At 48.7% G+C, this 187527-nt stretch carries 160 protein-coding genes, 5 tRNA genes, 2 pseudogenes and 1 CRISPR repeat array (1 of these 168 running past the window's edge); of the genes and pseudogenes, 144 read left to right on the top strand and 23 right to left on the bottom strand.

Features of this window, described 5'->3' with window-relative positions:
- Nucleotides 1-142 precede the first annotated feature (142 nt).
- The 19 genes and pseudogenes from EV209_RS06300 to EV209_RS06210 all read left to right on the top strand — a co-directional run bounded on the left by EV209_RS06300 (nt 143) and on the right by EV209_RS06210 (nt 18128).
- Nucleotides 143-216, top strand: a tRNA-Asp gene (locus EV209_RS06300).
- A 33-nt stretch (nt 217-249) separates the two neighbouring features.
- Nucleotides 250-322, top strand: a tRNA-Val gene (locus EV209_RS06295).
- Nucleotides 323-347: 25 nt separating this feature from the next.
- Nucleotides 348-429, top strand: a tRNA-Tyr gene (locus EV209_RS06290).
- Nucleotides 430-448: 19 nt separating this feature from the next.
- Nucleotides 449-522: transfer RNA gene (locus tag EV209_RS06285), tRNA-Met, on the top strand.
- A gap of 27 nt (nt 523-549) precedes the next feature.
- Nucleotides 550-622: transfer RNA gene (locus EV209_RS06280), tRNA-Phe, on the top strand.
- Nucleotides 623-907: 285 nt separating this feature from the next.
- Nucleotides 908-1786: a DegV family protein gene (locus EV209_RS06275; RefSeq protein WP_130434076.1), complete on the top strand. Its 879-nt coding sequence runs from the start codon at nt 908-910 to the stop codon at nt 1784-1786.
- Nucleotides 1787-1842: 56 nt separating this feature from the next.
- On the top strand, nt 1843-3252 hold the full coding sequence (locus tag EV209_RS06270; protein WP_165388831.1) for an aminotransferase class I/II-fold pyridoxal phosphate-dependent enzyme: 1410 nt from the start codon (nt 1843-1845) through the stop codon (nt 3250-3252).
- A gap of 9 nt (nt 3253-3261) precedes the next feature.
- A complete protein-coding gene (locus tag EV209_RS06265; protein WP_130434072.1) occupies nt 3262-3855 on the top strand; it encodes a nucleoside/nucleotide kinase family protein in 594 nt (197 codons plus the stop codon).
- Between the two features lie 200 nt (nt 3856-4055).
- Nucleotides 4056-7553, top strand: coding sequence for a LamG-like jellyroll fold domain-containing protein (locus EV209_RS06260; RefSeq protein WP_165388830.1), 3498 nt, complete (start codon nt 4056-4058; stop codon nt 7551-7553).
- A gap of 192 nt (nt 7554-7745) precedes the next feature.
- The gene (locus tag EV209_RS06255) at nt 7746-8726 is read left to right on the top strand and encodes a DNA polymerase III subunit (RefSeq protein ID WP_130434068.1); all 981 of its coding nucleotides are present in this window, start codon (nt 7746-7748) and stop codon (nt 8724-8726) included.
- Between the two features lie 16 nt (nt 8727-8742).
- Nucleotides 8743-9636, top strand: a pseudogene (locus EV209_RS06250) (PSP1 domain-containing protein); the annotation flags it as partial.
- A gap of 205 nt (nt 9637-9841) precedes the next feature.
- Entirely contained in the window at nt 9842-10576 is a 735-nt protein-coding gene (locus tag EV209_RS06245; RefSeq protein WP_130434064.1) for a tRNA1(Val) (adenine(37)-N6)-methyltransferase, read from the top strand.
- Between the two features lie 9 nt (nt 10577-10585).
- A complete protein-coding gene (gene rsmI, locus EV209_RS06240) occupies nt 10586-11434 on the top strand; it encodes a 16S rRNA (cytidine(1402)-2'-O)-methyltransferase (RefSeq protein WP_130434062.1) in 849 nt (282 codons plus the stop codon).
- Nucleotides 11435-11487: 53 nt separating this feature from the next.
- Nucleotides 11488-12099, top strand: a complete 612-nt coding sequence (locus EV209_RS06235; protein WP_130434060.1) for a nucleoside recognition protein — start codon at nt 11488-11490, stop codon at nt 12097-12099.
- A 31-nt stretch (nt 12100-12130) separates the two neighbouring features.
- Nucleotides 12131-12802, top strand: a complete 672-nt coding sequence (locus EV209_RS06230; RefSeq protein ID WP_130434058.1) for a response regulator transcription factor — start codon at nt 12131-12133, stop codon at nt 12800-12802.
- Complete coding sequence (locus EV209_RS06225) at nt 12799-13803, top strand: sensor histidine kinase (RefSeq protein ID WP_243647510.1); 1005 nt, start codon at nt 12799-12801, stop codon at nt 13801-13803. Before EV209_RS06230 ends, EV209_RS06225 begins: the two co-directional genes overlap by 4 nt.
- A gap of 110 nt (nt 13804-13913) precedes the next feature.
- Nucleotides 13914-14681, top strand: coding sequence for an ABC transporter ATP-binding protein (locus tag EV209_RS06220; protein WP_130434056.1), 768 nt, complete (start codon nt 13914-13916; stop codon nt 14679-14681).
- Entirely contained in the window at nt 14674-16665 is a 1992-nt protein-coding gene (locus tag EV209_RS06215) for an FtsX-like permease family protein (RefSeq protein ID WP_130434054.1), read from the top strand. Before EV209_RS06220 ends, EV209_RS06215 begins: the two co-directional genes overlap by 8 nt.
- A gap of 77 nt (nt 16666-16742) precedes the next feature.
- On the top strand, nt 16743-18128 hold the full coding sequence (locus EV209_RS06210) for a glutamate synthase-related protein (protein WP_130434052.1): 1386 nt from the start codon (nt 16743-16745) through the stop codon (nt 18126-18128).
- Between the two features lie 136 nt (nt 18129-18264).
- Here the strand turns inward: EV209_RS06210 and EV209_RS06205 are convergent, their stop codons facing one another.
- Nucleotides 18265-19131 carry an AraC family transcriptional regulator gene (locus EV209_RS06205; RefSeq protein ID WP_130434050.1) on the bottom strand — a complete coding sequence of 289 codons (867 nt, stop codon included), beginning with the start codon at nt 19129-19131 and terminating at the stop codon, nt 18265-18267.
- 313 nt (nt 19132-19444) lie between these two features.
- Between EV209_RS06205 and rpsL the strand changes: the two genes are divergently transcribed.
- The 13 genes from rpsL to EV209_RS06140 all read left to right on the top strand — a co-directional run bounded on the left by rpsL (nt 19445) and on the right by EV209_RS06140 (nt 33686).
- Nucleotides 19445-19864: a 30S ribosomal protein S12 gene (gene rpsL, locus EV209_RS06200; protein WP_130434048.1), complete on the top strand. Its 420-nt coding sequence runs from the start codon at nt 19445-19447 to the stop codon at nt 19862-19864.
- 171 nt (nt 19865-20035) lie between these two features.
- Nucleotides 20036-20506, top strand: a complete 471-nt coding sequence (gene rpsG / locus EV209_RS06195; protein WP_130434046.1) for a 30S ribosomal protein S7 — start codon at nt 20036-20038, stop codon at nt 20504-20506.
- A gap of 42 nt (nt 20507-20548) precedes the next feature.
- Nucleotides 20549-22669 (top strand): elongation factor G, encoded by a 2121-nt coding sequence (gene fusA, locus EV209_RS06190; protein WP_130434044.1) that lies wholly within the window; start codon nt 20549-20551, stop codon nt 22667-22669.
- 118 nt (nt 22670-22787) lie between these two features.
- Entirely contained in the window at nt 22788-23981 is a 1194-nt protein-coding gene (gene tuf / locus EV209_RS06185) for an elongation factor Tu (RefSeq protein WP_130434042.1), read from the top strand.
- A 108-nt stretch (nt 23982-24089) separates the two neighbouring features.
- On the top strand, nt 24090-25277 hold the full coding sequence (locus tag EV209_RS06180) for an oligogalacturonate lyase family protein (RefSeq protein ID WP_130434040.1): 1188 nt from the start codon (nt 24090-24092) through the stop codon (nt 25275-25277).
- Between the two features lie 103 nt (nt 25278-25380).
- Nucleotides 25381-25923, top strand: coding sequence for a YcxB family protein (locus tag EV209_RS06175; protein WP_130434038.1), 543 nt, complete (start codon nt 25381-25383; stop codon nt 25921-25923).
- Nucleotides 25920-27671: a B12-binding domain-containing radical SAM protein gene (locus EV209_RS06170; RefSeq protein ID WP_130434036.1), complete on the top strand. Its 1752-nt coding sequence runs from the start codon at nt 25920-25922 to the stop codon at nt 27669-27671. The genes EV209_RS06175 and EV209_RS06170 overlap by 4 nt, the downstream gene beginning before the upstream one ends.
- Before the next feature lie 11 nt (nt 27672-27682).
- A complete protein-coding gene (nth, locus tag EV209_RS06165; RefSeq protein ID WP_130434034.1) occupies nt 27683-28348 on the top strand; it encodes an endonuclease III in 666 nt (221 codons plus the stop codon).
- Nucleotides 28345-29058 (top strand): 3'-5' exonuclease, encoded by a 714-nt coding sequence (locus tag EV209_RS06160; protein WP_243647509.1) that lies wholly within the window; start codon nt 28345-28347, stop codon nt 29056-29058. The genes nth and EV209_RS06160 overlap by 4 nt, the downstream gene beginning before the upstream one ends.
- 13 nt (nt 29059-29071) lie before the next feature.
- Complete coding sequence (locus EV209_RS06155) at nt 29072-30571, top strand: VanW family protein (protein ID WP_165388829.1); 1500 nt, start codon at nt 29072-29074, stop codon at nt 30569-30571.
- Nucleotides 30572-30784: 213 nt separating this feature from the next.
- Nucleotides 30785-32242, top strand: coding sequence for a VanW family protein (locus tag EV209_RS06150; protein ID WP_130434030.1), 1458 nt, complete (start codon nt 30785-30787; stop codon nt 32240-32242).
- Nucleotides 32242-33195, top strand: a complete 954-nt coding sequence (locus EV209_RS06145) for an AIR synthase family protein (protein WP_165388828.1) — start codon at nt 32242-32244, stop codon at nt 33193-33195. The genes EV209_RS06150 and EV209_RS06145 overlap by 1 nt, the downstream gene beginning before the upstream one ends.
- Complete coding sequence (locus EV209_RS06140) at nt 33192-33686, top strand: tRNA (cytidine(34)-2'-O)-methyltransferase (RefSeq protein ID WP_130434026.1); 495 nt, start codon at nt 33192-33194, stop codon at nt 33684-33686. The genes EV209_RS06145 and EV209_RS06140 overlap by 4 nt, the downstream gene beginning before the upstream one ends.
- Before the next feature lie 12 nt (nt 33687-33698).
- Here EV209_RS06140 and EV209_RS06135 read toward each other — a convergent pair whose 3' ends face one another.
- A complete protein-coding gene (locus EV209_RS06135) occupies nt 33699-34091 on the bottom strand; it encodes a PaaI family thioesterase (protein ID WP_243647508.1) in 393 nt (130 codons plus the stop codon).
- 189 nt (nt 34092-34280) lie between these two features.
- On the opposite strand from EV209_RS06135, the gene EV209_RS06130 reads away from it, so the two are divergent.
- The 13 genes from EV209_RS06130 to EV209_RS06070 all read left to right on the top strand — a co-directional run bounded on the left by EV209_RS06130 (nt 34281) and on the right by EV209_RS06070 (nt 49395).
- A complete protein-coding gene (locus EV209_RS06130) occupies nt 34281-35591 on the top strand; it encodes a phenylacetate--CoA ligase family protein (protein ID WP_243647507.1) in 1311 nt (436 codons plus the stop codon).
- A gap of 54 nt (nt 35592-35645) precedes the next feature.
- The gene (gene iorA, locus EV209_RS06125) at nt 35646-37382 is read left to right on the top strand and encodes an indolepyruvate ferredoxin oxidoreductase subunit alpha (protein ID WP_130434222.1); all 1737 of its coding nucleotides are present in this window, start codon (nt 35646-35648) and stop codon (nt 37380-37382) included.
- Nucleotides 37379-37951, top strand: coding sequence for an indolepyruvate oxidoreductase subunit beta (locus EV209_RS06120; RefSeq protein WP_130434022.1), 573 nt, complete (start codon nt 37379-37381; stop codon nt 37949-37951). Before iorA ends, EV209_RS06120 begins: the two co-directional genes overlap by 4 nt.
- Nucleotides 37952-37976: 25 nt before the next feature.
- Entirely contained in the window at nt 37977-39281 is a 1305-nt protein-coding gene (locus EV209_RS06115) for a phenylacetate--CoA ligase family protein (RefSeq protein WP_130434020.1), read from the top strand.
- A gap of 14 nt (nt 39282-39295) precedes the next feature.
- Nucleotides 39296-39727 (top strand): ACT domain-containing protein, encoded by a 432-nt coding sequence (locus EV209_RS06110; RefSeq protein ID WP_130434018.1) that lies wholly within the window; start codon nt 39296-39298, stop codon nt 39725-39727.
- 174 nt (nt 39728-39901) lie between these two features.
- On the top strand, nt 39902-40729 hold the full coding sequence (locus EV209_RS06105; protein WP_130434016.1) for an RNA polymerase sigma factor: 828 nt from the start codon (nt 39902-39904) through the stop codon (nt 40727-40729).
- 13 nt (nt 40730-40742) lie between these two features.
- Entirely contained in the window at nt 40743-41426 is a 684-nt protein-coding gene (locus EV209_RS06100) for a DUF2461 domain-containing protein (protein WP_130434014.1), read from the top strand.
- 212 nt (nt 41427-41638) lie between these two features.
- Entirely contained in the window at nt 41639-43897 is a 2259-nt protein-coding gene (locus tag EV209_RS06095) for a sensor domain-containing diguanylate cyclase (protein WP_130434012.1), read from the top strand.
- Nucleotides 43898-44116: 219 nt separating this feature from the next.
- Nucleotides 44117-45175, top strand: a complete 1059-nt coding sequence (ulaG, locus tag EV209_RS06090) for an L-ascorbate 6-phosphate lactonase (RefSeq protein ID WP_130434010.1) — start codon at nt 44117-44119, stop codon at nt 45173-45175.
- A 19-nt stretch (nt 45176-45194) separates the two neighbouring features.
- Nucleotides 45195-45962, top strand: coding sequence for a DeoR/GlpR family DNA-binding transcription regulator (locus tag EV209_RS06085; RefSeq protein WP_130434008.1), 768 nt, complete (start codon nt 45195-45197; stop codon nt 45960-45962).
- A gap of 10 nt (nt 45963-45972) precedes the next feature.
- Nucleotides 45973-46824 carry an L-ribulose-5-phosphate 3-epimerase gene (locus EV209_RS06080; protein ID WP_130434006.1) on the top strand — a complete coding sequence of 284 codons (852 nt, stop codon included), beginning with the start codon at nt 45973-45975 and terminating at the stop codon, nt 46822-46824.
- 13 nt (nt 46825-46837) lie between these two features.
- Nucleotides 46838-47884: a hypothetical protein gene (locus tag EV209_RS06075; RefSeq protein ID WP_130434004.1), complete on the top strand. Its 1047-nt coding sequence runs from the start codon at nt 46838-46840 to the stop codon at nt 47882-47884.
- A gap of 14 nt (nt 47885-47898) precedes the next feature.
- Nucleotides 47899-49395, top strand: a complete 1497-nt coding sequence (locus EV209_RS06070) for an FGGY-family carbohydrate kinase (RefSeq protein WP_130434002.1) — start codon at nt 47899-47901, stop codon at nt 49393-49395.
- Nucleotides 49396-49592: 197 nt separating this feature from the next.
- Here EV209_RS06070 and EV209_RS06065 read toward each other — a convergent pair whose 3' ends face one another.
- Nucleotides 49593-50276: an adaptor protein MecA gene (locus tag EV209_RS06065; RefSeq protein ID WP_130434000.1), complete on the bottom strand. Its 684-nt coding sequence runs from the start codon at nt 50274-50276 to the stop codon at nt 49593-49595.
- Nucleotides 50277-50517: 241 nt separating this feature from the next.
- On the opposite strand from EV209_RS06065, the gene trkA reads away from it, so the two are divergent.
- The 3 genes and pseudogenes from trkA to EV209_RS16950 all read left to right on the top strand — a co-directional run.
- The gene (gene trkA, locus EV209_RS06060) at nt 50518-51876 is read left to right on the top strand and encodes a Trk system potassium transporter TrkA (protein ID WP_130433998.1); all 1359 of its coding nucleotides are present in this window, start codon (nt 50518-50520) and stop codon (nt 51874-51876) included.
- Nucleotides 51877-51887: 11 nt separating this feature from the next.
- Nucleotides 51888-53324, top strand: a complete 1437-nt coding sequence (locus EV209_RS06055; protein WP_130433996.1) for a TrkH family potassium uptake protein — start codon at nt 51888-51890, stop codon at nt 53322-53324.
- Nucleotides 53325-53492: 168 nt separating this feature from the next.
- A pseudogene (locus EV209_RS16950) lies at nt 53493-53732 on the top strand (GIY-YIG nuclease family protein); the annotation flags it as partial.
- 18 nt (nt 53733-53750) lie between these two features.
- Here the strand turns inward: EV209_RS16950 and trhA are convergent.
- Nucleotides 53751-54422: a PAQR family membrane homeostasis protein TrhA gene (gene trhA, locus EV209_RS06045; protein WP_130433994.1), complete on the bottom strand. Its 672-nt coding sequence runs from the start codon at nt 54420-54422 to the stop codon at nt 53751-53753.
- Nucleotides 54423-54502: 80 nt separating this feature from the next.
- Here trhA and EV209_RS16260 point away from each other — a divergent pair, with 80 nt between their 5' ends.
- Nucleotides 54503-54694, top strand: coding sequence for a hypothetical protein (locus EV209_RS16260; protein WP_165388827.1), 192 nt, complete (start codon nt 54503-54505; stop codon nt 54692-54694).
- A gap of 37 nt (nt 54695-54731) precedes the next feature.
- A complete protein-coding gene (locus tag EV209_RS06040; protein ID WP_130433992.1) occupies nt 54732-56120 on the top strand; it encodes an ATP-binding protein in 1389 nt (462 codons plus the stop codon).
- 157 nt (nt 56121-56277) lie between these two features.
- Here the strand turns inward: EV209_RS06040 and EV209_RS06035 are convergent, their stop codons facing one another.
- Nucleotides 56278-57873: a DEAD/DEAH box helicase gene (locus EV209_RS06035; protein WP_130433990.1), complete on the bottom strand. Its 1596-nt coding sequence runs from the start codon at nt 57871-57873 to the stop codon at nt 56278-56280.
- A 227-nt stretch (nt 57874-58100) separates the two neighbouring features.
- Here EV209_RS06035 and pepF point away from each other — a divergent pair, with 227 nt between their 5' ends.
- The 3 genes from pepF (at nt 58101) to EV209_RS06020 (ending at nt 61113) form a co-directional block, all read left to right on the top strand.
- Nucleotides 58101-59882, top strand: coding sequence for an oligoendopeptidase F (gene pepF / locus EV209_RS06030; RefSeq protein ID WP_408609007.1), 1782 nt, complete (start codon nt 58101-58103; stop codon nt 59880-59882).
- 28 nt (nt 59883-59910) lie between these two features.
- Nucleotides 59911-60684 (top strand): nitroreductase family protein, encoded by a 774-nt coding sequence (locus EV209_RS06025; RefSeq protein WP_130433988.1) that lies wholly within the window; start codon nt 59911-59913, stop codon nt 60682-60684.
- Between the two features lie 102 nt (nt 60685-60786).
- Nucleotides 60787-61113: a cyclic-di-AMP receptor gene (locus EV209_RS06020; RefSeq protein WP_130433986.1), complete on the top strand. Its 327-nt coding sequence runs from the start codon at nt 60787-60789 to the stop codon at nt 61111-61113.
- Between the two features lie 249 nt (nt 61114-61362).
- Here the strand turns inward: EV209_RS06020 and EV209_RS06015 are convergent, their stop codons facing one another.
- Nucleotides 61363-62775 carry a helix-turn-helix domain-containing protein gene (locus EV209_RS06015; RefSeq protein ID WP_130433983.1) on the bottom strand — a complete coding sequence of 471 codons (1413 nt, stop codon included), beginning with the start codon at nt 62773-62775 and terminating at the stop codon, nt 61363-61365.
- Between the two features lie 180 nt (nt 62776-62955).
- Nucleotides 62956-64371 carry an MATE family efflux transporter gene (locus EV209_RS06010; RefSeq protein WP_130433981.1) on the bottom strand — a complete coding sequence of 472 codons (1416 nt, stop codon included), beginning with the start codon at nt 64369-64371 and terminating at the stop codon, nt 62956-62958.
- 237 nt (nt 64372-64608) lie between these two features.
- On the opposite strand from EV209_RS06010, the gene EV209_RS06005 reads away from it, so the two are divergent.
- Together EV209_RS06005 and EV209_RS06000 are read left to right on the top strand one after the other, a co-directional pair.
- Entirely contained in the window at nt 64609-66351 is a 1743-nt protein-coding gene (locus tag EV209_RS06005) for a phospho-sugar mutase (RefSeq protein WP_130433979.1), read from the top strand.
- A gap of 19 nt (nt 66352-66370) precedes the next feature.
- Nucleotides 66371-67315 carry an alpha/beta hydrolase gene (locus EV209_RS06000; protein WP_130433977.1) on the top strand — a complete coding sequence of 315 codons (945 nt, stop codon included), beginning with the start codon at nt 66371-66373 and terminating at the stop codon, nt 67313-67315.
- A gap of 101 nt (nt 67316-67416) precedes the next feature.
- Here the strand turns inward: EV209_RS06000 and EV209_RS05995 are convergent, their stop codons facing one another.
- Nucleotides 67417-67953, bottom strand: coding sequence for a flavin reductase family protein (locus EV209_RS05995; RefSeq protein WP_130433975.1), 537 nt, complete (start codon nt 67951-67953; stop codon nt 67417-67419).
- Nucleotides 67943-69043, bottom strand: a complete 1101-nt coding sequence (locus tag EV209_RS05990) for an NAD/NADP octopine/nopaline dehydrogenase family protein (RefSeq protein ID WP_130433973.1) — start codon at nt 69041-69043, stop codon at nt 67943-67945. Before EV209_RS05990 ends, EV209_RS05995 begins: the two co-directional genes overlap by 11 nt.
- A gap of 131 nt (nt 69044-69174) precedes the next feature.
- Between EV209_RS05990 and EV209_RS05985 the strand changes: the two genes are divergently transcribed.
- The 4 genes from EV209_RS05985 (at nt 69175) to EV209_RS05970 (ending at nt 73254) form a co-directional block, all read left to right on the top strand.
- Complete coding sequence (locus tag EV209_RS05985; RefSeq protein ID WP_130433971.1) at nt 69175-70173, top strand: LysR family transcriptional regulator; 999 nt, start codon at nt 69175-69177, stop codon at nt 70171-70173.
- A 27-nt stretch (nt 70174-70200) separates the two neighbouring features.
- The gene (locus tag EV209_RS05980; protein ID WP_130433969.1) at nt 70201-70623 is read left to right on the top strand and encodes a protease complex subunit PrcB family protein; all 423 of its coding nucleotides are present in this window, start codon (nt 70201-70203) and stop codon (nt 70621-70623) included.
- A gap of 443 nt (nt 70624-71066) precedes the next feature.
- Entirely contained in the window at nt 71067-71306 is a 240-nt protein-coding gene (locus tag EV209_RS05975; protein ID WP_130433967.1) for a hypothetical protein, read from the top strand.
- Nucleotides 71307-71529: 223 nt separating this feature from the next.
- Entirely contained in the window at nt 71530-73254 is a 1725-nt protein-coding gene (locus tag EV209_RS05970; RefSeq protein WP_130433965.1) for a glycosyl hydrolase family 18 protein, read from the top strand.
- On the opposite strand, the gene EV209_RS05965 is transcribed toward EV209_RS05970, so the two are convergent.
- Entirely contained in the window at nt 73241-74191 is a 951-nt protein-coding gene (locus EV209_RS05965) for a calcium/sodium antiporter (protein WP_130433963.1), read from the bottom strand. The genes EV209_RS05970 and EV209_RS05965 overlap by 14 nt on opposite strands.
- 477 nt (nt 74192-74668) lie before the next feature.
- Between EV209_RS05965 and EV209_RS05960 the strand changes: the two genes are divergently transcribed.
- Both EV209_RS05960 and EV209_RS05955 read left to right on the top strand, forming a co-directional pair.
- The gene (locus tag EV209_RS05960; protein ID WP_130433961.1) at nt 74669-75193 is read left to right on the top strand and encodes a peptidylprolyl isomerase; all 525 of its coding nucleotides are present in this window, start codon (nt 74669-74671) and stop codon (nt 75191-75193) included.
- Complete coding sequence (locus EV209_RS05955) at nt 75187-75891, top strand: GNAT family N-acetyltransferase (RefSeq protein WP_130433959.1); 705 nt, start codon at nt 75187-75189, stop codon at nt 75889-75891. The genes EV209_RS05960 and EV209_RS05955 overlap by 7 nt, the downstream gene beginning before the upstream one ends.
- Here the strand turns inward: EV209_RS05955 and EV209_RS05950 are convergent.
- On the bottom strand, nt 75831-76595 hold the full coding sequence (locus EV209_RS05950; protein WP_130433957.1) for a hypothetical protein: 765 nt from the start codon (nt 76593-76595) through the stop codon (nt 75831-75833). The genes EV209_RS05955 and EV209_RS05950 overlap by 61 nt on opposite strands.
- A 201-nt stretch (nt 76596-76796) precedes the next feature.
- On the opposite strand from EV209_RS05950, the gene EV209_RS05945 reads away from it, so the two are divergent.
- A complete protein-coding gene (locus EV209_RS05945; RefSeq protein ID WP_165388826.1) occupies nt 76797-77627 on the top strand; it encodes a YesL family protein in 831 nt (276 codons plus the stop codon).
- Nucleotides 77628-77677: 50 nt separating this feature from the next.
- Here EV209_RS05945 and EV209_RS05940 read toward each other — a convergent pair whose 3' ends face one another.
- Nucleotides 77678-79498 carry a cache domain-containing sensor histidine kinase gene (locus EV209_RS05940; protein WP_130433954.1) on the bottom strand — a complete coding sequence of 607 codons (1821 nt, stop codon included), beginning with the start codon at nt 79496-79498 and terminating at the stop codon, nt 77678-77680.
- Nucleotides 79485-80255 carry a response regulator transcription factor gene (locus EV209_RS05935; protein ID WP_243647505.1) on the bottom strand — a complete coding sequence of 257 codons (771 nt, stop codon included), beginning with the start codon at nt 80253-80255 and terminating at the stop codon, nt 79485-79487. Before EV209_RS05935 ends, EV209_RS05940 begins: the two co-directional genes overlap by 14 nt.
- Before the next feature lie 258 nt (nt 80256-80513).
- Between EV209_RS05935 and EV209_RS05930 the strand changes: the two genes are divergently transcribed.
- From EV209_RS05930 to EV209_RS05900, 7 genes are all read left to right on the top strand, one after another.
- A complete protein-coding gene (locus EV209_RS05930) occupies nt 80514-81905 on the top strand; it encodes an ABC transporter substrate-binding protein (protein WP_130433952.1) in 1392 nt (463 codons plus the stop codon).
- Nucleotides 81906-81987: 82 nt separating this feature from the next.
- On the top strand, nt 81988-82920 hold the full coding sequence (locus tag EV209_RS05925) for a carbohydrate ABC transporter permease (RefSeq protein ID WP_130433950.1): 933 nt from the start codon (nt 81988-81990) through the stop codon (nt 82918-82920).
- The gene (locus tag EV209_RS05920; RefSeq protein ID WP_130433948.1) at nt 82920-83798 is read left to right on the top strand and encodes a carbohydrate ABC transporter permease; all 879 of its coding nucleotides are present in this window, start codon (nt 82920-82922) and stop codon (nt 83796-83798) included. The genes EV209_RS05925 and EV209_RS05920 overlap by 1 nt, the downstream gene beginning before the upstream one ends.
- 203 nt (nt 83799-84001) lie before the next feature.
- Nucleotides 84002-85798: a hypothetical protein gene (locus tag EV209_RS05915; protein ID WP_130433946.1), complete on the top strand. Its 1797-nt coding sequence runs from the start codon at nt 84002-84004 to the stop codon at nt 85796-85798.
- A 92-nt stretch (nt 85799-85890) separates the two neighbouring features.
- Complete coding sequence (locus tag EV209_RS05910) at nt 85891-86409, top strand: methylated-DNA--[protein]-cysteine S-methyltransferase (RefSeq protein WP_130433944.1); 519 nt, start codon at nt 85891-85893, stop codon at nt 86407-86409.
- Entirely contained in the window at nt 86406-87785 is a 1380-nt protein-coding gene (locus tag EV209_RS05905; RefSeq protein ID WP_130433942.1) for a glycoside hydrolase family 28 protein, read from the top strand. Before EV209_RS05910 ends, EV209_RS05905 begins: the two co-directional genes overlap by 4 nt.
- A gap of 70 nt (nt 87786-87855) precedes the next feature.
- Nucleotides 87856-88686: an endonuclease VIII gene (locus tag EV209_RS05900; RefSeq protein ID WP_130433940.1), complete on the top strand. Its 831-nt coding sequence runs from the start codon at nt 87856-87858 to the stop codon at nt 88684-88686.
- 6 nt (nt 88687-88692) lie between these two features.
- On the opposite strand, the gene EV209_RS05895 is transcribed toward EV209_RS05900, so the two are convergent.
- Nucleotides 88693-89505, bottom strand: a complete 813-nt coding sequence (locus tag EV209_RS05895; RefSeq protein ID WP_130433938.1) for a sugar phosphate isomerase/epimerase family protein — start codon at nt 89503-89505, stop codon at nt 88693-88695.
- Nucleotides 89506-89670: 165 nt separating this feature from the next.
- On the opposite strand from EV209_RS05895, the gene EV209_RS05890 reads away from it, so the two are divergent.
- The 4 genes from EV209_RS05890 to EV209_RS05875 all read left to right on the top strand — a co-directional run bounded on the left by EV209_RS05890 (nt 89671) and on the right by EV209_RS05875 (nt 94984).
- Complete coding sequence (locus EV209_RS05890) at nt 89671-90738, top strand: NAD(P)H-dependent flavin oxidoreductase (RefSeq protein WP_130433936.1); 1068 nt, start codon at nt 89671-89673, stop codon at nt 90736-90738.
- Nucleotides 90739-90835: 97 nt separating this feature from the next.
- Nucleotides 90836-91525, top strand: coding sequence for a hypothetical protein (locus EV209_RS05885; RefSeq protein WP_130433934.1), 690 nt, complete (start codon nt 90836-90838; stop codon nt 91523-91525).
- Nucleotides 91526-91529: 4 nt separating this feature from the next.
- Entirely contained in the window at nt 91530-92999 is a 1470-nt protein-coding gene (gene xylB, locus EV209_RS05880; RefSeq protein ID WP_130433932.1) for a xylulokinase, read from the top strand.
- A gap of 74 nt (nt 93000-93073) precedes the next feature.
- Nucleotides 93074-94984 carry a sensor domain-containing diguanylate cyclase gene (locus tag EV209_RS05875; protein WP_130433931.1) on the top strand — a complete coding sequence of 637 codons (1911 nt, stop codon included), beginning with the start codon at nt 93074-93076 and terminating at the stop codon, nt 94982-94984.
- On the opposite strand, the gene EV209_RS05870 is transcribed toward EV209_RS05875, so the two are convergent.
- Entirely contained in the window at nt 94981-95901 is a 921-nt protein-coding gene (locus EV209_RS05870) for an EamA family transporter (RefSeq protein WP_207220573.1), read from the bottom strand. The genes EV209_RS05875 and EV209_RS05870 overlap by 4 nt on opposite strands.
- Before the next feature lie 142 nt (nt 95902-96043).
- On the opposite strand from EV209_RS05870, the gene EV209_RS05865 reads away from it, so the two are divergent.
- Genes EV209_RS05865 through EV209_RS05855 form a run of 3 tightly spaced genes read left to right on the top strand, consistent with a single transcriptional unit; the run spans nt 96044 to nt 99181 of the window.
- Nucleotides 96044-96664: a DUF4867 family protein gene (locus tag EV209_RS05865; RefSeq protein WP_130433927.1), complete on the top strand. Its 621-nt coding sequence runs from the start codon at nt 96044-96046 to the stop codon at nt 96662-96664.
- 28 nt (nt 96665-96692) lie between these two features.
- Complete coding sequence (locus EV209_RS05860) at nt 96693-98162, top strand: L-fucose/L-arabinose isomerase family protein (RefSeq protein ID WP_130433926.1); 1470 nt, start codon at nt 96693-96695, stop codon at nt 98160-98162.
- Entirely contained in the window at nt 98162-99181 is a 1020-nt protein-coding gene (locus EV209_RS05855; RefSeq protein ID WP_130433924.1) for a LacI family DNA-binding transcriptional regulator, read from the top strand. The genes EV209_RS05860 and EV209_RS05855 overlap by 1 nt, the downstream gene beginning before the upstream one ends.
- 59 nt (nt 99182-99240) lie before the next feature.
- Here EV209_RS05855 and EV209_RS05850 read toward each other — a convergent pair whose 3' ends face one another.
- The 4 genes from EV209_RS05850 to EV209_RS05835 form a co-directional block, all read right to left on the bottom strand.
- A complete protein-coding gene (locus EV209_RS05850; RefSeq protein ID WP_130433922.1) occupies nt 99241-100134 on the bottom strand; it encodes a sensor histidine kinase in 894 nt (297 codons plus the stop codon).
- Nucleotides 100135-100144: 10 nt separating this feature from the next.
- Nucleotides 100145-100975, bottom strand: a complete 831-nt coding sequence (locus EV209_RS05845; protein WP_130433921.1) for an ABC transporter permease — start codon at nt 100973-100975, stop codon at nt 100145-100147.
- Nucleotides 100968-101879 (bottom strand): ABC transporter ATP-binding protein, encoded by a 912-nt coding sequence (locus EV209_RS05840; protein WP_130433920.1) that lies wholly within the window; start codon nt 101877-101879, stop codon nt 100968-100970. The genes EV209_RS05845 and EV209_RS05840 overlap by 8 nt, the downstream gene beginning before the upstream one ends.
- Nucleotides 101880-101968: 89 nt before the next feature.
- Entirely contained in the window at nt 101969-102634 is a 666-nt protein-coding gene (locus tag EV209_RS05835) for a response regulator transcription factor (RefSeq protein WP_130433919.1), read from the bottom strand.
- A gap of 206 nt (nt 102635-102840) precedes the next feature.
- On the opposite strand from EV209_RS05835, the gene EV209_RS05830 reads away from it, so the two are divergent.
- The 29 genes from EV209_RS05830 (at nt 102841) to EV209_RS05700 (ending at nt 138204) form a co-directional block, all read left to right on the top strand.
- Nucleotides 102841-103035, top strand: a complete 195-nt coding sequence (locus EV209_RS05830) for a hypothetical protein (protein ID WP_130433918.1) — start codon at nt 102841-102843, stop codon at nt 103033-103035.
- A 9-nt stretch (nt 103036-103044) separates the two neighbouring features.
- Nucleotides 103045-104160 (top strand): DUF4846 domain-containing protein, encoded by a 1116-nt coding sequence (locus EV209_RS05825; RefSeq protein WP_130433917.1) that lies wholly within the window; start codon nt 103045-103047, stop codon nt 104158-104160.
- Between the two features lie 8 nt (nt 104161-104168).
- Entirely contained in the window at nt 104169-105818 is a 1650-nt protein-coding gene (gene rlmD, locus EV209_RS05820; RefSeq protein WP_243647504.1) for a 23S rRNA (uracil(1939)-C(5))-methyltransferase RlmD, read from the top strand.
- A gap of 151 nt (nt 105819-105969) precedes the next feature.
- Nucleotides 105970-106272, top strand: a complete 303-nt coding sequence (locus EV209_RS16865) for a virulence RhuM family protein (protein ID WP_330520828.1) — start codon at nt 105970-105972, stop codon at nt 106270-106272.
- A 34-nt stretch (nt 106273-106306) separates the two neighbouring features.
- Nucleotides 106307-106396, top strand: a complete 90-nt coding sequence (locus tag EV209_RS16945) for a hypothetical protein (RefSeq protein ID WP_334295311.1) — start codon at nt 106307-106309, stop codon at nt 106394-106396.
- 312 nt (nt 106397-106708) lie between these two features.
- Nucleotides 106709-107683, top strand: a complete 975-nt coding sequence (locus EV209_RS05810) for a virulence RhuM family protein (RefSeq protein ID WP_130434214.1) — start codon at nt 106709-106711, stop codon at nt 107681-107683.
- 431 nt (nt 107684-108114) lie between these two features.
- The gene (locus EV209_RS05805; protein WP_130433916.1) at nt 108115-108996 is read left to right on the top strand and encodes a hypothetical protein; all 882 of its coding nucleotides are present in this window, start codon (nt 108115-108117) and stop codon (nt 108994-108996) included.
- Nucleotides 108993-109538 carry a hypothetical protein gene (locus EV209_RS05800; protein WP_130433915.1) on the top strand — a complete coding sequence of 182 codons (546 nt, stop codon included), beginning with the start codon at nt 108993-108995 and terminating at the stop codon, nt 109536-109538. Before EV209_RS05805 ends, EV209_RS05800 begins: the two co-directional genes overlap by 4 nt.
- Nucleotide 109539: 1 nt before the next feature.
- A complete protein-coding gene (locus EV209_RS05795) occupies nt 109540-113010 on the top strand; it encodes an HD domain-containing protein (RefSeq protein ID WP_130433914.1) in 3471 nt (1156 codons plus the stop codon).
- 273 nt (nt 113011-113283) lie between these two features.
- Nucleotides 113284-113604 (top strand): hypothetical protein, encoded by a 321-nt coding sequence (locus tag EV209_RS05790; protein WP_130433913.1) that lies wholly within the window; start codon nt 113284-113286, stop codon nt 113602-113604.
- Nucleotides 113605-114209: 605 nt separating this feature from the next.
- Nucleotides 114210-114881: a CRISPR-associated protein Cas5 gene (cas5, locus tag EV209_RS05785; RefSeq protein ID WP_130433912.1), complete on the top strand. Its 672-nt coding sequence runs from the start codon at nt 114210-114212 to the stop codon at nt 114879-114881.
- On the top strand, nt 114878-116944 hold the full coding sequence (locus EV209_RS05780) for a hypothetical protein (RefSeq protein WP_130433911.1): 2067 nt from the start codon (nt 114878-114880) through the stop codon (nt 116942-116944). Before cas5 ends, EV209_RS05780 begins: the two co-directional genes overlap by 4 nt.
- A gap of 31 nt (nt 116945-116975) precedes the next feature.
- Nucleotides 116976-117869 carry a type I CRISPR-associated protein Cas7 gene (locus tag EV209_RS05775; RefSeq protein WP_130433910.1) on the top strand — a complete coding sequence of 298 codons (894 nt, stop codon included), beginning with the start codon at nt 116976-116978 and terminating at the stop codon, nt 117867-117869.
- Between the two features lie 128 nt (nt 117870-117997).
- Nucleotides 117998-120076 (top strand): CRISPR-associated helicase/endonuclease Cas3, encoded by a 2079-nt coding sequence (locus tag EV209_RS05770; protein ID WP_243647503.1) that lies wholly within the window; start codon nt 117998-118000, stop codon nt 120074-120076.
- Between the two features lie 101 nt (nt 120077-120177).
- Nucleotides 120178-120966: an SRA domain-containing endonuclease gene (locus EV209_RS05765; RefSeq protein ID WP_130433908.1), complete on the top strand. Its 789-nt coding sequence runs from the start codon at nt 120178-120180 to the stop codon at nt 120964-120966.
- Between the two features lie 4 nt (nt 120967-120970).
- Complete coding sequence (locus tag EV209_RS05760; RefSeq protein WP_130433906.1) at nt 120971-121387, top strand: (deoxy)nucleoside triphosphate pyrophosphohydrolase; 417 nt, start codon at nt 120971-120973, stop codon at nt 121385-121387.
- A gap of 376 nt (nt 121388-121763) precedes the next feature.
- A complete protein-coding gene (locus tag EV209_RS05755; RefSeq protein ID WP_130433904.1) occupies nt 121764-123071 on the top strand; it encodes an RNA-binding domain-containing protein in 1308 nt (435 codons plus the stop codon).
- A 509-nt stretch (nt 123072-123580) separates the two neighbouring features.
- Nucleotides 123581-124930 (top strand): AAA family ATPase, encoded by a 1350-nt coding sequence (locus EV209_RS05750; RefSeq protein WP_165388825.1) that lies wholly within the window; start codon nt 123581-123583, stop codon nt 124928-124930.
- 13 nt (nt 124931-124943) lie between these two features.
- On the top strand, nt 124944-126827 hold the full coding sequence (locus EV209_RS05745) for a vWA domain-containing protein (protein ID WP_130433900.1): 1884 nt from the start codon (nt 124944-124946) through the stop codon (nt 126825-126827).
- A 492-nt stretch (nt 126828-127319) separates the two neighbouring features.
- Nucleotides 127320-129746: a CRISPR-associated helicase Cas3' gene (gene cas3 / locus EV209_RS05740; protein ID WP_130433898.1), complete on the top strand. Its 2427-nt coding sequence runs from the start codon at nt 127320-127322 to the stop codon at nt 129744-129746.
- 21 nt (nt 129747-129767) lie between these two features.
- Nucleotides 129768-130499 carry a type I-C CRISPR-associated protein Cas5c gene (gene cas5c / locus EV209_RS05735; protein ID WP_130433896.1) on the top strand — a complete coding sequence of 244 codons (732 nt, stop codon included), beginning with the start codon at nt 129768-129770 and terminating at the stop codon, nt 130497-130499.
- On the top strand, nt 130496-132445 hold the full coding sequence (gene cas8c, locus EV209_RS05730; RefSeq protein WP_130433894.1) for a type I-C CRISPR-associated protein Cas8c/Csd1: 1950 nt from the start codon (nt 130496-130498) through the stop codon (nt 132443-132445). Before cas5c ends, cas8c begins: the two co-directional genes overlap by 4 nt.
- Nucleotides 132438-133286: a type I-C CRISPR-associated protein Cas7/Csd2 gene (gene cas7c, locus EV209_RS05725; protein WP_130433892.1), complete on the top strand. Its 849-nt coding sequence runs from the start codon at nt 132438-132440 to the stop codon at nt 133284-133286. Before cas8c ends, cas7c begins: the two co-directional genes overlap by 8 nt.
- Nucleotides 133286-133945 (top strand): CRISPR-associated protein Cas4, encoded by a 660-nt coding sequence (cas4, locus tag EV209_RS05720; RefSeq protein WP_130434209.1) that lies wholly within the window; start codon nt 133286-133288, stop codon nt 133943-133945. The genes cas7c and cas4 overlap by 1 nt, the downstream gene beginning before the upstream one ends.
- 18 nt (nt 133946-133963) lie before the next feature.
- Complete coding sequence (cas1c, locus tag EV209_RS05715; protein ID WP_130433890.1) at nt 133964-134995, top strand: type I-C CRISPR-associated endonuclease Cas1c; 1032 nt, start codon at nt 133964-133966, stop codon at nt 134993-134995.
- A 12-nt stretch (nt 134996-135007) separates the two neighbouring features.
- The gene (gene cas2 / locus EV209_RS05710) at nt 135008-135298 is read left to right on the top strand and encodes a CRISPR-associated endonuclease Cas2 (RefSeq protein WP_130433888.1); all 291 of its coding nucleotides are present in this window, start codon (nt 135008-135010) and stop codon (nt 135296-135298) included.
- Nucleotides 135299-135467: 169 nt separating this feature from the next.
- Nucleotides 135468-135968: direct repeats of the CRISPR family, unit length 33 nt; unit sequence GTCAAGGCTCGGGTGAGCCTTGAGGATTGAAGG.
- Nucleotides 135969-136031: 63 nt separating this feature from the next.
- The gene (locus tag EV209_RS17075) at nt 136032-136175 is read left to right on the top strand and encodes a DUF6930 domain-containing protein (protein ID WP_408609000.1); all 144 of its coding nucleotides are present in this window, start codon (nt 136032-136034) and stop codon (nt 136173-136175) included.
- On the top strand, nt 136148-137062 hold the full coding sequence (locus EV209_RS05705; RefSeq protein WP_243647502.1) for an NERD domain-containing protein: 915 nt from the start codon (nt 136148-136150) through the stop codon (nt 137060-137062). Before EV209_RS17075 ends, EV209_RS05705 begins: the two co-directional genes overlap by 28 nt.
- Before the next feature lie 35 nt (nt 137063-137097).
- The gene (locus EV209_RS05700; RefSeq protein ID WP_243647501.1) at nt 137098-138204 is read left to right on the top strand and encodes an ADP-ribosylglycohydrolase family protein; all 1107 of its coding nucleotides are present in this window, start codon (nt 137098-137100) and stop codon (nt 138202-138204) included.
- A 613-nt stretch (nt 138205-138817) separates the two neighbouring features.
- Here EV209_RS05700 and EV209_RS17070 read toward each other — a convergent pair.
- Nucleotides 138818-139030 (bottom strand): hypothetical protein, encoded by a 213-nt coding sequence (locus EV209_RS17070; RefSeq protein ID WP_408608999.1) that lies wholly within the window; start codon nt 139028-139030, stop codon nt 138818-138820.
- Nucleotides 139031-139828: 798 nt separating this feature from the next.
- Nucleotides 139829-140707 (bottom strand): helix-turn-helix domain-containing protein, encoded by an 879-nt coding sequence (locus tag EV209_RS05695; protein WP_130433884.1) that lies wholly within the window; start codon nt 140705-140707, stop codon nt 139829-139831.
- A 150-nt stretch (nt 140708-140857) separates the two neighbouring features.
- On the opposite strand from EV209_RS05695, the gene EV209_RS05690 reads away from it, so the two are divergent.
- Complete coding sequence (locus EV209_RS05690; RefSeq protein WP_130433882.1) at nt 140858-141856, top strand: alpha/beta hydrolase; 999 nt, start codon at nt 140858-140860, stop codon at nt 141854-141856.
- On the opposite strand, the gene EV209_RS05685 is transcribed toward EV209_RS05690, so the two are convergent.
- On the bottom strand, nt 141851-142990 hold the full coding sequence (locus tag EV209_RS05685; RefSeq protein WP_130433880.1) for a patatin-like phospholipase family protein: 1140 nt from the start codon (nt 142988-142990) through the stop codon (nt 141851-141853). The two genes, EV209_RS05690 and EV209_RS05685, sit on opposite strands and share 6 nt — an antisense overlap.
- Before the next feature lie 204 nt (nt 142991-143194).
- On the opposite strand from EV209_RS05685, the gene EV209_RS05680 reads away from it, so the two are divergent.
- From EV209_RS05680 to EV209_RS05605, 16 genes are all read left to right on the top strand, one after another.
- Entirely contained in the window at nt 143195-144571 is a 1377-nt protein-coding gene (locus EV209_RS05680) for a D-alanyl-D-alanine carboxypeptidase family protein (protein WP_165388824.1), read from the top strand.
- 201 nt (nt 144572-144772) lie between these two features.
- On the top strand, nt 144773-145450 hold the full coding sequence (gene deoC, locus EV209_RS05675) for a deoxyribose-phosphate aldolase (RefSeq protein WP_130433876.1): 678 nt from the start codon (nt 144773-144775) through the stop codon (nt 145448-145450).
- Nucleotides 145450-145893 carry a cytidine deaminase gene (locus tag EV209_RS05670; RefSeq protein ID WP_130433874.1) on the top strand — a complete coding sequence of 148 codons (444 nt, stop codon included), beginning with the start codon at nt 145450-145452 and terminating at the stop codon, nt 145891-145893. Before deoC ends, EV209_RS05670 begins: the two co-directional genes overlap by 1 nt.
- The gene (locus tag EV209_RS05665; protein WP_130433872.1) at nt 145890-147191 is read left to right on the top strand and encodes a pyrimidine-nucleoside phosphorylase; all 1302 of its coding nucleotides are present in this window, start codon (nt 145890-145892) and stop codon (nt 147189-147191) included. The genes EV209_RS05670 and EV209_RS05665 overlap by 4 nt, the downstream gene beginning before the upstream one ends.
- Before the next feature lie 52 nt (nt 147192-147243).
- The gene (locus EV209_RS05660; RefSeq protein WP_130433870.1) at nt 147244-147753 is read left to right on the top strand and encodes a GNAT family N-acetyltransferase; all 510 of its coding nucleotides are present in this window, start codon (nt 147244-147246) and stop codon (nt 147751-147753) included.
- Between the two features lie 246 nt (nt 147754-147999).
- A complete protein-coding gene (locus EV209_RS05655; protein ID WP_130433868.1) occupies nt 148000-148248 on the top strand; it encodes a TM1266 family iron-only hydrogenase system putative regulator in 249 nt (82 codons plus the stop codon).
- Nucleotides 148249-148263: 15 nt separating this feature from the next.
- Entirely contained in the window at nt 148264-149325 is a 1062-nt protein-coding gene (locus EV209_RS05650; RefSeq protein WP_130433866.1) for an ABC transporter substrate-binding protein, read from the top strand.
- Nucleotides 149326-149382: 57 nt separating this feature from the next.
- Nucleotides 149383-150150, top strand: a complete 768-nt coding sequence (locus EV209_RS05645; RefSeq protein WP_130433864.1) for an ABC transporter permease — start codon at nt 149383-149385, stop codon at nt 150148-150150.
- A complete protein-coding gene (locus tag EV209_RS05640) occupies nt 150143-150721 on the top strand; it encodes an ATP-binding cassette domain-containing protein (protein ID WP_130433862.1) in 579 nt (192 codons plus the stop codon). The genes EV209_RS05645 and EV209_RS05640 overlap by 8 nt, the downstream gene beginning before the upstream one ends.
- Before the next feature lie 21 nt (nt 150722-150742).
- Nucleotides 150743-151498, top strand: coding sequence for an SGNH/GDSL hydrolase family protein (locus EV209_RS05635; RefSeq protein WP_130433860.1), 756 nt, complete (start codon nt 150743-150745; stop codon nt 151496-151498).
- 87 nt (nt 151499-151585) lie between these two features.
- Nucleotides 151586-152989 (top strand): MATE family efflux transporter, encoded by a 1404-nt coding sequence (locus tag EV209_RS05630; protein WP_130433859.1) that lies wholly within the window; start codon nt 151586-151588, stop codon nt 152987-152989.
- Nucleotides 152986-153399, top strand: coding sequence for a DUF3842 family protein (locus EV209_RS05625; protein ID WP_130433857.1), 414 nt, complete (start codon nt 152986-152988; stop codon nt 153397-153399). The genes EV209_RS05630 and EV209_RS05625 overlap by 4 nt, the downstream gene beginning before the upstream one ends.
- A 230-nt stretch (nt 153400-153629) precedes the next feature.
- Nucleotides 153630-154472, top strand: coding sequence for an energy-coupling factor transporter ATPase (locus EV209_RS05620; RefSeq protein WP_165388823.1), 843 nt, complete (start codon nt 153630-153632; stop codon nt 154470-154472).
- Complete coding sequence (locus EV209_RS05615; protein WP_130433853.1) at nt 154457-155308, top strand: ATP-binding cassette domain-containing protein; 852 nt, start codon at nt 154457-154459, stop codon at nt 155306-155308. The genes EV209_RS05620 and EV209_RS05615 overlap by 16 nt, the downstream gene beginning before the upstream one ends.
- Before the next feature lie 25 nt (nt 155309-155333).
- Nucleotides 155334-156131: an energy-coupling factor transporter transmembrane component T family protein gene (locus EV209_RS05610; protein ID WP_130433851.1), complete on the top strand. Its 798-nt coding sequence runs from the start codon at nt 155334-155336 to the stop codon at nt 156129-156131.
- Between the two features lie 17 nt (nt 156132-156148).
- Nucleotides 156149-156691 carry an ECF transporter S component gene (locus EV209_RS05605; protein WP_130433849.1) on the top strand — a complete coding sequence of 181 codons (543 nt, stop codon included), beginning with the start codon at nt 156149-156151 and terminating at the stop codon, nt 156689-156691.
- Between the two features lie 138 nt (nt 156692-156829).
- Here EV209_RS05605 and EV209_RS05600 read toward each other — a convergent pair whose 3' ends face one another.
- Complete coding sequence (locus EV209_RS05600) at nt 156830-158239, bottom strand: ABC transporter substrate-binding protein (protein WP_130433847.1); 1410 nt, start codon at nt 158237-158239, stop codon at nt 156830-156832.
- A gap of 221 nt (nt 158240-158460) precedes the next feature.
- Between EV209_RS05600 and EV209_RS05595 the strand changes: the two genes are divergently transcribed.
- From EV209_RS05595 to EV209_RS05490, 22 genes are all read left to right on the top strand, one after another.
- Nucleotides 158461-160053: a response regulator transcription factor gene (locus tag EV209_RS05595; RefSeq protein ID WP_130433845.1), complete on the top strand. Its 1593-nt coding sequence runs from the start codon at nt 158461-158463 to the stop codon at nt 160051-160053.
- Nucleotides 160043-161794 (top strand): sensor histidine kinase, encoded by a 1752-nt coding sequence (locus EV209_RS05590; RefSeq protein WP_130433843.1) that lies wholly within the window; start codon nt 160043-160045, stop codon nt 161792-161794. The genes EV209_RS05595 and EV209_RS05590 overlap by 11 nt, the downstream gene beginning before the upstream one ends.
- A 171-nt stretch (nt 161795-161965) precedes the next feature.
- The gene (locus tag EV209_RS05585; RefSeq protein ID WP_130433841.1) at nt 161966-163417 is read left to right on the top strand and encodes a DUF3502 domain-containing protein; all 1452 of its coding nucleotides are present in this window, start codon (nt 161966-161968) and stop codon (nt 163415-163417) included.
- 119 nt (nt 163418-163536) lie between these two features.
- The gene (locus tag EV209_RS05580) at nt 163537-168375 is read left to right on the top strand and encodes a right-handed parallel beta-helix repeat-containing protein (RefSeq protein WP_165388822.1); all 4839 of its coding nucleotides are present in this window, start codon (nt 163537-163539) and stop codon (nt 168373-168375) included.
- 181 nt (nt 168376-168556) lie between these two features.
- On the top strand, nt 168557-169669 hold the full coding sequence (locus EV209_RS05575) for a metallophosphoesterase (protein ID WP_165388821.1): 1113 nt from the start codon (nt 168557-168559) through the stop codon (nt 169667-169669).
- A gap of 97 nt (nt 169670-169766) precedes the next feature.
- Nucleotides 169767-170309, top strand: coding sequence for a stage V sporulation T C-terminal domain-containing protein (locus EV209_RS05570; protein ID WP_130433836.1), 543 nt, complete (start codon nt 169767-169769; stop codon nt 170307-170309).
- A 165-nt stretch (nt 170310-170474) separates the two neighbouring features.
- Complete coding sequence (locus tag EV209_RS05565) at nt 170475-170750, top strand: HU family DNA-binding protein (RefSeq protein WP_130433834.1); 276 nt, start codon at nt 170475-170477, stop codon at nt 170748-170750.
- Nucleotides 170750-170989 carry an RNA-binding S4 domain-containing protein gene (locus EV209_RS05560; RefSeq protein WP_130433832.1) on the top strand — a complete coding sequence of 80 codons (240 nt, stop codon included), beginning with the start codon at nt 170750-170752 and terminating at the stop codon, nt 170987-170989. The genes EV209_RS05565 and EV209_RS05560 overlap by 1 nt, the downstream gene beginning before the upstream one ends.
- An 89-nt stretch (nt 170990-171078) precedes the next feature.
- Nucleotides 171079-171369: a sporulation protein YabP gene (yabP, locus tag EV209_RS05555; protein WP_130433830.1), complete on the top strand. Its 291-nt coding sequence runs from the start codon at nt 171079-171081 to the stop codon at nt 171367-171369.
- Nucleotides 171369-171845, top strand: a complete 477-nt coding sequence (yabQ, locus tag EV209_RS05550; RefSeq protein ID WP_130433828.1) for a spore cortex biosynthesis protein YabQ — start codon at nt 171369-171371, stop codon at nt 171843-171845. Before yabP ends, yabQ begins: the two co-directional genes overlap by 1 nt.
- Before the next feature lie 17 nt (nt 171846-171862).
- A complete protein-coding gene (locus EV209_RS05545) occupies nt 171863-172150 on the top strand; it encodes an FtsB family cell division protein (protein ID WP_130433826.1) in 288 nt (95 codons plus the stop codon).
- A 38-nt stretch (nt 172151-172188) separates the two neighbouring features.
- Complete coding sequence (locus EV209_RS05540) at nt 172189-173118, top strand: tetratricopeptide repeat protein (protein WP_130433824.1); 930 nt, start codon at nt 172189-172191, stop codon at nt 173116-173118.
- Nucleotides 173119-173266: 148 nt separating this feature from the next.
- On the top strand, nt 173267-174880 hold the full coding sequence (locus EV209_RS05535) for a SpoIIE family protein phosphatase (protein ID WP_165388820.1): 1614 nt from the start codon (nt 173267-173269) through the stop codon (nt 174878-174880).
- A 54-nt stretch (nt 174881-174934) separates the two neighbouring features.
- Nucleotides 174935-176281, top strand: a complete 1347-nt coding sequence (tilS, locus tag EV209_RS05530) for a tRNA lysidine(34) synthetase TilS (RefSeq protein WP_130433820.1) — start codon at nt 174935-174937, stop codon at nt 176279-176281.
- Nucleotides 176271-176795: a hypoxanthine phosphoribosyltransferase gene (hpt, locus tag EV209_RS05525; protein ID WP_130433818.1), complete on the top strand. Its 525-nt coding sequence runs from the start codon at nt 176271-176273 to the stop codon at nt 176793-176795. Before tilS ends, hpt begins: the two co-directional genes overlap by 11 nt.
- Before the next feature lie 19 nt (nt 176796-176814).
- Nucleotides 176815-178686, top strand: coding sequence for an ATP-dependent zinc metalloprotease FtsH (ftsH, locus tag EV209_RS05520; RefSeq protein ID WP_130433816.1), 1872 nt, complete (start codon nt 176815-176817; stop codon nt 178684-178686).
- A 327-nt stretch (nt 178687-179013) separates the two neighbouring features.
- A complete protein-coding gene (locus EV209_RS05515) occupies nt 179014-181077 on the top strand; it encodes a glycoside hydrolase family 13 protein (protein ID WP_130433814.1) in 2064 nt (687 codons plus the stop codon).
- A gap of 27 nt (nt 181078-181104) precedes the next feature.
- A complete protein-coding gene (locus EV209_RS05510) occupies nt 181105-182259 on the top strand; it encodes a GGDEF domain-containing protein (protein ID WP_130433812.1) in 1155 nt (384 codons plus the stop codon).
- A 296-nt stretch (nt 182260-182555) separates the two neighbouring features.
- Nucleotides 182556-183752, top strand: coding sequence for an ABC transporter substrate-binding protein (locus EV209_RS05505; RefSeq protein WP_165388819.1), 1197 nt, complete (start codon nt 182556-182558; stop codon nt 183750-183752).
- A gap of 95 nt (nt 183753-183847) precedes the next feature.
- Complete coding sequence (locus EV209_RS05500) at nt 183848-184567, top strand: cupin domain-containing protein (RefSeq protein WP_130433808.1); 720 nt, start codon at nt 183848-183850, stop codon at nt 184565-184567.
- 138 nt (nt 184568-184705) lie between these two features.
- Nucleotides 184706-186490 carry a cache domain-containing sensor histidine kinase gene (locus tag EV209_RS05495; protein WP_130433806.1) on the top strand — a complete coding sequence of 595 codons (1785 nt, stop codon included), beginning with the start codon at nt 184706-184708 and terminating at the stop codon, nt 186488-186490.
- Nucleotides 186459-187527: the 5' portion of a response regulator gene (locus EV209_RS05490; RefSeq protein WP_130433804.1), read on the top strand. It continues 479 nt past the right edge of the window; the window shows 1069 of its 1548 coding nt (coding positions 1-1069); the start codon lies at nt 186459-186461; its stop codon lies beyond the right edge, outside the window. Before EV209_RS05495 ends, EV209_RS05490 begins: the two co-directional genes overlap by 32 nt.

Below are 187527 nucleotides of genomic sequence, written 5' to 3'. Positions count from 1 at the left end.
ACGACGAGGTAGATAGGGCAGAGGTGGAAGTGCCGTAAGGTATGTAGCTGACTGTTACTAATCGGTCGAGGGCTTGACCTGAAGAGGTTCAGGAGGGCCTGGATGGTTTCTGTGTGTGGTTTTGAAGGTACAAATTAATTATGGCCCAGTGGCTCAGTTGGTTAGAGCGCCGCCCTGTCACGGCGGAGGTCGAGAGTTCGAGTCTCTTCTGGGTCGTTTGTCCGTTTTACGGATAATAATTAAATATATGGGGTCTTAGCTCAGCTGGGAGAGCATCTGCCTTACAAGCAGAGGGTCATAGGTTCGAGCCCTATAGGCCCCATTGATTTCATGGAAACATGAAATATGGATGGATTCCCGAGTGGCCAAAGGGGGCAGACTGTAAATCTGTTGTCGACGACTTCGAAGGTTCGAATCCTTCTCCATCCATTGCACGAAAGTGCCCTGTCGCGGGGTGGAGCAGTCTGGAAGCTCGTCGGGCTCATAACCCGAAGGTCGCAGGTTCAAATCCTGCCCCCGCAATTTTGAAAAATATTATATTTTTATTATGCCCAGATAGCTCAGTTGGTAGAGCAGAGGACTGAAAATCCTCGTGTCACTGGTTCGATTCCGGTTCTGGGCATCTTTTTTTGTATATTAATATTTTTTACTTTTATATTGATTTTTGTTAATATATCAGTATGCTTTACTTTTGCAGATAAAAGTATTCAGCAGCTATCGTAATAATGTTAACCGGATTTGGTAAGAATAATAGTCCGGCAGAACAAGCAATAAAAGTACTTTTGGAAGATTATAGTAAAGTGGCGAAATGGAAGAAAGTGAAACAGAATTTGCGGGGTGAAAATCGGCTGTCGGAGCAGCTGCGCCGCCGCGATCACTATATTGGCAAAAGATGAAAGGAGCTTATATGGCTGGTTATGTGCTTGTAACAGATGCGACAGTTGATCTTCCGCAGTCTGTCATAGAGCAGTATGGGATTCATGTGATCCCAATGGCATTTGATCTGGATGGAAAGGATTATTTTCATTATGCGGATTGCCGTGAAATGCCGCTCTCTGTTTTTTATGATAAGCTGAAACAGGGATCGGTATCCCATTCTTCACAGATAACACCGCAGATGTTTAAGGATAATTTCAAACCTATTCTGGAAAGCGGAAAGGATATTATATATATTGGTTTTTCTTCAGGGCTCAGTAATACCTGGCAGAATGCTTTTCTGACTATTCAGGATTTACAGGAAAAGTATCCGGATCGTAAGATCATTGGAATTGATTCTCTCAGCGCTTCGGTAGGAGAGGCTGTTCTGGTGCTTAATGCAGCGCAGCGCATGGCTGGCGGCATGGAACTGGAAGAGCTGGCAGCATGGGTGAAATGCCACCGTCATGCAGCCAGGCATTGGTTTACTGTTCAGGATTTGTTCTATCTGAAGCGCGGCGGGAGGCTCTCCACTGCGGAAGCGCTGGTGGGAACCGCTCTGAAAATCAGGCCGGTGCTCAGTGTGGACCGGGAAGGAAAGCTGATTGTCTGTGCAAAGGTCAGAGGAGAAAAGAAAGCCATGGATTTTCTCATGGGCAAACTGCGGGAAGAGGGAGTTTCCTTATCGGAACAGACAGCGGTGATCGGACACAGTGCAAATCCCGGGCAGGCAGAAGCCCTGCAGAAAATGCTGGAAGCAGAGGGATTGGTGAAGGACAGCATTATTTCGGAAATCGGACCGATTATCGGTACCCATGTGGGGCCCGGATTTCTGGCGCTGACATTTATTGGGGAAGAGGATAGAGATTGATGAAAAAGGCTGTCGCTGGTGCGGCAGTCTTTTCTTATATAGGAGGGAACAAACAGTTGGAAAGTCTATATGATAAGCTGCTGCAGTACAGGGAAAAGGGGATCTATCCGTTTCATATGCCGGGACACAAGCGGCAGGAATGGACTATGTGCAATCCTTATGAAATTGATATTACAGAAATAGAGGGCTTTGATGACCTGCATCATCCTGAAGGTATATTGCGGCAAGCCCAGGAAGAAGCCGCTGAAATTTATGGATCGTCCCGCACCTGGTTTTTGGTCAATGGTTCCACTTCGGGGATACTCAGCGCTGTGGGCGGGTGTGTTCCGCTGAAGGGGACAATTTTGATGGCGCGGAACTGCCATAAATCGGTCCTGAACGCAGTTTTCCACAGGGGGCTGCGGCCCGTCTGTGTTTATCCACAGATCAGCGGGCAAATGGGGATTGCGGGCAGCATATTGCCGGGGGATGTGGAAAAAGCTTTGGATTGCGAACCTCATGCAAGCGCAGTGATTCTGGTATCGCCTACTTATGAAGGCGTGGTATCCGATATTCGCAGCATTGCAGAAATAACCAGAAAGAAAGGAATTCCCCTGATTGTAGATGAAGCCCATGGCGCGCATTTCTCTTTTGGGGGTGGCTTTCCGTCTTCTGCGTTGAAAGAAGGCGCTGATTTTGTGATACAGAGTCTTCATAAGACGCTTCCTTCTATGACGCAGACTGCGGTGCTCCACGCTTCTGTAAATGCGCGCCGGGACTGGATGGAGCGCGTTGACCGTTGTGTTTATTTGTATCAGAGCTCCAGCCCTTCCTATATTTTGCTGTGTGCGATTCAACGATGTATTCAGTACATGGCAGCCGATGGGAGCGAGCGTATGAAAAAATATGCCGGGAACCTGGAAAGACTTAGAAAATATCTGAAGGATTTGCCTGGAATAAGGCTGGCGGAGCGGGATGAAACCATGTGGAGGCTGGATCCTTCCAAACTGCTGATCTCTGCAGAGGGTGTGACCGGGACCAAGTTGGGAGGTCTTTTGCTGCAGAACTATGGGCTGCAGATGGAAATGTGCACGGAGTCTTTTGTGATTGCTATGACAAGCCTGATGGATACGGACCAGGGCTTCAAACGGCTCTGCAGAGCGCTGAAAGAGATCGGGTGTGAAAGCTCCGGTTTGGGAGAAAGGCGGGTGCGGGATGCCTGTCTGGAAGAGTCTCATCGGCCAAAATATCGCATGACTCCATATAAGGCAGAGAGCTCACCTTCAGAGTGGCTCCCTTTGGAACAGGCTGCAGGCCGGGTTTCCGCGGAGACTGGTTATTTATATCCTCCGGGCGTGGCTTTTATTGTGGCCGGAGAAGAAATCGATGATATGGTGATCAACAGGCTGTCCCGCTACAGACAGAAGTGCATTGAAGTACAGGGCTGCAGCAGAATCGGAGAAGGACTGCTGCGGGTAGTAAAGTGAGGTAAAGGCATGGGAAAAATATTTTATATCATGGGTAAAAGTGCATCGGGAAAGGATACGGTCTATCATCGGCTGTGTGACGATAAGTCCCTGGGGCTGCATACGGTGACGCTCTATACTACCCGCCCCAGGAGGGAAGGAGAAACAGATGGAGTGGAGTACCATTTTATCAATGACGGGGAAGCAGAGAAGCTGGAACAGCAGGGGCTTATTATAGAACTTCGGGCGTATCATACAGTTCATGGTATATGGAAATATCTTACGGCGGATGACGGGCAGATATGTCCGGGCGAACAGGATTATCTGATGATCGGAACACTGGAATCCTACAAAAAAATGAGAGAATATTTTGGAAAAGAGATATTGGTTCCGATTTATATAGAGATTGAGGATGGGGAGCGCCTGATCCGGGCGGTGAAGAGGGAACAGAAGGAGCCCCAGCCCAGATATGCAGAGCTGTGCAGGCGTTTTCTTGCGGATTCTGAGGACTTCAGTGAGGAGAAACTGGCAGAGTGCGGAATAAACGAAAAATTTGAAAACAGAGAGCTGGAGGCCTGTATCCAGAAGGTGAAATTATTTATCTCCAATAGAATAAACACCTGATTTGCGGGCGGAGAGGATTAAATTGGGCGCTTTTTGGATGGAGGAGGGGAATAAAAGATTCTACTTATCAAAACCGAAGCATTTGGTATAATATGGAATGATGCAATTTGTGAAAATTTAAAGAATTAAAAGGGGGATGTGTCATGCACATAAAACGTTTAACTGCTTGTGCCCTTGCAGCTCTGCTAGCTATTTCTCCATTGAATCTGCCTTCAGTCAGTGCAGATCCGGTACAGGACTCTAATCTGGTGCTCTATTCATCTTTTGATGATGAAACAGCCAACGATGCTTCCGGAGCCGGCAATAATGGAACCATTACAAAGGACAGCCAGTATGGCACAGTGGAATTTGTGGAAGGGGTGAATGGTGGGAAGGCAATCCGCATTGTAAATGATTCCAACCACCGTAAAAAGAACCTTGCCGCTAATTTTGTAGATTACGGCAGTAATCTGAAGTTCGGTACCAGTGATTTTTCAGTTTCTCTTTGGTACAAGACGGACGCCGAAGGCGTTTCGCCGGGAGATACAGCCAATGATGACCACGGCGGCAACGATGTTTCTATATTTGGCAATAAAGATTATGATTCCGGAACAAACCGCGGTCTGACACTGGGAAACTTTTCTGCCAATACACCGGCTGACGTCCGTGTAAATTTTGTTGCAAAACAGGGAACACGCGTAGAGATCAATAAAGTCTATGTTTGCGATGACACATGGCACCATCTTGCGGCAACCTTTGACAGGGACGGCAGCATGAGCGTTTATGTGGACGGGGCGCTTTACGGAAGTAAAGATATCAGTACTTACAAAGATTTAAGCATTGATGTGGACGGACAGAATTTTGTACTTGGCGCCGACGGCGTTCATACATATGGCACACCTGGAGCTACTGTGGACGAGCTGCGTATGTACCGGAGCGCTCTGACCCCGGATCAGGTGACTGAATTATATGACCTGGACAAACCCAGTGTTTCAAAAGATTTGACGACTTTGCATGTCACCTTTGACAATGGGACTGCGGAAGACAGCTCATCCCACCAGACCAACGGAACGATTGTAGGCGCAGTAGAGTTTGTGGATGGCGTGAAAGGAAAGGCAGTTAAGATTTCCAACGATGCAAGCCATCGGAAAGGAAATACTGCGGAGCAGTACATCACCTTTGGAAAACAGCCGGGCGTGACGTTCGGCAGTTCAGATTTCACTCTTGCATTCTGGCATAAAAGCATAGGCCATGGAGCCAGTGACTCTGCGATTTTGGGAAATAAGGATTATGCCTCCGGTTCTAACGTCGGTTTGGCGGTAGGGAATTACCACGCGCCTAATGTGAACAGCATCGACGACCTTCGCATGAATATATCCGGCAAAAAGGGGAGCCGTATCGAGCTCAAGAATATATCAGGGAATAATGATAACTGGCATTATATTGTTACCTCATTCGATCGGGACGGCTATATGACAGTCTATATGGACGGCCGTAAAATCGGGGCCGTTGATATGTCCGGCCAGGCAGGGACGAGCGTTGACGACGGAGAGTTTGTGCTTGGCGCGGACGGCCACTTCACTTACGGGGCCGATGGATGCCTGCTGGATGAAGTGAGGATTATTAAAAAAGCGCTGACAGAGTCCGAATGCAGTAATCTGTACCGCTCCGAGGCCCTTTCTCTTAAGCTGAATGAGATGGAGCAGATGATCAGCATTGCCGGAACTGAGGAATACAGCCAGGAAAATATCAATGCATTCAAAGCATCCCTTGAGAGAATTAAGGGACAGGCGGCAAATGCAGATGAAGATACTGCAGCAGCTCTGTGCGCTGAACTGGAAAATGCTTATGCGCTGCTTCAGGACAGCGCGAAGAAGCCGCTCCTGACATTTGACGTGCTGGCAGATGTGCATTTACGGGACAGTGATTCTTCCCGCGCGGCCAAATTTACAGCAGGGCTCAAGGATATCGCAGCCAACCATGCTGACAGCGACGCATTGGTAACCCTGGGAGACAACATTTCCTTTGGTTCTGATAATAATTCCCGCACGCAGTATTTTGACCTTATCGAGCAATACGCAGGACAGATCCCCAATAAACTGATCGCGTTGGGAAACCATGATGTGCGCAAAAATGACAGTTCCTCCTCCACTGGTTTTTCAAGCAACTATGCTGTGGCATATGAAGCCTATATGAGGGATAACAAGAAGTACAGGGACGATCCGGACAGCGATAAGGTTTATTTTGATAAATGGATCAACGGATACCACTTTATTGTGCTCAATACAGAAGACGGGCTCAAGGACTGCATTGACATGTCAGAAGAACAGCTGGTATGGTTTGAGCAGAAGCTTGGAGAAGGGGAGAATGGCGCTGCCGGCGCCGCCGACCCGGAAAAGCCGGTAATTGTTGCTGTGCATCAGGCTCTGAATGATACGCATCCCCGGGCAAATGCCTATGGCGGGTTTACGAAGGAAGAAGAACTGATGAACCGGGTAAGAGAAATTCTTTCCGGGTATCCGCAGGCTGTAGTGATGAGCGGACATATTCATAATGGTTTTGGCATTGCCACTACAATGGATAAGACATATGGAACTATGATTGACTGCCCGTCCTTTAATGAATCAGAAAATGGTATTACAGAATCAGGAACAGGTTATCAGGTAAATGTCTATGCGGACCGGATCCATTTCCGGGCCAGGAATTATGTCACTGCAACATGGATGCCGGAATTTGATTTAATTCTTTCTGTGCCTTCCCTGCCTTCCGTAACAGCAGAAGCTGGGGATAAAGTGGAAACAGATTATACCGCGGAGAGCTGGGGCACATTTTCCGGGTTCCTCACGAATGCAAAGGCGCTCCTGAACAGCGCCAATGAAAGCGCACGTCTGGAGGTATTTGCGGCGGCTCAGAAACTGAAGACAGCTATGGCCGGGCTGAAAGTAGATATGAGTGAACTTCAGACGGTGTATGACAAATACGCGGGAGAATTAAAAGAGGATTACACACCGGAGAGCTGGATTGAGTTTGAAGCAGCTAAGGAAGCGGCGGAAACGGTGCTGAAAAATGAGGGCGGCACTGTGACTCCAAAGGATGTGGCTGATGCGGCTGCAGCCCTTGAGGAGGCGGCGAAAAAACTTATAAAGGCTGAGCAGCCGACGGAGCCGGAGAGCAGTACAGAGGCGACAGAGCCCAGCGAACCGGAAAGCAGCACAGAGGCGACAGAGCCCAGCGAACCGGAAAGCAGCACAGAGGCGACAGAGCCCAGCGAACCGGAAAGCAGTACAGAGGCGACGGAGCCCAGTGAAACAGAAACCAGCCCGGACGTGACCAAACCCACTGAACCGGAGACCAGCCCGGATGTGACCACGCCCACTGAAACAGAAATCAGCACAGATGCAACCACGCCCGCTGAAATAGAGAGCAGCTCGGATGCGGAAGAACCTGGCGAAACAGAGAGCAGCTCGGATGCGGAAGAACCCGGTGAAACAGAGAGCAGTTCGGATGCGGAAGAACCCGGTGAAACAGAGAGCAGTACAGAAGAAACAGAGCCCGGCGAGATCCCGAGCAGCACAGTGGAAAGCACTCCCGGTACAGGGGATTCCACCAATATGAGCTGGCTGATTCTTGTGACAGTGATTGCTCTGGCCACTGTAGCAGGCTCCGCAACAGCAATGGAGATTGCCGGACGGAAAAGAAAACAGAACAGGAACCAGTAAAGCTTTAGAATAATGATCAGACCGGCGGGGTAAAGTATAATTAAAAGATCAGCCGGAGAATTAAGAAAAAATAACCTCCCATGTGGTATCATGAATATATCAGCCATGGGAGGTGTTTTTTTTCACAAAATGCTTTAGAATTTAAAAAAAATATGGTATGATAAAAGCCGGAGGCGGAAGGAGGAGACTGTTTTGTTTGAGCAGATTATAGGAAATGAACATATTAAGGAATTTTTCGTGCATGCGCTGGAACAGCAGAAGGTCCCCCATGCCTGCATTCTCAGCGGAGAGGACGGATTGGGGAAGCGCCTGTTTGCTGAGGAATTTTCAAAAGCGCTGCAGTGTGAAGGCAGCGGGGCCAAGCCCTGCGGGAAATGCCGTTCCTGCCTGCAGATGGCGGGCCATAACCATCCTGATGTGATTTATGTAGGCCATGAAAAGCCGGCCAGTATCGGGGTGGACGATATCCGTAGGGGGCTGAATCAGGATATTTTGATCCGGCCGTATCAGAGCGCCCACAAGGTTTACATTGTGGACGAAGCGGAAAAAATGACAATACAGGCTCAGAACGCTTTGCTGAAGACTCTGGAAGAACCGCCGGGATATGGGGTGATTCTGCTGCTCAGCGAGAACGCGGAGAGCTTTCTGCCTACAATTTTGTCCAGAGCGGTGGTGCTGAACCTGAAGCCGGTGCTGGACAGCCAGCTGCGCGGAGCGCTGGCAGGCCTGGGGCTGCAGGAGGACAAGCTTGAAACGATCGTCCGCTTTGCGGGAGGAAATATAGGGAAAGCCAGAAAAATGGCAGAGTCAGAGTCATTTTCTGTTATGATGAGCAGAATACTTCAGCTGCTCAGAAATGTGCGCAAAATGGATCTGGAACAGCTGCTGGAAACGATACGCAGTCTGGAGGAATATAAGCTGCAGGTAAAAGACTGCATTGATTTTATGGAGCGGTGGTACAGGGATGTGCTGCTGTTTAAGGCAACGAACGACATGAACCTGCTGGTGTTTAAGGATGAATTCCGTTATATCAGGCAGGAAGCGCAGATTTGTTCTTTTCCGGGCATTGAAACGATTCTGGAAGGAATGGAAACAGCGAAACGGAGGCTGGATGCAAACGTCAATTATGAGCTGACAATGGAGCTGATGCTTTTGACGATCCAGGAAAATTAGCAGAAAGGAATAATTTATGATACAGGTAATTGGAGTCAGGTTCCGAAGAGCCGGAAAAGTATACTATTTTTCTCCGGGGGATCTGGAAATTGAAGCGGGACAGAATGTGATTGTGGAAACTGCCAGGGGCGTGGAGTTCGGCAATGTTGTGCTGGGCAACAAGACTGTGGAAGAGGAGAAGGTTGTGCAGCCGCTGAAACCTGTGATCCGCATTGCCACAGACGCGGATGAGGAACAGGAACAAAAAAACAGGGAGAAAGAAAAAGAAGCCTTTAAGATCTGTCAGGAAAAAATAGCAAAACATCAGTTGGAAATGAAGCTGATCGATGCGGAGTATACGTTTGATAACAATAAAGTGTTGTTTTATTTCACTGCGGACGGCCGCATTGATTTCCGGGAACTGGTTAAGGATCTGGCATCCGTTTTCCGCACCAGAATTGAACTTCGCCAGATCGGGGTCCGGGATGAGACGAAGATTCTGGGAGGCATTGGAATTTGCGGAAGAGTGTTGTGCTGCAACAGTTATTTGTCTGATTTTGCGCCGGTATCTATCAGAATGGCGAAAGAGCAGAATTTGTCCCTGAATCCGTCAAAGATTTCCGGCGCCTGCGGAAGGCTGATGTGTTGTCTGAAAAATGAGCAGGAGACATATGAATATCTGAACAGCCGGCTGCCCGCTGTGGGCGACGGCGTGATCACCTCAGACGGCCTGCGGGGAGAGGTCCACAGTGTCAGCGTTCTGCGCCAGATGGTGAAAGTAGTCGTCAATGTAGAGAAGGATGATAAAGAAATCCGGGAGTATAAAGTAGATGAGCTGAAGTTCCGTCCCCGCAGGAGAAAAGACAAGCTGCAGGTAGAGGACGCGGAACTGGAACAGCTGGAGGAACTGGAGCAGTTGGAGGCGGAATCCTCCGCGCCGGCGCCCCGCAGAGAGGATACGAAAAAGGAGTATTCCCGAAAGGAAGCCCCCAGACGGGAAAACGGGAAGCGGGAAAATGGACGGAGAGAAAATTTCAGGAAAGAAAATAACCGGAAAGAGCATCCCAAAAAGGACTTTCCAAGAAAAGGAGACCGGGAGCCCCGGCGTGAGGACCGCCAGAAGGAGCAGGGAAACGATGCCCGTACTGAAAGAACACGAAAGGATTGATGATCTGCAGCGAAACGGCTATCAGATCATTCAGAATACAAAAAAATTCTGTTTCGGCATGGATGCGGTGCTTCTGTCCGGGTTTGCGGCAGCCCGGGCCGGAGAAAGAGTGCTGGATCTGGGGACGGGAACAGGGATTATACCGATCCTGATGGAAGCGAAAACAGAGGGAGAGGCGTTTGTTGGTTTGGAAATCCAGGAAGAGGTGGCCGATATGGCGGCCAGGAGCGTGGCGCTCAATCATCTGGAAGCAAAAATCAGTATCCGGACCGGAGATATTAAGGAGGCCTCTGCCATATTTGGCGGGGCTTCCTTTGATGTTGTGACCAGCAATCCTCCCTATATGAAAGATTCCCACGGGCTGAAGAATCCTGATCCGGCAAAGGCAATCGCCCGTCATGAGGTTCTGTGCAGCCTGGAGGACGTGGTCCGGGAGGCGGCCAGGATTTTGAAACCAGGCGGCAGATTTTATATGGTCCACAGGCCCTATAGGCTGCCGGAGATATTTATGGCGCTGCAGAAGCACAGGATAGAGCCCAAGCGGATGAAGCTGGTCCATCCCGAGGCTGATAAAGAAGCGAATATGGTGCTGATAGAGGCGGTCCGGGGAGGCAGAAGCCAATTGACGGTGGAACCGCCGGTGATTATTTTTGAAGCCCCCGGCCAATACAGCAGGGAGATCCGGGAAACCTACGGATACTGAGGAGGAGTCATGGAAGGAAAATTATATCTCTGCGCTACGCCCATCGGGAATCTGGAGGACATGACTTTCCGGGCGGTTCGGATTTTGGGAGAGGTAGACCTGATCGCAGCGGAGGATACGAGAAACAGCATAAAGCTTCTGAATCACTTTAATATACAGAAACCTATGACCAGCTATCATGAGTTTAACAAATATGATAAGGCCAGAATCCTGGTGGAAAAGATGAAAGAAGGAAGGCAGATCGCTCTGATTACAGACGCGGGAATGCCCGGCATCAGCGATCCCGGGGAAGAGCTGGTGCGCCAGTGCCATGAAGCGGGAATCCCAGTCACAGCCCTTCCGGGAGCCTGCGCCTGCGTCACTGCACTTGCTCTGTCAGGACTGCCTGCCAGAAGGTTTTGTTTTGAAGCATTTCTTCCTGCGGATAAAAAGCAGCGGCAGGCTGTTCTGAAGGAACTGAAAACAGAGACCAGAACAATTCTGCTCTATGAAGCGCCCCATCGTCTTGTGCGGACGCTGGAAATCCTTTTGGGGGAATTGGGAAACAGAAGAGCCACTGTTTGCAGGGAATTGACGAAGAAGCACGAGACGGTCTTTGTGACCACATTAGAAGAGGCGCTGCGCCAATATCAGGCTTCTGACCCCCGGGGAGAATGCGTGATTGTTGTGGAAGGCCGGAGCCAGCAGGAAATGGAAGCCGAAAAACAGGCTGAGTGGCAGGAAATGGAGCTGGAAGAGCATATGAAGCTGTACCTGGATTCCGGGCATGATAGAAAAGAGGCCATGCGACTGGTGGCAAAAGACCGGGGGATCAGTAAACGCGAGGTTTATCAGCAGCTGCTTACCGGAGAGGGATAATGGCCCTGTATCCCGCATAAACTGGATTAACAGAATCTGTGGGAGCGGATGCCATGCTGAATATGCTTTGGGCTGCAATGATTGCGCTGGCGGTGATTTGGGGGGCCTTTACCGGAAACATGGAGGCGGTGACCAATGGGGCCATAGAGGCGGCGGAGGATGCCGTAACGCTGTGCGTTACCATGCTGGGAGTGATGTCCCTGTGGACCGGAATGATGGAAGTGGCCTCAGAAGCCGGGCTGATTGCCAGGCTGACAAAATTGATCAGGCCTTTTCTGCACTGGATGTTTCCCAGAATACCAAAAGGGCATAAAGCAGAGGAATATATTTCTACAAACATTATAGCCAATGTGCTGGGGCTTGGCTGGGCAGCCACCCCTGCCGGACTGAAGGCCATGGATGAGCTGGCAAAGCTGGAAGAAGAACGCAGGTCGGGGAAACTCCCGGGCAAGGCCAAACCGAAGGGGATCGCCAGCAATGAGATGTGTACTTTTTTGATTATTAACATATCTTCGCTGCAGCTGATTCCTGTGAATATGATTACATACAGGAGCCAGTACGGGAGCGTGAATCCTGCGGCTATCGTGGGTCCGGCCATTCTGGCCACCCTGGTGAGCACAATAGCAGGGATTTTGTTTATCAAGCTGGCGGGCCGGGAACGGTGAACTGCTGAGCAAAGAGAGATGGTGAATACAGATGTACAGGATATTTATTGTGGAGGATGATGATCTGATCGCCTCCCAGGTGGCCAAGCACCTGGAAGGCTGGGGGTATGAGGTGAAGTGCGCGGAGGATTTCGGCAATGTACTTGCGGAATTTGCAGCTTTTGATCCGCAGCTTGTTCTCATGGATATTTCCCTTCCCTTTTACAATGGCTACCATTGGTGCGGGCAGATTCGGCAGATATCAAAAGTTCCGGTGATTTTCCTTTCTTCCGCCTCTGAAAACATGAATATTGTGATGGCGGTGAATATGGGGGGAGACGACTTTGTGGCCAAGCCCTTTGATTTACAGGTGCTGACCGCAAAAGTACAGGCCATGCTCCGCCGGACCTACGATTTCGGCGGCAAGACAGAGCTTCTGGAACACAGAGGGGCGATTGTGAACGCTTCGGACGGCACTGTAACCTACGGAGACCGGACCGTGCAGCTGACCCGGAATGAACACCGGATACTGGTGACGCTTTTAAAAAACAAAGGTAAGATTGTCAGCAGAGACGCGCTGATGACCCGCCTCTGGGAAACGGATTCTTATGTGGATGAAAATACCCTGACGGTAAATGTTTCCAGGCTAAAGAAAAAACTTGAGGAGGCGGGTCTGATGGACTTTATCACCACCAAGAAAGGGATTGGATATCTGATACAGTGACGGATCAAAATCGGTTAAAATTAATTTATGAATATCTGAGACAGCATAAAAAGGGGCTGCTTCTGTTTTTTCTGTTTGCACTGATATATGCGGTGGTGTTTTCCATGTATACTCTGGAGGCTGAGGCGGTTTTATATTCCATGGCCCTGTGCCTGGCGGCCGGGGGAGTGATCTGTGGTTTGGACTTTGCCAAATATGTTTCAAGACATAAAAGGATGCAGGAACTGTCAGCACAGATATCCCTGGGGCTCCGGGGACTTCCGGAGGCGCAGAATCTGGTGGAACAGGATTATGAGATGCTGCTGAAGGGCCTGCAGGACGAGAAGAACCGCATTGCCACGGCAGCGGACCAGGAGCGCAGCGACATGCTGGACTATTATACGCTTTGGGCACATCAAATCAAAACGCCCATCGCCGCCATGCGTATTCTCCTCCAGCAGGAGGATTCTGATCTGAGCAGAGAATTGGAGGCGCAGCTTTTTCAGGTCAGCCGCTATGTGGAGATGGTTCTGTCCTATCTGAGACTGGAGGGGGACACTACGGATTTTATGTTTGGCAGGCATTCTCTGGAAGAGCTTGTGAGAAAAGAAGTCCGAAGATACGCGCCGCTGTTTGTGAGGAAAAGGCTGGGCCTGGACCTGAAGGAAATGAATGTTCCGGTGCTGACTGATGAAAAGTGGCTTCGGTTTGTGATTGGACAAGTCCTTTCTAATTCTCTGAAATATACAGTCAGAGGAAAAATCACTATTTATGCCGAAGGGAAGACTCTGGTAATCGAAGACACAGGGATCGGCATCGCACCGGAGGACATTCCCCGGCTGGGGCAGAAAGGGTTTACCGGCGCCAACGGAAGAAGAGATCAGAAGGCCACGGGGCTGGGGCTTTATCTTTGCCGGCAGGTTCTGACTAAGTTGGGACACTCCATGGCCATTTTCTCAGAGCCTGGAAAAGGCACACAGGTGAGGATCTGTCTGCAGGAAGCGAAGCTCCGGACAGAATAATCTTACAACATTGTAAGTTGCATTTGGGAAATGTAAGCCGGGACTATGGCAGAACATTTCCCGTTTTTGTATACTGGTGGCAGTGGAAAGCGAAGGAGGAGAATCAATTTATGTCAATATTAGAAGTGAATCATGTAAAAAAAATCTACACCACCAGGTTTGGAGGAGCCAGAGTACAGGCGCTGTCCAACGTTACCTTCTCTGTGGAAGAAGGAGAATTTGTAGCAATCATGGGAGAATCCGGTTCCGGTAAGACAACGCTTTTGAATATCCTGGCTGCGCTGGATACTCCCACCAGCGGTTCAGTAAAGCTCAACGGCAGGGAATTGGTAGTAATGAAAGAAAAGGAGATATCCGCCTTCCGCAGGGATCATCTGGGATTTGTGTTCCAGGATTTTAATTTATTGGATAACTTTTCGGTCAAAGACAATATTTTCCTGCCCCTTGTGCTCGCGGGAGAAAAGCATCAGCAGATGCAGAAAAAACTGGAACCGATTGCACAGCGTCTGGGGATTTCAGAACTGCTGGACAAATTTCCTTACGAAATTTCCGGCGGACAGAAACAGAGGACTGCGGTGGCAAGAGCGCTGATTACAGAACCGGAATTGATTTTGGCGGATGAACCCACAGGAGCATTGGATTCCAGGGCGGCGGACAGCCTGCTGGATCTTTTCGGCCAGATCAATGCGGACGGTCAGACCATCCTGATGGTCACCCACAGCGTAAAGGCTGCCAGCAGCGCGGGCAGGGTGCTGTTTATCAAGGACGGAGAAGTATTTCATCAGCTGTACCGGGGCAGAAATACCTCTCAGCAGCTGTATCAGAAGATTTCTGATACACTGACGATGATTGCGTCAGGCGGTGTGATTCATGAGTAGAGGCTTTTACTGGAAGATGGCCGCCTCTAACCTGAGGAAGAACAGCAGAGTCTATCTGCCCTATCTGCTGACCTGCGTGCTGACGGCGGCCATGTATTATATTATCTGCTCTCTGGCGGGCAACAGCGGCCTGGCAGAGCTGCAGCGCGGCAGAGATGTAGCGATGACCACATTGAATATGGGTATCTGGATCACCGGTATTTTTGCAGTGATATTCCTGTTTTATACCAGCAGCTTCCTCATGAAGCGCAGAAAAAAAGAGTTCGGCCTGTTTAACATCCTGGGAATGGAAAAGAAGCATCTTGCAAAAGTTATTTTCTGCGAAACCTTTTATGTGGCGGTGATTACGCTGGCCGTCGGCCTGGCGGTAGGCGTGCTGCTGGATAAGCTTATTTTTCTAGCTTTACTGAAGCTCCTGAAAACCGAGGTGAGCCTGGGGTTTCAGGTTAATATCAAAGCCATCGGCCAGACCGGCCTGCTGTTGTGCCTGGTTTTCCTGGCTGTGTATCTCAACAGTCTCTTTCAGGTCCATCTTTCAAAACCTATCGAATTGCTGAGGGGCGGCAATACAGGGGAGAAAGAACCGAAAGGAAAATGGATTCTGGCTCTGCTGGGAGCTATCTGCCTGGGCAGCGGCTACTATCTCGCGGTAATTACGAAAAATCCGGTAGCGGCGCTAAGCGTATTTTTTGTCGCGGTAATACTGGTCATTATCGGCACTTATCTGCTGTTTATGGCCGGAAGTATTGTATTTCTGAAAGTTTTGAGAAAAAACAAAAACTATTATTATAAAACGAAACATTTTATTTCCGTTTCCTCTATGATCTTCAGAATGAAGCAGAACGCAGTGGGGCTTGCAAATATCTGTATTTTGTCCACCATGGTTCTGGTGATGCTGACAACTACGGTTTCTTTGTATCTTGGGATTGATAAGACTGTATCAGGCGGATATCCCAGGGATATCATCGTATCTTCCAGTAATATCTCTGAGGAGGGAAGGGATGCAGTACTGCAGTACACAGATCAGATGATAGCGCAGACGGGGCTGTCAAAAGAAAATGTGCTGGACTATGTTTATACATCTTTTGAAGTGATCCGCAAAGAGGGAGGCTTTTATCTGGACCAGCATTATGACATGAGCCAGGTGAATCTTGATCATGTTTCTGAGCTGCTGGTTATTTCGTTGGAGGACTGGAACCGCGTAACAGGACAGAATCAGACACTGGAGGAGAATCAGGTACTTCTGTACCCTGGAAGTGAAAAATGGACCGGAAGCAACGTAAAGATTCAGGATATGGATTTCCAGGTAAAAGAAGTGCTGGATGAGTTTCCGGATAATGGGAATATGGTAAAAAACATTCTCAACACCTTTTGTCTGGTGGTGCGGGATCAGGATTTGCTTTTGAAATTTCAGGAGCTGCAGCAGACCTATTATGATTATTATACCAGACCACGGCATTATTACGGTTTTAATATAGACGCGGATGAAGAAACAGAAATTGCACTGAGGGACCTGATCGCGGAAAATCCTGGAAAACCGGAAGGCCTTTATTCTGTGGAAAGCCGTGCGGGCGGGATAGAAAGCGGGTATACCCTACATGGCGGCCTGCTGTTTATTGGAATTTTCCTGGGCAGTCTTTTCCTGATGGCGACGATTTTAATTATCTACTATAAACAGATTTCAGAAGGCTATGAGGACCAGAGACGTTTTGAAATTCTGCAGAAGGTGGGGATGACTCAGAAAGAAATCAGAAAGTGTATCCATTCCCAGATACTGACTGTGTTTTATCTCCCGCTGGTAACAGCGGCGCTGCATATGATGTTCGCCTTTCCTGTAATCAGCAGGATCATGCGGACAGCAGGGTTTACGGACACAAAACTTTATCTGGTCTGCACGCTGGCATGCCTTTTGGTGTTTGCTGTTCTTTATGCCATGGTGTACAGCCTTACGGCACGGGCTTATTATAAGATTGTCAGGGATTGAGAGAAATTTCTGCTTGCATTCTGCTCTGGGTGTGCTATGATGAAAATAGTAATTAATACTATTATAAGGAGGAGCAGATGGCAAAATACAGGTGCAGTGTGTGCGGGTATGTATTCGAGGAGACGGAACAGCATAAGCTAAGAGATTTGAAAGAATGTCCCGTTTGCGGTCACCCTCAGAGCAGCTTTGCCTCCCTGAAAGAAAAGGAGGAAACAAGAGCTGTCCTGCCGAAAGAAGCATCTCTGGCTTATCCGGAGGAGTTCGTCCGGAGAGACGCGGGGTGCCGCTATATGGAGGAGATCCATGAGATGGCGGTGACGGGGAAGACGGTTATCGCGGCTATGGGCACGCAGATGCCCATGCCGGGCTGGGATGAGGTCCTGATCCTGGGGGCCCAGCTGAATCCGCCTCCCCTGGAAGAACATGCGGAGGTGAACATCAGGACCGTGATCGGGAAGAATGCGGTGAAGCCGATGGTGCTGGAAGGACCGGTCTATATCTCCCACATGTCCTTTGGCGCTCTTTCCAGGGAAGCCAAGATCGCGCTGGCCAAAGGCAGCGCTCTGGCCAAAACAGCCATGTGCAGCGGAGAAGGAGGGATTCTGCCGGAGGAGAAGGCTGCAGCGTATAAATACATATTTGAATATGTGCCCAACCATTACAGCGTGACTCCGGAGAATCTCAAAGAAGCAGATGCCGTGGAAATAAAAATCGGCCAGGGGACGAAGCCTGGCATGGGCGGACATCTGCCGGGAGGGAAGGTGACCCCGGAAATCGCTGAGATTCGGAACAAGCCCCTGGGGCAGGACGTGATCAGCCCTTCAAAATTTCCTGATATCAATACAAAGGAAGATCTGAAGGAACTGGTTGACCAGCTGCGGTACGCTTCGGAAGGCAGGCCTATCGGCATAAAGATCGCGGCGGGACGGATCGAAAAGGATCTGGAATATTGTGTGTTTGCAGAACCGGATTTTATTACAATAGACGGCAGGGGAGGCGCCACAGGCGCCAGCCCGAAGCTGCTGCGGGATGCGTCCAGCGTGCCGACGCTCTATGCGCTACATCGGGCCAGAAAGTATCTTGACCAGGCAGGTGCGTCCATTGACCTGGTGATCACGGGCGGCCTTCGGGTATCTTCTGATTTTGCAAAGGCCATTGCCATGGGAGCGGATGCCGTGGCAGTGGCTTCCGCGGCGCTGATCGCCGCGGCCTGCCAGCAGTACAGAATCTGCGGCAGCGGCCGGTGCCCTGTGGGGGCTGCCACCCAGGACCCGGAGCTCAGAAAACGCTTTCAGGAAGACGCGTCCGCCGGGCGCGTGGCAAATTACCTGCAGTGCAGCTTTGAGGAGCTGAAGACCTTCGCCAGAATCACCGGTCATGAAGATATCCATGACCTGAGCGTGGAAGACCTGTGTACAATCAGCAGAGAGATTTCCGAATATACAGACATCCCTCACGCATAAGCCATCAAACAAAACGCCGCGTCCGGAAAGGATTCGGCAAAGAGGCGGCAGAGAAACTTTAAGGGGCGGCAGCCGTCAGGCATCGCCCCCGGAGGTTCTCTGCCGCCTCTTTGCGGCTCCTGGCAATCAGACCAGATTATTTCTTTTTAACTGGAATCCAAATCTCAGAATAGTAGTTCTCATCACTGGTCCCCTTCGGATATTTGCATGCATCGTCATACATCTCAATGCAGTATCCTGCCGCAAATTCATAATCTTTCAGCGCTGGAAGCCATTCAGAGAAAATTTTCGTGTTCACATCCTGAAGGGAGTCAGGCATAGCCCCTCTGCAGGGGAATACCGCCCAGGTGAATGCCGGGATTGTTTTTGTAACAAACCCTTCCGGAATATCCATAGAGGGATTATAAACATCCGCAATAAGATATTCAAACTCATCTCCTGCTTTCCCGCCCATCTGTTCGTCAATGTTGATTCCGAACATTCCGCAGACATGTTCTCCCCGGCCTGCGGCATAATGCTCCGCCCAGAAACGGGGGATCTCAGTTTTTGCCTCTTCGTACCGGAAAGATTTTGAGGAGCCGATAACCGTAAAACTGCTTTTCTGTGTAATTCTGTAATCCATGATATAACCACCTTCCAATGTTAGTTTGATTTTCAGCGGTGCGAAAGATTTCAGCATAGTGCCTTTCTTCTGCACCATCGAAGGCGTGGTTCCATGAAAACGGGTGAATGCCCGGGTGAAACTGTCCGGTGAGTCGTATCCATATTTCAGCGCCACATCAATCACCTTTGCCCCGGCAGAGGAAAGCTCATTGCCGGCGAGAGCCAGCCGGCGGCTGCGGATGTATTCCATTACAGTGAGGCCGCAGAGCAGGCTGAACCCCTTCTGAAAATAAAAAGGAGAAATACAGACGTGCTTTGCGATATCATTAATGGTAATATCCTCGGTGATATGGTCTTCAATATATTCTACTGCGTCACTGATGGTCTGTGCCCATTCCATGCTGTTACCTCCTTGCTGTATGAACAGTGTATCACTTCATTGCCTGATGTTCCCGACATTGCCTGCTGTATTTTGTCCGGATGGTATTATTGTATTGAAATAAAACGAAAAAGTCAAATATCTCGTTGCACAACACAAAGACGCTGCCGTTTGCTTCATTAAAATCAAAGAAAATACTTGACATATGTATTTTGCCGATCTATAATAATAAGGCGTGCATTTTGCGCACTATATTTTTGTGCGTCAAAACGGGAACAACCGTCCCGGGCGTGCCGCATATGAAGCGTATGAAAATCTACAGGAGGTGAAAAGAATGCCTACATTTAATCAGTTGGTAAGAAAGGGAAGAAAGACGATCACAAAGAAGTCTACCGCTCCGGCTCTGCAGAAGGGTTACAATTCCCTGCAGAAGAAGGCCACAGATGTATCCGCTCCCCAGAAGAGAGGCGTGTGCACAGCTGTGAAGACTGCTACCCCGAAGAAGCCGAACTCTGCTCTGAGAAAGATTGCCAGAGTACGTCTGTCTAACGGAATCGAAGTGACAAGCTACATCCCCGGCGAAGGCCATAACCTGCAGGAGCATAGCGTTGTCCTGATCAGAGGCGGCCGTGTGAAGGACCTGCCCGGTACCAGATACCATATCGTAAGAGGAACTCTGGATACAGCCGGCGTTGCGAAGAGAAGACAGGCCCGTTCCAAATACGGCGCTAAGAGACCGAAAGACGCGAAATAATTTTTATTAAATCATTTATCACAAACTGAAATGATAGTGCCGGCATTCGAACTAGGCTCCTGACGGTTGCAGGATGATAGATAACAAGAACCGAGCGCGAACATTTTGTAGCACGAGAGTGCGACATGTGAGTACCGATGATTTAACCAATTAGTTAAGGAGGGAAGTAACGTGCCACGTAAAGGACATACCCAGAAGAGAGACGTATTAGCAGATCCTCTGTACAACAACAAGGTCGTGACAAAGCTGGTGAACAACATCATGCTGGACGGCAAGAAGGGCGTTGCGCAGAAGATCGTATACGGCGCATTCACAAGAGTTGAGGAGAAGGCTGGAAAGCCTGCTCTGGAAGTATTTGAAGAGGCGATGAACAATATCATGCCTGTTCTGGAAGTAAAGGCAAAGAGAGTCGGCGGCGCCACCTACCAGGTGCCTATCGAGGTAAAGCCTGAGAGAAGACAGGCGCTGGCTCTGCGCTGGCTGACCATGTTCTCCCGCAAGAGAGGCGAGAAGACCATGCAGGAGAGACTGGCAAACGAGATCCTGGATGCTGCCAATTCCACCGGTGCATCTGTAAAGAGAAAAGAAGACATGCACAAGATGGCAGAGGCGAACAAGGCATTTGCTCATTACAGATTCTAATCTGTGGAGCGCCTTGCTGAAACCTAAAAGGAGGAAAATATCTTGGCTGGAAGAGAATATCCGTTAGAGAGAACCAGAAATATCGGGATCATGGCGCATATCGATGCTGGTAAGACTACCACCACCGAGCGTATCCTGTATTACACTGGTATTAACTATAAGATTGGCGACACCCACGAGGGTACAGCTACCATGGACTGGATGGAGCAGGAGCAGGAGAGAGGTATCACTATCACTTCCGCGGCGACCACCTGTCACTGGACTCTTCAGGAAAAGACCAAAGTGAAACCAGGCGCTTTAGAGCACCGTATCAACATCATTGATACCCCTGGACACGTGGACTTTACTGTAGAGGTTGAGCGTTCCCTTCGTGTTCTGGACGGCGCTGTGGGCGTTTTCTGTGCAAAGGGCGGTGTTGAGCCCCAGTCTGAGAACGTATGGCGTCAGGCAGACACCTACAACGTACCCAGAATGGCATTCATCAATAAGATGGATATTATGGGAGCGAATTTTTACGGCGCGGTTGACCAGATCCGCAAAAGACTGGGCAAGAACGCTATCTGCCTTCAGCTGCCCATCGGCAAGGAGGATGGTTTCAAGGGTATTATCGACCTGTTTGAAATGCAGGCTTACATCTATAATGATGATAAGGGCGATGACATCTCTGTTATCGATATTCCCGACGATATGAAGGACGACGCAGAGCTTTACCACAGCGAGCTGGTGGAGAAGATCTGCGAGCTGGACGACGATCTGATGATGATGTATCTGGAGGGCGAGGAGCCTTCCGTTGAGGAAATGAAGAAGGTTCTGCGTAAGGCAACCTGTGAGTGCCAGGCTGTTCCGGTATGCTGCGGTACCGCATACAGAAACAAAGGCGTACAGAAGCTGCTGGATGCTGTAATCGAGTTTATGCCTTCTCCTGTCGATATCCCCTCTATTAAGGGCGTTGATATGGAGGGCAATGAGGTTGAGCGCCATTCTTCTGACGAGGAGCCTTTCGCTGCTCTTGCGTTCAAAATTATGACCGACCCCTTTGTAGGAAAGCTGGCGTTCTTCCGTGTGTACTCCGGTACGCTGAACTCCGGTTCTTATGTGCTGAATGCTACCAAGGGCAAGAAAGAGCGTGTTGGCCGTATCCTGCAGATGCATGCCAACAAGAGACAGGAGCTGGACAAGGTTTATTCCGGCGATATCGCTGCGGCCGTAGGCTTTAAGCTGACCAGCACCGGAGATACCATCTGCGACGATCAGCATCCGGTAATCCTGGAGTCCATGGAGTTCCCCGAGCCGGTTATCGAGCTGGCGATTGAACCCAAGACCAAAGCAGGTCAGGGCAAGATGGGCGAAGCCCTGGCAAAACTGGCGGAAGAAGACCCCACTTTCCGCGCTCATACAGACCAGGAAACAGGCCAGACCATTATCGCCGGCATGGGCGAGCTGCATCTGGAAATCATTGTGGACCGTCTGCTGCGTGAGTTTAAGGTTGAGGCAAACGTAGGCGCGCCTCAGGTTGCATATAAAGAAGCGATCACAAAGAATGTGGAAGTGGACAGCAAGTATGCGAAGCAGTCCGGCGGACGCGGCCAGTACGGACATTGTAAGGTCCGTTTTGAGCCTATGGACGCCAACGGCGAAGAACTGTTCAAGTTTGACTCCGCGGTTGTGGGCGGTGCCATTCCCAAGGAGTATATCCCTGCGGTTGGCGAAGGTATTGAAGAAGCTACCAAGTGCGGTATCCTGGGCGGATTCCCGGTAGTGGGCGTTCATGCCACCGTTTACGACGGTTCCTACCACGAAGTTGACTCTTCCGAGATGGCGTTCCATATCGCTGGTTCCATGGCATTCAAAGAAGCGATGCAGAAGGCTTCCCCTGTGCTGCTTGAGCCCATCATGAAAGTGGAAGTGACCATGCCTGAAGACTATATGGGCGATGTAATCGGTGATATCAATTCCCGCCGCGGCCGTATCGAAGGTATGGACGACCTGGGCGGCGGCAAGATTGTCCGCGCATATGTTCCGCTGGCAGAAATGTTCGGCTATTCCACAGACCTGCGTTCCAAGACGCAGGGCCGCGGCAACTACTCCATGTTCTTCGAGAAATACGAACAGGTTCCGAAGAGCGTTCAGGAGAAGGTTCTGGCTGCAAAGAACGGCAAATAATTTTGCCTGTAAACTAAAATAAGGCTTGAAAACTCTGGAAATATGCAATATAATGAGTCTAGCCTTGATGAAAAATATGCCCTGGAGGGCACACCTATTATAAGGAGGACGTTTTAAAATGGCTAAAGCTAAGTTTGAAAGAAGCAAACCGCATTGTAACATTGGTACCATCGGACACGTTGACCATGGTAAGACAACTCTGACAGCTGCTATTACCAAGACTCTGCATGAGAGACTGGGTACCGGTGAGGCAGTTGCTTTCGAGAACATCGATAAGGCTCCCGAAGAGAGAGAAAGAGGTATCACAATCTCCACCGCTCATGTTGAGTACGAGACTGAGAAGAGACATTACGCACACGTTGACTGCCCCGGCCATGCTGACTATGTAAAGAACATGATCACCGGTGCTGCTCAGATGGACGGCGCTATCCTGGTTGTTGCTGCAACGGATGGTGTTATGGCTCAGACAAGAGAGCACATCCTGCTGTCCCGTCAGGTAGGCGTTCCTTATATCGTAGTATTCATGAACAAGTGCGATATGGTTGACGATCCGGAACTGCTGGAGCTGGTAGACATGGAAATCCGTGAGCTGCTGTCCGAGTATGAATTCCCGGGCGATGACACACCGATCATTCAGGGTTCCGCTCTGAAGGCTCTGGAAGATCCCTCCAGCGAATGGGGCGACAAGATTCTGGAGCTGATGGCTGCAGTTGACGATTATGTTCCCGATCCGGTTCGTGAGACTGACAAGCCTTTCCTGATGCCGATCGAGGATATCTTCTCCATCACAGGCCGCGGTACTGTTGCTACCGGTAGAGTAGAGCGCGGTACCCTGCATGTATCCGATGAAGTTGAAATCGTTGGTATCCATGAAGAGACCCGTAAGGTTGTTGTAACTGGTATCGAAATGTTCCGTAAGCTGCTGGATGAGGCTCAGGCTGGTGATAACATCGGCGCTCTGCTGCGCGGTGTTCAGAGAACAGAGATCCAGAGAGGTCAGTGTCTGGTAAAACCCGGTTCCGTTCAGTGCCATAAGAAGTTTACCGCTCAGGTATACGTTCTGACTAAGGACGAGGGTGGCCGTCATACACCTTTCTTCAACAACTACAGACCTCAGTTCTACTTCCGTACAACTGACGTTACCGGTGTTTGCGATCTGCCTGCAGGTACAGAAATGTGCATGCCTGGTGATAACGTAGAGATGACTATCGAACTGATCCATCCCGTAGCTATGGAGCAGGGTCTGCGTTTCGCTATCCGTGAGGGCGGCAGAACTGTTGGTTCCGGCAGAGTTGTTTCCATTATCGAGTAATTTAAAGCACAGGCACTATGCTTAGTGTGTAAACAGGTGCCCTGGTGGGAGTTGATTTCACCAGGGCATTTTTATATTTATCATAAAAAGTGTATTTGGGAGGAATTTATGGATTATGATGTAAAGGAACCATATGACTGCCAGCTGTTGTATTTTACGTCTTCCAGCTGCCTGCAGGGAGAAAAGGGGATTGTCTTTATCGGAGAAGAAAACGGGAATCCAAATGTGTATTACAAGAATTTCCCCACAGGCAGCGTGGCCCGGCTGTCTGATAATCAGGAAGGAGTGCTGAAGTCGTATGTATATTTTAACGGGAATGAAAATGGCCTGGGAAAGGCCAGCGTCTGCCTGGACCAGAGTAAGGAAAAGGTGTACTACCTGCAGGGCCGCCTGCTCTGCTGCGCGGATTTAAACGGCAATATCCGTGTGCTCAATGAGATTCCCCAGGGCCAGGTTACCGCATTTATGCATGTGAGCCACGATGGCAGCAGGCTGTGCGTGCCTACTACAGACGCCAGGGCTCTGGAAGACGTACATAAACCCGGACCGGCAACTCTGCGGCCTGATTACGATATTGACGCAAGAATACAGCAGGAAGGGCTCAGCTCTTGGCTGCGCGTTTATAATACAGAGTCCGGAGAGCAAGTTTTATGCCAGCAGGTTCCAAAGGCCTGGATCACTCATGTACAGTTTCATCCGCAAAACAGGGAATGGATTCTTTACAACCATGAATGGCCTTCTTTCTGCGGAATAAGGCGTATGTGGCTCTGGGACGGAAAGTGCCACCGGGCGCTGCGGAGCATTGACCAGGGGCGTGGGATTCATGACTGGGTCTGCCATGAAATGTGGAGCGAAGAGGGCAGGAGTGTCATTTATCATGGGCAGTACGCTGGCGGAAGATATTTTGTTGGAAGGATTATACCTGAAACGGGAGAAACAGCCGAAATTGCGCTGCCGGAAAATTATATAAGCTACGGCCATTTCACTGTTTCGAAGGACGGTCTGTTGGTCAGCGACGGTTATTTCCGGGAGGAAAACAGCATAGCTGCAGATTCTGAAGGGGCGTCAGGAGATTCTGAGGCCCGTTGGATTTCTGTTCAGAAACCGGATTGGGAAAAGGGAACGATCCGTTGGATTCCTGTTGAAAAACATAATTCCAGCTGGAAAACACAGGATGAGCACCCTCATCCGATTTTCAGCCCTGATGGAAGGCGGGTCTATTATACGACAGATGCCGCGGGACGCAGGGAGGTGCGCTCCTGTCGCGTTCCGGACTCGGATTGCTTTGACAATTAAGCCTCTTTGTATTAAAATAATAAGGTATGGTAACACGGAAAAAATTCACCTGGCCCGTTCTATAAAGAACGGCGGGCCAGGTTTGAACAGGGAGGAATAAAAAATGGTTGAATGCAGGATTGTCCCCGGTGAGGATGAATATGAACTGATGACAGCCGCGATGATGCGGAGCATGAAAGCGGTCAAGGTCCAGCGGATTGCCATGAGCATTATTTTTATGCTCTGCTGCGGAGCCGCTGTTTTTTCTCTGGTATCCGCATTAAAGGGAGGGGACCAGCAGACCTTTTTCTTTTTGGCAACGGCAGCATTTGTATGTATGGGAGTATTTTGCGTATACTGGGCTGCTGCAGGAATAAAAAAGAAAATGATGCAGGCGCTCCGCCGGGCGAACCAGTCTATGGATAACAGGGAACGGCAGTATATTTTTGACAACACCATCCGCGTTCATTCAGAGAAGGCGGATCTGGATATTCCCTGGGAGGACGTGCAGGCATGGGGAGAACGGGGAAGGCATATTTATTTCCGGACCGAGCGCCAGTTTATCATTGTGGATAAAAACCAGATCCTGAGAGGCTCTGAGGAAGAACTCCGCAGGATGATGGAGGAGCATGGCCTGAGCGATAAGAAAGAGATGCTGAAGAAATGAACGGAAAATTTCTCCTGGTAGCAGTGAATGCAAAATATATTCACAGTAATCCGGGAATTTACAGTCTGAAAGCCTGCTCCGGTGAACTTAGTGATGAGGTGGAGCTGGCGGAATATACGATAAATCTTGAATTGGATCTGGCGCTCAGAGATATTTACCGGCGCAGGCCCGCCGTGCTGGGACTGTCCTGTTATATCTGGAATATCAGGTATATAAAGGAGCTTACGGAGGTTCTGGGCAGGGTCTGCCCGGGTTTGCCTGTTTGGCTGGGAGGTCCGGAGGTTTCGTATTGCGCTGCTGAAATTTTAGAGAGGATGCCGGAGGTTACGGGAGTCATGCGGGGTGAGGGAGAAATTGTTTTTAAACATGTGCTCTCCTACTATGCGGCAGGCGCCCCGGCATTGGAAGATATTCCGGGCATCACCTGGAGAGAACCCGGGGGCCGGATCGTGGAAAATTTACCCGAGAGGCCGGCGCGGCTGGATGAAGTGCCCTTCTTGTATGAAGGAGCCGAAAAGTTTGAAAATAAAATTATATATTATGAGAGCAGCCGCGGCTGCCCTTTTTCCTGCAGCTATTGCCTGTCCTCTGTGGACAGGCAGGTTCGGTTTAAAAGCCTGCCTGTGGTGTTCAGGGAGCTGCAGAGACTTCTGGACCAGAAGGTGAAGCAGGTCAAGTTTGTGGACAGAACCTTTAACTGCAGGAAATCCCATGGCCTGGAGATCTGGAAATATCTGAAGGAACATGACAATGGGGTGACAAATTTTCATTTTGAGATTGCGGCTGACCTGATCGGTGAAGAGGAACTTGATGTGATTTCCGGGATGCGGCCAGGCCTGATCCAGCTGGAAACCGGCGTGCAGTCCACGAATCCCAGGAGCTTGAAAGAAATTCGCAGAAATGCGGATTTTTCCCGTATTTCTCAGGTAACAGAGAGGATCAGGAAATTTGGCAATACCCATCAGCATCTGGATTTAATTGCCGGTCTGCCGTATGAGGATTATGAGTCCTTCGGCCGCTCTTTTAACGATGTGTACCGGCTGCGGCCTGACCAGCTGCAGCTTGGTTTTCTGAAAGTGCTGCGGGGATCGCACATGTACGATATGGCGGAATCCTATGGGCTGGTTTACCGGCCGGAGCCGCCGTATGAAGTGCTGTATACCAGATGGCTCTCTTATGAGGATGTGCTGAAGCTAAAAGCTGTGGAGGAGATGGTGGAGGTTTACTACAACAGCGGACAGTTTTCCAATACCATGGAATATCTGCTGCGTTTTTTTCCTTCCGCTTTTTCTATGTATGAGGCGCTGGCACGTTACTATGAAGACAAGGGGCTTCTGGGAATGGGTCATACCAGATTAAAACGTTACGAAATTCTTTCAGATTTTGCAATTTTATTAAATCTTGGAAAAAGGGTTGCGTGTTCAAGCGTTTTGATGTATGACATATATTTACGGGAGAATGCCAAGAGCCTGCCAGGCTTCCGAATGGAACAGGGGCAGTACTGGGAACGGGTCAGGGCGTTTTTCCGGCAGGAAGAGAAGGAAAGAAGGTATCTGAAGGGAAGAGAAGGGCTGTCTGCGAAGCAGATGATGTATGACGCACATGTGGAGGTGTTTCCGGTGGATATGGAACTTCTGCTGAAAGAAGGTGTATGTCAGGAAGAGGAATGCGCTGTATTGTTTGATTACAGTATCCGGGATCCGCTTCACAGAAATGCCGGGGCGCGGCGGATCGCGCTGCCGCAATAAAGGAGGAACAAATGACAAAAGCACAGAAGGCGGAACAAGAGCGGGTAGGGAAGATTCTCGAACTTCTGGATGAGCAGTATACCAGGGAGTATAAATGCTATCTGAACTATGAAACACCATGGCAGCTGCTGATTGCCGTGATGCTCAGCGCTCAGTGCACCGATGCGCGCGTCAATGTTGTGACCAGGGATTTATTCGAAAAATACCGGTCTTTGGAGGATTTTGCCTCTGCGGAAGTTATGGAGCTTGAGCAGGATATTCACTCTACAGGGTTCTATCACACAAAAGCGAAGAATATCATTGCCTGTGCCGGAAAACTGGTGAAGGAGTACGGCGGACAGGTGCCGGATACCATAGAAGAACTCACCGGGCTGCCAGGAGTCGGAAGAAAAACGGCGAATGTGATTCTGGGAAATATTTACCACAAGCCCAGTGTGGTGGTGGACACCCATGTGAAGCGGATTTCCCGCAAACTGGGTTTGACAAAGGAAGAGGATCCGGAGAAGATCGAGTATGACCTGATGCGCGTCCTCCCTGAAGACCATTGGATTCTTTATAATATTCAGATCATCACCCATGGGAGGGGCTTGTGCACAGCCAGGAGCCCCAGATGCGGGGAATGCTTTCTGAGAGAGCTGTGCCCGGGAAAATCTGGAGATAAAGGGGGGAAAGTATGATTGATTCTTATGTGGTGGTGGATGTGGAGACCACAGGCCTGGACCCTAAAAAGGACCGGCTGCTGGAAATCGGGGCGCTGAAAATCCTGGAAGGCCGCCCGGCCGGGACTTTTTCAAAGCTGATCAATCCCCGGTGTGAGATTCCGGAAAAGGTGAAGAACCTGACGGGAATTACCAACAGGATGGCTTCTATGGGGCATCCTGTTTCGCAAACTGTACTGGAATTTATAGAGTTTGCCGGAAACCTGCCATTAGCAGGGCACCATGTTATTTTTGATTACAGCTTTCTAAAACGTGCGGCAGTGAATGCAGGAGCGGTATTTGAAAAGGAGGGGCTGGATACGCTGAAGATATCCAGACAGCTGCTCCCTGAACTGCCCAGCAGAAGCCTGGAAGCACTGTGCGCCCATTATGAGATCTATATGGAGCATCATCACAGGGCGCTGGACGACGCTGTGGCAACAGCGGAACTGCTCCATCGGCTGGCTGAACTGGAAACGTCCGAAAATAAAGCTATTTTTCAGCCAAAACCCCTCTTGTACAGGATAAAGAAAGAAAAAAGTATGACAAAGCATCAAAAGAAGTACTTGATTGATTTGCTGAAATATCATAGAATAAAACTGGGAATTGAAATAGATTCTCTCACAAGAAATGAAGCTTCCCGGATTACGGATGAAATTCTTTCAGAATACGGGAAGGCGCGCAGATAGGAGACGAGTGAGAATGAAAAGAATGATAACTGCGGCGCTGCTGATGGCATCCGGCTTCTGCCTGCTGTTTGGGGCGAAGGATGTTCAGGCTGACGCGAAAGTTCCTGAAAACGTACATATCGCTGATATCGACGTCGGAGGCATGACGGAAGACGAGGTGATGAAAGAACTGGAAGATTATCAGGAAACAGTGCGGGACCAGGGGCTGATTCTGGATATAGAGGGCAATAAATACGGGGCGACCATGGGAGACCTGGGATTTGAGTTTACAAATCTGGAGGAACTGGCAGAACGGGCGGTATCCCTGCAGAGTATGGGCAATCTGATCCAGCTCTATAAAGCCCAGGAAGATCTGGCCCGCAATAAGGTGGACCTGGAGCTGCAGGCTGTGTACAGCCAGGAGGCGGTAAGACAGTTTATAGAAAGCTCCGCGGCTCCCCATAATGTGCAGGCAGTCAGCGCTACGGTGACCAGAGGAGGAGCCAATGGTTTTACTGTAAACCCTTCCACAATGGGAAAACAGGCGGATACAGAGAATGCCTACAATGAAGCGGTTCAGAGGATGGACAGCTGGGACAGAGGAGGAACCATCGAAGTGGCGGTAGCGGTTTCCGAAGTCCGTCCCACCACAGTTACAGAGGATTTAAATGGTTTTGGCGCTGTTTTGGGACAGTTTACCACACAGTTTAATGATGCGGATAAGGACAGGAACTATAACCTGACCGTGGGCACAGCGAAACTAAACGGCACATTTATTGAAGCAGGGGCAACCTTTGATCTTTATTCTGTTTTGGGCCCTTTTACCACGGGCAATGGATACCGGAGAGGCCATGCCTATGCCAACGGGGAGATCATCGACAGTATCGGCGGCGGCGTGTGCCAGATCTGCACCACGCTGTATGTGGCGTCTCTGTACGCGGAGCTGGGAATTGTGACGAGGTTTAACCATTCCATGACCGTGGGATATGTTCCCCTGGCCTGGGACGCTACCATTGCCTCGGGCGGGTATAAGACGCTGCGGCTTCGAAATGATACGGGGTATCCTATTTATATCGCTTCCAGTTCCAACGGCGGCAATGTGACGGTACAGATTTTTGGGAGGGAAACCAGACCTGCAAACCGCAAGGTAGAGTTCCAGTCCCGCGTGTTGTCCGGACCCAGTTATTTAGCACCTCAGGAGACCCCTGATCCCGGCCTGCCGGCAGGACAGCGGGTGGTGACAGAGGAAGGCCATCCGGCTGCCAGCGCGCAGCTCATTAAAAATGTATATATAAACGGGGCGCTGCAGAGCTCCACAGTATTGAATACCAGTTCTTACAAACCGTATGCGGAACGGGTGAACGTGGGGACGGGCGGTTCCACCCCGGAACCGGAGCCTACGCCGGAAGAAACAACGGCAGAGCCTACGCCGGAGGAGACCACCACAAAGGCGCCGGAGCCTACCACAGCGGAACCCACTACAAAAGCGCCGGAGACGACTGCGCCAACGACCACTGCGGCTGCAAAAAATTGAGTTTCTTTCAAGCGGAATTTTGTCCCCGGCGGAGGTTTAAAATCTTCGCCGGGATCCATAATAAAAATGAATATTTTTTGGAGGAATGCACATGCTGAATATGAATAACAAGAAAACCAGGCGCGGTATAACCATTGTGATTCTGGCCATCGTCGCTGCGTTCATCCTGACAACGGTTGTTTCCTCGTTCTTTGCATAAGCGCGGAGGTGCTCATGAGAAAAGGGAGATTTGCCCTTCTGAAAATACTGATCATATTTATAATCGCCGGCATCTTTTGGATGCCGGTCTCCGTATTTGCTGATGCGGAGACCGCCGCCGCGGAGACGGAAGGGGCCGCGCCGGGGTTCAGAGAGCAGGCGATGGCGCTGAAGCGCCAGCGGGAAAACACGATCCCGCAGGGGGTGCGTCTGGACAGCCAGAATGTAGGCGGACTCACCAAGGAAGAGGCTGTGGAATCCATGATCCGTTATGCTTCCAGATGCGGTGACAGTCAGGTTACATTTCATGTGAACGGACAGGCAGTGGTGGCCACCATGCGGGACTTCCGTCTGGGATTCGGCCAGCAGTCCGCAGTGGATACAGCGCTGGGTTATGGAGCGGAAGGGTCTCTGATCAGGAGATACCAGGACCAGCGTAAGGCAGCCGAGGAAGGCGTGACCATTGACGCGAACCTCACCTATGACCTGGAAGCATTTCAGGCATTTGTGCGGGAACAGTGCGGCAAATTCAATGTGCCGGCGCGCAGCGCCAAAGCATATCTGGAAAATGGAGCGCTTAGGATTGAGGACGGGGAAACCGGTTTGGCTGTGATGTATGAAGAGGCGCTGACGGAAGCGGTGGAGATTCTTTCCGGCTGGGATGGCGGGGACGTTCATATTACTGTGGATACAAGAGAATCGAAGCCTGCGGTGAGCGCCGGGGATCTGCAGAATGCAGGAACGGATTGCCTGGCGACCTTTGAGACAGAATTTAAGTGGGAAGACGGAGAAGAGCGGGCGGAAAACCTGAGAGTCGCCTGTGAGAAGATTAATGGGAGCGCTTTTCTGGCAGGCCAGGAGATCTCTGCCAATGGGATGATGGAACCGGTGACAGAAGAAGGCGGTTATCATCCTGCCCATGCGTTTCAGGACGGCAAAACCATAGACAGCGTGGGAGGCGGCATATGCCAGATCTCCAGCACGCTTTATAATGTGGGACTTTTGGCGGAGCTGCAGATGAAGTACCGTTCTAACCATTCGATGCTGGTCACTTATGTGGACCCTTCCAGAGACGCCACTGTATATCCGGAGAGCGGTCTGGATCTGAAGATGATAAATAATACAGGGAATACTGTATTTTTTGCAGCAGAGAGAAGCGGGAATAAAGTGATTATCAGCCTTTACGGGACGGAATACCGGCCCGCGGAGCGCACAATCAAATATGTTTCCAAGACCATTTCCACGGAATATCCTGAGCCGCAGATGGAACTGATCTATGATGACAGCATTCCCGTGGGGCAATATGAAGAAGTAGAATACCTTCGTCCTAAGATGACGGCGGAGCTCTGGAAAGAAGTATATGTAAACGGCCAGCTGACAGAAAATATTCAAATTAACAGAAGCGTATATAACTGGTCTAAGGCAATCAGAAAGGTCCATTCCGGATGCGATGGGAATGGAAATCCGCTGTGATGAGCGGCTGTTGCAGGAAGGAATGCGGGATGCGCAGAGGCAAGGTGACTGGCACGGCTGCCAGAAAGAGTATCGCGCCATATGTGAATTCAAAAGCGCCGGGAGGGCAGAGCTTTCCCGGCCTTTTCTGCGAAATGGCGCTGGAGGAAGAAAAGGAATACCGGCTGATCCGGCTGGTGAACAGGATGGCGGCCGAAGGGCATAAGTGCATCGGGATTTCCGCGCAGATATTCATGCCAGCGGGGGCTGCGGAAGGTGATCTGCGCAGGAGCATGGCGGGACTGCGGGATTGCTGCAGTACATATGGAATCCCTCTGCTGTCGGCAGAAGCGCAGGTGACTGCGGGGGTGCGGGAAATTGTATTGTGCCTGTTTGCCGCAGGAGGAGAAACAGGGAAAATGAACAGGAAACCGCCTTGCCCGGGAGACAGTCTGGTTCAGATCGGATACATGGCTCTGGAAGGGACTGTCCGGCTGCTGGAAAAAAACAGGGAAAAATTGGAACGCCGTTTCTGCCCGGAATTTCTGGAATCCACAAGATTATTTCGGGAACAGCTTCCTCTGGTGAAAGCGGCAAAACGGGCCTGGGAAGCGGGAGCGAAAGCGGTGTACAGTGTAGACGAAGGGGGTATTTTCCAGGGAATATGGGAAGCAGGGGAATCCTGGCATGCGGGGTTTGATATTGATCTGAAAGCCGTTCTCGTGCGTCAGGAAACGATTGAAATCTGCGAGCTGCTGGAGATAAATCCTTATCGGCTGGCCGGAACGGGCTGTCTGCTGGCCTGCGCGGGAGACGGGGAAGCTCTTGCTCAGACCCTGAGAAAAGAGGGGGTTCCAGCCGCTGCGCTCGGCCGTCTGGAAAAGGGATGTGCCAGAAAGCTCCATAACAGGGAAGAGGTGAGGTTCCTGGAACAGCCTCAGGAAGATGAATTATACCGGGAGGAAGAGAAATGAACATCGTGTTGCTGGAGCCGGAAATTCCGGCAAATACCGGAAATATTGGAAGGACCTGCGTGGCCACAGGGACCAGCCTCCACCTGATCCAGCCTCTGGGGTTTTCCCTGGATGAAAAGCAGCTGCGCCGGGCGGGGCTGGATTACTGGCCAAACCTGGATGTGCATGTGTATGGGGATTTTAATGAGTTTCTGGAGAAAAATCCCGGGGCGAAAATCTATATGGCCACTACAAAGGCAAAAAAGATCTATACGGAAGCGCGGTATGAGCCGGACTGTTTCCTGATGTTTGGCAAGGAAAGCGCGGGGATACCGGAGGAGATTCTCTTGGAGTATCAGGAAAACTGCGTGCGCATTCCCATGAATGAAAATATCCGGTCCCTGAACCTGTCCAATTCTGTGGCGGTGGTATTATATGAAGCCCTGCGCCAAAATGATTTTTCTCACATGCAGCTGGCGGGAGAACTCCACAGGCTGCATTGGAAGGGCTGAGCGGGGCGCGGGTCAGCCCTTGATGAAACCGTTTGAGGTGACAGCCGCGACCTGGCTGCCAAGTTCATCTTTTACCAGTATTTCATAATAACAGGTGGTCCGGCCGGATTTACGGCATACCGCTTCTGCCACAAGACGTTCTCCCTTTGCTGTTCCGAGATAGGTGATCTGGCTGGTCAGAGATACGGTGATTGGCTGGTCAGTATTTGCGGCCACAGCGAAGGCAAAATCCGCCAAAGTAAAAACAGCGCCGCCCATCACGGAACCCACGGCATTCTTGTGCTGCGGCTGTATTCTGCAGCTGCAGCGGGCATAGCCGGGGCCTGCATCTTCAATCTCAGCTCCTAAGCATTCAGTGGCGAAACGGTCGCCGAGAAAACGTTTCTGTATTTCTTCTAAAGTCATTTCTGGTTCCTCCATAATTTAATATCTTAACCTATAACATTATATCAAAGCCTGTCATAATTGAAAAGCGAATTGCACAAAGAATATGAAGCCTGTCTGAAAAACTTTGACAAATCAATGCGGATATGCCATAATAGGAATATCACTTTATTGAGGTGTTGCAACAAAGCAGGGAAAGGAAGCAGGGACGTGTTTTTTCAGAAGGAAATTGAGACAATGCCCAGAAAAGAGCTGGAGGCATTGCAGCTGGCTAAATTAAAAGAAACGGTGGCTTACTGTTACAACAAGGTGCCGTTTTATCACCAGAAGCTGACGGAAGCAGGCGTCGGGGACGGGAGCAGGATCAGGCAGCTCTCCGATGTGCAGTACATACCATTTACAACGAAGGAAGATTTCCGCAACAATTATCCTTTCGGGCTGAATGCAGCGCCCATGAAGGACATTGTGAGGATCCATGCCTCTTCCGGGACGACCGGGAAGCCGACGGTGGGCGTTTATACCAAAAAGGATATCGACGTATGGTCCGACTGTGTGGCCAGGGTAGCGGTGGCAGGAGGCGTGACGGATGAGGATATCATCCAGATCAGCTTTGGCTACGGCCTGTTTACAGGGGCGCTGGGGCTGCATTTTGGCCTGGAAAAAATCGGTGCGACAGTGATTCCCGCTTCTTCCGGGAATACGGAAAAACAGATGATGATGTTCCGGGATTTCGGCGTCACCGGGCTGGTGGCCACTCCGTCCTATGCCCTGTATCTCAGCGAGGCGGTGAAGGAGGCGGGCTATCCTCTTTCTGATTACAGCCTGAGGCTGGGCATTCTGGGTTCAGAACCCTGTACCCCTGAGATGCGGGCCCAGATCGAGGCAAATCTGGGAATTTATGTATCTGATAATTACGGCATGACGGAGCTGGGAGGCCCCGGCGTCTCAGGGGATTGCCCGGAGCGGGACGGGATGCACTTCGCAGAGGACCATTTCCTGCCGGAGATTATAGACAGCGCCACCGGCGAGCGTCTGAGGGAAGGCGGGAAGGGAGAGCTGGTGGTAACCACGTTGAGCCGTCAGGGGATGCCGGTGCTCCGCTACAGAACAAAGGACATTACCTCCATTACCTACGAACCGTGCCCCTGCGGGCGCACCCATGCCAGGATGTCCAAAACCGCGGGCCGGACGGATGATATGATGATCATTAAGGGCGTCAATGTATTTCCCACTCAGATTGAAAGCGTGCTGGTGGGAATGCCGTACATCGGCCCTCATTATCAGATCGTGCTGCGGCGGGTGAATTTCAGGGATACCCTGGAAATCAGGGTAGAGCTGGCTGATGCGGAACTGCTGGAACGGTATCAGGAGCTGCAGGAGCTGCAGCGCAGCATGCATGACCGTTTAAAGAGCGTGCTGGGGCTGGAGGCCAAGGTAACGCTGGTGCAGCCAAAGACGCTGGAACGGTTCCAGGGGAAGGCGAAGCGTATTCTGGACCTGCGGAACGAGCCGCAGGCATGACATAATAGAAGATGAGACAGAGACGATGAAGGAGGAAGAACAGTGAAACAGTTGATGCTGGGCAACGAAGCAGTTGCCAGAGGGCTGTATGAGGCGGGGGTGCGGGTGATATCCAGCTACCCGGGCACACCCAGTACGGAGATGACAGAGTATGCGTCCGCATACAGAGAAATGTACAGCGAATGGGCTCCAAATGAAAAAGTAGCGGCCGAAGTGGCGGCAGGGGCCAGTATTGCAGGGGCCAGGTCCTTCTGCGCGATGAAGCATGTGGGGTTGAACGTGGCTGCGGACCCGCTCTATACCGCCTCCTATACCGGAGTGAATGCGGGAATGGTGATCGGCGTGGCGGACGATCCCGGAATGCACTCTTCACAGAATGAGCAGGATTCCAGGCACCACGCCATCGCATCCAAACTGGCTATGGTAGAACCGGCTGACGCTGAGGAATGCCTGCAGTTTACAAAAATGGCGTATGATTTGTCAGAACAGTTTGACACACCGGTGCTGCTGCGCCTGACCACCAGGATTTCCCATGCCAGAAGCCTGGTGGAAACAGGGGAAAGGGCGGAAAAGGATCTGAAAGATTTTCCGAAGGATCCTCAGAAATATGTGATGATGCCGGCAATGGCGATCAAGCGCCATGTGGTAGTGGAAGAGCGGATGAAGAAACTGTCGGAATATGCGGAGGACTGTCCTTTTAACAGGGTGGAGGACAATCAGGCTGAAATCGGCGTGATCACATCCGGGGTCAGCTATCAGTATGCCAGGGAAGCGCTGGGGGACGGTGCCAACTATCTGAAGCTGGGCCTGGTGAATCCTCTGCCTGCCCGCCTGATCAGGGATTTCTGTAAAAAGTGCCGGAAAGTATATGTGATAGAGGAACTGGACGGAATTATTGAGAACCATTGCAGGGTGCTGGGGCTGGATGTGACCGGCAAGGAACTGTTCGGCCTGCTGGGAGAGTTTTCCCAGAGCACTGTACGGGAAAAGATTCTGGGCCGGTCCGCTGAAACCATGGAGGTGGAAGCCCAGCTGCCCGGGCGGCCGCCGGTGCTGTGTCCGGGCTGCCCCCACAGAGGCATATTCTTCCTGCTGAAGAAGTTAAAGTGCAATGTCAGCGGCGATATCGGCTGCTATACTCTGGGGGCTTTGCAGCCTCTTGGCGCCATAGATACCTGTATCTGCATGGGCGCGTCTGTATCGGCGCTTCATGGAATGATCAAAGCCAGAGGCGCGGAGTTTGCCGGAAAGTCGGTGGCTGTGATCGGGGATTCCACCTTCATCCATTCAGGCATTACCGGAATGATTGATATGGCGTATAATAAAGGAATCGGAACAATTATAGTTCTGGACAATTCCATCACCGGGATGACCGGACACCAGCAGAATCCTGCCACGGGTTATACCATTACCGGAGATCCCACCGTTGCGGTGAATCTGGAAGCGCTGGCCGGGGCCTGCGGTTTCCACAGAGTGCGGGTGGTCGATCCCTATGATCTGACAGGCTGCGAGGAAGCCATCAAAGAAGAGCTGGCGGCAGAGGAACCCTCCCTGATCATTGCCAGGAGGCCCTGCGCGCTGCTGAAACAGGTGAAGCATAACCCCCCGCTGAAGATTGACAGTGAAAAATGCGCAGGGTGCAAGAGCTGTATGCGTATAGGCTGCCCAGCCATCAGCATGAAGGAAGGAAAAGCTGTGATTGATTTCACGCTGTGCGTAGGCTGCGGTGTATGTGAACAGCTCTGCAAATTCGGAGCGATTCAGGCGCCGGAAGGAGGAAAGGCCAGATGAAAACCATGGATGTGATGATTGTAGGCGTAGGCGGACAGGGAACGCTTCTGGCCAGCCGGGTGCTGGGCGAGGCGCTGATTGCCGCAGGGTGTGACGTGAAAGTCAGCGAAGTACACGGAATGAGCCAGAGGGGCGGTTCTGTGGTAACTTATGTAAGGTCCGGGGAAAAAGTTTATTCTCCGATTATAGAGCAGGGCGGCGCGGATGTGCTGCTGGCTTTTGAACAGCTGGAAGCGGCCAGGTGGCTGCCCTGGCTGAAAAAGGACGGCCGCGTGATTGTCAATACGCAGCAGATCGACCCCATGCCTGTGATCACAGGGGCAGCGGAGTATCCTGAACAAATTCTGGACCAGGTGGAGAAAGCGGGAGCAGATACGGTCCGCATCGACGCCCTGGGAAAAGCCATGGAAGCAGGGTCTGTGAAAGCAGTGAATATGGTGCTGCTGGGTGTTTTGGCAGCAGGGACAGACATTCCTGAAGAAGACTGGCTGGAAGCCGTCAGGCGCACAGTCCCTGAGAAGTTTGTGGAAATGAACCTGAAAGCTTTTGGAATGGGATATCATAGCTAAAATACATATTGAGGAGACAGAACCGATGGAACAGCATTATTTTCAGCCGGAAATAGAATGCGCCGGCCAGGAAGATATGAAAAAAACGCAGTCGGAACGGCTGCGCAAAATGGTGCGAAACTGTTATGACAATGTGCCCTTTTACCGCCAGAAGCTGGACGACATGGGGGTGAAACCAGAAGAAATACAGAGCATTGACGATATTGTAAAGCTGCCTTTTACCTACAAAACTGATCTGCGGGATCATTACCCTTACGGCCTGGTGGCAGTGCCCAGAGAAAAAGTGGCCAGGGTACACGCCTCTTCCGGAACCACCGGAAAGCAGACCGTGGTGGCCTATACGGAAGGGGATGTGGACGTGTGGGCTACAGGAGCTGCCAGAGCGCTGGCCGCGGCCGGCTGCACCACCAGAGATTATGTCCATGTTTCCTATGGTTACGGCCTGTTCACCGGCGGACTGGGGCTTCATTACGGTGCGGAGAAGCTTGGGGCCGCGGCGATTCCGGTGTCTTCCGGAAACACAAAGCGTCAGGTGCAGATTCTCCAGGATTTCGGCAGTGATTTCCTGTGCTGTACGCCCTCTTACGCGGCGTTTATCGGCGAGACCTGCAGGGATATGGGAGTGGACACATCCAAGCTGCCTCTTCGGGCCGGGATTTTCGGAGCGGAAGCCTGGAGCGAGGGCATGCGGGAGAATATTGAACGCCTTTTAAATATCAAGGCTTATGATATCTACGGTCTGTCAGAAATCGCGGGTCCGGGTGTATCCTTTGAGTGCAGCGAACAGAACGGGCTGCATGTAAACGAGGATTTCTTCTATCCTGAGATCATCGACCCTGATACAGGAGAGCAGCTGCCGGACGGAGAATATGGAGAGCTGGTATTTACCTGCATCGGAAAAGAGGCCCTGCCCCTGATCCGGTACCGCACCAGAGACATCAGCGCCCTGGTGCATGAAAAGTGCGCCTGCGGCAGGACGCTGGTGCGCATGCTGAAGCCAAAAGGCAGGACGGATGATATGCTGATTATCCGCGGCGTGAATGTATTCCCTTCCCAGATTGAATATGTGCTGACACAGCTGGGACTGGAACCCAATTATCTGATTGAAGTGGACCGCGTGGACAACAGGGACAACATGGTGGTTCAGGTGGAGATGTCCTCAGCCATGTTCTCCGATAAGGTGCGCCAGATCGAAACCTATGAACGCCAGATCGCGGGAGCGCTGCAGTCCACGCTGAACATTTCCGCGGAAGTGAAACTGGTAGCGCCGAAATCCCTGAGCCGTTCGGAAGGCAAGGCCCAGAGAGTGATTGACAGGCGAAAAGTCTGAAAGGAGGAGAGAAAATGACGATCCAGCAGTTATCGGTTTTTGTGGAGAATAAACACGGCGGTATGGCCGAAATTACAGAGATCCTGAAAAATCAGGATATCAATATCCGGGCGCTGTCCATTGCGGACACTACGGATTACGGAATTCTGCGGTTGATCGTAGACCGGCCGGAAGCAGCGGTGGAGGCGCTGAAGGACGGCGGAATTACAGTGACGCTGACCGATGTGATCGCTGTGGAGCTGCCGGACCGGCCGGGCGGGCTGCATGAGGCGGTGACGGCGCTGACCAAAGCTGACATCAGCATTGAATATATGTATGCATTTCTCTGCCAGCTGAGAGGAAGAGCGTATGTAGTGCTGCGGGTTGGAGACAATGACAGAGCCGCAGGCGTTCTTCAGAACTCCGGATTCCGCCAGATGGTTACCAGTGATCTTTGCGAAACATAAATTACAGGCTGTATAGAACAGCCGGCCCGGCAATCAGTCAGAACGACCGATCCGGGCCGGCTTTTTATTGTTGCATAGGAAACTGCGTTCCCAGTGCAACAAAACCATCTGGCGTACTTTTTTCTTGTCACAGAAAAGGAGATAGGGTGTCTAATTATATAGGAGGTAAAACATATGGAAAATTTAATAGAAAAGGCGGTTGCAGGGGATAAAAAGTCCCTTGAAGAAATCATTCTCAGCGTTCAGGATACGGTATTCAACCTCTCGCTGAGAATGCTGGGGAGCTTTGCTGACGCGGAAGACGCGTCGCAGGAAATTCTGCTGAAAGTGATCACCCATCTTTCTTCGTTTCGACAGGAAAGCGCATTTTCAACCTGGGTATTCCGCATTGCAGTGAATCATCTGAAAGACTATAAAAAGCACATGTTCGCCCATCAGTCCCTGAGCTTCGAATATTATGGGGATGATATAGAAAACGGAAGGGCAGAAGAGGTGCCGGATTCAGGACAGGAGGTGGATCAGTCGATTTTGGCGGAGGAACTGAAAATGTCCTGTACCAATGTGATGCTTCAGTGCCTGGATTCCGAAAGCAGATGTATTTTTGTACTGGGCACAATGTTCAATTTGGACAGCCATGCAGCGGGAGAACTTTTAGGGATAACGCCTGAAGCGTACAGGCAGCGTTTGTCACGGGCCCGCAGGAGGATGGCCGATTTTTTAAGCAAATACTGCGGCGAATATGGCTCTGGAAAGTGCAGGTGCAGCAACAGAATTGCCTATGCGGTTCAAAATCACAGGATAAATCCTGGCCGTTTGGATTATACTGCAGCAGAGGAAGTTCATGAGAAAACCAGACTGGATGTCAAAGAGACCATGGAAGAAATTGATGATCTGGCGCAGGTCTATTCATTTTATAAAACCTATGCGACTCCAGAGAGGACCAGGAAGTTCATCAGGGATTTTCTGGATTCGGCATTATGTTCTACAGTAAAAAATTCTTAGTGGGAGGTACGCTATGAAAACTGAACGAATATTAAACTATTTATCAGAATTAAGTAAAAATAACAACCGGGAATGGTACCACCAGCATAAAATAGAATTCAAAGAGGCAAATGAGCAGTTTGAAGCACTGCTGCAGGAACTGATCCTGGAAATCGGCAAGACAGACAGCAGTATTTTGCAAAATGAACCCAGAGATATCACATTTAAGCTGGTGAGGGATACCCGTTTCAGTCATGACAAATCGCCATATAATCCGGCTTTTCGGGCACATATATCGTCAAAAGGGAAGCTGCCCGTCCCTGTGGGGTATTATCTCATGATAAAACCGGGGGATCAGTCTTTTCTGGGCGGCGGGCTATTTGCGGATATGTTCAAAGAGGCAACGTCAATGGTGAGGGATTATATTTCCGGGAATCCGGATGAATGGGACGGCATCATCCATGATACAGAGTTTCAAAAGTATTTTACCGTTCAGGGAACTGCTTTAAAAAATGTGCCGAAAGGCTTCAGTCAGGACCACCCTCAGGCCCGGTACTTGAAGTATAAAAGCTGGTACCTGGAATACTGTATAAAAGACAATGAGCTTCTTGACTCGGAGGAGTTCGTGCGGAAAGCAGTGAAAATCTTCAGAACGATGAAACCCTTTAACGATTTCTTGAACAGAGCGCTTGTGGATTTTGAAATGCCATCCAGGTAACAGAAAAATTAAGGTTTGAAGTAAGCCGCATCCTGACATTAATCACTCAGATTAAAATCGGGATGCGGCTTTCTGCGTTGACGAATGTGTATCGCTGTGCTATTCTAATAACATATAAATAAGATCGTGAAATAGAAAAAAACAGAATATTCTAACATGAAATTTTAGAGCCGAGGCCGAAATCACCGGCAGCCGGCAGAAGGAGCGCTGCTATGGATGAAGTGAAGATCATGCTGTCAGAGGAACTGTCCGGCACCAGTCTGCAGAGTCTCAGTGAAAATATACCCGGAGGGATGTTCACCTGCAGGTTTGACAGAGAACTTACCCTGATGCAAATGAACCAAGGCTTTTTGTCCATGCTGGGATACAGCCGGCAGGATATTACCGAACTGTTCCACGACAGTTTTTGGAACATGATTGACCCCAGGGACAGGACAGAGACGCTGCGGGAAGTGCACAGGCAGATGAAGATCAGCGACAGCAAGGAACTGGAATACAGGATTTTGTGCAGGGACGGCCGGAGTATGTGGGTTCTGGATAAGGGGCGCCTAATACGGGATGAAAATGGAGACGCCTATTTTTGCTGCGTGCTGGTGGACGTGACGACCAGCAAAGAGTTGGAAGAAAAGCTCAGAATGCTTTTGGAGCGGCAGCAGGTGATCATCGAACAGGCTACGGATATTATTTTCGAATGGGATTTTCTGGCTGACACGCTTGAATTTTCCAGTAACTGGGAAAAGAAATTTGGGAAACTGCCCAATACCAGAAACGTAAGCCTTTATCTGGAACATGCGCCTTATATTTATTCCGGGGACCAGGCGGCCTTTGCGGCAATGATGGAACGGATCAGGCGGGGAGCCAGGTCAGAGGAAACAGAAGTCAGGATTATGGATGTGGAGGAAAACTACAGATGGTGCCGCATCTGTATGACTGACCTGTTTGATGAATCGGGACGGGCTGTCAGGGCAATCGGCACTATTATGGATATTGACGCGGAAAAACGCCGGGCGGAAAGTTTGATGGAGCGGGCCCAGAGGGACGGGCTGACCGGGCTCTACAATAAAATTGCCTGCAGGGAGCATATCGAAGCAGGGCTGGAACAGCTGGCGCCGGAGCAGAAAGCAGCGCTGATGGTGATTGATCTGGACAATTTTAAAAATATCAATGATACCATGGGGCACTTATTCGGAGACGCCCTGCTGTCAGAAATCTCTCATACCCTGCAGAAGCAGTTTCGCAGCATTGACGTAGTAGGGCGTGTGGGAGGGGACGAATTCCTGGTGTTTTTAAGTCAGATACCTTCCGGCGCGCTGGCGGAGAAAAAAGCAGAGCAGATTTTGAAAGCGATCGGCGGAATGGCGGTGGGGGAGCTGACCAATATGGACCTTTCCTGCAGCGTAGGAATAGCGGTTTATCCCGGCTGCGGAAAAACCTACCAGGAGCTCTTTCAGGCAGCCGACCAGGCACTGTATCAGGCCAAGAAACAGGGGAAAAGGCAATTTTGTATGAGCAGCCCGGAGACTGCGCTGAATGGGATGCCTGCGGCGGGAGAAAGCGCGGTGAACGCCAGGATTGATTCCAACGAGATTCAGGAAACAGTAGGCCCCAGGCTGGTGGAATATGTGTTCCACATTCTGTATAAAACGCATGACATGGAAGCTGCGGTCAATTCCATTCTGGAGGCTGTGGGCAGGCAGTATGATGTGAGCAGAGTATATATCTTTGAGGATGAAGAGGATGGAAGCTGCTGCAATAATACCTTTGAATGGTGCGGGGAGGGGGTTGAACCGCAGATCGGCAACCTTCAGAATATATCTTATGTGGAGGATATCAGCGGTTATCACGGCAACTTTAATGAGCAGGGAGTTTTCTACTGCAGGGATATTTCTGAATTAGAGGAGAGCCAATACAGAATTCTGAACCAGCAGGGAATTAAATCAGTTCTTCAGTGCGCTATTTATGACAACGGGCAGTACAAAGGTTTTGTGGGATTTGATGAGTGCCGGATGAACAGGTACTGGACTCAGGAACAGGTGAACGGCCTGATCTTTATTTCGGAAATACTCAGCACTTTTCTGACAAAATGGAGGGCGCAGGAGAAAGCTGTGAGCAGCGCCAGGGCAATGGAAAAGATTCTGGACCGCCTGAGCGCCTGGGTCTATGTCATTGATCCTGAGACCTTCAGCCTGCTCTATATCAATAGAAAGACCAGAGAGCTGGTTCAGGGGGTACAGACAGGGATGGCCTGCCATGAAGCATTTTTTTACAAGGACAGCCCCTGTGCTTTTTGTCCGGTCATTGAATGCCGGGAGGGAATGCCATGCAGCGGAAGGCAGATCTATAACCCGTATTTGAATGTATGGACGTCTGTGGACGTCACTCATTTGGAGTGGAATGGAAAGGATTCTGTTCTGGTTACTTGTTTCGATATTACAGAACTGAAAAATAAGCTGGACAGTTTGGAAAAGTAAAGGGAAAGCTGGAATGATTCCAGAAATCCGTTGGATATGCCCTGAGCATAGGGGAGCTTCATAAAATATATCATAAAAACATATAAGTCATAAAATAAAACATATAAAACACAAAACGATCATATAAACCACTTGAAAAATACCAAATATATAATATAATAAAATCATGGAACATAACCGAAAGGTTAAGGCATGCAACTTTAAGAACGGAGGATTCTTATGAGCAAAGTGGATGAAATCACCAGAGAAAAATGGATTTTGGGAGCTTTTCCCGAGTGGGGAACATGGCTGAATGAAGAAATCGACGGAGAGGACGTGAAGCCCGGTACATTCGCTATGTGGTGGATCGGCTGCACGGGCCTGTGGATTAAATCTGAGAACAGCACGAATATCGCCATTGACCTGTGGTTCGGAAACGGCAAGAGATCTCAGAAGACAAAGGAGATGGCCCCTTACCATCAGATGCGCAACATGACCGGCGGACGCGCTACACAGCCAAACCTGCGCGCGGCTCCGATTGTATACGATCCATTTGCAGTGACCACAGTGGACGCAGTGCTTTCCACACATTACCACAATGATCATATTGATCCTTTCTTTGCAGCAGCAGTGCTGAAAAACTGTAAGGAAGACGTGCCTTTCATCGGCCCCAAAAAGAGTGTGGAGAAATGGCTGAGCTACGGCGTTCCCGAAGAGCGCTGCAGAGTTGTAAAGCCGGGAGATGTTGTGGAGGTGAAGGACTGCAAGATCGTGGTTCTGGACTCCTTTGACCGCACCTGCCTGGTTACTGTGGACGAGGATGTGCGCGGCGTATGCCCCAGCGACATGGATGAGAAAGCGGTGAACTATCTGATTCAGACGCCGGCCGGCAGCGTTTACCACAGCGGGGATTCTCATTACAGCACCTACTATGCAAAGCACGGCAAGGATTATCAGATTGATGTGGCGCTGGGCTCCTTCGGGGAGAACCCTGTGGGATGCCAGGACAAGATGACTTCTGTGGATATACTCCGCATGGCAGAAGCGCTGCGCTGCAAGGTGGTAATCCCCTTCCACCATGACGTGTGGACCAACTTCAAAGCAGATCCGCTGGAGATCCTGATGCTTTACAATTATAAGAAGAATGTTCTGGGTTATGAATTTAAACCATTTATCTGGGATGTGGGCGGAAAATTTGTATGGCCCGGGGATAAGGATAAGATTCAGTATCATTACCGCAGAGGTTTTGAGGATTGCTTTACGGATGAACCGAATGTTCCCTTCCGGTCCATCCTGTAACTAGAGAACCGGAGGCAGTATGAAACGAAAGAAAAGCGAAGTTGATCAGAGAAGGGCGGAGGTTCTGGAATATCTGAAAATACAGCCTGGGACGAATATTAAAAATCTGTCCGAGAAATTCCAGGTATCTGTCATGACAATGCGCCGGGACCTGCAGGAACTGGAGGATATGGGCCTTTTAATCCGCCATTACGGCGGAGCCCGCGTCCGCCGGGACGCGACGCTGAACGATCAGGCGGGTTACCGTAACCTGATCGCCAGATATGCGGCTTCCCTGGTCCAGGATGGGGATACCCTGTTTCTGAATACCAGTAAAACCGCTTTGTCAATGCTGCCCTATATTAACCGGCAGGATGTGACAGTGATTACCAACAACGGAAAGGCCATCAGCACAGAGCATCAGCTGGGCGTTCAGGTAATCCTTACCGGCGGGGAACTGCGCCATCCAAAAGATGCGATGGTGGGTGACTATGCGCTGAGAAGCCTGAAAACAGTATACGCGAAAAAGAGCTTTATCGGCTGCAATGGGATATCAGCGGAGATGGGCGTCACAACAGAAAATGCCAACGAGGTCAGTATCAACACGCTGATGGTGGAACATGTCACCGGGGAATCTTTTGTACTGGCTGACCACACAAAACTTGGGAGAAACAGCAGCTTTTCCAGCTGTCCTATCGGGGATGTGAAGAATCTGATTACCGACGAGCTGGCTCCGGAGGATGTTTTGGAGGAACTGCGGGCAAAAGGAGTGAAAATCCATATAGTCCGCAAAGAAGATTATAAATAAGGAGAGGGACATGAAGGCATATTCGCTGGGACTGTATGAAAAGGCTGTGCCGGGAAGCCTCACCTGGGAAGAAAAATTCAGGGCTGCGGCTTCGGCAGGCTACGATTATCTGGAGATCAGCATTGATGAGACAGATCAGAAACTGGCCCGCCTGGAAATGAAGAAAGAAGAGCGGCGGAAGCTGGCGGAACTGGGCGGAAGCTGCGGCGTTCCCATCCGCACCATGTGCCTGAGCGGACACCGCAAGTATCCAATGGGGAGCGCGGAGCCGGCAGTCTGCGCCAGAAGTATGGAAATCATGGAAAAGGCTCTGGAGCTGGCGGAGGACCTGGGGGTGAGGATCATCCAGCTGGCCGGCTATGACGTCTATTATGAGGACTCCACGGAGGAAACAAGAACAAGGTTTGCGGAAAACCTTGTAAAGGCAGCCGAAATGGCGGCCGGATGCGGCGTGGTGATGGGCTTTGAGACCATGGAAACAGAGTTCATGAATACTGTGGGAAAAGCTATGAAATATGTGAACCTGGTGAAATCTCCCTATCTGCAGGTTTATCCGGATATCGGGAATATCACGAACGCGGCGAAAACTTATGGGACTGATGTGCTGGAAGATCTGAGAAGCGGTAGCGGCCATCTGGCAGCCATGCATTTGAAGGAGACAAAGCCGGGGATTTTCCGGGAGGTGCCGTATGGGACCGGCCACGTGGACTTCACGGCTGCTGTCCGCACGGCCTGGGAACTGGGAGTGCGCAAATATGTGACGGAGTTCTGGTACACCGGAAACCCACAGTGGCAGGAAGATCTGCAAAATGCCAGAAAAATGATGGGAGATCTGCTGGATGGGACGGCAGCTTTGAATTAAAGGAGAAGGGTTTATGAACATAGAAAAGAAAGTAATTTCCAATCTGGAGAAATGCTATTCCATCGCGCCGCTGCGCTATCAGGGAAAGGATCATATCCTTGTGGCGGCGGAAAAACAGGACCCCTGCTACCTGTTTGACCTGGACGGAAATCTGGAGGATACTGTGTGGGAAGGCCCGGGCGGGGTGATGACCATGGTTCAGGTGCCGGGTACAGACGGACAGTTCCTGGCGACGCACAAGTTTTACTCTCCCAATGACTCGAAAGAGGCAAAGATTGTGATTGTAACGCCCCGTGGCAAAGGGGACTGGGAAGTACGGACCCTTGTGGAGCTGCCGTTTGTGCACCGGTTTGATATACTTGTTCGCAACGGTGTCCGTTACCTGATCGCCTGCGCGCTGAAGTCAGACCATGAGTTCAAAGAGGACTGGAGATTCCCGGGCAAGGTGTATGCTGCGGAGCTTCCGGAGGATTTGAGCGGTTTTAATGATGATAACCAGCTGCAGCTCACAGTAATTAAAGATGGGCTTACCAAAAACCATGGCTATTACAGGGTAACAGAGCAGGGCGCGCCTACCTCTGTGATTTCCGCGGAACAGGGCGTGTTTCAGTTCTTTCCGCCTGCAGAAAGAGGCGGGGAATGGGTGATTGCCGGACTGCTGGAAACTCCTGCCAGCGACGCGGTGCTGGTGGATCTGGACGGGGACGGAGAAAAAGAGCTGGCGGTTCTCTCCCCTTTCCATGGAGATAAAATCAGCATTTACAAGAAAAAAGAAGGCGTTTTCCATCAAATATATGCTTATGGGGAGCCTGCGGAATTTACGCATGCTATTTATGGCGGCCCTGTGTGCGGCAGGCCCATGGTGATCATCGGGCACCGCAAAGGGAAAAGAAACCTGCTGGCTTTTGAATGGAACGAAGAAGCAGGGGACTACCGCTGTCAGGTGCTGGACACGGACTGCGGCCCGGCCAATGTCTATGTATATGAAAAAGACGGCGCGAGCGTGGTGATTTCCACGAACAGGGAGATCAATGAGGTGGCAAGATATACGCTGCGGTGAGCGGAGGAAATGCCATGAAAAATATATTGGTGATTGATACCGGTTCTTCCAGCATGCGGGGGCTGCTGTTTGATGAAATGGGAACAATTCTTGTCACGGCCCGCAGAACTTACCAGATGCGGGTTCCGGATGAAGAGACTGCCGTGCAGGATGCGGAGGACTTTCGGAACAGCCTGGAGGATATCTGCCGGGAAATAGCGGACAGAGCGGGAGAAATGGGGCTGTGTGTGGACGGAATATCCCTCACTTCCCAGCGTTCTTCCGTGATTCCGCTGGACAGAGAAGGAAAACCATTGGCGGAAGCCATGATGTGGTATGACCACAGGGCCCAGTATATCAGTGATCATGTCAACAAGGAGGCGGCAGAGAAGATCTACCGCACCTGCGGCATGTGCAGCACCCCTGTGCTTTCAGCGCCTAAAATGCGCTGGTTTTTGGAAAACAGAAGGGATATCTATGACAGTGCATATAAGCTGGCCGGAATACAGGATTATTTGATTTTTCTGCTCACAGGAGAGTTTGTGACAGACGACAGCCTGGCCAGCCGCACGGGACTGATGGACGTGGTAAAAAGACAGTGGTCGGAAGAAATGCTGGAGTTGTATGGAATCGGCCCTGAAAAACTCTGCAGGCTTTTGCCTGCAGGAAGTATCGCGGGAAGAGTGAAGGAAGATTTTTCCCTGAAAACAGGACTGGCAGCCGGGATCCCTGTAGTCACAGCAGGAGGGGACCAGCAGTGCTCCGTGGTGGGGCAGCGGCTGTTTGCCTGCGATGAGATGGGAATCACCAGCGGAAGCGGGTCCTATATCGTGGTAAGCTGCACTCAGCCGGTATTTGATCCGGAACGCAGGGTGACTCTGACAGCTGCGTCGCTCCCAGGCAGGTATGTGCTGGAGGCCAGCAATAATGCTTCGGGAACTGTATATAATTGGGTAAAGTGCATGCTTTACGACAAAAATAAAGATATATCAGAAATGAATGAAGAGATCCTGCAGTCACCGCCAGGGGCGAATGGCATTTTGATGCTGCCGGATCTAGCTGGAAAGGGCTGTCCGGATTGGGACGGCGCCGCCAGAGGCTGCTTTGTAAACATTGGGTTTGAAGCGGAGAAAAGGGACTTTGCCCGCGCCGCGCTGGAAGGGATTGCCGCAGAAGTAGCAGAATGCGTGGAAGTGCTGCGGGAACTCTGCGGAGGCAGGCGCTTCCGCCTGTTTTCCACCGGCGGGCTGTCCAGATTCTCCTTATATAATCAAATTATCGCAGATATGACAGGGCTGCCTGTTACTGTGACAGAATCGGGGGAAACCACGGGCGCCGGCGCCTGGGGGATTGCAGCGGCTTCATTGGGGCTGTATGGTTCCACGGAAGAAGCGTTGAAATATCAGCCTGCCGGAGGCACGGTTTACGAGCCGGAGGAAAAGCTGTTTGCCTTCTACCAGGAGCAGAAGCGGAGCCGTGAAATACTGCAGGAAGCAGGCCGGAGGATCAGGGAACTGAAAGAGCATAAATAACTGAAACGAACCTTTTGAAAAGCGGATGGATTCACAAAAAATGCCGGAAGTAAGTCTTGCATACTTCAACATTTCTTGTGAATCCATCCGCTTTTTGTGTGGAAAAGTCTGAAAAGGGCCATCTTTCCCGCAATAAAAAATTCTCATATTATAAAAAACTTCCAGGATGTTCACAGCAATATTCAACTGTAAATAGATTACAGTTTTTTTAATACCTGCAGGGCATTTCCTGCTACAATACTGTCCAGATGCTCTTTGAAATAAGCTTCTGTTGAAGCGCTTCCGGGCATGCGGTTTCCGTATTCTCCCAAAAGGTTGCAGGCTTTATTAAAATCCTCCGGGGAATGGGAAGATTTCTGGACAGCCAGATACAGGTCTTTCGTATCAGGGTTCTGGTAAAGAGAATTGCAGCCCTGATAAACAGAGGATACAACCTGCGCGGCGGCTATAACTGTGTCCAGGCTCTTGAAACAGAAGACACGCAGGAGGCTGGCCGACTGGTTGTCCGCGGCTGACTGCAGCACGGAATCCGCAGAACGGTCTTCAGCGGCTGAAGACCGGGGAGAGGATGAGTCCTCATCCAGATCATCATCGTCAGGCGCAAACTTGGCAAAGCGGGTATCCAGTTCCTCCGGATCATCCATCTTGGTGATCAGCAGCATAATGCTGTCTTCAGCCAAGGGAATGGTTTCAATCATCAGCGGAATATCCTCCGCTTCAAACCCCAATTCATACGAAGCGCGCTGAATCATCTCCCGGAAGAGCGTCCGCGCTTTTTCTGTTCCATAGGTCAGCTCGCGGACATTCAGCTGCCTGTCATTTAAATCAACGCTGCTCAGCGTGCAGCGGATCTGATTCTCGCTGATTTTTTCAAATTTCATGCAATCACGTCCTTTCAGAAAAAGACTGGGCATACTAAAACAGGCGGAAAGTAAACCTTCCCACTATAGTATATAGTATAGTGGGGAAAAGATGCAAAGTAAAGTGAAATTTCCATGAAGTTTTTGGAGGCGGAAAAAGAAAACGAAATATGATTGACAGAAGGGCTGCGGGTTCCTATACTAGGGGATAGGATCTAAAGATCTTATAAAGAATAATACGCAAAGGAAAAAATAATTCATTATGAATATTATTATTGTTGGCTGCGGCAAGGTTGGCCGCAGTGTAACGGAGCAGCTGAGCAAAGAGGAGCATGATATCACAGTGGTGGATATCCGCAGCGACCGTGTGGAGATGACAGTGAACACTGTGGATGTGATGGGAATTGTGGGGAATGGGGCCAGCTATGAAGTCCTGACAGAAGCAGGTGTGAAAAAAGCACACCTGCTGATTGCCGTTACAGGGTCGGATGAGCTGAATCTGCTTTGCTGCCTTGTGGCGCGGAAAGCAGGGGGCTGCCATACCATTGCCAGAGTGCGCAACCCGGAATACAGCCGTCAGGTGGCCCTGATCAAAGAAGACCTGGGGCTTTCCATGACAATCAACCCGGAGTATGCCGCGGCTATGGAGATTTCCCGTATTCTGCGCTTCCCGTCTGCAATGAAGATAGAGACCTTTGCTAAAGGACGGGTGGAAATCCTCCAATTCCGTATTCAGAAAAATTCCTTGCTGGCCAATTACGCGATTTCAGAAATCAGCACAAAGCTGGGCCTGGACATTCTGGTCTGCGCGGTGGAACGGGGAGGAGAGGTGTTCATTCCCAATGGCAATTTTGTGTTGGAAGTCCAGGATCTGGTACATTTTATTGCTCCTCCCAAAAAGGCAGGGGAGTTTTTCCAGAAAATTGGCGTGGATACCCATCAGGTCAAAGACGCTATGATTGTAGGCGGCGGGAAAATCGCGTATTATCTGGCAAAACAGCTGCTGAACATGCGGATTAAAGTGACAATAGTGGAGATGAGCAAGGAGCGCTGTGAGCAGCTCAGCGATATGCTGCCTCAGGCCATGATTATCCAGGGAGACGCTACAGACGAGACGACATTGATGGAAGAAGGGCTTCCCTATACCGAAAGCTTTGTTGCCCTGACCAATCTGGATGAAGAAAATATCCTGCTGTCTCTGTTTGCCGCCAGCAAATCCCGGGCGAAGCTGGTGACAAAAATCAACCGGGTGAATTTTAACGAAATAATTGACAATATGGATTTGGGAAGCGTGATCTATCCTAAAAAAATTACGACAGACTATATCCTGCAGTACGTGCGCGCCATGCAGAATTCCATAGGGAGCAATGTAGAGACCCTTTACCAGCTGGCTGACGGAAATGTGGAAGCGCTGGAATTTTATATCAGGGAGGATTCCCCGGTAGTGAATATTCCTCTGGAAACTCTGAAGCTGAGAGAAAACCTGCTGATCGGCTGCATCAACCGGAAAGGGAAAGTAATCACCCCCAGGGGCCAGGATATGATTCAGGTGGGGGATACGGTAATTGTAGTGACTACGAATCAGGGGCTGCGGGATATTAAAGATATCCTGCAAAGCTGAGGGAGGAACGTATGAATTTTCAAATGGTCCGGTATATTCTGGGATGGGTCATGAATATCGAAGCTGCGTTTATGGCCGTGCCCTGTATTACTGCCCTCGTATATCAGGAAAGGTCAGGCTACGCCTTTCTTCTCGTTATGCTCTGCAGCGCTTTGGCGGGCTTTTTATTGACCAGAAAGAAACCGCATAATACGGTTATATATGCCAGAGAAGGATTTGTCACAGTGGCGCTATCCTGGATCGTAATGAGCTTTATAGGAGCCATGCCTTTTGTAATCAGCGGCGAGATCCCACGCTTTGTGGATGCTTTGTTTGAATCTGTTTCCGGGTTTACAACAACAGGCGCGAGCATTTTGGCAGATGTGGAGGCATTGTCCCGCTGCACGCTGATCTGGCGCAGTTTCACCCACTGGATCGGAGGCATGGGGGTGCTGGTGTTTCTGCTGGCAGTGCTGCCTCTGGCCGGAGGGTATTATATGTACCTGATGAAGGCGGAGAGCCCGGGGCCTTCGGTCAGCAAACTGGTGCCCAAGGTAAAGCGGACGGCCATGATTCTTTATGGAATCTATATCGGCCTGACCATACTGCAGATTATTCTGATGCTGCTGGGCGATATGCCATTTTTCGATGCGCTGGCCACCGCCTTTGGTACGGCAGGCACCGGCGGCTTTGGCATTAAAAACGACAGCATCGGAGGATATTCCGCGTATATCCAGAATGTAATTACTATTTTCATGATTCTGTTTGGCGTGAATTTTAATGTGTATTATCTGATTTTGGCGGGGAAAGCCAGACAGGCTGTTAAAAGCCAGGAGGTCCGGGGATATTTTCTTATTATACTGGCAGCGGTTACAGTTATCACGCTTTCCGTGACTGATATGTACAGCAGCCTGTGGGAATCCATGCGCCATGCGGCATTTCAAGTGGGTTCCATTATAACAACAACCGGGTTTTCCACCACAAATTTTGATCTTTGGCCTCAGAATTGTAAAACAATTCTGATAATACTGATGTTTGTCGGCGCCTGCGCCGGCAGCACCGGCGGCGGAATCAAGGTATCCCGCCTTGTCATTCTGCTAAAGACTGTAAAAAAAGAACTGGCTCATTTTATCCACCCCAGGAGTATCAAGAAAATTAAAATGGATGGACATCCCATTGAACATGAGGTGGTGCGGTCGGTAAATGTATTTTTAATCACATATGCAGTGATATTTTTTGGATCAGTTCTGCTGATTACAGTGGACAATTTGTCTTTTACCACGAATTTCACGGCGGTTGCCGCAACTTTGAACAACATCGGTCCCGGGCTGGAGATGGTGGGCCCCACGCAGAACTTTGGACTGTTCAGTGATTTTTCAAAGGTAGTGCTGATGTTTGACATGCTTGCCGGCCGTCTGGAGCTGTTTCCCATGCTACTGCTTCTGACTCCGGCGACCTGGAGAAGGTAACACCGGACGGGAATCTGCATATGTTATATAAGGGCGGCAGGGAAAACACGCATCCGGGCTTTTTACGGCGGGCAACCGTCAATAAACAGCTGCGCTCCGGCGCGGCAAAGAACAGCCTGATGCTTTCCATAAAGGCGGGGATATCCCGCCCTACATAGACCGCAGGGAATGAAGATGAAAGCGTATACCTATATATTGGAATGTGCGGACGGCAGCTTTTATACAGGCTGGACCGACGATTTAAAGGCGCGGCTGGAGAAACACAACAGCGGCCGGGGTGCGAAGTACACCCGCGGCCGCCTTCCGGTCACGCTGATTTATTTTGAAGTATTCCCGGACAAGCGGAGCGCCATGCGCCGGGAATATGCGGTCAAGCGGCTGACCCGCCTCCAGAAAGAGGCGCTTGTTTCAGCCGCCAGGCCGGGATTATTTGAGGGGCATCAGTGCCACATAGTGGAACATCAGGATGAAATGGCAGAGACTCCCGCCCATAACGAAGAGGTGGAAAATTTCATGGGAGCCGAATCCTTTGTGCCTGCTGTTGAAAATGGGCAGCTTCAGAGCATAGATAACGCCTCCAATGGTGTAGATGATGCCTCCGGCCAGGAGCCATCCGAAGGCAGCAGTGGGCAGGGAATTGAGAATCTGGGTGAACGCCAGAACGCACACCCAGCCCATGGCGATATACAGCACTGAGGAAAACCATTTAGGACAGTAAATCCACAGGGCTTTGATCAGGATACCCGCAAGGGCGATACCCCAGACCAGCGCCAGCATAGCCCAACCGGAAGCGCCGCCGATGACGATCAGGCATATTGGCGTATAAGTTCCGGCAATCAGTATAAAGATCATCATATGATCGCACTTTTTCAAAATTTTATTGATGCGCGGGCCGAGATCCAGAGAGTGGTAAGCTGCGCTGGCTGCATATAAAAGAATCATGCTCACAATAAATATGCTGAGCGATATGATGTGGATCGGTTCCGGTTCCCGCGCAGTGCGGATGATCAGGGGAATCGCTGCGAACGCAGCCATCAGCATGCCGATAAAATGAGTAATCGCGCTGCCGGGATCCTTCAGTTTACGTACAATTTTCATAGAGTACCTCCTTGCTGGTTCTATATTATTATATGACGTAGTTTTCAAAACTATGTGTTGGTAATGTAATCATACAACATATGGAAAATGATGTCAAGGGGGAGAAAAAATTTATTTCAAGTTTTCTCTATCCCTTGCATCCCACCGCACAAAAAGCCATGATTCCTTGGTCAGCAAATCTATGCCCTCAATACAATCATATATTAGTAAATCATAAACAAGTAAATGCTGAATACGCTATTGGCAATTTGGACAAAGTTAGTTATAATTAAGTAAATCGTAAACAACTAAATCTTTGGAGGCGTACAGATGTTTATAGGTAGAGAGCAGGAACTAAATACACTGAATAAGCTTTATTATTCCAATAAATTTGAATTTACAGTTATTTACGGCCGCCGTCGGGTGGGAAAAACTGCCCTCATCAGCGAATTTACAAAAGGCAAAGACACCATTTTCTTTACTGGCGTTGAAACCAATACAAAGCAAAATCTCGATAACTTTTCGAGATGCATTATGGAATATAATACGGGAATCGCTGTCGATTCGTCTTTTGCATCTTTTCAATCGGCGTTGGAATATGTTTTTGAATTGGCAAAAACGAAAAGAATTGTGCTTGTTATGGATGAATATCCCTATGTTGCCCGTGCATCCAAGAGCCTTGCTTCTACGCTTCAGCTTTTAATTGATAAAAACAAAGACAGTTCAAAGTTGTTTCTGATTCTTTGCGGTTCTTCTATGTCTTACATGGAGGATCATGTTTTAGCATATAAAGCACCTCTTTACGGAAGGAGAACGGCGCAGCTGAAAATCCCCCCCTTTGATTTCTTTGAAGCTTGTCGCTATTTTACAAAATTTGCGGACATTGACAAGGCGCTGGCATATGGAATTGTAGGCGGAACCCCGCAGTATCTAATGCAGATCGATGATAGTCTTTCTATCGAAGAGAATATCAGAAATACTCACTTAAATCCGTCCTCTTTTATATTCGAAGAACCTAACAATCTTTTAAAGCAGGAAGTGCGTGAACCTGCAATTTATAATGCGGTAATTACAGCAATTGCCACCGGTTGTTCAAAAATGAATGAGATTTCTAACAAGATTGATGAAGATACAAGCGTCTGTGCAACCTATATCAAAAATTTGATTACACTTGGCATTGTGAAAAAAGAATCACCCTATGGCGAAAATGCGAGTCGTAAAACAATTTATTCTATTGAGGATAATATGTTTCGTTTTTGGTATCGGTTCGTACCGGCAAACACCTCGATTATTTCCCGAGGAGCTTCAGACTTTGCTTACAAGCGCATTGCGCCGGAGATTCCATCCTATATGGGCGGTGTGTTTGAAGAAATATGCAAGCAGTACCTTTGGAAATTACTTCTTGAGAATAAATGTGCTATAAATTTCAATGACCTGGGTCGCTGGTGGGGCACGAATTCCAAAACAAAAACCCAAGAAAAAATCGATATTATGGGAACGGATAAGGATTCCGCCCTGTTTGCCGAGTGCAAATGGACAAATGAAAAGGTTGATCTAGGCGTTTTGGAAACCCTTGTCGAGCGCAGCAATCTGTTTCACTATAAACAAAATCACTTCTATCTCTTTGCCAAAACCGGCTTCACAAAGGGTTGTATGGATAAGGCGGCGGAGATGGGCAATGTAACGCTTGTTTCATATAATGAGATGCTGAAAGCGTAATTAATATTTACTAGGTTGTTAATAATGGTCAACTTAGGAAAAAGGAGGAGACGATCCCATAGAGAAATCCGGCTAAAAAACCCGGATTTCTCTATGGGATTATCTCCTCCCTGGCTGTTAGAGGCTAAAAATCGGTATTAACCGACAACCACATTTTTTATCTCTGATTCGCAGGCTCCACATTTACGTTTCTGCCCTTAATCTTACATTTCTTCATGGCGTGCAGGATTTCTCCGGCATATTCGGCGGGAACATCCACAAATGTATATTTGTCATATACATCGATAGCGCCCACAAGGTTCCCGGGCATCCCGCTCTCTCCTGCGATGGCGCCCACAATATTGCCGGGCGTCACTTTCTGATTGCGGCCAATGTTGATAAACAGACGGACCATGCCTTCCTCGGCTCCCGTATCAGTCAGGTCAGGAGAGGAAATTCCGGCCTTCAGGGATTCATTTTCAGATTCTCCCAGCAGTTCCTTCAGAAAAGCAGCGGCCAGATCCATGGAAGAGTAATCCTCTTCATTGACCTTCTGCTCCACCAGCTCGATCAGGTCGCTCAGATCCTCTTCCTGGATGCGGCGGCTCATTCTGCTGAAAATATGCTCCACACGGATGGCGTTCACGTCATTGGCGGAAGGGATGGGGCGCTCGTGAATTTTGGTCTTGCAGTAACGCTGGATGTCCTTCAGCTTATAAACTTCCTTGCCCACCACCAGACTGAAGGCCAGACCGTCTCTGCCAGCCCGTCCGGTCCTGCCGATTCGGTGCACATAATACTCGTCATCCTGAGGAATGTCATAGTTGAAAACCGCTTCCACGTCGTCCACATCAATGCCCCGGGCAGCTACGTCGGTAGCCACCAGAATATCTGTGCGCCCGCTGCGGAATCCCTTCATGACCCGGTCGCGCTGCGCCTGCTTCAGATCCCCGTGGAGGCCTTCGGCAAAATATCCCCGGCCCTGAAGCGCCTCAGTCAGTTCATCCACCTGATGCTTTGTATTGCAGAAAATCAGGGAAAGCCTGGGATTATACATATCCAGCAGGCGGCAGAGCACCTCCAGCTTGTTCCTGGGACGGACCATATAATAATACTGTTCAATTTTCGGAACAGTCAGTTCTTTTTTCAGTACACGCACGGTTACGGGATTATTCTGGAACTGTCTTGCAATGTCCTGAATGGCCTGAGGCATGGTGGCGGAAAACAGCACTGTCTGCCGTTCCTCCGGCACTTCCGCCAGAATCGTGCGGATATCGTCGATGAAACCCATATTCAGCATTTCATCAGCTTCGTCCAGAACCACAGTGTGCACGTGATCAAATTTCACAGTTTTTCTGCGCATATGGTCCATCACACGTCCGGGAGTTCCTACCATGATCTGCGTCCCGGCTTTCAGGGAGCGGATCTGCTTGACAATATCCTGGCCGCCATAAATAGGCAGGACTTTGACGCCGTGCATATATTTAGCCAGATTGCGGATTTCATCTGCCACCTGGATGGCCAGTTCTCTGGTGGGACAGAGGACGATAGCCTGCAGGTGTTTATCTTTTGGATCAGTTTTCATCAGCAGGGGGATTCCGAAAGCAGCTGTTTTTCCTGTTCCGGTCTGTGCCTGGCCGATCATATCGTGGCCTTCCAGCTCCACCGGGATTGCCTGCGCCTGGATTGCGGATGCTTCCTCAAATCCCATGTCTCCTACTGCGCGCAGGATTCTGTCGTCCAGCTGCAATTCTTCAAATTTAATTGTTTCCATGTAAAACCTCGTCTTTCTTCACTTTCTTCATCATAAAATGAGGGTATTGCAAAATTACGAGAATTTTACAACCCCTCTTAACCCTGTCGGGTAAGTATATCAGCCATTGTGCATTTTGTCAACTGAAATTAAAAAGAAAGGCGTATTTTCTCTTTTTTATCGGGTGAAAATGTGATATGCTGTTAGTTAGGAAAATACAACTGGAGGATTTAAAAAATATGGCTGAATTGATGAAAAGAAAAGACCAGCGGGAGGAAGATACCTGGCGTCTGGAGGACCTTTTTGAAACAGATGAACTGTGGGAAAAAGAGCTGTCAGCAGTGGAGTCAGCGCTTCCTGTGCTTACTGGATTTGCCGGCAGGCTGGGAAATTCCGCGGGAGAGCTGAAAGAGGCGCTGGATTATTTCTACGGCCTGTATACACGTCTTGACCGGCTGGTTGTATATGCTTCTCAGCGGTCTGATGAAGATACGGGCAACGGATTTTATCAGGATATGAAAATGAGAGTGCAGTCCCTGGCTGTCAGAGCGCAAGAAGCGGCGGCCTTTTTGGTGCCTGAAATTCTGGGGCTGGAAGAGATGCAGGTGCAGCAGTGGCTCAGGGAGGACCGGGGCCTGGCGTTGTATGGCCGCGCGCTGCAGGATATGATGAGGAAAAAATCCCATGTGCTGTCCCGGGAGCAGGAGGAGCTGCTCAGTTCGGCCAGAGAGGTGGGCCAGAGCAGCAATATTTTCAATGTGATGAATAATGCGGACCTGAAATTCCCTTCTGTTAAGGATGAAAACGGAGAGGAAATTCCCGTCACCCATGGAAGTTATGTGCGGCTTTTAGAGAGCAGGGACAGATCGGTGAGAAAAGCGGCATTTGAAAGTGTTTACGGAACATACGGCCAGTTTGGAAATACCCTGGCAGCCACATTTGCTGCAAATGTAAAAGAGGCGGCTTTTTTTGCAAAAGCAAGGCGCTACAGTTCCGCGAGGGCCTATTTCCTGGACGATGCCAACGTACCGGAACAGGTGTATGACAGCTTGATTTCTTCTGTACATCAGAACCTGCCTGCCCTGCACGACTATGTTGCGCTCAGAAAAAAACTTCTGGGGACTGATGAACTGCATATGTACGATGTATATGTTCCGGTGGTGGATGTGCCGGATAAGAAGTATTCTTTCGAAGAGGCAAAACAGGTGGTATTTGACGGATTGGAGCCTCTGGGAGATGAATACAGGAGCATTTTAAAAGAAGGATATGAAAACCGCTGGATTGATATTTATGAGAATGAAGGAAAGCGTTCCGGCGCATACTCCTGGGGAGCATATGGGACGCATCCCTACGTCCTGCTGAATTACCAGGAAAACCTCAATGATGTCTTTACCCTGGCTCACGAGATGGGGCATGCGATTCACAGCTATTATTCCGGCGGGAATCAGCCTGCCGTGTATGCTGAATATAAAATATTTGTGGCCGAAGTGGCGTCTACCTGCAATGAGGCTCTGCTGATCCGCTATCTGCTGAAAAAATCCGGAGATGCGGAGGAACGCAAATATCTGCTGAACCATTTCCTGGAGAAATTCAGAGGAACCCTGTTCCGCCAGACCCAGTTCGCGGAATTTGAGCTGAAGGCCCATGAGAAAGAAGCAAAGGGCGAGACCCTTACTTTCGAAGCACTTTGTTCCCTGTATCTGGATATCAACCAGAAATATTTCGGGCCGTCGATGGAAGAGGATCAGGAGATCGGCAGGGAATGGGCCAGAATCCCTCATTTCTATACGCCGTTTTATGTCTATCAATATGCCACCGGATTCTCCGCAGCCATTGCGCTGTCGGATAAGATTCTGGAAGAAGGGCAGACTGCAGTGGAAAAATACAAGGAATTTTTAAAGGGAGGATGCTCCAAGGATCCCATTGATTTATTGAAAACAGCAGGCGTAGATCTCTCCACGCCGGAACCGGTGGACCGGGCGCTGAAGGTGTTCCGGGAGCTGCTGGAGGAATTCAAGTCCCTGATCTGACGGTCAGAAAAGCTGGAGGCGCAGAAAGATGGAACAATATGAGGCGATATTTTACCGCCGTTCGGTGCGGCATTTTTCCAAAGACCCGCTGCCGGAGAGACTACTGGATAATCTGAAAAAATATATGATGCAGGTCATGCCCCTGTACCGGAGCGAGCCATTTCGCATCCTGTTGGTGGATAGGAAGGAACAGCCAGGCGCGGTAAGCGGGCCGGGCCGGGTGGAAGCGCCGTATTATCTGGCTTTTTTCGGGCAGGATACCATGCTGGGGCGGTGCAGCGCGGGATATCTGGCGGAGCAGCTGACGCTGTATCTGGCGTCCCGGGAGGTCGGAACCTGCTATCAGGGGCTGGCGAGGCTGAAAGAGCAGCCTCCGGAGACGCAGCCGGAGCTGAAACTTTTGTTTTTGGTAGCATTCGGGATATCCGAAGAGACGTTCAGAGAGCCCGAAGAAGCCAGCCGCCTGTCCCTGGAAAAACTTGCCGCCTGCAAAGATAAGCTCAGCGAGGAATCCCGCACGATTCTCCGCGCGGCCAGGATGGCGCCTTCCTCCATGAACTCCCAGCCCTGGCGTTTCGTAGTATACCGGAACAGAATCCACCTGTTTGCAAGAAAAGAACGTCTGGGCTTAAAAACCCTGGAGCGGATGCGGGATGTCAATATGGGCATCGTGCTCTATCATATGATGCTGGCGGCAGAAGAACTCTGGCTGACGGCAGACCTGCAGGTATCAGAACTGATCTCAGAGCGCAGCTGGAAAAATAATGAATATATCTTAACGCTTTACTGGAAAAATTTATAAATTTTTGATTCCATTTTTCTGAAAAATGTGGTACACTAAAGGAAACAAAATTACTAATTTGCAGTGCCAGCTGAAATTGAGACTTAGAAGGGAGAGATGGATATGAAACTGATTTTTGCGATAGTCAGAGATGAGGACGGCGGGACCGTGATGAGCGAGCTGAACAAAGAGGGATACAGCGTAACAAAGATGTCCTCAACCGGAGGCTTCCTGCGTTCCGGGAACACAACGCTGATGATTGGTACAGACGAAGATAAGGTAAGCCATGCCATTGAAGTAATTAAAGGACAGTGCGGTTCCAGAAAGCAGATTATCGCCACATCCGCTCCCATGGTCGGAATGCCCAGTTACACCTCTTTCCCCATTTCCGTAGATGTGGGCGGAGCTACAATCTTTGTGCTGGATGTAGAGCGCTTCGAAAAAATCTGACAAATCAAAAAAGGAACTGCCGCAAAAAAATAGCGAGCAGTTCCTTTTTGATACAACAACCTTCAAAAGCCCTGTTTTGGATGAAAAAATGATCCTCCCTCCATCCTCCGCCAGAAAAAAGCCCGGCAGAGAGGCGGAAGACAAAACGGAGGGGGCTATTTGCCGCAAGGCATCGAGCCCCCGGAGTTTTCTCTTCCGCCTCTTTGCGACTCCCTTTTTGTAATTAATGCGACAAATCCCATTACCCAATCATTTGTTTCCGGCAATTGACCTTGCAGCATCCTCATACAGCCGCCCGATTTCCTCCACATATTCAGAGAGAGAAATCCGGAACGCTCTGTCCAGCAGCGCTGCCCTGTTTGCCTCCAGGAAAAACCCGCCCTGGAATTCAATCATCCTGTCAAACGCCTCCTTTTCTTTCAGGAACAAAGCTTTAAGATTTTCAATCTGCAAAGCCATACCAGGGCATAAGGCCAGCGCCCTTTCTAAGTAAGCTTCAATATGGTACAAATTAGTCCCTGTCTGTACCACGCAGCTCCTGTAAGTATCCAGCGGGCCGTCCAACATCTCTTCATTTTGGAAATATTCATCCTGCATCAGCGAATCCGCCCAGGCCTGAAAAGCGTTTCTGCCAAAATAGATTTGAGAGGTGGATTCTAAAGAGGCCAGGGCCGGAATGTTCAGGATGGATTTTTTCATACTTTGGGCAATTGTGGGCCTGTCTTTTTTCTTTTCGAAAAAGATCAGCGCTTCTGAGCGGTCCAAACCGTCTTTTACCTGAAAATAATTTTCGGAAAAGGCGTCGTCAAATATCTCCTCCTCCGTTTTTTCTCCCGTGAACTGAGACCAGCCGATCAGCATATCGCCCTTTTCTGCATAGCCGCAGATGATGGAACAGACGGGCGGCCCCACAATGCCGAATGTCAGTACCGGAAGGCCCTTGTCAATTGATTCTACAATTTTTTTAAGCCAGCCGGACTTGTTTTTCCGGATTTCCTCCCGGCCGGCATAGGCGTACTCATAGCCGCAGGCGTCAAAAGCATATTGAATGGGAAGCTGAGTGTCTTTGCAGACGTTGGAGTAGGAATCGTTATACCGCCACTTTGGTTCCAGCCAGATTTGGGTAAAGAGATCCCCGGTCACTCCGGCAAAAAAAGAAAAATCAAAGGCCTGATCTTCATTGAGCGCAGACATGGCGGAGCGCATGCAGCTGGGAAACATATAATTTTCTGACTTGTTCTCGTAAAGTTTTTCCACATTCGGGATGAGCCTTCTCGTCATGATAAAACCTCCTTCTACATTGATCTGTATATTCATGGGAGAAAAGTAGTTCAGGCTGCAGGAAGATTTCTGCGCTGAGGACGGTGTGACGCCGTGAAAGCGGGAAAAGGCTTTTGTAAAGCTTTCCGGTGTTTCGTAGCCAAATTTTAGCGCGGCGTCCAGAACTCTGGTTCTGCCGGATGCGATTTCTTCCCCGGCCAGCGACAGCCTGCGGTTTCTGATGTAATCCGCTACGGTATAACCTGTTACAATGCTGAATATTTTTTGAAAATAGGCGCTGGATGTAAAGACGCTTTTGGCGACACTTTCCGAATTAATATTTTCCAGCAAATGGTCTTCGATATAATTCAGCGATTTTTGTACAACATTGATCCAATCCATGCTGCGACCTCCTTTTCCAATAGTATATCAGACCTGTATAGGCGTGTCCTGTCTTTTTGTGACATGATGTGTCCGGGAAGGGGGGGCTATGAACGGTTGAACAGGTTTTCCAGATCAATAAAAAGGCCATCCTGAAAGCAGCGGATGTTCTGCTTTGAGAATGGCCTTTCCAATTATATTTCAGATCTGAATATACTTCCACTTCCCCTGATTAAATCTCCAGTAATTCATCACAAGCCGGATCACCTGGTCGATGGCGACGCCGACCCAGGCCCCGATCAGCCCGTAGCCCATAGGGAAACACAGCAGCCAGGTGAGGAAAGGCCGGACGAAGGTAATGCTGATCATGGATACCAGGGCGACAAAACGGGTGTCCCCCGCGCCCCGCAGGCAGCCGGAAATCACCACCTGGGAGGTCTGGGCAAAAGTGATGCCGGATACCAGGCACATGATAATCCCGCCCAATGAAATCACTCCCGGATCATTGGTGAACCAGCCCATAAACTGGTACCGGAACACCAGGAAGATCACACAGAGCAGAAAAGAAATAGAACAGGCGATCCTCTGCCCGGTTTTTCCGTAGATTTTAGCCAGATCAGGCCGTTTCGCTCCCAGACTCTGCCCTACCAGGGAGGAGGCGGCCACGCCGAAGCCGTCGCCGAAGGAGAAGGACAGGTTCAATATATTCATGCAGATCAGGTGAGTGGCGTAATCCAGGGTGCCCAGCCGGGCCACCATCATATTATAGACCAGAAAACCGATGCGCATGAAAGCCTGTTCTACCAGAGCGGAGCTGCTGATATTGGCAACGGTCCGCATGGTGGCGGAGTCAAATTTCCAGTCCTTTAATTTTGTATGGAGGATCGTCAGGTACCCGCCGGGACGCAGGAGCGTAAAGAAGGCGATAATACAGGCGGTGAGGGCGCCCAGACCGGTGGCGATAGCGGCGCCTGCCACGCCCAGCTTTGGAAATATTCCGATTCCATTGATCAGCAGATAGTTAAATACCAGGTTCACCAGATTGGCGATCAGATTCGTCACCATGGAAATTTTTGTTTTGCCCACGCCCCGCTGGGCCGCATTGATGGTGAGATTCAGTCCGGTAAAAGGGATGCTGCACATGAGAATCCGGAAATACAGCACCGCGTCATTGAAATAGTCTTCGTTGGCGCCCATAACGGATATAATCTGAGGGGCAAAGATAAATCCCAGAACACTCATCAGAATGGCGATGGCGCCGCTGACCAGCATACACTGCATCAGGCACCGGTTGGCGCTTTTTTGCTTTTCCTGTCCTTTTCTCCGGGCCACCACGGCGGTGACGCCTACGTTCAGCGACATGATCGCCGCCAGCAGAATAAATTTGGGCTGATTGGTGATGCCCACAGCGTCGATGGCTTCTTCCCCCAGGCCGCTGACCATGACGGTATCCACCATGCCCACCAGACTGACCAGCACTGCCTCCAGAGCGGAAGGCCATCCTACTTTAAAAAAATTCCTGTAAATCTGAGAATGGGGAGGGATTTTTCCTTCTTCTTCTCCGGGTTTCAACATTCGGTCTACGGAATATAGCCGGGTTTCCAACAATGATTTCATGATTCATCTGCTCCGTTTATCCCTTTTTTGATGTATAAATTTGCATATAATTCATATTCTATCACTGTTGATAAAAAGAAGCAATCCAAAATTCAAGGGTACGTACAGAGGGCACAAAAAGAGGCAGCCCGCATTGAAAAATTTAGTGAAACCTTATGAAATCAGGTTTCTTTTTCTGCGGTAATTTGTTATAATACAGATGTATTGATATTATCAACAGAACAGGAGGAGATTCCAATGGACGATTATAAGAAGATCTATGAGGAATGGCTGGCCAATCCATATTTTGACCAGGCGGCAAGAGATGAACTGAAGGCAATCGCAGATGATGAAAATGAGATAAAAGAACGTTTTTACACGGAGCTGGAATTCGGTACGGCAGGTTTAAGAGGCGTGATCGGCGCGGGCCTGAACCGTATGAATATTTATACGGTGCGCAAAGCTACCCAGGGGCTTGCGAATTATATCCTGAAGGTGGGCGGCCAGGACAGGGGCGTGGCGATTGCTTATGACTCCAGAAGAATGTCTCCTGAATTTTCTGACGAGGCTGCCAGGTGTCTGGCCGCTAACGGCATTAAGGCTTACCGTTTTGAATCTCTACGTCCCACGCCGGAGTTATCCTATGCGGTGAGAAAGCTGGGCTGTATTGCGGGAATTAATATTACCGCTTCCCACAATCCTCCGGAATACAACGGTTATAAAGTATACTGGGAGGACGGGGCGCAGATTACGCCGCCTCACGATACCGGGATCACGGCTGAGGTGAAGGCGATCACAGATCTGACCACCACAAAGACCATGGACAAGACCGCCGCAGAGGCAGCGGGGCTGTATGTGACCATCGGCGCGGAGATAGACGACGCATACATAGCGGAATTGAAGAAACAGGTGAAAAATCCTGAGGCCATCGCCGCAGAGGGCAAGAACCTGAAGATAGTTTATACCCCTCTGCACGGGACCGGGAACATACCGGCCAGGCGCGTGCTGAAGGAACTGGGCTTCGAGAACGTCTATGTTGTTCCGGAACAGGAGCTGCCGGACGGGGAATTCCCCACGGTGAGCTATCCTAACCCGGAGGCCAAGGAAGCTTTTGCCCTGGCGCTGAAGTTGGCGGAAGAAAAAGACGCGGATCTGGTTCTGGCAACGGACCCGGATGCGGACCGCCTGGGCGTATATGTGAAGGATACAAAGTCAGGGCAGTACATCACCCTGACCGGCAACATGTCCGGCTGCCTGCTGGCGGATTATGAAATCAGCCAGATGAAGGAGAAAAACGGAGGAAAGCTGCCGGAGGACGGCGCTCTGATTAAGACCATTGTTACCTCCAACCTGGCGGACGCCATTGCGGAATATTACGGCGTGCGGCTGATCGAGGTGCTCACAGGCTTCAAGTATATCGGCCAGCAGATCCTGAACTTCGAAACCACAGGAAAAGGGACTTACCTGTTTGGGTTTGAGGAGAGCTACGGCTGTCTGATCGGAACACATGCCAGGGATAAAGACGCGATTGTGGCCACCATGGCGCTGTGCGAGGCTGCGGCTTATTACAAGACAAAGAACATGACTCTCTGGGACGCCATGATCGCCATGTATGACCGCTATGGTTATTATAAAGACGATGTGAAGTCAATTACCCTGAAGGGAATCGAAGGGCTGGCAAAGATTCAGGAGATCATGGAAACCCTGCGCAACAATACGCCGGAAAAAATCGGCGGTTATGAAGTGCTTTCCGCCCGCGACTATAAGAAAGATACCATCCGCGATATGAAGACAGGAGAGGTGAAGCCTACGGGACTTCCTTCTTCCAACGTGCTGTACTACGACCTTCCGGATAACGCATGGCTTTGCGTAAGGCCTTCCGGCACGGAGCCAAAGGTGAAATTCTACCTGGGCGTGAAGGGTGCTTCTTTGGAGGATGCGGACGCTCTGGCAGAATCGCTGGGCGCGGAAGTGATGGCAATGATTGACAAGATGCTTTAACAGACAGGAAGGAAACAATATGAAAAAATGGCCTTTGTTCCTGGGCGGCTGCGCTGCGGCCGCCTGGGCGGGGGCGTCCTGCTATGCCTTTTACAAGGTGGCGCGGCGGTACGACCATAACAGTGTGGAAGAGGAAACAGATGACAAGCCGGAGGACCAGAAACGGATGGGGGAGGCTTTGAAAAGGGCCGCCTCCTGGCTGGAAGATAAGCAGCTGGAAGATGTGGAGATCACGTCCATGGACGGGCTGTCGCTGAAAGGGCATCTGCTGCGCTGTCCGGAGGAAACAGACAGAGTGGTTCTGGCAGTGCATGGATATACCGGAGACTGGAGGGATCTCACCATATTTGCCCCGTTTTATTATGACCACGGTTGGAATGTACTGTTTGTGAATGATCGTGGACATGGCGAGAGCGAAGGGAACTTCGTGGGCTTTGGCAGCCAGGACCGGAAGGATGTTCTGGGCTGGATCCAGTTTCTGATCAGCCGTTTTGGGCCGTCTGTTCAGATATTGCTGCATGGCTGGTCCATGGGCGGAGCCATTGTCCTGCTGGCAGGTGCGGAAAAAGAACTCCCACCCCAGGTGAAGGGGATTGTTGCGGACTGTTCTTACACATCAGCGTTGGAGCAGTTTGAATCAGTATGCAGGAAAAAAGCCTCTGTCCCGCCGGATATCCTGCTGAGGGGCGCAGACCTGTCCGCAGCTCTCATGGCAGGATACCGGCTTCGTGACTGTGCGCCCATAGACAGCGTGGATCAGATCAATATACCAGTGCTGTTTGTTCACGGTTCCGGGGATGAGTTTGTTCCTTGCTATATGACCGACAGGCTCTATCATGCCTGCAAAAGCCCGGAAAAAAAGATTCTGACTGTAAAAGGCGCTGGCCACTGCATGAGCTATCTGGAAGGAAAGCAGGAATTCCAGCAGGCGCTGGAAGAACTGATGGAGACTGCCTGCAGATAGTATTTCCTAAAGAAGGCCGGCTTGTATTAAAGATGTCTTAATAAAAAGCGGTGCCGCTCCGGCAGAAAAAAAATTCTGGGAGCGGCACCATTTTTGTGGAATTATTCTTCTTTTTCAAGAATATCCGTAATTTCAGCAATGTACAGATGATGGTATCCGCCGCCTTCCCCGTTGGCTTTGTTTTCCCCGCCGTACCATTTTCCGGTAAAGGACTCGTCTCCGAGGAAATCAGCTTCCTGCAGCTGGGATACGCACATTTTTTTGCAGATAAAGGCCAGCCTTGCTTCTTCAAAGTAAGGAGTTTCTCCGTGGTGGAGCACATGCAGGCCGCATTCCTTTATCTTGTCGCAGTCACGGCCGGATTTGGTCCCGCAGAAGCCCAGCATTTTGCGGTATTCTTTTCCGAATACAGTGAGAGAGAAAGTTTCGGCGGCTGAGGCTATTTCATGGGTATAGCGTTCAGGGCGTACCGCCACGATGACAACAGGCTTCTGCCACAGGATTCCCATGGTTGCCCAGGCGACAGTCATGGGATTCACCACACCTTCGCTTTCCGCGGTCATCAGAAACCAGTCTTTGCTGATCAGATTAAAAATATTCTCCTGAAACTCTGCAGGCTTGATTGTCTTATAATTCATACCTTTTCTCCCATCCTTCTATCAGATAATTTTTCAGTTCTTCAATATTCATTCCGGCAATGCCCAGCTGTTCCATGGACCTGCCGCTGTTCCAGCAGTCCTTTTCCAGAATTACGCTCCCCAGGTGGATCATGGAGTCCATAATCGGCGTATCTACGCCATAGCAATGGGCGAGCATTGCCCAAGAAGCCAGGCCGAAGGGGATGTCTTCAGAATAATAGCGGTTTTTTACATCAGCCGGCCCCTTGATTTTCGCAAAATTTGGGTCGGAAGCGATGGCTTCTTTGATGCTGTCTGTTTTGACGGCGCCGCCTACACCATGAGCTGCGGTATCAGACTGATAACCGAAGGCGTCCAGAACAGAAATGCGTTCTCTGTCAATGGCTTCTGTAGCCCTTACCACACAATCGGTGAACCCTTCTGTATAATAATAAAATTCCCCTTTGGCAATTTCAATACGTCCTGCGTTGAGGATACAGCCGGGAACATGGATAATAGGGTTCAGACTGGACAGCCCGCAGGCGACGACGCTTTCTACTGGTTCCAGCCCGTCAAAAAGTACGGAGAGTTCTTTTACTGTCTCTTCGGTACGGGATGCGGGCATGACTCCTACTTTCAGCGGATTGAACCGGCTCATTACAAGGGAAACGCCGGGTTTTAAGAGGCGCGTGGCATAAGGAAGGGTGTGGGTTTCCGCCACAGTGACTCCGTTTACATGGTTCTCTTTCAGCGCTTTCCAGAAAATCAGGGATCCGAAAGTTCCGGGCAGGACGAAAATAACCTGTCCGGGTTTTACAACTTTTGCCAGTTTTTCGGCGTAAGGGGCATGGGCGAAGGCCGGAACTGCCACCAGGATAAATTTTACATCTGCCACCGCTGCTTCCAGATCTGTGGTAACCATCGCGATATGAGCGCTGCCGCTGCCGCAGGCTCCCTGCATTTCGATGGTATGGGTATCGAATACCGTCTGCATGTTGGCCGCAAAACGTTTTTCCTCATACATATGTACCTCAAACCCGCGTCTGGTCAGATCGCCGGCCGCCGCATGGGCTCCGTTTCCGCCGCCAAGAACTGCTATTTTTGTTGACATTAAGAAGACCTCCCTTTTATAATAAGTGATAGATTTGCCAGCTGCTTTCTTCTAGATTGTAAATCTTTTCACAATCTTTTGGGAAATATATTTTTGCTATCAGGCCATATGAATTTATTATTGGAGGGATTATGACATTACAGCAGCTTCAGTATGTACTTGCGGTAGCCCAGGAGGGATCTATTACCAAGGCTGCCCGTGCGCTGTTCAAATCACAGCCGAATATCAGCAATGCGATCAGGGAATTAGAAGAAGAACTGAATATACAAATATTTGCGCGCACGCCCAACGGGGTATCGCTGACGCCGGAGGGGGAAGAATTCCTGGTTCAGGCCAGCAGCATTACACAGCAGGTTAAAAGGCTGGAGAATCAATACCGCCGGGACGGCAAAGAGGAACTGAACCTGAGAATTTCCATCGCTCGGTCATCTTACATGATCCGTGGGATTTCCCAGTGGATAGACAGGAATCTGCAGGGCGATAGGCCTGTCAGTATTCACCTGGCGGAGACGAACACCAACCGCGTGATTCAGGAAGTGTGCAGCGGCGCGGCGGATCTGGGGATTATCCGTATCCCCGGAAATCAGCTGGATCAATATAACAGGCTGCTGAAGGAGAACAGGCTGATTGCAGAAACACTGATGGTATTTCCCCTGCGCATTGTGTTCAGGGAAGACCATCCGCTGAGCAGTTATGAGAATATTCCATATGAGGAACTGGCAGCTTATACAGAGATTATACATGGGGACGACCAGGTGCCCGCGATCCAGAAAACCCAGATCAATCCCGGACTTTTGCCTGAAAAGCACAGGAAGGTCTATGTCTATGACCGGGGCAGCCAGATCAATCTGCTGGAAAATGTCCGGGGCTCTTATATGTGGGTGTCGCCGATTCCCCCGGATATGCTGGAAATGTATCATATGGTGCTGAAAGACTGCTCCTTCGCAACAGTGGAAAACAGGGATATTTTGATCTACCGCCGGGAAAACAGGAAGCATGCGGCAATCAGGGACTGCATCAAGTACCTTACGGCATTTGCGCAGGAGCTTCAGAAAAGCGCAGAAGGCAGGGAAAACACTGTTTCTGCAGGTCCCGCACATAATCTGTCCTCCCCCGCGCATATAGTGTGATAACAAATCAATAAGGATGCGGAGGCAATGAAGAAAAGAAAAAAAGGAATCTTGCAGCGTTTCCTGTCGGCGGCGCTCTGTGTGGTTCTCCTGTCGGCAGCGGCCGGCTGCGGATCAGAAGAGGCATATCCCAAAGTACAGGACCTGAGTTTCACTGTTGTGGAGGAAGAGGATTATCCGAAGGAGCTGGCGAACGCCATCAATCAGAAAAAAGAATCCTCATTCCGCCTCACTTACAGTGACGGAGAGAGCCTGTACATAGCGGTGGGATACGGCAAGCAGCCTACGGGCGGTTACAGCATTCAGGTTCCGGCCCTTTACCTTTCCAAGGAAGTAGTTGTGATGGACAGCAATCTCTGCGGGCCGGAGGGCCAGGGGATGGGGGCCGCCAGTTACCCGTATCTTGTAGTGAAGACAGAATTCCGGGAGGAACCAGTAGTATTTCTGTAATCAGAGACCTGTACAATTTGTGCGCAGGACATGGGAACAAGCACATATTGTACAGGTTTTTTGGCGAATTTCTTATAATTCGTCAAATTTCGCGTTTTATGTATTGCAGATCAGACCTAAAAAAGTTAAAATTTATCCATGAGATGAACCAATGACACTGCAGGAGCGCTCCTGCAACCAAACAATTCTTGTTCTTTCTGAAGTATCTGTAAATCCGTAAGAAGCGGTTCTGCCGCTGTCTATCGCCAGAGATTCTACTGGATTTCAGCCAACAGAATATAAAAGGTTCATCTGATAATTTCTGCCCCGGCAGCCGGCGCGGGGCGGACGGGGGAGGTGATGTGCAGTATTTAAGGCGGCTTCTGTCTGAATAAAAGCGCAGACCGGATGATAATATATGACGAAGCCTCCAATGATTCTGGGGACTGCGCGGAGGAGGACGAATGAGAAAGAGACACCGCATGACAAAAGAGGAAGAGGAGCTTTGCATTCCCTTCCTGAAAGAGCTGCAGGAATATCAGAAAGCCGGAGTCCCGGTAACACTGGGAGGCAGGAGGGTTCCGCTGGAACTGATCGCCGGAACCTGTGTTGTCTGGGAGCGCGGCAGGTATATGGGCGATTATATCGCAGATGAAAATGGTAAATTGGTAGAACTGCGCTTTGACCGGGTCGCAGACCGGTAGAAAGCTGCATGGCGGAAGGAAACAGCCGGTACAGTGCCCCGGCCCGACGGGCAAGGCGTCCTTCCGCCATGTTGCTGGCTGAGAAGAAGTATGATATAATGTACTCGACATTTCACGCGCCGGAGCGGAGATGGCACACTATATTTTACTTCTGATTCTCAGAAGCGGCTTCCCTGATGACGCAGGCGTTGCGGGGAGGCGCACAACCGGCGGTAAATGATAAATGAAACGGAGGCTGTATATGGACGGTAACAGGAAGAGCCAGCGGCAGAGGGCGCAGCAGCAGAGAAGGCTGAATTTTATCCTTGCAATGCTTCTGGCCGCGGTATGTCTGTTGGGCGGGATTGGGTTTCTAATTGACAGGTATTTGATCCCCAGCAGAACCCATGTGGATTTGGCGGAGTATTACGGTGCCGGAGAAGGCAGGATTTCCCTTGTGCTTCAGGAAACAAGAGCGGAAGAGGACGGATATGTGCTGGACGGGAAAGTTTATCTGCCCCTTTCTCTTGTTCAGGACCGGCTGGATGACCGGTACTACTGGGACGGTACGGAGATTTTGTATGCGCTGCCTGAAGAGGTGCGCCATATCCTGCCTTCCGCGGATACATACCTGCTCCAGGACGGCGCGCCGGTTTTATCTCTGGAACTGCTGCAGCAGTACACCGGGATCGAGTGGACGAAACAGGAAAGCCCGGACCGGATCTGGATTTGGAACAGGTGGGGGGAGATTCCTTACAGCGTCTGCAGGAAAGATACAGAGCTCCGTACGGAAGCGTCTATAAAAGGGGATATTTTCCAGGACCTGAAAGAGGGAGAAGCGGTGGCCCTATTGGAGGATGGGGAAGAGTGGGCCAGAGTACAGACAGAGGCTGGAATTTCCGGTTACGTCAGAAAAAAAGCATTGGGAGATGCGGCAGTGATGCTGGCGGAAAACCCGGTGCAGATTCCGGAATATACCAGCAGGAGTCTGGGAAAGCCGGTCTGCCTTGTCTGGCATCAGGTGACAAACAAGGAGAGCAATGGAAAATTTCAGGAGCTTATTGGCCGCACATCGGGGGTGAACGTGGTTTCTCCCACCTGGTTTACCATCCAGGATACGGCAGGAAACCTGCTTTCTTTTGCGGATAAAAGTTATGTGGATCAGGCTCATGCCCTGGGAATGCAGGTGTGGGCCCTGGTGGGGAACCTCCAGGTGGATATAGATGATTATGCCTGGATTTCCAACAGCGCCGCCCGGGCGAATACTGTAAATCAGCTGATAAACGCCGCTGCTGAGTATGGTTTTGACGGCGTCAACGTAGATTTGGAAGCGCTTGACAAATCTTGTGAAGGGCATTACATCCAGTTTATCAGGGAATTGTCCTCTGCCTGCAGAAAAGCCGGGCTGATTTTGTCTGTAGATAATTATGCGCCCACTTCCGGCACTGCCTTTTATAACAGAAAGGCTCAGGCCGAGACCGTGGACTATGTGATCGTAATGGGGTACGACGAACATTGGAACGGCGGGCCGGAAGCAGGGTCCACTGCCTCACTGCCTTTTGTGAAAAAGGGGATTGCTGATACCCTGGCGCAGTCGGTGCCTGCGGAAAAACTGATCAATGGAATTCCATTCTACACCAGGCTGTGGGCGGAAGAAGCTGCCGGCCTGACCAGTACGGCCAAGGGAATGGACGAAGCAAGACAGCTGCTGGAAACCCACGGAGCGGATATCACCTGGGATGACAAATTGAATCAGTATTATGGAGAGTATTGGGAAAACGGGATTCATTATCAGATATGGCTGGAAGACGCAAAATCTGTTCAGGCCAAGCTCAACGCGATGAAAGAGCAGAACCTGGCGGGAGTGGCCTGCTGGAAGCTGGGGCTGGAAAGCACAGAGGTATGGCCTGTGATCCGGCAGTATCTGGAAGAAACTGCCGGATCACAGGGAACTCTCAGCGGAGAATAATATAAGCCAGATAGCCTCCATAGAGGGCCAGCATAAAAGCTCCTTCCAGGCGGTTAATCTGTCGGCCCCGCAGGGAAAAAAGATATGTGATGAGACTGACGCCGATCAGGATAATGATATCATAAAGGGACTGCAGCCCAACATTAACCTGGACGATTGTGGATGAAGCGCCGAGAATCAGCAGTATGTTAAAGATATTGGACCCGATAACATTTCCCAGGGCCAGGTCGTTTTCCCCCTTTTTTGCGGCTACCACGGAAGTCACAAGTTCAGGCAGGGAAGTTCCCAGCGCAATGATGGTCAGGCCGATCAGCGTCTCACTGAGCCCGAATGCCCTTGCGATATCGGTAGCGCCTTCCACCACCATGTTGCCGCCCAGGATGACGCCGGCCAGCCCGCCCAAGATAAACAGGAGGCTTTTCCATACAGGGAGAATCTTGTAATCTTCATCCAACTCTTCCCTGTTTTTCATCGCGCTTCGGATCATCATAAAAACGAAGAGCGCAAAAAGCGCAAGTAAAATCACTCCATCCAGGCGTCCGATGGCGTTTTGGGCGCTGTTTCCGCGGATTGCCTGGTCAGTGCACAGCACCAGCAGCACCAGAGTGATGAGAATGGAAAACGGGAATTCCCGTTTCAGGATGCCGGACTGTACCTTCATGGGTTTCAGCACAGCGCAGATTCCCACAACCACCAGCAAATTGAACAGGTTGGAGCCGATTACGTTGCTGATGGCGATATCATTGGCTCCCCTCAGAGACGCGGAGATGCTGACGGCGGCTTCCGGCGCGCTGGTGCCGAAAGCTACAATGGTCAGGCCGATAATAATTGTAGGAACACGGAGGGTTTTTGCGATGGAAGCGCAGCCTTCCACAAAGAAATCCGCCCCTTTGACAAGAAGGACGAATCCGACGATTAGGATGAGATATTTCACCATGGAATGTTTCCTTTCTTCTGACTGCCTGCAATTTTTTTTCAGACAGAACAGCGCCTCCGATTTCATTTTAATCATCAATCGGAAGGCACTGTTTTAGTATAGAAAGAAAATCGAAATATGTCAAGTTTTGGGCAAACAAAAACAGCCTTGCGGCCGTTTTTGTTTGAAAGGGAGGAGAGCTGAAAAATCAGCCCGTATTATGAAAAATAGTTGTGAGCGAAAATTTTATCCAACCAGCTTGCTCTTTCTGGTTGTTGATTATAGTATAGAGAGAAAACGTGAAGAAATCATGTGTACGGTATGAATGTATTTTGAAAGATTTGTAAACAAAATATGAACGACGGAAGAAATAGGCAGAAATTAATCAAAAGATTTACTTTGGAGAAAAAATATAGTATGATATTCCAAGCAGAAGCAGCTTCAGAACAGCTGGCGGAAGCGGTGAGAAAATGCTGAGACAGCGGAAAGAGGAAAAAGATGGAACAGAAAAACCCCATTGTAACGATTGAAATGGAAAATGGCGGAGTGATGAAGGCAGAGCTTTATCCTGAGACGGCGCCCAATACAGTGAATAATTTTATCAGCCTGGTGAATAAGGGCTTTTATAACGGCCTGATTTTCCACCGTGTGATCGCGGGCTTTATGCTTCAGGGAGGAGACCCTGACGGCACCGGAGCGGGCGGTCCCGGCTACAGCATCAAAGGAGAATTCGCTCAGAACGGATTCCAGAATTCTCTCAGGCATACAGAAGGAGTTCTGTCCATGGCCAGAACGATGGCTCCCAATTCAGCGGGCTCCCAGTTCTTTATCATGCACCAGGCCGCGCCTCATCTGGACGGCGCGTATGCGGCTTTTGGCAGAATCATCGAAGGGATGGATGTTGTGAATGAGATTGCAGCGGTTGCCACGGATTACAGCGACAGGCCGCGCCAGGACCAGATAATGAAAAAGGTGACGGCAGAGACTTTTGGCGTGGAGTATCCGGAACCTGAAAAGTGCTGAGGTTCCGGCTGACAGCTTCCGGCGATTTGGTTGTGCTCAGTGATGAGGAAACGGTGCTGGCGGAGATGCGGCGCCGTTTTCCTGTTATGGGGATTCTGGACGGCCTTGAAAACGGAACCTGGCTTCCCTGTGAATACTGTGCACAAGGATGGGATGTGGAAGAAGAATATCTGCAGATAGCTGCGGACAGGTACCTTGGCAGGCCCAGGCTGGTTTCGGAAACCGCCAGGCTTCGGCTGAGAGAAGTATCTCCCTGGGACCAGAGCCTTTGTCAGCGCCTGTGCCGGGAAATGGGTGAGGCGGCTTTCCGGGAAAAAGAACAGTTCTGGGATCAGGGTGAGGCAGGGATCAGAGAGTATATCCGAAGCGCATATGTGCTGAGGGAGGCCGGAGTTTGGCTGATTGAAGAAAAGGAGACAGGGCTGTGCATCGGGATGGCCGGTCTGGAGCCGTCTTTCCAGGGGGAAATGGAGCTGTCTTACGGAATTGCGGAAGCAAAACGCCGGCAGGGCTTCGCGGAGGAAGCCTGCCGGGCTATAATAGACTATGGATGGAAAAAGCTGAATCTTCAGAAAATCTTCTGCTTTGTAAGAGCGGACAACCTGCCTTCTCAGAGGCTGGCGCTAAAACTGGGATTTCAGCCTGCGTCAGACGCCGCCTGCGCGGGCGGAAGGCCATACATAAAGCGCAGGAACTGAAGGACATTGTCCAGCTTGTCTGTATTGTTGATGATGATGAAATACAGGTCTCCGGAGAGCATCTGGTATTTCTGTGCGAAGGAAGAATTTTTAATATTGATTCCGATGGCTGTCTGAGTGCCGTCGGAATTCTTTTTATACAGGATATCATCTTTTACTACGTTCATAATATCTTCCGGAAGAGCCTTCTCCAGATCCATCATTCCGTTGTTCTGAAGGATTTCCAGGCGCATTCCGGCAGTGTCTGTAATCATAAAATCCAGGGCATGGGCCGCGATATAGGTTGTTACTTTCATGGTAAAGCCCATCCCATATTCAGAATTCGCGTCGTTTTCAGAATAGCTCAGGCCGCTTTCCATGACCATTTTAATCTTGGAAGGATCCTTGCCCAGATATTCCGCGAAATCCTTTGGCACTTCGCTGGAAAGATCGGCGGCAAAGGAAGCATTAAACGCGATGCCCTGTCCGATATTTTCCTTACCGGCTTCGCGGATCATGAATACGATTACGCCGACCACCAGGCAGGCGCAGACCGCCAGAATAAAATAGACCTTGTAATAAGTAACAATATAAACAATTTTTTCCTTCCAGTTCATCTCCCGGAGCTTCTCCCGCTCCGTGCGTTCCAGCTTTTCTTGTTCTTTTTTCAGGGCAGCTACTTCTTCCTGCTGCTTCTTAATCTCATCCGGTGCATATTGCTTCATAAATGGCTCCTTACTTCTACGCAGTTGCGTTGCTAGGTGTTATTTTATCACAGATTTTACATTTTGGGGAAAAATATCGGAAAAAAAACCATAAAATTTTAATAAAGTAGTGGAACACATTTGATTTTTTCTCTGGCATCATATATAATGTTATCATATCCGCACTGTGCGGCACAATACGATAAAAAAGAGGTAAGCAAAATGGGATCTATATTTAATCTGGATAATCCGGTCTGGCGCTTTATCGGTAAGCTGGCAGACGTGTTCATGCTCCATGTGGTCTGCCTGATCTGCTGTATCCCGATCGTCACGATCGGTCCTGCGATTACGGCCCTTTATTATGTGATGATCAAAGAGGTAAGGGATGAAGAGAGCCATATTTTCAGAATGTACTTTAAATCCTTTAAGCTGAATTTTAAGCAGGGCATCATCATCTGGCTGATCGTGCTGGCAGTAGGCGCATTCTTTGCGGTGGATATCTGGTTCTACAAGTCTCATGCGGAGAACAGCTTCTCTAAAGTTCTGCTGGTGCTTTTCATGGCCGTTTTCCTGATTTATTTCTTTACGATTACTTATGTGTTCCCGGTATTGTCCAGGTTTGACAATACAATTAAGAAAACGTTGATTTATTCCTTTATGATGGCGATCCGGCATCTTCCCTTTACGATCCTGATCGTAGTGATCAATGTGGGGCTGTTTATACTCGGCAATTTTGTGATTCCGGTATATCCGCTGATCGGCGTGGGGCTCAGCGCCTTTCTTACAGCATATATTTTTAACCATATTTTTAATAAATATATTCCAGAGGAGAAGCATGACGATCATTTTGGCGAGCTGGGGGAAGAACCAGAGCCGGAACATGTGGTGATTGGCGCCGAAGCAATGGACGCGGAACCAGTGCGTATTACCCTGGAAGACGTTGAGAAAAAACATCGCGAGAGCGTGCAGCTGGATGTTATGGAACCAGTGATGCCTGTGAAAAAAGAAGAACCGGAAGAAGAAAGCGGCGAAGAAGGAAACCAGGAACAATAAAATAAGAGAGGCGTGGTGCAGACTGCAGATTCTGTATCACGCCTTTCCTGTTATATGGACTTTTCCCTGGGCAGCAGGGGCAGCCGGAAAGAGACTACAGTGCCGGCGCCCTTTCTGCTGCCGATATGCAGGCCGCAGTGCTCTCCGTACGCCAGGACCAGACGGCGGTGGGTGTTCAGGACGCCGATATGAGAATCTACAGTGTCCCCGTCCTTCAGGCGGTTTCTGAGGGCCTCCAGCTGCTCCCGGTCCATGCCTACGCCGTTGTCCAGGATGGAGACCAGCACATGGTCAGTCCGGAAATATACTTTTACCTTAATGACGCCGCTCCCTTCTTTTTCCTTAATGCCGTGATAGAGGGCATTTTCCACCAGGGGCTGCAGGAGCATCTTGCTGGTGGGATAGATGATAGCAGTATCGTCCACTTCCCAGAACACTTCAAATTTATCTCCGTACCGGACTTTCTGAATTTCCACATAGGCCTTCAGATAGTCCAGCTCTTCTTTTAGCTTTACCTGCTGCTGGGAATCGCTGAGGGAATATTCCATGATATCTGCCAGGTTGGATACCATTTTGGAACAGGTATTGGGAGCCTGGGTCATACGGAAAGCCTCCCAGTATATTGTGTGCAGCGTATTATAGAGGAAATGAGGGTTGATCTGCTGCTGCAGGGCCTGCATTTCCAGGGTCTGCATTTTATATTTTTTTTCTGAAATCTGAACCTTCAGATAGTTCTGCTGAATAAACATTTCCAGCAGATTCCGGATGATATAGCCATAGGGATCTGTGCTTCTGTTGGGCATGGGCGGATACATTTCTGAAGGTCTTTCCGGATGCTGGAGTATGTCCAGTATCCCTTCCAGCCTGCTGTAGTCTTTTTGTGTTTTAACCGCGGCGATCAGGATGCTGACCATAACCGCGGCCAGCATAAAGAAAACTGCGGTGTTCAAAATTTTCGTGGAAGTGGCGTACAGTTCATCGGCAGGCACCATGGAAAGAAATCTCCATCCTTCAGTCCGGGAGGACTGCAGGCTGGAAACCACAAACTTACGGCCATTAATGTTAACAGCCTGCAGATTGTCTTTCTCTTCCGGGTGCTCGGAAAAGGAAATGGCCTGCAGTACCTGAGAAAGCTCTGTCTCCTGGTTTTGGAGGACCATCTGATTGTCCTGGTCCAGAAAGGCGATTACCTGGCTGGAGGAAAGTTCCAGAGAGTTCAGGTATTCAATCAGCCGTTCATAATTAAACTGCGTAACGATCACGCCGGTGGGATGGTCCCCGGCCAGAGAGGAATAGATTTTCCTGTATACGCTGATGACGCGGAAGGGCTGGGCAAAGGAGGAGCGCTGCAGGGTGCGCACTTCATACCAGGTGTCCGCTTCTGAATGCAGATAAGACTGAATCCACTCCGTGTCATAATAGCCGCTTAAATTGGTAAGCCTGGCTGTTTCCGAAGACAGGAAACGGCCATAGGTGTTGTTGTAGTAGACGTAGACAGAGTGGATATAATTGTTGGTATTGGTGATGTTCTGCAGATACAAAGAAAACGTGTTAATACTGTTCAGACTGTCCAGGGTAAGGGAATTTTCTCTGAAGGCCCGGCGCAGGTGCGTGATGATGGAGGGATTATGGGCAAAATACAGGTTGATATTATCCGCCTGCTTGAACAGGGAATCCATATGCTCTTCTATCTGGTACAGGAGATTCCAGTTGTTTTTTCTGATAGAAGATTCAATCTCTCTGTTGGACCGGATAATGGAAAATGGGGCCAGAACAGAAATAGGGATCAGCAGGAGCAGGCAGTTCACCAGCAGGCTTTTGATAAAAAACTGGGTTTTCATGGACAGCTGGCGCTTCTTAAATATTTTCATCAAAGCTTCCCTCCGGATTTTCAAACTGGCAGCCTTCCCGGTATTCTTTCGGTGTTTTTCCAAAGAAATTTCGGAAAGACCGGGCAAAGTTTTTGGGATTCGCGTAGCCTACCTGATTGCTGATATCATAAATCTTATTGGCGGGATTCTCCAACAGCTTTGCGGCCTTAGTCATGCGCACCTCCATCAGATAATCAGAAAAATTCCGCCCGGTTTTCTGTTTAAACAGCTGGCTTACATAGCTGGAATTCATATACAGCACGGAAGCTGCTTCCGCCAGGGAAGCGGTGCGGTAGTTTTTCTCCAGGTATAAATAAATTTTTCGGAGAAAAAGGTCTTCATCCTCCTGCTCCAGGATTTCCTGACCGGCGCAGTATCGGGCGTCCAGCTCCTGGCGGAGGGTAGTGAACACTTCATAAAGCTCTTCATAGCGGGCAGGTTTTACAATGTAGTAACGAACTCCATATTTCAGCGCCTTCTGCGCATATTCAAAATCCCGGTAGCCGCTGAGAAAAATGATGACCGGAGGGTCTGGCTGGGCGGTGAGCCGTTTGGCCAGTTCAATGCCGGACATCACCGGCATTCTGATATCACAGAGAACCACGTGTACCGGTGTGCATTTGAGGAATTTCAGGGCTTCCAGACCGTTGAAGGTCTGGCCCGCCACATGAAACCCAATGGTTTCCCAGGGAAAGCAGGTACACAGTGTATTCCTGGACTGGTATTCATCATCTACAATCAGAAGTTCATATATCATCTCAGGCTGCTCCTTTCATACTCGTCTGCTGTAAGTTATAAACCATAATCATATCATAGAAAGTCCGGGAGAAAAAGTCAATTCAGGGAGAAAAAAGTCGCATTCTGACGAAGGCCTGAACTAAAGAAATGATACCCTTTTCTAAAAAAGAAAGCAAAGAATTGATACGAAAGTAAAAAAAGACACCTTTTGTTTTTTCCTGGTTTCAGGTATGCTGGTTTCATCAAGTAAAACCCAGTAAGGGAAGGAGAGAGAAAGATGAGAAAGAGCTTGAAAAGAATCACGGCGCTGGCGCTTTCAGCATGTATGGTTGGGGCGATGGCAGGATGCGGGAACGGCGATTCCGGGACCACTGCCGCACCAAAAGACAATACCACTGCAGCGCAGGAAAAAACCACTGCCGGAGGAGAGACGACAGCTGCAGAGACAAAAGGCGGAGATTCAGAAAAACAGGTGACCCTTCGTTTTTCCTGGTGGGGCGGCGATTCCAGGCATGAGGCCACTCTGGAGGCAATCAAAGCTTACGAAAAGGCCCACCCCAATGTAAAGATTGAAGGTGAATACCAGGGCTATGACGGATATTACGAGAAGATGATCACCACGCTGTCCAGCGGCACCGCACCTGACATCATGCAGTTCCACCGGGACTGGATCGCTGACGTGCAGGGTGCGAAGCACTATCTGGCCGACATGTCCAAGCTGCCTGTGGATTTAACCACATTGGACCAGACCGTTCTGAGCGGTTCCGGTACATACAATGATGAACCCGTGCTGTATTCCTGCTCCATCGGCGGCCAGATCATGTATGTGAATAAAGAGTTTGCAGACAAGCATGGCCTGGATTTGGAAAAGGTTTACACCTGGGAAGAGATCATGGCGCTGGGAAAAGAGATCCATGACGCAAATCCGGACGAGTATCTGATGACAGCGGATATCGATGTGCTGAACCGTCTGATTATCCTGGAATATCTGGCGCAGATGACAGGCGGCAGCATTGTAAATGAAGACTATTCCCTGAACTTTACAGAGGAACAGATGACAGCGGCCCTTCATAATATCAAAGACCTGTATGAGACCGGCACCATGGAGCCCTTTGGCGAATCCGCGGTTTTCGTAGGCCAGATGGAACAGAACACGAAATGGGTGAACGGCCAGATCGGCATCCTGCTGGATATCACCGGCGCTACCGCGAAGTATGCAGCGTCCATCGAGGCGGAGCTGGACTGCATGAGCATCCCTGTGATGAAAGATGCTAAGAGCTCCGGCGTTGATTTCTCCGGAAACATGGGATTTGTCATCAACGACGCTTCTGAGAATAAGGAAGAGGCTGCGAAATTCCTGGATTGGATGATGAATGATGAAGAAGCCATCAAGATCCTGAAAGACTGCCGCGGTTATCCGGCTACTTCCACTGCCATTGATGTTATGACAAAAGAAAACCTGCTGAATCCTGTAATGAAAAAGGCTACGGAGATTGCGGGCGATAACAATCCTTTCTCCATCAATGCCATCAGCGGAAATACAGAGCTGGAGACCATCCGCAAAGATATCATCCAGGAAGTGATCTACGGCGATTCCACTCCTGAAGAGGGCGCGAAGGAAATGGTTGAGTCATATACAGAGCTTTTGGAGACCCTGAAAAACAAGTAATTAAGAAATCCGGAAAATGCTGTGTGGTTTGCAAAAGGCCGCCACACAGCGTTTTCTTTTGACAAAAGGAGCGTGACCAAGCATGGCAAAAGCAAACGCGTCCGCAGTACCTGCGGTAAAAAAGGTCAGGAAACTTCCGCGCAACTGGAAGTGGGGTGTGGCGTTTATCACTCCCTGGATCATTGGGTTCCTGGCGTTTCAGCTGTATCCGCTGCTGGCATCTTTATATTATTCTTTTACAGATTTTTCTGTGCTGGCTGATGGGAAATGGGTCGGTGTGGAAAACTACGTGAAACTGTTCACGAAAGACAAACATTTTTTGAAATCCCTGTGGCTGACAGTAAAATATGCGATTATGTCAGTTCCCGTAAAACTGGCCTTTGCATTGTTTATCGCAATGCTTCTGAACATGAAGCTGCGCGGGATCAATATGTTCCGCACGATCTATTACCTGCCATCTATCATGGGCGGCAGTGTGGCGGTTTCAATCCTGTGGAAGTTCCTGTTCATGCAGGACGGTATTGTGAATAAGGCGCTGGCTGTATTCCATATCCCGGCAGTGAGCTGGCTGGGCGATCCCAATATGGCGCTGGTAACCGTAAGCCTGCTGGTGGTGTGGCAGTTTGGATCCTCCATGGTGCTGTTTTTGGCCGGGCTGAAAAATGTGCCCCAGGAACTGTATGAGGCGGCTTCGGTGGACGGCGCGTCCAAAGTACGCCAGTTTTTCAAAATCACGCTGCCCATGATCACGCCCATTGTATTTTTCAACCTGATGATGCAGACAATTAACGCGCTGCAGGAATTCACATCAGTATCTATCATCACCAACGGCGGGCCGAACCGCGGCACTTATCTGTTGGGGCTGAAAATCTATGAGGAAGCTTTTACAAATTCCAAGATGGGTTATGCCAGCGCCACTTCCTGGGTGCTGTTCGCAATCGTGCTGGTGGTGACCGGGCTGTTATTCAAGACCTCTGACGCATGGGTATATTATGAAGACGGGGGGATGAACTGATGAGCAAAAGTAATGCTGTAGTTGTGACAAAAGCAAGAAAGAAAAAGACCTGGAAGAGGATTATAACCTATGCGTTCCTGGTGTTCGTAGGGTTCTTCATGATCTATCCGCTGGTGTGGCTGTTCTTCTCCACCTTTAAGACAAATACGGAGCTGTTCGGCAAGCTGTCCTTTTTCCCGGAGACATTCACCTGGGAGGCCTTTGTCAACGGCTGGAAAGGAAGCGGCCAATATACATATACCACCTTTTACCTGAATACCTTTGCCCTGGTTCTGCCTACGGTGATTGTCACCGTGCTGTCCACAGGAATCGTGGCTTATGGTTTCGCCAGGTTTAAATTCCCGTGCCGGGGCGCGCTGTTTGTGCTGATGATTTCCACCCTGATGCTGCCTGACGCGGTGATCATCATTCCCAGATACGTTGTGTTCAACCAGCTGGGATGGATCGATACTTATATGCCTTTCTGGATTCCCGCTCTGTTTGCCTGCTATCCGTTTTTTATCTTCATGCAGATGCAGTTTCTGAGAGGGATTCCCCGGGAGCTGGATGAATCGGCCTGCGTGGACGGCTGCAATCCGTTTATGACTTATGTGAGGATTCTGTTCCCGCTGATGAAGCCGGCAATGTTTTCCGTGATCATCTTCCAGTTCCTGTGGAGATGGAACGATTATTTCAACAACCTGATCTATATCAGCAGCGTGAAGAAATATACCCTGTCCCTGGCTTTGAAAATGTCCATCGACAGCCAGGGCGCGGTGACTCAGTGGAACCAGGTATTGGCTATGTCCTTTGTGTCCATGATCCCGCCCACTCTTCTGTTCTTCTTCGCGCAGAAGTATTTTGTAGAAGGCATTACCACCTCAGGCCTGAAGGGATGACAGACGCCGCCGGTCCGCTGGAAGCAGGACCTGGGCCGTGCAGAGGAAGGATGTAGAGGCGCGCAGATGAAGTACAGGGCAGGGTTTCGCCCCCAAAACTTTATGTGCGCGCCTTTTTGCGATTTTGGAGATTGCGGGCTGAAAGGGATTTGCCCCCATTGCTTATAAAACAGGTGAATTGATTGGATGAAGGAGAATGAGAAATGAAACAGGAATTTAAGAGTGATCAGGAATTGGTTTTTCACATAGAGACTTCTTCGATGGAAGAATTTGAACAGGCTGCCAGGCTGGTGAAGGAGCTGGGCGGCACCCATATGATGGTGGGGGATCTTCCCAGAAGCCATTGGATGTGGGATATGGACAGGACAGACCCTTATTCCAACTGGAGCATGGGGCACGCACAGTTTTTCAAAGTGATCTGCCCGCCGGAACTGGAGCCTTATCTGCCTCAGGAACACATCCGCCGGTGCCATGAGCTGGTGGCGGAGAGATGCCGCATACTGGATAAAATCGGGCTGAAGGGGGCTTTCTACAGCAATGAGCCATTCTGGCTGCCGGAAGCGGCGTACCGGGACCATCCCAACTGGAGAGGGGCCCGCTGTGATCATCCCAGGCGTTCCAGGAAACCTTATTACAGCCCTAATATTGACGATCCGGAAGTGCTTTCCATGTACCGGTATGCCATGAAGCAGCTGTGCCGGGAGACCGGGATCGATTTCTTTATCGTGATGTCCAATGACAGCGGCGGAGGGATCAGCTGGAGCGCCGGCACCTATGCGGGGCCCAACGGCCCGATGTCCGTGCGGAAACGCCCTATGTCGGACAGGATCTGCGGCTATATGGACGCGCTGACAGAAGGGGCAAAGGAAGGCGGCGTAAACCCGGTTATTCACCTCAATGCCAATATTGACTTTAAGGACAGGGAAGCTGCCATTGACGCGGTCTGGCCGCTGCTGAAAGAAGGGCAGGTGGTGAATGACAGAGACTGCCATGGGAACCGCCCCATCAGCTGCTTTGCCAATCCTTTCCAGTGCAAGCCTCCTGTAACAGGGATTCCCCAAATGATCGCTTTCTGCCGATATATGCAGAAAGCGGCGGACAGCGGCAGCCGTTATCTGGTTCTGGACATCCCCAAAACGGATATGAATGAGGCGGAGTGCTATTTGAAACTGCTGAAGGAAAAAGGGCAGGCGGAGGATATGGCAGAAGGCCTGGCCCTGCTGAAAGAATGTGCCGCGGAACTGGCAGGAACTGAGGCCGCGTCCAGACTTCTGGACGCCTGGTATCATATTGACGAAAGTTTTACGCACCTGCGCCATACCGGGCTGGACCTGATGATGTACGGATGCCAGCACCAGCGCTGGATTAACCGGCCTTTTGTGCTTTATCCTGAGGAGCTGACGGAAGAAGAATACGGTTACTACCGTCCCTACCAGTTCCAGGCGCTGACGCCGGAGAGGGCCAATGATCTGCTGGATATGCAGGGAATAGAAGGGGTCAGGGGATTCACCGCAGTCTTTATGCTGACCCAGACCATGATGCAGGCGGAAAACAGCCTGGATCAGGCGGTGCAGCTGCTGGGGCAGGCTGTGGAGGCTGCCGCAGAAACTGCGAAAGAACCGCTGAAAATGCTGATCCGCAGGCTGAAAGTACAGAAATGCTTTTTCAGAAATATAGTGAATGCCGCCCAGTTCCAGGAACTGGCAGACAGGACAGACTTCACCGCAGAGCCGCAGCTGTCCCTGCGCTGGCCCACCCGTAATGACCGCAGAGTGGAAGAGTTTCAGAATATCAGCAGATCGGAGATTGAAAACGTGCTGGAACTGGCGGACCTGCTGGAAGGATATGAGACGGAGTTGCTGACTATGGTGACGGAAGAGGAAAAAGAAGATATTTTCTATTATGGGCCTCATATTGTGGAACAGCTGAGGAAAAAGGCGGATACCATGTGGAACCATATGCTGGACGCCAACAGAGTATATGAAACACACAATATCTGATCTCTGCGGGAAACGAAAGAATAATCCATTGTAATCCCGGGCTGCGGCTGGTATAATGAAAAAAACAGCCTGTGGATTGGGGAAAAATACAGATGAAGAATGAGGGAAGGTATTACAGCCAGGTACAGACGCCCATCGGCCGTCTGACGCTGGTTGAGGAGGCCGGAGGAATTGCGGAACTCCGCTTTGAGGGAGAACAGATGGCGCCGGCAGAGGAAAAAGAAACGGAATTGCTGAAAACCGCGAAACAGCAGCTGTCAGAATATTTCGCGGGAACCAGGAGAGAGTTTGACCTGCCCCTCTCCCTACGGGGGACAGAATTTCAGAAGCAGGACTGGGAGGCGCTGAGAACCATTCCCTACGGAGAAATCAGGAGTTATGGAGAGATTGCCGCGCAGATCGGAAGGCCCAGGGCCTGCCGGGCGGTGGGGATGGCAAATCACCGCAATCCTGTTTCTATCATTGTGCCCTGCCACCGGGTGGTGGGTTCGGACGGCAGCCTGACGGGATACGGCGGAGGGCTGGACGTAAAGGTGCATCTGCTGGAGCTGGAGGGGTTAGAGGTATGCTGCGGCAAGGTGTGCCGCAGCCATAGGGAGGCAAAGAAATGAATCAGTTTGATGTAAGAGAATTTGGTACTGCGGCGGATGGGGTGACAAATGACGGGCCCAGCATACAGAGAGCCATAGACAGCTGCAGCGCGGGCGGGGGCGGCCGGGTAACGGTGCCGGCAGGAGACTATCTCTGCGGAACGATCCGGCTGAAAACAGGCGTGGAGCTGCATCTGGAAGCGGGGGCGGTCCTCCGGTGTTCTTTAAACCGGGAGCATATCGTGCAGACGGAAGCGCCTGACGGAGCGGAGGAGGAATGCGGCTATTTCCTGGGAGCGGCGCACTGCCATGACATCGCGGTGACGGGCAGAGGCGTGATCGACGGGCAGGGGAGCCGGATCATGGCGGATGACGGGGCGGACGGAGGCTTCCATGAGTGCCCTGTTCTTACAAACGGTTTTCGCCCCAGACTCACTTTTTTTGAAGATGTGGAGGACATGCGGATTGAAGGCGTGACCTTCCGGGATTCCAGCCACTGGACTCTGCACATGGCCGGCTGCCGGAGAGTGCGTGTGACGGGGATCAATATCCTGAACAATAACCGGGGCGCCAATAATGACGGGATTGATCCGGACAGCTGCCAGGATGTGCTGATTTCCGACTGCATCATCCGCACCGGGGACGACGCGATTGTGGTGAAAACCACGGAGCCCATGACCAGGCTGTACGGGCCCTGCCAGAATATTATCATCCGGGGGTGCATCCTGCATTCTCACGATTCAGCGCTGAAGGTGGGCACGGAAACACATGGGGATATCAGGAATATTCTGATGTCTGACTGTATTATTGAGGACTGTTCCAGAGCCATTGGAATCTGGGTGCGGGACGGCGCCTGTCTGGAAAACATCAGGGTACACGATCTGACCGGCGCGGTACGGCGCTATGCCGACGCCCCCGGGCGGGCCTTTGCCCCTGGCTGGTGGGGAAAAGGAGAACCGGTGTTCATCAGCAATACCTGGAGAAATGCCGCCCATAAGGAGTCAGGAAAGAGAACAGGCGTAATCCGTGAAGTATCTTTTGAGAATATTTCACTGAAAGCAGAGTCCTGTATATTCCTGGGGGCGGATGAGGATTGTCCGGTGGAGCAGATCCGGCTGAAGAATATTCATATTTCCATGGAAAAACAGGGAACCCAGCCGGGCGGGCTGTTTGATGAACAGCCATCCATGCGCAATCTCTATGAGCATGGAATTCCGGGGCTGTATGCCCGCCGGATCAGCGGCCTGCAGGTCAGTGATCTTGAGGTGCAGTGGCGCGGAGAGATCCAGCCATGGTGGACGCACCTGGCAGAACTGGAAGGCTGCGGGGATGCGCGGCTGGAAAATATTCGGGGAAAAGCGGCCCGGGAAGGAATTGAATCTATAGTAAATAAATAACAGACAGCCGGGCCCTCCGGAATAGGTACGGAGGGTCCGGCTGTCCGCGCATGCAGAGAGGAGATATGAGATGCTGGAATTGCCTGAAGTCCTGACACTGGCCGGTCAGCTGAAACAAGAGGCTGCCGGGAAAAGCGTGGCGTATGTTCTGCCGCCCGCCAAACCTCACAAATTCTGCTGGTTCAGCGGAGACCCGGCGGATTACGAGCTTGCGTTAAAAGGCCGCAGGGTGATAACCGCAGAAGGGTTTGGGATTTTTGTGGAATTATCTTTTGAGGGAGGAGTAAAACTGTGCTTTAACGATGGCGTAAACGTCAGACTGTGCCCCCAGGAGAAAGTGCCTGGGAATTACCAGCTGGTGATCGGTCTGGACAATGGGATGGCTCTGGCTTTTACCGTGGCCATGTACGGGAGCATTCTGCTTCACAATGGAGACCTTGAAAATGAATATTATCAGAAAAGCAGGGAAGGAATATCCCCTTTCACGGAAGATTTTCCGGGATATTTTTGGGACAGAGCCAAAGAAAGCAGTCCAGGGCTGAGCGCGAAAGCTTTCCTGGCAGCAGAACAGCGATTTCCGGGGATTGGGAACGGGACGCTGCAGGATATTTTATTTGCCGCGGGCATCCACCCCAAGAGAAAGATGGGGACTATGAGCCAGGAGGAGCTGGGGCGTCTTCTGGAATGCACAAAAGATATTTTGCGTGAAATGACGGCTCAGGGAGGAAGGGATACGGAAAAGGATCTCTTCGGCCGCCCCGGCGGATACCGGACAGAGATGTCCAAAAACACCTGGAAATCCCCCTGTCCGGTATGCATGGGGCCGCTGACAAAAGAAACTTATTTAGGCGGATCTGTCTATTATTGCCCCTGCTGCCAGCCCCTTAGACTGGACGGATAAGATGAATTATTTCTCGGATGTTCCCTGTCTGAGCAGCTCCAGGCTGTTCTTCAGGTTGTCTTCATAAGAAACATCATCCCGCATACTGCCTTCCAGGCTGACCGTGCCGTTGTATCCCGCTGCCTTCAGAGTCCGGAAAAAGCTTTCCATAATATTGGAGTCTTCAGGAAAGGGGTACAGGCGGGAACCAGGGAGGGCGGTGTGCACATGCAGCAGGCGTTCCTTTCTCTCAGATACCCAGCGGATATCCTCCGTTGACAGGTCCACATGGTAGAAGTCAAACAGAAAACCGCAGGCAGCATGATCCGCCAGATCCATAGATCGGACGGTTTCCTCCAATGTGGTCAAAAGGTTGGTTTCTTTGGGATTTAAATGTTCCAGTGCGATTTGGATATTCCAGCGGGAAGCTGTCTGGGCGAAGATCCGCGCGGCCCGGGAAAATTGCTGCAGCGCCTGCTCGTGGCCGAGGCCTTCTGGTGCGCGGCGGGCGCTGCCGGAGCCCAGCACGATCACCTGGATTCCAAGCTCCGATGCTTTGGGCAGGATGTCTTGCAGATAGTCCAGCTGCATTTCCGGACAGATATCAGGCCCAACCAGGCGGGCGTCCACAGGGAAAAAACAGTTTGCCCTGGGACAGTACAGGCCGTTTCCCGCCAGTGCGTTTTTGATCTCTTCCAGCTGCAGGGATGTCAAAGGCTTCAGTCCGGCGGCGGACGTCTCCACATAATCATAGCCGGCAGCAGAAATCTGCTTCAAATGCTCTTCCAGAGACCCTTTCTCCAGCTCATCAGCCAGGTTCATACAAACTCCGAATTTCATATATATACCTCCCCTTTTCTTTTATTTCGTTATAGCATAAAAACACCAGAGTTACAATCAGTTTGTAAAATATCTTGACAATCAAAGTATTATCCCTTATGATAAGAAAGTAGTATTAAAAACCACATCATAAAACAATAAAAACTTTGATAAGAGGATTTGAAAATGAAATTAAAACCACTGCAAATCGGTGATCTGACAGCAAAGATTCCCATTATCCAGGGCGGAATGGGCGTAGGGATCAGCCTTTCGGGGCTGGCCGGAGCGGTAGCGAAGGAAGGCGGCGTGGGCGTGATTTCTGCCGCGCATCCCGGGTACCTGGAACCGGATTTTGAACAGGACCCTATGGCGGCCAACCTGCGCGCTCTGGCCTGTCATATTAAAAGGGCAAAGAAAATTTCAGGCGGCGGGATCATTGGCGTGAACATCATGTGCGCGCTGTCCCATTATGAAGAGTATGTGGAGTGCTGTATTGAGGCAGGGGCTGACCTGATTATTTCGGGCGCCGGGCTTCCCTCCGATCTCCCTAAACTTGTGGAAGGGTCCTCCATAAAAATTGCGCCTATTGTTTCCCCGCCCAAGACAGCGAAGGTATTATTAAAACTCTGGGACCGTCATTATGGAAGGACTGCCGATCTGGTGGTAATTGAAGGGCCTGAGGCCGGCGGCCATTTGGGATATTCCAAAGAAGCTGTGAAGAAGTATGCAGAAGAGGGATATGAGAAAGAGATTTTGGAAATTCTTGCATGCGTCCGGGAATATGAACAGAAATATGGAAAGAAGATTCCGGTAGTTTTTGCCGGCGGCGTATATGACAGAAAGGATATTGATTATTATATGTCTCTGGGCTGCGATGGCGTACAGATGGCTACCCGGTTTGTGACCACAGAAGAATGCGACGCGGCGGAGGAATATAAACAGGCCTACCTGAAAGCGGACCGGGAGGATATTATCCTGGTGGACAGCCCGGTGGGGATGCCGGGAAGAGCCATACGCAATCCCTTTATGAAAGCGCGGGAAGCCGGGCCGGAAAAAATTCAAAAGTGTTACGGATGCCTGAAAAAATGTGATATCTCTTCGATTCCTTACTGTATTACAGGAGCCCTGGTGCGGGCGGCCAGAGGGCAGGTGGACGACGCGCTGCTGTTCTGCGGCCAGAATGCCTGGAAACTGCGGGAAATGACAACTGTGCACAGGCTGATGGAAGAACTGCAGCAGGAAGCAGAAAACTGAGGCAGGCGCTTGCAATCCATAACCATATCCGGTATAATAAAAGAAAATTCTGTAACTGACGAAGGATTTTCGTAAAATATCGAGAGAGGTTTTGGACATGAGAAAAATTCTTAAAAAATGTGCTGCGCTGGGGCTGGGCGCGGTGATGCTGCTGTCTGTGGCAGGCTGCGGCCTGGGCCAGGACGATTCCGTTCTTCCTACATTTAACGTATCTGCAGACCAGCTGAGCGATCTGGACCTGAAGGACTTGTATGACGAACAGCTGGGCTACAGCTATAAAGGGGTTTCTTACGATCTGGATGTGGAAGGCGTGGGAGCGGCCCTGGGCGTGGACATGGGCGATTCCAGAAAGCTGGGAGGCACCGAGTATACCTGTTATTATCCCCAGGAGGCGGCCACTACAGTAAACGGACAAGTCCCGGTGACAATGGAGTTCGTTTTCGGCGGTGACAAAAAGTTCCGCAGCGCCACCTATCAGTTTATGGCCAACGGAAACGGGATGAATGCGGAATCCCTGGACGCCCTGTTTGATCAGACATTGGACCAGCTCCATGAGCTGTATGGGAAAGAGACTGAACTAAGGGAGAGCTCGGACGAGTCAGGGAGCAACACGCTGGATTCAGTGACCTACAACTGGAAGCAGGATATGAACGACGGCTATATCACCAGCCTGCAGCTGGTGAAGGGGGATTACGGATACGGGACGGATATTGTGATCCTGGGCGTGATCCGATATACCTATGAAGACGAGGCGGAGGCGCAGTCCGCGGAATCCACGGAGGAATAAGAGCATGCTGTATATTGGAGTTGATTTAGGGACGTCGGCGGTGAAGCTTCTGCTCATGGATGAAAAGGGAGAAATCAAAAAGATTGTATCCCGGGAATACCCGCTGTATTTTCCAAAGCCCGGATGGTCCGAGCAGAATCCGGAGGATTGGTACAATGGTTTTGCCGACGGCGTGAAGGAACTGATGGCAGGGCAGGATGCTTTTGCAGTGGACGGCATCAGCTTCAGCGGACAGATGCACGGCCTGGTGCTGCTGGATGAACAGGACCAGGTGATACGCCCGGCGATTTTATGGAACGACGGGCGCACCCAGGATGAGTGCGATTATCTGAATCAAGAAATCGGAAGAGAAAAGATTTCCGCCTGGACGGCGAATATGGCCCTGACCGGTTTTACCGCGCCGAAAATCCTCTGGGTCCGCCGGAATGAACCGGAGAATTTTTCCAGAATAGCGAAAATTATGCTGCCCAAGGATTATCTGGCTTACCGTTTAAGCGGCGTGCACTGCACCGATATGTCGGATGCTTCCGGGATGCTGCTTCTGGATGTGGAGCACAGGACCTGGTCTCAGGAGATGATCGGGCTGTGCGGAATCAGGCGGGACCAGCTGGCAAAGCTTTATGAGAGCTATCAGCCGGTGGGGACGCTCCAGCCGGAGATTGCGAAGCAGCTGGGCCTTCCCGATACCGTGAAGGTGGTGGCAGGCGGCGGAGACCAGGCAGTGGCAGCTGTGGGGACAGGAACAGTGGGACATGGGATGTGCAATATTTCCCTGGGAACCTCGGGGGTGGTATTTGTGGCCAGCCGGGATTTTGCCCAGGCTCCGGACAATGCCCTGCATGCTTTTGCACACGCGGACGGCCGATATCATTACATGGGAGTAACCTTGGCTGCAGCCGCTTCCAATAAGTGGTGGATGGATGAAATCATCCGTACGAAGAACTATCCTGAAGAACAGAAGGGCATTACGGAACTGGGCGCCAACCATGTCTATTACCTGCCCTATCTGATGGGAGAACGGTCTCCCCACAACGATCCGGAGGCCAGGGGGACATTCATCGGCATGACCATGGACACCACAAGGGAGGAGATGACCCAGGCTGTGCTGGAAGGTGTGGCATTTTCCCTGCGGGATTCATTCGAGACAGTGAAGAAGATGGGCGTATCCGTGACCCGGTCCAGAATCAACGGCGGAGGGGCAAAGAGCCCTCTGTGGTGCAGGATCATGGCCAATGTGCTGAATATCAGGATAGACAAGATCAACAGCGAAGAGGGGCCGGCTTTTGGCGCCGCCATTCTGGCGGCAGTGGGCTGCGGTAAATATGCTTCCGTGGAAGAAGCCTGCGCAAAACTGATTAAAGTTGTGCAGACCACGGAGCCGGATCCTTATCTGGTGGAAAAATATAATGACAGATACGCCGTATACCGGAGCATTTATCCGGCGGTTAAGGATCTGTTTCCAAAAATGAAATAATGTGGATAAGATGGGGCTGCCGGAAAAAAGATATTTATTTTTCGGCAGCTCTGTACATTTGAAGGAGGGATGGCATGAAAAAGAATATCCAGGCCAGAACCAGCATTCTGATCTGCTGTGTGATCGCGCTGGGCTTCGTGGTTACCACAGCGGTGAATCTGATTTCTAACCGAGGCGCCTTTCATACAGATATCGAGCATGTATCCAACCTGACTTCAGAGGGAATTTACTATCAAATTGACACCATTTTCACAAAACCCGTGAATATTTCGCTGACCATGGCCAATGACAGCCTGCTGAAGGAGTTTCTGAATCAAGAAGCCGGGCATATGGACGAGACGGATTTTCTCGAAGGGATGCGCCGCTACCTGATGGCTTACCGGGAGAAGTACAGCTATGATTCGGTTTTCCTGGTTTCTGCAAAGACCGGCAGATATTATCATTTCAACGGAGTGGACCGGCAGCTGAAGCCGGAAGATCCCGAAAATGACTGGTATTATGCTTTCCTGGAATCAGATTCGGAATACTCTCTGAATATTGATAATGATGAAGCAGCGGACAATGAAATTACGGTTTTTATTAATTGCAGAATCCGGGATGAAGAAGGAAATACCATGGGGGTTGTGGGCGTGGGATTCCGGGTGGATTATCTTCAGGAGCTTTTGAAAGAGTATGAAGAACGGTTTAACGTGGAAGCGTATCTCCTGAACCCGTCGGGGCTGATTGAGGTATCAACGGATAAGACGGGGTTCAAAGCGGAGGGGCTGTTTGACAACTGCGGCTATCCGGAGCTGAAAGAGGACATTTTGGGCAACAGGGAAGAGGTCCAGACCTTCTGGTACGGAAACTATGGAGACAGCGGGTATCTAGTGACGCAGTACATTCCAAACCTGGAGTGGTTTCTGCTCATTGATTACAGCAGCACAGCTATGGAACAGCGCCTTAGCAGGCAGGTCGTGGCAGGCCTGCTGGTGACGCTGGCGGCGACGGCTGCGATTCTGTTTATTGTTTCAGGAATTATCAGGAAATATAATCAAAAAATCACAGAACTTGCAGTGAAAAGAGAGCGGACCCACCAGAATATTTTCCAGAAAGAGACAGAGAAGCTGTATGAAAATATTTATGAGCTGGATATCACCCATAACCGCCCCGCCAGTGAAGCTACGGAAGAGTATTTCGAGAGCCTGGGCGCGCCCAGGAATACGCCTTATGACAAAGCGCTGGAAATTGTGGCGGAGAAGCAGATCAAAGAAGAATACCGCCGGGGTTATGTGGAAACCTTCTGTCCTGAAAACGTGCTGAAAGCTTTTGACAACGGCCAGGAGAGCCTTCAGTATGATTTTATGCTCACCAGTGACGGAATCTCATATTATTGGATGCGCATTACTGCCAGGATCTTCCGCTGGGAAGAGGACCGTTCCATCCGTATGTTCACATACCGGCAGAATATTACAGAAGAAAAATTGCGGGAGCAGGATATGCTGGGAAAAATGGAGATGGACTCCTTGACCGGGCTGTATAATAAGGCAGCTGCGCAGAACAGCATACGAAAAAGACTGGCCCAATGTCCTGACGGCCAGTACGCTTTCTTTATTCTGGATATTGACAACTTTAAAATGATTAATGATACATTCGGTCATTCGGCGGGGGACGATGTGCTGCTGCAGTTTGCCAGAAATCTGAAAGCGCAGTTTGCGCCGGAAGATATTGTGGGGAGGATCGGCGGCGACGAATTTGTGGTGTTTTCAGCCATTCCTTCCCTGAAATGGCTGGGGGAGAAGGCTGTGGAACTAAACGGACAGCTGCAGTACAGTTTTGTGATGGAAAATAAATCCGCGCGGATTTCCGCCAGTATAGGCATTGCCGTCTCGCCCCGGGACGGAGCGGAGTTTGAACTTCTGTATAAAAATGCAGATTCCGCCCTCTATGAAACCAAGAAGAAAGGCAAAAACGGCTATACAGTATACGGAAAGCAGCTGCGTTAAATGAGCAGAAGGAGGGTGCCTGCCACCAGGAGGAACAGTCCGGCAGCGGCCCTCAGGTTCAACTTCTCCCGGAATACGATCCAGGAAAAAGCAATGGTGACCAGAATGCTCAGTTTGTCAATGGGCGCAACAACGCTGGCCGGCCCCTCCTGAAGGGCGCGGTAATAGCAGAGCCAGGACGCGCCGGTGGCGCAGCCGGACAGGATCAGAAACATCCAGTTCTGCCCGGTGACTTTCCGGATGGAGGAGAGGGAGCCTCTGAGAAATACCACCAGCCAGGCCATGACCAGGACCACGCAGGTCCGGATCGCGGTGCCCAGGTTGGAATCTATTTCCTGCATGCCTACTTTTCCAAGAATTGAAGTCAGCGCTGCGAAAACAGCAGAGGCCAGAGCGAAGAAGAGCCAGCCGCGTTTGCCGGAAGGCTGCGCTGCAGCGTGCCGCTTTACGGGCCCCTGTTTTTTATCCGGTTGGCCCCAGGCAGAGGAACCCGTAAACGGGCGTTTTTGTACCATCAGCCAGGTGCCCGCGCCCATGAGCAGGATGGAGAGCACGCTGAGAAAGCCCAGGGGCTCGCCGAGAATCAAAAAGGCCAGAATCATAGTGAGAATAGTGCTGGACTTGTCAATGGGAGCCACCTGATTCACGCTGCCGATCTGAAGAGCATGGAAATAACAGAGCCAGGACGCGCCGGTGGCCAGGCCGGACAGAATCAAAAACAGCCAGTTTTCACTGCTGACTGCGGTGATGCCGGGAAGGGAGCCGGTGATCAGGACCATGATCCAGGAAAACACAAGGACCACGCAGGTGCGCAGGGCGGTGGCCAGGTTGGAATCCATATCTTTCATCCCGCACTTTGCCAGTATCGCTGTGAGGCCCGCAAACAGCGCGGAGCCGAATGCAAATAAAATCCACATTATTGTAAACTCCTCTCTATGTTTATTGTAGGCCCGGGGCAGGAATTGTCAAGGAGGAAAGCGGAAAAAAGGTTGACAAATTAAGCCGCCGCGTTATAATAAAAACAAAGTGTGCCCGTGCACAAAAGTAAAGGAGGTAATCATGGACATTCAAAAGGTAACGGATGCGGGTTTTGCAAAGTACGGCCGGGTTATCAGCGGCTATTCTCTGGAACCTCTGCTGGAGGAGATGGAAAAGACTCCCCTGCCGGAGGGCGTGGATTATGTGCCTTCTGTGCCGGAGCTGGAAGCGCTGCCGGTATTTGAAGAGCTGACAGAGAGCATGTACGGCGGCCTTCCGGTACAGATCGGGTACTGCAACGGCCATAACCATCTGCTGAACGCCCTGGAATACCACCGTTCTTCAGAGGTGGATATTGCAGTGGGCAGGGATCTGATTCTGCTGTTGGGATGCCAGCAGGATATGGAATCAGATTACAGTTATGATACGGCAAAGGCAGAGGCCTTCCTGCTGCCCGCAGGGGTGGGCGTGGAGCTGTATGCCACTACGCTGCATTACGCGCCCTGCAGCGCTGCGGAAGGAGAGGGATTCCGCTGCGTGGTGGTGCTTCCCAGGGATACCAACCTGCCGTTGGAAAAGAAGCCTGCGGTTTCACCGGAGGATGCGCTGATGACGGCGCGGAACAAATGGCTGATCGCCCATCCTGATGCAGGGATTGAAGGCGCGGTGTGCGGCCTGAAGGGCGAAAATCTCCGGGTGTGACCGGATGATCAAATTGGAGGACAAGAAGATGAATAACATTCCTGAAGTAAAAATCGGCGTGGCGGCAGTGAGCAGAAACTGCTTTCCCATGACACTCTCCGTTTCCAGAAGAGAAGCGCTGATCAAAGCGTATCAAGAAAAATACGGCGACATTTATGAATGCCCAACCTGTATTGAAAACGAAGTACATATGATGAAGGCGCTGGAAGAACTGAAAAGCGCAGGCTGCGACGCCCTGGTGGTTTACCTTGGCAACTTTGGCCCTGAAACCCCTGAAACCCTGCTGGCAAAATACTTCGACGGCCCTGTAATGTTCGTGGCCGCAGCTGAAGAGACCGGGGATAACCTGGTGGGAGGAAGAGGCGACGCATACTGCGGCATGCTGAACGCTTCCTACAATCTGAAGCTGCGCAATATTAAAGCATATATCCCCGAATATCCGGTGGGGACAGCCTCTGAGTGCGCAGATATGATCCATGAATTTGAACCCATCGCGAGAGCGGTCGTGGGACTGAACAATCTGAAGATCATCAGCTTCGGCCCCAGACCCCAGGATTTCCTGGCCTGCAACGCGCCGATCAAGCAGCTGTACAATGTAGGCGTTGAAATCGAAGAGAATTCCGAGCTGGATCTGTTTGAAGCTTTTAATAACCACGCAGGCGATCCCAGGATTCCTGAAATTGTGAAAGAAATGGAAGAAGAGCTGGGAACAGGCAACCAGAAGCCGGAAATTCTTCCAAAACTGGCCCAGTATGAGCTGACCCTGCTGGATTGGGTGGAAGAACACAAAGGTTCCAGAAAATATGTGGCGATTGCCGGCAAATGCTGGCCCGCGTTCCAGACCCAGTTCGGGTTTGTGCCCTGCTACGTGAACAGCCGCCTCACCGGCCGCGGAATTCCGGTATCCTGCGAGGTGGATATTTACGGCGCGCTCAGCGAATTTATCGGAACCTGCGTGAGCCAGGATGCGGTGACCCTGCTGGATATCAACAATACTGTGCCTGCGGACATGTATGAATCAGAAATTAAAGACAAGTACAATTACACTCATAAAGATACTTTTATGGGCTTCCACTGCGGAAATACCTGCAGCAGCAAGCTGTCCTTCTGCAACATGAAGTACCAGATGATTATGGCAAGAACTCTGCCTGAGGAAGTGACCCAGGGCACGCTGGAAGGCGATATCATCCCTGGCGATATCACATTCTTCCGCCTGCAGTCCACCGCTGACGCAAAGCTGGAGGCTTATGTGGCAAACGGGGAGGTTCTTCCGGTGGCTACCCGTTCCTTTGGCGGCATCGGCATTTTCGCCATCCCGGAAATGGGCAGGTTCTACCGCCATGTGCTGGTGGAGAAAAATTATCCCCACCATGGCGCAGTGGCCTTCGGCCATCATGGCAAAGCTCTGTTTGAAGTGTTTAAATATCTGGGAGTAACAAATATCGGATTTAACCAGCCTAAGGGAATGCTGTATCCCACTGAGAATCCCTTCGCATAATGGCTGTGACGATCAGACAGATTTCCGAGGCCTGCGGTGTGTCCAGAGGGACTGTGGACCGGGTGCTCAATAACCGGGGAAAGGTGCGTCCTGAGACAGAAGCGATGGTGCGCCGGGAAGCTGCCCGGCTGGGCTACCGGAAAAATCTGGCCGGCCAGGCCCTGGCTGCCCGGAAGAAAAATTATACCATCGGCGTGCTGATGCTGTCTGAGGGAGTGGAATTCTTCGACGAGGTGCTGGCCGGAATCCGGCAGGCGGAAAGTGAAATCCGGGATTACGGAATTCATATCGAAGTGGTTACCATGAAAGGATATCATATCGAGGAACAGGCGGAGCGGATGCGGGAAATGTCTTCCCGCATCCACCTGCTGATCCTGCATACAGTGAACGACCCCAGAATCGCCCGGGAGATCGACTGCCTTGAAGAATCAGGTATTCCAGTGATCACGCTGAATACCGATGTGGAGGGCTGCCGCCGGCTTTGCCATGTAGGCTGTGATTTTATCAAGAGCGGAAGAACGGCCTGCGGGCTATTGGGGCTGATCAGCCCGGGAGGAGCGCAGATCGGAGTGGCAACCGGAACCGTGCTCAGCCTGGGGCACAATCAGCGGATCAGCGGATTTGCCCAGCTGTGCAGAGAACATTTTTCAGGGTTTGAGATCAAGGATGTGATTGAAACCCTGGATGATGACGAGACCGCATATGTGCAGACAAAGGCCATGCTGTCCCGGCACCCGGAACTGACGGCAGTTTATGTAGTGGCTTCCGGCGCCAGCGGCGTGTGCCGGGCCATTAAAGAGGCGGGACGGAACCTGACGGTGATTGCGAATGACAGGACGCCTTCTGTCAGCAGGCTCACTGAAAATGGGCAGATTGCCGCTGTCATCGGACAGGAACCTTTTCAACAGGGCTATAAAGCAGTGATTCTGGCATTCCAGTACCTGGTGGGAGAGTCCAGGCCGGAGCAGGAAGTCTGGTATATGAAAAACGAAATATTGATTCGGGAAAACCTCTCATAGCAATTCCCCGACAGTGCGGATTCAGTCTGCGCTGCCGGGGAATTTCTGCCTGGAACAGTTTAGGAATGCTGGGGAAAGCGCAGCGTGATCCGTAACTTTCCGTCAATGCAGCGGGAGGAAATTTCCCCGCCCATCCGCTCCGTGAGAAGCCTGGCGATGGAAAGGCCCAGGCCGGTAGAGTTCTCTCCTGCCTCTACCGTATAATACCGGTCAAAAAGCCTGCCTGCCATCACCGGAGTCAGTTCAGGAGCGGTATTTGCAAAAACAATTTCACCCTCCTCATCCATGGAAACCTGCAGGTCCCCGCCGCTGTATTTCAGCGCGTTGCTGAGAATGTTGCCGAAAATCCGGGCAGCAGCGGTGGAATTCAGCATGCGTTTTACAGGAAGGCCGGGCATGGAAATTTCCGGGACGACCTTCCGCTGCTTCATCGCGCCATAAAATGAGGCCAGGCTTTCCTCTAACAGGGCCTTCAGATCCACTGGCTCCAGCTTCTCTTCTTCAACAGATGCAAGCAGAGAATAGTGAAAAAGTTCACCCGTAAGTTCCGTCAGAGCGTCTGCTCTGTTTCTGATCACAGAAAGGCTGTGCCGGACAGAGGCGGAAACCTCTTCCTGCTCCAGCAGGTCCAGATATCCGCAGACAGCGGTGAGAGGGGTGCGCAGGTCGTGGCAGATATCGGTGACAGCCTCTTTCAGCTGCAGGTCTCCCTGGAGAAAACGCCTCCGCTCTTTCCGCAGGATGCGCAGCTGGCAGTTGATTTTTTCCGCCAGCCTGCGCATGTGCGGGTCCCGGCTGGAAATATCAATGAGCGTGTTGGTTTCTGTATGAAGCCTGTCGGAAAAGGCGTCAGAAATTTCTTCTGCTGATTTTTTCAGGACATGGATTTTACAAACCAGCAGAATAGTGACACATATGAGAAGACTGCACAGACTCCACAACCAGAATTCCATAAATACTCCTTTACTTCAAGTCTTTTTTGCGGAAGGCCAGGAGGCCTCCGGCAGTGGTTCCTGCCACAATGATCAGAGAATACATTGGCATCTGCCACAGGCGGGGAGCCGACATGTTTGCTATCTGAATTGCCTGGCCGGTGGGGAGGAAATCCATCAGGAATTCATGGATTGTCCTGGAATTGCCCCGGAGATATTCCGGATTGGGAATGCTCTGGGTCTGGGAGTTCCCTGCCGAATCTGTAAAAACATAACCATCATAAAACTCCGGGGCGGAAAGCCTGTTCTGCACATAGCTGGCTGCCACAAACAGCAGGATCACGGCGATCAGGCTGACTGCCACTACAGCAGCTTTATTTTGATTGAGCATGCTTAAAAGAACAAAAACTGCTGACAGAGACAGGATCATAGCGAAGCTGTCCAGAACGAAAACCGCTACAATTTTGAGATCAACATGAAACGCCCCCAGCAGCGGAATCCCCACGGCTCCCACAGCGGCCATATAGATCAGTCCCATGAGAAGGCAGGCGGCCGAGCAGGTGAGGAGATTGGCCAGATAGACGGAAGCCCTGCTGTGCCCGGCAATAATTTTATTCCGTATGGTTCCGTCGCTGTATTCAGTGCCTGTAAACAGGCTGCAGAAAGCGGCGCACAAAATCGGAATTACAGCAGCATACCCAAAAAATATGTTATCCACCAGAAAGGAAGTGCCGTACTGGATTTGGTTCATGTAGCTTTTGACAGAAATAAAAACTCCGAAGACCAGCATACAGGCCATACTGACCAGAAATGCTTTGTTTTTTATTAATCGGGAAAAATTAGCAGACAATAATTTATTCATGGCCGCCTCCAATCAGATTGACATAATAGCTCTCCAAGCTCTCATGATGTTCCTGTATACTTTTAATCTCACAGTTTTGTTCCGCCAAAGCAAGAGCCAGCTCTGTCAGGTTGATTTCCCCATATATATCTGCCTCTGTATCAGAAATGACGGAATATTCCAGACCAAGCCGGTCCAGGACAGGCACAAGGGCTGCAGAGGAAGATACTGTCAGGCGGGTGCATTTCCGGCAGGCAGCTTCCAGCTCTTTGGCGCTGATTTCCCGGACCAGGCGTCCCTGGTCGATAAAGCCGTAATGCGTGGCCAGCCTGGAAAGCTCATCCAGGATGTGGCTGGAGATCAGCACGGTGATCTGCCGTTCCCGGTTCAGCTTCAGAACCAGCTCCCGTATTTCGATAATTCCCTGGGGGTCCAGCCCGTTTACCGGCTCATCCAGCACCAGAAAATCAGGATCCCCGGCCAGGGCCACGGCGATGCCCAGCCTTTGGCGCATGCCGAGGGAAAAGTTCTTCACCTTCTTTTTGCCGGCGTCTTCCAGGCCCACCAGCCGCAGCAGCTCAGGGATTCCTTCAAAGGAAGGCAGCCCCAGAACGCGGAACTGCTCCTTCAGATTGTCCGTGGCAGACAGATCCAGATAGACAGAAGGGGTCTCCACCACAGCGCCCATCCTCCTGCGGGATTTTGCGATATCACGGTCCGTATCCTTTCTGCCGTATATCGCATAGCTGCCGGAAGAAGGGGCCTGCAGGCCGCATACCAGGCGGATCAGCGTGGTTTTGCCCGCGCCGTTTTTCCCCACCAGCCCATAGACCGCCCCTTTGGGAACCCGCATGGTCAGCTTATCCAGCGCCTTAAAATGCCCGTATTGTTTGGTGAGGGCATCTGCTGTCAGTACGTAATCCATTTCATTGCCTCCTTACTTTTGATGCCCCCAGTCTACCAGCCGATGGTTAAGAAACAGGTAAAGAAAATGGTTAAGAAACAGTAAATCTTTTATTCCTCCTTCATTTTGAATCCGATCCCCCAGACAGCTTCAATATAATCTCTGCCGCCAGGCTCCCGCAGTTTCCTGCGCAGGTTGCTGATGTGGACCTTCAGGGAGCTTTCCATGCAGTCGGGGGTATCCTGGCTGATGCGGTCCAGAAGAATGGTTTTCGTGATAACCTGATCAGGATTTTGCATCAGAAGCTTTAAAATAGCAAATTCTGTTTTGGTCAGCCGTACCGGCTGACCGTGGACAGACACTTGTCTGGCGGACGTGTCCAGTTCCAGGCCGTCAAAAACATAAACTGCCTGATTTTCCGTGCCTGCCGCTGCGCGGAGCTGTACGGTGATTCGGGCCAGCAGCTCTCTGGTGTTAAACGGTTTTGCGATGTAGTCAGCGGCCCCGCCCAGCAGCAGATTCACTTTATCGTCCACTCCGGCTTTGGCGCTGAGAATGATCACCGGAATCCCGCGGATTTCCGGCAGGACCTTTTCACCTGGCAGGCCCGGGAGCATCAGGTCCAGCAGCACCAGGTCCGGCCTGCGCTGCCCCAGAAGAAGCAGCGCTTCCGTGCCGGAATAAGCCCGGAGGACTGCGTAGCCCTCCTTGGAGAGCAGTTCTTCCAGCATGTTGCCGATATATATATCGTCGTCTATAATTGCGATGGATTTCATGAAATTTCACCCGCTTTACAATGCATTTATAACATGTGGTTCTGCTTTATTTTATCAGCAGTTTGCCGGGGGCGCAAGGGAGAAACCGGAAAAGGGAGAAGGGTTCAGAAAAATTTAAACAGTATGGCGGAAAATATTTTATCATTGCGCGAAAAAACTTTGATTATGGCGAATTCTGTGGTATAATCTCCTTAGAAATTTAATTGATGGCGGGAATACAAACGGACGCCTGTTCCAGGGCTTTGGAGGGCCGAGGGACGGGGCGGAAATTTGCAGAGGAATATATGGGAGCATGTCAGAGGCGGGCGTCAGGAAAAGCAGGGGACGGCCGTCAGGATGTCGTGGGCCCCGGCAATAAACAGGGCGTGGGGACATTGAACAGCAGCACATTGGATTATTGAGGGCATCAAATGAAAAAAATAAAGACCATATGGAAGATCGGGCTGTTCATTCTGGCCCTGGCTTTCGGCCTGTGCACAGGCGGCTGCGGGGCAGAGAAGGCGGATATTCCGGAAAAGACACAGAAGGCGGATTTGCCAGGTTCTTTTGCTGCCAGCGGGGCAGGGGAGATGGACAGTGAAGCAAATAAAAATTCAGATCCTGCAAAAGGCCTATATCCCGGTTATGGGGAGACAGAAATGCCGGATGAGACAGGCGGAGCAGCAGGGGCAAAGACACAGCAGTTCATTCAAAAGAACGGAATGACGCTGGAAAGCCGTTTCGCTGTGCCGGAGGGATTTGTAAGGACAAAAGCGTCGGAAGGGTCTCTGCTGCAGTTCATGCGTCAGATGAAGCTAAAGCCGGACGGGAGTCCGGTTCTGCTCTATGACGGCAGTGTAAAAGCCAACCAGGGCAGCGATGCGGCGGTGTTTGATCTGGATATTGGGGAGGAAAATCTGCAGCAGTGCGCGGATTCTGTTTTAAGAGTATACGCGGAATATTTCTGGGCGACAGGGCAGCAGGCCAAGCTGAAGTTTCATCTGACCAGCGGTTTTCTGATGGATTGGGAAACCTGGAAAAACGGAGGCCGCCTGGCGGTTTCCGGCAGCAGCGTGTCCTGGCAGCAGACGGCCGGGCCTGATGATTCCTATGAAAATTTCAGGAAGTATATCCGGAATGTGATCATATACGCAGGCACGATTTCCCTGGATGCGGAAAGCGAGCCCATTCAGGCCGGAGAGATAAAGGCCGGGGACCTGTGGGTCCAGGGGGGAAGCCCCGGGCACTGCGTGCTGGTGGTGGATACCGCGGATTTTGTTGGGGACGGAGGGGGTAGAAATGAAGGCGGCGAAGATGGCTGTGGGGATAGCGGCATGGCCGGAGGAACGGGAAATATGCCGGGCAGAAGGGCATTTCTGCTGGCCCAGGGGTACATGCCGGCGCAGGATTTTCATGTGTTGAATAACCCCGCCCATCCGGAAGATCCCTGGTATTATGCGGATGAGATCGGCTACCCTTTCCGTACCGCGGAATATACGTTTCAGGAGGGAACGCTGCAGCGCTGGAACGGAGGATTTGCGGAGTGAGAAAGAATATGGCTGAAAATGATGGAGGAGTTATGGCGTCGGACAGGACTGGGAGATATAGAGTGGATAAAAGTGAAATTGGAAAAAGCGGGGCAGGAAAGAAAGGATTCAAAAAACCTGCTGTGGGAAACCGTGCCAGAGCAAATCTTGCTCCAGAAAATCACGCTGCAGGAAATGGTGCTGCAGAAAATTGCAATGAGGGAGACTGTGTGAAGGAAGGCAGCGGGGCTGAGAAGAAAAAAACGGTGAGGAAGGCAGATGTTTCCTATGGTGATAAAGCAGGAAGCGGCGCCAGAGAAGCGGGAGGCCGGGGAGCTGGAAAGAAGAAAACGGATGTGGGGGTGAAAGCTGCAGCCGGTGTGGTGAGCAGAAAAAACGAGGCGGTTGGGGCCGCGCAGGGGAATGGCAGAGAGTTTCAGAAACCGGAAAGAGGGGGAAGCGGAAAGGCCGGAGGAATGAAATGGAAAGCCGGAAAGGAAGAGCAGCGGGGTAACGCCGGGCCTCAGTCCCTGTGCCCGGTTTACAGGAAATGCGGAGGCTGCAGTTATCTGCATATGAGCTATGAGCAGCAGCTAAAGGAGAAACAGAAACAGCTTCAGGAATTGCTGGGCGGTTTTGGAAAGCTGCAGCCAATAATCGGGATGAAGAATCCCTGGCATTACCGCAATAAAGTGCACGCGGTATTCAGCCATGATAAGAAGGGCAACCCCATTTCGGGGATTTATGAAGCCGGTTCCCACCGGGTGGTGCCGGTGGACTCCTGTCTGATTGAGGATGAGAAGTCAGATGCTATCATCGTCACCATTCGCAGTCTGCTGAAGTCTTTTAAAATCAGGACATTTGATGAAGATACGGGCTACGGGTTGCTGCGCCACGTGCTGATCCGGCGGGGCTTTGCCACAGGCGAGATTATGGTGGTGCTGGTGCTGGCTTCCCCGGTGCTCCCTTCTAAGAATAATTTTATTAAGGCGCTGAGAAAAGAGCACCCGGAGATCACTACTGTGGTGGTCAATGTCAATAGCCGGGGCACCAGTATGGTGCTGGGAGACAAGGAAACTGCGGTTTATGGCCGGGGATATATTGAAGATGTGCTCTGCGGAAAGGTTTTCCGCATTTCCCCTAAGTCTTTTTATCAGGTAAATCCGGTGCAGACGGAAGTCCTTTACAGCAAGGCCGTGGAATGGGCCGGGCTGACAGGGGGCGAGCGGGTGCTAGATGCGTACTGCGGCATCGGCACTATCGGGCTGGTGGCTTCGGACCGGGCTGCGGAGGTCATTGGCGTGGAGTTGAACAAGGACGCGGTACGGGACGCCGGATGGAATGTGAAGCGCAACCAGGTGAAGAACATGCGGGTTTACTGTGCGGACGCCACTCAGTTTATTCTGGATATGGCTGCCGCAGGGGAAAAGCTGGATGTGATTTTTCTGGACCCGCCCCGCAGTGGCAGCACGGAGGAGTTTATTCATGCGGTGGGAGAAATCCGGCCGGACCGCGTGGTCTATATTTCCTGCAATCCGGAAACTCTGGCCCGGGATTTGAAGGGGTTTTTGAAGGTGGGGTTTGGCGTGGAGAAGATGGTGGGGGTGGATTGTTTTGGGTGGACTGGGCATACGGAAACTGTTGTAATGATGCGGAATTGTGGCTTGAAAGGAAAATAGAGGAGTAGAACCACAAAATATAGTGGTTTTGCATTGAAAATAGTCTATTCTTAAGGTGGAATCTTAGTTATTTTGCATGTTAATAATATGTTTTTTACCAGAGTGACATTAGACACAAATATAGATAAACAAAGGAGATGTGGTGAACTGAGTGTATAGTAATGACGATATAAATAGAAAATCAAATATTATTATCTACACAACAGAGGATGGTTTGGCAAAGAAAGATATAACTTTTGATGGAGATACGGTCTGGTTGTCAATTGATCAGATGGCGGTGTTGTTTCAAAGAGATAGAAGCATAATAGGCAAGCATGTGAGAAATGTTTTTAAAGAAGGAGAATTGCCTAAAGAATCAGTATGGGCAAAATTTGCCTACACTGCCGCTAACGGAAAAGTATATGATGTGGATTATTATAATCTGGGCGTGATTACTTGTTTCAGGATATCTTGATTTTGCGGAATGTCAGGCAGAGCGGGAACAGGTAATGACTATGAGCGATTGGGCAGAGCGTTTGGACCGTATACTTACAATGAGTGGCGAACAGTTACTTCAAGGAAACGGAAGTGTTACTTAGAAACAAGCATTTGATAAAGCAACGAGTGAATACAGAAAATATAAAACCAGAATCATCAGTGATGTGGAGAAGAAATATTTGGATTCGATAAAATATTGGAACATAAAACGGATAGGAGTTGAAAAGGTGATATTATTTACGAGTTAACAAAATTAGACAAGAGAAACTCCTCTAGGGGTGAACCACGTCTTTTAGACATCATTATTATCCACTCGACACATGTGGAAACTATTTTAAAGAATAATATAATCTTCGAGTTCTTATTCGATTTTTTTTGACGGGGAGAGGAAAGTGGAAAAATCAAATATATTAATGTACACAACAGAGGATGGAATTACCAAAGTTGAAGTTACATTTGATAATGACACTGTTTGGTTATCGTTAGATCAGATAGCAGATCTATTTCAAAGAAATAAATCCACGATATCCAGACATATAAAAAATATTTTTTTAGAAGGCGAGTTAAGCCGAAATTCAGTTGTTGCAAATTTTGCAACAACTGGTTCTGACGGAAAAAGATATCATGTGGATTTTTATAATCTTGACGTTATTATTTCTGTTGGCTATCGCGTAAAATCTTTGCGAGGAACGCAATTTAGGATTTGGGCCACAAATATTCTGAAAGAATATATGAAAAAAGGATTTGCGCTGGATGATGAACGATTAAAGAACCTTGGTGAAGGAAATTATTTTGATGAGTTGCTGGCACGTATCCGGGATATAAGGTCTTCAGAAAAAGTGTTTTGGAGAAAAGTGCTGGAAATCTATGCAACCAGTATTGACTACAATCCGAAGGCAGAGAGTTCCGTGCAGTTTTTTAAACAGGTTCAAAACAAGATGCATTGGGCAGCACATAAGCACACAGCGGCAGAGGTGATTTACCAAAGGGCAGATGCAGATAAAGATAATATGGGACTGACTACATGGAGTGGCAAACGTATAAAGCTCTCGGATGTAGAAGTGGCGAAAAATTATCTTGATGAAAAAGAGTTAGATGCACTCAATAAAATTGTCACGGCATATTTGGATATTGCAGAGGTACATGCTTTAAATCAGGAACCAATGTATATGAAAGACTGGCTGGAGACTATTGATGATTATCTTAGGATGACCAGACGTGATATATTAACAACAAAGGGGAAAGTAACACATCAGCAGGCCTTAGAGAAGGCGCATTCAGAGTATGAAAGGTATAAAAGAAATCAGGAATATATATTGTCTCCTGTGGAATGTCATTTTTTAGAGAGTATTGGGGAATTAGATAAGATGGACGGAGAAAATAATTAGTAGGAGACTGACGAATAGTTCCACTAAGGAAAGCTATGCTTTTTGTCATTATTAGTGCCCGTTTACTACAATACGAGGGTTGTGTGGAATTGTGTCAGAAAAGACAAATGGAAGTACAGTGTAAAATAAGTAGAGATATAGTTATTTTAAAAAGGTTCTAATACGGGTATAAGTTTTGGAAGTGATGAAGATCGTGAAGAATGATAGAGACATTAGGTGATAACTATTATTCTGAAGAAATGATTTTCATTGAAAGGGTATACGATTATTTGGTAGAACATGGTCTATAGTCAACAACTAAACTTACATTAGAATTTCCTTTAAAATATAATAGGAATATCCTATGATGAAGTTCATTAATTAAGATATTTTTTTTTAGATAATATCATAAACAAAATTTTGATGTGAGGTAATAGAGAAAGAAACAGAATATGGAAAAGCCATTGGAACAGGAGAGTCAGCAGCTCCTGATTAGAAAAATTGATGCCCTTCGGTTTTATGGAGGCGATACCCGGGAACGGTGTAGTAACGGTTACGTGGGTAGAGAATCTCAAGACGCTATGTTCGGAGACAAAAATGCCTATTGGACGTTAAATGCACTTCTTTTCGAAGGTATCAAGAATGAACAAGAACGTATTTGGACAGAAGACCATCTCTTGAATACGGAGTTTATCAGAAGAATAGACGAAACAGTTCAGATTTATACGGATATTTTTACTCTGATGAAGGAAAAAAATGCAGATTTTGACAGCAGTGCAGTTGGACGGCGGATAGAACGTGCTTCTTCCATTACATATTATGAAAACGGCTTTACCCAATCGTTTTTTTCCTGCTCAAAGAGCGGATTTGATATGACGTTTGCTCAGAAAAGTAATATTGTCCTGATAGAAATGGAACTTGCCCGAAATGTTCCTTTTATTGACTTTGAAAAGATATTATCAAGAAAGGAATATAAACATTGGGATGAAAGAGAAATACTCTTGCCTCCATTTATTAACATTGAGATAACAGAGATGCCGCTTACTGTTTCTGAAACCAGAAGAATAAAGGATTTAAATAAAAGACCTCCGCTGGGAAAATATCGACTGAAAGCGGTAGAATTTCCGGATTATCGTAAGAGTATTTTAGATTCAGAAACAATAATATGGCAGCAGATATATGATGGAAAAGATTCTGCAGCTCATTTGTTAGAAATGATACATAAAAAAGATAAAGAGCAGGACTACGAAGAATATATACGTTGGAAAGAAAAATTACATCAATATTTGAAAATACAGTTTTCAAATATCTGGTATGGAGGCGATGAATTTTGACAGATATTGAAAAACAGTGGGAAAATTATATGGAGTTGGGCGAGCGGTTGGTTAAAGAAAAGAGATTAAGGGAAGAATTCGAAAAAGAAATTAAAGCTTTTTCATTTTTTCTCAGTGAAACAAATAAAGATTTTTATTATAATTCCACTTATTTACCACATTACAGTATGCAATTTTTGCATTTTTTGGAATGTTTTTATAAAAAATATAAATTAGTAAAACGGTTATTTCAGCTATCGTCCTGCTACTCAGGTGTGTCATTAATCATAGATCGTTATTGGCAGCAGGAGAGTAAATGGGATGATGAGGAGGAAAAGATAGTTGTAATCAATAAAGTATATTCCTTTTCTGATAAAAACACGGTATGTGATGAGAAACTATTGGTTGAATGCAGTGCTCTCTGCGAGACAAAGCGTTTTATGTACCACAGTAAAGCAGAAATCATTGAAAGTGAAGAACTAAAAGAATTGAAAAATTTAAAAGAATTTCTCGATTTTAAGACGTCTTCAAAAAATAGAAAGAGTGGGGGAATAAAAAAATAGAATGGAAAAGACACAAAAGAGGAAAGTGAAATACGATGGGAGATACAGAACGTTTTTGCTGTCAGACCAGAATATTTTTCATGCCATTTATTCGTTGCGTTCATACATATTTGATTTTGAACTTTTAACAGAAAATGATAAGGAAAAGTATTACCGATTACAGGATAAGTATGATGAAATTTATATTAAGGAAATAATTAAAAATGTCAGAGATAAGATTACAGATCTGATTGATAAAGACGACTGTTTTATAGAAGCTTATGTTTACTTTCGACCTAAGAAGCTGAATGATAAAGAGAAGGTTACATATAGACCACTTCATACAACGGACATTATCAGTCAGATCGCAATTGTGGCAATGCTTCATTTATTAGTATATGAGATAGCGGATGTTGAGAAAAAACTTTATCTTTCAAATGTAAGTCGGTTATTGCCAGGAAATTTTTATGGAAACAGAGTGTCCTTAAATCCGGAGTTTTTGTTTAAACCTTGGAAACAACAATATCAGGCCTATACACAAAATGCAAATGAAGCATTGAAAAAATATAATGCTTCTTTAGAATATAAATATGAGGTGTCGCTTGACTTGGAAAATTTTTTCCCGACTATTGATCCGATGCTGGTTTATCAATTAATTGTGGAAAGATTTCCTGTAAATATGGAAAGACCTGATACAGAATTACTGAAAAGGATTTTAATAAAACTTTTATTTTGTAAGCTGAAAACGAATCTTTCTAATAAATTGAAGAAAGAGTATTATAAGGTAAATAAGGAATCATGTGAGCCTGTAATTGAAGAAAATTTTGTGCGTGGAATTCCTCAGGGCCTTCCACAATCTTATTTTTTCGGAAACATTTGCATGATACCGATATCGGAAATATTTCAGGAAAAGTTTAAGGGGGTTAGTTATTTTTACGTAGATGATTCTGTGATTTTTACAAATGATATTCTTGAAGATAGCTTTGGGGAGCAACTCAACAATATTAATGATGAAATAGAAAAACTAGAAAAAAGGCTTTTGGAGGAAGATAACAGGGCTTTACTTCCCAATCCTGTGTCTGCTATGAGAGCTGCAGGGCTTTATGGTATCCATGTTCATGGTGTGGATAAAAATAAGGCTGTGAGTAAGAGCAGTTTTATACGGTTAGATCAACTCGATGAAAGTGAGATTTATTTAAAATGCGTCAGCCGGGAGGCATCTCAGGCTGGAAATGAGATATTTAAAATGTATTCGGATGAGGAAGATGTTATACTGGAAGGGAGATTGAAGGCGCTTTCGGATGAAATCCAGAAGAAAATTAAAGAGTTGGATCAAAAGCTGGATCAGGCGAAGGGAGAGATTTCAAAATTGCAGGAAGCGTCTGAGGAAGAGCAGAATCCAGAGGCAATTGGAGAATGCAGAAAGCGTATACAGAACTGGAGTAAATTCCGTGATCGTTGGATACGTTATTATCGTTTCTTTGAATATCGAAAACATCGTCTTAATTTAAGGCATATGTGTGAAACAGATAATAGTAATAAAAAAGAATTGGAGAAGATTATATATATAGTCAATAAATATAATACTAAAGAGGAAAAGTTGAAAGCCTTTATACAGTCCTATAATGAAAATATATGGGACGCTGCTGTTTCCATGTATTGTGAGGATATTAGCGATACAGAAAAAAAAGAGCTTGGAAAGTATATTGGAGAACTCAACAAATTGTGTTTCGAAGAAGAAAATAAGGAGAGCTCTTTTCTTTATGAAGTGTATAAAGAATTGATAGAATGTGGGGAAAAGAAAAATAACGATAAAGATAGATATAAAAAATCTGGTATGGAATTTATTGATCCGTATAAAACATTGAAATATTTTGCAGCATGTAAAATGAAGTCATTTTCTCATAAGCATTATGATGTAGCGGAACATTGGGTAGAGCAGATTCAGAAGAAAAACTGGAAAGGTGCGATTTTAGAGAGGCTGCTGTCTAAAGATATGGTGGAAATGGCAATGATAGTAAGTGAAAATACATCGCAATTTATACGAATGGTCGCTAATGCTGTGTACTCGCAGCTTTTTGACGTAGAAATAGAAGATTGCTTTGTGATTAAAAAGTTTAATAGGAAGCCTCTGAGTTGTGGCGAGTTTCGGATTTTACTGTTTTTGAGAAACCGGCTCTTTACAGAAGAGGTATTCCTAGATCGGAAAATCTTATTGAACGATGTGGGAAATAAAGCGGATTTGGATTATGCGGTAATGGAAGTGGTCGATATTTTCCAGTCTTTTGTGGCGGATCCAATCCGAATCGATAAGTTGATTTTGACTCACCAGTTTACCTGCGAGGTGTGGAAAAACGGATCCAAACATCTGTATTTTTATACGCTTCATAATCAGGAACATGCGATTGCGTTAATTAGAAATATAGTAAAACTTATCCATGCAATAGGATTTTTAAAGATATCTTCGCTCGATTTCTATGCTTTATTTTTGGCGTGTTATCTTCACGACATATCCATGGTAAAAATTCCCGCATTAGACGCATTTTTAATAGATAAAGAAAGCGGGGACAGTATTGCCTGGGAGCATTTATCGGAAATCCGTCAGGAGATTGCGTTAAAGAAGCGGCTTGCGAAAGGGGAAAAAATAGAATACAGAGAGTCGGATGTGGAAGATATATCGCAGGTAAAAAAGTGGATGACCCAGAGTTACAGGAGGTTAGATGCTTATTATGAAAAGAAAATCAGGGAAAAACACGCGTCAGACAGCGCGGTAGAAATACGAGCCAGAGAAGACTTGAATTTTTTGGATGAAACTCTTCGTGAATTTGTTGCGGAAATATCAGAGGCTCATCAAGCGGATGAAAGAGATATTTACTTTACAAAATCATCAGCTGCTGAAAAAATGGTTAGTCTTAAGTTTGATAAAATCCTGCTTCGGCTTGCTGATTTACTGGATATGAGTAATTGCAGAATATCCAGGCCCATCCTATATCATAATTTGGATCAGATGTCAAAAGATTCCGCTTTTCATTGGATTTCTCATCTTTTAACACAGGGCTATGAACTGAAAACAAATTATAGTATAGTAGCAGGCAAAGGGGGCTTGACACCTGGATCAATTATGGAAAAGTTGATTTTAACAGTTATTGTAGATATGTCTCAGATGTCAAAATGTCAGTGCGATAAGCCATGTGAATATATGAAAATTGAAAATATTGATGATAATGGTTTTGAACTAAAAATGGGGAACGATTGTGAGAATGGAAAGGAAGTCTGTAATTTTCTGTGCAAATGGTTTTCTAAAAAAAATCGCTACCTTATGCAGGAACTTTATGCCTTGAAGGAATATTTAAACCGTGTTCCGGAGAACTATTTTGGCGCAGAAGTTGTAGTCTGCGTAAAAATTGCCAATAGAACATGCCTGGATGAAAAACAGTTTGGGGTATTGGAACAATATCTAAAAAATGAAATGCAATCTGATTCGGAAAAATAAATGGAAATGAGGAGATGAATTGAAAATACATATGTATCAGCAGTTCCATCAATAACGGAATTCGCTCTTATGGCATCATTATCATCCACTCACCACATGTGGAGGTCTGCGTGAAATTGTGTCGAAGATGATAAAAGTTCATGTATTGTGGTTGAAATGAAACTACTTATAATTATATAAGTGGTATTGAATTTAAAGGCATTTCTCATATGGCAAAAATGAGCATAAGATTTTTGCCTAATCTGAATTGCATTGTAGGAGGTGGCAAGGTAAATGAAGATTAATATGGAGATTAATTTGGCAGATTTAACATCCTTTTTATTAAGCTTTGTTGCAATTATTATTAGTATAATTGCTCTTGCTAAAGATTGCAGAACATCAAAAAGACTTTACAGACCATATTTGAGTGTTGATAAATTCTATTTTAATGGAAAGTACAAAGCATATCAAAGTCCCGATATGCAAACAAATTATGAAGTTATACCGAATGACCTTATGCAATTGGTGAAAGAAAGCTTACAGAGTTTACTTCTTGTTCGTTATGAGAAAGAGGATTACTTGGTTATTAACTTGCTGCCAAAAAAAGAAAGCTAGAGAAAATTTATGTTTATTGCAATCCGATTGAGTGCGTTTTAAAAAATATTGGGGGCGATCCCAACAGGAATATTGTTAACTTCAAGATATATAGGGCGTATTGTCAAATCATTGGACGTACTGATCTATATAATAGATAAAACTATTATAAATGGTAAAACGTTTTTTTAAATAATCTATATTTGTAATGCGGGAATGCCAGCTAGTTTAACCTACGAGAATTTTGAATCATATAAAGGAAATCATAAGATTAATTTATTAGAGGATAGCGTAGCTGCTCATAGATTGATTAATTATGAACGTTCTTATTATAAGTGTACTTATAAAGATACTGACGGGAGAAGGCATAAGTTTAAAGTAGAATGGAAAATGAATGAACAAGGATTGAAAGTTAGCGTGAATTAGAGCCAAAATCAGTGATATATAATAAAATGAAGGGGTTAATCTTTTGCCATGTAGTATAAGATATCAGTCCACCGCATGGAGAGGTTTATGCCGGAAATAACAATATAAAAGACGTCTTTATGTTTACGGGTAGAGCATGTGTTGTTTACTGGACTGATAGATATTTATAGGTATATTATATAAAGATGGGAGGAAAAAATATGGTGACTTACAGTTATCCGATTCAAATGGAGATTGCCGGTCAGACAGCGATTTGGGTAAGACCAGACAGCGGCGACTCGCCGGTCAGCTATGCCGCACCAACATATTCCGCTGTCAAGGCATTGTTTGAATCTGTTTTATGGGGACCGGCCATTGAAATTATTCCCACGAAAGTGGAACTATGCAAGCCTGTCCAGTGGCATAGTTATGTGACTAATTATGGTGGTCCGCTGCGTAGCAGCAGCGCTATAGCGGGGGGGAATAATTATCAGTTGTACGCTACGGTATTGACAGATGTGTGCTATCGACTTTACGCGGTGGCAGCACCAAATTTCAAAAAGGACAAGTTGACTTCAAGGGCATTGGCATGGGACAAGCGTACGACGGCGCCAGGGCATGCATATCAGGATATATTTAATCGCCGCCTGAAGAGGGGGCAGTCCTACGCAAGCCTCTGCCTTGGTTGGCGGGAGTTCACGCCTTCGTATTTTGGTGCGTTTAGAGATGAAACAGAGGTTTGCACGGAACAACCGGATATTATCATCCCATCCATGCTGCGGCAGGTGTTTTCTCCGGGGTATCAGACAGAATATCATGCAGTCTATGATACGGATGTGGTGATTCATCAGGGGACTTTGATTTATCCGGTGAAGGGAGGAGTTGATTTATGATTAACGAACTATATCAGCTCTCCACCACATTGTCAAAGATGGCTATTGTTGGCGAACAATGGCACCGGGAATACAAGTTAATTCCCAATATTAAGGAAAACGCGCCGTGTGTCCGTATTGTTCTTCTTGGAGATAAAGTTTCCCGTCTGGATAGTGTGAATGCAGATTTGGGACATGAACTGAGAAAGTATGGGAATAACCAGGGTACATTTCCTGCGATGAACCTGGCACCGTTATATCGTATAACAGATGCGGAGCGGGCACAGAAAATATCACAATTATTGAAAGCTGATAGTAACGAGATAGATATTCAGCAGATAAAGAAATGGTGCGATTGCAGTAACTGGGGTGCCAAATTCTCAAGGAAATATAAAAACAGCATGCAAAAAATTCCAGAAAAACTGCAACAGATGCTACAGGGAGAAGCTGTTTATGAGCCGGCGCTTCACCTGATCCGGGCGGCGCGTCCGTTTGTCGAGCCAGAGGCTCTTCATGCAGAACTTGAACGGGTCGCATTTGATGCACTTGAAAGGCGAGAGAAAGAGGATATTGTACTTGCCCTGCAAATTCTATTCTATATTGGCAAGGGGGAAAAAAGTCCGGAAGACGATTATGGAAGCCTGTCAGTCATTTTGGATTGTAATGAATTAGAAGATGATGGCGTGTCATCTGCTACAAAAGAATTTACCAAAGGCTTAAATTATGCATTGTTGAAAGCAGATGCCACAGAGAAAGGAAGAGCCAAAGCTAATGAGCAGGATGCCTTTGGTGTCATGTTTGCACCGTTGGAGGAACCGATGCCGACAGTGAAACTGGCTGGTGGATTTGAGGTAAGTCTGAGAACCATGTTTAAAGGACAGCCTTGTCAAAGCCGCTATGGCCGTTTTGAAAATGCGACGTATCCGATTGCACCGGAAGTGCGGTCCGGCATACAGGCTGCATTGACCTGGCTTTCCAGTGCGAAAATGAAGAACAAAACTTGGGTGAATACGGATAAAAATGAAATTTTATTTGCCTACCCATCACATCTGATAGAAAATCTGCCTAGCTTCACTGCTTTCTTTAAAGTAACTGATAAAGGGGAGCAAAAAAGCCGGTTTGAATCAGAAGCAAAGGCGTTTTCTGAGTATTTGACAAAAACAAAGACAGTGGATCCGGAAAATTATCCGGAAAATATTCAAATATTTATTCTTCGCAAATTGGATAAGGCGCGAACGAAAGTTATTTATACACACTGTGCGGCTGTGGATGATATTGTTCAGAACAGTACCGAATGGCAAAGAGCTTCAAAAAATCTGCCAGAATTTTCAATCCGGTTTCTATGGACACCGTTTCCGCTCGGAGTTGCCGATATTTTGAATCGAAGCTGGAAGCAGGACGGAACACAGGCCACAGATAAATTTAAGCCTGTTCCGGTTTATCATGGCATGGAACTTTTGTTTGGGGTTCCGAAACCGGTATTGGAAAAAGATTTGCATTTTATGATAGAGCACTGTACAAATATGGCGCTATATGCAGGAGGGATTCTTAATTCAGTAATACAGTATAACGCTGCCAATGCATTCATTCCTAAATTACAGGACGCATTGGTGATGATTGGAATGATATTATATTGGCTTGGGAGCAGAAAAGAGGACTATATGAATGAATATCCATATTTATTAGGGCAGATATTGAAGGTGTCGGATAGTCTGCATGAGCTGTATTGCTACGAGGTGAGAGATGGACAGATTCCGCCTCAACTTGTGGGGAGCAGTATGTATGTGGCTGCGTCGGAGCTGCCAGCACAGACACTTGCTCAGTTGGCAACTCGTATGATTCCTTATATTACCTGGGCAAAAGCAAATAGGGAAGCCTGCATTATAAGAAAATTGAAAAACCGTCAGGATGAAGAGGCGAAATATTTTGGGCCATCTGCTGGATATTTGCTGTATGTGTACGAACAGATAGCGGGTGCGCTTCTTTCCGTTTTGAAGGATAAACAACGTTTTAACGATTATGAAAAAGCACAGATGTTTATTGGGTATCTGGCAGCCTTACCGAAAAAAGAAAAAGTAAATTAATGAATATACGAAAATATAGGAGGTAATATCAATGAGTAGAGAAATGAGACGTGCAACAGGTCTGTTGGTGATTGAAGTAGTGAATTCGAATCCAAACGGAGATCCGGATCGTGAAGCGGATCCTCGTCAGCGCCCAAACGGACTGGGAGAGATATCTCCGGTTTCTTTTAAGAGAAAGCTGCGTGATTTGGTGGAAGATCATAAATCTCCTGTTTTTCAAAGTCTGCCGGAAAAGTTTAGTGAACATCCGGAGGAATATTGCATTCTGGAATCACGCGGACGCGACCGCAAAGCAATTCAAAAGGAAATGGAATTAAGTGGTGATATTAAAAAATTTGACCAGGATGCATTCCTTAGCAGCAAATTTGTAAAAAAATATTGGGATGCGCGGGTTTTTGGAAATACGTTTTTGGAAGAAGGTGGCAATAAGGGGTACATCAAAACAGGAGTTGTTCAAATCGGGATGGGAATTTCCATTTCGCCGATCAACATTATTCGTCAGACAAATACAAATAAAGCAGGAGTACAGGAAGGAAAAAATGCGGGCATGGCGCCTATGGCGTACCGCGTAGTAGAGCATGGTGTTTATTGTATGCCGTTTTTTGTGAATCCAAACTATGCACATAAGAGTGGCTGTACTGTGGATGATATTGAATTGATGAAGCAGTTGATGCCTTATGCGTATGATATGAATCGTTCAGCAATCCGACCAGATGTTCGCTTGCGTCATGTCTGGTACATAGAACATAAAAATGTGCTTGGAAGTTGTCCGGATTATTTGCTTTTGGAGGCGCTGACACCAGAGCGTATTGGAAATGCGGGGGAACCTTCTAGTGATTGGAAAGATTACCAGGATAAGAATGGTTTACCGGAGGAGTTACGGCAATGTGTTGAGAGTTGTGTGGATTTGGTTAATTGCCGATGATATACTTAGCCCACAGTGCGCGGGATGGGTATCCTGAGCAATCGTATCAAGAGCACGTAGAAAATGTACAGCGTGATGCCTGCCATAATGCGAAGGAAGCAGCCAGATATGCGGTCCTTGATGGTGAGATGCTGAATGCATCAGTTGATATGGCATCACCTGTACATGATATGGGAAAATTATATAAAGAAAATCAAGAGATACTGCATCAAAAGGACAGTCACGTAAGCCTGCCGCTCCATCACCAGGATGCCGGAGTGACGTTCCTTAAACAAATCCAGGAAAATTCTTACTACTCCCAGATGGCGGTCAGCGCTCATCATAGTGGATTGCCGGACATTGAACTGGAGGGACAGAGACAAAAAAATTGTTTTCGTGATCAGAACAAGGAGACGCGCGATAAGGTTAATGCGGAAATAGATAATCTGGTTGCGTTGCATAAAAATCTGATGAGAAGCGAAGTCTCAGCATTTTGCGTTAACAGTGCGAGCGGAGACAAAGGCGTCTTTTTTCGTATTATGTTATCTTGCCTGGTTGATGCAGATCATACGGATACAGCGAGACATTATGGGAAATTCCCGCAGGAACAGGATGTATCTATTCCAAAGCTGAGAGCGAAGGAACGTCTGGAGAGACTTGATAAATATGTACGTGGATTGAGGGATAAAAGCGAGAGGAGCAAGCTGCGGACAGAAATGTATCAGGTTTGCAGAGATTCTGCCATCGAAGAGAATATTGTAGCCTGTAACAGTCCAGTTGGTTCGGCAAAAACGACAGCACTGATGGCATATGCACTTCAGCAGGCAATTTTACGTAAATCCCGCCGAATTTTTGTGGTCCTTCCATTTACAAATATTATCAGGCAGTCTGTAGAAGTATACCGCGAGGCACTTCTCCTGCCAGGTGAAAAACCAGAAGATGTGGTTGCCGAATTACATCATCGTGCAGATTTTGAAAGCGAGGAAGCCCGTGCGCTCACAGCACAATGGAAAGCGCCAATTGTTGTGACAACAGCGGTTGCCTTTTTTGAAACGATGGCATCCTGCATGCCTGCTACGCTTCGTAGATTACATGAACTTCCGGGCAGTGTGATATTTGTGGATGAAGCACATGCAGCTTTGCCGGTGAAACTGCTGCCAACAGCATGGCATTGGATGCAAGTGCTTGCAGATGAATGGAGCTGCCATTGGATTCTTGCATCTGGTTCGCTGGTGGAATTTTGGAAATTAGAGGAATTATCTGAAACGCAGAGAACGGTTCCGCAGATTGTTAATATTGAGTTGAGAAATAGATTGATGAAATATGAAACGAACCGAATTAAATTTTTATGCAAGCCGGAACCACTTAATAGAGAGCAGTTGGTGAAATGGGTTGCTTCTGTTCCAGGGCCGCGTCTGGTAATTATGAATACCGTGCAGAGTGCTGCGGTAATTGCTGAGGATATGAGGAGATATTATGGTGATAGACATGACTGCAGGGTTATGCACTTGTCAACAGCGCTTGCTGCGGAACAGAGAGATAAAACGATACAGGATGTGAAGAACCGCTTGGAAGATAAAGACGATACAGATTGGACATTGGTGGCAACTTCCTGCGTGGAAGCCGGTGTTGATTTCTCGTTCAAAACGGGCTTTCGTGAGATTGCATCTTTGTTGTCTCTGTTGCAGACAGCCGGACGTGTTAATCGCAATGGCTTCGATGATGATGCGGTAATTTGGTCTTTTGAGATGCAGAAAGACGCAATGCTAACATATAACAAAGGGATAAAAGAATCGGCGTATGTTTTGAAGCATTATTTCTATAAAGGGGATTCAATTTCACCGGAGCTTGGTACAATATCTATAAGAGATGAACTGCGGCGCCAAACGGTGTCTGATGATGCCAAATTTTTATTGCAAGCAGAGATTTCTATGCGCTTTCCGGAGGTGCAGGAGAACTTTCGGGTAATTGATGATAATACCGTGCTTGTGGTTGCAGATTCGTCATTGAAAGAGCAGCTTCGATGTGGAGGTTGTGATTGGAAGACTATTCAGCGAAAGGCGGTTTCAGTTAGGAAAGAAAAAGTGAAGCAACTTCATTTGCAACCTATAATAGATGGGGTTTATGATTGGAATCTTGGATATGATGATTTCTATGGAATCATGAGAGGCATTTTATCCTATCAGCAATCAAAGGCAAGTCCACAGAAAGGTGCAGAGGACAAATGATGTATGTGGGAAATCAGTCAACGCTAAAAGAGGCTGATAAGAGATAAAAAATATAGATGACACGAAAAATTCAGTCTGAAGATGAATGGAGGGCGGTTTGTATGGATATACAAGAAGAACTTCTACAAAGGCAATTATTGAATTTAAAAGTAAAGCATAAGGCCTTTGGCGAAGGAATTGTGAAGGAGGTATCAGGCCGCTATTTGACTATAGAGTTTGCTGCAAAAGAATCAAAATTTATCTTTCCTGATGTCTTCGAAAATTATATTGTGGCAGAAGATCCCACTATACAGTCTGCTATCATGGCTGATATATCTAAGGCTAGGCAAGCTGCTGAGGAGCAACGTCAAGCAGTAGAAGCAGCTCAAAAAGTTGAAGAGGGATGCCGTGTAGCAAAGAAGCAAGTTGCTCCTACAAAAAAAATAAAACGCAATATTGAAGATGGGTTTGGACTGGACTATAATGTTCAGCATTTGGCAAAACAGCCTATTCTCACATATCAGCAGGTTGAAGATCAATTTGGTATTAAGATTGCAGGTTTTAGTAGGGGAATAAATAGAACTTCATCAACAGTGGTTCTTATTTCATCAGTGGATAAAAAGAAAATGGGTTTTGTATATCATGATCACTGGACCCCTGATGGAGATTACATCTATTCTGGGGAAGGTAAGACTGGCGACCAGCAAATGACACTTGGTAATAAAGCTATCGTTGATGCGGAAAGGGACAGAAAACAAATACACTTATTTGTTAAGTTCTCACCTCGGGAATATTACTATCAAGGCGTGTTCAAATTGGTAGACTATACGTATGACGATGATAAAGACGAAGCTGGTATAGTTCGTAAAGAGTATAAATTTAGATTAAGAAAGCAGCCAACAGAGGATTAAGCATATGAAAACAGTAAAAGTAGTGGCTGCAGTTATCTGTGATTCTTTTGAAAATACAACTAAAATATTTGCCACAGCTAGAGGCTATGGCGACTTTAAGGGCCAGTGGGAATTCCCTGGCGGGAAACTAGAATTTGGCGAAACTTTACATGAAGCCCTTGTAAGAGAAATTAAAGAGGAACTGGATATTAAAATTGAAATTGGTGAATTGATAGATACTATTGAGTACGATTACCCGAACTTCCATTTAAGTATGGATTGCTTCTGGTGCATTGTGACTGATGGCGAGATTATACTTAAGGAAGCAGAGACTGCAAGATGGTTAAAAAAAGATGAATTAGATACTATTGATTGGCTTCCGGCTGATAGAACTCTTATAGATAAAATTGAAAGTCAGTTAGCTGATTTGCAGAAATTATAGTGTTTAATTTACCATATACCACGAATCTTATCTCGACGTAAGGCACTCTGTTATTGAGCGCTTACGATGTTACTTTTTCCTTGGGTCATTTCTACTCCGTGAACTGGTTCCTTTTGTATTATCATAATAAAAGGCCCTCCTATGATTTTGAATTTAACCATAGAAAAGCCTTTAGGTTATTTTTTTTCTTGACTAAAAAGCTGTTGTTAAATGAATGTTATTATCAAACCGACTAAGATTGGAAAGAATCTAGCGCCCGCTTATGTGTTGAAAATATTGGTATTAAATTAACTTAAAATGGAAAGGACCTGTTAGACTTTACTTTCTTTCCAGTGATGCGGTAGTCTGCCATAATGTAAGAGAAAGATGGAAAAAAATGTTTATTGAAAATTTGAGCATAACAGAATTAGGTGTTTTTCACAAAGCGGAGATGGAATTTTGCAGAGATAAAATAAATATTATACAGGGGCCAAATGGATGTGGAAAAACAACAGTTCTTGCATTGCTATATTCTATTTTACAAGATAACGAGATTTTGAATTATCATTGTGAAGAAAAAGAAGCAACAATAAATCTGGAGATTGCAGACGGGAATACACATATACGTTTAGTTAAGCGATACAGAAATAATTGTCCTGAAATAATAGTTAAGTCATTTGATGAAATGAAAAAGTTATTGTCAGTTAACCGACAAATGATTTATTTGGTAAGTGGTGAATTTATCGAACGCAAGTATAGACTTGATAAAGAAATGATTGAAAATTCTAATGAATTATTAGATAGAATGGGGATAGAAAATAAATACAAAGCAGATTCTCTGGATTCAAATAGTAAATCTTATAATTTGATGTCAGGAGGTATCCAAACATATTATCGTATATTAAATATTTTGTCTAACACACCTATAAACAGTGTTTTATTAATAGATGAACCTTTTGGTATGTTAGATAATTATATTACTGATCAACTTATATATGTAATGAGAGAGATGAGGGGGATTCAGTTTATTTTGACCTCAAATCCAAGAAAAAACCTACATAAAGACATCAACACAATTCATTTAGACACACAAAGAAAATACATAGGAAGGTATGAAAGATTAGATTTTGATTATAAAAGAGTTTTCAATGAAGATTTGAAATTGTTTACTAATCGTATAAAAGATAAAAAAATAAAATATGATAATAAACCTATTATTAAATATGAGCTGGGAAAAGAAATAGAAGAGGTAGAAAAAAGAAATGTTGAATTTAAAGAAATAAAAGGAAATAATCCCTGTAATTCGATTATTGATAATGCCGAAATATATATCAATGCATTCCTTAATAGTAAGGTAGCAGGAATAGGGATCATTAAGTGGGGAATTACCGATGATGGTATTGTAAAAGGAGTAAGACTTTTTAAAAAGGATAGAGATATAATTGATAGAAAAATTTCTGAAAAAATAGGCCAAATGAAGCCATATGTTAGTACAGAAAGTATACAAATTACTTTTGAAAAAGTGGTTTCCAACAATGAAATAATTAAGGATTTGTATGTAGTGGAAATATCAGTTGAATCAGTTGCTTCAAATTTTCTTTTCTCTACTTCAAAAAATGAAATTTACATAAAGACTGATGGAGGAAAAAGAAAGCTTAATTCTTTTGAAATACAGCAAGAATTGCAAAGACGTTTAGGCGTATAATGGGAAGTTTTTATAAAATAATATTTTTGTAGATCTGTACGAAATTTAAGATGGAGTAAAAAGGGTGAAATTCTGGTGTCCTATTTTCCATTAAAATGTTACTGGATCCGAATAGAGCAGGGAGGGAAAATAATCGTATTAGTATGGGACTGCTAGAGTGGATTGTAGCCTACAAAAAGCTTTAAAGGCTGGGACAGAAGCAGATCTCTCAATGGCAGTTAAAAACCTATACAATTAAAAGATACCTGAAGATACTCAAAAGATAATGATAATATAGCTATATCACGAATCTTTTCAAGGCTGCTTTATTTAGAGGAAGTTTACAAATGAATCTCTGCAAAATTTCATACAAAGTTGTCAGGCCCGGGAGTAATGACATATACAGAGGATTCGGCTTCAAACATCTGTCCGATGCGACCCAATACTATGTCCATCCCAATAACCAATCCTTCAAAGGAACCACTACACTATGTCAGCCAATCGGAGAAGGTATCGGCCTGTTTTTTTGTATGTTGGACTCCATAATTCATGGAGATCAGGCCATTGGGGACTATTATACCACCGATAATCGGGACACAGTATTCTTTTGGATTTCTGTACCTGAAGACTGGCGGGATAATGGAGTGGTGGAGCCAGATGTATATGTCTATCAAGCATTGCTGCAGGGCAGCTCGATCACATTATCTGCATATGATGCCAATGGAAAATGGCTTTATGGAGATATGGAGCATTTACGTCCCCTGTATAAATATCTGCTAATCGTATGCGTGATGCTGGCCAATGAGATGGAGCAAAACAGTGATTACAGAGATTTAATGATGTCATTTATAGAACAACCGGCCGCAGATTTGTTTGTAAATCTTCATGAAGGTTTATATCAGGCCCATAAATTTGAGGATTATGGGGTGGAATATACAGATCTAAGTGGATACGAAACGGATGAAATGATATCATTTTCCCAAAGTTATATAACCATAAAAGAGAATACAAAAGAAATGAATATGATACACGAAGTAGCAGCTGAACGTTTTGAAATTCAGGAATTTTCGCCGGAATACAGGGGTATGATTCCGGATCTGGGGGATGAATTCGTGATTCCACAGGCGCTTCATAGCCTTTGCAACGCGATTGTTTACGGGGATGTGACGTCAGTGCTGTTTCATGGCCCGGCAGGAACCGGGAAGACGATGTCATGCAAACTGGCAGCCCAGAGAATTGGCCTTCCCATTCTGGACACGATTAACTGTACGGAGAATCTGGACGAGTACATATTGGGTAAATTTATCCCGGACGAAGATAGGATTGTATTTCGGGAAAGTTATGTGACAAAAGCCATTCGCGACGGGGGTGCGGTTGTTTTTGAAGAAATAAATTTTGCAAAACCTCAGTATCTGGCGTTTTTAAATTCCCTGCTGGATGACAATGGCTTTGTAAGACTAGATAATGGAGAGATCGTCCATAGGAATAAAAATTTTCGCTTTTTTGCAACCATGAATCTGGGATATTTTGGAACAAAGGAGTTAAATCAGGCGCTGTATAATCGATTTCAGGCGGTGGTTGAAATCTCGGAGCTTTCGGATGAAGCGATTATGCGCATGCTTACCATGAGGGTGCCGGAATGTAAAGATAAGGTGGACAAGGTACTTGGGGCTTATCACAAAATAAAAAAGAAGATTGAAAGTGAAGAACTTGATGTCGTTATTTCTCCCAGAAATTTGGAAAACTGGGTGCGCCTTGCCAAGTATGACGGGTATTTGAAAGCGGCAGAAAAGACGATTATTCCTATAGCAAAATGTGATCGGGTGCTGGAAAACAGTATTAGAGGCATTTTACGCATTTACAAATGGAATCCGTTTTGAATGAGGGAACTATATGAATAAAACTGAAGAAGAGGTGTTGAAATCATTCCATAGTGAATACAACAGAAATATAGAAGAAAGCTTTGTGGAAATGCTGACAGAGCGGGATGAGGTGCGTCTGTTTTTTATCAACGAGGACAGGGCGTTTACGGATGGACGAAATATCGTGGTGGATCCGGCAGACAGAGAAATATTTTGTGATTCAAAAGCCATATATGATACAGAAACATGGATGGGTATTCCACATCGCATCTCGCAGGATAATTGGATGGCACTGCATATGGTAACGCGGGCGCAAAGTATTCATGAAGCGCTGCACATTATTTATACCAGATTCCCGTTATATTGTCTCGCGGATAAACGAGCCACGTCAAAGATCAGGTTGACTGCATTGTCGATGATATCCAATATTATAGAAGACGGATATATTGAAGCGGCGGGATGCAGCGAGTATGACAATTTGGAACTTTATTTGCTGTTTGGAAGAATTTCCAGTATTTTTGCCAGCGCCCCTTTTGAAGGTACCGTTTCCCAGGTGTTTGGAGGTATGGAGAAAGCAGAAGCAGGAGACGATCAGTTGTTAAGGAAGTATTTGGAGCACATGGGCGGATTTCTGCTTTATCCCATGTTACAACAGGAGGAGCCGGGAGAAGAAATAAAAGAATATGTAGAGAATACCAGACAGCTGTTTTTGGAGGGAAGTGCCTGCGGAGACCCGGAAAAAAGATACGAATTTACGGATCAGATATTTGATTGTATTGAATCAATCATTCCGAAGGCAGACACTAGGCTGGATACCAGTGTTTTGGAAAAAATGCTTGGCGGAAGATTGACGCATGACAGTATGCAGGCTTCCGCGTTACCCATAAAAAATACGCCAAGGAACGGTACGGTGTCCAGGCGACTGACTGTGGATTTAACAGGAAAAGAATTACCTAAACGTAATTTTAAAGATCAAATAGATGGGATTTTTTGTGCAGCAGCCAATGACAGGAAGGCTGCCATGGCTGTTTTGCAAAATCAGGGAAGTAAAAGAGCAATTATGGGGGCGGAATATGACTGTGCAGAGTTACATAAGGGCATTCAGATTATCGAACAAAAGCCTGCAATCAATCTGAATTTAAAAAGGGCCTATCAAAATGTCTTTCACAAATATCAGATCAATATCAATGCCTATAATCAAAAATTTCATCAACTGCTGAAAACGCCCATTTCCGTTCAGGCCACGAAAAAGCTTTATGGAAGCGGTGTGGATTCCAGAAGGATGGGAGATATCAAAAAAAGATATTGGTATTGCAATACAGTGGTGGAGGATGCGCCGGATCTGGCCATTATGCTGCTGATTGACGGTTCGGGCTCCATGGAGGGGGCAAGAGTAGAGGGAGCCAGGGCGGCGGCTGTGGTTCTTCATGAGGTGATGAAAAAACAAGGCATAGAGCATGCGATTGTTGAGCATAGAGCAATCTATGGAAAACCAGAGGTGTTTCACAATATATTGATTAATTTCCATGCCCGGGAAGAGGAAAAGTATAATATTCTTTCACTGACTGCGGATGAGGGGACGCGGGAAGGTTTGTCTCTCTATTGGGCGGAGGCATATCTTCAAAAAAATGCCATGGCAGAGCATAAATTGATTTTAGTATTGTCAGACGGGGTACCGGCTCATGGAATCCATGGGCCAGGCTGCTATCTTCCACCGGTGTCAACCAAGGATACAGCAAATGCAGTGAAAAAAATCTGCAGGAGAGGAACCGGCATAATTGCAATTGCATTGGATGACTCCGGCTATTCCTGTTATCACGCGTTAAAAGAGATTTATCCCTATGTGATAGCGTGTACGGATTTGAAAAAATTGACGGGACAGCTGCTGGGGGTGATTATGAAGCAGTATATTTGAGCATGTATGTAGGGAAGTGGCGCTATTGATATTTCCTTACATTTATAAAATTGGTTTTATTCATAATTATCATGAGACAAATAAGCTCTGTAATAGAAGATTGCCAATTGCAAATCGGCAGAAGCGGTTTTTTCAGAAACGGAGCATTGCCGGAACTGCATAAAAGTTATTTCTATTCATGATGAGAGTACAGCGAATGCCAGTATAAAACCCAGGAATAAAGATACGCCCGCCTGAGAATTGGCAGATATGCATAATAAAACAAAAAAAATCAGGTAAATGATGGATTAATCTTCCAATTTATGATTTTTTGTAGTATAATGAATTGCAAGAATTTATTAGTTTTTTTTCGGCGAGACTGCACATGAAGAAAAAAACGGGGGCTTTAAATGGGGAGAAAATGCTAATACAGGCAGAATATAAAAAAGTGATATAACTTTGCTAAAAGATCCGCAACAAGCCCAGTCACCGCAAACAAGTGAGGTAGTTACCATGCCGGAATATATTTCAAAATACCATGCTCACTATAATCCCGACACAGATGAATACCAGTCAATCTATGCTCACCTTCAAGCGACCGCTTCCGCTGCCTGCAAGAAAAATTCAATATCATTTATAGAAAGCATCATACATCTGGCATCATTGCTTCATGACGCAGGCAAATACCCGGATGAATGGCAAACCTACTTTGAAAATCGGATTCAGTACCCAGATTCTGCCCAGGGAGAGAAAATGGACCATGCCACAGCCGGAGGCCAGCTGATAGAGGAATTGGCCCCACATACAGTATTGTCTGAACTGGTTCAGACAGCAATTTATTCCCACCACGGGTTACAGGATTGTGTGTCATGCGATGACAGTTCCTTCCTCTCGGACCGGCGGCGCAGGAAGGCGGAGTCCCTTCCGGTAGAAGAATGCCGCCTTCGGTTTTACGAGGAATTTGATAAAAAGCAGATAGAGGCTTTATGCGTCTGCGCTCGGAAAGACGCAATAAAACTTCTGCAAACTATCCAAAATACAATGACAACTTGGAAAGAAGAAAATCTATACGGAAACCGTGACTTCTTTCTCGGAATGTACGAACGGCTCCTGATCTCCCTGCTGATTGATGCGGATCGGAGAAATACAGAGGATTTTATGACGGGGGAGGATACGCAGAGCACCCCATCAACGGAAGAACTTCAACGTATATGGAGCTCCTGCATCACAAATCTTGAGAATCACATCGCCGGACTTGAGAAAAAGACAGATTCCCCCAGCAATCCACATGGAATCAACTGGTGCCGCAGTGAGATTTCCAGGACTTGCCGGGATATGGCGGAGAAACCGCAAAAACGGTTCCGGCTCACGGTGCCGACAGGCGCCGGAAAGACCTTAAGCAGCCTTCGCTTTGCTGTTTACCACGCAGCCAGATACAATAAAAAGCGTATCATTTATGTGGCGCCTTTTCATTCCATTGTAGAGCAGAATGCAGACGAAATCAGGAATGCGCTGGGCATGCCGGAGCTGGTCCTTGAACACCACTGCAACATTGTATTGGAAGGAGCGGCGGAGCAGGCGCGGTATGACCGGATTACCGAGGACTGGTCGCTGCCGGTGATTGTGACCACGGCAGTGCAGTTTTTAAATACGCTGTTTGCGGATAAGACAGGGAATGTGCGGAGAATGCACAGTCTGTGCGACAGTATTATTATCATGGATGAAGCCCAGGCACTGCCGGTGCGCATTATGGAACTTTTTAATTTAGCAGTGAATTTCCTTACGGAATTTGCAGGAGCAACAGTGGTTCTGTGCACAGCGACGCAGCCGCTTTTGAATGATCTTCCCCGAAACCGCCTGCGGCCCTGCGGACATATGGTGCCGGAGTTTGAATCATATGAAGAGGGCTTTCGGAGAACAAAAATAGTGGACGATACGATGAGGCCGCCGGGAGGGATGGATGCCTCAGAGGCTGCCATTTACATATTGGAAAAAGCGGAAAGGTATCAAAGTGTGCTTTTCATCGCGAATACAAAGGCGTGCGCCCGCAGGATTTATAAAAAAGTATTGGCGTTGTGTGAAGGGAGATATGATGTACGGCATCTGAGCACAAGCATGTGCCCCAAACACAGAAGTGATGTGCTGGAGAAGATAAATGAAAATCTGTCCCAAAAGAAACCGCAGATCTGTATCAGCACACAGATGATCGAGGCAGGTGTAAACATTTCTTTTGGATGCGTGATCCGATCCCTGGCAGGCCTGGACAATGTGATTCAGTCGGCTGGCCGCTGCAACCGGCATCGGGAAGCCCCTTTGGGGTACGTGTTTATTGTTAAAATGTGTGAAGAAATGGAAAACCTTTCCCATCTGAAAGATATCCGGTTTGCACAGCAGGCCATGCAGTCGGTTTTGTGCCAGTTTTCTGGGAATCCGGAAAGCCTGGACGGGCGCCTGGATTCTCAAAAGGCAATAACGATGTATTTTCAGATATATTATGTAAAGCGTCTGGCGGAAATGTGCTATCAGGAGACTGTGGAGGGAGTGCCCACCAATCTTGTGGACCTGCTTTCCTCCAATCCCGCATTTGCACCCAAAGCGAAGAAAGGCCCCATACTGAAACAAGCCTTTAAAACTGCCGGAGAAAAATTTGAAGCCATAGAGGACAGCGGAAAAATAACCTTACTGATACCTTACGATGAAACGGCGAGAGGAAAACTGGCGCAGCTGGAAGAACCCTATCTTGCCCCTTCGCGAAAGAAACAGCTTCTGAGAGAGCTGCAGGTGTATACTGTTTCTGTCACGCAAACGGAAAGAAGGCAATTAGAGGCCGGGATTCATGGGATTTGGGACAGCCATATCCTGGTGCTGGATGAAAGATTTTATGATAGAGATATTGGCGTAACATCAGAACCGGCCCCGCTGCCGGAACTGTTTATATAAGATTACGAAGGAGGTGAAGCCATGCATGAAAATCGGATCGAATTTGAGGTGAGGGGGGATTACGCGTTATTTTCCGATCCCATCACCAGGGTAGGAGGTGAAAAATTTTCCTATCAGATCCCTACCTATGAGGCTTTAAAGGGAATTGTACAAAGTATCTATTGGAAGCCGACTCTGATTTGGGTTGTGGATGCTGTCCGAGTGATGAATCCCATTCAGACGGAGGCGAAGGGGGTACGGCCCATCGGTTATGGCGGGGGGAACGACCTGTCCTATTATACCTATTTAAAAGATGTACGGTATCAGGTACGGGCCCATTTTATCTGGAACGAAAACCGTCCCGAGCTGGAAGAAGACCGTAACGAAAACAAGCATCATAACATTGCGAAGAGGATGGTTGCCAGAGGCGGCAGACGGGATATTTTTCTGGGGACAAGAGAGTGCCAGGGGTATGTGGAGCCTTGTGATTTTGACGCCGGACAGGAAGAAAGCGCCTATGGCGCAATCGACGAGTTGGCTTTTGGTTTTATGTATCATGGGATTACCTATGCAGACGAAGCAATTCTGGAGGAAGACAAAGGGAAGATGACAGTTCGTTTCTGGCGCCCTGTGATGAAAAACGGAGTGATTCAATTTCTGAAACCAGAGGAATGCACAGAGAAACGTTCCATCCGTGAGATGGAGATGAAAGAATTTGGAACCGGGAACTTTACTGGTCTGAAAGAATTCTCAGGCGAGGAGGTGGCAGGGTGAACTGGGTCAGGGAACTTTGTGACTTATACGAAAAAAATCAGACGCTTGCCGGGAAAGTTGAGCGGGGACGGTTCGGAGAACCGCTGATTCTTCTTCCGCTGTTCCATACCACTGTTACAGCGCAAATTACGGTAACAATAAATCATGAAGGGGTGTTTTTGCGGGCGGAGCGGGTCGCGGATGAAGATAAAATCACCATCATTCCGGTGACAGAGAAGTCAGCTGCGCGGACGGCCGGTATAGAAGCGCATCCCCTGTGCGATAACCTGAAATATCTTTCCGGAGATTACAATGATTATACTGTATCTGAAAAAGGCAAGGACTATTCGGAACATCACAGATGTTATATCGAGGGATTAGAAGCATGGGCGAAGTCGGAATTCTCCCATGAAAAGGTGAGGGCTGTTTATAAGTATCTGGAAAAAGGGAATTTGATGAAAGACCTGATTGCCTGCGGGGTATTACTGACCGGTGAAGACGGCTGTGTCCTTCCCAAGGAAAAGATACAGAATGTTGCGCAGCAGGATGCGTTTGTCCGTTTCTGTGTGGAGGAAGAGTGGGATGAGGGCAGGAACCTGCTAAGAGAGGGGGAAGACCGGATCCCCAACGAATGCTGGCTGGATTTGACGCTGCAGGAGGCCTATATTGCGTATTGCAGAGCATCGGTTACACAGGTTGGCTTATCTTACCTGACAGGGGAGTGGACTTCCATTTCTTATCTTCATCCCAAGAAAATCAGGAATGAGGGGGATGGCGCAAAGCTGATATCGGCAAATGACGAAACGGATTACACATTCCGGGGGCGTTTTATCAATAAGGAAGAGGCATTTGCAATTGGCTATGAGGACTCTCAGAAAGCGCATAATGCGTTGAAGTGGATTATCCGCAGGCAGGGGCGAAACTGGAATGGGCTATGTGTGGTTACCTGGGAATCTGATTTGAAGGAATTGCCAGACTGGTGCCTGGATACGGATATGGTCTGTGATAACTATGAGGCGTGGGAAGGCTGGGGGGATGAAGAAGAAGACCGGCGTTATGCGGGAACCGACCCCAGAGAAGCCGCCAGATTCCAGAGGGCCATTGCAGGGTATGAGAAGATGATGGATGCCGGATCCCAGACAATCTTGATGGCATTTGATGCGGCAACGACAGGAAGGCTGGCCATGATGGAGTGCCAACAGCTTTCCACCAGCGCGTATTTGAAGAATTTAAAGCGCTGGCACGAGGATTGCGGGTGGCTATATCCAAAGTATAAGGACAAATCATACTATCGTTATTATGGCGTGGCAGGGGTTCGGGATATTGCTAATCTATTGTATGGAACGGAAAGCCGCGGGGACATGGCGCTGAAAGGCTCTGCTGAAAAAATGTCCGGAGAGGTGTGCAAACGTCTCCTGCCTTGTATCCTTTCGGGACGGCCGGTTCCGCAGGACATGGTAAACCTTGCGGTACAGAGGGCGTCCTCCCCGGTATCTTATGAAAGCAGGATGAATTGGGATCGGACGTTGTCTTTGGCGTGTTCGCTGGTGAAAAAGAAAGAGATCGAGAGAAAAGAAGAGGAGGTATGGACAGTGGCATTGAATACAGAGAGCCATGACAGGGACTACTTGTATGGACGCCTGCTGGCGGTGGCAGATCGGATTGAGTACAGGACGCAGGATAAGGAGGAGAGCAGAGAAACAAATGCAAAGCGATTCATGAATGCGTTTTCCCAGCAGCCCTTCCGGACCTGGAAGGTGATTGAGGAGCGGATTCAGCCATATAAAATGAAGCTGGCGGCGCCGGAACGGAGGCATTATGAGCACATGATCGAAGAAATATGCTGGCTGTTCCAGGAAGGGGATTTTGAGAAGGGGGACAGCTTAAACGGCCGTTACCTTTTGGGATTTCATAATCAGGCATATGCATTGAGAAATAGAACGGAGGAGGAAAAGGATCATGAGTGAACTGAAAGGAAAAATTGATTTTGTATTGCTGGTATCTGCAACAAATGCCAATCCAAACGGAGACCCTTTGAATGGGAATCGTCCAAGAGAAAATTTTGATGGGTATGGAGAGATTTCTGATGTCTGCATCAAACGAAAAATCAGGAACCGGCTTCAGGATTTGGGAGAAACGATTTTTGTACAGTCGGATGACCGGGCGGATGATGGCTGCACCAGTTTGCGGGACAGGGCGGAGAAGTGCGAGGCGCTGAAGGCTGAGATGAAACTGGGGAAGAAAGCCAATAAGGACAAATGCGCCAGGATTGCATGCGAGACATGGACAGATGTAAGAATGTTTGGACAGGTATTCGCATTCAAAGGATCGGATGTTTCTTTGGGAGTGCGCGGCCCGGTATCCATTCATCAGGCAGTCAGCGTGTCACCGGTGGATCTGATCAGCATGCAGATTACGAAAAGCGTGAACAGTGAGTCCGGAAAAGAGGGAAAAGCTTCCGACACGATGGGGACGAAGCACAGAGTGGGCTTTGGTTTGTATGTGGTAAAGGGGAGCGTCAACGTGCAGCTGGCGGAGAAGACCGGCTTTACCCAGGAGGATGCAGAAAACCTGAAGGAAGCTTTGCGCACGCTGTTTGAAAATGACGCGTCCTCAGCGAGGCCGGAAGGAAGCATGGAGGTCTGCAAACTGTTTTGGTGGCAGCATCAGGAGAAAACACCAAAGATTTCCACGGCAAAAATACATCGCAGCGTAAAAATTACGCCCAACGTAAGCCGACCGAAATCTTTCGAGGACTATACGGTTGAGCTGGAGCCACTGGAAGGCGCAGAACCGGAGGTGTATTGATCTTGTATCAGGAGGAAGAATTCCTGCAGCTATCCGGAATCCAGCATTTTGCCTTTTGCAGGAGGCAATGGGCGCTGGCATACATTGAATTGCAGTGGGCAGAAAATGTCCGGACAATAGAGGGGCACCTGATGCATGAGCGCGCGCATGATGAGACTATAGTTGAAAAACGGGGTGATTTAATTATTTCAAGAGGTATGCCGGTACATTCGCGGGAACTGGGAATCAGCGGGGAGTGCGATGTGGTGGAATTCCATAAAACCCAGGAAGGGATTTCCCTTTCTGGGTACGATGGAGTTTATACGGTGGTTCCGATTGAGTACAAGAGAGGAAAACCCAAAGAAAATGAAATTGATATACTGCAGCTTACAGCGCAGGCGATGTGTCTGGAAGAAATGATGTGCTGCGAAATTCCGGTAGGATATCTGTTTTACGGCGAAACCCGGCACAGGGTACAGGTTGCTCTATCTGAAGAACTGAAGGGGAAAGTACGGGACATGTTCCGGGAGATGCACCAGTATTATGAGAAGGGATATACTCCAAAAGCGAAAAGAACCAATAGCTGCAATGCATGTTCCCTGCAGAATTTGTGCCTGCCAATGTTGGGAAAAGCAAAGTCAGTAAAAACATATATTGCGCAGGCGGTGGAGGAGGAGTGAGGTGAATAAGGGAAGACTATGAAGAAATTATTGAATACTCTTTATGTAACCTCACCGGACAGGTATTTGTCCCTGGATGGAGAAAATGTGGTTGTGCTGGAGGAGCAGATTGAGATCGGAAGGATACCGCTGCATAATCTTGAGGCGATCGTAACATTTGGATATACGGGAGCAAGTCCTGCGCTGATGGGAGCTTGTGCAAAGCGGGATATTAATCTCGTCTTTTTGTCCGGCAGCGGCAGATTTTTGGCCAGGGTATCAGGCGAGGTGCGCGGCAATATCACGCTGCGGAGAGAACAGTACCATAGAGCAATGGATGCGGACGCAAGTATAGCGATCGCGAGAAATTGTATTCTTGGCAAAGTTTATAATGCAAAGTGGGTGTTGGAGCGCGCCTGCCGGGATTATCCGATGAGGTTGGACATCGAAAAGATAAAGAGAAAATCTGGTTTTCTGTCAGAATCGATGAAGAAAATAAAAGATTGCCAGGATGCGCCATCGCTGAGGGGATTGGAGGGAGAGGCGGCTTCGGTCTATTTTGATGTATTTGATGATTTGATTTTGCAGCAGAAGACAGACTTCTGCTTTCAGGGAAGAAGCCGCCGGCCGCCGCTGGATGCGGTAAATGCAATGCTTTCTTTTGCGTATACGTTATTGACAGGAATGTGCGCGGGAGGGTTGGAAACAGTTGGTCTGGACCCTTATGCTGGTTTTTTCCATACAGACAGGCCGGGGCGCATGTCCCTTGCCCTCGACATGGTAGAAGAACTCAGGAGCGTTATGGCCGACCGCTTTGTACTGACTATGATTAATAAAAAAATAATTGGGGCCGATGGATTTATTAAGAAAGAAAACGGCGCTGTAATCATGGATGATGATACGAGGAAGATATTCTTGTCACAGTGGAAGGCAAAAAAACAGGAAATCATTCGGCACCCTTTCTTGGATGAAAAAGTGGAATGGGGGATGGTTCCCTATGTTCAGGCGATGCTGCTGGCAAGGTATATTCGAGGGGACTTGGACGAATACCCGCCCTTCTTCTGGAAGTAGGTGAGGAGAACGATGCTTGTTTTAATAACATATGATGTGAATACAGAGACGGACGCAGGGAAACGACGGCTCAGGCATGTGGCAAAACAGTGCGTAAACTATGGGCAAAGGGTTCAGAATTCGGTGTTTGAATGCAATATGGATGCGGCGAAATGCAGGGAAGTAAAGGCGATTCTCGAAGGAATTATTGATAAAGATGTGGATAGCCTGAGATTTTATTATCTTGGCAACAACTATAAAAATAAGGTAGAGCATGTTGGAGCAAAACCGGGATTTGATGTTATGGGAACTCTGATTCTGTAGTGCGAATGGTATGTGAACATGAAATTTCTGGGGGTTTCGCACCTGAATTATGAGATGATTTTTGAGAATAGGAGTGAAAGAAAAAAGATCTTGTGATTGGTTTGGCAAATGTGTACAAAGAGGAGAAGGGTTTTAGGGAAATTGGGAGATGTTTTTGTGCATATTTGCGGTCAAGGCTCGGGTGAGCCTTGAGGATTGAAGGGGGAAAGTACTGATCCATGTGGTAAGCCCTACGAAAGGTCAAGGCTCGGGTGAGCCTTGAGGATTGAAGGGTCAATCGCGTTTCGCTGGCTACTGTTAACGATCGTCAAGGCTCGGGTGAGCCTTGAGGATTGAAGGCCTGGTGTCCGTAGAACTTATAAGTTCCTGAAAGTCAAGGCTCGGGTGAGCCTTGAGGATTGAAGGAGTTATGGGAACCGTACAAAGCTGGAGATCAATGGTCAAGGCTCGGGTGAGCCTTGAGGATTGAAGGATCCAGTGCCACCGGTGAGTCCGCTACAGAGTTGTCAAGGCTCGGGTGAGCCTTGAGGATTGAAGGTTTCCCATAAAGTCTTAACATCCCTTAGCAGGTGTCAAGGCTCGGGTGAGCCTTGAGGATTGAAGCAGTTCTTGTATAGCGTCCCGATCATTAGCTGATGTCAAGGCTCGGATGAGCCTTGAGGATTGAAGCATTGCAGACCTAGGGCAACAGGCAGTATGTGAAAGTCAAGGCTCGGTTATTTTAAAAGCAAGGGTGCCAAAGGAAATTAGAGTATCCAATGTTATTGTAGAAGCAGCTCTGGAGCGGATTTGTGAGATTTGTAAAATCAAACTTCGGCGGATGAAATGTCTGAAGGGAATGGATGAGTTTTGGGTAGCGAAGAGGCAACACAGATAGAGAATATGTATGAAGCATTTGGCGGATTCGGTTTGAAGAAAATGGGCGGGTTAATGTGGATCTGTAGAGAGGGGAAAACCATTATGGCCAAAGGACTTATTGATTTACTATTAGACAGTATATTTGATGCGAATTGGACAGGGCGTCATGGAGAAAAATTGACTGAACGGGAGCTTAAATTAGTCAAGCTGTTCGGACGAAAAGGACGCATATTGCGAAATGTATATGTGCCTAAAGAAAATGGGGAGACATCGGAAATTGATGTGCTCTTTATAACACAAAAGGGAATATTTGTGATAGAAAGCAAAAACTATTCCGGCTGGATTTTTGGAGATGAAAAAGCAGGATACTGGACAGCAATGCTTCCAAACAAAGAAAAAAACCGATTTTATAATCCGATAAAACAGAACAAAACCCACATGAAATGGCTGGGACAATATCTTGGAGAAAACATACCCTTGTTTTCAATCATCGTTTTTTCAAATCGCTGTGAATTAAAAAAGGTAGCGGTGGAAAGTACGGATATTCGTGTTATTAAGAGAGACTTACTGTATGCTGCTGTACGTGATATTTGGGATAACGTAAGCGATGCGCTAAATGAAGAAAAAGTCAACGAAGTGTATAGGAAACTTGAAGTGCTTATACATGTAGATCAAGCCATGAAAGAAGCTCATATCGAGAATATCAATAAAAAATTCAAACCAGCTGAGAGGCCTCAGATTTTTAAAAATGAGGTGCAGGCTGTCCCAAAAGATTCCTCTTTAATATGCCCGAGCTGTGGTGGGACTTTAAAATTAAGGGTGGCTAAAAAAGGAAATAATGCCGGAAACAGCTTTTACGGCTGTTCGAATTATCCCAAGTGCAGGTATGTGAAGGACATTGAATAGGCAAAAGAAAGATGGGATGAATGAGCACATATAATTTGAGATTAGATAAATTTAAAGGCTGCCTATATGGAGGGGCTGTTGGTGATGCGCTGGGATATCCGATAGAGTTTCGCAGTGCTGAAGACATTTTTATATTATATGGTAAAAACGGAATACAGGACTATGAACTGTTTCATGGGAAGGCTTTGATATCCGATGATACGCAAATGACCCTGTTTACAGCAAATGGTCTGTTGGTGGGTTATGCTTGTCTATATCTTCGGGGTGATATGGGAAAGTGGCAGAATTATATTGAGGCAGCCTATAAAGACTGGATGATAACCCAAAATGAAAAATGCGGGCAGGCAAATCCATATTGTAAATCATGGTTACTGAATGTCGAAGAGATGTATCGCTGCAGAGCTCCGGGTAGTACGTGTCTGTCAGCACTGAGGGATGAAAAATGCGGAAGTGTATCTGATCCTGTCAATGACAGTAAAGGATGCGGAGGCATTATGCGTGTAGCTCCGGTGGGATTATATCTGCCCCAATATATTGATAATTTAATTGAGGTTGACCAGGTAGGGGCAGAGGTGGCTGCGATAACGCATGGACACCCTTTGGGGTATATTCCGGCGGCTGCATTGGTGCATATCGTAGCAAAATGCGCATTTTCTGACAATGGCTTAGAGGAAATCATTGCTGAGGCAATTGAGACTACAATAGCTATATATAAGGATAAGCCTTATATTGATGAATTTAAAAATATAATGAATAAGGCAGTTTTTCTTGCCCATCAGGATTTAAATGATTTAGATGCCATAAGGGAAATTGGAGAGGGTTGGGTTGCAGAGGAAACGCTGGCCATTGCCGTCTATTGTTCCTTAAAGTATCAGGACGATTTTACCAAAGCGGTTACAGCTTCTGTCAACCATGGAGGGGATAGTGATTCTACTGGGGGAGTTACCGGAAATATTATGGGTGCATATCTTGGTATGAGCCAAATACCGAACAAATTCATAGAACCTTTAGAATTTAAAGAAGTTATTTCTGATATTGCAGCTGATTTATGTGAGGAATGTTGGCGAAATGAGTATGAAAATACAGGAGATAACAAGTGGCATTTAAAATATTTTGCTGGTGAGCATCCTGAGTATAAATAAACTATACTTGAAAAATATAACATAAGTAGAAACTTAAAATATTACATAATATTTATTGACGTGCAATAGAACATTCGGCAAAATACAAAGAGATAGATCGAATGAAGAATTCCATTCAGTCCTCTTACGGGATACATTCTCAGCCCTCTTATGCTCATTATATGGTCCACATTAGCGAAGACAAAACACGAGAACAGACGATTCTAAAGCACGCATGGAATACAGTAAAACTAACAGGAAAGCTTAAGATTTAAAGGGGAAAACATCAGCGGGAAAAACTCGTTTTGGAATGTGACGGAACAATGTATAAATTATGGAACCAGGGAGCGAAATTCTGTTTTTACATATGTGCAATATAACCCTCAAATCCAGTAGATGGAATTATGTTGATCAATAGCATAAATACCAATATATATGAGAAGATCGTATTGGATGGTAAATGGATTTGGGCGAAAGAATTATTGATATTTTAGCTTTTTTTGGTTTGTTTTATTGCAGATGTATGGTACAATTTAAGAGTTATATGTCAATAAATTGAAGTACAATTTTTTCTCAGGAGGCTTATATCGTCATGTGAAATTTTTAATCAGTTTTTTGTGCGAACCATAAGCGATCATAAAAACTCTGGGAGATTCGCACCATTTAAATCATATAAAAAGTAATAATTTTTATTGAGTGCAATATTAAAAATAGTAAAGTGCGTGGAAAATGGCTCTATGATTGTTGAAGATGTATAATTTAAAGGAAATTTTTTGTGCAGATTTGCAGTCTCCGCCGTGTGGCGGAGTGGATTGAAATAATCTTCCATAATCTTCTGGTATTTCAAGGCCTAGTCTCCGCCGTGTGGCGGAGTGGATTGAAATACGCTGTCGATCTCCGCAAACGGTGGAAAACAGCCGTCTCCGCCGTGTGGCGGAGTGGATTGAAATGAGAAGATGGACAAGCAGGAACAGGAAAAACTAGTCTCCGCCGTGTGGCGAAATGAATTAAAAAGCATTTTCAAAAGCATTTTTAAAATTTAAGTTATTTCCGTCCAAGCCAAAGTTCTGATTTTACAAGAAAGTTAGTATTGTTCGTTACACTGCAACTGTTTTACCTTTAAAGCTTACACCACTATTTTGTGTAAATAGGAGCAGATCATTTTGAAGAAAGTAGAAACGAACTAAGATTAATCATGAGTTATTAAAAAATGACAGGAACAAAAATGCTGCGAAAAAAAATTTACCAGAATGAGTATGGCCAATGTCCCGTAAACCCTCTCAAAATATTGGCAGGAGTGGCAGGCGGACGACTGCAAGTAATCTTGGAAATGGTAGAAGTCAGGTATCTTCTGATTAATATAAAGTCCCTTGATGGAATAGCTTTAGGCTTTAGATAACATACAATTACATGAAAACCTTTCCTTTCTTTTTATTTCTTTGCTTAAGCAGTCTGTGAAAAATAATTAACTGCAAATATTATTAACTGCTGTGCGGTGAGGGCATCCAAACAGCGGAAAGAGTAAATAGGCGGATTAACAGGTAAGAAAAACCTCAAGTAGGTCTCACCAATGAGATAAAAAAGCACACCCTTGCAGACTGCTGAAAGGGTGTGCTTTCATAATCAACATATGAGGCAAAATATTTTACTGCCTTTTCTTAACCGCAAGCATCTCAATATACCCCCTGGCGCCAACCGGCTCCAGCTGAACCCGTGGATTTTCCCTGTCCCAGGAATATCCAATTACTGCCGGGTCATATTTTTCAATAGAAGCCTGCACCTCTTCAATAGCAAGACAATAATCCTCTTCCGCAAAAGGCTCCCCCTGGAACATCAGGTATTCCGCCGCAGGGAGGTCGATCACCTCAAAACCATCCGGAACAACGCCGCTGTAATCAGCAGCGACTTCAACGCCCTGGACATATTCCGACGTATCCGGTCTGCGGTAAGCCTGAGGAAGCCAGAGACATACAGGTTCTCCGCTGATTGATTTAATGCTCTGCAGCAGTCCCCAGACATCACAGCCCACCTCTTCGCAGTAGGACATATATTCGTCTGCCTTTACCCCTCTCTTAATGATTACCCTGCGCGCTGGCTTTTTGATGACTTGAATAAATACGTTTTTTAAGTTTTCCATTACTGTTCTCCTTTCGATATGCCTGAATTTTACTCCGTAAGGTGTGAAAAGATAAAGAGGAACAGGGTTGGCCGCATACTCGTTTGGATTGCAATGGAACTCGCGGCGAAAAGCCCGCTGATAACCATCCACGCTTCCAAAACCCATTTCTAAAGCCACATCTAAAATTTTGCAACGTTCATCACGCAGTTTCAATGCGGATTTTGACAGGCGCAGCTTACGGATATATTCTGATGGCGTTAGTCCTGTCTGATTTACAAACAGGCGGTAGGAATACCAGGGAGAGTACAGGGATATTTTTGAAAGCGCGGAAAGCGAAATATTTTCAAAAAGATGCGATTCAATATAATCCTGCATGCGCTGAACGGCGTTGATCTGTTCCAACATACCTCACCTCCTTATGTGTCCATTATATCTACTGGAAATTAAAATCTCTCGACTTTTTTTGCCCTTTGGCAGCTCCGGCGTTAGGACTATGAACAGAACGGCCCAAAAAGAATATCATAGTGTTAGAATATTCCGGTTAAGGAGTTTTTAATGAGACGAGCGGTTCAATTAGAAAAGGCAGCAGAAGCAGTCAGCGATGCTGCTGTGAAAGTCCCGAGAATATACCAGGTACCCCCTGGGGAAGGCAGAAAGCAGCTGGAACAGGCCCAGGATACTCCGGTATTCATGTATCCGGCGAAAATAGACTCCACTGTAGTATCTGCCGGAAAGTGGGGAAGAATCCGGGTTTATATGGTCCAGCCGGAGCATATGTGCAGCCCGGCAGATGTTATTTATTATATCCACGGAGCAGGCTGGGTTTTCGGCAGTTTCCATACCCATGAAAAGCTGGTGCGGGAACTGGCGGCCAGAACGGGCTGTCTTGTGGTATTTCCAGAGTATTCCAGAGCGCCGGAAGCCAGATTCCCGGCGGCGATTGAACAGTGTTATTCTGTACTCTGCATGCTGGAAGATCTGGCGGAAAAGGCGGGATGCCCTGTAAACATGAAGACCCTTACTGTAGCGGGAGACAGTGCAGGGGGAAATCTTGCCATTGCCATGACGTTGAAATCAAAATTTCAAAAAGGGCCTGCAATTCAGAAGCAGCTGTTGTTTTACCCGGTGACGAATTCCTGCTTCAATACTGATTCTTACTGCAAGTTTGCCGAAAACTATTATTTATACCGGGATGGCATGAAATGGTTCTGGGATCAATATGCCTGCTCTATGAAGGATCGGGAAAATATTTTTGCCTCTCCCCTTCGTGCAGACACATGTCAGCTGGAAGGCCTGCCGGAAGCGTTGATTATCAACGGTGAAGCAGATGTGCTTCGGGAGGATGGGGAAGCCTATGCCAGAAAGCTGCGGGCCGCCGGCGTGCCTGTGACAGCGGCCCGCTTTCAGGGAATCATCCATGACTTTGTCATGTTGAATTCACTGGATGAGACAATGGCCTGCCGGGGGGCAATGGATCTTTCCACTGAATGGATCTGCCGCAGGAACTATGAGACCAGGCAGAAAAATAAACGGCCGGATTCATGTGCGTTATAAGATGTTCATAAATTTGGGGAGGTCCTCCCTCTTTCTGGAAGCCAGGGCCCCGTATATTTGTTCCAGCATCAGCCTTTCTGTGACAACCTGAAACTGCGGGAGGCCCAGTTCTCTGGCAGAAGACTCCAGGAATGTCTCTAAAAACTCATTGTAATCTGCGCCGGCGGGCAGGGATAATTCTCTGGCCAGAGCCGGCAAAATCTTGTCAGTAAGCCGGCGCAGGGCAGGGGGTTCTTTTTTCAGGAAAAGCGAACGGCTGCGGATGATTTCGCAGAGCATGCCGAATGCTTCCTGCTCCGTCAGATTCCGGTCAAAATAATAATCCCTGCCTGTAAGGCCGTAAAGGAACCGCAGCCCGTCATAATAGCCCAGCTGCAGGTTCCTCTTACTCTGGGCCGGATCAAAATCCAGAACCGGGCCCAGGTTAACCCTGGGCGCAATGGTATTTACGGTTGTCTCTTCGGGAATCACTACTTTTTTTTCCACCCCCAGACCAAAGATGCGGACCACAATGATATCCGGATAACCTCGTTTGATCAGGCAGTCCAGGGGAACCAGGTCCTGTACCCCTCCGTCGGTATAGAGCTTCCCTCCCAGCTTTTCATGTTTAAAAGCCGGGAAGTAGGCGCTTGCCAGAAGCATATCCCCCATTTCTCCGGCAGGAACCTTTTTCATATCCACATCCAGCTCTTTTCTGTCTGTTACGGAATAAGTCATTACATAAAATTCAGTATCAGAATTGCGGATTGCTTCTTCATCCACAGTATCCGCAATGAGGCGGCGCAGCGGCTCCACATCCATTCCGCCGTCCCGGAGGATGCGCGCGCCGTTTTGAAACAGCTCCTTCAGGTTCAGATTCTTCCAGTCCAGGTGGAGGGCGCTGTGCATCAGGGCGTCGTCAATATCCATGATTTTTGAGTATGTGATATTTTCCCAGACGTCTACTGCATGCTGTACATCCCCCATCATAATAAGCGCCCCGTTTAAAGATCCTACAGACGAGCCGGATACTGCGCTGAACCGGACTCCCGCTTCCTGGAGGGCTTTCCAGACCCCGATCTGATATGCGCCTTTAGCGCCCCCGCCTTCCAGCGCCAGCGCATAGGGCCGGTTTATATCAAAATTCAGTTTCATGACAGCTCCTTAAGCAAATTGTTTTTATTATAGTTTAAAGGGGCGGGAAAAGGATGTCAAGCCGGGAAAATTTTGGGGAAAATTCTGTTGCTTTCCGGCCTTCCCGCAGCTTGCATTTTTCCTGCTGTTCTGCTATAATATTTAAATCTATGTGACGAAAAAACTGTTTACATGCCGAGACAGGGGAATTGGTGGAGAGAAAAGATGAAAAAGAGGACTTATGCGCTGCTGACATTCTGCTGGGTTTTATTACTATGCCTTATCATGCCGGCTGCCGGTCAGGCCTGGGCGGACGAGGCTTATCCGGAGGGCCCGCAGGTATATGCGGAAGGCTATTTTGTAATGGACGCGGATACCGGTGAGGTGCTGGCGGCTAAAAACGGTGATGAAAGATTTTATCCTGCCAGCATTACGAAGGTGCTGACAGCTCTTGTAGTGCTGGAAAATTGTGATAACCTGAATGACAGGCTGACATTTTCCAAGACGGCTTTTACAGGGATTGATTCACACAGTTCTTCCATGAATCCTGTGCCGGCAGAAGGAGAGACCATGACAGTGAAGGACGCTCTTTATGGGCTGATTCTTCCGTCCTGTAACGCCAGTGCAAACGCGTTGGCTGAATATGTGAGCGGGTCTATAGAAGATTTTGCCGGGCTGATGAATAAGAGAGCCAAAGAGATCGGCGCGGTTAACAGTAATTTTGTGACGGTGAACGGCCTGCATAACGACAATCACTATTCCACCCCCCATGATATGGCGCTGATTTTTCAGGAAGCCCTGAAAAACAAAGAATTTTTAAAGATTGACACCACTGTGAATTATACGGTTCCCGCTACCAATAAATGCGGTGAACGGCAGCTTCAGATGTCCCATCAGATGGTCAACGGCCAATATGAATGTGAGGGTGTATACGCCGGCAAAACCGGAAGGACCAATGAGGCCCAGCGCACGCTTCTCACTGTGGCCGAACGCAATGGCCGGAGGGTGATTACGGTGATCATGAAGTCCAATGAGAACCAGTATTATAATGATACAAAAGTGCTGATGGATTATGGTTTTGGCCGCATCCAGCAGACTGCCGATGAATACAAGTGGACTGAATGTAATGACAAGGTATGGGCTACAGGGCAGGTGAATGTGCGTGAATTGGATAATCCCTATTCCACCATTAAAGGGTGCCTTACGGCAGGCCAGTCTTATGAACGGATCGCCAAGTATCAGAACTGGGCGAAGATCAGATTCGGAGACGGTGAATACTATGTATCTGCAGGCTTTCTGTCCCTGACCGACCCGGCGACCGGAAAAGTGACTCTGGATACAGAGCCGGCCAGAGAACCGGTGACAGAACCTGCCCCCACCACCGCGCCGGAGATCAGCGGAACAGAGGCGGTTACGCAGAACGGGGGAGCGGACAGCAGCCGCGAAAGAACTACACAAGCATCTGAAAAGGCTGAGAGCGGCAGTCAGGTATGGATTTGGGTGCTTTTGGTTGTGTTGATTGTGGTCTGCCTGTGCTGCGGCGCTGCGCTGGTATCCATGGTGATTCATGACAGAAGAAACAGAAGAGGCCGCCGCAGATAGGCGGGCGGGCCGGTTAGAAAAAAGATCCTGGGCGGCAGGATCTTTTTTCATTTCATAGGAAAATTTGTTCCCGGTGAAACAAAGCACTCCGGGTGGATGAAAAATCACTTCGCAGCGGGACAAGCATTGTGATAAAGAATCAGCATTTGACAGGCTGCCTCAGCTGTAATATGATAGAGATATCTTGACTAGGAGGCATTTATGGACATTCAGAATATTTTAGGTCATGTGGACCACACGCTGTTGGCGCAGGATGCGGGTTGGGAACAGATCCGGCAGATCTGCGATGACGGGATGCGCTATCACACTGCTTCAGTATGCATTCCCCCGTCTTATGTAAATCAGGCGGTATCCTATGTGCAGGGCAGAATTAAGGTCTGTACGGTGATTGGTTTTCCAAACGGCTATAATACTACGGCTGCGAAGGTATTTGAAACAGAAGACGCGGTGAAAAACGGCGCGGAAGAAATTGACATGGTCATTAATATCGGATGGCTGAAGGACGGGAAATATGAAGAACTGCTGGAAGAAATAAAAGCAGTGAAAGCAGCCTGCGGCGGAAAAACGCTGAAAGTGATTATTGAAACATGCCTGCTGACAGAAGAAGAGAAGGTAAAAATGTGCGGGATCGTCACAGCGGCGGGCGCGGACTATATCAAGACCTCCACCGGATTTTCTAAAGCAGGGGCGGCTTTTGAGGATATCAGCCTGTTTTCTGCCCATGTGGGTAAAAATGTAAAAATAAAGGCTGCGGGAGGAATCTCTACTCTGGAAGATGGAGTAAAGTTCTTGGAACTGGGAGCGGACCGCCTGGGAACCAGCCGGATTGTGAAGCTGGTGAAAGCGGGAGGCAGGCTGCCTGATACAGGAGAATACTGATGAGTAAAACAGTGACTGAGGAACAGAAAAGGGAACTGGCCCGGGCGGCGCTTTTCGCTGTCGGCCAGGCGTACGCCCCATATTCTCATTTTCATGTGGGAGCTGCGGTGCTGACAGAGGACGGAACGGTGGTCACCGGGAGCAATGTGGAGAACGCCTCTTATCCGGCAGGGAGCTGCGCCGAGCGGACTGCCGCCTATTATGCAGCGGCTCACGGGCACAGGAAGTTCCGCGCAGTGGCTGTGGCGGGCGGCAGGGACGGGGTGACAGATGAGTACTGCGCGCCCTGCGGCGTATGCCGTCAGGTGCTCAGAGAGTTTTCTGACCCGGAGGAACTGATGGTTCTGCTGGTCAGAAGTGAGAATGATTTTCGCTGTCTGACCCTGGCCCAGCTGCTGCCGGAGAGCTTCGGGCCGGAAATGCTTGGAGGTGAATCAAAATGAGAATGGTTGATCTGATTCAGAAGAAACGGGACGGCGGCGTGCTGTCAGGGGAAGAGCTGCGGTGGATGGTCCGTGGCTATGCGGCAGGAGAAATTCCGGATTATCAAATGTCTGCCATGCTGATGGCCATATATTTTCAGGGAATGGAACCGGAAGAAACCGCAAAACTGACGCTGGAAATGGCAGAATCGGGAGAAACCGCAGATCTTTCAGGAATCAAAGGGGTTAAGGCGGATAAGCACAGCACCGGAGGCGTGGGGGATAAGACGACGCTGATTGTGGCGCCTGTGGTGGCTGCCTGCGGGATCCGGGTGGCGAAAATGTCCGGCCGGGGGCTGGGACATACCGGAGGGACATTGGATAAACTGGAATCCATCCCGGGATTTCAGATTTCCATAGACAGGCAGCGCTTTTTTGATATTGTGAATGACTGCGGGCTGAGTGTGATCGGCCAGACCGGAAACCTGGTACCGGCAGACAAGAAACTATATGCCCTCAGGGATGTTACGGGCACGGTGAACAGCATTCCGCTGATCGCTTCTTCGATTATGAGTAAAAAGCTGGCGGCCGGAAGCGACTGTATTGTGCTGGATGTGAAAACAGGAAGCGGGGCCTTTATGAAAACTCTGGAGGATTCCCGCCGGCTGGCAGGGGAAATGGTTTCCATCGGAAAACACGCAGGACGTAAGGTAGCGGCTGTAATTACGGATATGGATGTTCCCCTGGGCGCTGCGGTGGGCAATGCGCTGGAGGTGGCGGAGGCAGTGAGGACCCTGAAGGGGAAGGGGCCCAAGGACCTGGAAGAGGTGTCCCTTGTTCTGGCCGCCAGGATGCTCTCTCTGGCCGGAAAAGGAGATTTTGAAGCTTCCAGGAAGATGGCGGAGCAGGCGCTGAAAGACGGAAGCGCTTTTGCCTGTCTGAAGAAAATGGTACAGGCCCAAGGCGGGGATTCTGCTTATTTAGAGGAACCGGAACGCTTTCCTGCAGCTTCCTGCAGCGCGGTGCTGGAGGCCCCGGAAGAAGGCTTTGTGAGCCATATGGATACGGAAGGCTGCGGAACTGCCGCCATGCTGCTGGGCGCGGGCAGAGCCACCAAGGAAGATTCCATTGATTACAGCGCGGGGATTCTGCTGTACCGGAAGTACGGAGATTTTGTGCATAAAGGAGAGCCACTGGCTGCACTGTATGCGGCAGATGAGAAAAAACTGGCAGAGGGAAAAGAGCGCCTGGCCAGATCCTACAGGCTGGGAAAGACCTCTCCCGCTGCCAGGCCTCTGATTTATGACACAATTCTTTGACAGCGCTTGTCAGAGAAGCAGAGGGAGACGAAACTGAAAGAAGGACGGAAAAATGGGACAGAATAAAATGCTGGAAATCCGCAGGGCGGAGACGTCAGAGGATATACGCAGAATCGCAGACCTGGCTGCGGAAATTTGGAAAGAACATTTTACCCCGATTATAGGCGCGGAGCAGGTAGCCTACATGGTGGATAAATTTCAGTCTGAGCGTGCTCTGGGGGAACAGCTTGCCGGCGGCTATGAATATTACCAGCTGTGGCTGGACGGCCGTATGGCAGGCTATACCGGAATCCATCCCGAACAGGAGAAGCTTTTTTTAAGCAAATTGTATCTGCACAAGGATTTCCGGGGCAGGCATCTGGCAACTGAGACGGTAGAATTTTTGAAAAACTTTGCCAGAGACAGAGGGATGAAGGCTATCTGGCTGACCTGCAACCGCCACAACAGCCATACACTGGCGGTATACCATCACCTGGGATTCAGGGACGTCCGGACACAGGTGGCTGACATCGGAAATGGCTTTGTGATGGATGATTATATTCTGGAACTTCCCATCTGTTGACAAAGGCGGGTAAACTGCGTATACTGGACATAAATCGTACTCACCCCAAAGGGCTTTCTGCTGCTGAGGGAGAAGGCGGGACATAGGATTGTAATGACGGCCGCAGCCAGCGGCCGGCGGTGCGCTGTTCCCGCCGGCTGATGGCCGCGGTGTTTTTCATTGCATAGGAAACTGCGTTCCCTATATATTGAAACCGCTCCGCGGAGAATCGTGCTGCGGCGGGATATAAAAAGGAGAGGAAATTCTATGGAAGAAACCAGAGTTGCGCTGGTCGGGATCATTGTATCAGATACAGGGGTCTCCGGACAGATAAATGAAATTCTGCACGAATACGGAGCGTATATGATTGGCCGCATGGGAGTGCCGTATCGGAAAAAAGGCATTTCTATTATCAGCGTGGCCGTTGACGCGCCCCAGAAGGACATCAGCGCCCTGGCTGGAAAGCTTGGAATGCTTCCGGGAGTGAGTACGAAAACCATTTATCAGAAGATCTGAGCAAGGAGGCACAGGATGAGAAAAGTAAAATTTGCGGCTGCGCTGATGGCGGGAATATTGGCGTTATCGGTGCTGGCCGGCTGCGGCGGCGGGCGGAATGAGACGTCTGCCGCAGAAACAACAAAAACAGCGGAAGAGGGAAGCACCGGAACGCCAGAAACTCTGAAGACCGGAGCCGCCATGCGGGTGGGCTCCCTGAAAGGCCCTACTTCCATGGGGCTGGTAAATCTGATGAAGGATGCAGAGAAGGGCAGCACTGCCAACAGCTACGAATTCAGAATGGAAACCCAGGCGGATACGCTGCTGGCAGCCATGGCAGGCGGCGATCTGGATGCAGCGCTGATTCCTGCCAACGTGGCTGCAGTGCTGTATCAGAAGACCCAGGGGCAGATCAGCGTGCTGAATATTAACACGCTGGGAGTCCTCTATATTATCACCGGAAACAGCGATATCCAGAGCATTGAAGATTTAAAAGGCAGAACCCTGTATCTGACGGGAAAAGGCACCACTCCGGACTATGTGATCCGCTATCTTCTGAGAGAAAGCGGCGTGGATATTTCAGATGTGACGCTGGAATACAAGTCGGAGGCTGCGGAGGTGGCGGCGATTCTGAAAGAAAACCCTGATGCTGCAGGGCTGCTGCCTCAGCCTTTTGCCACTGTGGCATGCGCTCAGAATGAATCGCTGAAACCAGTGCTGGACCTGACGGAAGTATGGGAAAACCTTCAGCAGGGAAAGGGAAGCCGGCTGGTGACAGGCGTGACAGTGGTAAGAAATGAGTTCCTTCAGGAAAACCCCGATTCGGTCCGCAGCTTTATGGAAGACTGCCGTGTATCCGCTGAGGCTGCGCAAAAAGATGTGAAGGGGACCGCCGGTTTGGTTGCGGAAGCCGGGATTATTGAAAAAGAGGCTGTCGCTGAAAAAGCCCTGCCCTACTGCAGTATCGTTTATATAGACGGGACAGAGATGAAGGAAGCTCTGTCCGGATATCTCCAGGTTCTGTATGATCAGAACCCACAGTCAGTAGGCGGGAATATGCCCGGAGATGGTTTTTATTACATGGCAGAAACAAAGTAGAACATCCGGGGCGGCATTCCGGATGCGGTGAATTTGAAAGGGGCGGCGGGAGGAATCATGTACAGGAAATGGATCAGAAAAACTGCGATTGTACTGTTCTGGCTGCTGGTGTGGGAAGCAGTCAGCCGGCTGGTGGCCAATGACATACTTCTGGTGGGGCCGGCTGAGGTGCTTCAGGCGCTTTTTCAACAGTCCATGCTGCCGGATTTCTGGAAAACTGTGCTGCTTTCCTCTCTGCGGATCGGGCTGGGCATGATCCTATCTTTTATGGGCGCTCTGTGCCTGGGCTGTCTGGCATTTTGGAAGCCCTTTTTCCGGGAATTGCTGGAACCGGTGGTTCTTTTGATGAAATCAGTGCCGGTAGCTTCTTTTGTGGTGCTGCTTCTGATCTGGGCGGGTTCCGGGAATCTTTCGTCGTGGGTGACTGCCCTGGTGGTCTTCCCGATGGTCTATCAGAGCACTTTCAGCGGACTGGAGAGCGCGTCGGGGCAGCTTCTGGAAATGGCGGAAGTTTTTCACATTTCCCGATTCCGAAGGGCTGCGATGATCTACCGGCCGGCGCTGCTGCCCTATCTGCTTTCTTCCTGCAGGGTAGCCGCAGGGATGGCGTGGAAATCAGGAGTAGCGGCGGAAGTGATCGGACAGCCGGATTTTACCATTGGCAACGCATTGTATATGGCGAAAATTTATCTGAGCACCGGCGATCTGCTGGCATGGACGGTGGTAATAATTTTGCTGAGTATATTATTTGAAAAGCTTGCGCTTCTGGGGCTGCGCGCGGCGGGGCGGGACTGCCTGCCGGCGGAGAGGAGGCTGAATGATTGAAATCAGGCATTTGGAGAAACGATTTGGAGAAACAGAAGTGTTTTCGAATCTGAATTTCAGGCTGGAGGACGGCGGAAGGTATTGTCTGATGGGAGCCTCCGGCAGAGGAAAAACCACCTTGCTGCGCTGTATCCTGGGCCTGGAAAAGCCGGATACAGGAGAAATTATGAAAAGTGATCCGAATTTATCCGCTGTGTTCCAGGAAGACCGTCTGGTGGAATTCCTTTCTCCTGTGGACAATGTGCTGCTGGCTTTAAGCGGAGGAAGAAGCCGTGCGGAACGGAAAGCGCTGGCGGTCAGGGCGTTGGCGGAAATTCTTCCTCAGGACTGCCTGTATCAGCCATGCAGAGAGCTGTCGGGAGGGATGCGGCGCAGAGTGGCAGTGTGCCGGGCTATGCTGGCGGAGTCCTCTGCTGTGCTGATGGACGAGCCTTTTTCAGGGCTGGACGAAGATAATCACAGCAGGCTTTTGCAGTGGGTGCTGAGGGAGCAGAGAGGAAGGATTTTGCTGCTTTCCAGCCATGACCCGGAGGATGCGGAGGCGCTGGGAGGAAATGTGATTACAATATAAGATTAATTGAAGGTGATAAAAATGAGAAAAATCAGCTGGTGCGCCATAGGAGATTCATTTACATATTTAAATGACCATTTGGACGAAACCGGGTATAGAGTGACAAAAGGGTATCTGACCGGGACTTGTGAGCTGCTTCCTCAGCTGGAAGTACGGAATATGGGCATCAACGGATCGGTAACGGAAGACTGGCTGACAGTGGATATTCCGAAAGCCGGACTGTATACCGTACTTTTGGGGACAAATGACTGGAACAGGTCTGTGCCCTGCGGGACAGAAGAGGATTTTAAGGCCTGCCGGCAGGGAACGATACTGGGAAATTTGGGAATCTTGCTGGCCCATATCTCTTTGGCGGCTCCGGAAGGGAAAGTGATCGTGATGAATCCTGTAGAACGGGGGGATTTTGTATATATTGGCGATCCTGAAAACAATGCGCCAGGAAGCTACGCGCCGCGCAGCGGCCAGAGGCTGGATGACATTGCGGACGCTATTTACAGCGCCTGTGAGCACAGTGGAGTCCCTGCGCTGGACCTTCATGGACGCAGCGGTTTCGGGCAGGATAATGTGCTGAAATTTAAGCGTGTAAAAAGACACGGGAAATATCAGGAACTTCCCTACCCTGACTACGTGGGCATTCCATTTCATCCCACGGAAGATGAATACCCTTACCCGCCGGATGCCGCTGCGCTGACTTATGACGGGCTTCATCCTTCTGACGAAGGCAACAGGATTATTGCCGGCCTGCTGGCGGAGAAAATAAAAGAAGTAATGGACTGATTCCGGTTTTGCCGTATATTTTTCCCATTGAGATGTTGGTTCCGCTCTGATATAATGGCAGAAGACAATACAAAAGGAGAAATTTTTATGAGCCGTGCAGTTAATTTATTGGAGGGGTCTATCCCCAAGGCTCTGGCGAAGCTGGCGTTCCCTATCATGGGGACGTCTTTGATCCAGATGGCGTATAACTTGACAGATATGATCTGGATCGGGCGGGTCAGCAGCGGAGCTGTGGCAGCCGTGGGAGCGGCCGGGATGTATTTATGGCTGGCCAATGGAATCGTGACCGTCCCCAGAATGGGGGGACAGGTAAATGTGGCCCATGCGCTGGGCGCGGGGAACCGGGACAGGGCCGGAGAATATGCCAAGGCTGCTTTTCATATGGGACTGATCTTTGTACTGGTCTGTACGATCGCCTGTATCTTTCTGAGCAAACCGCTGATCGCATTTTTCAATTTAAACCAGGAGAGTGTGATCCGGGATGCCAGGATTTATCTTGTAATTGTAGGGGCAGGGCTCTTCTTTTCCTTTATGAACCAGATCTTTACAGGGCTGTTCACTGCCATGGGAAACAGCGGCGTGACGTTCCGCTCCACGACGGTGGGACTTGCAGCTAATATCGTGCTGGATCCCCTGTTTATTTTCGGATTCGGCCCGATACCGGAGATGGGGGTGGCCGGCGCGGCGCTGGCTACGGTACTGGCCCAGGCGATTGTGTTTTTCATGTTTTTGCGCGCTGCCAGAAAAGACAGCATTCTGTTTCAGGGTCTGAGGCTGCGCAGCAAAAGCATTTCAGGGGCCTGGAGGGATATTTCCAGAATCGGCCTGCCGGTGGCAGTTCAGAGCATAATTTTTTCCAGCCTTTCCATGATTATCGCCAGGCTGATCGCCGGCTGGGGGGATGACGCTGTGGCGGTTCAGAAGGTGGGCAGCCAGATTGAATCCATATCCTGGATGACTGCAGATGGCTTTGCTACGGCAGTCAACGCATTTATTGCCCAGAACCATGGCGCGAAAAAGAAAGACAGGATCAGGCGGGGATACTTCACAGCAATGGGCCTCATGGCTTGCTGGGGAGTGTTCACAAGTTTTGTGCTCATCGTGTTTCCAGAAGCGATTTTCCGGATTTTTATCACAGAAGCAGCGGTGCTGCCGAAGGGAGTGGATTATCTGAGGATATTGGGGTATTCCCAGCTGTTTATGTGTTTGGAAATCACTTCAGCAGGAGCGTTTCAGGGGCTTGGCAGGCCTATGGCTCCCACGGTGATCGGAGTTTTGGGCAATGCGGCCCGGATTCCTATGGCCATGGCGTTGTCAGCTACGGCGCTGGGACTGAACGGGATCTGGTGGAGCATTACCATTTCCAGCATCCTCAAAGGGCTTATTGTGCCTGTGTGGTTCCTGATTTTGCTGCGGCAGTATATGAATGCCGGAGGGGACGCGGGGGCAGTATTCCGCAGGAAGGGCAGAAAGCAGGTGGGCAGACAGTGAACATACTGATTGTAGACGGACAGGGCGGCGGGCTGGGCCGGCAGACAGTAGCCGCGGTCAAAAAGAGATTCCCGGACAGCCAGGTGACAGCGGTAGGCACCAACAGCGCCGCCACCGCGGCCATGCTGAAAGCAGGAGCTGATCAGGGCGCTACAGGGGAAAATTCCGTGACAGTATGCGCCGGAAAGGCAGATGTCATTATCGGGCCGGTGGGAATGGTGATTGCGGACTCGCTCCTGGGAGAAATTACGCCCGCCATGGCTGCCGCGATTGGCAGGAGCCCTGCAAAAAGAATCTTGATTCCGGTAAATATCTGTGATAATATTGTTGTGGGTGTGCCGGATTTATCCATGGGTGTGCTGGTGGACTGTGTGATTGCGGAGCTGGATAAAATCCGCAGCAGCAGTTAAACCAGAAGCCGCCGCCAGATTTCTGAAGAAATCGCAGTTCCCCGAAGGGAACGGCAGCAGGTGCCTGTCATCCGGCGAAGAATAAATTTTTATTTCAGAGGAAATTGCGTTCCCTATGAAACAAATCCCTCCATAGTAAAGTATAAGATTGCCATGAAGGCAGTCTGTTTTCAGCATGAAAGCAGAAGCCTGCATGGCATCTTTTTCATTTTAAAGTAGTGAGGAGGAAGGTGAAGACGAAGAAGGAAATAGACGGAAAAAAAATAAGTTTTTCCTACCTTACAGGGCCCAAAGCAGATCTTGTGCTGCGAGAGATTGATTTTTATGCCAACCGGGGAGAGCTGGTGGCGGTCCTGGGCAGGAATGGCTGCGGAAAATCCACTCTGGCCAGGCATTTTAACGCGCTGCTTCCCCTGCAGCAGGGAGAACTGACTGTGGGCGGGATTGATGTGCGGAACCAAGAGGAGATCTGGCGGCTGAGAAGGTTATGCGGCATGGTGTTTCAGAACCCGGATAATCAATTTGTATCTTCCGTATTGGAAGAAGATATTGCTTTTGGCCTGGAGAATTATGAGACGCCGGAAGAACAGATCCCGGAAAAAACAGAGGCTGCCCTTCGCCTGGTGGGATTGGACGGGATGGGGAAACGGGCGCCCCATACGCTTTCAGGAGGGCAGAAACAGCGGGCTGCCCTGGCCGGAGTGCTGGCGCTGGACCCGTCTGTGCTGATATTCGACGAGGCTACCGCCATGCTGGACCCGGACGGCAGGCGGGAAGTGCTTGCCGTGATCCGGCGCCTTCACAGAGAAGCCGGGAAAACCATTATCATGATCACTCATTATGCGGAAGAAGCGGTGGAGGCAGACCGGATTGTTCTGATGGAAAAGGGGAGAATTGCCGCTTCCGGGACGCCCCGGGAAGTCCTTGCAGACCAGAAATTGCTGTCAGGCCTGGGGCTGGCCCCGCCCTTTCCGGTGAAAATGTATTATGATTTACTGTCCGCGGGAATACAGTTGGAGCGCTGTCCGCTGACAACGGAAGAATTAGTGGAGGAATTATGCCGGTTGAATTAAAACATGTAACCTGTACTTATTCACCAGGAACTTCTCAGGAGATCAGAGCAGTGACAGATCTGAGCCTGAAAATTCAGGATGGGGAATTTGTGGCGGTAATGGGCCGGACCGGCAGCGGAAAGAGCACACTGATCCAGCTGGTCGCCGGACTGCTGGAGCCGGACTCGGGCCAGGTTCTGCTGGACGGCCTGGATATTCATGCCAGAGGATATGACCGCAGCGCGCTGCGGCGGAGGGTGGGGATTGTATTCCAATATCCTGAATATCAGCTTTTTGAGATAACAGTGGAAAAGGATGTGGCTTTCGGGCTGAAGCACAGCGGGCTTAAGCCCGAAGAAATAAGCCTTAGGGTCAGGCTGGCCCTGGAACGGATGGGGTTTTCTTTTGAAGAAATCAGAAAAGAATCTCCCCTTTGCCTGTCCGGAGGGGAAAAAAGGCGGGTCGCGATTGCGGGAATCCTGGCGGCGCATCCGGGAATCCTGATTCTGGACGAACCGGTGGCGGGGCTGGATCCTCTGGCGCGCCGGGAGTTCCTTCAGATGATCAGGCAGTTCCAGGAAGAAGGAATGACAGTGATCATGGTTTCACACAACGCCGATGCTGTGGCGGAGTACGCCGGCCGTGTGCTGGTGATGGCGGAAGGGCGGCTGGAAATGGACGGGGATACCAGAACTGTGATGTCAGATCTGCAGCGCCTGCGCAGCCTCCATCTGGATACCAGCGCCGCGGGGCAGGCTGCAGAGCTGCTGAGGCAGCGCGGGGTGGAAATTCCCGATCAGACCGTGAGGTATGATGAACTTCTGGGCGCATTGACAGAAATGATGGTAAAAAGTTAAAAGAAAAGGGAAGGAGGCCGGACTGATGAGCAGAATGCCGGCGGGACAATACATTCCCGGGCGCTCGCCGGTCCACAGGCTGGATGCCCGGATTAAGATATGCGGATTTTTGATTTTGCTTGCTGCAGTCATAGGAGCGGGCTCCTGGGCCGGATATCTTTGGGTGATTCTTGCGCTGGCAGCCATCCTGCGCATATCAGGCCTTCCCCTGAGGCCGGTGCTGGAACCGTTTCTGAGGCTGTGGACATTTTTTCTGGTGATATTTCTGATGAACGCCCTGTTTTTTGACGGGCAGGGAGGGATCTGGTCCTGGTGGATCTTTCACTTGTCTGCAGAAGGCGTCAGGAGAGGATTCAGCGTGGTGGTTCATGTGGCGCTGGCCCTTGTGCTGGGAAATTTGCTGACCTGTACCACGGCGCCCATGGAGCTGATGGAAGCGCTGAAGGTATTCCTGCGCCCGCTGAAGCTGATCCGGGTGCCCGTGGACGATGTGGCGATGATTCTCAGCGTGGCTGTACAGTTTGTCCCCACGCTTTTGGAAGAGGCGGATACGGTTAAAAAGGCCCAGATTGCCAGAGGCGCCAGATTTGAAAGCAAAAAACTGACAGAAAAAGCAGCCAGCTTTATTCCGCTGGTCGTCCCTGTATTTATCGCAGCGTTTCGCCGGGCGGATGAGCTGGCGCTGGCCATGGAGGCCAGAGGGTACAGGGGTAAGAGAAAGAGCCCAAAGAGAAAAAGCGCCTGCCTGCAGGCGCCGGATATTACAGCGCTGGCTGTCTGCGCGGCGGTCTTTGCAGTACAATTTCTATTGATACATATTTGAGAAGAGGAGAATAAACAATGACAAAAATGTCCTATGTAAAACGTTCTATGATCACTGCTGTGTGCATTGCGCTCTGTGTGGTGCTGCCCATGGCCTTTCACTCCATCCAGAATGCCGGCAGCATCTTCAGCCCCATGCATATTCCGGTGCTGCTTTGCGGCTTGATCTGCGGCTGGCCCTTCGGCCTGCTATGCGGAATTGCAGGCCCGGTGCTTTCCAGCCTGCTGACAAGCATGCCTGCCATGGCATATCTTCCTCCGATGGCGGTGGAACTGGCGGTTTACGGCCTGGCGGCAGGCATCATGATGCAGGCAGTACATACGAAGAAAATATATGCAGACCTGTACCTGAGCCTGATTGCCGCCATGCTGGCCGGCCGCCTGGTTGCAGGAGCTGCAAAAGCTCTGATCTTTGCGCCCGGCAGCTATTCCATGGCAGCCTGGGCAGGGAGCTATTTCGTGACCTGCTGGCCGGCTATTGTAATCCAGCTGGCCCTGATCCCGACGATCTGCTTCGCGTTGGAAAAAGCCAGGCTGATCCCTGCGCGTTATCGCAACTGATCGGAAAGTTTTGCATCAATAAAAAGACCCCTCTGCCCGGCTGGGACTGCCTGGCAGAGGGGTTATTTTTTGTAAGAGCGAAAGTTTTGTAAGAGTTTTCTTTGTAAGAGAGTTAGTTTTCGGGATTAACTTGAGGGATCAGCCCAGGTCCAGCTGTTCCTGAACTTTTTCTTTCATCTGCTGAATGCCTTCTTCCACGCCGACACTGCCGGTCATGATAGCGCTGTGCACTTCATCAAATGCCTTGCCTGCTGCCTTGCCGTTGCCAACCATGGGCTCGTCGCAGTAGTAGGTGTCCAGATCGATATAGTCTGCCAGATTCTTGGGAGCCAGTTTGTAGGTGTCCGGAATCTTAGCATATTCCTGATTGATTGCGTCAGAGGTAAATCCGGGCAGGATACCTGTGCTGGCCAGAACCTTAGCGCCTTCTTCGCCGCAGAGGTAAGAAACCAGTTCATAAGCCCATTCAGGGTTGTTTGCATAAGCGCCTACAGAAACAGGTGTTACGCCGCCAACGCCGGTGGTGTTGCCTTCGCCTTCAAAGTTCGGCAGAGAACATACGCCCCAGTTGAATGCCAGAGGGTTAGCGCTGTCTTTTTCTTCATCCAGCAGATTGCCGATCTGGAAAGTACCCATCTGCATCATAGCGCACTGCTGATTCCAGAACATATCGCGGTAAGAGATGTTGTTTGTCTTAGCGCTGCCGTAATCCATGATGATGCCTTCGTCGGACATCTTCAGGAACAGCTCATAGTAATCTTTCAGCACATCATACTTTTCAGGTGTGAATTTGTCCATCTGACCAAGTCTTGCAGCATACATGTATCCGTTGCCGGCCCAGGTATGTACATAAGCGCCGTAAACCTTGTTCGCGCCTTCGCCGGAAGTCATCTTCTTAGCCAGCTCGTAGTACTCTTCCATGGTCATGCCATCCTTCGGGTACTCTACGCCTGCTGCGTCAAACATATCCTTGTTGTAGTAAATGATGTTGTTGTCCTTACGGAAAGGAAGGCCGTAAACCTTGCCCTCAATGGTGAGGTAATCTACCAGGCCGCTGTAGCTGGAAGCGTCATAATCCTTATCCTTATCCAGGAAATCGTTGATCGGAGCTACGTGACCCTGATCGATCAGCGCGGACAGACCGGGCATGCTCTTCATGAACACTACGTCGATGTCAGCCTTTGCGGACAGATGTGTGGTAATAACATCTTCATAGTTGTCAGCATCCAGTTCCACGGGCTCAATGGTTACATTGGGATATTTCTCCGTGAAGCCTGCGAACATTGTCTTGTAGTAGGATGTTTTTGTGTAATCCCACATAGCTACCTTCAGGGTAACCGGATCCTTGGACAGTTCATTTCCTTCAGCAGCAGTCGTCTCCTCACCCTTTGTTGTAGGGGCTTCCGTTTTGTCTGCAGCTTTGGTTGTTTCAGCTTCTTTTGTTGTGGTGGCAGCTGTAGTAGCATCAGAATCTCCGCCGCAACCAGCCAGCACGCCGGCTGTCATGACTGCCGCCATGCCGAGAGCAGCAACTTTTCTCCATTTCATAATAGTTCCTCCTGTCTCTTTGTTTGATTTAACAACTTTTGTTGTATGTTTTTATTATACTAGACTGAAATAAAATTTGAATGTTACAATTTTGCAAAATAGTGTCACCCTTTTGCCTAATTATGGGAAGGTGTCGAAATATGTTGATTCGCTGAAATGACAATGATATAATCATAGGAAATTAAAGGAATAATGCATCAACTGACGGGAGGGCGGACACCATGTATAAACTGATTGTGGCGGATGATGAAAAAATCATACGGAATGGGCTGGTGCGGATCGTAAACTGGGAACAGCTGGGGTTCCGGGTGGAAAGAGAATTTTCCGATGGGAAGGAAATTTTGGAATATCTGAAACAAGAGGTGCCGGACGTGATTCTTACAGATATCAAAATGAACCAGGTGACGGGAATTGACGTGGCTCAGTATGTTTTTGAGAATCAGCTGCCCTGCAAGGTTGTTTTCCTCAGTGGATATAAGGAGTTTGAACTGGCGGTAAAAGGGATGCAGTACGGCGTGGAGGACTACCTGCTGAAACCCACAAATGTGAAGAAGCTGAAGGAAACCTTTGAGAATATTAAGAAGGAACTGGATGAGATCCATCATAAGCAGCGGATGGACCAGGAAGAAAAGGAAAGGCTGGATGAAATGCTGCCTCTTTTGAAGGAGCAGTTTTTCAGCGATCTTGTTTTCGGCGGACTGGCGGAAAATGAGAAGGAAATCAGGAACAGAATGCACCTGCTGTTCCCGGAGGAAGATCCGGACAGTACAGTCTGCGTGCTGGCTGACGTGGTGATACGAAATTATGACTGGTATATCAATGAAGTCTGGAAGTACAGTTTCGATCAGTTCAGGATTAATCTGGAGAACTTTTTCCGGGTTGCCAACAGGAATATTGATTTTTATATGATATACAAATCCAACCAGGTGCTTCGTTTGTTCGGTTTCTGGAATATCGGCGGGGAAAAAGCAGGCCTGGAACAGAAATTCCGGGAAGAAATGGACTGGCTTATGGGGGAGCTGAAGCAGAACTTCCGGCTTGAAGCTGATTACGAGTTAAAATATTTGATGCAGAATATTTTTCAGATTCAGAAATACCAGGAGCAGCTGGTGCTCTCCCAGACTGAAACAGGCAGTGGAAAAGAATTTTTGTCGGAGCAGATGCGTCTGATTATTACAAATATCCATCTGGGTAATTTCACCACAGCGCAGAAGATTTTGCAGAATATTCTGCATGAGCTGCGGGATACCTACGAAGGTTACAGAAATCATGTGGTCATTGACCTGTTTTCCTCTATGAGCGCTGCGCTGCGGGAAGAAAATCCGGAGCTCTATGAGTACCTGCGGGTACACTGCAACTACAGCACAGTTCTTTCCATCGGGCAGGTGGATGCGCTGCAGGACTATTGTGACAGAATTCTGGAAGGTATGAGGGCGGAGGCCGGAAAGAAGGAGGCCAGCCAGGATAATGACTGCCTGATCAACAGGGTACAGACTTATATTCAGGAGCATATCACAGAAGATATTTCTCTGGAGATGGCGGCCAGCCAGCTGTATATCAGCAGCTCGTACCTGAGCAGGCTGTTCAAAAAGCAGACAGGTGAGAATTTTACCCAGTACGTGACCAGAAAGAAGATGGAAAAAGCCATTGAGCTGCTCCATGATTCCAGATATAAGACATATCAGGTAGGAGAGTATCTGGGATATAAGACGCCCAGATATTTTGCCCGCCTGTTCCGTCAGCAGACCGGCATGAACCCCAGCGAGTACCGCAATAAAGTTCTGCATACAGGAGGGAGCTTTGATGAAATCTGAGTGGTCAGGACAGATAGAGAAGCTGATCCGCAAATACCGGCTTCGAAGTATATTTTTTCAGAACCTGCGCCAGCTGTTCCGGCTGCTGCTGATTCCCCTGCTCATCATGTCAGTGCTGATTTATACTGCTTATCATTACATTGAAGAGAAAGAAATGAAGAGCGCTTATGGGGACGCGCTTTCCAGTCTGGAAGAGGATATAGACAGCATGATCCGGTCTGTCCAGTCCCAGATCACACAGATCGCTTTTGATACGGATGTGGAACTGTATATGAATCAGGGCACAGACGGAGCACAGTTTGAGCTGGCGGATATACAGGAGATTCTGAAGGTGCCGCTGATGACCCAAAATTATATGAGCAGCATGTATCTGTACGCCAGGCACAGCGATTATGTGATTACTGAGGGCGGGATGTTTGACTATTCGCTTTTTTACGATAAAGAAGCCCTGGAATTTTACTACAGGGAGATGCGCCCGAAAGGTCTTCGGTACGCGGGCACCCGGGTGCCGGGGAAAAGCAGGATGCAGCTTTCTGTTTATCAGGAGGTGCACTACAACGCGGTCAGCGAGGGGCTGATCGTGATCAACCTGGACCTGGATAAATTGGTGAAGAAATCAGAGAGAAATGATGGAGACCAGGTATTTCTGATCAATGGTGACAGAATTGTTTATGCAACGGATGAATCTATGGCAGACAAAAATGTTTCAGCCATCCAGGGTTATGAGAATTGTGCGGAAGGTGAAATTGATGTGGGAGAGGACTATTGCATAGCCAGAAGCAATACAGAGGTGGATGGGCTGAAGCTGGTGACTTTTTCGAAAAATGGGGACTTTCACCAGAAGATGATGCTGATCAGAACCGTGCTGTTCCTGGTAATTGCGGGGATGATGATATTGATGGTAATCGTCTGCGTCCGCGTATCGGAAAGAATCTTCCGTCCCATCCGCCTAATACTGACTGAAATTGAGAAAAACAGGCTGTCCCTGGTGGGAGGAGAACAGGGCTTTCAGGAAGAAAACGAGCTGAGCTACATCATTCATTCTATTAAACAGACGGCGTATAACAGCCAGAATATAGAAATGGAACTGGCGGACAGAATCCGGCTGCTGAAAAAGGCCCAGTCCGTAGCTCTCCAGTCTCAGATCAATCCGCATTTTCTGAATAATACCCTGGAAACCATCAACTGGATGGCAATGGATATGCTGAGTCCGGAGAATCCTATCTCAGAAATGCTGGAAGACCTTTCCGTGATGTTCCGCATGGCGCTGGAGGATACGGATATCATTATTCCCATCAGCCAGGAAATTGAACACGCCAGCCATTATGTGAAAATCCAAAGAATCCGATATGATGAGAGATTTGATTTGGATTGGCAGATAGATGAAGTGCTTTATCAGTACAAAACCATTAAGATTGTACTTCAGCCGCTTATTGAAAATGCGATCTATCATGGAATTAAACGGATGGAAGGACAAGGGCTGATCACGGTAGGCGGTAGGCTTGAGGACGAACTGGTTCATCTGTGGGTGGAAGATAACGGCCCGGGGATGACAGAAGAGGATCTGGAGAAATTGAAGCGCAATATGAACAGCGAAGATATCCGGGAAAGCAGACATATCGGGACTGCTAATGTGAACCAGAGAATAAGGCTGTATTTTGGAAATCAGTATGGAATTATTGTGCATAATAATCAGGGGAGGGGGTGCAGGTTTGAGCTGGTTTTCCCGGCAGTAAAGTGAGAAATGATAAAAATAAAAGGGTGTTCTTGACTTTCGAGAATAAAAGAGCGCTCTTTTTTCATTAATGTGGGTTTATGAAAACAGGAGTGCAAATTGGTGACACCATTTAACAAAATCGTAGCATTCAATTTGAGATAGCGTTCCAGTATACTGAAAACAGGGAGAAGGTCTATGAAAAAGAAGATATTATCGTTACTGGCCGGATGCATCTGCAGTTTTATGCTTCTGGGCTGTGCAGATAAGAAAAATCTGCCGGAAGAAGAACCAGTCCGGTTGACCTGGTACATATTCGGAATAGAACAGCAGGACCATGATATGGTTTTGAGTGAAATTAATGAGGAACTAAGAGAAAAGCTGAATGTAGAGCTTGATCTGGAGGTGATCCCCAACGGAGAATTTGAGGATAAGATGAGGCTGATGAGCACCTCCAACGAAAACTATGATCTTGTTTTTACATCAAACTGGAAAAACAAATTTGATGATAACATCGCCCGGGGAGCGTTTCTGGCTCTGGATAATTTTTACGAACTGTATGGGGCGGATATTAAGAGTCAAATGCCTGAATGGCTGGAAGACGCCGGCAGAGTTGACGAAATATTGTATGCGATCCCTAACCAGCAGATCGCTGCCCGCCAGACCGGGCTGATCGTGCAGAAGGAATACGCTGACCGTTATGGCCTGACGGAAGCCCCTCTGGAAAAGCTGGAAGATATTGAACCATTTTTGCAATGGCTGGTGGATACAGCGCCGGATAAAATCCCGATTGATGTGCGGGACGAGCACAGGCAGGAAGTGGAATATGAGGACTTTGCCTCCGGTATGGTCTGGGTTAAAAAAGACGACCCCTATACCGCTCTTCCAATTACAGAGATTAATGAAGAACAGATGAAGCTGGACCGCAGGTGGTATGAGAATGGATACCTGAGAAAAGATATTGGCACCATTACAGATAACACAGTAGACGTGATCTCGAACCGGTATGTTTGTACGCTCAGCGCGTATAAGCCGGGACTGGGAGCGGAGTGGACAGCGAAACAGGGAGTGGAATACATCGCTATCCCTGTAGGGGAACCGTATTTGAAGGCGGCTTCAGGGAATGAAACCATGACCGCTATCAGCAGGACTTCCCAGCATCCGAAAGAGGCTATGGAGCTTTTGAACCTGCTTTATTCAGAACCTGAATTATTTAACAAACTATTGTTTGGAATAGAAGGGGTCCATTATAGAAAAACGGGCCAGGACAGCATTGAACTGATAGAAGGGAGTGGTTATTGCTACGGAACAGAAGCCTGGAAGCTGGGAAGCCAGTTCTTGGCATGGCGTCTGCCCGGGCAGGAGAAGGATGTATGGGAAAAGACGGACGAACTGAACCGTACGGCCAGGAAATCTCTTCTGCAGGGCTTTAATTTTAATCCCGCGAAGGTACAGAAAGAGCTGGCGCGCCTGTCTTCTGTGGAACGGGAATTCCGAAACGGCCAGTATCAGGCTGAAGACCTGGAAGTTTACCGGAGAGAATGGAAGGATAAAATGGAACAGGCCGGGCTAAACCAGGTGACGCAGGAAGTTCAGAAACAGATTGACCAATGGAGAGAAAAGGAGGAAAAGAATCATGGAGGCACATAATGTGTGGCAGGCGAGATCCGGGCCTTAACACGGATTGCAGGAAAGAGAAACTTATAAAAAGAAGGGAGTTTATGATGAGACGGCGAAAAAAATATCTCAGTCTTCTCCTCTGCGGAGCCATGACGCTATCAGGAATGATGGCAGGGAATCCGGTGGATGTGAGAGCAGATGAAACAGGAAATGTTTATTATGTTTCCACAACAGGCGACGATGCCAATGACGGTTCGTTTTCCAGTCCTTACAAAACGATCCAGAAAGCTACGGAAGTGATGCAGCCGGGCGACACTTGTTACGTCAGGGGAGGCGTTTATCATGAATCTGTTGCCCCCGGCAATAACGGAACAGCCGGCAAACCCATTACGATCACGAATTATCAGGAAGAGGACGTAGTTCTCAGCGGCTGTAAGGAGCTGACGGGCTGGACAAAGGACCCGAATAAAGATGGCGTTTGGAAGGCTCCTATGGACTGGTCTTTAGGGGCTGACGGAAACAAAAACCAGATCTTTGCAGACGGCGAACTGATGTGGGAAGCCAGATATCCCAATATTCAGGAAGGCGATACCATCACGAACTTTACCAGAGCTACCAGCAAAGCAGGATCTGGTTTTAAGAGCGGAGATAAAACGCAGAGCCTTCTGGTTGATCCGGATTTAAAAACATTTGCGACCACAGAAGACTTCTTCGACGGCGCAACGATTTGGGATGTGCCCGGTTCTGCATGGACCGCGCTGACCTTCAAGGTAACAAGTTATGATCCGGCTACAGGTACTTTGACATATCCGAGTTCAGCCCGTGGCATGGACCGTTCCAGCTATGCCCCCAAGTCCGGAACCTCTTATTACATATTTGGTTCTTACGGCCTTCTGGATGCAGAAAAAGAATGGTGGTATGACGATGAGAACCAGGAACTGTACCTGAAGACTCCTGGCGGCAAGAATCCCGATGAAGCAGGGATTTATGTAGAAGCAAAGGAATATGAAAATGCAATCGACCTGAGCGGATGTTCCTATATTAATATTGAAGGAATTGACGTCAGAGGCGCCACAGTAGCTACAGATGAAGACAGCTCCCATATTCTGCTGAAGGATATGCACTGCGAATATGTATCCCATGACAGCGAACTGGTGATTCCTGACCTGCAGGACAATGCCTGCGCACAGGATGACTTGGGTATTCTGCTGAAGGGTACTTTCATTGAAGTGAACAGCTGTGAGATCGCATATTCTTCCGGTCCCCTGATCAACGTACAGGGATCTGACAATAAGGTGGTCAACTGCTATATCCATGACGGCAACTATATCGGTACATACAGCGGACATACAAAGCTGTCCGGCCGCAGACAGTTCATCAGCAATAATACGATGACAGAATCCGGCCGTGATACGGTAAGCTTCCGTAACCTGTCTGAAAGTGTTGTGCAGTACAATGATATTTCCGGTTCAGCCAGACTGACAAAGGACGTAGGCATCATGTACTCCGCAGAGACAGACGGACAGAATACATTGATCCATCACAACTACATTCACGACAGCTATAATCCGAACACGACCAACGACAACGGCCTGTATCCGGATGAAATGACACATAACTTCATCATGTTTAACAACGTAATCTGGAATGTGAAGAGTAATGCAATGTGTCTGAACCAGCCGTCGCTGTATAATCTGGTTTACAACAATACTGGCTATAATAAGGCATCTGTCAGCGATGCATACCAGGCAAGCTTTTCTGATGCCAGGGGCCGCCAGTATATTAATAACCATATTTCCGGAAAGAATGATAACAAGTACACATATAACGCATCTTGGTATCTGAGCAACAGAGCGCCTTCAGACGCAGGATTTGCAGATCCCGAAAATGGTGACTTTACCATCGGCGCGGATTCTGCTCTTGCAGGACAGGGCGTGAAAGTCAGCGGTGTTACCAAATCCGATAATCCTTCCATCGGCGCATTTGAGCCTGGAGAATCAGGTTTTGTAGTTGGACATAACTTTGAAAATCCTCCGGAAATTCTTGATCCTCCGTCCGTAACGGAATTTGAATACCGTAACCTGATCAAAAACGGCGGTTTTGAGTACGGAACGCTGGAAGGCTGGAACGGCATGGGTGAAGTTGTTCATGACACCGCATGGCATGCAAGAAATAAGACAGCTGCTACCTGCTTCTACGGTCTGGTAATGCAGCCTGGCCAGACAATCTTTCAGACAATCGAAGTTCAGCCCAATACTACATATACCATTGGCCTGAATTCCAGATCTGTTGACGGATCCATGGTAAAATATGGAGCTATAGGATTGCAGGGCGGGGACGAGATCGCGGAAGTAGCCAATAAGAGTGCCAGCTGGTCAGGAACGACAAGAAGATTCCTGCAGTTTACAACCGGTGAAAATGATACCAGAGTAAGTATTATGGTATCCAATACCGGTGAAAATGAGATGTTCGTGGATGATATCGGCGTTCAGAAGAATGCAGAAACCCTCAGCGACCTGAGCAAAGCAGTTTCAGTAAACTATAACGATGAAACCTACAAAGCAGAAGTATCCTTCGCAGATCTGGAAGAAGGACATCAGTACTTCTACGCAGTATCCAAGGAGCAGCAGACAGCTCTGAAGCAGAACGGATTTGCAGTTGAAAAGCCTGAAGCTTACAGCAATGAGCTCAACAGCATGGATCAGGTAACAATCTATCCTGAACAGTGGCTGAGTATCGTAGAAGTAGTCGGAAACAAAGTGGTCGGCGTTCATGACTACCAGATGTCCGGCGATGCAATAAAAGTTCCTACAATCTACAGCGTGGAGAACCCTGCTCCTGCAGACGCATTCTACGGAACAGCTGCAGAAGACCTGAATCTGCCCGAAACCCTGAAGGTTGGCCTGAAGAACGGCGGAACCCTGGCAGATATTGAAGTAAAATGGGATACCACAAATTATAAGGCGGATGAAGTTGGCAGCTACCAGCTGACCGGTACCTTCGTTCTGCCGGAAGGAATCCTGAACATCGATGATCTGAAGGCTGAGATCACAGTGAATGTGAAAAACCGCACACTGGTTGAAGTAATGCCCGCAGGCGATGTAAAGGGGATTGAAAACGGAACTCCTATTGATCAGATCGCGCTTCCCGACACCATGACTCTGGTAACAGACGGCGGTAATGTGGACGCGGACGTGGTATGGGACCGCAGCAAGGCAGTATACGACGCAGCCAGCAAAAAGGCGCAGACCTTTACCGTGCCTGGTATTGTTACCCTGCCGGCAGGCGTGGTTCAGCCGGAAGAATCCATTTCTCTGAATGTAAGCATTACAGTAAATGTGGAAGCCGGTGTGGATAAGGCAGCTCTGCAGGCTCTGTACAATGCCAATAGAGACAAGGAGAACCAGAATTACACAGCAGACAGCTGGCTGGCATTCAGAAACGGCCTGCTGGAAGCAGCAGAAGCACTGGGCAATCCTAACGCAACACAGAAGAATGTTGACAAGGCGTTCCAGACACTGCAGATGGCAGTATACGGACTGCGGACAGAGGAAACTCAGCCTGCTGACAAAGAAGCGCTGAAGACAGTCTATAATACAAACAAAGATCTGGCAGATGCCGGTTATACGGCAGACAGCTGGAAGGCATACAAGGATGCTCTGGCTCTGGCAGAGAGCGTGCTGAATTCTGATACAGCAACCACAGAACAGGCTGAATACGCTGCTCAGGTGCTGCTGGATGCAGTGAATGGCCTGACTGTACAGCAGAATCCCGATAAGGTGGTTCTTCAGAAGATGTTTAATGATATGTCCGCTGTAAAAGCAGATAACTATACAGCAGAGAGCTGGATACTGTTCAAGACCGCTCTTGATAACGCAAAGGCTGTTCTGGATGATCCGGATGCTACCGCGCCGCAGATTCTGTCCGCTGAGTATGTGCTGGATCAGGCATACACAGGCCTGACTGAAAAGCCTAGCGTAAATAAAGACAAACTGCAGGAACTGTATGACGAGTACTTCCAGATTGAAAATGATAACTACGATACAGATTCCTGGAACCACTTCCAGAACATGCTGAAGGAAGCGAAGAAGGTTCTCGACAATAAGGATGCTCTGCAGTCAGAAGTAGACCTGGCGGTGCAGGCCCTTACAGATGCCAAGGAAGCCCTGAAGAAGGCGGAAGTTAAGAAAGACGATCTGCTGAAGGCTTATAACGCTCTGAAGGACACCAAGAACGATGGCTATACAGAGGATACCTGGAACGCTTTCCAGGCGGCTCTGGCAAAAGCAGCAGAATACCTGAAATCTGATGAAGTGACCCAGACCCAGGTAGATGATGCGGAACAGGCTCTGATCGATACTTACAACGCGCTGACAAAGAGCGAAGGCCCTGGCCCGAACCCCGGTGAAGTTGATAAGAACGCTCTGGATACTCTGTATGCGCAGAACAAAGACAAAGCAAACGATAATTACACAGAGGATAGCTGGAATGAATTCCAGGCGGCTCTGGCCAATGCCAAAGGCATTCTGGAGAACAAAGCCGCTACGCAGGATATGGTAGACGGCGCTCTGAGCAGGCTGGATGCAGCGGTAAGGGGCTTGACTAAGAACGGCGAGCCTGCTCCGGAAGACCCTGACAGATATGAATTGCAGGGGCTGTATGAGCAGTACCTGAAGCGGAACAAGGAAGACTACACCGCAGAGAGCTGGAAAGATTTCGATGCTGCAATGAAAGAAGCGGAAAGAGTGCTGAATGCAGATTCCGTAACCGAAAAAGAGGTCCAGGACGCGATTGATGGCCTGAAGGCAGCAGAAGGCAAGCTGGTTAAGGCAGAAACGCCCACCGATCCTACCGATCCTACTGATCCTTCCGTACCCACCGGCGACAGCACTGTGCTGTGGAGCTATCTGCTCATGTTGCTGGCAGGAGTTGCGGTAATGATCGCGGCAGGCATCGGCATCAGTAAAAAGAAAAGAAATATTGGTTAATCAACAGTTTCTCTCCTGAAATTGAATTAGAAAGGGCTTCCGCCGGAAACAGCGGAGGCCCTTTCTGATTCATGCTTTTCTGAATTTTAATTCCAAAAATCTCTTGACCTCAAGCTGGGTTACAATGTTAGAATAGAAAAAGGCAATGCTGATTAAAATGGGAAGAGAGGGAGCCGGAAAAATGCGTTGGAATTTTTACCTGTTGAACGCCTGCCTGATCGCGGCTGCGGCGTTTTGCTTTTATTTTGTTTACAGAAGGTTTTTTGAGCTATTCGGATTGAAAAAGGGAAGCTGGGGCAGCCGTGCGCTGAGCGGGGCAGCCGGATTGGCCAGCGGGCTGATGATCTGGCCTGTATACGGCTTCGGCGCTGTAGCAGCGCTCTGCCTGCTGGCAGCCTGTGGGATCACAATGCTTCTGCACCTGCTCCTGTACAGAAGCAGGTGGGGAAAAAGCAGATGCTGGTATGTGCTCTCCCACAGCTATTTGCCGGGCCTGGTTCTGGTGGGGATGATGCTGGGATACGGCTATTATAATATGCACCATATTATAGAAAAAGATTATACAGTTTACAGCAGTAAATTAGAGGCAGGACAGTCTCTTCGCATTCTGGCCATAACAGACCTGCATTTAGGGGTGAATATGGATGCCGCCAGACTGAAGGAAATTTGTGATGAAGCGGAGAAGCAGGTTCTGGATCTGGTTGTTCTGGGAGGCGATATCTTTGACGAAAGTACTTCCAGAGCGGAAATGGAGCGGGCAGCAGCGGTGCTGGGCGGTATAAACAGTACCTATGGGACATTTTATGTATTTGGAAACCACGATCCAAATTTGTACAGACAGGACCCGTCCTATACGTCGGGAGAACTGCGGGATACTCTTTTAAACAACGGTATCATGGTGCTGGAAGATGAAGTTATGGTGGTGGGCGCTGATCTGGCGGTGATCGGCCGAAAGGATGCCGGCAGAATGGACAGAACGGAGATCGGAGAGCTGGCGGCGCAGGCGGAAAATGACAGATTTATTTTGCTCCTGGACCATCAGCCTGTGGGCCTTGAGGCAAATGCTGCTGCAGGAATTGACCTGCAAGTTTCAGGACATACGCATGGCGGGCAGATGTGGCCCACCGGACCGGTAATGGAATTTTTTGGCGTTAATGAGATGAACTATGGTATAAGAAAAATTAATAACTTACAGGTGATTGTGAGCTCCGGAATAGCAGGCTGGGGTTATCCGCTGAAAACAGGAGCGCCCTGTGAATATATCATTATTGATGTGATGGGAACTTCATCCTGAAGTGGAAAAACTCTGTTGATTTTTTGTATATTTCTCCGTTTTTGACAAACAATAACAGCATTAGTAAAGGATAATTCAAAAATGGAGGAAACAGGAGATGAAAGCAACTGGAATAGTAAGGCGTATAGATGATCTGGGCAGAGTGGTAATTCCCAAGGAGATCAGAAGAACCCTCAGACTGCGGGAAGGAACGCCCCTGGAGATTTTCACGGACAGAGAAGGGGAAATCATTCTGAAAAAATATTCACCAATGGCTGAATTGGGTGCCTTCGCGCGCCAGTATGCAGATGCTCTGGCATCCGGATCGGGATGTATCGTCTGTATCTGCGACCGGGACCAGGTACTGGCTGCCACCAATGGAGCAAAGAATCTTATGCAGAAACCAGTGAGCAAGACGCTGGAACAACTGATTTTGGGGCGCGAGGTCAGGATGACCGGAAAGGGAGACCAGAAATATGTTCCGGTTACAGCGGAAGGCGAGGAATTCAGTACGCAGCTGATAGTCCCTATCCTGAGCGAAGGCGATGCGGTGGGGGCTGTTATTCTGCTGTCCAAAGACACGCGTATGAAGATGGGGGAAACTGAACTGAAGCTGGCCCAGACCGCGGCAGGGTTTCTCGGAAGGCAGATGGAGGGATAGACAGCGCCTGAAAACCGGCAGTGCAGGGGGAAAATGCTGAAAAACCTTGACAAAGGAGATAAGACGGTTTATAAATAAGTTGTATCTGCACTGCATGTACTGAGGCGGCAGAGGAAGAAAAGATGCACTTGGTGCTAATAATAGGAAAACTAGGAGGATTCACAAATGAACAAAAAGGAATTGGTTGCAGCCATCGCAGAAAAGAGCGAAGTAACAAAAAAAGATGTGGAGAAGGTGATGCAGTCCTTTACAGAAGTTGTATCTGAAGAACTGGCAAAAGGCGAGAAGATCCAGATGGTAGGCTTTGGAACTTTTGAAGTAGCAGAAAGAGCAGAAAGAGAAGGAAGAAATCCCAAGAGCGGTGAAGTGATGACCATCGCTGCATCCAAATCTCCCAAGTTTAAGGCTGGCAAGGCACTGAAGGACATTGTGAATAAATAATGAGACTGGACAAATTTCTTAAGGTTTCCCGCCTGATCAAGCGGCGTACTGTGGCCAATGAGGCCTGTGATGCCGGAAGGGTCCTGATTAACGGCAGGACGGCTAAGGCGTCGGCTTCTGTGAAAGCCGGAGATGTGATCGAAATAGGGTTTGGCACGAAGGCAGTGAAGGTTGAAGTGCTGGATGTGCAGGAAACTGTGAAGAAGGATGAAGCAAAGGAACTGTTTCGTTACCTTTGAACTCTGAGCCCTTCAGAGAAACTGAAGGGAATATTTTCAGAGGCCTCCCCATATACTTTACCGTATGGCAGAGTTGGGGAGGTTTTTTTATGGAAGAAAAAAGGCCCGTGTCTGCCCGGCCTCATCAGCTGACAGCCAGAGGCAGGCGGAGCGCATCAGTGACAGGTGTGAAAGATGTGCTGTCTTTTGACGAACAGGAAGTGATGCTGGAAACAGAGCTGGGACTTCTTCAGGTTAAAGGGCAGGAGATGAAGGTTAAGAGGGTGGCCCTGGAATCCGGGGAAGTGGACATGGAAGGGCAGATCGACAGCCTGGTATATTCAGACGCAGGACATTATCGGAAATCCGGCGAATCTTTCCTGAAAAGGATGCTGAAATAATGGGGGAGCAGATTGCGGCACAGTGCAGGTTGTTTTTGGATGGGCTGTGCCTGGGACTGTTGCTGGGATTTGTCTATGACTGGCTGCGCCTGCGCAGGAATTTAATCCGGGGCGGGCACATATGGATGGGAATAGAGGATTTTTTTTATTGCATTTTCAGCGGGCTTATGATGTTCGGACTGTTCTACCGGGACAACAGCGGAGTGGTCCGGTGGTTTGCACTGGCGGCGGCAGGCATAGGTTTTTTTCTGTATAGAAAAGGGCCAAGCCGGATATTTCTGCCCGGGCTGACATATTTGCTGACAAAGGCATGGGAACTGGTAAAAAAACCCATTATATTTTTGGGCAGGGGGTTGAAAAATTTACATAAATCAGTTACAATTAAAAAAAGTTTAGTAAAGACGGCCTCAGATTCTAAAGGCCGGCGGGAACGTGAGAAAATAAAGAACAAAATCAGAAAGGGGAGAGAAAATTGAGCCTGCAGTCACGCCGTATGCGTAAACTTCAGAATTCAAACCGTGCTGGTCTGCTGGTTGTCTGCCTGATTGTAATTGTTTTGGGCGCGGCGATGGCAGTGGGCAGCGCGTCTCTCCGCCAGAAATCTTCAGAGTATGAACAGCAGAAAGAGGCGCTGGCGGCGAAGATCGCCGGGGAGCAGCAGCGGTCTCTGGATCTGGAAGATTATCAGAATTATACCAAGAGCAAAAAGTTTATCGAAGAAATGGCGAAAGAGAAGCTGGGCCTGGTTAATCCTGATGAAATCATATTTAAAGCGCAGTGAACACTGGTACAGCTGGATATGCGGGGGAGGGAACAGATATGACAGGGAAGCGGAAATGGTGGTATGAAGCGAAGGCGGCATTTTGCCGCCTTTTTGGTTATTTTATGGGAAAGGGAAGCTGGGCGGCAGGAGGAGCCGCGCTGCTTTTGGGCTTTGCAGGAAGCCTGTTTTTGTATGAGACCGCTTCTGCCAACCCTGGAAAGGAGATCGCGGCCTATAGAAAGGCGCTGGAGGCGGAAGAACAGAAAGAATATGAAAAGGCAATACGCATGTATCAAAGATGCGGAGATTATGCGGAGGCGGCCGGCCGTCTGGGACAGTGCAGGTACCGGTATGGGGAAGCGCTGGCCGGGAAGAAAAAATATAATGCAGCGATAGAAATGATCAGAAGATCAGGCTACAGCGACTATAGGGAGAAGGTACAACAGCTGTATTACAGGCAGGGACAGCAGCTGATGAATGCCACGAAATTTCACAGGGCTGTTTTGGCGTTTCAGGCATGCAGGGAGGCAGAGGGGGTCGAGGAGCAGCTTCTTCTGGCAAAGTATTACTGCGTGCAGTCAGATAAGACTGACAAAGCGCTGAGGCAGAAATATCTGGCCGAACTGGCTGCTTTGGATTATCGGGACAGCCGGAAAATTTTGGAGTCTCAGCAGGAATGGTCAGTATTGTTTACAGTGAATTATTCCAAAAAATATGATACGAAAAATGAAGAAATATTGAGCCGGGGCAAAAGAATTTATTTTCACTTCACCATAGAAGGCGGCGACGGAAGAGGAGTGCTGTGCAGATATGAGGCCATTTGGCCGGATGGTTCTGCGCGGGCCGGCGTAATGGAGGACTATTTGTATGAAGGTGATAAAGCCTTTCTCTGGATTGACTGCGATCTGCCGGGGAATGTGACAGTAAACATATTTAATGATGCTGATTATACGCTCATCGGATCAAAAACGGTGCGCCTGGAATAAAAAAGGCTTTACAATCGCTGCCCTGCAGCCATATGGCGCTGCGGGGCGTTTTTTGTCAAAAACTTTTTTGTACATGCTCTGTGTTTTTGACAGACATTGACATTTCCGCCGTGTATAATAGGGGACAATGAAGACAGGAGGCGGAGAGATGAGTCAAAGACGATGGTTGGATGTGGGCAGAGCGGCCGTGGGGCTGGCGGCTGCGGTGCTGTTTATCATAACAGTGTGGAATGGTCCTGGGATGCAGATGGGCGTCTCGGTGATTGAAACAATGTGTCTGACGGGGGTGCTGTTAGGAGCTTACCGGTATGGCGCAGGGACGGGAGCAGTCTGCGGCGCAGCCTGCGGAGTTTTTTATGCGGTTTGGACAGAAGATATGGCGATGCTGGGAATATTATGCATTCTTGGTGTTCTTGCCGGAAGCTTCCGGAGGCTGGGGAAATTTCCCTGCGCATTGGCTTATCTGGCCGGAGCAGTGAGCGCGGGAATGCTTTATACGCCGGTGCTGCTGCTTCAGACTATGCCTGCAGTGCTGATGGCGGCAGTGATTTTTTTCATGGTTCCGGTCCAGATGGTTCAGGAGGGAATCCGGAGATCAGATTATGCCCAGCCTGCCGGCCTGGAAGGCTCCTGCGGGGTTTTGGAACGCCGGCTGAGCCTGCTCTCAGATTCTCTGACCCAAATTGCAAAAACATTTTCTGCCATCCCACAGGATCTGGAATTGGGGCAGGATGGGGGAGCGGTGATTTGGAAGAACCGGTATCTGGAAAGCCGGAATGCAGTAGCGGACCAGATGTTTGAACTGTCGGGATTTATGCAGGATTTTCGGGACAGGCTGGAAAGAACTATGGATGTGAGTGTAGAACTGGGCCCGGAATTAAACCGGCGCCTCAGAAGGATGCATCTGGAAACAGAACAGCTTCGGATGCTGGAAGGGGCCAACCGCAGGAGAGAAGTTCTGATGGTTGTGCGGTGTACCAGAGGAAGAGCAGCGGTGCGGCAGCTGGCTGCGGAGGTAAGCGCTGCGGCGGGCAGGCGTTTCCGGCCGGATCCGTCCTGCCGGGCGGAAATAGGGGAAGAATTCTGCCAGATTCTGCTGGAGGAAGAGACCGCGTTTATGATGCTGCATGGCGTTGCCAGGGCTACCAGAGAAGGAGAGCAAGTTTCGGGAGACTGTTTTTCTTTTCTGAAACAGCCCGGCGGTAAGATTTTTCTGGGGCTCTGTGACGGAATGGGATCCGGACAGCAGGCTTATGAGGAGAGTGAAGAGGCTATTGAATTGGCAGAACAGCTGACAGGGGCCGGGTTTCAGCCCAAGACAGCGGCCCGCCTCGTACATACCAGCCTGCTGCAGCGCCGAGAAGCAGTGCATCCTGCCGCTATGGATGTAGCGGTGGTGGACCTCTATTCTGGTCTCTGTGATTTTGTAAAGGCAGGGGCTGCGGCTACTCTGATCGACCATGGGGGCCAGGTGGAAATTTTCAGCGCATCCTCTTTGCCTCTGGGGGCAATTGCAGAAACCGAGCCGGTGGAACGGTTGTACAAATTAAGGGACGGGGATAAAATCATCATGGTTACAGACGGAGTTCTGGAAGCGCTGCCGGGAGAAAACAAGGAAGAACAGCTCAGCCTGTATTATCAGACGCTGTCCAGCCAGAAACCGGGGGAATTGGCCCAGAGCTTACTCAGGTATGTGCGGGGGCAGAGCGAAGAGGTTCGGGATGATATGACCGTTCTGGTTGCGGGAATCTGGAAAAAATGATATACTGAAACATATGGGGCAAGCGTATGGAAAAGGTGAGAAGGAGCCTGATTGATGATAGAACGGATCTGTTCTTTTATCCGAGAATATGAAATGTTTCAGCCCGGCAATGGAGTTCTGGCAGGAATATCCGGCGGGGCTGATTCTGTGTGTCTTCTGCTGGTCCTGCATCGGCTGCAAGAAGAGCTGGGAATCAGGATTCAGTGCGTGCATGTGCACCACGGGATCCGGGGTGGGGATGCGGACCGGGACGCCGCGTTTGTGGAAAATCTCTGCCGCAGGCTTGGGGTTCCTTGTGCCGTGGAGGCTGCAGACGTGCCCGGAATCGCGGCGGAACATCATATGAGCCTGGAAGAAGCGGGGCGGAACGCCAGGTATGAAATTTTTGAGCGGCGCCGCAGGGAAGGCGGGCTGGACAAAATTGCTGTTGCGCATCATATGGACGATGCGGCGGAGACAGTTTTCATGCAGCTGCTGAGGGGCAGCGGCTTCAGGGGGATGTCTGGAATACGGCCGGTGCGCGGCAATATTGTGAGGCCGCTTCTGAGGTGCCGCCGGAGTGAAATTGAAAGCTGGCTGCGTGAACAGGGACAGCAATGGTGTACGGATTTTACGAATCTGGAAACAGACTATACCAGAAATTATATCCGGCTGGAGATTTTCCCGGCGCTGGAGGCAGTGCAGCCCAGGGTGCGGGAACACTTGCTGAGCGCCGCGGAACTGTTTGCAGAAGCTGATGAAGAGTTTACCGGAGAAGCGGAGGCTTTCCTGAAACAGTACGGGAAGATGGCGCGGCAGGGAGGGCTGGCGCTGCCGGCAGATGATTTTCTGCACCTGCCTGTGAGCCGGCAGAGATACGTGGCCCGGCTTGCGGTACAGCATGAATCAGGCACCCTGAAAGATCTGACGGCAGGCCATGTGGAGCGGATTTTAGAGCTTGCGGTGCGTCAAACCGGCAGGAGAATCGACTTGCCGGGAGGAATTGCTGTAAAAAAGTCTTATGATAAACTTATTTTTTTCTCTAAAACAGAGGGCGCTGCGGAAAAAAGAAAATTCCGAGCGGTTTTTACTTATTTTCCCTTTAAAAAAGGAGAAAAAATCCCGGAAAAGAGCTATACGAAATGGTTTGATTATGATAAGATTAAGAATGGTGCGGCGCTGAGAACCAGGCATCCCGGCGATTTTCTGCAGGTGCTGCAGTCCGGGGGCACAAAGAAGCTGAAGGATTATTTTATTGAAGAGAAAATTCCCAGAGATCAGCGGGACAGCCGGTTATTACTGGCGGATGGGAACCACATTATCTGGGTGGTGGGCGGACGCATCAGCGAAGCATATAAAGTTACGGACTCCACGCGCAGGATTATGCAGGTGGAGGTAGAGGAGTACAGAGATGGAAGATAAAATCAGAGTATTACTGACAGAAGAACAGGTGGATCAGAAAATTCAGGAACTGGGAGAGGCGATCAGCAGAGATTACGCGGGAAAAGAGGTTCATCTGATCTGCGTGCTGAAAGGCGGTGCCATGTTTACCTGTGAACTGGCAAAAAGGATAACGGTTCCGGTGACAATGGATTTCATGTCCGTGTCCAGTTATGGGAGCGGCACAGAATCCAGCGGTGTGGTGCGGATTGTAAAGGATCTGGATGAACCGCTGAAGGATAAACATGTGCTGATTGTGGAAGATATTATCGATTCCGGCAGGACGCTGGCATACCTGATTGAGATTCTGAAACAGCGCGGCCCCAGCGATATCAGGCTGTGCACGCTATTGGATAAGCCCGAGAGGCGGGTGAAGAAGCAGGTAAAGGTGGATTATGCAGGATTTTGTATTCCGGACGAATTTGTGGTGGGCTACGGCCTGGACTATAACCAGAAGTACCGGAATCTGCCTTATATCGGTGTAGTGGAATTATAAGGCAGAAAGGGAGGAAGACGTGGAAGGAAAAACAAGAGGGATCGGAGTTTATCTGGTCATTATTGCAGGGATTCTTGTGCTGTTCTATTTTCTGCAGAAGAATCTGTATGCGCCGTCCGAGCTGACCTGGCAGCAGTTTCAGGAAGCAGTGGATCAAGAATACATTGAGTCAGTGGTAGTGACTCAGAATCCGCAGCCGCCCACCGGACAGCTTCAGCTGAAACTGAAGGGCAACAGCTCTATGGCGGTTTTGAATGTGTCCGATGTGGTGGACATGGAGAAATACCTGAGAGATCATAAAATTGATTACTCCGTGTCAGATGTTCCCCAGCAGAATACCTTTATGACCACTATTCTGCCTGTGGTGATTGTATCTGCTCTGATGCTGGCGCTTTTTATGTATATGACCAACAGGACGAATGCGGGAGGCGGCGCCAATGCGAAGATGATGAATTTTGGCAGAAGCCGCGCCCGGCTGTACCAGCCAAGTACCAACCGGGTGACTTTTTCCCGGGTGGCGGGGCTGCAGGAAGAAAAGGAGGAGATGCTGGAAGTTGTGGATTTCCTCAGCGCTCCCAAAAAGTATGTGGATATTGGGGCCAGAATCCCCAAGGGTATTCTTCTGGTGGGCCCTCCGGGTACTGGTAAGACGCTGCTGGCGAAAGCGGTGGCCGGAGAGGCGGGCGTTCCGTTTTTCAGTATTTCCGGATCGGATTTTGTGGAAATGTTTGTGGGCGTGGGCGCTTCCCGGGTCCGTGATTTGTTTGAAGAGGCCAAGAAGAATAGCCCCTGCATAGTATTTATCGATGAAATTGACGCGGTGGGCCGCCGGCGTGGAACCGGTATGGGCGGAGGCCACGATGAAAGAGAACAGACGCTGAATCAGCTGCTGGTTGAAATGGATGGCTTTGGCATCAATGAAGGAATTATTGTGATGGCCGCGACAAACCGGGTGGATATTCTGGATCCTGCGCTGCTGCGTCCGGGGCGTTTTGACCGCACGGTGGCGGTAGGACGTCCGGATGTGAAGGGCAGGCTGGAGATCCTGCAGGTGCATGCTGCAAACAAGCAGCTGGGCGACGACGTGGATCTGAATAAAATCGCTCATACCACCTCGGGCTTTACCGGGGCCGGCCTGGAAAATCTGATGAACGAGGCGGCGATCCATGCGGCCAGAAGAAACAGCGCTTTTGTACAACAGAAGGATATTGAAGCGGCATTTGTGAAGGTAGGCATTGGAGCGGAAAAACGTTCAAAGGTGATCTCTGAGAAGGAAAAGAGAATTACAGCCTATCATGAAGCGGGCCACGCTATCCTGTTCCATCTGCTGCCGGATATGGGAGAGGTGCATACTATCTCCATCATCCCCACGGGCGTTGGAGCTGCCGGATATACCATGCCCATGCCTGGAGAAGATGAGATGTTTAACACCAGGGGCAGGATGCTGCAGAATATTACGGTGGCGCTGGGCGGAAGAGTTGCGGAAGAGCAGGTATTTGACGATATTACCACCGGAGCTTCCCAGGATATTAAACAGGCTTCAGAACTGGCCCGGGCCATGGTGACGAAATATGGCATGTCCGAGCGGGTAGGACTCATTAATTACGATACCAACGAGGATGAAGTGTTCATCGGCCGGGATCTGGCTCATACCAGAAGCTACGGCGAGAGCATCGCCACGCTGATTGACGAAGAGGTGAAGCGTATTATGGACGACTGCTATCACAAGGCCCAGGCTTTGATCAGAGAGCACCGGGATGTGCTGGAAGCCTGCGCACTGCTTCTTCTTGATAAGGAAAAAATAGGAAACGATGAGTTTTCGGCTCTTTTCGGTGAAGAGAAAACCGGTGAAAACAATCAGGCAGATAAAAAGGAGATAGATTACGTGTAATTTGAACAAGGCCGGGGCTGTGAATTGAAAAGACCGGCTGGCAAACTGCATAAAACATTTTTTGAAAAAAATTCATGTTTGTGCACACTTTTTTTCTTCTTCATGCTATACTATGTAACGTAAACCCCCCCAATACATTATATAGTTTTTGCTACACCCCATAAGAAGAAATACCTTCTCCGCAAGAGGACAGCAGATCGACCGGCTGTCCTTTTTGCTGTCCTTTTTTAAAATTATGTTGTAAAAAGCCGGGGAATATTATAGAATAATAACATCAAACAGATTGGCAGACGGAGTGATCCGCTGTATATAGAACGGAGTTAAAAAATGGGTCATACAGTTTCTGTACTAAATCAGGATGCGCTGTTTTGCGATGAAACGCCGGATTACCGCATCCCGATGGAACCGGGGCCAGGAGAAAAGGTGACTCTGCGTTTCCGGACAGCCCGGGACAATGCCACGCAGGTTTATTTAATATATGCCCAGAATACGGAAGTCAAGATGTATAAGGCATTCTCTCTGGGCTTATTCGATTATTATGAGGCTTCTCTGACCGTTGGGGAAGAGCCTGTTTTTTACTATTTTGAGGTTACCAGCGGCAGCGATATGATCTGCTATGACAAGCAGGGATGTACGAAACAGGCGCGGGATGCTTATCTGTTCCGGATTACTCCAGGCTTTTCCACTCCCGATTGGGCAAAGGGTGCGGTATTCTATCAGATTTTTGTGGACAGGTTCTGCAATGGCAGCCTGGATAACGATCCTTTGACAGGAGAATACGCCTATATTGGCGGCGGGATCGAAAAGGTGGAGGACTGGTCCGCTCTTCCGGAGCCTTTTGACGTGCGCCGGTTTTATGGCGGGGATCTGCAGGGCGTGCGGCAGAAGCTGGATTATTTACAGAGCCTTGGCGTGGAGGTAATCTATTTCAATCCTCTGTTTGTCTCTCCTTCCAACCATAAATATGACGTGCAGGACTATGATTATATAGATCCCCATTTTGCGGTGATTAAAAAGGATGAGGGGGAACTTTTGCCGGATGGAGGCATGGACAACAGCAAGGCAGAGCGTTATATCTGCAGGACAGCGGCTAAAGAGAATCTGGAGGCCAGCAACGAATATTTTGCGGAGCTGGTTGAAGAAATCCACAGCCGCGGAATGCGGGTGATTCTGGACGGTGTATTTAACCACTGCGGTTCTTTTAATAAATGGCTGGACCGGGAACGGGTTTATGAAAATCATCCCGGCTATGTGAAGGGCGCTTATATCGCCAAAGACAGCCCATACCATTCTTATTTTAGTTTTCATGGAAACAAATGGCCATATAACGGAAGCTATGACGGCTGGTGGGGGCATGATACGCTGCCGAAACTGAATTATGAAGAAGAGAGCGGCCGGCTGAAGCGGCATATTATGGAAATCGGCCGGAAATGGGTCTCTCCCCCGTATAATGTGGACGGCTGGAGGCTGGATGTGGCAGCCGATCTGGGGCACAGCGTAGAATTCAACCATCAGTTCTGGAAAGAGTTCCGGGAAAATGTAAAACAGGCCAGGCCGGATGCGCTGATTCTGGCGGAACATTATGGGGACGCCTCTTCCTGGCTGCAGGGAGACGAATGGGATACGGTGATGAATTATGACGCTTTTATGGAACCGATCACCTGGTTCTTAACCGGGCTGGAAAAGCACAGCGATGAATTTAACTGGGGACTGTACGGAAATGGGGACTGGTTTTTCCGGACCATGGGCCATAACATGGCCAAGTTTCAGATCTCTTCCCTCCATACGGCGATGAACGAGCTGTCCAACCATGACCATTCCAGATTTATGACCAGGACCAATCATACGGTGGGCAGAGTTTCTGGCATGGGACATGAGGCGGCGGGACGCAATGTAAATAAAGGGATTATGAAAGAAGCCGTGGTAATCCAGATGACCTGGCCGGGAGCGCCAACCATCTATTATGGGGATGAAATCGGCATGGTGGGCTGGACTGATCCTGATAACAGAAGAACGTTCCCCTGGGGGAAGGAAGACTGGGAGCTGGTGGAATTTCACCGTGACATGATCCGCCTGCGCAAGCATATCAGCTGCCTGCGGCATGGCTCCTACAGGCAGCTGCAGTCTGGGGCCCATCTGATCGTTTATGGCCGTTTCAACCTGGAAAATCAGGCAGTGGTGGTAGTGAACAACAGCCGTGAAGAAAGGGATCTGAGCATTCCCGTATGGACAGTAGGAATTCGCGACGGGGAGATCACCAGGGTGATGCAGACCTGGAAGGAAGGGTATAATGTGGGGCGCCTGAAATGGAATGTGGAGGGCGGAAGGCTCCAGGTGAAGATTCCTGCTGTTTGTGCGATGGTGTTTGCGGCAGGGCGGTGGGAAGAATGAAAAGAATTTAAAAACTGAAGAGGTTGTATGATGGAGCTGCTTGAGATAATTAATGATCTGGTGGTAATAGCTTTTGATCTACTTATGTTTATGAAACTGATCTCTTTGAAAAGGGATTGTTTCTTTTCTCGTGCAATCATGTATGGGGGCTGTGCTCTGATCATTATAAGTTATTTTGCAGCAGTATACAGATATCAGGTGGCGGCATCTCTGGCCACTGTTTCCATCATGACGGTACCAAGCCTGATCCTGTTTTTCTGTCTGTCCAGACATAAAGACAGCCGTTTTTTCCTGACATTCTGTTTTGTGGATACAGTTTCCCTGATTATAGCTTTTATAGGCAGATGTCTGGGGATCTGGGCGGGCGAGGCGGGACAGGTATTGTCCATCATTGTGATCGTATCCATATATCTGGCCATTTTTCGGGCCGGCAGAGAATATTTCCGGAAGTACCATGAGCTTTTGGATGTTCTGGAGGCTGGTTGGCGGAGTATGACTGTAGCTACAGTTATAATTTATTTTGTTTTGATCTTTATTGCCGCATATCCCCGGCCCATGGTAGAACGCCTGGAATATATTCCTGTCTATTTGGCGGTAAGCGTAATGATTATATCCTGTTATGTGGTGTTTGTTATGTCCATTATTAAAACGCAGAAGATACATGATCAGAATAAATATCTACAATACGAAAAAAAGTTATATCAGCTGGCCTATGAGGATGCGCTTACGGGTCTGCTTAATCGCGCATCCTATGTGGAATGTGTGCAGAAGGTGATGAGCGGTGAAGGGAAGGCTGACCTTTATTGCATTGCTTTTGATATGAATGGTTTGAAAAATATTAATGATACAAAAGGCCACGCCATGGGAGACAGGGCGTTAAAAGCTGTAGCGGAGTCCCTGGCAGCTGTGTTCACAGGCTATGAGAGTAAAATATTTCGGATTGGCGGAGATGAGTTTATTGTATTTTTGAAAAATACAGAGAGTCTGGATATTCAGGCCGTTCTGGCGCAGTTAGACAGCCATTTGGAACGGCAGGGCAAAGAGCTGGGAACATCTTTGTCCGCTGCCGCAGGCTGGTGTTTTCTGCCGGCCGAAGAGCATATGCGGATTGAAAAGGCCCTGGAACAGGCGGATAAAGAGATGTATGCCGTAAAAAAGAAGATGAAAGAGAAGATTGTCTGAAGAGTTTAACTGATAAAATATGCAGAATCTGAAAACTTACAGAAAAGCGCGTGTACCAAGCGGAAAGGCAGGAGAGCCGTCATTCTGATTTGATACATGTGTTTTTTATCTTGTCCCGTACCAGAGATATTTCAATATGATCGTAGGATACACTCTGGCAATTTGCGAAAAATCTGGTAGAATTTCTGGAGAAGGCCAGAAGGGGTGAAAAGATGAGATTCAGAACAACAGGAAAAAAAATTGCTGCCTGTATAATTGGAATATTGTTGGGACTCGCAGGATGTGGCGGCCCTGAAATGGGAACGGCGGGGTCGGACGGGAATGCGGGGGCTGCAGAGGAGGAAAAGATCACAATACGGCTTTTGATTGATGAGCAGAATGTGCCATACTATCAGGAGATTGTCCGGGAGATGGAGATCATGTTTCCTGAATATCATATTATATCGGAACCATGGGAACAGATGCAGGCGGAGAAACGGGTAAAAACAGCGTTTGCATCCGGCGCGGAAACCATTGATGTAGTGAAGTGGTTCCCCAATCAGATGGGGACATTTATCTCTTCAGGAATGGCGCTGGATTTAACGCCTTATATGGACGAGGAATGGTCCAGCATATGGTCGGAGCACGCGCTGGAGATCGGGACTTATGGAGGAAAGCTGTACAGTGTGCCGAATACTACAGTATATCCGATGATTGAAGTGAACGAGGATATCTTCCGGCAGGCAGGTGTTGAAGTAAAAGAAGGATGGAACTGGCAGGAATTTGAGGATGCGTGCCAGAAAATCCAGGAAAGGACCGGTGCGTTTCCCTTTGGGATCAGGGATACAAGGGTCTGCTGGATGATGCGGAACGCCATGCTCCAGGTATGGCCTTCTGAGAGCCAGACAGAGCTGTTCTGCGAAGGGGAAATCAGTTTCCGGAACAAGCGGCTGGTGGGGGCACTGGACAAGGTGAATGAATTATTTGTCAGAAATTATGCCTATCCGGGAGGCGCGGCAGCATTTTCACAGACCAACGAACAGATTAAGGACGCTTTTGCCAATGGGGAGATTGCAATGATGTTCAATGTGAACAGCAACGGGATGCAGTCGCTGAGAGATATGGAGGCGGCAGGCTGGGAGAATATCAGGATTGTAAATTATCCCACCATGTACCAGGCCGGGCGCAACTATATTCTGGGAGGCTGCGACGGGTATTTTATCCCTTCCAATACGGCCCATCCGGACGCAGCCGTAAAAGTTCTGAAATACCTGACCAGCAAGAGAGTGTTCCAGAAGCAGGCGGAGTATGGGGACGTGATCCCTACAAAAGCGGAATTGTCAGGAGAAACCACGGAAGAATTCTCCAAAGATTCAGCCCGAGTGTACTCCAGGGAGGTGATGAACCTTTCCTCACAGATGTATGACTATATCAATAATGATCTTGCTTCCGGTTATTACAAAAACAAGGAAAACGCGCTGAAAAAACTGGAACAGTTGCGCGCGGGGGAATAGAAAATCCAATATTATCGTAGTTTCCTGGAATACAATGCCTCCTGAAAAAATGTTATTCTTGTTTTACAAACAAAAATAACGGGAGGTAATAAAAAATGGCAATTGCAATCGCAAGACGTGAGGAAGGACCAAAGGAGTTCCGGAACGGATACGGGGAAGTGGATTGGCTGCCCGGCGTTTATCCGCTGATCCATACGTATAAATGTGTGCTGAAAGCAGGCTGCAGCATCAGCCCGGAACTGTATGCGGACAAGACCCAGCTGTTCTGTTTTACAGAAGGAACAGGCTACATCACGAATTCAAAGCGCGCATACAATATCGACGAACTGAGTTTTTTTATCCCGGACTTTGAAGCAGATCAGTTTACGATTTATGCGGCTACAGACCTGGAATATATGAAGCTGGTGGTTGATATGCTGGAATCTGACAAAGCAGCTTACGTGGATACGCATATGGTACTTCCTTCCTTTAAAAAGTTCTCTGAGCTGGAAGAGTATGACCAGAGCTGCAAAGGCCCCAATACCCGCAGCTGGAGCGTGGTTCACAGCGGCAACCTGGGCCGCGTCCTGATGGGCATTGTCTGCGCAGAGGGAGAAGGGACTGACGAAAAAGGACATCCTTCTGTGGCGCAGTGGAACTACTGCCTGAAAGGCGCGGATTTCAGATTGACAGTGGACGGAGAGACCGTTGATACAAAAGAAGGCGACTGGAGCTATGTGCCTGCAGGCCTGGATCATTCCCTGCTGGCGGAGACCGGTAAAAAAGTATTCTATATCTGGTTTGAGCACAAGGTGGAAGAAGTTACACTGGATTGAGCAAAGTAATAGAAAAGCAAAGCTGACAGCGCCTGAAAAGGAGCTGTCAGCTTTGCTGCGTATGGAAGAAAATCCCATTGAAGCTTTTGGCAAAAGGAAATATAATACATGTAGGAAAATGTCGAATCGGGGTGATTTATGAATAAATACAGGAACTTTTCTCTGCAAAAAAAACTGGTGGTGGCGTTAATTCTGTGCATTGTATTTCCGCTGACAGTAATCGGAATCGTACTGAACGTTTTTTTCAGCAGGAATATCAGGACAAAGGAATACCAGCTGAACCAGATGACTGTCAATCAGGTGGGACAGGATCTGGAACAATTTTTTAAGAATGTGGAAGACCTGAAATATTATTGCCTGACCAGCTACAGCGTCCAGGATATTGTAAAGGGAAAAGGGGATGCCAATGATTACAGTTCAGTGGGGAACTGGATGGAGCAGACTCTGCGCAATGACAGGAGCTATTATTCGGTAAGCCTGCTGAACCTGGACAAAAATGTGAAGATTCAGAGGGGACAGTATCTTCTGGTAGAGGATCAGGAGAGCATCAACAGAGCGCAGGAAATGCTGGGCGGCGGCTTCTGGACTGGTCCGCATACGGAACAGAGGGTGGCAGGCAGTGAAAATGACGTCCTGGAAACTGTAATATCATATTACTGCGGAATCAATGACTATGAACATATTAATAAGATAATTGCTACGCTGGCAGTCAACCTGAAGGAGAGTGAAGTAGCCAGACTTTACAGCGGTTATATGAATCATGGATCGCTGAATTCCTGCATTGTGGATGAGAAAGGAACAGTAATTTCCTCTGTAGACAAGTCCCTGCTGGGGGAAAAACTGGACCAATACAAGCTGGTCCGGGATACATACAGAATACAGGGAGACGGATATATTACAACCAGTGCGGACAGAGAACAAGCAGCGGTTTTTTATGTCCGGATTCCGTCCCGCAGCTGGTATCTTGTGAATATCGTTCCTACAAAAGTATTTATGGCCGGAAGCAATTCCGGCGTAATTGTAATATTGCTGTCCCTGGCGCTCTGCGTTATTTTTGGAATTGCATTCGCACTGATTCAGAAGCGGTATATTATCAGCCCGATTCTGCGGCTGCTGGAACAGATCGGCGAGATGAAGAAGGGGAACTTTCTGCGGTATAATCTTGTGTCCTCAGGAGATGAGATCGGCGTACTGAACCGGGAATTTGATGATATGTCGCATAAACTTCAGAACCTGATTGAGGAGGTCTACACCACAAAGATCAAAGAGCAGGAAGCAGAACTCAAGATGCTGATTTCACAGATAAACCCTCATTTTCTTTATAATACGCTGGACTCCATTCATTGGATGGCCATTAAAAACAGAGATTATGAGGCAGGCGACCAGCTGGAGGCGCTTTCAGAAATATTCCGTCATGTGCTGAGCCGCGGCCGGGAGATGGTGACACTTCAGAATGAACTGGATTTTCTTCAGAATTACATCCTGATTATGCAGGCCAGATTTGGCAGCCGTGTTAAAGTCCATGTTCAGATTCCGGAAGAAATGAAAGAGTACAAGATTCCCAAATTACTGATTCAGCCTCTGGTGGAAAATGCTATTCTGCACGGTTTGGAACCCAAAAAGGAGGGGGGCCTCATTACAGTGACTGCCTCCAGAGCAGGAGCAGGAATGGAAATTGCAGTGGAGGACAATGGCGTTGGCGCTGATGAAGAACAGATCAGAAAAAGAATGCATGAACATTCTCAGCTGCAGGATACATTTGCACTCTGCAACATAGATGAACGGATTAAACTGAAATACGGCAAAGAATATGGACTGCATTTTGAATCGCAGATTGACCGGGGATGCCGGGTGACACTGATGCTGCCGGTGGAAGAAAAGGAGGTACAGTATGAGGATACGGCTGATGATCGTGGACGATGACGTTCAGATACGGGAGGGGATTCAGTGCGGAATTGATTGGGAAAGCATAGATGTCCAGGAGGTGCGCAGCTATGCGGACGGCGTCATGGCGCTGGAGGACTTTGACAAATTCCGGCCTCATATTATCCTGGCGGATATCAGGATGCCTGGCATGGATGGACTGGAATTTCTGAAACATGTGCAGGAAAGGGACAGCAGCGTCAAAGTGGTGCTGATCAGCGCATATTCTGACTTTGAATACTGCCAGAAGGCCATCAGGTACGGCGCTGTAGGCTATGAGCTGAAGCCTCTTAAAGTGGGAAAACTGATTCAGAATATACAAGAACTTGTGAAAACAGTCCGGGAGGAGGAAGAAGGAAAAGAGGCTTATGCGAGATATGTGGAATCCTATAAAGAAAAGGTGACAGAAGAACTGCTGGAAGGGAAAATAACGGACAGAAATGTGTTGCTGGGAATATTAGAACGGTATTTTGGAATGGAAAATGCCGGTTATCTGGTCTGTATGGTTCTGGATTGGGATCAGGCAAAGGATTTGGAAATAGGATTATCCGTTGAAACAGAGAAACTGTTAAGCAGGTATGTGGAACAGGGAATGCGCCTGTTTTGTTTCCATGGGCAATATATTGTGCTGGCCAGTACAGCGAATTCCACCCTTTTTATCCTGGAAATTCAAAACAGGCTGAAAGGGATTTGGCGCAGTTTTCTATCTGAAGTTCAGAAACAGGGAATCAGCATATCAGCAGGCATTTCAGGGATGGTGCCTGTTGCTGAAATTCGCAGAGGGTACGAGCAGGCGCTGGAGATGCTGCGTTTTCGCTTTTGCCATGGTCCTGCATTCGCTGGAATTGTCTGTGTGGACGATTTCGGAAAAAAAGGAAGCTTTGCTTCTGAACTTCCACCCGACTGGAAGGCTGCTGTTAAAGCGATGGACAGTAGCGCAATGATAAAAGTGGTGGAAGAGAAGGCGGAGGAGCTTAAGAAATGCAGACTGCTGGACCCCATGGAAGTGAGACGGCTGATGGTACAGGCATTGGAGG

Source organism: Cuneatibacter caecimuris, assembly GCF_004216775.1.
Classification (GTDB): domain Bacteria; phylum Bacillota; class Clostridia; order Lachnospirales; family Lachnospiraceae; genus Cuneatibacter; species Cuneatibacter caecimuris.
The sequence above is the reverse complement of the archived record's forward strand: the minus strand, read 5'-3'. Positions and strand labels throughout refer to the sequence as shown.

Excerpts from the sequence above, each read along its gene's own strand:
- EV209_RS06015 (WP_130433983.1), bottom strand. The coding sequence starts at position 62,775 with ATGGATTGGATCAATGTTGTACAAAAATCGCTGAATTATATCGAAGAC.
- EV209_RS05890 (WP_130433936.1), top strand. The coding sequence starts at position 89,671 with ATGAAATTAAAACCACTGCAAATCGGTGATCTGACAGCAAAGATTCCC.
- EV209_RS06005 (WP_130433979.1), top strand. The coding sequence starts at position 64,609 with ATGGACGATTATAAGAAGATCTATGAGGAATGGCTGGCCAATCCATAT.
- EV209_RS05945 (WP_165388826.1), top strand. The coding sequence starts at position 76,797 with ATGGGATCTATATTTAATCTGGATAATCCGGTCTGGCGCTTTATCGGT.
- trkA (WP_130433998.1), top strand. The coding sequence starts at position 50,518 with ATGAATATTATTATTGTTGGCTGCGGCAAGGTTGGCCGCAGTGTAACG.
- EV209_RS05835 (WP_130433919.1), bottom strand. The coding sequence starts at position 102,634 with ATGAAATCCATCGCAATTATAGACGACGATATATATATCGGCAACATG.
- tilS (WP_130433820.1), top strand. The coding sequence starts at position 174,935 with ATGATAGAACGGATCTGTTCTTTTATCCGAGAATATGAAATGTTTCAG.
- yabQ (WP_130433828.1), top strand. The coding sequence starts at position 171,369 with ATGGGGGAGCAGATTGCGGCACAGTGCAGGTTGTTTTTGGATGGGCTG.
- EV209_RS05965 (WP_130433963.1), bottom strand. The coding sequence starts at position 74,191 with ATGGTGAAATATCTCATCCTAATCGTCGGATTCGTCCTTCTTGTCAAA.
- EV209_RS05875 (WP_130433931.1), top strand. The coding sequence starts at position 93,074 with ATGAAAAAGAATATCCAGGCCAGAACCAGCATTCTGATCTGCTGTGTG.
- EV209_RS05985 (WP_130433971.1), top strand. The coding sequence starts at position 69,175 with ATGACATTACAGCAGCTTCAGTATGTACTTGCGGTAGCCCAGGAGGGA.
- EV209_RS05810 (WP_130434214.1), top strand. The coding sequence starts at position 106,709 with ATGTACACAACAGAGGATGGAATTACCAAAGTTGAAGTTACATTTGAT.
- EV209_RS05975 (WP_130433967.1), top strand. The coding sequence starts at position 71,067 with ATGAGAAAGAGACACCGCATGACAAAAGAGGAAGAGGAGCTTTGCATT.
- EV209_RS05745 (WP_130433900.1), top strand. The coding sequence starts at position 124,944 with ATGAATAAAACTGAAGAAGAGGTGTTGAAATCATTCCATAGTGAATAC.
- EV209_RS06175 (WP_130434038.1), top strand. The coding sequence starts at position 25,381 with ATGGTTGAATGCAGGATTGTCCCCGGTGAGGATGAATATGAACTGATG.
- trhA (WP_130433994.1), bottom strand. The coding sequence starts at position 54,422 with ATGAAAATTGTACGTAAACTGAAGGATCCCGGCAGCGCGATTACTCAT.
- EV209_RS05850 (WP_130433922.1), bottom strand. The coding sequence starts at position 100,134 with ATGGAATTCTGGTTGTGGAGTCTGTGCAGTCTTCTCATATGTGTCACT.
- EV209_RS05570 (WP_130433836.1), top strand. The coding sequence starts at position 169,767 with ATGAAAGCAACTGGAATAGTAAGGCGTATAGATGATCTGGGCAGAGTG.
- iorA (WP_130434222.1), top strand. The coding sequence starts at position 35,646 with ATGCTGGGCAACGAAGCAGTTGCCAGAGGGCTGTATGAGGCGGGGGTG.
- EV209_RS05670 (WP_130433874.1), top strand. The coding sequence starts at position 145,450 with ATGAGTAAAACAGTGACTGAGGAACAGAAAAGGGAACTGGCCCGGGCG.
- EV209_RS05925 (WP_130433950.1), top strand. The coding sequence starts at position 81,988 with ATGGCAAAAGCAAACGCGTCCGCAGTACCTGCGGTAAAAAAGGTCAGG.
- EV209_RS06010 (WP_130433981.1), bottom strand. The coding sequence starts at position 64,371 with ATGAAATCATTGTTGGAAACCCGGCTATATTCCGTAGACCGAATGTTG.
- EV209_RS05825 (WP_130433917.1), top strand. The coding sequence starts at position 103,045 with ATGAAAAAAATAAAGACCATATGGAAGATCGGGCTGTTCATTCTGGCC.
- EV209_RS06115 (WP_130434020.1), top strand. The coding sequence starts at position 37,977 with ATGGAACAGCATTATTTTCAGCCGGAAATAGAATGCGCCGGCCAGGAA.
- EV209_RS06105 (WP_130434016.1), top strand. The coding sequence starts at position 39,902 with ATGGAAAATTTAATAGAAAAGGCGGTTGCAGGGGATAAAAAGTCCCTT.
- EV209_RS06140 (WP_130434026.1), top strand. The coding sequence starts at position 33,192 with ATGAACATCGTGTTGCTGGAGCCGGAAATTCCGGCAAATACCGGAAAT.
- EV209_RS06065 (WP_130434000.1), bottom strand. The coding sequence starts at position 50,276 with ATGAAATTTGAAAAAATCAGCGAGAATCAGATCCGCTGCACGCTGAGC.
- EV209_RS05830 (WP_130433918.1), top strand. The coding sequence starts at position 102,841 with ATGGCGGGAATACAAACGGACGCCTGTTCCAGGGCTTTGGAGGGCCGA.
- EV209_RS05935 (WP_243647505.1), bottom strand. The coding sequence starts at position 80,255 with ATGATATATGAACTTCTGATTGTAGATGATGAATACCAGTCCAGGAAT.
- EV209_RS05605 (WP_130433849.1), top strand. The coding sequence starts at position 156,149 with ATGACAAAAATGTCCTATGTAAAACGTTCTATGATCACTGCTGTGTGC.
- EV209_RS05665 (WP_130433872.1), top strand. The coding sequence starts at position 145,890 with ATGAGAATGGTTGATCTGATTCAGAAGAAACGGGACGGCGGCGTGCTG.
- EV209_RS05565 (WP_130433834.1), top strand. The coding sequence starts at position 170,475 with ATGAACAAAAAGGAATTGGTTGCAGCCATCGCAGAAAAGAGCGAAGTA.
- EV209_RS05630 (WP_130433859.1), top strand. The coding sequence starts at position 151,586 with ATGAGCCGTGCAGTTAATTTATTGGAGGGGTCTATCCCCAAGGCTCTG.
- EV209_RS05645 (WP_130433864.1), top strand. The coding sequence starts at position 149,383 with ATGTACAGGAAATGGATCAGAAAAACTGCGATTGTACTGTTCTGGCTG.
- EV209_RS06265 (WP_130434072.1), top strand. The coding sequence starts at position 3,262 with ATGGGAAAAATATTTTATATCATGGGTAAAAGTGCATCGGGAAAGGAT.
- EV209_RS05515 (WP_130433814.1), top strand. The coding sequence starts at position 179,014 with ATGGGTCATACAGTTTCTGTACTAAATCAGGATGCGCTGTTTTGCGAT.
- EV209_RS05870 (WP_207220573.1), bottom strand. The coding sequence starts at position 95,901 with ATGTGGATTTTATTTGCATTCGGCTCCGCGCTGTTTGCGGGCCTCACA.
- EV209_RS06095 (WP_130434012.1), top strand. The coding sequence starts at position 41,639 with ATGGATGAAGTGAAGATCATGCTGTCAGAGGAACTGTCCGGCACCAGT.
- EV209_RS05660 (WP_130433870.1), top strand. The coding sequence starts at position 147,244 with ATGGGACAGAATAAAATGCTGGAAATCCGCAGGGCGGAGACGTCAGAG.
- EV209_RS05650 (WP_130433866.1), top strand. The coding sequence starts at position 148,264 with ATGAGAAAAGTAAAATTTGCGGCTGCGCTGATGGCGGGAATATTGGCG.
- EV209_RS05775 (WP_130433910.1), top strand. The coding sequence starts at position 116,976 with ATGAGTAGAGAAATGAGACGTGCAACAGGTCTGTTGGTGATTGAAGTA.
- EV209_RS06230 (WP_130434058.1), top strand. The coding sequence starts at position 12,131 with ATGTACAGGATATTTATTGTGGAGGATGATGATCTGATCGCCTCCCAG.
- EV209_RS06275 (WP_130434076.1), top strand. The coding sequence starts at position 908 with ATGGCTGGTTATGTGCTTGTAACAGATGCGACAGTTGATCTTCCGCAG.
- EV209_RS05905 (WP_130433942.1), top strand. The coding sequence starts at position 86,406 with ATGAATCAGTTTGATGTAAGAGAATTTGGTACTGCGGCGGATGGGGTG.
- EV209_RS05780 (WP_130433911.1), top strand. The coding sequence starts at position 114,878 with ATGATTAACGAACTATATCAGCTCTCCACCACATTGTCAAAGATGGCT.
- EV209_RS06180 (WP_130434040.1), top strand. The coding sequence starts at position 24,090 with ATGGATTATGATGTAAAGGAACCATATGACTGCCAGCTGTTGTATTTT.
- EV209_RS06215 (WP_130434054.1), top strand. The coding sequence starts at position 14,674 with ATGAGTAGAGGCTTTTACTGGAAGATGGCCGCCTCTAACCTGAGGAAG.
- EV209_RS06135 (WP_243647508.1), bottom strand. The coding sequence starts at position 34,091 with ATGACTTTAGAAGAAATACAGAAACGTTTTCTCGGCGACCGTTTCGCC.
- cas2 (WP_130433888.1), top strand. The coding sequence starts at position 135,008 with ATGCTTGTTTTAATAACATATGATGTGAATACAGAGACGGACGCAGGG.
- EV209_RS05845 (WP_130433921.1), bottom strand. The coding sequence starts at position 100,975 with ATGAATAAATTATTGTCTGCTAATTTTTCCCGATTAATAAAAAACAAA.
- EV209_RS05885 (WP_130433934.1), top strand. The coding sequence starts at position 90,836 with ATGAGAAAAATTCTTAAAAAATGTGCTGCGCTGGGGCTGGGCGCGGTG.
- EV209_RS16945 (WP_334295311.1), top strand. The coding sequence starts at position 106,307 with ATGACTATGAGCGATTGGGCAGAGCGTTTGGACCGTATACTTACAATG.
- EV209_RS05990 (WP_130433973.1), bottom strand. The coding sequence starts at position 69,043 with ATGTCAACAAAAATAGCAGTTCTTGGCGGCGGAAACGGAGCCCATGCG.
- EV209_RS06020 (WP_130433986.1), top strand. The coding sequence starts at position 60,787 with ATGAAACTGATTTTTGCGATAGTCAGAGATGAGGACGGCGGGACCGTG.
- EV209_RS06150 (WP_130434030.1), top strand. The coding sequence starts at position 30,785 with ATGAGAAAAGGGAGATTTGCCCTTCTGAAAATACTGATCATATTTATA.
- EV209_RS05610 (WP_130433851.1), top strand. The coding sequence starts at position 155,334 with ATGAGCAGAATGCCGGCGGGACAATACATTCCCGGGCGCTCGCCGGTC.
- cas5c (WP_130433896.1), top strand. The coding sequence starts at position 129,768 with ATGCATGAAAATCGGATCGAATTTGAGGTGAGGGGGGATTACGCGTTA.
- EV209_RS05960 (WP_130433961.1), top strand. The coding sequence starts at position 74,669 with ATGGAACAGAAAAACCCCATTGTAACGATTGAAATGGAAAATGGCGGA.
- EV209_RS16260 (WP_165388827.1), top strand. The coding sequence starts at position 54,503 with ATGGAAAATGATGTCAAGGGGGAGAAAAAATTTATTTCAAGTTTTCTC.
- EV209_RS05760 (WP_130433906.1), top strand. The coding sequence starts at position 120,971 with ATGAAAACAGTAAAAGTAGTGGCTGCAGTTATCTGTGATTCTTTTGAA.
- EV209_RS05900 (WP_130433940.1), top strand. The coding sequence starts at position 87,856 with ATGCTGGAATTGCCTGAAGTCCTGACACTGGCCGGTCAGCTGAAACAA.
- EV209_RS06040 (WP_130433992.1), top strand. The coding sequence starts at position 54,732 with ATGTTTATAGGTAGAGAGCAGGAACTAAATACACTGAATAAGCTTTAT.
- EV209_RS06120 (WP_130434022.1), top strand. The coding sequence starts at position 37,379 with ATGAAAACCATGGATGTGATGATTGTAGGCGTAGGCGGACAGGGAACG.
- EV209_RS06220 (WP_130434056.1), top strand. The coding sequence starts at position 13,914 with ATGTCAATATTAGAAGTGAATCATGTAAAAAAAATCTACACCACCAGG.
- EV209_RS06245 (WP_130434064.1), top strand. The coding sequence starts at position 9,842 with ATGCCCGTACTGAAAGAACACGAAAGGATTGATGATCTGCAGCGAAAC.
- EV209_RS05635 (WP_130433860.1), top strand. The coding sequence starts at position 150,743 with ATGAGAAAAATCAGCTGGTGCGCCATAGGAGATTCATTTACATATTTA.
- EV209_RS06100 (WP_130434014.1), top strand. The coding sequence starts at position 40,743 with ATGAAAACTGAACGAATATTAAACTATTTATCAGAATTAAGTAAAAAT.
- EV209_RS05600 (WP_130433847.1), bottom strand. The coding sequence starts at position 158,239 with ATGAAATGGAGAAAAGTTGCTGCTCTCGGCATGGCGGCAGTCATGACA.
- EV209_RS05545 (WP_130433826.1), top strand. The coding sequence starts at position 171,863 with ATGCGTAAACTTCAGAATTCAAACCGTGCTGGTCTGCTGGTTGTCTGC.
- EV209_RS05995 (WP_130433975.1), bottom strand. The coding sequence starts at position 67,953 with ATGAATTATAAGACAATCAAGCCTGCAGAGTTTCAGGAGAATATTTTT.
- EV209_RS05970 (WP_130433965.1), top strand. The coding sequence starts at position 71,530 with ATGAAACGGAGGCTGTATATGGACGGTAACAGGAAGAGCCAGCGGCAG.
- EV209_RS05840 (WP_130433920.1), bottom strand. The coding sequence starts at position 101,879 with ATGGATTACGTACTGACAGCAGATGCCCTCACCAAACAATACGGGCAT.
- EV209_RS05950 (WP_130433957.1), bottom strand. The coding sequence starts at position 76,595 with ATGAAGCAATATGCACCGGATGAGATTAAGAAGCAGCAGGAAGAAGTA.
- EV209_RS06055 (WP_130433996.1), top strand. The coding sequence starts at position 51,888 with ATGAATTTTCAAATGGTCCGGTATATTCTGGGATGGGTCATGAATATC.
- EV209_RS05615 (WP_130433853.1), top strand. The coding sequence starts at position 154,457 with ATGCCGGTTGAATTAAAACATGTAACCTGTACTTATTCACCAGGAACT.
- EV209_RS05640 (WP_130433862.1), top strand. The coding sequence starts at position 150,143 with ATGATTGAAATCAGGCATTTGGAGAAACGATTTGGAGAAACAGAAGTG.
- EV209_RS05655 (WP_130433868.1), top strand. The coding sequence starts at position 148,000 with ATGGAAGAAACCAGAGTTGCGCTGGTCGGGATCATTGTATCAGATACA.
- cas3 (WP_130433898.1), top strand. The coding sequence starts at position 127,320 with ATGCCGGAATATATTTCAAAATACCATGCTCACTATAATCCCGACACA.
- cas7c (WP_130433892.1), top strand. The coding sequence starts at position 132,438 with ATGAGTGAACTGAAAGGAAAAATTGATTTTGTATTGCTGGTATCTGCA.
- EV209_RS05685 (WP_130433880.1), bottom strand. The coding sequence starts at position 142,990 with ATGAAACTGAATTTTGATATAAACCGGCCCTATGCGCTGGCGCTGGAA.
- EV209_RS06170 (WP_130434036.1), top strand. The coding sequence starts at position 25,920 with ATGAACGGAAAATTTCTCCTGGTAGCAGTGAATGCAAAATATATTCAC.
- EV209_RS05500 (WP_130433808.1), top strand. The coding sequence starts at position 183,848 with ATGGCAATTGCAATCGCAAGACGTGAGGAAGGACCAAAGGAGTTCCGG.
- EV209_RS06210 (WP_130434052.1), top strand. The coding sequence starts at position 16,743 with ATGGCAAAATACAGGTGCAGTGTGTGCGGGTATGTATTCGAGGAGACG.
- EV209_RS05585 (WP_130433841.1), top strand. The coding sequence starts at position 161,966 with ATGAAAAAGAAGATATTATCGTTACTGGCCGGATGCATCTGCAGTTTT.
- rpsL (WP_130434048.1), top strand. The coding sequence starts at position 19,445 with ATGCCTACATTTAATCAGTTGGTAAGAAAGGGAAGAAAGACGATCACA.
- EV209_RS06160 (WP_243647509.1), top strand. The coding sequence starts at position 28,345 with ATGATTGATTCTTATGTGGTGGTGGATGTGGAGACCACAGGCCTGGAC.
- EV209_RS05510 (WP_130433812.1), top strand. The coding sequence starts at position 181,105 with ATGATGGAGCTGCTTGAGATAATTAATGATCTGGTGGTAATAGCTTTT.
- EV209_RS06080 (WP_130434006.1), top strand. The coding sequence starts at position 45,973 with ATGAAGGCATATTCGCTGGGACTGTATGAAAAGGCTGTGCCGGGAAGC.
- EV209_RS05540 (WP_130433824.1), top strand. The coding sequence starts at position 172,189 with ATGACAGGGAAGCGGAAATGGTGGTATGAAGCGAAGGCGGCATTTTGC.
- cas5 (WP_130433912.1), top strand. The coding sequence starts at position 114,210 with ATGGTGACTTACAGTTATCCGATTCAAATGGAGATTGCCGGTCAGACA.
- EV209_RS06110 (WP_130434018.1), top strand. The coding sequence starts at position 39,296 with ATGACGATCCAGCAGTTATCGGTTTTTGTGGAGAATAAACACGGCGGT.
- rsmI (WP_130434062.1), top strand. The coding sequence starts at position 10,586 with ATGGAAGGAAAATTATATCTCTGCGCTACGCCCATCGGGAATCTGGAG.
- EV209_RS05930 (WP_130433952.1), top strand. The coding sequence starts at position 80,514 with ATGAGAAAGAGCTTGAAAAGAATCACGGCGCTGGCGCTTTCAGCATGT.
- rlmD (WP_243647504.1), top strand. The coding sequence starts at position 104,169 with ATGGCTGAAAATGATGGAGGAGTTATGGCGTCGGACAGGACTGGGAGA.
- EV209_RS05680 (WP_165388824.1), top strand. The coding sequence starts at position 143,195 with ATGAAAAAGAGGACTTATGCGCTGCTGACATTCTGCTGGGTTTTATTA.
- EV209_RS05920 (WP_130433948.1), top strand. The coding sequence starts at position 82,920 with ATGAGCAAAAGTAATGCTGTAGTTGTGACAAAAGCAAGAAAGAAAAAG.
- EV209_RS05495 (WP_130433806.1), top strand. The coding sequence starts at position 184,706 with ATGAATAAATACAGGAACTTTTCTCTGCAAAAAAAACTGGTGGTGGCG.
- cas1c (WP_130433890.1), top strand. The coding sequence starts at position 133,964 with ATGAAGAAATTATTGAATACTCTTTATGTAACCTCACCGGACAGGTAT.
- EV209_RS05910 (WP_130433944.1), top strand. The coding sequence starts at position 85,891 with ATGAAGAATGAGGGAAGGTATTACAGCCAGGTACAGACGCCCATCGGC.
- EV209_RS05940 (WP_130433954.1), bottom strand. The coding sequence starts at position 79,498 with ATGAAAATATTTAAGAAGCGCCAGCTGTCCATGAAAACCCAGTTTTTT.
- EV209_RS06075 (WP_130434004.1), top strand. The coding sequence starts at position 46,838 with ATGAACATAGAAAAGAAAGTAATTTCCAATCTGGAGAAATGCTATTCC.
- EV209_RS05770 (WP_243647503.1), top strand. The coding sequence starts at position 117,998 with ATGCTGAATGCATCAGTTGATATGGCATCACCTGTACATGATATGGGA.
- EV209_RS05855 (WP_130433924.1), top strand. The coding sequence starts at position 98,162 with ATGGCTGTGACGATCAGACAGATTTCCGAGGCCTGCGGTGTGTCCAGA.
- EV209_RS06085 (WP_130434008.1), top strand. The coding sequence starts at position 45,195 with ATGAAACGAAAGAAAAGCGAAGTTGATCAGAGAAGGGCGGAGGTTCTG.
- EV209_RS05590 (WP_130433843.1), top strand. The coding sequence starts at position 160,043 with ATGAAATCTGAGTGGTCAGGACAGATAGAGAAGCTGATCCGCAAATAC.
- EV209_RS05595 (WP_130433845.1), top strand. The coding sequence starts at position 158,461 with ATGTATAAACTGATTGTGGCGGATGATGAAAAAATCATACGGAATGGG.
- EV209_RS06235 (WP_130434060.1), top strand. The coding sequence starts at position 11,488 with ATGCTGAATATGCTTTGGGCTGCAATGATTGCGCTGGCGGTGATTTGG.
- nth (WP_130434034.1), top strand. The coding sequence starts at position 27,683 with ATGACAAAAGCACAGAAGGCGGAACAAGAGCGGGTAGGGAAGATTCTC.
- EV209_RS05795 (WP_130433914.1), top strand. The coding sequence starts at position 109,540 with ATGGAAAAGACACAAAAGAGGAAAGTGAAATACGATGGGAGATACAGA.
- EV209_RS06070 (WP_130434002.1), top strand. The coding sequence starts at position 47,899 with ATGAAAAATATATTGGTGATTGATACCGGTTCTTCCAGCATGCGGGGG.
- EV209_RS06000 (WP_130433977.1), top strand. The coding sequence starts at position 66,371 with ATGAAAAAATGGCCTTTGTTCCTGGGCGGCTGCGCTGCGGCCGCCTGG.
- hpt (WP_130433818.1), top strand. The coding sequence starts at position 176,271 with ATGGAAGATAAAATCAGAGTATTACTGACAGAAGAACAGGTGGATCAG.
- EV209_RS05895 (WP_130433938.1), bottom strand. The coding sequence starts at position 89,505 with ATGAAATTCGGAGTTTGTATGAACCTGGCTGATGAGCTGGAGAAAGGG.
- tuf (WP_130434042.1), top strand. The coding sequence starts at position 22,788 with ATGGCTAAAGCTAAGTTTGAAAGAAGCAAACCGCATTGTAACATTGGT.
- EV209_RS05535 (WP_165388820.1), top strand. The coding sequence starts at position 173,267 with ATGAGTCAAAGACGATGGTTGGATGTGGGCAGAGCGGCCGTGGGGCTG.
- xylB (WP_130433932.1), top strand. The coding sequence starts at position 91,530 with ATGCTGTATATTGGAGTTGATTTAGGGACGTCGGCGGTGAAGCTTCTG.
- EV209_RS06025 (WP_130433988.1), top strand. The coding sequence starts at position 59,911 with ATGGAACAATATGAGGCGATATTTTACCGCCGTTCGGTGCGGCATTTT.
- ulaG (WP_130434010.1), top strand. The coding sequence starts at position 44,117 with ATGAGCAAAGTGGATGAAATCACCAGAGAAAAATGGATTTTGGGAGCT.
- EV209_RS05980 (WP_130433969.1), top strand. The coding sequence starts at position 70,201 with ATGAAGAAAAGAAAAAAAGGAATCTTGCAGCGTTTCCTGTCGGCGGCG.
- EV209_RS05750 (WP_165388825.1), top strand. The coding sequence starts at position 123,581 with ATGTTGGACTCCATAATTCATGGAGATCAGGCCATTGGGGACTATTAT.
- EV209_RS05765 (WP_130433908.1), top strand. The coding sequence starts at position 120,178 with ATGGATATACAAGAAGAACTTCTACAAAGGCAATTATTGAATTTAAAA.
- EV209_RS05865 (WP_130433927.1), top strand. The coding sequence starts at position 96,044 with ATGGACATTCAAAAGGTAACGGATGCGGGTTTTGCAAAGTACGGCCGG.
- EV209_RS05915 (WP_130433946.1), top strand. The coding sequence starts at position 84,002 with ATGAAACAGGAATTTAAGAGTGATCAGGAATTGGTTTTTCACATAGAG.
- EV209_RS05860 (WP_130433926.1), top strand. The coding sequence starts at position 96,693 with ATGAATAACATTCCTGAAGTAAAAATCGGCGTGGCGGCAGTGAGCAGA.
- EV209_RS05575 (WP_165388821.1), top strand. The coding sequence starts at position 168,557 with ATGCGTTGGAATTTTTACCTGTTGAACGCCTGCCTGATCGCGGCTGCG.
- EV209_RS06145 (WP_165388828.1), top strand. The coding sequence starts at position 32,242 with ATGAGCGGCTGTTGCAGGAAGGAATGCGGGATGCGCAGAGGCAAGGTG.
- EV209_RS05690 (WP_130433882.1), top strand. The coding sequence starts at position 140,858 with ATGAGACGAGCGGTTCAATTAGAAAAGGCAGCAGAAGCAGTCAGCGAT.
- EV209_RS06155 (WP_165388829.1), top strand. The coding sequence starts at position 29,072 with ATGAAAAGAATGATAACTGCGGCGCTGCTGATGGCATCCGGCTTCTGC.
- EV209_RS05755 (WP_130433904.1), top strand. The coding sequence starts at position 121,764 with ATGTTTATTGAAAATTTGAGCATAACAGAATTAGGTGTTTTTCACAAA.
- yabP (WP_130433830.1), top strand. The coding sequence starts at position 171,079 with ATGGAAGAAAAAAGGCCCGTGTCTGCCCGGCCTCATCAGCTGACAGCC.
- EV209_RS05560 (WP_130433832.1), top strand. The coding sequence starts at position 170,750 with ATGAGACTGGACAAATTTCTTAAGGTTTCCCGCCTGATCAAGCGGCGT.
- EV209_RS06035 (WP_130433990.1), bottom strand. The coding sequence starts at position 57,873 with ATGGAAACAATTAAATTTGAAGAATTGCAGCTGGACGACAGAATCCTG.
- EV209_RS05790 (WP_130433913.1), top strand. The coding sequence starts at position 113,284 with ATGAAGATTAATATGGAGATTAATTTGGCAGATTTAACATCCTTTTTA.
- EV209_RS05505 (WP_165388819.1), top strand. The coding sequence starts at position 182,556 with ATGGGAACGGCGGGGTCGGACGGGAATGCGGGGGCTGCAGAGGAGGAA.
- EV209_RS05695 (WP_130433884.1), bottom strand. The coding sequence starts at position 140,707 with ATGTTGGAACAGATCAACGCCGTTCAGCGCATGCAGGATTATATTGAA.
- deoC (WP_130433876.1), top strand. The coding sequence starts at position 144,773 with ATGGACATTCAGAATATTTTAGGTCATGTGGACCACACGCTGTTGGCG.
- EV209_RS06205 (WP_130434050.1), bottom strand. The coding sequence starts at position 19,131 with ATGGAATGGGCACAGACCATCAGTGACGCAGTAGAATATATTGAAGAC.
- EV209_RS05805 (WP_130433916.1), top strand. The coding sequence starts at position 108,115 with ATGGAAAAGCCATTGGAACAGGAGAGTCAGCAGCTCCTGATTAGAAAA.
- EV209_RS05580 (WP_165388822.1), top strand. The coding sequence starts at position 163,537 with ATGACGCTATCAGGAATGATGGCAGGGAATCCGGTGGATGTGAGAGCA.